148 protein-coding genes and 1 rRNA gene are annotated in these 170,149 nt (G+C 41.9%); 72 read left to right on the top strand and 77 right to left on the bottom strand.

The genetic code is table 11. The features are described 5' to 3' along the window. The 6 genes from LZF95_RS13120 to rpmH form a co-directional block, all read right to left on the bottom strand. Window positions 1-662, bottom strand: a 16S ribosomal RNA gene (locus tag LZF95_RS13120); the annotation flags it as partial. 512 nt (window positions 663-1,174) lie between these two features. Continuing rightward, window positions 1,175-1,684, bottom strand: a complete 510-nt coding sequence (locus LZF95_RS13115; protein WP_233755534.1) for a DUF2480 family protein — start codon at window positions 1,682-1,684, stop codon at window positions 1,175-1,177. Beyond that, window positions 1,681-2,370 (bottom strand): tRNA (adenosine(37)-N6)-threonylcarbamoyltransferase complex dimerization subunit type 1 TsaB, encoded by a 690-nt coding sequence (tsaB, locus tag LZF95_RS13110; RefSeq protein WP_233755533.1) that lies wholly within the window; start codon window positions 2,368-2,370, stop codon window positions 1,681-1,683. Before tsaB ends, LZF95_RS13115 begins: the two co-directional genes overlap by 4 nt. A gap of 5 nt (window positions 2,371-2,375) precedes the next feature. Continuing rightward, window positions 2,376-4,037, bottom strand: a complete 1,662-nt coding sequence (locus LZF95_RS13105) for a S41 family peptidase (protein ID WP_233755532.1) — start codon at window positions 4,035-4,037, stop codon at window positions 2,376-2,378. Further along, window positions 4,030-4,419 (bottom strand): ribonuclease P protein component, encoded by a 390-nt coding sequence (gene rnpA / locus LZF95_RS13100; protein WP_233755531.1) that lies wholly within the window; start codon window positions 4,417-4,419, stop codon window positions 4,030-4,032. Before rnpA ends, LZF95_RS13105 begins: the two co-directional genes overlap by 8 nt. A 48-nt stretch (window positions 4,420-4,467) precedes the next feature. Further along, window positions 4,468-4,626, bottom strand: coding sequence for a 50S ribosomal protein L34 (rpmH, locus tag LZF95_RS13095; protein WP_091698287.1), 159 nt, complete (start codon window positions 4,624-4,626; stop codon window positions 4,468-4,470). Between the two features lie 140 nt (window positions 4,627-4,766). Between rpmH and LZF95_RS13090 the strand changes: the two genes are divergently transcribed. Continuing rightward, on the top strand, window positions 4,767-6,410 hold the full coding sequence (locus LZF95_RS13090) for a M61 family peptidase (RefSeq protein ID WP_233755530.1): 1,644 nt from the start codon (window positions 4,767-4,769) through the stop codon (window positions 6,408-6,410). Between the two features lie 52 nt (window positions 6,411-6,462). Here the strand turns inward: LZF95_RS13090 and LZF95_RS13085 are convergent, their stop codons facing one another. The 10 genes from LZF95_RS13085 to rimO form a co-directional block, all read right to left on the bottom strand. Further along, on the bottom strand, window positions 6,463-7,182 hold the full coding sequence (locus tag LZF95_RS13085) for a peptidase, M16 family protein (RefSeq protein WP_233755529.1): 720 nt from the start codon (window positions 7,180-7,182) through the stop codon (window positions 6,463-6,465). Between the two features lie 6 nt (window positions 7,183-7,188). Further along, window positions 7,189-9,237: a pitrilysin family protein gene (locus LZF95_RS13080; protein ID WP_233755528.1), complete on the bottom strand. Its 2,049-nt coding sequence runs from the start codon at window positions 9,235-9,237 to the stop codon at window positions 7,189-7,191. A gap of 27 nt (window positions 9,238-9,264) precedes the next feature. Continuing rightward, window positions 9,265-10,593, bottom strand: a complete 1,329-nt coding sequence (locus LZF95_RS13075; RefSeq protein WP_233755536.1) for a pitrilysin family protein — start codon at window positions 10,591-10,593, stop codon at window positions 9,265-9,267. 344 nt (window positions 10,594-10,937) lie between these two features. Then, window positions 10,938-11,933, bottom strand: a complete 996-nt coding sequence (locus tag LZF95_RS13070) for an adenosine kinase (RefSeq protein ID WP_233755527.1) — start codon at window positions 11,931-11,933, stop codon at window positions 10,938-10,940. Window positions 11,934-12,098: 165 nt separating this feature from the next. Beyond that, window positions 12,099-13,262, bottom strand: a complete 1,164-nt coding sequence (locus LZF95_RS13065) for a hypothetical protein (RefSeq protein WP_233755526.1) — start codon at window positions 13,260-13,262, stop codon at window positions 12,099-12,101. A 113-nt stretch (window positions 13,263-13,375) separates the two neighbouring features. Continuing rightward, on the bottom strand, window positions 13,376-14,473 hold the full coding sequence (locus LZF95_RS13060) for a 6-bladed beta-propeller (protein WP_233755525.1): 1,098 nt from the start codon (window positions 14,471-14,473) through the stop codon (window positions 13,376-13,378). A 73-nt stretch (window positions 14,474-14,546) separates the two neighbouring features. Then, on the bottom strand, window positions 14,547-14,765 hold the full coding sequence (locus tag LZF95_RS13055) for a hypothetical protein (protein ID WP_233755524.1): 219 nt from the start codon (window positions 14,763-14,765) through the stop codon (window positions 14,547-14,549). Window positions 14,766-15,143: 378 nt separating this feature from the next. Further along, window positions 15,144-15,398 (bottom strand): type II toxin-antitoxin system RelE/ParE family toxin, encoded by a 255-nt coding sequence (locus tag LZF95_RS13050; RefSeq protein WP_233755523.1) that lies wholly within the window; start codon window positions 15,396-15,398, stop codon window positions 15,144-15,146. Continuing rightward, window positions 15,398-15,607, bottom strand: coding sequence for a hypothetical protein (locus tag LZF95_RS13045; protein WP_233755522.1), 210 nt, complete (start codon window positions 15,605-15,607; stop codon window positions 15,398-15,400). The genes LZF95_RS13050 and LZF95_RS13045 overlap by 1 nt, the downstream gene beginning before the upstream one ends. Window positions 15,608-15,686: 79 nt before the next feature. Then, entirely contained in the window at window positions 15,687-17,000 is a 1,314-nt protein-coding gene (gene rimO / locus LZF95_RS13040) for a 30S ribosomal protein S12 methylthiotransferase RimO (RefSeq protein WP_233755521.1), read from the bottom strand. A gap of 382 nt (window positions 17,001-17,382) precedes the next feature. On the opposite strand from rimO, the gene LZF95_RS13035 reads away from it, so the two are divergent. Together LZF95_RS13035 and LZF95_RS13030 are read left to right on the top strand one after the other, a co-directional pair. Then, the gene (locus tag LZF95_RS13035; protein WP_233755520.1) at window positions 17,383-19,383 is read left to right on the top strand and encodes a thiamine pyrophosphate-dependent enzyme; all 2,001 of its coding nucleotides are present in this window, start codon (window positions 17,383-17,385) and stop codon (window positions 19,381-19,383) included. 38 nt (window positions 19,384-19,421) lie between these two features. Further along, complete coding sequence (locus LZF95_RS13030; protein ID WP_233755519.1) at window positions 19,422-20,747, top strand: hypothetical protein; 1,326 nt, start codon at window positions 19,422-19,424, stop codon at window positions 20,745-20,747. A gap of 95 nt (window positions 20,748-20,842) precedes the next feature. Here the strand turns inward: LZF95_RS13030 and LZF95_RS13025 are convergent, their stop codons facing one another. Continuing rightward, window positions 20,843-21,040, bottom strand: coding sequence for a hypothetical protein (locus LZF95_RS13025; protein ID WP_233755518.1), 198 nt, complete (start codon window positions 21,038-21,040; stop codon window positions 20,843-20,845). A 136-nt stretch (window positions 21,041-21,176) separates the two neighbouring features. Here LZF95_RS13025 and LZF95_RS13020 point away from each other — a divergent pair, with 136 nt between their 5' ends. The 11 genes from LZF95_RS13020 to LZF95_RS12975 all read left to right on the top strand — a co-directional run bounded on the left by LZF95_RS13020 (window position 21,177) and on the right by LZF95_RS12975 (window position 35,457). After that, window positions 21,177-21,383, top strand: a complete 207-nt coding sequence (locus LZF95_RS13020) for a hypothetical protein (protein ID WP_192085555.1) — start codon at window positions 21,177-21,179, stop codon at window positions 21,381-21,383. A gap of 23 nt (window positions 21,384-21,406) precedes the next feature. Continuing rightward, on the top strand, window positions 21,407-22,798 hold the full coding sequence (locus tag LZF95_RS13015) for a transposase (protein ID WP_245405123.1): 1,392 nt from the start codon (window positions 21,407-21,409) through the stop codon (window positions 22,796-22,798). 275 nt (window positions 22,799-23,073) lie between these two features. After that, on the top strand, window positions 23,074-23,295 hold the full coding sequence (locus LZF95_RS13010) for a helix-turn-helix transcriptional regulator (protein WP_233755517.1): 222 nt from the start codon (window positions 23,074-23,076) through the stop codon (window positions 23,293-23,295). Continuing rightward, window positions 23,270-23,605, top strand: a complete 336-nt coding sequence (locus LZF95_RS13005) for a HipA N-terminal domain-containing protein (protein ID WP_233755516.1) — start codon at window positions 23,270-23,272, stop codon at window positions 23,603-23,605. Before LZF95_RS13010 ends, LZF95_RS13005 begins: the two co-directional genes overlap by 26 nt. Next, window positions 23,598-24,539, top strand: a complete 942-nt coding sequence (locus tag LZF95_RS13000; RefSeq protein WP_233755515.1) for a HipA domain-containing protein — start codon at window positions 23,598-23,600, stop codon at window positions 24,537-24,539. The genes LZF95_RS13005 and LZF95_RS13000 overlap by 8 nt, the downstream gene beginning before the upstream one ends. A 677-nt stretch (window positions 24,540-25,216) precedes the next feature. Continuing rightward, on the top strand, window positions 25,217-25,690 hold the full coding sequence (locus LZF95_RS12995) for a DUF4943 family protein (protein WP_233755514.1): 474 nt from the start codon (window positions 25,217-25,219) through the stop codon (window positions 25,688-25,690). A 691-nt stretch (window positions 25,691-26,381) separates the two neighbouring features. Beyond that, entirely contained in the window at window positions 26,382-26,624 is a 243-nt protein-coding gene (locus LZF95_RS12990) for a type II toxin-antitoxin system ParD family antitoxin (RefSeq protein WP_233755513.1), read from the top strand. Beyond that, the gene (locus LZF95_RS27775; RefSeq protein WP_368670779.1) at window positions 26,624-26,896 is read left to right on the top strand and encodes a type II toxin-antitoxin system RelE/ParE family toxin; all 273 of its coding nucleotides are present in this window, start codon (window positions 26,624-26,626) and stop codon (window positions 26,894-26,896) included. Before LZF95_RS12990 ends, LZF95_RS27775 begins: the two co-directional genes overlap by 1 nt. 417 nt (window positions 26,897-27,313) lie before the next feature. Next, complete coding sequence (locus LZF95_RS12985; protein ID WP_233755512.1) at window positions 27,314-27,562, top strand: hypothetical protein; 249 nt, start codon at window positions 27,314-27,316, stop codon at window positions 27,560-27,562. Window positions 27,563-27,957: 395 nt separating this feature from the next. After that, on the top strand, window positions 27,958-30,570 hold the full coding sequence (locus LZF95_RS12980; RefSeq protein ID WP_233755511.1) for a PKD domain-containing protein: 2,613 nt from the start codon (window positions 27,958-27,960) through the stop codon (window positions 30,568-30,570). A 621-nt stretch (window positions 30,571-31,191) separates the two neighbouring features. Continuing rightward, window positions 31,192-35,457, top strand: coding sequence for a gliding motility-associated C-terminal domain-containing protein (locus LZF95_RS12975; RefSeq protein WP_233755510.1), 4,266 nt, complete (start codon window positions 31,192-31,194; stop codon window positions 35,455-35,457). Between the two features lie 555 nt (window positions 35,458-36,012). Here LZF95_RS12975 and LZF95_RS12970 read toward each other — a convergent pair. The 7 genes from LZF95_RS12970 to LZF95_RS12940 form a co-directional block, all read right to left on the bottom strand. Continuing rightward, window positions 36,013-38,463 carry a leucine-rich repeat domain-containing protein gene (locus LZF95_RS12970; RefSeq protein WP_233755509.1) on the bottom strand — a complete coding sequence of 817 codons (2,451 nt, stop codon included), beginning with the start codon at window positions 38,461-38,463 and terminating at the stop codon, window positions 36,013-36,015. Beyond that, complete coding sequence (locus LZF95_RS12965; RefSeq protein ID WP_233755508.1) at window positions 38,450-39,292, bottom strand: hypothetical protein; 843 nt, start codon at window positions 39,290-39,292, stop codon at window positions 38,450-38,452. Before LZF95_RS12965 ends, LZF95_RS12970 begins: the two co-directional genes overlap by 14 nt. Continuing rightward, on the bottom strand, window positions 39,289-39,867 hold the full coding sequence (locus LZF95_RS12960) for a hypothetical protein (protein WP_233755507.1): 579 nt from the start codon (window positions 39,865-39,867) through the stop codon (window positions 39,289-39,291). The genes LZF95_RS12965 and LZF95_RS12960 overlap by 4 nt, the downstream gene beginning before the upstream one ends. Window positions 39,868-39,894: 27 nt before the next feature. Further along, the gene (locus LZF95_RS12955) at window positions 39,895-40,365 is read right to left on the bottom strand and encodes a nucleoid-structuring protein H-NS (protein ID WP_233755506.1); all 471 of its coding nucleotides are present in this window, start codon (window positions 40,363-40,365) and stop codon (window positions 39,895-39,897) included. A gap of 600 nt (window positions 40,366-40,965) precedes the next feature. Further along, window positions 40,966-41,898, bottom strand: a complete 933-nt coding sequence (locus LZF95_RS12950; protein ID WP_233755505.1) for a hypothetical protein — start codon at window positions 41,896-41,898, stop codon at window positions 40,966-40,968. Between the two features lie 186 nt (window positions 41,899-42,084). Next, complete coding sequence (locus LZF95_RS12945) at window positions 42,085-43,185, bottom strand: mechanosensitive ion channel family protein (RefSeq protein ID WP_233755504.1); 1,101 nt, start codon at window positions 43,183-43,185, stop codon at window positions 42,085-42,087. 217 nt (window positions 43,186-43,402) lie between these two features. Next, on the bottom strand, window positions 43,403-43,570 hold the full coding sequence (locus LZF95_RS12940; protein ID WP_233755503.1) for a hypothetical protein: 168 nt from the start codon (window positions 43,568-43,570) through the stop codon (window positions 43,403-43,405). A gap of 70 nt (window positions 43,571-43,640) precedes the next feature. On the opposite strand from LZF95_RS12940, the gene LZF95_RS12935 reads away from it, so the two are divergent. Next, entirely contained in the window at window positions 43,641-43,928 is a 288-nt protein-coding gene (locus LZF95_RS12935) for a hypothetical protein (protein WP_233755502.1), read from the top strand. Between the two features lie 1,006 nt (window positions 43,929-44,934). Here the strand turns inward: LZF95_RS12935 and LZF95_RS12930 are convergent. From LZF95_RS12930 to LZF95_RS12875, 12 genes are all read right to left on the bottom strand, one after another. After that, window positions 44,935-45,363: an SRPBCC domain-containing protein gene (locus tag LZF95_RS12930; protein WP_233755501.1), complete on the bottom strand. Its 429-nt coding sequence runs from the start codon at window positions 45,361-45,363 to the stop codon at window positions 44,935-44,937. 225 nt (window positions 45,364-45,588) lie between these two features. Continuing rightward, entirely contained in the window at window positions 45,589-47,169 is a 1,581-nt protein-coding gene (locus LZF95_RS12925) for an NAD(P)/FAD-dependent oxidoreductase (RefSeq protein ID WP_233755500.1), read from the bottom strand. Between the two features lie 165 nt (window positions 47,170-47,334). Further along, window positions 47,335-48,069 (bottom strand): 3-deoxy-manno-octulosonate cytidylyltransferase, encoded by a 735-nt coding sequence (gene kdsB / locus LZF95_RS12920; RefSeq protein ID WP_233755499.1) that lies wholly within the window; start codon window positions 48,067-48,069, stop codon window positions 47,335-47,337. After that, complete coding sequence (locus LZF95_RS12915; protein WP_233755498.1) at window positions 48,069-50,522, bottom strand: tyrosine-protein kinase; 2,454 nt, start codon at window positions 50,520-50,522, stop codon at window positions 48,069-48,071. The genes kdsB and LZF95_RS12915 overlap by 1 nt, the downstream gene beginning before the upstream one ends. Then, window positions 50,519-51,328, bottom strand: a complete 810-nt coding sequence (locus LZF95_RS12910; protein ID WP_233755497.1) for a polysaccharide biosynthesis/export family protein — start codon at window positions 51,326-51,328, stop codon at window positions 50,519-50,521. The genes LZF95_RS12915 and LZF95_RS12910 overlap by 4 nt, the downstream gene beginning before the upstream one ends. A 19-nt stretch (window positions 51,329-51,347) precedes the next feature. Then, window positions 51,348-52,346 (bottom strand): polysaccharide deacetylase family protein, encoded by a 999-nt coding sequence (locus tag LZF95_RS12905; protein ID WP_233755496.1) that lies wholly within the window; start codon window positions 52,344-52,346, stop codon window positions 51,348-51,350. Window positions 52,347-52,352: 6 nt separating this feature from the next. Further along, window positions 52,353-53,645 carry a hypothetical protein gene (locus LZF95_RS12900; protein WP_233755495.1) on the bottom strand — a complete coding sequence of 431 codons (1,293 nt, stop codon included), beginning with the start codon at window positions 53,643-53,645 and terminating at the stop codon, window positions 52,353-52,355. Beyond that, window positions 53,642-54,829 carry a glycosyltransferase gene (locus LZF95_RS12895; protein ID WP_233755494.1) on the bottom strand — a complete coding sequence of 396 codons (1,188 nt, stop codon included), beginning with the start codon at window positions 54,827-54,829 and terminating at the stop codon, window positions 53,642-53,644. The genes LZF95_RS12900 and LZF95_RS12895 overlap by 4 nt, the downstream gene beginning before the upstream one ends. A gap of 336 nt (window positions 54,830-55,165) precedes the next feature. After that, entirely contained in the window at window positions 55,166-56,479 is a 1,314-nt protein-coding gene (xylA, locus tag LZF95_RS12890) for a xylose isomerase (RefSeq protein WP_233755493.1), read from the bottom strand. A gap of 37 nt (window positions 56,480-56,516) precedes the next feature. Further along, window positions 56,517-58,019 carry a xylulokinase gene (locus LZF95_RS12885; protein WP_233755492.1) on the bottom strand — a complete coding sequence of 501 codons (1,503 nt, stop codon included), beginning with the start codon at window positions 58,017-58,019 and terminating at the stop codon, window positions 56,517-56,519. A 14-nt stretch (window positions 58,020-58,033) separates the two neighbouring features. After that, window positions 58,034-59,677, bottom strand: a complete 1,644-nt coding sequence (locus LZF95_RS12880) for a sodium/sugar symporter (protein WP_233755491.1) — start codon at window positions 59,675-59,677, stop codon at window positions 58,034-58,036. A 117-nt stretch (window positions 59,678-59,794) separates the two neighbouring features. After that, window positions 59,795-60,619: an aminotransferase class IV gene (locus tag LZF95_RS12875; RefSeq protein WP_233755489.1), complete on the bottom strand. Its 825-nt coding sequence runs from the start codon at window positions 60,617-60,619 to the stop codon at window positions 59,795-59,797. A gap of 155 nt (window positions 60,620-60,774) precedes the next feature. Between LZF95_RS12875 and sdaAB the strand changes: the two genes are divergently transcribed. The 3 genes from sdaAB to LZF95_RS12860 are packed head-to-tail and all read left to right on the top strand — an operon-like array spanning window position 60,775 to window position 64,126. Continuing rightward, window positions 60,775-61,452: an L-serine ammonia-lyase, iron-sulfur-dependent subunit beta gene (gene sdaAB / locus LZF95_RS12870; protein WP_233755488.1), complete on the top strand. Its 678-nt coding sequence runs from the start codon at window positions 60,775-60,777 to the stop codon at window positions 61,450-61,452. Window positions 61,453-61,459: 7 nt separating this feature from the next. Then, a complete protein-coding gene (locus LZF95_RS12865) occupies window positions 61,460-62,809 on the top strand; it encodes a TolC family protein (RefSeq protein WP_233755486.1) in 1,350 nt (449 codons plus the stop codon). A 3-nt stretch (window positions 62,810-62,812) separates the two neighbouring features. Further along, a complete protein-coding gene (locus LZF95_RS12860) occupies window positions 62,813-64,126 on the top strand; it encodes an efflux RND transporter periplasmic adaptor subunit (RefSeq protein WP_233755484.1) in 1,314 nt (437 codons plus the stop codon). 130 nt (window positions 64,127-64,256) lie between these two features. Here LZF95_RS12860 and LZF95_RS12855 read toward each other — a convergent pair whose 3' ends face one another. The 3 genes from LZF95_RS12855 to LZF95_RS12845 are packed head-to-tail and all read right to left on the bottom strand — an operon-like array spanning window position 64,257 to window position 67,621. Next, window positions 64,257-64,844, bottom strand: a complete 588-nt coding sequence (locus LZF95_RS12855) for a Maf family nucleotide pyrophosphatase (protein WP_233755481.1) — start codon at window positions 64,842-64,844, stop codon at window positions 64,257-64,259. Beyond that, a complete protein-coding gene (locus tag LZF95_RS12850) occupies window positions 64,825-66,123 on the bottom strand; it encodes a DUF1015 domain-containing protein (RefSeq protein ID WP_233755479.1) in 1,299 nt (432 codons plus the stop codon). Before LZF95_RS12850 ends, LZF95_RS12855 begins: the two co-directional genes overlap by 20 nt. Before the next feature lies 1 nt (window position 66,124). Further along, a complete protein-coding gene (locus LZF95_RS12845; protein WP_233755477.1) occupies window positions 66,125-67,621 on the bottom strand; it encodes an acetyl/propionyl/methylcrotonyl-CoA carboxylase subunit alpha in 1,497 nt (498 codons plus the stop codon). Window positions 67,622-67,799: 178 nt separating this feature from the next. Here LZF95_RS12845 and LZF95_RS12840 point away from each other — a divergent pair, with 178 nt between their 5' ends. Then, window positions 67,800-69,050, top strand: a complete 1,251-nt coding sequence (locus LZF95_RS12840) for an aminotransferase class I/II-fold pyridoxal phosphate-dependent enzyme (RefSeq protein WP_233755475.1) — start codon at window positions 67,800-67,802, stop codon at window positions 69,048-69,050. A gap of 100 nt (window positions 69,051-69,150) precedes the next feature. After that, window positions 69,151-69,327, top strand: coding sequence for a histone H1 (locus tag LZF95_RS12835; RefSeq protein WP_233755472.1), 177 nt, complete (start codon window positions 69,151-69,153; stop codon window positions 69,325-69,327). A 68-nt stretch (window positions 69,328-69,395) separates the two neighbouring features. On the opposite strand, the gene LZF95_RS12830 is transcribed toward LZF95_RS12835, so the two are convergent. From LZF95_RS12830 to LZF95_RS12810, 5 genes are all read right to left on the bottom strand, one after another. Beyond that, entirely contained in the window at window positions 69,396-71,237 is a 1,842-nt protein-coding gene (locus tag LZF95_RS12830; protein ID WP_233755471.1) for a M1 family metallopeptidase, read from the bottom strand. A 116-nt stretch (window positions 71,238-71,353) separates the two neighbouring features. Then, window positions 71,354-72,406, bottom strand: coding sequence for a dTDP-glucose 4,6-dehydratase (gene rfbB / locus LZF95_RS12825; RefSeq protein ID WP_233755469.1), 1,053 nt, complete (start codon window positions 72,404-72,406; stop codon window positions 71,354-71,356). Between the two features lie 3 nt (window positions 72,407-72,409). Further along, window positions 72,410-73,462: an NAD-dependent epimerase gene (locus LZF95_RS12820; protein ID WP_233755467.1), complete on the bottom strand. Its 1,053-nt coding sequence runs from the start codon at window positions 73,460-73,462 to the stop codon at window positions 72,410-72,412. Between the two features lie 38 nt (window positions 73,463-73,500). After that, a complete protein-coding gene (locus tag LZF95_RS12815; RefSeq protein WP_233755465.1) occupies window positions 73,501-74,667 on the bottom strand; it encodes a glycosyltransferase family 4 protein in 1,167 nt (388 codons plus the stop codon). Window positions 74,668-74,754: 87 nt separating this feature from the next. Next, on the bottom strand, window positions 74,755-75,699 hold the full coding sequence (locus LZF95_RS12810) for a hypothetical protein (RefSeq protein WP_233755463.1): 945 nt from the start codon (window positions 75,697-75,699) through the stop codon (window positions 74,755-74,757). A 254-nt stretch (window positions 75,700-75,953) separates the two neighbouring features. Here LZF95_RS12810 and LZF95_RS12805 point away from each other — a divergent pair, with 254 nt between their 5' ends. Next, window positions 75,954-76,325 carry a BlaI/MecI/CopY family transcriptional regulator gene (locus tag LZF95_RS12805; protein ID WP_233755462.1) on the top strand — a complete coding sequence of 124 codons (372 nt, stop codon included), beginning with the start codon at window positions 75,954-75,956 and terminating at the stop codon, window positions 76,323-76,325. A gap of 95 nt (window positions 76,326-76,420) precedes the next feature. Then, window positions 76,421-77,716, top strand: coding sequence for a M56 family metallopeptidase (locus LZF95_RS12800; protein ID WP_233755460.1), 1,296 nt, complete (start codon window positions 76,421-76,423; stop codon window positions 77,714-77,716). 59 nt (window positions 77,717-77,775) lie between these two features. Here LZF95_RS12800 and LZF95_RS12795 read toward each other — a convergent pair whose 3' ends face one another. The 3 genes from LZF95_RS12795 to LZF95_RS12785 form a co-directional block, all read right to left on the bottom strand. Further along, complete coding sequence (locus LZF95_RS12795; protein ID WP_233755458.1) at window positions 77,776-77,976, bottom strand: helix-turn-helix transcriptional regulator; 201 nt, start codon at window positions 77,974-77,976, stop codon at window positions 77,776-77,778. Between the two features lie 98 nt (window positions 77,977-78,074). Then, the gene (locus tag LZF95_RS12790) at window positions 78,075-78,473 is read right to left on the bottom strand and encodes a hypothetical protein (RefSeq protein ID WP_233755456.1); all 399 of its coding nucleotides are present in this window, start codon (window positions 78,471-78,473) and stop codon (window positions 78,075-78,077) included. Window positions 78,474-78,540: 67 nt separating this feature from the next. Then, window positions 78,541-78,957 (bottom strand): hypothetical protein, encoded by a 417-nt coding sequence (locus LZF95_RS12785; protein ID WP_233755455.1) that lies wholly within the window; start codon window positions 78,955-78,957, stop codon window positions 78,541-78,543. 292 nt (window positions 78,958-79,249) lie between these two features. Here LZF95_RS12785 and proC point away from each other — a divergent pair, with 292 nt between their 5' ends. Next, entirely contained in the window at window positions 79,250-80,050 is an 801-nt protein-coding gene (gene proC, locus LZF95_RS12780; protein ID WP_233755454.1) for a pyrroline-5-carboxylate reductase, read from the top strand. A 289-nt stretch (window positions 80,051-80,339) separates the two neighbouring features. Here proC and LZF95_RS12775 read toward each other — a convergent pair whose 3' ends face one another. The 3 genes from LZF95_RS12775 to alaS are packed head-to-tail and all read right to left on the bottom strand — an operon-like array spanning window position 80,340 to window position 85,559. Further along, window positions 80,340-81,437 carry a TlpA disulfide reductase family protein gene (locus LZF95_RS12775; protein WP_233755453.1) on the bottom strand — a complete coding sequence of 366 codons (1,098 nt, stop codon included), beginning with the start codon at window positions 81,435-81,437 and terminating at the stop codon, window positions 80,340-80,342. Window positions 81,438-81,452: 15 nt separating this feature from the next. Then, on the bottom strand, window positions 81,453-82,913 hold the full coding sequence (gene gatB / locus LZF95_RS12770; RefSeq protein ID WP_233755452.1) for an Asp-tRNA(Asn)/Glu-tRNA(Gln) amidotransferase subunit GatB: 1,461 nt from the start codon (window positions 82,911-82,913) through the stop codon (window positions 81,453-81,455). Between the two features lie 21 nt (window positions 82,914-82,934). Beyond that, on the bottom strand, window positions 82,935-85,559 hold the full coding sequence (gene alaS, locus LZF95_RS12765) for an alanine--tRNA ligase (RefSeq protein ID WP_233755451.1): 2,625 nt from the start codon (window positions 85,557-85,559) through the stop codon (window positions 82,935-82,937). Window positions 85,560-85,992: 433 nt separating this feature from the next. On the opposite strand from alaS, the gene LZF95_RS12760 reads away from it, so the two are divergent. The 5 genes from LZF95_RS12760 (at window position 85,993) to LZF95_RS12740 (ending at window position 89,128) form a co-directional block, all read left to right on the top strand. After that, a complete protein-coding gene (locus tag LZF95_RS12760; RefSeq protein WP_233755450.1) occupies window positions 85,993-87,099 on the top strand; it encodes an alanine racemase in 1,107 nt (368 codons plus the stop codon). A gap of 121 nt (window positions 87,100-87,220) precedes the next feature. Continuing rightward, complete coding sequence (gene nudK / locus LZF95_RS12755) at window positions 87,221-87,799, top strand: GDP-mannose pyrophosphatase NudK (protein ID WP_233755449.1); 579 nt, start codon at window positions 87,221-87,223, stop codon at window positions 87,797-87,799. Window positions 87,800-87,862: 63 nt separating this feature from the next. Next, on the top strand, window positions 87,863-88,096 hold the full coding sequence (locus LZF95_RS12750) for a hypothetical protein (protein ID WP_233755448.1): 234 nt from the start codon (window positions 87,863-87,865) through the stop codon (window positions 88,094-88,096). After that, window positions 88,086-88,364: a type II toxin-antitoxin system RelE/ParE family toxin gene (locus LZF95_RS12745; RefSeq protein ID WP_233755447.1), complete on the top strand. Its 279-nt coding sequence runs from the start codon at window positions 88,086-88,088 to the stop codon at window positions 88,362-88,364. Before LZF95_RS12750 ends, LZF95_RS12745 begins: the two co-directional genes overlap by 11 nt. A 110-nt stretch (window positions 88,365-88,474) precedes the next feature. Next, window positions 88,475-89,128, top strand: a complete 654-nt coding sequence (locus LZF95_RS12740) for a DUF2306 domain-containing protein (protein WP_233755446.1) — start codon at window positions 88,475-88,477, stop codon at window positions 89,126-89,128. 157 nt (window positions 89,129-89,285) lie between these two features. Here the strand turns inward: LZF95_RS12740 and LZF95_RS12735 are convergent, their stop codons facing one another. After that, window positions 89,286-89,870, bottom strand: coding sequence for a hypothetical protein (locus tag LZF95_RS12735; protein WP_233755445.1), 585 nt, complete (start codon window positions 89,868-89,870; stop codon window positions 89,286-89,288). 594 nt (window positions 89,871-90,464) lie between these two features. Here LZF95_RS12735 and LZF95_RS12730 point away from each other — a divergent pair. The 9 genes from LZF95_RS12730 (at window position 90,465) to LZF95_RS12690 (ending at window position 100,387) form a co-directional block, all read left to right on the top strand. Continuing rightward, a complete protein-coding gene (locus tag LZF95_RS12730; RefSeq protein ID WP_233755443.1) occupies window positions 90,465-91,658 on the top strand; it encodes an alpha/beta hydrolase-fold protein in 1,194 nt (397 codons plus the stop codon). A gap of 180 nt (window positions 91,659-91,838) precedes the next feature. After that, window positions 91,839-92,321, top strand: a complete 483-nt coding sequence (locus LZF95_RS12725; protein WP_233755441.1) for a DinB family protein — start codon at window positions 91,839-91,841, stop codon at window positions 92,319-92,321. A 128-nt stretch (window positions 92,322-92,449) separates the two neighbouring features. Further along, window positions 92,450-93,544, top strand: a complete 1,095-nt coding sequence (locus LZF95_RS12720; protein WP_233755439.1) for a DUF922 domain-containing protein — start codon at window positions 92,450-92,452, stop codon at window positions 93,542-93,544. 268 nt (window positions 93,545-93,812) lie between these two features. Further along, window positions 93,813-94,673: an ATP phosphoribosyltransferase gene (hisG, locus tag LZF95_RS12715; protein WP_233755437.1), complete on the top strand. Its 861-nt coding sequence runs from the start codon at window positions 93,813-93,815 to the stop codon at window positions 94,671-94,673. Window positions 94,674-94,712: 39 nt separating this feature from the next. Beyond that, window positions 94,713-96,008 (top strand): histidinol dehydrogenase, encoded by a 1,296-nt coding sequence (gene hisD / locus LZF95_RS12710; RefSeq protein WP_233755435.1) that lies wholly within the window; start codon window positions 94,713-94,715, stop codon window positions 96,006-96,008. Then, on the top strand, window positions 96,005-97,072 hold the full coding sequence (hisC, locus tag LZF95_RS12705) for a histidinol-phosphate transaminase (protein WP_233755433.1): 1,068 nt from the start codon (window positions 96,005-96,007) through the stop codon (window positions 97,070-97,072). The genes hisD and hisC overlap by 4 nt, the downstream gene beginning before the upstream one ends. Before the next feature lie 3 nt (window positions 97,073-97,075). Continuing rightward, complete coding sequence (gene hisB / locus LZF95_RS12700) at window positions 97,076-98,173, top strand: bifunctional histidinol-phosphatase/imidazoleglycerol-phosphate dehydratase HisB (RefSeq protein WP_233755432.1); 1,098 nt, start codon at window positions 97,076-97,078, stop codon at window positions 98,171-98,173. A 118-nt stretch (window positions 98,174-98,291) separates the two neighbouring features. Beyond that, entirely contained in the window at window positions 98,292-99,092 is an 801-nt protein-coding gene (locus LZF95_RS12695) for a lipopolysaccharide assembly protein LapB (protein WP_233755429.1), read from the top strand. A 539-nt stretch (window positions 99,093-99,631) separates the two neighbouring features. Beyond that, complete coding sequence (locus tag LZF95_RS12690; protein ID WP_233755427.1) at window positions 99,632-100,387, top strand: polyprenol monophosphomannose synthase; 756 nt, start codon at window positions 99,632-99,634, stop codon at window positions 100,385-100,387. On the opposite strand, the gene LZF95_RS12685 is transcribed toward LZF95_RS12690, so the two are convergent. Continuing rightward, window positions 100,362-101,579, bottom strand: a complete 1,218-nt coding sequence (locus tag LZF95_RS12685; protein ID WP_233755425.1) for an FtsX-like permease family protein — start codon at window positions 101,577-101,579, stop codon at window positions 100,362-100,364. The genes LZF95_RS12690 and LZF95_RS12685 overlap by 26 nt on opposite strands. Window positions 101,580-101,618: 39 nt before the next feature. Between LZF95_RS12685 and LZF95_RS12680 the strand changes: the two genes are divergently transcribed. The 7 genes from LZF95_RS12680 to LZF95_RS12650 all read left to right on the top strand — a co-directional run bounded on the left by LZF95_RS12680 (window position 101,619) and on the right by LZF95_RS12650 (window position 109,029). Next, complete coding sequence (locus LZF95_RS12680; RefSeq protein ID WP_233755423.1) at window positions 101,619-102,806, top strand: exo-beta-N-acetylmuramidase NamZ domain-containing protein; 1,188 nt, start codon at window positions 101,619-101,621, stop codon at window positions 102,804-102,806. Window positions 102,807-102,838: 32 nt separating this feature from the next. Beyond that, on the top strand, window positions 102,839-103,762 hold the full coding sequence (fmt, locus tag LZF95_RS12675) for a methionyl-tRNA formyltransferase (protein ID WP_233755421.1): 924 nt from the start codon (window positions 102,839-102,841) through the stop codon (window positions 103,760-103,762). A gap of 199 nt (window positions 103,763-103,961) precedes the next feature. Then, on the top strand, window positions 103,962-104,888 hold the full coding sequence (locus LZF95_RS12670) for a DUF4412 domain-containing protein (protein WP_233755419.1): 927 nt from the start codon (window positions 103,962-103,964) through the stop codon (window positions 104,886-104,888). Window positions 104,889-104,952: 64 nt separating this feature from the next. Further along, window positions 104,953-105,453 carry a dihydrofolate reductase gene (locus LZF95_RS12665; protein ID WP_233755417.1) on the top strand — a complete coding sequence of 167 codons (501 nt, stop codon included), beginning with the start codon at window positions 104,953-104,955 and terminating at the stop codon, window positions 105,451-105,453. 1 nt (window position 105,454) lies between these two features. Further along, window positions 105,455-106,240, top strand: coding sequence for an SDR family oxidoreductase (locus LZF95_RS12660; protein ID WP_233755415.1), 786 nt, complete (start codon window positions 105,455-105,457; stop codon window positions 106,238-106,240). Between the two features lie 144 nt (window positions 106,241-106,384). Next, a complete protein-coding gene (locus LZF95_RS12655) occupies window positions 106,385-107,635 on the top strand; it encodes a competence/damage-inducible protein A (RefSeq protein ID WP_233755413.1) in 1,251 nt (416 codons plus the stop codon). 95 nt (window positions 107,636-107,730) lie between these two features. Next, window positions 107,731-109,029 (top strand): dihydrolipoamide acetyltransferase family protein, encoded by a 1,299-nt coding sequence (locus tag LZF95_RS12650; RefSeq protein WP_233755411.1) that lies wholly within the window; start codon window positions 107,731-107,733, stop codon window positions 109,027-109,029. Window positions 109,030-109,047: 18 nt separating this feature from the next. Here the strand turns inward: LZF95_RS12650 and LZF95_RS12645 are convergent, their stop codons facing one another. The 5 genes from LZF95_RS12645 to LZF95_RS12625 all read right to left on the bottom strand — a co-directional run bounded on the left by LZF95_RS12645 (window position 109,048) and on the right by LZF95_RS12625 (window position 117,054). Continuing rightward, complete coding sequence (locus tag LZF95_RS12645) at window positions 109,048-111,918, bottom strand: PAS domain-containing hybrid sensor histidine kinase/response regulator (RefSeq protein WP_233755409.1); 2,871 nt, start codon at window positions 111,916-111,918, stop codon at window positions 109,048-109,050. Continuing rightward, window positions 111,915-112,925 carry a cysteine protease gene (locus LZF95_RS12640; RefSeq protein WP_233755407.1) on the bottom strand — a complete coding sequence of 337 codons (1,011 nt, stop codon included), beginning with the start codon at window positions 112,923-112,925 and terminating at the stop codon, window positions 111,915-111,917. The genes LZF95_RS12645 and LZF95_RS12640 overlap by 4 nt, the downstream gene beginning before the upstream one ends. 21 nt (window positions 112,926-112,946) lie before the next feature. Further along, the gene (locus LZF95_RS12635) at window positions 112,947-113,186 is read right to left on the bottom strand and encodes a hypothetical protein (protein WP_233755405.1); all 240 of its coding nucleotides are present in this window, start codon (window positions 113,184-113,186) and stop codon (window positions 112,947-112,949) included. Between the two features lie 2 nt (window positions 113,187-113,188). Further along, entirely contained in the window at window positions 113,189-113,602 is a 414-nt protein-coding gene (locus tag LZF95_RS12630; RefSeq protein ID WP_233755403.1) for an OsmC family protein, read from the bottom strand. Between the two features lie 74 nt (window positions 113,603-113,676). Further along, entirely contained in the window at window positions 113,677-117,054 is a 3,378-nt protein-coding gene (locus LZF95_RS12625; RefSeq protein ID WP_233755401.1) for a methylmalonyl-CoA mutase family protein, read from the bottom strand. A 326-nt stretch (window positions 117,055-117,380) separates the two neighbouring features. Between LZF95_RS12625 and LZF95_RS12620 the strand changes: the two genes are divergently transcribed. The 3 genes from LZF95_RS12620 to LZF95_RS12610 all read left to right on the top strand — a co-directional run bounded on the left by LZF95_RS12620 (window position 117,381) and on the right by LZF95_RS12610 (window position 121,049). Beyond that, a complete protein-coding gene (locus LZF95_RS12620; RefSeq protein WP_233755399.1) occupies window positions 117,381-118,673 on the top strand; it encodes an acetyl-CoA hydrolase/transferase family protein in 1,293 nt (430 codons plus the stop codon). 155 nt (window positions 118,674-118,828) lie between these two features. Continuing rightward, window positions 118,829-120,196: a sugar porter family MFS transporter gene (locus LZF95_RS12615; protein ID WP_368670780.1), complete on the top strand. Its 1,368-nt coding sequence runs from the start codon at window positions 118,829-118,831 to the stop codon at window positions 120,194-120,196. Beyond that, complete coding sequence (locus LZF95_RS12610) at window positions 120,186-121,049, top strand: carbohydrate kinase (protein WP_233755395.1); 864 nt, start codon at window positions 120,186-120,188, stop codon at window positions 121,047-121,049. The genes LZF95_RS12615 and LZF95_RS12610 overlap by 11 nt, the downstream gene beginning before the upstream one ends. Window positions 121,050-121,175: 126 nt before the next feature. Here LZF95_RS12610 and LZF95_RS12605 read toward each other — a convergent pair whose 3' ends face one another. The 6 genes from LZF95_RS12605 to rsmA all read right to left on the bottom strand — a co-directional run bounded on the left by LZF95_RS12605 (window position 121,176) and on the right by rsmA (window position 126,385). Beyond that, on the bottom strand, window positions 121,176-121,568 hold the full coding sequence (locus LZF95_RS12605) for an HIT family protein (RefSeq protein ID WP_233755393.1): 393 nt from the start codon (window positions 121,566-121,568) through the stop codon (window positions 121,176-121,178). Between the two features lie 40 nt (window positions 121,569-121,608). Further along, window positions 121,609-122,082 (bottom strand): transcription elongation factor GreA, encoded by a 474-nt coding sequence (gene greA, locus LZF95_RS12600; RefSeq protein WP_233755391.1) that lies wholly within the window; start codon window positions 122,080-122,082, stop codon window positions 121,609-121,611. A gap of 380 nt (window positions 122,083-122,462) precedes the next feature. Beyond that, a complete protein-coding gene (locus LZF95_RS12595) occupies window positions 122,463-122,852 on the bottom strand; it encodes a hypothetical protein (RefSeq protein ID WP_233755390.1) in 390 nt (129 codons plus the stop codon). A gap of 446 nt (window positions 122,853-123,298) precedes the next feature. Beyond that, window positions 123,299-124,234, bottom strand: a complete 936-nt coding sequence (locus tag LZF95_RS12590) for an NAD(P)-dependent oxidoreductase (protein WP_233755388.1) — start codon at window positions 124,232-124,234, stop codon at window positions 123,299-123,301. An 11-nt stretch (window positions 124,235-124,245) separates the two neighbouring features. Next, on the bottom strand, window positions 124,246-125,613 hold the full coding sequence (gene mgtE / locus LZF95_RS12585) for a magnesium transporter (RefSeq protein ID WP_233755386.1): 1,368 nt from the start codon (window positions 125,611-125,613) through the stop codon (window positions 124,246-124,248). Further along, window positions 125,600-126,385 carry a 16S rRNA (adenine(1518)-N(6)/adenine(1519)-N(6))-dimethyltransferase RsmA gene (rsmA, locus tag LZF95_RS12580; RefSeq protein WP_233755385.1) on the bottom strand — a complete coding sequence of 262 codons (786 nt, stop codon included), beginning with the start codon at window positions 126,383-126,385 and terminating at the stop codon, window positions 125,600-125,602. Before rsmA ends, mgtE begins: the two co-directional genes overlap by 14 nt. Before the next feature lie 120 nt (window positions 126,386-126,505). Between rsmA and pdxA the strand changes: the two genes are divergently transcribed. The 10 genes from pdxA (at window position 126,506) to LZF95_RS12530 (ending at window position 138,422) form a co-directional block, all read left to right on the top strand. Next, a complete protein-coding gene (gene pdxA, locus LZF95_RS12575) occupies window positions 126,506-127,528 on the top strand; it encodes a 4-hydroxythreonine-4-phosphate dehydrogenase PdxA (RefSeq protein WP_233755383.1) in 1,023 nt (340 codons plus the stop codon). 108 nt (window positions 127,529-127,636) lie between these two features. Then, window positions 127,637-128,209, top strand: coding sequence for a DUF177 domain-containing protein (locus tag LZF95_RS12570; protein ID WP_233755380.1), 573 nt, complete (start codon window positions 127,637-127,639; stop codon window positions 128,207-128,209). Between the two features lie 18 nt (window positions 128,210-128,227). Beyond that, window positions 128,228-128,419 carry a 50S ribosomal protein L32 gene (gene rpmF, locus LZF95_RS12565; RefSeq protein WP_057938136.1) on the top strand — a complete coding sequence of 64 codons (192 nt, stop codon included), beginning with the start codon at window positions 128,228-128,230 and terminating at the stop codon, window positions 128,417-128,419. A gap of 228 nt (window positions 128,420-128,647) precedes the next feature. Then, on the top strand, window positions 128,648-129,646 hold the full coding sequence (locus LZF95_RS12560) for a beta-ketoacyl-ACP synthase III (protein WP_233755378.1): 999 nt from the start codon (window positions 128,648-128,650) through the stop codon (window positions 129,644-129,646). Between the two features lie 29 nt (window positions 129,647-129,675). Further along, on the top strand, window positions 129,676-130,239 hold the full coding sequence (gene efp, locus LZF95_RS12555; RefSeq protein WP_233755376.1) for an elongation factor P: 564 nt from the start codon (window positions 129,676-129,678) through the stop codon (window positions 130,237-130,239). 98 nt (window positions 130,240-130,337) lie between these two features. Then, window positions 130,338-130,814, top strand: a complete 477-nt coding sequence (gene accB / locus LZF95_RS12550) for an acetyl-CoA carboxylase biotin carboxyl carrier protein (protein ID WP_233755374.1) — start codon at window positions 130,338-130,340, stop codon at window positions 130,812-130,814. Window positions 130,815-130,840: 26 nt separating this feature from the next. Continuing rightward, window positions 130,841-132,190: an acetyl-CoA carboxylase biotin carboxylase subunit gene (accC, locus tag LZF95_RS12545; protein ID WP_233755372.1), complete on the top strand. Its 1,350-nt coding sequence runs from the start codon at window positions 130,841-130,843 to the stop codon at window positions 132,188-132,190. Window positions 132,191-132,516: 326 nt separating this feature from the next. Further along, window positions 132,517-134,829 carry a PSD1 and planctomycete cytochrome C domain-containing protein gene (locus LZF95_RS12540; protein ID WP_233755370.1) on the top strand — a complete coding sequence of 771 codons (2,313 nt, stop codon included), beginning with the start codon at window positions 132,517-132,519 and terminating at the stop codon, window positions 134,827-134,829. A 1-nt stretch (window position 134,830) separates the two neighbouring features. Then, window positions 134,831-136,285 (top strand): DUF1501 domain-containing protein, encoded by a 1,455-nt coding sequence (locus LZF95_RS12535; RefSeq protein ID WP_233755368.1) that lies wholly within the window; start codon window positions 134,831-134,833, stop codon window positions 136,283-136,285. A gap of 7 nt (window positions 136,286-136,292) precedes the next feature. Continuing rightward, complete coding sequence (locus LZF95_RS12530) at window positions 136,293-138,422, top strand: c-type cytochrome domain-containing protein (protein WP_233755366.1); 2,130 nt, start codon at window positions 136,293-136,295, stop codon at window positions 138,420-138,422. 188 nt (window positions 138,423-138,610) lie between these two features. Here LZF95_RS12530 and LZF95_RS12525 read toward each other — a convergent pair whose 3' ends face one another. Then, window positions 138,611-138,781, bottom strand: coding sequence for a hypothetical protein (locus LZF95_RS12525; protein ID WP_233755364.1), 171 nt, complete (start codon window positions 138,779-138,781; stop codon window positions 138,611-138,613). Between the two features lie 116 nt (window positions 138,782-138,897). Between LZF95_RS12525 and LZF95_RS12520 the strand changes: the two genes are divergently transcribed. From LZF95_RS12520 to LZF95_RS27770, 7 genes are all read left to right on the top strand, one after another. Further along, window positions 138,898-140,043, top strand: coding sequence for an acyltransferase family protein (locus tag LZF95_RS12520; protein ID WP_233755362.1), 1,146 nt, complete (start codon window positions 138,898-138,900; stop codon window positions 140,041-140,043). Between the two features lie 101 nt (window positions 140,044-140,144). After that, window positions 140,145-140,840, top strand: coding sequence for a response regulator transcription factor (locus tag LZF95_RS12515; protein ID WP_233755360.1), 696 nt, complete (start codon window positions 140,145-140,147; stop codon window positions 140,838-140,840). Beyond that, window positions 140,837-142,216, top strand: coding sequence for a HAMP domain-containing sensor histidine kinase (locus LZF95_RS12510; RefSeq protein ID WP_233755358.1), 1,380 nt, complete (start codon window positions 140,837-140,839; stop codon window positions 142,214-142,216). Before LZF95_RS12515 ends, LZF95_RS12510 begins: the two co-directional genes overlap by 4 nt. A 341-nt stretch (window positions 142,217-142,557) precedes the next feature. After that, on the top strand, window positions 142,558-143,877 hold the full coding sequence (locus LZF95_RS12505; protein WP_233755356.1) for a hypothetical protein: 1,320 nt from the start codon (window positions 142,558-142,560) through the stop codon (window positions 143,875-143,877). 135 nt (window positions 143,878-144,012) lie between these two features. Continuing rightward, window positions 144,013-146,325, top strand: a complete 2,313-nt coding sequence (locus tag LZF95_RS12500) for a DPP IV N-terminal domain-containing protein (RefSeq protein WP_233755354.1) — start codon at window positions 144,013-144,015, stop codon at window positions 146,323-146,325. Between the two features lie 221 nt (window positions 146,326-146,546). Beyond that, complete coding sequence (locus LZF95_RS12495) at window positions 146,547-146,795, top strand: hypothetical protein (protein ID WP_233755352.1); 249 nt, start codon at window positions 146,547-146,549, stop codon at window positions 146,793-146,795. Continuing rightward, complete coding sequence (locus LZF95_RS27770) at window positions 146,792-147,079, top strand: type II toxin-antitoxin system RelE/ParE family toxin (RefSeq protein ID WP_368670778.1); 288 nt, start codon at window positions 146,792-146,794, stop codon at window positions 147,077-147,079. Before LZF95_RS12495 ends, LZF95_RS27770 begins: the two co-directional genes overlap by 4 nt. Window positions 147,080-147,242: 163 nt before the next feature. Here the strand turns inward: LZF95_RS27770 and LZF95_RS12490 are convergent, their stop codons facing one another. From LZF95_RS12490 to LZF95_RS12480, 3 genes are all read right to left on the bottom strand, one after another. Continuing rightward, entirely contained in the window at window positions 147,243-149,348 is a 2,106-nt protein-coding gene (locus tag LZF95_RS12490) for a plastocyanin/azurin family copper-binding protein (RefSeq protein WP_233755350.1), read from the bottom strand. A 13-nt stretch (window positions 149,349-149,361) separates the two neighbouring features. Then, window positions 149,362-151,242 (bottom strand): family 16 glycoside hydrolase, encoded by a 1,881-nt coding sequence (locus tag LZF95_RS12485; protein WP_233755348.1) that lies wholly within the window; start codon window positions 151,240-151,242, stop codon window positions 149,362-149,364. A gap of 231 nt (window positions 151,243-151,473) precedes the next feature. Then, window positions 151,474-152,373: a DUF3078 domain-containing protein gene (locus LZF95_RS12480; RefSeq protein ID WP_233755346.1), complete on the bottom strand. Its 900-nt coding sequence runs from the start codon at window positions 152,371-152,373 to the stop codon at window positions 151,474-151,476. A 48-nt stretch (window positions 152,374-152,421) separates the two neighbouring features. Here LZF95_RS12480 and LZF95_RS12475 point away from each other — a divergent pair, with 48 nt between their 5' ends. The 4 genes from LZF95_RS12475 (at window position 152,422) to LZF95_RS12460 (ending at window position 155,807) form a co-directional block, all read left to right on the top strand. Further along, entirely contained in the window at window positions 152,422-152,697 is a 276-nt protein-coding gene (locus LZF95_RS12475; protein ID WP_233755344.1) for a DUF202 domain-containing protein, read from the top strand. A 3-nt stretch (window positions 152,698-152,700) separates the two neighbouring features. Beyond that, window positions 152,701-154,482, top strand: coding sequence for an SLC13 family permease (locus LZF95_RS12470; RefSeq protein WP_233755342.1), 1,782 nt, complete (start codon window positions 152,701-152,703; stop codon window positions 154,480-154,482). Between the two features lie 182 nt (window positions 154,483-154,664). Continuing rightward, a complete protein-coding gene (locus LZF95_RS12465) occupies window positions 154,665-154,877 on the top strand; it encodes a hypothetical protein (RefSeq protein WP_233755341.1) in 213 nt (70 codons plus the stop codon). Window positions 154,878-154,919: 42 nt separating this feature from the next. Next, window positions 154,920-155,807: a phosphatase gene (locus tag LZF95_RS12460; RefSeq protein ID WP_233755339.1), complete on the top strand. Its 888-nt coding sequence runs from the start codon at window positions 154,920-154,922 to the stop codon at window positions 155,805-155,807. A gap of 16 nt (window positions 155,808-155,823) precedes the next feature. Here LZF95_RS12460 and ppk1 read toward each other — a convergent pair whose 3' ends face one another. The 5 genes from ppk1 to LZF95_RS12435 all read right to left on the bottom strand — a co-directional run bounded on the left by ppk1 (window position 155,824) and on the right by LZF95_RS12435 (window position 162,329). Beyond that, a complete protein-coding gene (gene ppk1 / locus LZF95_RS12455; RefSeq protein ID WP_233755337.1) occupies window positions 155,824-157,947 on the bottom strand; it encodes a polyphosphate kinase 1 in 2,124 nt (707 codons plus the stop codon). Window positions 157,948-158,053: 106 nt separating this feature from the next. After that, window positions 158,054-160,012, bottom strand: coding sequence for a DNA topoisomerase (ATP-hydrolyzing) subunit B (gene gyrB / locus LZF95_RS12450; RefSeq protein WP_233755335.1), 1,959 nt, complete (start codon window positions 160,010-160,012; stop codon window positions 158,054-158,056). Window positions 160,013-160,179: 167 nt separating this feature from the next. Next, window positions 160,180-160,551 carry a CoA-binding protein gene (locus LZF95_RS12445; protein ID WP_233755333.1) on the bottom strand — a complete coding sequence of 124 codons (372 nt, stop codon included), beginning with the start codon at window positions 160,549-160,551 and terminating at the stop codon, window positions 160,180-160,182. Continuing rightward, window positions 160,544-161,515, bottom strand: coding sequence for a GNAT family N-acetyltransferase (locus tag LZF95_RS12440; protein WP_233755331.1), 972 nt, complete (start codon window positions 161,513-161,515; stop codon window positions 160,544-160,546). Before LZF95_RS12440 ends, LZF95_RS12445 begins: the two co-directional genes overlap by 8 nt. Then, entirely contained in the window at window positions 161,508-162,329 is an 822-nt protein-coding gene (locus tag LZF95_RS12435) for a 1-acyl-sn-glycerol-3-phosphate acyltransferase (protein WP_233755329.1), read from the bottom strand. Before LZF95_RS12435 ends, LZF95_RS12440 begins: the two co-directional genes overlap by 8 nt. Window positions 162,330-162,712: 383 nt before the next feature. Here LZF95_RS12435 and LZF95_RS12430 point away from each other — a divergent pair, with 383 nt between their 5' ends. The 4 genes from LZF95_RS12430 to LZF95_RS12415 all read left to right on the top strand — a co-directional run bounded on the left by LZF95_RS12430 (window position 162,713) and on the right by LZF95_RS12415 (window position 165,474). Further along, complete coding sequence (locus LZF95_RS12430) at window positions 162,713-163,609, top strand: class I SAM-dependent methyltransferase (protein ID WP_233755328.1); 897 nt, start codon at window positions 162,713-162,715, stop codon at window positions 163,607-163,609. A gap of 14 nt (window positions 163,610-163,623) precedes the next feature. Next, a complete protein-coding gene (locus tag LZF95_RS12425) occupies window positions 163,624-164,811 on the top strand; it encodes an aspartate aminotransferase family protein (RefSeq protein ID WP_233755327.1) in 1,188 nt (395 codons plus the stop codon). 115 nt (window positions 164,812-164,926) lie between these two features. Continuing rightward, window positions 164,927-165,154, top strand: a complete 228-nt coding sequence (locus LZF95_RS12420) for a hypothetical protein (RefSeq protein WP_233755326.1) — start codon at window positions 164,927-164,929, stop codon at window positions 165,152-165,154. Beyond that, window positions 165,151-165,474 (top strand): type II toxin-antitoxin system PemK/MazF family toxin, encoded by a 324-nt coding sequence (locus tag LZF95_RS12415; protein WP_233755325.1) that lies wholly within the window; start codon window positions 165,151-165,153, stop codon window positions 165,472-165,474. Before LZF95_RS12420 ends, LZF95_RS12415 begins: the two co-directional genes overlap by 4 nt. A gap of 12 nt (window positions 165,475-165,486) precedes the next feature. Here the strand turns inward: LZF95_RS12415 and LZF95_RS12410 are convergent, their stop codons facing one another. The 5 genes from LZF95_RS12410 to LZF95_RS12390 form a co-directional block, all read right to left on the bottom strand. After that, window positions 165,487-166,647: a DUF4221 family protein gene (locus LZF95_RS12410; RefSeq protein ID WP_233755324.1), complete on the bottom strand. Its 1,161-nt coding sequence runs from the start codon at window positions 166,645-166,647 to the stop codon at window positions 165,487-165,489. A 106-nt stretch (window positions 166,648-166,753) separates the two neighbouring features. Next, window positions 166,754-167,314 carry a 1-acyl-sn-glycerol-3-phosphate acyltransferase gene (locus tag LZF95_RS12405; protein WP_233755323.1) on the bottom strand — a complete coding sequence of 187 codons (561 nt, stop codon included), beginning with the start codon at window positions 167,312-167,314 and terminating at the stop codon, window positions 166,754-166,756. Then, window positions 167,311-168,114 (bottom strand): patatin-like phospholipase family protein, encoded by an 804-nt coding sequence (locus tag LZF95_RS12400; RefSeq protein WP_233755322.1) that lies wholly within the window; start codon window positions 168,112-168,114, stop codon window positions 167,311-167,313. The genes LZF95_RS12405 and LZF95_RS12400 overlap by 4 nt, the downstream gene beginning before the upstream one ends. After that, the gene (locus LZF95_RS12395) at window positions 168,104-168,943 is read right to left on the bottom strand and encodes an MBL fold metallo-hydrolase (protein WP_233755321.1); all 840 of its coding nucleotides are present in this window, start codon (window positions 168,941-168,943) and stop codon (window positions 168,104-168,106) included. The genes LZF95_RS12400 and LZF95_RS12395 overlap by 11 nt, the downstream gene beginning before the upstream one ends. Before the next feature lie 50 nt (window positions 168,944-168,993). Then, complete coding sequence (locus LZF95_RS12390; protein WP_233755320.1) at window positions 168,994-169,941, bottom strand: acetyl-CoA carboxylase carboxyltransferase subunit alpha; 948 nt, start codon at window positions 169,939-169,941, stop codon at window positions 168,994-168,996. Between the last annotated feature and the right edge of the window lie 208 nt (window positions 169,942-170,149).

Here is a 170,149-nt window from a genome sequence, read left to right as displayed (position 1 = left end):
CATGTACCCCTCCAACACTCAAGCTGCCCAGTATCAATGGCACTGCCCCGGTTGAGCCGGGGTCTTTCACCACTGACTTAAACAGCCGCCTACGCACCCTTTAAACCCAATAAATCCGGACAACGCTTGCACCCTCCGTATTACCGCGGCTGCTGGCACGGAGTTAGCCGGTGCTTATTCATCTGGTACCGGCAATTTCCCCCGCGGGGGCCTTTTCTTCCCAGATAAAAGCAGTTTACAACGCAGAACGCCGTCTTCCTGCACGCGGCATGGCTGGGTCAGACTCTCGTCCATTGCCCAATATTCCCTACTGCTGCCTCCCGTAGGAGTCTGGCCCGTATCTCAGTGCCAGTGTGGGGGACCTTCCTCTCAGAACCCCTACTGATCGTCGCCTTGGTGGTCCGTTACACCGCCAACCAGCTAATCAGACGCATGCCCATCCCATACCGATGAATCTTTAATCATTAACCCATGCGGGTCAATGATGCCATGGGGTATTAATCCAGATTTCTCCGGGCTATCCCCCTGTATAGGGTAGGTTGCATACGCGTTACGCACCCGTTCGCCACTCTCTATATCCCGAAAGATATATACCGTACGACTTGCATGTATTAGGCCTGCCGCTAGCGTTCATCCTGAGCCAGGATCAAACTCTCCATTGTAAATTATCATTATTATACACTGTCCATGGGACCGCACGAGGCAAATCCCATAAACGTCTCCCTGTCTGTTCCCAGGTTATTGTTTTTTTCGTCTTACATCACTTCAAAGAACTTGGCGCCACCCGTTTGTGGCCCTTGTCAGCGGCTTAAACCTCCCGGTTTTTGCCCCGTTTTTCCCCCTTCCTTGCCGAAGGGAGTGCAAAGGTAAGCGTTATTTCTTTATCCGCAACACCCCTCGCGAAATTAATTTTAAAAATTCCCGGGAGGCTAACCTCCCCGTCTTTTGTCCCCTTCTCTTCCGATGGGTGCGCAAAGGTAAGCGGTCATCCCTGACTTCCAAACCCCGCGGCAAAATTAATTTTTTTCAATATCCCTCTGGAGGCTCCCCTCCTTTTCCACGACCCCGTTTGTGTCGTTTGGGAGTGCAAATATCCACCTTTTTTATTTATTGACAAGACCGGACTCAAAGAAATTAATGAAAAAGTGACTGGAATTTCGCAGTCCTTTAATTATCAGGACTTTTGTTTTTTATAAAGAGGAACAGTACTACACGGCTCACCATACATAATGGATTTTGCACGGCTTTGCACCAATGAAATAATTTTGCCGTAGGCGAATAACGGAATAGGAAAATCACTACATCCTTTGACAACAACGGGACGGTCAGTAAATGAATCTAAATCCAAGTTCTTCAGACATTTCTCAGCTATCATCACTTCAAGTTCTTTTAAATCTCCGATCGCATAGCCCAACGCAATTGAATCAAGATAAGTAGCTACTAGCATAAACGCCCAGTTAGGCACAATAGCATCTGCTGAACAAGTAATAGCCACCCACTTATTCTCATATTGGCTCCAATCTATATCTTTGAGAGCAGCACGAAAATCCTTTTCCCTTAATATCAATTCCTGAAAAAGAAAGGGCTTAATATCAAAAATAACCCGCTCTTCCCGAGGATAGCTTTCTTCCAGATTGATTGTAATAATAGGACTGCTTGCCACTCTGTTTATTATTTCACTCATATCAGTAATGGGTTTTTCTTAGACTGGAGTGCTTTAAACTCCTTTAAGTAATTCGGTACGAAATAAGCCAAATCAGCAAATTCACCTTTTTGAAATTTTCCGAAAGCTAATGAACCGATATACCCTGCTGAAATCTGTACTTCTAAAAACACAGCATTAGGGTGTGTGATTACTTCACTAACCTTCTTCACAGCATCACCTACAAAATACACCTTCCCTATTTTCAGTAATTCAAAATAGGAATTGGTGTCAATAATTTCCGAATCAAGTTCATTGATGGGGTTAAGATCCATGTCAAATACTTGCCGATATACTTCCATCCTCCTCGCGTCGAGCATGGCTACTAACATCCCTTTATCTTCTACCAATAAGCTAGCTCCATAGGCTAATGCTGCAAGTGTGCTAACGGCCACCAAAGGTATGTTTCTGGCAAACGCCAATCCTTTGGCCACTGAAGTCCCAATTCTTAATCCCGTGTAAGATCCTGGCCCCTCTGATACAGCTATAGCATTGATATCTGTGATGGGAAGTCCGCATTCTTTCAGAAGGTCATCAATCATACCCATCAACTTTTCTGAATGGGCACCTGGAACATCCAGGGACTTCTCACCCAAGAGTTCTCCACTACGGTGAAGTGCAATAGAACATATGGGTGTGGAAGTCTCCAAGGAGAGTATAACTGCCATGTCTTTTACTTTGAAGAGGCACTTAACAACGCATTGATTTTTGTAGGATTTTTCAAATACTCCTTGGCCAACATCACCTCTTCATCATCCTGCAATCCAGACTGGATCATGCCTTCCTGGAAATAGTATCTTGATACAATTTCCTGAGAAAGGATTTTTTTGATTTCTTCCTTGTTAGTGACCAAATCCTGCTCTTTACTGTGGTTCACTCTTTTTTCGAGCGAATCAATCTGAGCTTTAATCTCATCGTAATATGCTACTTTCTCCGCATTTTTTCGCATATCCTCTACAGACTTCTCCAGATAGGTGGTATAATCATATTCCTTATCTTCCAGCCATTTTACGAATTCCTCATAATCTCTATCCGATATAGAGAACGTGGCTGCGTCAGATATCCCTTTATGCTCATAGAAGTATTTGGTTCCGTAATCAAACACATGATTTCTAGCCACCAAACTGTACGAAATGGGTGAATAGCTTTTTTGCTCTACTTCCTCATCTGGTTCGATCCCCGCACCATCAAGTACCACCCTGCCATTTTTGGTTTTAAATGCTTTTCTCAATGAGTCCGGAACAGTAACCAGCTCATGATTTTCTCTACTTTGCAGGTAATCAATGGCTTGGATACATCGCCCACTAGGAATGTAATATTTGGCGGTAGTTACTTTCATCTGGGCATTATAGCTCAATGGAACCGTTGTTTGTACCAGTCCTTTGCCAAAGGATTTTCTCCCTACCAAAACCGCCCGGTCATAATCCTGTAAAGCTCCCGCAACAATTTCTGAAGCAGAAGCGCTATGTTCATTTAATAAGACTACCAAAGGAATAGTCTTGTCAACTGGTGTTTTAGTGGTTTTATAGGTGTAGTTTACATTTTCGAGCTTGCCTATAGTCTTTACTACTTCTCTTCCTTTTGGAATAAAAAGATTGACAATCTCCACGGCCTCATTTACCAGTCCTCCTGGATTATCACGCACATCAAGTACCAGGCGATCTATTCCCCGGCTTTTCAGGTCAACCAATGCGTTCCTTACTTCAGTGGAAGCATTAGTAGTAAATTCCGCCAGTTTGATATAACCTGTATTCTCATCAAGCTTACCATAATAGGGGACATTCTTTATAGCTATTTTTTTTCTGATTATATCAAATTCCAAGGTATCCTTATCTCTTTTTATTTGTAAATGAACCGGCGTATTTGCCGGACCCTTTAGAAGAGAAGACACATCTGCCGTCCCCATGTCCGTGACATCGGTAGTATCAATTTTCAAAATATAATCAGCGATCTTTAAACCTACGGTTTGTGCCGGAAAGCCTGTATAGGGCATAATCACCATACTCCCTTCGCCTCTGTTGCCGATCAAGGCACCTATCCCCGCGTATTCTCCTGTAGTCATCATACGGAAATCATCTGATTCCTCTTCTGGTATATAGGTGGTGTAAGGGTCGAGTTCCTCCAGCATCGCATTGATACCAATAGACACCAACTCATCCGGATCTATATCATCTACATAATAAGAATCAAGTTCTCTGATGAGGGTCGCAAAAATGTCTATGTTTTTGGCTAAAGCAAAAAGCTTATCGTTCTTAGCTTTGAAGGCAAAGAAACCTGTAAGTACAAAAACTCCTAAAAATAAGATCAGGAGGGATTTTTTCAGAGAATTATTCATGCAGTTTTTGATTTTCGCTTACTATGGAGGCTAATTTCCTTAAAGCTAATATAAGTTTTGTCTGAATTTCCGAAAATTTCATCAACTCGGAACTCACATACACCAAGCCAATAGCCATACTAGGGGCCGTAGATGGAATCAAATCCTTATTGAGTCTATAAGCTTCGCGCATCCTCCTCTTTACGAAGTTGCGTCCAACAGCCTTTTTGATTTTCTTCTTGGAAACGGAGAACAGCACCTGAGAGGTTCCATTTTCTTGTTCATTTTTAACTAAAAATTGGACTTTAAAAGGGTATAAAAAAAAAGAGGAACCTTCGTTAAAAAGTTCCTTGATAAGTTTGTCAGCATGAAGCCGTTCACTTTTTGGGAGTCTGTAATTCATCACAAGGACTATAATTCGCATGTAAACATACGAAAAACAGGCTAAGAATTACTTCTTCAAAGTTTTTTCAGAAGAAACAGTCAACTTGTGTCTTCCTTTTGCTCTTCTGGCTTTCAGCACTCTTCTACCGTTAGCAGAAGACATTCTTTCTTTAAAGCCGTGCTTATTTTTTCTTTTTCTACGAGAAGGTTGAAATGTTCTTTTCATGATCGAATATCTTTATCTAATTGCTTTCTAATTCTTTGTTCCCAGGGAATCACTCCCAAAAAGGACTGCAAAGATACGCACCATTTATTTAAATACAAATAGCCTAAAAAAACATTTGTTTTAAACCACACCCTTTCCAGATGATAAAATACCAATTCCAAGTTAACAATCCTCTGTCTCAATTTATACAAATCACGCTTAATATACCCGTGAAGCATCTTTCATTGGTCAGGTTGAGGCTTCCTGCCTGGAGAGCAGGACGATATCAGCTAGCAAACTACGTAAGAAATATCAGGAATCTCAATATTTTATCGCCGATCGGCAAAGTGATCCCTTACACTAAACTCTCCAAGGACAGCTGGGAATTCGAACCTGACCATGTAGGAGATTACCGGGTTGTCTATGAATATTATTGCGGCAAGATGGATGCAGGTTCCTGCTGGGTGGATGAGTATCAGATTTATCTGAACTTTGTTAATTGCTGCTTTGAAGTGGAAGGACAATCTGAAGAGAAAATCCAAGTGAGCGTAAACCATCCTTCCCACTTCCAGGCCTGCACCACTCTCATCAAAGAAAACCATGGCTTCTTTGCCTCCAATTTCCAGCAACTTGCGGACAGCAGCTTTCTGGCCTCCATAAGTCTCACATATGAGACTATTGAGGTTGGGGAAGTAAATTTCCATTTGTGGTTTAACGGCGATATTCATTTTGATTTAGCAGAATTCAGATTCAATATCAAGAACTTCATTGAGAAACAGATCGATGCATTCGGGGAATTTCCCGTAGCGGAGTACCACTTCATCTACCAACTCCTCCCCTATCCCCACTACCATGGAGTAGAGCATCAGCATGGCACAGTGATCACTTTTGGGCCTGCGGAAAGCCTGTCAGACCGATCTCAGATGAATGAGCTTATGGGTGTAAGTTGCCACGAGCTATACCATGCCTGGAATGTGTGCCAGATACGGCCAACTGAGATCATGCCCTATGATTTTGCTAAGGAAGCCTACCATAAAGCAGGATGGATAGTAGAAGGAATCACCACCTATATGGGGGATTTATTTCTACTTAGATCAGGTTATTTCTCACTGAGAGAATACTGTGAAACTTTTGAAAAGACATTGAACCGGGAATCAGTGAACTTCGGCTGGCAAAACCAATCCATTTTGGACTCAAGTTTTGACCTATGGGTGGACGGCTACGAAGCAGGTATTCCAGATAAAAAAGTCAGTATTTACACGCACGGGGCATTAATTGCCTTTTGTCTGGATTCTATGCTCCTGGACGAGAAGTCCTCCCTCCATCAGGTTATGAAGTTCCTTTGGAAACGGTTTGGGAAGCCTAAAATCGGATACACACTGGAGGAAGTATGGGAAGTTATACTTTCCCAAACAGAACACCCCATTTATTTCAACCAATTTTATTCAAATTACATATCTGGGAAAGAAAATATATTTCCCGTAGTGGAAAAACACTTGGCTTCATTAGGTTTTGACCTCGACAGCAAATCCAGAGAAGACCAACTATCATCTGATTACGGCATTTTAATTCAAAATGAAAAGATCATTAAAATACACCCAAATAGTGAGGCATTTGATAAACTTATGGTAGGTGATGTGATATTGGCTCATACGGTCAAGGATACATTGCTTCACTTGTCAATTGACCGCTTTGGAAGAAAAACCGAAGTGAAACTTGCCAAACACCTTTCCTTGCTGTTCAAGAATCATCTATTAGCTGATAAAAAACCAACTACAAAGAGAGCTTTATGGAACAATGGATAAAAAAAGGGGACTGTCCTAACGGATAGCCCCCTAACTTAAAATTCGTCCTCAATTAATTGAACAAGGAATCATCCACATCTTTATTAAGCTTGATAGAGGTTACTTTAGCTTCCAGTGGTACCGGCAGCATGGCGTTGGAAATGATCAATTTCATGGGCATCTTAAGACCATCTACTTCCTGATAATCTTTATAAGAAATTGTGCCCGCGGCTTTGGATACAGTTTGCAGCTTCAACCCTGTTGCTACACTATAATACTCCGTAGTATTAGTATCCCCTCCTGAATCAAAGGTGAGTTTATACGCCTCTTCCCCCTCTACCTGTTCTGTTCCATCGTAAGTGACAGTGATGCCAAGTTCCTCTAAATGTAACTCCTGAAAGCCATACATTTGGTTTTTGAAGGTGGCCAGTTGATCTTCTGTCAGGTCTTGGGATTGCCCCATTGCCATTACTTGGCCTGCCCCACCTTGGATGACTGTTTTGGAAACCACATTGCCGTTCATCTCCGTCACATTGAGCAACTTCTGGTTTTCCTGATCTATCACACTGTGAATTTCCAGATTCATGCCCTGAACTTCGGCTTGCATCTTCATTTCTATCGTGCGCACAGACTTCATCTTAGCCTCTCCGCCGATGGCTTTGACATAATTGCCGATTACCTCCTCGACAGAGTTTTCCTCAATGACCTGAATTGGTCTTTCTTTTTCACCTGCAAATGAAATCCAAGGTGCGGTCAATAGCCCTAAGGCTAAAACAATACAAGTTTTTCTCATGGTTAATTAATTAAAGTCTGACTCAGTCAATTCTGGATTGATTTCAAGATTGGTGATTTTGGCTTCCAATGGCACGGGGATCATCGCTGACTTAATAGTTTGCGTCATTGGTATCAGCACTCCACTTTTCTCCTCATAGTCGCTGTAAAAAGTATCGCCCGAAACAGGATTCTCATTTTTGATTTTCAATCCTGATTCTACCTCATAATAATTAGTGACCGTAGATCCTAAAGGAGTTGTCACGATCACCTTATAAGCAGGGGTTCCTTCCACATCTTTGATCCCATCTAGCTCCAGTGTATAGCCCATGGTCACGAAATGCAGCTCCGGTAGAAAAAACACACCAAGTTTAGCGGCATCCAACTGCTCGTCTGTCATGTCCATAGACTGTCCCTGTACACTTGCAGTACCTTTACCGTCTTTGATCACCGAAGTCTGCATTACATTTCCTCCCACAAGTGTTTTTTGGGCAAATCTCATATTGGCATCGTCATGAATCAGCTCAATGGTCAGCTGGGTACCCATTACCTCCGCTTGCATTTCTAGCTTAGCCGCCCTGATAGCACTGGCTTTTTCTAATCCCCCGATCGCGGAAATGTAGGCTTCAATCACTTTTTCTGAAGTCATATCTGCATCTACAGCTTCCATCTCTTTGGCTGGGAACCCCATATTATCGTACAATTTCACTTCGCCAAACTGGGCCAGTTTATCTTTAATCTCGGTACCATTTCCCACTGCGGTAATGTATAGCTTGCCTGGGTTAATCAGATTCTTCGCTGTTTTGTTGATATCATCTAGAGTCAGCTCATTCATCTTCTGCAGATAAGTCTCATAATAATCCTTCGGTAAGCCATACCGTTCTATGTTCAAAGCAAAACCTGCAATCGTAGATGGGCTTTCCAATGATCTGCCAAAGGAACCTGCGAGGTTAGCTTTAGCCTTATCCAATTCCTCCTGTGTTACTCCTTCTTCCACAAGACGGTTGATTTCATAAATAAATTCCACCACTGCGGAATCTGTCACTTCTGTCCTTACAGATGCATTTGCGGAAAATCTGCCCACCAGTTTATCCGGGGACAATGATGAATATGCCCCATAAGTATAGCCTTTGTCCTCGCGGAGGTTCATAAAAAGCCTAGAAGAAGATCCGCCACCAAATACCTGGTTCAATACACGGCTGGAAATGTAGTCCTCATCACCCACTGTAAGGTTGATAGGATGGGCTATATTAATTACCGTCTGCACAGATGAACTTCTATCTACCAGCGCCACCATGTTTTGGTCTGCGGGAGCGGGATCAGGATAGGTATAAGATGGAACCTCTCCTTGCTTCCACTCACTAAAATGAGCCTTCACTAGCTTTTCAGCTTCAGCTTTGCCCATATCTCCTACTATCGCCAGATACGCTATGTTTGGTTTAAAGAAAGTCTCATAATATTGTTTGATGTCCTCTACTGTTACATTTTTCAGGCTTTCTTCAGTGCGGACTTCCCCATAGGGATGATCTTTTCCATATACCATCGCACTTGATAACCTGCTTGAAATGGCATTAGGCTCATCCTTGCTTGTAGCCAAAGCAGTGATAGCTTGTTTTTTCAGCTTATCCAATTCTTCCTCCGGAAACACCGGGTTGAAAAGCACATCAGTCATCAAATCCAGGACTTTATCCTGGTGTTTTTTCAAAGAAGAACCTGAGACAGAAGTGGAAGATGCCCCGATAGAAGCCCCGATAAAATCGACTTCCTCATCAAATTCATCTTTAGTGCGATTTGTAGTACCGGCCGTGAGCATTTCTCCTACAAAACCCGTCATGCCCGCCTTATCCCCTTCCATGATAGGATCTCTCTCAAACACCAGCGTAAAAGAAACACGGGGAAGTTTATCGTTCTCTACTACAAAAACCTTCAGCCCGTTGTCTAGGGTAAAAGTCTCAGCTTCGCCAATTTTAATTACGGGCGCCGGACCGGCTTTTGGAAACTGACTTCTGTCCACCTGAGCAAAACTCACGGAAGACACCAAAAGGCCTAAAATAAAAGATATTGCTATTTTTTTCATGTGATTTCAATTGTTAGGGTGAATCAATTACTGCGCCGGCTCAGCTGGTTTTGGCAAATAATACAAAACCACGCGGCCATCAAGTGTCAAATATTCATTGGCAACCCGCTGAAGATCTTCTTTTGTCACCTGACTATAGGCGTCCATCACCTTATTCACATAGTTCGTATCACCATATATTACATGTGCCTCAGCTAGGTTCTCTGCCACACCTGCCATGGATGAATTACCGCTTACAATATCATTTTCCATGATGTTCTGAAGCTTTTCAAAGTCTCTATCAGAAATACCTCCATCCTGCACCTGCTTGATTAACTTATCAATTTCCGATTCAAGGTCATCCGGCTCCACTCCCATGTTGGTAATCCCATACATGATAAAAATACCTCCGTCTTCCAAATCCAAAGGTATTGCCGCCAAAGCCAAGGCTTTTTGCTGCTTATCTACCAGTTCTTTGGTCATTAAAGATGAATTTCCACCGGTTAGATAGGTAGAGAGCATAGACATCGCATAGGAGTCTTTATCCGTTTTTCGAGGGAGATTATAGGCTTGGATCACTGCGGGAATCTGGATATTGTCATAGATCACATCCCGGACTTCTGCGGTTTTCTTTGGCTCAGCCACATCAGGTCGGTAGATTGCTTTCTCGCCTTTTGGTATTTCAGCAAAGTATTTTTTTACCCACTCTTCGGTCTGCTCATAATCAATATCTCCAGCTATAGTCAATGTCGCATTGTTCGGCACATAAAAATCTTTGTAAAACTGCTGGAACTCCTCAATAGATGCCGCATTCAGATCATCCAGTGAGCCAATCGGTGCCCAACGGTAAGGATGCTGAGTATAGGCTCTTTTTAGTGTTTCTATGAGAATACTTCCATAAGGCCGGTTATCGTAGCTCTGGCGCTTTTCCTCCTTCACTACTTCCCGCTGAGTCTCCACACCAGTTTGATCCACTTTTGCATGGAGCATGCGCTCACTTTCCATATAAAGAGCGAGCTCTAGTTCATTGGAAGGCAGGGATTCATAGTAATAGGTAATATCATTTGACGTGTAGGCATTTAGCGTTCCTCCATGTGCTTGGATGATATTCATGTATTCACCTCGTTCTATATTTTCAGATCCTTCAAACATCAAATGCTCAAAAAAGTGTGCAAAACCAGTTCTGTCCGGCTGCTCATTCTTGGATCCTACGTGATATAGGACTGAAGTCACCACGATTGGTGTTGTGTTGTCCTTATGCATGATCACATGCAGGCCATTGTCCAAGTCAAACTCCTTGAACTCAATTTTGGTTTGTGCATTTACCGGCAAGTTTAACATGCCTACCATCAAACCCAAAGCAGTAAGTTTTCTCATCATAGTATGCTGGATTTTATTCTCATTGGTTTTAAAATTAAAAATATTCTTAATCAGATAAGTCCCTCCAAAAGTCCAATTGCTCACTGATTAACCGTTTGACACAATTTACCCCTAAAAAAACACTAATTATTGTAATCTAAAAATTTAGGATAAATTATTTGTACTATTTTAACCTTAACGGCTTTTATATCAAGCCTTGTCCCTATTTGGCTTTGCTCCATGAAGGCACAAGAACGAGGTTAGTATGCTCTGAATTTGAGGATGTATTTAGCGGATTATTGTCTAAAAACGAGCGATCAAAAACAAAAAAAACCTGGAATTGTAATTTCCAGGGCTTTTTTTCACGGGTTTAGCTTTGCTAAGATTGCTTTGGCTTCATGCCATTGAAGCCGGGGCCCAAACTGACTTACTATCTTCGAACTTGCCATAGATGCCAGTTTTCCGCTCGATGCATAGCTATGGCCATTGGTAATACCATACATAAATGCCCCAGCAAACATATCTCCGGCGCCATTAGTATCAATAGCCGCAGTCGCATAAGGCTCTATATCAATAAACGTGTCCCCATCATAGATCAACGCTCCGTTTTTGCCTTGTGTGATCACAAAACGCTTGGCAAGCTTTTTCATTTCTTCTCTCGCATCAGAAAGATTATCTGTTCCAGTAAAAATCATCGCCTCCTCTTCGTTGGCAAAAAGTAAATCCACACTTGCTCCTATCACCTCATTCATAGGCTCCTTGAAGTACTTTACCATAGCTGGATCGGAGAAAGTCAAGGCCACCTTCACACCATTTTCCTCTGCCACCTTCTTGGCATACTTCATCGCTTCCTTGCCATTTTCAGAAGTGATCAAGTAACCTTCGATATATAGATATTTTGAATCCTTAATGGCCGCCTCGTTGACATCTTCGATAGAATAAGTCTGGGTGATTCCCAGAAAGGTATTCATGGTGCGTTCTGCATCCTCGGTCACCATGACCAGACATTTCCCAGTAATACCTTCCGCCAGGTTATTTTCATTTAGATTATGGGCGACACCGGCATCTTTCATATCGTTCATATAGAAATGCCCCATTTCGTCATTGGCCACTTTGCAGGAATAGTAGGACTTGCCTCCAAACTGACTGATAGCTATCACTGTATTTCCAGCCGATCCTCCACATTGCATCTTCGCATGCACTGTATCGATCACATTCATCAACGCATTTTGACTTGGTTCATCTACCAGGGTCATCAGCCCTTTTTCTACGCCATTATCAGCAAAAAACTGATCAGTTACCTTGAATTCTATATCTACTAGGGCATTTCCTATCCCTGTGACGTCGTATTTTTTCATTTTTTCAGTATTGGAAAATTGTAATATTTTAAAATTGAAATATTGGAAAATTAAGTTTAGAGATTGGTACTACTTCGTAATTCGACATCCAGTATGCTTCATTTGATATTAAAAGATTGGAAAATTAAGCACAACTCTACTTTCAATCTCGTACTTCGTAGATCGTCAATCAAATATCTTGTGTCTTTCAAAAGGCTTCTCCCGATCAAATAGATACCGATAAGTATGATGAGTTTTGTATATCTCCGCCAAAAGCTGCTCACACACACGCATCATCTTTGGATTAAAATCCCCTATCCAGTTCATTTCTATGGTTTTGTATGGAAAGCTTGGCTTGCCACTCATCTTATCATAGCTTAGAATCATGGCGCTTTCCACCCCTTTGCCTTGATGCTCTGGAACCACACCAAATACCAAACCGAGCATTTTATTGGGCGGTGAAAAGGTTTTGTACCAAAGAAATTTGAGTTTTCCGATCAAATCCATCTTCCCGTTCACATGTTTGAAAATCTGGTTGATTTCTGGAATCTGGATAAAAAAAGACACCGGTTCACCTTTATAAAACCCGAAATAAATCAGCTTCTCGTCGATGATTGGCTTCATCTTGGCAAACATCATCTGGGCTTCCTTCAGTGCAAGGGATTTTCCCATATGCTGTGCCCAGGCTTTATTATAAACAGTCATAAAGTACTCAGGCGCTTTTTCCTTCAGTTCCTTACCTCTTAGGTAGCGAAAATCATAATCGGGATCATCCATAATCACCTTTGCCCTAGCAATCATTTTTTCATCGAAGCCGAGATTCTGAACAGGTCTGGCATAGGTAAATTGCTTGAAGTAAATCTGAAAGCCATAATCTTCGAATAACTTCTGGTAGTACTTGAAGTTCCAGGGCATGTTATAGTTTGGTTCGCTGAATCCATCCACGAGCAGTCCCCACCATTTGTCCCGCTCACCGAAATTGATCGGGCCATCCATAGCTTCCATGCCTTCGCTCTCCAGCCAAGCTTTTGCCGTATCGAAAAGTAAAAAAGCGGCCTCCTGATCATCTATGCACTCGAAGAAACCCAAACCTCCGGTCGGTTGCTTTTCCTTCATCTTTGGATTGATGAAAGCGGCCACCCGTCCTATGGTTTCGCCTTTGTCATTTTGCAAAAGCCAGCGCTTGGCCTTTGCCCCATTTCTAAAAAGCTTGTTGGTCTCCGGATGAAAAAGCCCCTCGATATCAGCATCAAGAGGCCTGATCCAATTCTTTTCGTTTTTATACAACCTCACAGCCATCTCTATAAACTCCTTCTGATGGGCAGGCGTGGTAACTTCGATCAATTGCATTCGGGTGATTTTAGTCGGCTAAATTAGGTAGATCGGGTGAAAAGGCAAAAAGTGAGTCGTCCTGCTTTTCCAGAAGCTGGGCTAAATCTAGGACTCATAAAATTAATACGGCATTAGTTTTTGATTGTCAATTCAAAAATAAAAAAGGATTCAGCGTAACTATCTGAAAGTTGATGCTTAAAAGGATCAGGAAGACGATCATAGTTTTCCATTATCCTTTCTCCTGAGATTCCAAAAAACAACTCTCCATCTTTGGAAAACTGTGGATTATGTAAGGCCATTGCTGAAATCGAATTATCGAAGATCCCAGGATAAATTGTTAGTTCATTAGATTGGAAATCGATTAACCCCAATTTTTGTCTCCCTTTATCACTCACTTGGAAAAGGACTCGTTCATTCCCAAGACCATATACTTCACCCATTAAATAGCTATAATTACGTTCATTGAAAAATGTTAACATATCCATCGCATGTTGGATTTGAAGAAATCTTTCCTTGTTTACCGCATCAGCACCAAAATCAACAATAACCAATGGCTTAAACCCCTTTTCATCTAAGACATAAATTGTGTCATTGAATGCTTGGGAAAAAAGTACTTGTTCATTCCAATTCGAAAAGGGTGCGTATGATTTATAGACAAAATTGTATTCATCCTTCCGAATAGGAAGTTCTTTTGACAATACGCCATTTCGATCAATTAATATATCATAGTCTTCCAAATCATCGATCCGATTATTGTAAGAAATAGTGGTTTGCTCATTAAGATTAAAGTGGAAGTGGGCTTTAAATGGAAGTTTTTCAGTGCTTACTTCTTCAAGGTTTTCATCAAAAAACACTATAGAATTTCCCCTAGAAATAATGCCAATATGATCTTGCTTTAAAACAACCTGAGTTATTGCGTCAGCATTTAACTTATCATCAAAACCAAAATCTATACTTTTAACCACCTTGCCATTGAGTCCAATTTGGTGAAGAGTGGTAACAACTCCTTGCTCAAATAAATAAAAATATCGATCTGACTTCAAAATTGTCGGCGTTCCTGTAATAGGATATCGGGTTTGAATTTCTATTATATCTAACTCTTTGCCTATTTCTGAAACTAATAATGGCTCCTCAGACATAATTGGCTGATAGGAAAAATGGGAAGGAGCTTTACTACAGCCAAAACTAATAAATAAAGAGAGGATAAACCAAATATTTATTCGAGTCATATATTATTTAAAACACTTAATTAATCACACCTTGGCTAAAGTTCCTAATAGCCAAGGTGTATATTCTTCCAAATCACCCACCTATTTCTGGTGGTTCGTCACAGAATCCTTGCCAATTTGCAAAACATTCATCTCCGCCTTCAAGCCTACAACGAATTACCCAATCTACCTCACTTCCCGCTGCACACCGTTGCCACACGATCTTGTATGGATTAGCAATTGCCACATTTGCAGGTAATGCGGCTAGGGACAAAATAAATAAACCCAATAAGCCAATAATCATTTTTTTCATAATATTAAAAGATTTAGTTTAAAATAGCTGACGTAGTCAACAGTCTGTAAACACTACAAACTAATTCAATATTATTATAATTATTATGCATTGCAAATTAAAAGAGAGATTTTTAAGAAATAAATTCTACAAATGCCTAAAAAAGTAATCCAACCAGTCCGAAATAGTTCGCTAATGAAATTGTACTGAAAAACCAACTCGTTGATTTTTTTGGTAAATCAGACCATGTGTTCAAAACATTTCATAGCTACAATCAAGGAAATGCTACTACCAGTTGTCCTGGTTCTTCAGAGTCAAGGCTAAAATAAAAGCCTAATCCAAATAAAATCCTCATAAATTCTATTATGGGTTTTCAACTAAGCATAAGACCTTATAAAATCACTCATAAATATCCTTTCGGTGGCCAATTGCAATTACCTCAATATATAAGAATTTATCTGCGATTTCGTAGATCACTCTATAGTCAGAGACACAAATTCTATAGGCCTCTTTACCTTTCAATTTCTTACAACCATTTTGTCTGGGGACATCAGCCAAATTAAAAATTGCGGACCTTAAAGTAGAAAGATATGGCTCAGGAATCTTAGCTAGAGACTTTATCGCTGATTCCTTGATGGCTATCTGATAAGCCATTATTTTTTCTTTCGAAGTCTCTCTATCATTTCAAATGCCTCTTCAAAAGGGACGGCAGGTTCTCCTAACTTTTTAGCCTCATCATACAAGCGCACAGCCTCCAAATCTTCAAGCATTTCCACTATGGTTTCAAATTCCTTCACTGAAGGAACCACTGAAATCTTATTCCCAACCTGGTCTGTAATATATTTTGGACTGATAGTCAGCATGATGGAAGTTAACAATTTTGAAATACCCTAGCTAATACTGTCGATTAGCTTTTACTGTTATTTGAATTCCAAACTACAATTATCCCTCCACCTCAGCATACAAATCAAACTCCGTCGCTTCAGTCACTTTCACATTTACAAAGTCTCCAACTCGGCAATAATGTTTTGCGGCATCGATCAGCACTTCATTATCCACTTCTACCGAATCGTATTCCGTGCGACCTACAAAGTGACCGCCTTCCTTTTTATCGATCAACACTTTGAAAGTCTTGCCGATTTTCTCCTGATTCAGATCGTATGATATCTGCTCCTGAATCTCCATCAGATTGTTTGCGCGTTCCTGCTTCACTTCCTGTGGGATATTGTCCTCCATAGAATAAGCATGGGTATTTTCCTCATGAGAATAAGTAAACACGCCCAAACGCTCGAATCTCATCTGCTCTACAAAGTCCACCATCTCCTGATATTCCTTCTCCCCTTCTCCCGGATGTCCTGCTATCAGCGTAGTACGGATAGCGATATCCGGAAGAATATCCCTGATACTGTGGATTAAATTTTCCTGTTTTTCGCGTGTAGTACCACGACGCATAGCTTTCAGCACATCTGTGGAACCGTGCTGCAAAGGGATATCCAGGTAGTTACAAATATTGTCCCGCTCTTTCATTACTTCTATCACGTCCATCGGGAATCCCGTTGGGTAAGCATAATGCAGGCGAATCCAGTCGATGCCATTCACATCAGATAGCCTACGCATCAACTCCGCAAGGTTTCGCTTCTTGTAAATATCAAGTCCGTAATAGGTAGAATCCTGTGCGATTAAAAGCAACTCCTTAGTCCCACCGGCAGCTTTGTGCTCCGCTTCTTTCACCAATTCTTCAATAGGCCTGGAGATGTGCCCTCCACGCATAATAGGAATGGCGCAAAAAGAACACGGTCTATCACAGCCCTCAGAAATCTTCATATAAGCATAGTGGGAAGAATGCGTCAACAGTCGCTCCCCTACCAACTCATGCTTGTAATCAGCTTTGAATTTCTTTAGGATAGCAGGCAAGTCCCGAGTGCCAAAAAAAGCATCGACCTGAGGGATTTCCTTTTCCAGATCGTCTTTGTAGCGTTGCGAGAGGCATCCCGTCACATAGACTTTGTCCACCAGCCCCTGCTCCTTGGCATCTACATACTGCAAAATGGTGTCGATAGACTCCTGCTTTGCATTATCGATAAACCCGCAGGTATTGATGATGATGATGTTATTGTCATCAGTTCCAGACTCGTGGCTGGCATTGATACCATTGCCCCGAAGCTGGGTGAGCAGTACCTCTGAATCGACCAGATTCTTGGAGCAACCCATGGTAACAATATTGACTTTGTCTTTTTTTAACGTTCTCGCTTTCACAGTTTTCCTACTTTTTGAGGCTGCAAAGGTATGCAAAAAAGTGCTTCGCACTTTTTCAATTGGAAAATTGAATGATTAAACATTGAAAAATTACTCGATCCTTCCCCGAGATCTTGGTTTCTAACTAATAAAGGACTTTAATAATTTTTCAATATTCCAATTTCGCAATCTTTCAATTTCCGCTTAACACTTTGATAAAACAACCTTAACCTATGGCTTGATGTGGTGGGCATTCCTTTGTTTACTTTTGAGGCGTACAGCAAACTTTTTAACTCCTTGCATTTATTTTTAGCCCCGATTCCTATCGGGGCCTTTTGCAAGGCGCCAGTGCCCTTTGGCTTTTTACTTCCTTCGTGTAACTTAGAATGGAAATCACCATTCTATGAAAAGCACCACCAAAACGCTAGCTTTTGACCGCAAAAATCTCTCTGACGAAATCCTGCTAGAACTTTATGAATCGCTCATCATGCCGCGAAGAATCGAAGAGAAAATGCTTATTCTCCTCCGACAGGGACGGATATCCAAATGGTTTAGCGGATGGGGCCAGGAAGCTATCTCGATCGGTGTGGTAAATGCTTTGCAAGCAGATGAATTTATCTTGCCTATGCATAGAAACCTGGGAATTTTCACGGGAAGAAATATGCCTTTGGAAAAACTATTTGCTCAATTTCAAGGAAAGCTCTCCGGCTTTACCAAGGGGCGAGACCGATCTTTTCACTTTGGCAGCATAGCACATCATGTGGTAGGGATGATCTCCCATCTAGGCCCTCAGTTGGCCCTTGCGGATGGGATTGCTTTAGCTGATAAATTATCAAGTGAGAAGAAGGTCACAGTTGTTTTCTCTGGTGACGGGGCAAGTTCTGAAGGAGATTTCCATGAGGGGCTGAATGTGGCGGCTGTCTGGAAATTACCCGTGATTTTTGTCATTGAGCACAATGGCTATGGGCTTTCCACTCCCAGCACAGAGCAATTTGCATTCAAACACTTTACAGACAAAGGACTTGGATATGGCATGGAGTCCATGCAGATTCAGGGAAATAATATATTGGAAGTTTATAGTACCATCATGGATCTGGCAGAAGATATTCGCCAAAATCCAAGACCTGTATTGGTAGAAGCAATGACCTTCAGGATGCGTGGTCACGAGGAAGCTTCCGGGACGAAATACGTTCCTAAGCAATTGATGGAAGACTGGGCTAAGCTGGATCCGGTAGAAAATTATGAGCAATACCTGGTGGAAACCGGGGTTTTGGATAAAAAAACAAAATCCCTAATCGACGGAAGGGTAAAATCCGCCATCAATGAGGGACTGGAAATAGCATTTGCAGAGAAGGAGATAACCCCGGATTTAGAGATTGAACTGGCCGATGTCTATGCTCCATATTCACAACTTGTAATTTCTCCGCCGAAAGACGGGACAACATCCGACAAGAGGCTGGTAGATGCGATCTCGGATGGGTTGAAGCAATCCATGGAGAAATTCCCAAATCTTATCCTTATGGGCCAAGACATAGGAGAATACGGAGGAGTCTTTAAAATTACAGATGGGTTTAAAGCTAAATTTGGTGCCGATCGGGTAAGAAACACACCACTTTGCGAGAGTGCAATAATTGGAGTTGCTCTGGGACTTTCCATTAAAGGTTATAAAGCTATGGTGGAAATGCAATTCGCTGACTTCGTTTCAGTAGGGTTCAACCAAATCGTAAACAACCTTGCTAAAATCCATTATCGTTGGGGGCAGCAGGCTGATGTGGTGATCCGCATGCCTACTGGTGCGGGGATGGCCGCAGGACCTTTTCATTCCCAATCCAATGAAGCCTGGTTTTTTCATACACCGGGACTTAAAATCGTCTATCCCTCCAATCCATACGATGCCAAAGGCCTACTCAATGCTGCTCTGGAAGACCCTAATCCTTATTTGTACTTTGAACATAAAGGAATGTATCGTTCCATCAGTTCCTTGATTCCTGATGATTACTACACAGTAGAGATAGGAAAAGCCGCGTTGGTAAAAGAAGGCACACAGGTATCTGTAATAACTTATGGAATGGGTGTGCATTGGGCCACGAAAACCATGGAAGAACTGGGCATTTCTGCGGATATTTTGGATTTGCGAAGTCTTCTTCCCTGGGATAAAGAAGCCGTGAAAAAGAGCGTAAAGAAAAACGGTAAGGTCATTTTCCTTCAGGAAGATTGCATTACGGGTGGAATCGGAGCGGAAATATGCGCATGGATATCGGAGTATTGTTTTGAACTACTGGACGCTCCTGTCATGCGAGAGGGAAGCCTGGACACTCCTGTCCCTTTTGCGCCAGCATTGGAGAAGCAATTTTTGCCCGTAGAACGATTTAAAGAAAAACTGTTGGCCCTTTTGGAATACTAATTGTTTTCTCAAAATGAGACCAACCAACCTATTGCCTGATGACAAGGATTTTTCTACACTCTTTGATTGTATTTTTCGTCTTTATTATCCTTGCACCTAGCTCCCCTGCCCAGACATTTATAGGAAATACTCTGGACAGCTATTCTGGTGTGCATGCGCTACTACTGAACCCCGCCCTATCCACAGATTCCAAAATGCGGATGGATATCAACATTCTTTCTTCAAGCGCATTTATTGGAAATGACTACCTAAGTGTGGATTTAAGTGATCTGAACAATTTTCGAAATGGATTTGAAATAAATTCTGATGGTGCTAAAAACTCCAAAAACAACAATAACTTTTTTGGGAATATTGATATCCTTGGTCCCTCCATATTATTCAATATAAACGATAAAAACAGTCTGGCATTCACTTCCAGGGCTCGTGGATTTTTCGGATTGAACAATGTAGGAGGAAATCTTTACGAACTTGCAAATACCAAATATGAAGAACAATCCGACTTCAACCTCACTATGGAAGATGCTTCAGGATCTATTCATGCATGGGCAGAAATAGGTGTCACTTATGCAAATATGCTTATTGACACTGATTATCATTCGCTGAAAGGAGGAATTACCTTAAAGTATCTGGCAGGGGCGGGAGGAGTTTTTGGGAACAGCCAATTGCTATCTGTAAACTACAACTATACCTCCAATATACTTACCACATCAGGAACAATGCGCTATGGATATACTTCCGGCTTTGATTCTGGTAATATAAATTTTTCCAGTATCAAATCAGGGATTGGAGCTGACCTGGGCTTAGTTTATGAATATAAAGAACAGAACGTAAACACCTATTATAATCCTTATAAATTCAGACTTGGTATTTCACTGATGGACATAGGAGCCATCAATTATGGTAGGACTCCGGGAAATGTATATGCAATGGACGGAAATTTCGATGCGGATGAATTCTCAATCAAGGATCTGGAAGTAATATTGAATGACTATTACAAAGGTGTTGAAACGGGAGGAAACACCAAAATGGGGCTGCCGACCTCCTTTCAGTTTTTTGGTGACTATAATATAGATGGAAAATTCTTCCTCAGTGCTCAGGGAGCACTTTCCATCAAAAACAATAAAGAAAACCCGGTAAGTAACCTTATCAATTCATTCACCGTTACACCACGGCTGGAAAAAAGATGGGTAAGTGTATATAGCCCCCTCAGCATTCGCCAATACGACTCTGCCCTTGCCTGGGGACTAGGTGTGCGTGCCGGACCGGTGATGATTGGCTCAGGGTCAATTTTGACAAACTTGATTTCCAACACTTCCAGAAGCACTGATATATATGTCGGATTTAAAGTTCCGCTTTATAACTAGCCGTTATTTTCTGTATTCATTAGTGATAAAAACGAATCAGACTTGAAAGTTGGGTAGTGATCAGAAAGCTCTTGACTATGTAGTTAATTTTTTGTTTACCACATAGCTACCCCGCTCTCATAGTTTTCCCAAAAGACATTGGGATCTCCATCTGCAGAATTAATCCATAAATTACCGAACGTGCCGTTGGCACTTTTGGCGTATTCATTTGGATTTCCCAACCCTGAATTCCGCTTTGCTGCATTCAGGGCAGCTACCTGTTGTGCTTTTGGCACAAACACTCTAACCAACAAAAGCTGGCAAAATGGTTTTCCTTGCCAAAGGCAAGGCCTTTCGTTTGGCTATTTACTAGATACTTAAAATAAAAAGGCCATAATTTGGATTTATGGCCTTTTTTTGAGATTATTATATCTAGTTAATAAACTAGATATGGGATATCCAACCAAAGTACAACTCATCAAAAGAGCAAAAAGCGAACAGTGGTATGTCAATTTTCCTGCTGCCGTTGCCCAGGCCATCGAATTTCATCAAGGAGAAGTAGTGGAGTGGATCATCGACGACCACCAGAGACTGGTTCTGCAGCGCAGTGACCAGTCCGTAGCGGACCTTAAAAAAAAACTCCCGGAGAAGATCTGAAGGGAGTACTGGAAGGGATTTTCTTGGAATGCCAATCCTGCTTCAAGCAGTTTCGTACCTGGCAAAGAGCCGCAAGGCTGGTCAACGGGGTGCTTTCCTGTATGGGGCGTTCCACCATTACAGGTTGGCTGACCGCAAGTGGTGATCAGTTTAAGGACTGGTCGGCCGCCTATCGCCTTTTCAAAGGGGACAGGATGGATATTGCCGGGATTTTCGGTGTCATCCGAAGGAAAGTTGTCACATTGGCCGATCCGGTACAGCGGTATGTTTTTGCCCACATGGATGACACCTTGTTACCAAAAAAAGGAAGAAACGTGTTTGGTGCCCGTTGGCTCAGGGATGCGCTTGGCCCACCTTTCCAGACCAATCTGGTTTGGGGGCAGCGGTTCATCCAGCTTTCATTATCCTGTTTTTCAAAAATGGGCCCGGTACAGGCCCGGGCCATCCCCGTTGATCTACATCATTGCCCCAGTGTAAAAAAGCCCGGTAAAGCGGCAGGGGAACAGGATTGGCAACTGTTCCGTGAAACCCAGAAAAAAGCCAAGCTCAGCGTCATCGGTGCCCAACGGATCAAGCTCTTGCGTGAAAATCTCGATCAGGATGGCTTTACCGACAAGGAACTGGTGGTCAGCGTGGACGGAAGCTATACCAACGAAGCGGTTCTGAAAAAACTCCCCGCCAATACCACCCTGATCGGCAGAATCCGGAAAGACTGTAGCCTCTACCTGCCTCCAGAGCCCCCCACATCCGGCAAGGGGCGAAAAAAAGTCTATGGGGAACGGCTCCCGACTCCCGAACAGATCCGGCAGTCCGATGACTATTCCTGGGTAAAGGCCCAGGCCTGGGCAGCTGGAAAAGTCCACGGGTTCCAGCTTAAAGTCATCCCGACGGTCCGCTGGAGAAAGGCCGGGAACAAAGATCTCAAACTGGTCATCATCCGTCCGGTCTCCTACCGCAAGACCCTCAAGTCACGCCTGCTCTACCGGGATCCGGCCTATCTGGTCTGTACCGAACCGGAGCTGGACCTGGGCACACTGCTGCAAGCCTATCTCTGGAGATGGGGCATAGAGGTCAACTTCAAAGACGAGAAAACTATTTTGGGATGCGGGGAAGCCCAGGTCAGAACCGAGCAGGCCTGTGAAAAAGTCCCCGCATTCCTCACCGCCGTCTATTCCATGCTTCTTCTGGCCTCAGAAACTGCAAAAACGCAAGTCCTCCCCCGTCCAAAGTGGTATAAATCAGAAAAATCGATCCGTACAACAACAGGTGACATCCTCAACCAATTCAGGGCAATAAACTGGGCACACACTTCAAAAATCAATTTCTCCGACTTCGTAAACATCCAGAAAAAAATGCAAACCCTCAAAAAATCAGATAATCCTATCCTCTCCGCATTGTTTCATGCTAGAAATTAGCCAAACTTGAGTTTGTGCACACACTGTGTGCACAATGAATTGAATTTTAGCTAATTAAGTTTCTGCCAAATCGATCCTATGAGCGATTAAACTTATTTCTATAGCTCAAAAATACCATATAAATGAGCTATAGAATGACCTTATATCCCTCACAGTAAAAGATTTGGCTAAAAATTATATCTAAAAGCATATAAAAATTAATCAATGTTACTTTTTATACGCAAAAGCATATAAATCAAATCTTTTTTCTACATTTATATGTAAATACATATAGAATGAATCAAATAGCCGAATTTGTAAAAACCAGAAGGAAGCAATTGGGGCTGACACAGGAAGAATTTGCCGACAAAGCGGGCGTAGCGCTTACCGTAATCCGGAAAATCGAACAAGGCAAGGAAAACCTAAGTCTGTCGAAAGTAAACCAAGTACTTAGCATGTTTGGCCACATATTGACACCAATCCACGAAAAAGATGCGAACAGGAATAGTCAAGTATAACAATGAGCTGGCCGGTATCTTGACGGAAGAGGATTCTGGTGAATATGTTTTTATGTACGACGAATCTTACGTCCAAAAACACCCCAAACAATTCATCACGTTTCGAATGCCCGTGACCATTCATCCCTATCGAAGCACACGCCTGTTTCCTTTTTTTGACGGTTTGATTCCCGAAGGTTGGTTATTGAATATCGCCGCAGAAAGCTGGAAGATCAATAAAAATGATCGTATGGGACTACTCTTGGCGTGTTGTCAAAATGCCATTGGAGCTGTGAGCGTTCACCCTTTAAAACCGAAAGGAAATGAATAAATGCCTCTATTGTTACGATCCTTTGAACGCTAGTCAATTTGGAGATTATCATCCCAAATGTGTCAAAGAATTCTTTGGGACTACACATGCCCCACAGCTTCCCTATCACTTGTCTGAAATGGAGATTTTGGCAAAAAAGGCCGCGGAAAGTTCAATCACAGTTCCTGGAGTTCAGCCTAAACTATCACTGGGTTGGATCAAGACCGAACTGGAAAATGGGCATCAAGGGCGACTGACAATCCTCGATGCACTGGAGGGAATGTATATTCTGAAGCCACAAAATAACCAATACCCTCAGATGCCTGAAAATGAGCATCTATCCATGAGATTAGCAGAATTATTTAACATTGAAGTGGTGCCTTCTACTTTGATTCGATTGGCTTCGGGCGAACTGTCCTATCTCACCAAGCGAATAGACCGCAAGGAGGATCATTCAAAAATCCACATGATTGATTTCTTGCAGATCCTGGAACTGGAAGACAAATACAAAGGGAATATGGAAACCTTGGGAAAAACAATTGGTGAATTATCCACCAATATCGTCCTCGACAAAATGCGATTTTTCGAGCTGGCCGTATTTAATTATGTCATCGGCAACAATGACATGCACTTAAAAAACTTCTCCATGTGGAAAACAGATCAGGGCTGGACACTATCTCCTGCCTATGATTTACTCAATGTCAAAATCATTCTACCAAAAGACAAGGAAGACACTGCTCTCCTACTCGGTGGGAAAAAGAGGAATTTCAACAAAGGATATTTTGATAGACTTGGAGAAGTTTTGAGACTCAATAAAAAACAACTCAATAGTGTCTATAAAAGGCTGGAAAAATGGTTGCCGAAGGCTACCAAGTTGATTGAAAAGTCCTTTCTAACTGAAGATCTCAAAATGGCTTATCAAGAAAGGGTAAATTTAGGGGTACAGAAGTTTTGATTCAAAAAATGACTGAAATTGTCACAGCCATTAATGTAGGAGAAAATACCAGAAAAAAATCGATTTTTTATTGCGAAAAAAAAGTCTACCTTAAAAGTCTACCTTAGATATGTACCGTATTTGTACCGATTTTTTCCATAAACCTTATTAACAATAGGTTACACTTTCTGTATCGGGAAGTGATCATGTTTGACAAGGTACGGATGGCTTGTGGCCTATTATATCTACGGTAAGGTGAAAACGCAATGATGAGTCAGGCGGATCCAAGAAATGCTCCACGAAGAAGGTAAAAATCACATGATGAACTGGTTCCCAAGATGACTGACAGCTTTCTACCCCACAATTATTGCCTCTCCTCCTCAAGCCCCATGTATCCGTCTAATGATATAAAGGCACCAACTTTTAGGGATAGAGCACTCATAGAAAGTGAACTGGCTATGATCGGTAGTGATAAACTGTCTCAGATCGAAACTTAACCACATAGCATTGTTAAAACTCTCTCTGAAGCCGACACAAAAAGTTATTCCCATGTTTTTACTGCCTTTTGATAAGCCTAAAAATTCCTGAATAATTTTCTAAAAAACTAAAAATCAACTATTTTTAAAGAAAGACAACTCCTGATTTTTAAAAATTAAGTAATGAGAGCACTTCGATTTTCTATATCACTGGTTTTCCTTTTGGCCTTCTTTGGTTGTGAAGACAAATCAGATCCCCCAAGAATGAGCGTAGAACGTTATGTCACACTGTTGAAGGCGGGAAATTACGACCACAGGGAACTTCCAGATTTTAACTCCAAAGACATTCCTAAACTTTTATCGTATAGAAATGAGACCGAAATAATTTCTGATTATCCAATAAATGCTATTTCATCAGCTTGGTTCCCAGAATGTTCTTTGGGGATGTATATTTTATGGACAATAGAGTCCATTAGGGCAAGGTCAATTGGAAGTGAGTTCCTTATCGGGACATTTCCTTCTCAAAATCCATTCGTAAAAAATCGAAACAACCTTGAATATTTAGATCAGACCACTCAGCTTCAGCAAGACGTTGCTGATTCTTATTTTGAATGGTGGGAAAGCAATAAGAATAAGGATTTTAAAGAATTTGATAAAATAGATCCTTTAGCTGATACGGAATATCGCTGGCATTGATTTTCCCAATCGCACAAATAACTAACTATAGAAAGTATTTTAGAAATTATGTCGCCGTTGGCGACATAATTAATTTAGGATTTATAGGTTATGAATGTGATTGAAGCCAACATCTTAGCAGGAACCATCGCAAATTCAACTTGATATCTCAACTGATTTGTAACTATGACAATCAAAGTAACAAACGCTCCTTCTAATGCTGACCTTTTAAGATTTCTTGAAAATGAATTACCTAGTGGTTACACATCAAAGCTATTTGGACTAGGTGATAAAAGTATTATCGTACAAAAATCCACTTTTCTAGGGGTTCAACTTACAGTTTGAGAAAATGAGATCTCCATAATTGCATCTGCCCCCTCTTATGGAGGAGGTTTACTGTCAGGATTAGCAATGACGGAATTAGCTGTTGTGATTCTACCTATATTTTGGTTGACTGGTGCATCCCCTTCAGGTTTTCGAAAACTGGAAAAAGAGGTCGCCATTTTATTAAAAGAGAAATACAACTAATTTTTTTGGGTGATATAGTGAAGGAAGTGGTTGTTGCAAAATTTGAGACATCCACTTAAAAGGTTGCTATATCAGTTAGGAGTTATCATCGTGTAGACAAGAAGTACTAAGTAACTGTTGAGGAACTTTAACCTTGATAATTTAATTTTATTGGTGTATTATTACACCATAACTACACTACACAATGGCCAGACAAACTATAACAGTAAATGAACCAAATGACCGCTGGATGAAGCAAAAGGTTCAGGAAAATGAATATGCCAGCAAAAGCGAGTTGATCAATGATTTGATCCGGCATCAGCGAGAACAGGAAGAAGAGCGAATCTGGCTAAGAAATGAGCTAATTAAGGGTGAGGAAAGCGGGATATCCCACAAATCCATGGCTGAGATTTTAGAAGAAGCCAAAAGACGCGCTCGAAAAGCGTAATGACATTTTCACTCACCCGGGAAGCGGAAGAAGACTTAATCCATATTTATTTGTATGGATTATCCAATTTTGGAGAACTACAGGCAGAAAAATACTTTTCCTCATTGGAAAACGCTTTTGAGAGAATTGCGGAAAGGCCTGAAATGTATCCATCTGCTACAGAAATTAGACCTGGTTATCGATTTTGCGTACATAGTTCACACACAATTTATTTTTCAATTGAAGATCAAGTTAGGATCATCAGGATAATTGGTAAACAGAGATTTCCTTAATAAAAATAAAGGGAGAACACTGGCGAAATTAGGGAGAACACCAAATGATCAATCGAGAGTTGAGCTAATACCCCACATAGCAGACTAATCTGTACAACTCAAGTTCTATAATAGATTTGAAAGTCAAATAGTTAACACTTACTGTATCGGAAAATAAATCGAGTTTTCTTTACTTGATGGTTTAAATTTATCAACTCCAAATTGCCAAAAAGAAAAGTTTAGGCTAAATTGAACTTCCTTTGTAGATCATAGAAAAAGCAAGACGTAACTCAACTTTCACTTTTTATCTATTAAAAGAATCCTTCTATGCTTGAAAAAATCGTCATATTCTTTCTCTGTTTCATATTTAGCTTTGCCTTTCTCATAATTGGGTTAACCGCCTATGGTGGAACATGGTACTCATTATTCTTTTTTGGAATGGCTCTACTGATCTGGCTTTTATATCTGAAGATCATAAAATTCTCATCTGTTGTGACGATTTTTTTTCTGGCTTGTGCAGGACTGGCTTTTGTCACTATGGCTTATCAAGGGCAAATACCAACTGTAGGTTATGTGATCTACGGAGGGCTTATCTCCTACTATATCTATGGTAAAGTGAAAACACGAAGAAGAGTCAAGCGAATTCAGGAAATGCTCCATGAAGAAGATGAAAAGCGCATGGGCTAATTCTCAATAAGATTGAATCAGATAATTATTTTTATAGTGATTTTAGTTTAAAAATTTATTGGACTTATTATCTTTGGTTTTATAAAACCGAATAATTATGGTAACCATTGCATGCGAATGCCAATGATTACCGAAACTTCACGGTCAATAGTAAGTTAATTTGTCTATACATTGATATCGGAGACTCAAATACCAAGATAATGACCGCTGGAGTGAAGGATCAAACTAAGATTCTTTCCGTCACAGATTTTTCTTCGAAAATATGATTCCCGGCATGCAATAACGTGTTGCTAAATGGAAATAAGGATCATGCGTACCTTGCCACATCCTGGCATTGATTTGCTTTCCGAGTATAATTACTTGGAGTCTACCCACTATATATCATCTATACGGTAATGCCCTGTAGATATTTTCTTTCGCTTCTGTTGTTTATCAGCTCGTGGCAGATGGCCATGGGGCAGAATTCGACTATTGGTACGGAATTTTGGGTCGGATTCATGGAGAATCTTGATATGGAAGATGGTCGTTACAGTGACGTTGTACTAATCATAACAGCTAATGAAAAGACTTCAGGGGTGATAGAATACCTCGGTCGCTCATCGTCGTTTGATTTGAATACAGGTCAACAGTATGAATTCCGGGTGAATTCAGGTAATCTTAACCTGGTGCACAGAACTTCAGGGAAGGTGGAAAACAAAGGTATTTTTATCAAAGCCACTGGAAAAATTGCGGTCCATGCTTTCAACGAAATGTTCAGAACTACTGATGGTACAGTGGTTTTGCCTATTGGGGGTTTGGGAAAAGATTATTACATCACCTCGCATCAGGAAGTCAGTCCCTTTCCCAGTACCTTACTGGTGGTGGCCTCAGAGGACAATACCAAAATAGAAATCACCACTTCGGTGAATTCGGTCAGCGGCAACAGGGCCGGGGTGCCGTCTATTATTGTACTTAACCGTGGGCAGAGTTACCAGATCAAAGCAGATAAAGATTTGACAGGTTCCCGGGTACGGATAGTAGATGATAATGAAAACGACTGTAAAAAAATTGCCGTATTTGGAGGAAGCATGTGCACTTGGGTGGGAGATTGTGAGGCATGTGACAATCTTTTCCAGCAGGCATATCCAGTCAGTTCCTGGGGCAAACACTTCGTACATATCGCATTGAAAGAGAGGACATCAGGAGAGTTGGTTAAAGTACTGGCTTCGGAGGACGGCACTGAAGTCAGTCTAAATGGAGTACCTCAAGGGATCATTCACAAGGGTCAATTTCTAACAATAAATTTCCGTGCGGACGAATCAGGAAAAATTGAAACATCCAAGCCCTCATCTGTCACCGTATTTTCGAGAGGCGTAGGATGTAACGATAGTAATATTCCGGGACTTTCTGACATCGGGGATCCTTTTATGATCACCTACAGTCCGATTGAGCAATTTCTAAAAGACCTGGTTTTCAATTCCTTCCAAATGGCTAACATTAGCAACCATTATGTCAACATTGTAGTGGAAACTGGTACACAGCATAAGACGACTCTGGATGGCAACAACATCGGAGGATTTTTTGAACCATTGCCTGGCGATACCGATTTTCAGATTGCCAGAATCAGGGTATCAGGAGGTGTGCACCATTTGACCAACCCGGATGGCTTTGCCGCATATGTTTATGGTTTTGGATTCCGGGAGTCTTATGGCTATGCAGCCGGGGCAGCATTGGGTAATCTGGACATCGATATCCAATCAGAATATGAATTTGAAGTAATTGGCGACAAAGTGGCCTGTCTTGATCAGCAAGGGGAATGGAGCATCAGTACCAGCGCTTCCGATTTTACGTATTTTGTATGGGACTTTGGAGACGGTAGTCCCTCCCAAACGGGTCAACCTGCCTCTCATACTTTTACCAGGCCTGGCAAGTATATAATCAGTGTCACCGCATCCACCGGTTCCTGTGAAGAAGGGGATGAGGCCACATTTGAAGTGGAAGTAATGAACCCAGAAGCCGAACTGGTCGGGCAGACCACTGTATGTCCCTATATCGAGGAAATAATGTACCGGTTGGTGGACAAGCAGGATATCACCGACACTAAATTTGAAGCTATTGGAGGGGAAATCCTAGAAAGCTACCTAGACTCTGTCTTGGTCAGGTGGGGTCCAACCAATCCCGATGCAAAGCTTATCATGACACCCTATACTGAAAATGGCTGCCCGGGTCGCCCAGTTGAATTGGAAGTGAAGATTGACTCCGATCTTCAGGCGCTAAGACCAATTGGTCCGGAGGAAGTGTGTTTTGACCCTGGACTGGCCCACACTTACAGCGTTGAAACCCACGTACAGGGAAGAGCGTATGAATGGACGGTTACCGGGGGTAAACTTGTTTCAGGACAGGGAAGCCATGAAATCCAAGTAATTTGGGACCAACCCGGAATACAAGCCGGAATTGGCTACACCGTTTATGGGGCAGAAAATCCTTCTTGTGTGGGTATATCTACTGAAATCCCTATTAAAGTGGCTGAGCCATTGGCCAATGCGGAGATTACAAACGTAGCCTGCGCCAGCGAATCCTCTGGGACAATCGAACTTAAACTACTTGAAGACCACGGCCCTTATACCTATGATTGGCAGCATGATCCCAACTTAGATGGCCCAATCGCAGAAAATTTATCAGCAGGATTTTACTCGGTCACGATCAGGAACCAAAAGGGATGCAGCCAGGTCATCAAAGCCATTGAGGTGAGCGAAACCGTTCCCATGATCAGGATGCCAACCGGCTTCGACTCCAGGCAAGCGCCCGGGATTTATGAAGGCGTATCCCATTGCAAGGTCAATTTTGAACTATGGATATATGACCGTTGGGGAGCACTGGTTTATTACGGGGATACTGGCTGGGACGGCAGAATAAACGGAAAAGAGGCTCCCATCGGATCTTATGCCTATATGGTCAACTATTATTACACCCTGGATAAAAAAACGCAGCGCGAGGAGAAAAAAGGCACTTTTGTACTTGTTCGCTAAAGTTGCCAAATAGAATACACCTGCCGCAGGCGGGGTTGACACTGATAATGGGCACAGGCATATTTTCTTTACCAATCTGGATTCAAGTATGAGATGACGGCTGAGAACATCTGGGAAAATGAAACTCATAACACAAATGCTTCTCCCCCCATGGCTAAGAATAAGAAAGGTTGCATTAAGTTCCCCGTGAATTTGATGGGGTCTTGTCTTCCCTATAGCCTGTTTCAATCCTCTCCGGGAAACGGCCATCAATGCTACTCGTACCGCAATGATTTTACAGGATTAATATATGCTGCTCTGAGGGTATGCACAGACGCAGTGACAAATAAAAGTCATAAAAAACAAATATAATGGCAGTGAAATGAATTAGAACTCAGTTATCGTAAGTTCCACAACGCTCTCTTTAAAACTAAAATTCACTATTTTTAGGGGATAACCATGGCACTATCTCCAAGGGCAATTTTAAAACCTTTTTAAATCAATTATAACTAGCTGGAATTAGGAGGTTTGCCATGCACAATATTTATTTTTTAAATATGAAAACTAACTATATTTTTACACGGGATTTTCCATAAAATACCGATTTATCTACCTGTACATTCTGCTTTCTAGCACCTATCTATGCCTTTCGGAAAATTCTACTTTCTACCATTCCTTTTGTTTTGTCTAGGTGCTGTAGCGGTGATCACTTCGGCACATGCACAAAATGACTACCGGGTCCCATTCCGTCACAGGGTAGGCAACCCTGCCCCCCATAACAATATTTTCCATCTCAGAGGGGACTTCACGGTGATAGGTAACACAAACCTCACGTTAGAATCTTATCGGGATGATGTTCAGAATGCATTGGAGAAAATGAAATTTGTGGATATCGATAGTGACCCAGAGACCTTCAACTCTTCCTCAGCTACCCTTATGTTTTCTGAGGAAAACGGAGCTGACCCGAACTGCACGGAGGTCATCTATGCCGGACTTTACTGGTCAGGAAGAACCAAGCAAGGCCAAGGACTGACTTTCGAGACAACCAAAAAAGGTGATCTGGGAACTCCCATTACACTTGATAAGAAAGAGTCTGTTATCAGTCCTTTCGAAGAATTAGATTACTTCCCTTATACCTTCAATGTCCACTATGCCTATGATATGAATGGTGAGTACTTCCCCATCTACGACCTAAACTCAGCAGATGGGCAGCAAACCATCTCGTTTACATTTAGCTATGATGGACAAGTACAATATAGCTTAGATTTTATGGGTGGATATACCCCTGTGGAAGATCTCAAAATCCTTCACTCCAATGGAAAATCTACGGCAACTTTTAAGCCTGTCACCTTTTCAGCCAATGGGTTTACCTTTTCCGTCACTGAACTAACCCGTGCTACCGAATCTGTAATAGAAGAAGATGGTCTAAAAGATAATGCCATCAAATTACTCGCTTCTGGTACCTATACTCCCTATCTTTATCAAACTAAGGAATTTGACAAGCGTAAGGTAAAATTAAAAGCACCTGGTGCCACCACATATACTGAAATCACTGCGGCAGGCAATGCAATACTTTACCCCGAAGTTGAGCTAGGTGAAATGTATGTTGGATATGCGGATGTAACCCAACTCGTCCAAAATCGCGGGAGTGGGAAATATACCATTGCAGATATCGCGCTCACGGAAGGCCAATCAGATAACACCGGATTCTACGGCCACTGGGGGTTGATAGTTATCTATCAGAATTCCACTATGAACATGCGCGATGTCACCATTTTTGACGGTTACACATTTGTGGAAGCTCAAAATGGCGTACAAACAGTGGGGGAGATAGAAATCAAAGGATTTGGTACGGTGAAAGACGGTCCAGTAAATCTCAAACTGGGCATCATGGCCGGGGAAGGGGATAAACCTACCTTAGGGGACTTTTTGGAAATAATGGATCAAAAAGGCAACTGGATCCCCTTGCATCACCCAAAAAACTCCACGGATAATTTTTTTAATTCATCAATTTACACACCTATTAGAAAAGCAGATGGGGGCTTAATTGAACCCTCAAGAAGTCCAATTTTAAGCAATAACACCGGTATCGACATAGTACAGTGGGATATTCCAAATCCAAATAATTCCATCATTGCTAACAACCAGACCTCGGCACGTTTCAGATATGGAACTAATCAGGATTTGTTCACACTCTACGCCTTAGCCTTTTCGATTCTCTCCTATTCCCCCGAGATCCATGCACATAACCAGATAAAATCAATAGATGGGGAAATTCCCCCGGACTCTCCTACTGTAAAACCCGGTGAAGAAATCATCTATCAATTGGACATCAGAAATGTCGGATCGGAAAGCTCTGAGTCAACCAAAATTATCATTCCTATTCCTTATACTGCCACCTTTGTAGATGCAAAAGTGATCCCTTCTGCCTATGGCCAGGTAACTTTTGACCCTTCTATAGGCCTTTCTGGTGCCATCATCTGGGATCTGGGCACTGTACCTGTGACAGCAAATCCTGAGGAGCTGATTGCTTCTTTGGAATATACCTTAAAACTGACTGAAGATTGTTTTGTCTTGGCAAATGATAATTGTGACGCAAGAATCTCAGTGAACGGGACGATTTCGGGCATAGGAGGAACCACCAAGCAAGCCTACTCCGATATACCCTTTGTTAAGGAATTTATGGGTGGGGAATGCACCGGTTACGGAGTCTATGGAGACTTGGATATACCTATAGCCGGAAAAGCAGAGTTTGCGGCCTCCCACTGCTTAGGTTACGAGTTATTTACTGGCCTTGGCCCAATAGATCTGCCTGAATTCTGCCAAGGAGACCCTCCTGCCGAACTTTCTGAATACATCAAACCTAGCGCAGAGGGATTACAGGTTTATTTCTTTTCATCCGAAATAGGAGGCACACCTATACTGGAGTACTATGTAAACACTTCACAGATAGGAACCGAACGGATATGGGTATCCGAGGGACCTGCTGGTTCTTGCACAGGCTTGAGAATACCTGTAGATCTGGCTGTGACTCCCCGCACGCCGCAACCTTATACAGAGGATAAGTCTTTCTGTATGGAAGATAATAGCTTCCTGTTCACAGTGGATTCGAGCCCCGAATTCACCGTACTATACTATAAAGACAATGATCCCACGACCACTCCTATGGTCGGGGAACCTACTATAGATATGTCAAAACCAGGTGAATTTTCAATCTGGGTAAGCCAGTTCAAAGATGGTGAATGTGAAAGTTTCCGGAAAGAAGTAAAATTCATCAGTGAAGATTGTAGCCTAAGGCCGAACATTCAACTATTCCTTACCGCAGACCGGGACAGCTTTACTAAGGAAATGGAAATCATAACATTTACCATTGTGGTGAAAAACTCAGGAGGTGTCAAATTGGAGCTTGTATGGCTCAATGAATATTTAAATTATGACAACTGGAATATCCCATCCCTAGAACCTTTTGAAGAAAGGGCCTATACAATCACCTACACTACGACAGCCCATGATATGTACCAAGGAGCCATTTACCTCAATGCTGAAACAGGGGGGTTGGCCTCGAATGGAGAGAATGTTTATGACAATAAAACTATCGAACTGCCGGGATATATTTCCCCTCCTGGCTTTTTGGATTACTCTCTCACCTATTCATCCGAGCGATGTCAGCCACTTGGAATAGATTCAGGCTATATTGGTCTTAAATGGCAACAATCTCAGAGTGGGACATATTCAATCATTAGCTTGATAGATGGAACGGAATATAAAGGTGAATTTGAAAACAAAACCCAGATCCAGCATGAAGTTCCAGTCGGATCCTATAGTATTTCCATCAGCGACCCACAAGGGAATACACAGTTAGTCCAACAGGAAGTAATTATCGAGAAAATGGAATATGTGGATTTTCAAGTTCCTGACCAAGTAGAAGCATGTGGTGAATATTTGCTCTACCCAAAGACAGACTTAAACCTGAACTATACACTTTTAGCTCCAGACGCGACAAAGGTGGTCCCCCATTCTGACGGCTACTTCACCATTAACCAGTCAGGGATATATAGAATAACAGGAAGAGACAGCCAGGGTAAGCTATGTCAGCTAGAAAAATCTTTTCAAGCTACAATCTCTCTTCCCTCCCCATTAGAATTGGAAGCACTGCCATTTTGCAGCGAGGATACTTCCACTACCGTATTTCTTCGGAGTGAAATTGGACAAAATGATATAAAATGGTTTAAGTTAGGTCCTCAAGGTTACCTGCATCTCCGTGACTTTGACAACAATCCCATTTTAAGTGATCAGGAAGCGGGTGAATACCGCATTACGCTATCCGATAGTGATGGATGTAATGTAGGGATAGGACAAATCCAACTTTCGCCATCCAATACATCTCCTGTGGAGCTAAGTGGTATCTATACTATCTGTCCAACAAAGAATAATATTCCCGTCATAGAACCTGGAAGTAGATTTAAAGAGTTTAGCTGGATTCTAGAAGGAGTGGAAATAAGCAATGCCTCCACCTTTAGCCCTTCCCGGGAAGGCAGCTATAGTTTAGTTGCAAAAGACATACAGGGGTGCGCCTTTTTTGCGGATTTTCAAGTAGAAGTCAAATGTCAACCTGAGGTTCGGTACCCTACAGCCATACGACCTGGAGATCCTGAAAGGATCTTTGAGATCTATCCAGATAATCTTACGGATGAATTGGAGGTCTCTATCCTTAATCGCTGGGGGCAACTTATCTTCTATTGTGAAGATGTTAATTTAAAAAATGGAGTAAAATCATCCTGTGTCTGGGATGGGAGATTTAATGATATCGGGGTACAAAATGGATCATATCTGGTTTTGCTGCGGATTAAAAACCACAAGCAAAACATGACTATAGTCCAGAGATCTTCAGTTTTAGTTATTGATTAAGCGCAACTTTTGGCATTTCTGCCAAAAGTTGCGCTTAATCGGTTTTTAGCTAAAAAAACGGAGTCAGTGATTCCTCCCCTTATTCATCTGTCATAATACCTCTAATAGATATCCTTGAGAACAATTCTGGATTAAAAGGACGCAAATTGGGTAGTCATCTCTAATCCGGAAGACGAGGAAAAGATTAAAGGGATTAAAAAATCAGATAAAAAATCCCTTATGATATTTTTTAGTAAAAGTGTTGTTGGAAAAATTCTTAATCACCCTGACATAAAGGTAGAGAGTGCTTGACTCAAAAAAAATACCCTATACAGGGTAATTTTTGATCATTTAAAAGAAAAGTTGTCCACAAAATTGAACTTTACAAAGCTCAAATAGACTTATTCTTATTTAGATCAAAGTTGCTTATCAGCCTACCTCTCACTTTTTTGAATACGTAATACAGCATTTTGATTGGGGCAGCCGCTTACCCAACTCAAGATTGGAATAAAAAGAAAACAGCTGAGCAAGAAAATCAAAATTTCCCGCTCAGCTGCTTTTTACATTGCCTTGTTCTTAGTAATACCTTACTTCGCAGTCAGGGTTGGACTTTTGGAAGCTACTTACCGCCCTACTATTCAATCTTGTGTTGAAACAGGAAAGTTTCTCAAGATTGGGAAGTCCTTGGATTTGCCTTAATGACCGCAGATTTGTACTTGCCACATCCAATTCCTTGAGATTTACCAAACCTTCCAAACCTTTAAGAGTCTTGAGATTTGTTCCAGAAATATTAAGGATTTCCAGATGAATAAGATTCTGAAGTGGCCTTAAATCCTCAATTCCGGTATTACTGATATCTAATTCACGAAGTTCGGCCAAGGAGCTCAATGGAGAAAAATCCACCACAGGCACTTGGGATATCCTTAGTTTTTCCAAAAGTCCCAACTCAGAAAGTGGTCCAATGTTTCTGATAGGGGCATCAAAAATCACCAGAGACCTTAAATTCACAAACTTAGTCAACGCCTGTATATCCCCAATAGGAGTGCGCTCGAAGCTCAAAGAAGCCTTGCCTGTCATGGCATGAAGCTCTTCAGCGCCGGGATCCTCAGTTAAATCAAACTTTTGGCGGAATATCTCCTGCCAAGTGGCATCAAGCTCCTGCCACCAAGCTTGCAGTTCTTCAGTTCTATAGACAATGGTGAGGTCTGGTTTTTGAATTAGGATTTCCGGCACTTCCTCAGCAAATATTTCGGAAGAATTGACATTCAGATACTCCAGATTCGGCAGGTTAACTACATCCATTATTGTAGCCACTGGACTACCATCGAGATCCAGCTTCTGCAGCTCTTCATTTGATTTCAATGGAGAAATATCTTTCACTTGCGTATTTCTACCCTTTATTTCCTTCAAGGTCTTAACCTCACTCAAAGAAATCAATTCAGTCACTGGATTGTCAGAAAAATCAAGTTTAGTAAGTTTGGCGAATCTAGTGATGGGGTTTAAACTTTCAATTCCAGCCCCACTCAGATCCAAATTGTCCAAGCCTATCGTACTAGTAAGAATTTCCACACTAGGTCTATCGGATTTAATATTAGGGTTGGCTTTTTTCAGACTGGCTTTCCAGGCTTCAGACAGGCCTGCCCACCAGCTTTCCAGGTCCTTCACATGATGGATGAGCAGAACTTTCGGGTTATTTCGTATGAAGTCATCAGCAGCCATCACAGAGAGCTTAGTCTCGTCAGCTAAAATTTTATTAAGCGAGGCTTTTTTGTTGAGCGCTGATATATCCCCTACTTCTGTACCGGTGACGTCCAATACTTCCAAATGCTCCAATCCCTTCAGCGGAGAAAGATCCTGGATATTGGTCTTAGACAGATTTAGTGTCTTTAAAGCTGACAGTTCTGCCAATTGACTGAAATTCACCAAATAGTTTCTACTCAAATCAAGGTTCTCCAATTTATCCAGCTCCTTGATATTTTCTGTATTGTTAAAGCCACTCTGTGCCAGATAGAGGCTTTTTAGACTATCAAATTCATTAAGAACAGCAAAGCTCATAATCGGAGTTTCCTCTGCTCGCAATGATCTGATGGATTTGAGATTGACCAGTTCACTGATATCTCTTATCTGTGTTTTGGAGATATCCAGGTGTTTCAGACGGTCAGAGTACTTTATAAACTGGATATCAGAGGTAGGAGTATTGGACACATCAAGAAATTCAAGGAAAGTCACATTGGAAATCGGGCCAAGTTCGGTAATTTGGGTATTACTCAGATTGACAAATTTCAGGTTTCTCATTGCTTCCATCGGACTGAGATCCAGCAAGGAATCAGTTCCTGAAATATCCAGGGAATCCACCTCTACGAACTTGTACAATAAATCCAAATCAACGGTATCATATTCATGTATGGCAAACCTGTTTCTAAAATAATCCTGCCAATGGGGATTTAAGATTGACCACCATTCAGTGAGTTCTTCGTCACGGCTTACCTTAGTGGTATATACACTGGCAATTTTTAATTCCTGGGTCTTGCTGTCCAGATTGACCTCCACAAAGCGCGGCTTTGTATTGGATACCTTTTCATTGTTGATCCCGGTAGCAGTGATAGTCCTATCAAGAGACGCCAAAAAATAGACATCGCCATTATCTTTCTGATTAGGCTTGACATCCCTGATTTTGAATTTGAAATTGGCATCTCTGTAAAAGAACTCAATATCTTTCAGGTATGCGGTCACATTCTTATTGGTTACCACTTTTCTGTCCAAAAGCAGGTCATCTTCCACCTGCACCTCTGCGTCACGGAAGATTTTGAGATAGCTTTCTCTTATCACCACATCCTTGTCTCTGGCGGGGGTTTGAGAAGACCCTATGGTGTTGAGCAAGTATTCCAAAAAGCGGACTTGATCCTCAACCTTAGCTGAATAATCATCAATTTCAGCTTTAGTATAGCCTTTGATGCTCTGGGCTATCCCGGAGGGGCTCAGGCAAAAAAGGAATAAACTCAGATATATAGCCTTAGTTCTGGTCATAAATGTATTTCTGGATGGATTCCTTGTCACCGGGGTTAAGCTTAACAAGGTTTGAAATCAGCCAACCTGTGTTAAATCCAGGTCTATTAAATTGATGAACTTCAAAATACCAGCCCTCGATCTGGAAGAAATGGAATTTCACATCCGTTACTGTCTGGTAGCGTATGTTGTTTTGCTTCATCTCGTACAAAAACAAGGTCAAGTAATCAGGAGTGAATGTGGATTCAGTGAAAGCTTCAGGGGAATTAGAATCCTGAAAAGCCCTTCGGAGATTCATAAAACCAAGTTCATGGCTCAAGGGATGTAGAAAATCCTTGGAATCTCCCACTGGCTTATTGAATATGTTTCGGAAGGGAGGGAAAGATACTTTGTCTATCACCCATTCGTACCCCAATCCCTCAGCTTGGAGCTTTAATATCAATGTGGCGGTTTCACGCTTACCTTTAAACATGAAGTCAGCCTGCACTTCGGCAAACCAGCCACTTCTGTGGAAATTAAGATATTTTGGGTTAACAGAAGATAGTACTGAGTCTATAAATTCTCTTTTAAGATTTTGATTTACAGAGGAAGTTTGGTTGTCGAAAAGTATCTCCAGAAACCCTTTTCTCAGCGATACATTTCGATAGGATGAATCTCCGGGATAAAAACGCACATTTCCATCCGTGGGAGATTCCTCTCCATTAAATCTTCTGAAGAATTGGTTTAATTGTTTGGTAGATGCGGCAAATTTGCCGTCATCCTTAACTGTCCCGGGGCTGCCTATGCCCTGCCCCGAGACAATTGAGATGCTTGCGATGAATATCGCAAAGATGAAGGTGATTATTCTCATGCGGAAGTTTCAGTCACTCTTACGTCACCTAGCATGACGTCCCAGAATTCGATGGTTCTACCAGCGATTTGGGTCTGCTTCTTCTCTACGTAAATAGTGATATCTTTCTTTGTAGTGTCTTTGTAGTTCATTCCTGTCTCTATGGATGTTCCTTCAAAGCGTTGGAATACGGTAATCACACCCACATATCTACCATCAGGTTGTCTTTCCAGATCAGAAATGTACTGTATATCGTACCAGGTGATGTTTACTCTATCATAGTTTAGAGCCATCAACCGCTCAAAGTAACGTCTAACCTTATAATAAGCTATTTCGCTGGTATTGATGCTTGAAACTCCCATTTCAGCTCCTGGAGCGAACAATTCTTCTGCGCGATCCATCACACGGTTGGCTTCAGAGAACTGGGTCTCCTTGCTACCGATGATACTGATATATTTACTTAAATCTTTAACTTTCTCAAGGGCAAGTGAGTCAATTGCCTGCTTTCTAGAAGGACTGATAGTTTCTGACTGAGCCAGTACACTTACTGAAGTAGCAAGGAAAAGGCCCAAGAAAAGGATCATTTTATTTTTCATGAGTATTTTATTTTTTCAGATGGGCGATTATTTTCTTCTAAGTTCCAATTCAGAAACTTTTCCATTGGCATCTAATCGAATATCAGAGATATAATTTAGATTCTTCTTGGTGTCCTTCAGATAATCCAGATACTTAGAGATAGTAGTCGGCTCATCGTAATCCTTGATCCCGTTTTCTTCATGAATAACGATCAAAACGGGAGTTTCCTTGTTTGAGAACATAGCTAATGCCTCTTGAATAGTCTGGTTAGCCATAGATGCATTACCAGCAGCGGTTACACTGTTGAAATAATTTTCAAGTTTCTCAGCGGCCACTTCCTCTGCAGATGATACTGGGGCTGGAGTAGGTGCAGGCTGTTCCACTTGTTCCACAGGAGCTGGCGCCGGTGCCGGTTGGGCTGCTTTCTTCTTACTTTTACATGCACCCATTGCCAGCATAGCAACCAAGGCAATCATAAGTGAGCGGTTAACCGAAATAGAGAACAAATTTTGCTTCATTTGGGGATTTGATTAAGATGATGAGTATGTTTTGTTGATTTTTATAAAAGGGATTTCCCCTGGTTTTTGATTTGGGTACAAAGTAAATAAAATCATGTGATTAAGTCACAAATGCCATTCCAAATGAAAAAGCTTTTTTAAGATAATTTCGCAATGTACTCCTAGCCGTTTTCGGGAGCGTTGCCACCCTGTCTGCCCATTGTGCCCCCGACTCCCTTAGCCGACTGACCTAATATATCAATAAGTGAACCAATGATTTCAAAATCCCTGCAGAAAAGGGAAAAAGCAAGTGAAAATGGGCAAAAAACCTCAAAAAATACCCTATATAGGGTATTTTTTTTCTGAAGTTAAGGCCTGAACTTTGGAAAAGCGTTAAATTTTAATACAGGCGATAGCCGATTGTAAATGCCCAGAGTTTCTCTGGGTTTTTATTTGCCTACAGTTGACAGGGTAGTTTTTATGTTTTCCGAGAATCCCAAGTTATTGCCCTACCACACCTGTAAGATAAAAATAGTACGCCTCCCAGTCGTAGGACAGCACACTCCAGACCTCCACTCATGTCTCGGTTTATTTTAAGACAGGATTTTAACTCATGACAAGCTAGTCTATTACCAACTTGGTCATATAAATCTTACTCAGCCCATTGTTGCTTTCTGATACATACACCTGAAAATCAGATAGATCTAGGAAATCCCTGGAGGTGATGTCATTCCTTTTACTTGTGAAATATAAGATTTGGCTATCCTCATCATAAAAGGGACAATATTCCATATATTTTGTATTAATAGGCTCTCCTAGGTTTGTAGCCTTTGCCCAAACTCCGTCTGCCTCCCTCTTTGAGATATATAAATCGCCACTCCCGAAACCTCCAGTTTCGTTATATTTGGTGAATAGTAAAAAGTTTTCTTTTCTGGAAATGAATGCATTGAACTCGTAACCTGCGCTGTTAACATTTTCTCCCAGTAGTTCGGGTACCGAATAGGCACCATTTTCCCAACGGGAAAAATAGATATCATCCTTGCCCATTCCATCGGGGGAGTCCATGGTAAAGTAAAGGTTGTTGCTTTCACTGACTGAAGGATAGAATTCATCGTTGCTGGAATTTACCGGTGTGCCTAGATTTACAGGCACAGACCATGTTTTTCCCTTCAAACTTCTTTCCACATACCATATATCAAAGTCCTTTTTTTCGTGGACAGTATCACTTACAGGTCGATCGGACACAAAAAACAAACGATTACCATCTGGGGATAAAAAAGGTTCTAGATACAAATATGAATCAGAAAACGGCATCAGCTGTGGTGCTGACCATTTATTATCAACATCTTTTGTAATAAATGCGATCTGGGATATTTCCTGAAAAGGGCTCTGGATGGTAAAAAACGCTTCAGCACCGTCTGAAGAAATGCTAAAATCCCTTACGCTCATAAATTGGTTTAAGTCCTTGTTGAATTGGACTACTTCATTTTCTTCCTGAGCGGATATTTGATGAGCCATACCTACCAATAGCAGGATCAAGTAAATTCTGTGCATCTCAATAAGCCAATTTGATTAATTATTCCACACCCGAATCTAAAGTTTTTCCCGTATCATCTAGCCCTTATGCTGAATTATTGGTTGACCAAATTAAGGGATTTATCGGTCTCTTCAACAGAAGTATTGATACTTTCCCTACTAATTATCATAAATGAGCAATTAAAAGATGTTACTGGGATTTCATCAGCTGCAGTTCGTCTCGATTTTCTCCGTATTCAGTTCTAGTTTCATTCCATGTTCATTTCGAAGATAAAGGGTGCGGGTAGGGAAAGCTATGGAAATTTCCAACTCATTGAATCTCTCGTATATCTTAAAATTAAAATCCTGCTGAATATCCATATAGGTGTTGAAGTCGGCACTGTTAATAATATAGACTATCTCATAATCCAAACTTGAATCCCCAAACGCTTTAAAATGCGCCCTATCAAAATCCACCCGCTTTTCAGATTCAATAATTTCCCTTAACAGCCCAGGGATCTTCTTTACCTGTTCTACAGGAGTTTCGTAGGTGACCCCCACGGTAAATACTATTCTGCGCCGTTCCATTTTCTTATAGTTATGAATCCTGGAATTGGTCAGGTCACTATTTGAAAAGACTAGCTGCTCACCGGAAAGTGTCTTTATCCTTGTGGTCTTGATCCCGATTTTATCAACTACCCCATTTTTTTCTCCCACTACGAGAAAATCCCCTACTTCGAAGGGACGGTCAAAAAAGATCACAAAATAATTGAACAAATCGCCTAATATATTCTGGGCTGCTAGTGCTATGGCAATACCCCCAATTCCCATACCCGCAATGATTGCAGATACATTATACCCAAGGTTACTGAGCATGAAAACCAAACCTACCATCCAGATCATCACATTGATGATCAATATGATCCCCCCCATCTGTTTTACTTTCTCTTCTCCCCCCTCCTGTCTCCTGATATAAGATTGGAGAAACATAAGGATCACGCTGGAAACCAATCTTATCGAATAGTAGGTGATTATAACTACATATACCACTTCCAAAATAGACGTTATCCTTTCTGGCCAGGCTAGTGTCTTCAGTACTGCGTATATTATAGTGAAATATACCATCGGCACCACATATAGACCGAGACTCTCTACAATAAAATCGTCTATCGTGGTTTTTGATTTTGACACCAAAATGGCGAGACGCTTCAGTACTACATTCTTGAAGATCCTGACCAGTAAAAGACCGAAGGCGAGTACGCCCAAGGCTATCAGATACTCCTTTCCAGTATTTCCCCAATATTCAGTTGTTAATAAATCTTCCATTTAAATATTAAGTTTTATGTTTAATCATATAGTTTAATAAGATTAAAGGAAACAGTAAAACACCCAAACAATCGGACGGTTAGAATTTAGCCCTTTCCAGGAAAATACTGCAAGCTACTACTTGCAAAAATTTGACGAATTAATTAAAACGGCTATCGCTAAAGGGAATTGATTCCATACATTGTCTGATTGTAAGCAGTCTCAATGGTCTCTTAAATCAAGAAACTTTGTCTTTTATCTTGTTATAGAAGAAAACCAAGAGGACAATTACCAGCAAAAACAGTGTCGCCCCCATAAAAATCTCAATAATTTCCATTACAAGGGTAAGGATCAGGATTGCTCCGAGTAAAATTATTGCCAGAATTACCAAACCTATTTTTTTCATACTTCTTTTTTTTAATTCGCCGATCTGGTTTTATTCACTCTCCCATTGAAGACAGAAGTCCCGATAACAGATGAATACAGGAATAGTGCTCAATTCACCAACAACATACCGACTATTCTTCGATTTTTGGGTCGGGCATAATTTTTCATTTGGTCCTGATCAGACTGCGGATGGATATATTCCTCCCGGAGCCCGAATCAGGGAGATACCTCTTTTTCTTATTTATCCCCAGCGGTGTGACCTTAATATTGTCCTTATCTATGCCTCTCTTTTTCTCAAAGCCACTTTCATTTTTATTTATAGTTGTGGTAGCCAGGTATTGATGATCACTATTGAAGGATCAAATACTATTCCCTAGTCTGGATATCTAAAAAAAGCAGAAAAGAACTGTCCTGGTTACCTCAATCAGTATTTAAATGACCTCCCCCATTAGATTCCTAGGATAATATCCAGCGGTTTGTGTCAAACTTTCCTCAGTCTGTTGCCTTCTATTGGCAAGTGAAATCTTACTTATCTAGATTTACACACTTTATCTTTACGGATGTCCCTCATGAATCTAGACTGCTCCAAGTAGTAGCTCAGAAAGCATTTATGGCCTGGATAAAGAGAAATTCTCTGAACATTTCGATATAGTTAGTAAAATTGGTTTAGGGCTGTTGAAAACCACCAGGAACAGATCAAAAGCTATCCTTTGGACTAATTAGCTCATCTTTCATGCGAACGGTTTTGCAGCAGGTACAAGCTTTCTCCATGCACCGAAAAATCCCAAAATCGGGATTTTTAACTAGCCTCGGCCATACCATTTTCTGCGTTGGCCTCATTCGAATTATATGCATACATCTTCACTCATCCTATAGAATTATTTAAAATAAATTTATATTGAAAAAACTTGAATAATCTCCATATAAACCATTATACAGATACAAATTAAAGTCTCATCAAATTGACCAAACAGTCAGATCCATCATAAAAATGCATGCCAGCTATACATTGGCATTCCATTGTAAATGCTTGAATTATTTGAACACACGAGAAGTTTTTTAGTGAAGGTTCATTCATTAAATATTGATTCAATTAGCAACTACTGCCTTTAGGCCATCAACCAAAACCATATCTATGAGCTTTGTCCCCCAGGAACTTCTTGGGGTATATTTTAGCAGTTTCCCGATCTGAAATAGGATATGTTTTTACAACTTCTACGGGGTTCCCCCTGGAAAAGCAATTCCTTTTCCAGGGGGAATAAATGACTGGCTATGCATTCTGCATTCTTCAGGCAGTGAAATCCCTAGGTACTTTATGATAGTCTTTTTCCATCCCTGATGTGTCCCACTGCATGCAGTACACATACTTCTATAATTAAAACATTAAAAATCACGATCTTGGTAGGGCAATCCTTTCTGGCTTTCGCAGTACGTCTTTAAACTGTATAAAAACATGCCCCAATTATAGCTGCACCATCGATAAAAATCAGTTCTTGCCCTCCAGTTGAAGTGTTTAAGGGTTACGGCAGTGGTATTATCCTTTTCTGTCAGTTCAAAAGACACGCGAGTGCCTATCCATTCTTCATCGGATTCCAGGCATTCCCAAACAATTTTGCTGTTCTCTACAAGTTCAATTGTCTTGAACCTAGTCAAGTATCCTTCATCAAAGTCAAATTCATTGACAAAACCTACTTCGGGCTTTACTTTTAGCTTCTTTGTCCACACTTTCCCCAAACCTTCTTCAGAAGTAAGTGCTTGATATACATTGGCTGCAGGTACTTTGAGATAATTAATTTGCTCTATACTTTCCATTTGTCTCAGATTTTTGGATGTTTTCGAATTTTAAACCTATAAGCATTAAAAATTTACGATTTTCCGATTTTTTACAAGTAATGGGATTTGCCATTCTTTTATTCTTATAAAATGTGGCAGCTAATCCCAAAAACTATGGTTACTGACACCATTAAGACGACTACATGCCCAGCCGGCTTCCAAGTCCAAAACGTTAAGAAAGCAAAAATGCCACAGATCTCTTAATTATTTGGCGTATGCTGCTATTAATCGCTCAGCGCACCTTTCACCATCCATAGCGGCAGAGACTATACCTCCTGCATACCCAGCCCCTTCTCCGCACGGGAACAGACGTTTGATCTGTATATGTTCAAATGACTCCCGATCCCTGGGAATACGGACTGGCGATGAGGTTCTACTTTCTAAGCCAATCAACTGGGAATCATTTGTATAATACCCCTTCATTTTATTGCCAAATGCTTTGAATGCCATAGCCAAGCGTTCTGAAATGAAATCAGGCAATACTTCCCGCATTTCCACTGAATTGAGCCCAGGCTGATACGAAGTATCCAAGAGGCTTGAGCTCGTCTTTTTATTCACAAAATCCACCATTCGTTGGGCTGGAGCAACTTGGGTTTTACCTCCTGCTCTCCAGGCATTCCTTTCCACCTCAGCCTGAAATTCCATGGCGGAGAGGGATCCAAACTTTTGATATTGCGCTGGTAAATCTTCTAATTCTACCGACACCACAATTCCGGAATTGGCAAACTTGCCATCTCTTCTGCTAGGGCTCATACCGTTTACCACAAGTTCACCGGGGGCAGTGGCCGCAGGAACTATAAATCCCCCCGGACACATACAAAAACTAAAAACACCTCGCTGTTTATTTTTGTAGTCGGTCTGATGAACGAGTGAGTATGCGGAGGCAGGAAGGTACGGCCCACGATCCAAACCACAATGGTACTGAATGCTATCAATAAGGGGCTGGCTATGCTCTATCCGTACTCCCAAGGCAAAAGGTTTGGCTTCTATTTTAATCTCTTTTTGATGAAGCAGGTGGAATATATCCCGGGCTGAGTGGCCGGTCGCCAATATCACGCCTATACCGGTGATTTTGTCTCCACGTTGGGTGACCACACCTTTCAGTTCGTCTCCTTCCAGAATAAAGTCATCAACTCGAGTGTCGAAAAGGACCTCTCCACCAAAACCCCGGATCGTTTCCCGCAGATCTTCAACTAATTTGGGAAGTTTATTTGTACCTATATGAGGATGGGCATCCACTAAGATTTCCTCGGTCGCTCCATGTGCCACCAGGATCTCCATGATTCTGCGAATATCCCCGCGCTTTTTGGACCGGGTATAGAGCTTTCCATCCGAATAGGTGCCCGCACCCCCTTCTCCAAAACAGTAATTGGAATCCGGATTGACAATATGGTCTTTGTTAATCGCTGCCAAATCACGGCGCCGGGACCTGACATCCTTTCCCCTTTCAATTACAATTGGTCTAACCCCCAGCTCTATTGCGCGAAGAGCAGCAAATAGTCCTGCCGGACCGGCACCCACAATAACAATGGGATCACCAATACTGACATTTTTATATTCCGGCCGATTGTCCAAAAGTAATGGAGGAGTTTCTTTTATATAAAGCTCGGCCAGTACGTTTATCTTTACATTCCTTCCGCGTGCGTCTATCGACCGCTTTATCTGTCTGGCGATTGCTTCTGGTGAATCTGTCGGTAGTCCGGCTTTCCGCAATACCACTTCTTGGAAAAGTAAGGGGTCGTAGGCCTCTTGAGGGCTCAATTGTAGGTTGAATTCTTTCTTCATAGTAAGGTAGTTATCCTTAATAGGTACAAAAGTACATCAAAGAAAGCTTGAATTACAGCGTTTGATGAAAATAGCGAGGCAAACGGAGTATGTGGGAGTAGTCAGAATACTTATAAATAAACCAATCCCTTATGGTTACTATGATAAGATATCCATGCGGCACAATTAAAGACCATCCCCAATCAGTCTTCTGGCTTTTTCCAGATCTTCTGCGGTATCTATGGCCACTGCCTCATGCGTGCTTTCCACCATCCGTATTCTATATCCATTTTCCAGAAGTCTTAACTGTTCGAGCATTTCTATAGACTCCAGGTTGCTTTTGGGTAAATGAGTAAAAGCTTGCAGCACTTCCCGCCTATAGGCATAGATTCCCACGTGTTTCCAATAGAACAGGTCTTTTGCTTTTTCTCTAATATATGGGATCGGGGATCTGGAAAAATAAAGGGCGTCGCTCCACATATCCACTACTACCTTTACAACATTAGGGTTTTCTGCTTCCTGAGGTGTAATTCTGGTTTTCAGAGATGCGACATCCACCCGGGTGTCCTCAAATACATGGACTAGGTCTATAAGAGAATTTCTGTCCTGAAACGGTTCATCACCTTGAACATTCACGATCAAATCAGCAACAACTACATCTAAGGCTTCTGCAATCCGGTCAGATCCGCTTTCATGCGTCTTCTGGCTCATAAAAACGCTCCCGCCGATAGCTTCTATTTGTTCTTTGATTTCTTGGTGGTCAGTTACCACCCATACTTCATCAAAAACCCCAGCCTCTCTGGTACTGAGGTAGGTTCGTTGAATCACTGATTTTCCTCCCAAATCCTGTACTAATTTAGATGGGAGTCTTGTAGATGCATACCTTGCAGGAATTAGTGCTGCCCGTGTTAATATAGCCATCAAACCCTGAATTTTGCTAAAAATTTCTTCAACCACTGCGCCTTTTCTTTCCTATCCTCATGATCATAATAGGAGCCCGTGTATTCATTTTTTCTCATATAAGAATAGTTATATCCATATCCATAATTATATCCCCCAAAATCATAGACATCTACCCCAGCCTTGATTCCGTTGAACACCGCATAAATGTTATCCACTTGATCGTTGGCATAAAGGTCATTAATCATTAACAGATAGCGCTTATGTGTATAATCCTGCCTCACGATATATAAATTGATGTCTGAGAAACGCATCAGATCCATAGTTTCTGAAACAAGTCCTATAGGAGGAGTATCCATTACAATTACGTCAAACTCCCCGTCCAATGAATTCAGGAATTCATTCATCTTTTCTTTAAGAAGTAATTCAGCAGGATTTGGCGGTATTGGCCCAGAAGGCACTACATACAAATTATCAAAGGTGGTTTTCACCAGGATTTCTTGTCTGCTTGCTTTTCCAATCAAGTAATTTGATAACCCGGTTAAATTTTCAACCCCTAGATATTCCGATATTTTAGGTCTTCTTAAGTCTAACCCTATCAAAAGGGTTCTTTTTCCACTTAATGCCAATGCAGAGGCAAGATTGATACTAACAAAGGTCTTCCCTTCTCCCGACACCGAAGAAGTAACTAATATTTTTTTACATTCCTTCTCACTTGCAAGATAAAATAATGCGGAACGTAATGATCTGAATGACTCAGTAACCATGGATTTAGGATGCTCCTGCACTAACAGGTTCGTATCCTTTGTACTGTAACCTATTGTTCCCAGTAAAGGGATTCTCAATACATTTTTGAGTTGTACCTGATCTACAATCCTATTGTTAAGATAATGATAGACTAAGAGAAACCCCAATGGAATAAACAAGCCCAAACCAAAAGCCAATCCATAGTTATTGGCTTTTTTTGGAAAAATCAAATTTCCTCTTCTAGCATAATCCAACACTGAATTATCTGAGATATTGGAGGCTCTCGCTATGCCTGCCTCCGCTCTTTTTTCCAAGAGGTAATTATATAGATTCTCCCGCAACTTAAATTCCCTGTTCAACGCCATAAAATCCGACTCAGCTATTGGTAGCTTGGCGAATTCATTATCCTCTTCTGCCAATTTTGAAAGGGCTTGCGCTTTTCTGTTTTCAGTGTTTTTTACGAGATTATCTATATTCTCAAAAATATTTTCTCTAAGTTTTGAAATCTGCTCATCCAGTTCCAGCACCTTGGGATGATTTTCATTTACTGCAGCGAGGAGCCCCCTTCTGTTTAAGGAAACTTCAATGAGCCGAGCTACCAGGCCATTCAATAAGCCATCGTCAATACCTATTAATGAAGGAGCTAAAATATCTGAAAAATCTTTCCCCTTTTCGATTAAATAGGTCTGAAGGGATTGATAGTATTGTAACTGGAAATCAATGGCCTGAATCTGGTCTTCCAAAGACTGCATATTACCCAATACCCCGCCAAACTCAGAGTTGATATCCAAAAGCTTATTCTTAACCTTAAAATCAAGCATCTTCCGCTCGACAGCTTTCAATGAATCCTCAACGATATACAGCTGTTCATCCAAAAACCTCAGTGTGTTTTCCGTCATTTGGTTTTTTTCCTTCAGATTGTATTCTATATAAGAATCCATCAATGCATTCACATAATCCCTTCCTTTTTCGACTACTTTGGTCACCATAGTCACTTGAAGCACAGTACCATAGCTATTGATAGGACGCACTGCTATTGCTTTGGAGTAATCATCTATAATATTGATGTAATTATGGATTTTAAAACTAAGCCTATCATTTTCTTTTAGCGTCTTTTTCTTGTATATGGTAAACTTACTTTTTGAAGACTCTATTTCCTCCCCAAATTTAAATCTGCGGTTAAGGATATCTTCATCTATAGGCCCGGCAGCTTTTGCGTTCAAAAAATCAAAAAATCCGGATTCTTCTATGGTCAATACAAACTCGTCATCTGAAACCACGGTGAAGGTGATTTCACCCAATTCCATCTGTGGGAAATCCCTGTCCACTTCAACATGTATCGGAGATTGGTCATATAGCTCCACTTCCTTGATGTTAGTGGACGCATAGTAGGTGACGTTGAAGTTCAACCCCTGCAATGCCTCAGCGGCCAAATTCTTAGAGGTGAGCAATAATATATCGTTTTCCAGCCGATATGAACCCGAAAAAATATTGGATCTGTCCAGGATCTTCATCTCAGGACTGGAATTTTGCTTGATCAAAATACTTCCCTGAACCTCATATTCCTCCACCGAATACCGGTGAAATAAAAAGGTAATGATCAAACCTAAAAAGATACTTGTAACATATAGTGGCCAATACCTAGAGTATTTGATCAGGTAATACTTGATATCTATAGGCTTTACCTCATCTTGAAACTTGGAAATATCGACCTTTCCGTCTATCATAAATTCGTGGTCAATAACGCAACAATTACAATAATTGATGAAGTTACAGAAATTATCAAACCAAGTGAAGCTGTAAGGTTTTCCGCATTGCCAAACTGGCGGATTTTCATTGGCTCTAAATACAGTATATCATTTGGCTGAATAAAATAAAAAGGAGATGCCAGAAGTTGCCGGTCATTGAGATTAATCTGGTGGATTTTTGTTCCTCCATCGTATTGTCTAATGATAAAAAGCTTATTTTTCTTGGCTAGGATATTGGATTCTCCGGCAACCGCCAGAGCATCAAAGATGGTCGCTCTATTCTTTAAAATCACCTGCGCCCCAGAACTACTGAATTCACCCAATGCTGTAAAGCGAATTCCGCCTATTCTTAATTTCACATAGACTTCTTCTTTGAAAAATTGATTGATAGTCTCTTGAATTTTCTTCTGGGCCGCCTCCTCTGTCAATCCGGCAATGGCTACCTTACCCAGCTGTGGAAGTTCCACATAACCTTCTTGATCTATAGAATATCCTGTAAAGTAAAATAAATCATTTACTCCTCCCCCTCCACCGCCCTGGCGCATATTTCTGGATCCCTGAAACTCAAAAGCTTTGGTCAATTCCTCGTCTGAAGAGGCAAAATCAATGTCAACAATATCGAAAGGCTGAAGTATATATTTATACTCCACTGTGGCATAGGGAATAAATTCATCCAGACCGATCTCAGGATTCCCAGGTAGATTTTGTAGATAAGTTATCCGTTTATTGCTAATACATGAGCTCAATATTAAGCAGGTCAAAACGAATCCAATGTGTTTTTTCATTAAGTGAAATTAGTGTTTTTTAATTGCCCTGTCTTTTTATTTGCTTTTCAAGATTAATTTTTTGGTTTAAGGCAGAAGCATCTTTCATGGAAATACTCTGTAATCTATTAGACTCCATCAGTTCCTGTATAAAAATCAGGAGATCTTCTAAAATAACTAAATTTTCTTCCGGAAAATGTCCGAAATTGTGCGGGTGCCACCACAAATGATAGCATTTTCCTTCAATGCAGGCATTTTCCAATTCTGCCTTAATCCGGGATATTCTTCTCCTATTAAAAATTGACCCTTTACGGTAAGGCCTTAGTAGCCTACTCGCCGGCAGCTGCAATATAGGCTTGGAATCGAGCCCCTCCATATCATAACATACATTTCTTCCCAGAGGAAGTAGAGTATCACCAGTTCTGAATATTTTTTTCAAAAGGCTCTCATGAGCTGTTTCTTTCCAGAACCAATCTGAGGGGTTGGTTCTCACTGCTGAAAAGCCAGCCTTATCGGCAACGTTCAGCACCTCAGGATAATATTGATTCCTAGGAAAAACCAAACTTTCCAGAACAACCCCGTATTTTGATTTTGCAATAGATCTACATGCCTGAAGATCCGACTCAAAAGCCTCAAATGTACTTCCTTCCACTGCAGTAAAAAAGTGTGAAAAGGTATGCGACGCCAATTCCTGTCCCGGAGTCAACTGTATCCGATTCACCATCTCCGGTGCAAAGAGACCTAAACTACCATTCTTCATCTGCCGCCGCCCCCATTCAAATGCAGAGTATTTTTTCTCAGAAAAACTAGGTTGAACATCAGGAGCATATTCATGCCATTCCTCCCAATTTTCAGCCATCAGCATCCCGACCGTAGCCCAGGTAGCCCTAATCGAATACCTCTCAAAAAGATCTAAAATCCGAGGCAGGCAATCAAGAGCATTGGTGTAATACTGTTGATAATCACGTAAATCGTATTTATCAAATCTACCCCAATGGAGTTCAAAATCTAAGGAAATTATAAGGCTTGCTTTGGACAATTGGTGTCAGGGTGATCGTTTTAAATATGCAGTCGAAGAACAGATTAACCATAGGATTGAAAATTGCAAAAACGGCATCCAGATAGATTTCATTCTATAAAACAATCCGAAGTTATTGAGGGTAAAGGTAAACAGCAAAAACATTCCAACTGCAATTATTGAATAGTATTTCGCCGAAAAAGGGATAGGAAACGGGGTGTTTCGAAGAACGACATACCATGGGATGATTTGTAACCTTGTGCCCCCCATTCCACCTCTCCGACGGGCAGGGGAAAACTTCGAGAAATAAATTATAAGTACACGATATACCCTATAACTATATAGAAACAGGGCTAAAAGGGTGATAAGCATTAGCCAAGTATTTTCTATAGCTATAATAACAGAATAGAAATCCCAGCTCTCCCAGAGAAGTGGACGGAAAATTACGGCAAACAACCGTTCCATACTATTCATTTCTACCATAGGAATTGCGGTGCTCGCATTAAAACTATTCAAATAGTACAACTGATTGGTACTAAATGCCTTAAAACTATCCTGCGAAAATGATTCCAAATGCAGGTAAAGTAGGAATTGATTGATTGCCTGAAAAAACAAGATTACTAATATCACTATCAAAATCACAGATTTGCTCAGTGACTTTTTAAGCACAGGCAGGAGAAGCCAAACCAATACAGGTATAAAGAAAATGCCTACAACCGGTCTTACAAACAGGCAGATAATCCACCCAATCAATCCCAAAATCATAGTAGTACCAGGCATGGTAAGGGAGTAAAACAACATGGACAATCCTAGAAACAGCAAGTTTTCCTTCGAAACTCCCGCCGTCCAAAAATGTAGTCCCGGTAAAAACAATGGCAGGTACAGCAGCTTTGGAAAAGCCAACATACCAATACGCTCTAAGATGAGAAACCGGAAGCTTAGAAAAAGCAAAACAACTCCCATGAAAGAAAAGGTTGAGTAAACGAAGGTCCCTGACCAATAAGAAAAACCCAGCAACTTACTTGGAATATAGTTCAACCACTGTATAAAAAAGGTATTAATCCCGAAATATCCCATCCAGTTTTGGGCATGCTGTGAGGTATCAGCCGTTAATTGCCAAAATCTGAGGGAATCCCCACCATTATGGAGAATATAACTGGCATAAAAAAATGAGAAGCCTAGATGGACTAGCCAAAGAAGAGTCACAAGAATCTGTTCACCTTGATCAATCCCCTTGCTTTTCCTGAGCCAAACCAAAAAGTACACTAAAGGTAAGTTGCAAAAAATAAGAACCAGAAAATCAACAACTTTTAGATTCATAGTAAAGCTTTCTGGTAATTGTCCAAGGTTTTCTCCAACGAAAACAAGGTTGAGCCCACTTTGGCGATCTTAGCCTTATCTAGCCGGGATATACTTAGAAACCATTGCACAAGATCATTGAAATTAACAGACTGGTTATCGATAATTAAGCAACTATCCTCATCACTAAGGAGCAAATCCATATCCCCGATCCCCCTTGAGACAAGAACCGGCAACCCACACATCATGTATTCACCTAGCTTGATCGGTAGAATCCCTTTGGTGCCAGGACCGGGCTTCCTTAAACTAACCCCTACATCCCCTGCCATCAGATAATCCGGCACTTGATCAAAGGCCACTTCTAAAACAATTACCTGAGATTTGATATCATAAGGAATCTCTGGTATCAAATACCCCGGATCTCTGGTAAGAAAAACCATTTTAAAGGAAATCCCTCTTTCTTTTATTCCCCTCAGAATGCTAAACAATACATCCAATGCGTATCCCGGACCCAGTGAACCGGAATGAATCAAAACTAGTTCTTCGGAGAGATTTAATTGTTCTCTGATTTCATTTCTGCGTTCGGCAGAAAAATGAAATTTCCTTATGTCTCTTCCATTACCTACCAGAAAAAACTTTTGAACATCCAAGTTTGTGTATCGAGTGGTATGCCAGTCAATCGAATGTCTAGTTCTTACTAACACCTTGCTGGATTCCAAAAGTATTCTATGTTCTATACCAGTCAAAATCCGATGAACTATCCCCCCCTTTGTAAGATTCCCCAAATCCAATCTTTCCTGTATAGGAAGTCCATCTGCATCAAAAACAATTTCACAGCCCATTCCTTTTACCTTCTTCAGGACAGTCAAAAGAAATAACGCCGGCATGGTACTTCTAGGAATAATCACCTGAATCTGATGAGATTGGAGGTAATTAATCAGAAAGGATCGATTAGAAAATACAGCAGATAAACTAGCCAGTATGGCTGGGGCTTTTCTTGAAATTGGAAAATGGTTATAATCCAACCCTAATTTACTGGCCAGAAACGAAATTCTATCCACCTCTACTGATTTTGCCCAGGAAAATTGAAAAATAGAAATGGTTATTCCTCCTCTGTTCTGTAATCCGGAAAAAATCGGGAAAAACAGATTTTCCAAGTAGTTGGTCTTATCAGAGTCCCAGCTTATAAATAGTACCTTTTTCAAGAATCCTAAATTGTTTTATCAAATATCAGTGTAGTGGCAATTTATCTATTGATCGCCCCTATTGCACACATCCAACAGGTCATTTCAAACAGAGCCATAACCCCCAATATATCAATGGGTTTCATTTTGCAGGAACAGCATACATGAGATAGAAGGAAAAAACATGATAGGGCGTAAATAAAATCCACATTAGCTCCCCTATTGTAAAATCCAGGTCTTGATTCATCTTGCATCCCCTATAATACAAAAATAGCATCGAGTTGAAACCCGATGCTAAATTAATTTTGACCCAGACAACCTCGTTTGGGTTACCCTGGATAAGTCATTCTATAAATATTAGATAAATCTATTCAATAGATTTTCGAAATACTCCTGCTTACCGCTTGTCTGCACAGGCTCCCCTACTTCCGCGGCATAATTTCTCAAATCCTCTAAAGTAAGCTTGCCTTCTTCGAAAGCTTTGCCTTTGCCGGAATCAAAGCTGGCATAACGGTTCTTTCTTCTTTCCAGGTAATCAGACTTCTCCAGAATATCCTGAGCAATCAACATACCTCTTGCAAAAGCATCCATACTTCCGATATGGGCAAGGAATAGATCATCCATATCTGTGGAGTTTCTTCTGATCTTGGCATCAAAATTCACTCCTCCACCTTGGATGCCCGCCGAAGTCAGCAATACAAGCATTGCTTCAGTCATTTCCTGTAGATTCATTGCAAACTGGTCTGTATCCCAACCGTTTTGGTAGTCACCTCTATTGGCATCGATACTTCCGAGCATTCCGGCATCAGCACATACCTGTAACTCATGTTGGAAAGTATGTCCGGCCAGAGTAGCGTGGTTGACCTCGATGTTCAACTTGAAATCTTTATCAAGACCATGTTGTCTCAAGAACCCTATTACCGTGGCGGCATCATAATCATATTGATGCTTAGTTGGCTCCATCGGTTTGGGCTCAATGAAGAATGTCCCTTTGAATCCATTCTTTCTAGCGTAATCGCGGGCTATCGTCAGGAATTGGGCAAGGTGCTCAGTCTCCCGCTTCATGTCAGTGTTCAGCAAAGACATGTAACCTTCACGGCCACCCCAGAAGACGTAGTTTTCTCCACCCAGTGCTATAGTAGCGTCTATAGCGTTTTTCACCTGTGTACCTGCCCACGAAACCACATTAAAATCAGGGTTTGTGGAAGCTCCGTTCATGTAGCGTGGGTTGCTGAATACGTTTGCAGTGCCCCATAGCAATTTCACACCGGTTTCAGCCTGTTTTTGTTTTGCATACTCTGTAATGATCTGCATTCTTTTCTCATATTCACCAAGGGTTGGCCCCTCATCGATCAAGTCAATATCATGGAAGCAGTAGTAAGGAGCTCCGATCTTGGTGATGAATTCGAAAGCAGCATCCATTTTGTCTTTGGCCCGCTGAACAGGATCCTCAGCCGCATCCCATGGATGAATGATAGTGCCCGGACCAAATGGATCTCCTCCCGTGCCACAGAAGGAATGCCAATAGGCTATAGCAAACTTGAAGTGCTCCTTCATGGTTTTCCCAGCGATGATACGGTTCTCGTCGTAAAATCTAAAAGCCAATGGATTATCACTTTCCTTGCCTTCGAAAGGGATTTTATCGATTGAAGAGAAATAAGTTTTTGACATGTTTACTTTGGTTTATTAGGTTTTATAGGTTTGAAAATTATTTATTCATTTTTTGTATTGCTTCCAAATGTCCCTTCCAGGTAGAATAGACTTCTTCGTAGGGATCATAGAAATGCTCGTTTGGCTCTATGGTCTCTACTAATTCCAGTCCTTCAAAAGCTTCTGCCTCGCTCGCAAATACACCTGCGCCAATCCCAGCACCCCTAGCAGCACCTTGGGCACCGTCCGTATCATAGAGTTCCAGTACCACTTTGTTCATGTGAACAAAGGTCTTCCGGAATATAGGGCTGAGGAACATGTTTGCTTTTCCAGCTTTTACAGTATTCAGGTCAAGTCCCATATCCTGCATGATTCGAAAGCCAAAGGTAAGCGCAGAAACAATACCTTCCTGAGCAGCCCGTATCATATGTCGTTTATCATGCTTTAGCAGATCCAGGCCAAGTAGATGTGCTCCCACCGGTTTGTTTTGCATGATTCGCTCCGCCCCGTTACCAAAAGGAATGAAAGTGAGACCTTCCGAGCCGATCGGGGCAGAGCCGCCAAGATTATTCATTTCATCGTATTCAATATGTCCGGCTCCCATTATTTTTTTAAGCCAACTATTGAGTATCCCGGTACCATTCACACATAGCAGTACTCCATAACTTGGATTCTCTTTTGCATGGTTGACATGTACAAAGGTATTAACTCTGGATAAAGGATCATGAAGAGGCTTGTCTGCTACCCCATACACCGTACCTGAAGTTCCGGCTGTAGTCGCCAATTCTCCCGGCTTCAATACCTGAAGGGAAAAAGCATTATTTGGTTGATCCCCCGCACGGTAAGAAATAGGAACCCCCTCTTCTAAACCTGTAACTTCAGATGCCATAGCTGACACTCTTCCCTGAATGGAATAAGAAGGAACCACTTCAGGTATCCAAGATTTAGAGATTTGGTAGTTGTTGAGCACTTTGTCACTCAAACCATTCTTCTGAAAATCCCAGAATATGCCCTCAGACAATCCAGTCTCGGAAGTACAGATCTCCCCACTCAGTTTCATCGCTATGTAATCACCGGGAAGCATCATTTTATGGATTCTGGAGGCTAACTCAGGTTCATTCTCTATCACCCAGCGGAGCTTGGACGCGGTGAAGTTCCCAGGAGAATTCAATAGGTTTTTAAGGCAATATTCTTCTCCGAGTTCTTTGAAGGCCTTCTCACCTATGCCTACGGCACGGCTGTCGCACCATATGATAGAAGGCCTTAGTACATTCTGATTCTTATCTACCAGGACCAAGCCATGCATTTGATAAGCTATGCCGATTCCCTTAAGTTCTCCGTTTTGCACTTTTGTCTTGCTCAGTACATATCGGATAGAGTGTTGTACATACTTCCACCAAGTTTCCGGGTCTTGTTCAGCCCAGCCCTTTTCGGGAGAATCTATGATCATTTCCTCTTCAGGAAAAGCCTTCGATAAAATAGACTTTCCTGAATCAGCGTCAAGTAATGAAGTCTTGACAGAGGAGCTTCCAATGTCAATCCCTAAAAGTAAACGTCTCATTTAATGTGTTTTTTTTACCAGAATACGATGTATAGAGCTGCAGTAATGCCAGCGATCAAGACAGCGCCGATTTTGAATGTGGTACTCGTACTGAACAACTCTTTATTGATTTCGATGCTATTTGGATGGTCTTTCCCTTTGCCTTCTACCAAACTGATTATGATCATCAATGCGGCCACGATCAAGAATACAACTCCCATTCTGTCGATGAAGGGTAAAGCTGGAAAAACCAACTTGAGAACTATTGAGAGTGGGATGCTCAATGCAGCTCCGGTAAGGGCTGCATTTGAGGTTGTCTTTTTCCAGAATACCCCGAAGAAAAAGATCGCAAATACCCCCGGACTGATAAATCCGGTATATTCTTGGATAAACTGGAATGCCTGATCCAATGCGCCTAATGCTGGAGCAACGATCGAAGCTACCCCAAAAGCAACCAAAGCAGTGATTCTACCAACTTTTACCTGCTTGGCTTCTGAGGAATTCTTCCCGATGTACTTATTATAGATATCCATGGTGAAAATAGTGGAAGTACTATTGGCCATGGAAGCCAAGGAAGAAACAATTGCCGCAGTCAATGCCGCAAATGCCAGGCCTTTTAGACCTACCGGTAAAAGCTGAAGTAAAGTAGGATAAGCCCTATCTGACTTAATGATGCCTGTAATAGGGTCTTTCATAGATTCGATAAAACCTACGTCGATGCCGTTAGTCACGATCACATAGGCCGCAATACCCGGTATCACCACGATCAGTGGCATAAGTAGCTTCAGGAAACCTGCGAAAATCATCCCTTTCTGGGCTTCATCCAAGCTCTTTGCAGCTAAGGCTCTCTGGGTGATGTATTGGTTGAATCCCCAATAGCTAAGATTTGTAATCCACATACCGCCTACCAGCACAGATATACCAGGCAGGTCTAGATATGCATCACGGGTACCACCGGCTCCATCAGGAATCATCATTTCACCTTTGGACAAAATCATAGAAAAGTGCCCTGGAACCTCTCTTCTCAGCAATCCAAGGCCTTCCCATGCATCACCACTCCCCACCATCTGCAAAGCTATATAGGTAGTAGCAAGACCGCCTGCAATCAAAAAGAATACCTGAATAACATCAGTCCATGCCACAGCTTTCAGACCTCCATCGATGGAATATATCATCGCAAAGAGCGCCAGGCCAGCTATACCGTAGCCCATAGGCACATTCAGGATTGTATTTAAGCTAAGCGCACCCAAATACAACACAGAAGTAAGATTGACAAACACATAAAGCAACAACCAGAAAATGGCCATTGTGGTCCTTACTCTGGTATCATATCTGTCCAATAGAAACCCGGGCATAGTGTAGATCCCCTTCTTGATATACACCGGCAAAAAGAAGATGGCAACTACAAGTAAAGTAACAGCGGCCATCCACTCATAGGTAGAAATCGCCAATCCCAGCGCAAATCCGGATCCTGACATCCCTATAAACTGTTCAGCGGAAATGTTGGAGGCTATCAATGACGCGCCTACTGCCCACCAAGGCAAAGCCTTGGAAGCAAGGAAATAATCAGAGGAATTTTTAACGTGACCTTTCTTCTCACGGGATACAAAAATACCCATCCCTATGATGAGTAAACAGTAGCCTATAAAAACGGCTAAGTCTAAGGGTTCTAAGAGCATAAATTATTAGGTTAGGTTTGGGCAGTTAGTTTGGGTAAACGACTAATCTTATTAGAATAGGCCGATAAAGATAATATTTTCATGGCAACGTGTACAATAAATTATGCCTAATTCAAATTAATGAAATATTAGTTCTAAAAAGTCCAAAGGACGTATATCCAACCCTCTTCCCCGGAATCTACTCAAGTAACTGATCCCCGTACAGTTAGAAACAAATATCTGATCTGACACCTCTAATTCACTGATTTTATATTCACCTTCATGAAAAGGAACAGATTTTTTCGTTAATTGGTCAAGGATTGCCTGCCTGCTTATTCCATTTATACAACTGCAGGAAAGAGATGGGGTGTAAATGACCTCGTCTTTTACCCAAAAAACATTCGAAGCACCAGCCTCAGAGACAAATCCCCTATAATCCATAAGAATTATCTCATCCAATCCCCTTTCAGCTCTCTCTAGGTTTGCCAGTACATAGGGCAGTGCATTGAGCGTTTTAAGATTAGCCCATGGCGTGGGAAATAAGTGGATCTTCAAAGAAACATCAGCTGATTCTTTGACAGCAGAGGCGGCCTTGAACTCAGAGAGCTGAAGGGTTTGCATCACTTCATTACACTCAGGAGTGTATTTTCCTTTGCCGGCTCTGACTACATTCCACCGCACGCGAAGTTTACTGTCAGGATAACTCTCTCTCAAGAAATGTAGTAACTCCCTAGGTTTGATATCTTCTGATTTTAGACCCAATACTCCCATCCCTTCAAATAATCTTTTAATATGTTTGTCAAAAAACCTAATTTCACCATGATCAAAAACCATAGTTTCAAATAACCCATCTCCAAAACTCATCGCTCGCACAGGGAATTCTACGACAGCTTGTGAAGACCATAAATCACTAGATGAAAGTTTTTGATAGGTTGTTTCGTTTTCGGTCATAAAACTGTTCATTATCGCTCAGTTAGCTAATTTGTTTGCTTATGGATTTGTTAAACTATGTCAATGTCAGACCATTTAAAGCAGGTTCTATACAATAAACATGGATTTTTGTTTAAAATCATGCACAGGATTTTACCTTAGCACCAAAATTGGAATATTAGTCCCAGATGGCAAATAAAAGTAGTGTTTTTGATATGATAGGACCAATAATGATCGGGCCATCTTCTTCTCACACAGCAGGAGTAGTCAGAATAGCCAGAGCAGCTATCCGCATATTGGGAGGAATACCTGATGATGCTTCCATCACATTTTATAATTCCTTTGCCAGAACCTATGAAGGTCATGGAAGCGACAGGGCTATTATTGGTGGTTTGATGGACTTCAAAACCGATGATGCCAATATTAAGACGTCCCTGGAGATTGCTCAAGACAAAGGATTTACCTATCGGTTTAGATCTATTGGCAATTCCTCCATACACCATCCCAATACTATAAAGTTGAATCTCGTAAAAGGAGACCGTTCTGTAGAAGTAGTGGGTGAAAGCCTGGGTGGCGGAGTGATCAATATTTCAGAAGTTGACGGTTTTGTGGCCAACTTCTCGGCCGCTAACCATACACTCATAATAAAGGCAGAGGATATTTCCGGTGCCATTGCATTTATCTCCGCAGTGATCGCTCAGGAAAAAGCCAATATCGCTACCATGTCTGTTTCTAGAAAAGGCAAAAATGACATAGCTTGCCATGTGATAGAGATGGATTCAGGGATCAATGAAATCACACTTAATTATTTAAAATCTTTACCCTGGATCACCGAATTAATATACATACCTGACATTGACCTTTAATTACATTATGAAAAAATTCCTACTAAGCATTGCCTTGGCAACTGGAATTGGTTTTTCGATTTTTGCACAAGAACCTATTATTCCCTCCGGCCCCATCGATTTGGAAACGGCGGTTGCTATTGCTCTTGAAAACAACCTCTCGCTGAAACGAAGTGTATTGAACCAGCAGACCGTTGAAGCCAATCTCCTGCAAGCCCAAGGTGAACGCTATCCCAATCTTTCTGCGGGAGCAAGTACAGGGTATAGATGGGGTAGATCAATCAACCCGGTAACAAACCTTTTTGAAACCGCCCGAATCGGAAATGTTAACGTATCGGCTTCATCCAATGCCACCATATTTGCCGGAAATCAGATCAATAATTCCATTAAACAATCAAAAGTGGATCTGGAAGCAGGCATGTATAATATAGAAGCTACCAAAAATGATATCACATTAAATATCATCAACTTGTTTATCAATGTGGTCTTCAACCGCGAGCAGGTAAACGTAGCGGAAAATCAACTGGCCTCTACCTCAGACCAACTGACAAGAACCACCAAATTGGTAGAAGCGGGATCACTTCCCCTCTCCGACCAATTGGACGTGCAGGCACAAAATGCCACAAACCAGGTGAATCTGATCAATGCAAAAAATAACTACAACATTGCGAAACTCAACTTAGCCCAGGCCCTGCAGATACCTTATACATCGGAGTTTTCGGTGATTGAGCCCGAATTCGAAATCAATGAGTTGCTGATGGCCACAGAAACCCCAAAAGACATATACAATGAGGCAATGAGATTTATGCCCGAAATCAAAGCCGCACAGGCAAATGTACTCAGCGCTGAATACGGGGTTAAACTTGCAAAAGGAGGATATTATCCCACTCTTGGAATTGGTGCAAACATCTTTTCCAATTATGTGGATCAAGTGTATGGAACAGAAAGGCCCACATTTGGACAGCAGATAGAGAACAACTTATCGGAGGCAGTTAATCTTCAACTTAGCATTCCTCTCTTTTCCAGGCTGAGCAACAAAGCAAACGTGCAAAGAGCCAGAGTACAAAAGCAAATCTCGGAAGTAGCAGAATTAGAAGCCGAAAACCAGCTACGTAATGATATTGAAACTGCCTATAATAGCGCCCTTGCAGCACAGCTTACTTATGAATCATCTCTGATTCAGGTAGAAAGTCTAAAGGAAACTTTCCGTATCGCCCAACAAAGATTTGACTTAGGCGCTATCAATTCTGTAGATTTTCAGGTGGCACAAAACAACCTTTTCAATGCGCAGGCAGATTTGCTTAATGCGAAATACACATACATTTTCAGGGTAAAAGTTCTTGATTTTTACCTGGGTAACCCCATTAATCTCAATTAAACCATGGCTAATAAGAAATCAAACAAGCTATTGTATTACCTCCTGGGAGGAATAGTAGTCCTCATCATTTTTGCGGTTATCGCCCGAAATGCCGGATGGGTAGGTGGTGAAAAACAAACACAGGTGGAAGTCTCAACAGTAAAAAAAGTGCCCATCATCGAAAAAGTGAGTGCCTCAGGAGAAATACAACCTGAAGTAGAGGTTAAACTCAGTCCAGATGTTGCAGGTGAGATAATCTCCCTAAATGTAAAAGAAGGAGATTCTGTGGCCGCCGGTATGCTTTTGGTGAAAATCAGGCCTGACAACTTTATCTCTGCGCTCAATAGAACCAAAGCCAATTTCTCCCAACAAGAAGCTAATTTATCACAAACCCGGGCAGCATTGCAGCGCTCAGAAGCCCAGTTCACCCAAGCAGAACAGAACTTCAATAGACAAAAGAGTTTATATGAGTCCAAAGCTATTTCTGTGGCCGACTTTGAGCAAGCCCAGGCTGACTATATCTCTGCGCAAAAGGATTTGGAAGCTGCCAAGCAAAACGTGTTAGCTGCAGAATTTGTAGTGAAAAGCTCGCAGGCCTCTGTGGATGAAGCATCAGAAAATCTACGTTTGACGAACGTCTATTCTCCAGTAAATGGAATTGTTTCCAACCTTTTGGTAGAACAGGGAGAACGTGTGGTAGGAACGCAACAAATGGCAGGTACGGAAATGCTGACCATCGCTGACCTTTCTAAAATGGAGGTCAGGGTGGATGTCAATGAAAATGACATCGTCCGATTGAGTATGGGAGATACCACTATAGTGGATGTGGATTCCTACGCATATACTGGCAAAACCTTCAAGGGCGTAGTGACCAGCATAGCCAATACAGCTAATGTAAAAGCATCTGCTGATGCTGTGACCGAGTTCAAAGTGAAAATCAGAATTCTAAATGACTCTTACCAAGACTTGGTCCAAGAAGGCAAAAAATATCCTTTCCGTCCTGGCATGACGGCCTCAGTGGAGATTATCACCAACTCAAAAAATGATGCGCTATCTGTGCCATTGGCTGCGGTCACTACCCGAGACCATATGCAGGATACACTTGTGGCCGGAGCCACTCGTCCCAAAGAACTGGTATTTGTCAATGATGGAGGAGTCGCTAAGCTGAAGGAGATCAAAACCGGTATTTCTGACTTTCAAAACATCGAGGTTTTAGAAGGGCTAACTGAGGGCGAACAAATCATCTCAGGGCCTTATTTCGTAGTAAGTAAAAACCTCAAAGAAGGCGATAAAGTAGCTCCCCTAGAGGGAAAGGCAACTCCTGTCAAAAGTAATTAATTAGCGGTAGGAGAAAGTTTTACCATGATCTAATGATTATTTATTACTTCAGCAAAAATGCCAGTTAGTTTAGACTCACTGGCATTTTTCACATTAGTCCCTCATATAACAACGACGGGCTACACTACTATCACCATTTTTTCAACTGTGCATAAACCAAATGTAAAGGAAACCCCATTACTGTATAATAGGATCCTTCGATCTTTTCCACCCCCATAAAACCAATCCATTCCTGAACACCATAAGCCCCCGCTTTATCCATAGGCTTATATTCATGGATATAGTGCCAGATCTCCTCCTCCTCCAAAAAACGGAAAGTAACGATAGTCTCATCCTCCAGAGTAATCTGCTTTTTCTTATCTCTTAAAGTCACCGCGGTCATTACCGAATGAGTCGCCCCCGAAAGACTCTTTAGCATATCGAAGGCTTCCTGTTCAGTTTTAGGCTTACCTAGCACATGTCCGTTCTCCAATACCACGGTATCAGAAGTAATTAGAATTTCATCATCTTTAAGTTCATCGGCGAATGATTCAGACTTCAGTTTAGAAAGGTAAGCAGCTACATACTCAGCCTGGAGATCCTTTGGGATAGTTTCATCCACAGCATTCACCCTTACTTCAAATGCGATTTCCAAGCCTTTCAGCAATTCCTGTCTCCTTGGGGAATTGGAGGCAAGGATAATTTTCTTATTTGATAGATTATTTAAAAAAGGCTTCATATTCGAATTCAAATTCATCTTGTTCAATACTGGCAAAAAGCAACCCGCCCAATGCTTTGGGATAGAAATAGGTGGATTTTTGCGGCATTACCTCTCCACTCCTGCACACTTCTAACACTTGTTCTAATTCTAATTCCCTCGTGATCACAGCAAAGCTTGCTTTTCCTGAACGGACTTCTCCTATACATTTTGAAAAATTACGTTCGTAGGCTAATTGGTCGGAAGTACGCTGATCAGCTATCTGTATATTCAAAATCCTGGCGAACAATACCTCGTGGAGCACTACCAAATCAAGATTTCTGATGCTTTCTGGCATATGCAAGTTGATCTCGACCATCCTCTCCTCTTTGAATTGAAGCACATAGCTCTCCTCTCCCATTACCAATCCAAAGGTATGTGGTTTATGAAAAGCATAAGCACCTAATTCTTCAGGATCACCAAATTTCTTTATCTCAAACCATTCACTTACTTCTTTGAGGAAAAAATCCTGGGAAAGTACCATCCCATAAAACAAGCGGTGGGTAGGCAGGATTTTCAGATGGTTTCCACTGGTATTGGTCAGATACATCAGGTGATAATCATATCCCTTCCATTTCTTTTCAGGAGATGTACCCTCCATAGCCTTTCTGTAAGCTATTGCCCCTTCCAGACGGTGATGCCCATCCGCAAGTACAACCTGCTTATCTTCCAATACTTTTATAAAATGACTTATAATATGTGGTTCGTCGATTATCGCCATCACCTCACGGACCCCCTGATAATCTTCCAAGTCATATAGGGGATTTGCGATGGCATCATCCATGTATTGTACAAGTTGCTCATCCTTGTCTTCATACAGGCCGTGAGTCGGACTAGTCTGGATCTGGGTGGTTTTCAAAAGATCAATTCGGTCATTCACAGCTGAGACTATGGTATTCTCATGTCTTAAAATAACTTCTTCCTTCCAATCGTAGGCTTTTATCTGCGCTATAAAGCCTTTTCTACAGCGCACATCATGCTCTCCCGGAAGACGGAAATATTGATAATAGACATAGATTCCCGGCTTCATATCCTGGCAGATGATGCCCTTAGATTTCCATTTATGGAGGGTTTTGAGTGCTTGTTCTGCAGGATTATCACCCTGAGGTACAGAAAGATGAATACTGTTCAGGGGATTTTCATAGAGCAACTTCCGCTGACTTGCCGACACCACATCAAAAAGAGGTGCGGTCAATTCCTCCATCATAGGAGTATAAGCATCGGCGTAGCGCCATGCTCTGATAGGTAGTATCTCTGCCATCCTATTGAAGCCGAGCTCTCCAGGCCGATTTAGTTTTTGGCATAGATCCTTCCTGCACACTTCCTCCGGATTGATTCTTAGTATAAAATTCCACAGCTAACGCTGAGAGTAATCCTAGCTCTGAATCAGTAAACTCATCATCGAGCACTGCAGGGTCAAAGTAATTCTCCACAAATTTAGTGTCAAAATTCCCGCTTCTAAAAGCCTCGTGAGCGATCGCAAACTTACAAAAATCGAGCGTGGTCTGGATTCCCACTATCTTATATTCCTCGATGGCTTGAACCATTTTGTGAATAGCCGCATCCCTTGTTTCAGCGTGGGTGATCAGCTTCGCAATCATAGGATCATAATATATCGGAATATCCATTCCTTCCTCAAAACCATCATCCACACGGATTCCTGCACCTTGCGGCCTTTGATATGTCTGCAATCTTCCGATGTCCGGGAGGAAATTATTCTTGGGGTCTTCGGCATATACCCGTACCTCCAGGGAATGGCCGTTGATCTGCAAGTCCTCTTGAGTGAATGAGAGAGAATTGCCTTCAGCTATGAGTATTTGTTCACGTACAAGATCCTTTCCCGTGATCATTTCGGTCACAGGATGTTCTACTTGCAGGCGGGTATTCATTTCCAAGAAAAAGAAATTCAAATCCGCATCCACAATGAATTCCACCGTACCGGCACCAAAATATCCGCATGCTTTGGCCACTCCTACTGCGGCCTCTCCCATAGCTTTGCGCATTGAGGGTGAGACTACTGAAGAGGGAGCCTCCTCCACCACCTTTTGGTGTCTGCGTTGGATGGAGCATTCCCGCTCAAATAGATATACAATATTTCCTTGTTGATCTCCAAGCACCTGGATTTCTATATGCCGGGGAGAGGAAATATACTTCTCTATAAATACCGCACTGTCACCAAAGGATGATTGGGCTTCACTTACGGCCCTTTGCATTTGCTCTTCGAATTCGGCCTCATTTTCTACGATACGCATTCCTTTACCTCCCCCTCCCGCGCTGGCTTTTATCAGGATTGGATAACCTATTTCAGCAGCCCTGGCCTTAGCTTCCTCTACATCGGATATGGCTTTTTCAGTGCCAGGAACTAAGGGAATGTTATACTTACCTACAGCTTGTTTAGCCGCAAGTTTGCTTCCCATTATGGTAATTGATTCAGGAGAGGGCCCAATAAATAGTAATCCTGCCTCAGCCACTTTTTTGGCAAAATCCGCGTTTTCCGATAAAAACCCATAGCCGGGATGTATGGCATCCACGTCTAGCTCTTTACATGCCTCTATGATTTTATCTCCCAATAGATAAGACTGCGCTGATGGAGGTGGTCCTAGGCAGACGGCCTCATCTGCAAAAAGCACATGAGGTGAAAGCCTATCGGCCTCGCTATACACCGCTACTGTGCGTATATTCATTTGTCTGACTGTACGCATTATCCTCAGACTGATCTCGCCTCTATTGGCAACTAGTATTTTCTTGATTTTGGGCATGTCACTGGTGTTAAAAATTAGTTTTTTGGGTTTTGGCTAAATAAGCAAAATAATCTGAGCTTTGGTAAGAATCATTTGTTTCAGGGGCGTTTTTTGCTTGGCAGGCAATTAAGTTTTATTTTTGTCGGATTTTAATGAACAGATCATTAAATCCCTTATCACTTAAATTCGAAACGCTTTGGATCTATTTGCAAAATTAAAAATGAACATGGGCCCTTTGGGCAAACACTCCGAGTTTGCAGACGGCTATTTCTCCTTCCCGAAACTAGAAGGTAAAATTGCTCCAAGAATGAAATTTCAGGGGAAGGATGTTCTTACCTGGAGTTTGAATAATTACCTAGGCCTAGCAAATCATCCTGAAGTACGAAAAGCTGACGCTGATGCAGCCGCTGAATATGGCGCCGCCTACCCTATGGGCGCACGTATGATGTCCGGGCAGACCAGCCTTCACGAGCAACTAGAGGATGAATTGGCCGCTTTTGTCAATAAAAAGAAAGCCTATTTGTTGAATTACGGCTATCAGGGAATCATGTCTGTGATAGATTCACTCCTTGATAGAAAAGATGTGGTAGTCTATGATTCAGAGTGCCATGCTTGTATCATCGATGCATTAAGAATGCATCTGGGCAAGCGATATGTGTTTCCTCATAATGACATAGAAAACTGTGAAAAACAGTTAGAAAGAGCCACAAAACTTGCCAATGAAACCGGCGGAGGTATTCTGGTGATCACTGAAGGTGTATTTGGGATGACCGGTGATCAGGGCAAGTTAAAGGAGATTGTTGAACTTAAGAAAAAGTTTGATTTCAGATTACTGATAGACGATGCACATGGCTTTGGTACCCTGGGTAAGACAGGTGCCGGTACAGATGAGGAGCAGGGAGTGCAGGATCAGGTGGATCTTTATTTCTCCACATTTGCCAAATCTATGGCTAGCATCGGGGCATTCATTGCTGGCGATCCTGAGGTGATCCTATATTTAAGATACAATATGCGTTCACAGATATTTGCCAAATCTCTGCCTATGCTATTGGTAAAAGGTGCGCTAAAACGTCTTGAACTATTGAAAACCCAGCCTGAACTGAAAGACAACCTATGGAAAATCGTGGGAGCTCTTAGAAAAGGGCTTCATGACAATGGCTTCAGCACGGGAAAATCCAATTCTCCTGTGACACCTGTGGTACTGAACGGTACTGTGGGCGAAGCTGCCTCATTGACTCAGGACTTAAGAGAAAATTACGGAATCTTCTGTTCTGTAGTGATATATCCAGTGGTGCCTAAAGGCATGATTATCCTAAGATTGATCCCTACTGCTGTACATACCCTAGAAGATGTAGAGGAAACCGTCACTGCTTTTGCTGCTATCAAAGAGAAATTGACCAGTGGAGTATATAAGAATTCTGCACTTGCATTATCCTTTGGTGAGTAAAAAATATTCAAAAAAAATGCCCTCTGGATTGATTTAGCAAGTATTTGGGCTATATTGAATTGTAATTAACTTATCATCAACTTTAAAAAACACTTTTACTATGAGCAAATTCAGTGAAGTAAGCGAATTAGTCAATTCTCTTAAAGACGACTTTGAAAAGTTCTACGAAAAAGGAAATCAGGCAGCTGGTACACGAGTTAGAAAAGGAATGCAAGATTTGAAAAACCTAGCTCAGGATATTCGTAAAGAAGTCCAAGACATGAAGAATGCAGGATGACCCAAAAACTAAAAAAAGAAGGTGACTCTAAGGTCACCTTTTTTATATCTGGTTTTTGTAAGGAGTGATTATAAATCCAACTTATTATTAACTTGATTTATATCGGCAAGCCTTTTACTCGGATCTATTTCTATTGATTGTATGGCCGAGGACTTTTTATTGACAGTGATGGTTTTGCTCAGGTTTGTCCATGGCCAAGCATCAGACATCACTCGTGGAGTTGCTTCATTTTCCTGAGGCTTTTCTCCTCGCATGATTTCTAACGGTAGATAGACCATCTCTGAAGTACCATCCTTATACGTGATCAGCAAGTCTATTGGCATAGGCATCATCCCGATCCGCTCCAACGTAATGTCAGTCTTCTCTCCATTTTCGGATACGTTCTTGATACCATAATCTATAGTCTTGGTGGTATATACAAAGTATTCCTTATACCAATCCAGCTCCAAGCCGCTCTCCTTTTCCATCACGCGGATAAAATCATTTGCATTAGGATGCTTAAACCCCCAAGTATTCCAATACCTCAACATCCCTTTGTCTCTAGCATCATCTCCGATGATGTAGCCCAACTGAGCCAAAAAGACTGCCCCTTTGGAATAAGCGGCGGTGCTGTAGGCTGCATTGGTATTATAGTGATCAGCATGTGTGCTCATTGGCTCCTCTTTGCCTGAACTCACTAATCTGTAGTATCCTGAATAAGCCCCTTTTAGCGGATCTTCACTCGGTTGATAAATCGCTGACATGGCCAAAGATGTAGCATAGCTTGTAAACCCTTCATCCATCCATGGATATAGCGCTTCATTGGTCGCCAAAACTCCCTGGAACCAGCTGTGAGCCAGTTCATGTACCATCACCCCTACCAGACTGCTTAGATTCCTACCACCTGTAATCAGCGTGGACATAGGATATTCCATACCGCCGTCACCACCTTGAATTACCGAGAACTGCTTATAAGGATATTGACCAAAATGCTCAGACATAAATTCGATTGCTTTTGGCGTATATTCTTTTAGTTTTTCCCAGTTTTCAGTAGATCCATCCTTAGGAATATATAGGTGATGCACGGTGATCCCATTGGCCATTTCCACTTTATCATGGCGATACTTTGGATCTGCAGCCCACATGAAGTCGTGAACCTTTGGCGCATTGAAGTGCCAAGTGAGTTTATCTCCCTGAGGCTGAGTGACGGCTACTCCTTCATCTTCATACCCATATCCAATCTCATTGGGATTTTGAAGGTAGCCTGTTCCCCCAAGTATATAGGATTTGTCTATGGTGATCTTCACGTCAAAATCGCCCCAGATACCATAGAATTCACGGCCTATGTAAGGATTGGCATGCCATCCCTGCTCGTCATATTCAGACATTTTGGGATACCATTGTGACATAGAAAAGCGGACTCCCTCTTCACTGTCTCTTCCAGACCTTCTGATCTGCACAGGCACCTGTCCCTCAAATGACATTTCGAATTTAGCCTCAGAATTTGGCAATATAGGTTCAGGAAGCTCTACTTCCAGGATAGTTCCCACCTCTCTATATTCTACAGGCGTGCCATTCATACTAAGGCTGTTCACCCGCAGATATCCTATCTCCTCAGGCTTCAGCTTGCTGATGCGGGTACCCACTCTGCGATCTGGATCTGTGATGGTTCTGGATCTTTGATCCATCATACTGCCTGGCTGGAAAGCATTGAAGTATAAGTGATAAAATACCCGATCCAATGTATCAGGAGAATTATTTGTGTAAATCAATACTTGGGTTCCCTTGTATTGATTGGTATTGACGTCCATATCGACATCCATCTGATAATCAGCAGCCTGCTGGAACCTACCCGTTTGGGCAAAGACACCACTGCTCATTACCATGAAAAGAAAAAGCCCTTTGAAAGGCTTTGCCAAGTTTATCTGCATATTCATGAAATTTTTACAAAGAAAACCAAAATGAAATCACCCCCCAAACCACCCGTAAAAAACAAGGCACCGGATATTCTCAAGTGCCTTAGGTATTTCAAAGTTTTTGTATCCAATCAACTCTCATAGTGCTTGGAATAATATTCCTGATACGCACCCGAAGTGACATGATCCAGCCAGTCTTGATTGTTCAAATACCAGTCAATGGTAATTTCTATCCCTTCCTCAAATTGCAGGCTTGGCTCCCATCCAAGTTCTTTTTGGATTTTAGTGGCATCAATTGCATAGCGTAGGTCATGTCCTGCACGGTCTTTCACATAGGTGATCAGCTTCTCGGAGGTCCCTGCTTCCCTACCCAGTTTTAAATCCATTTTGGCACAAAGCAGTTTTACAATGTCTATGTTTTTCCACTCATTGAAGCCGCCGATATTATAGGTCTCCCCATCTTTTCCTTTGTGGAATACAGTATCTATAGCCCTGGCATGATCCTTTACAAATAGCCAGTCTCTCACATTTTCCCCTTTTCCATACACGGGCAAAGGTTTGTTGTTCCGGATATTATGAATACAAAGTGGGATCAGTTTTTCAGGAAAGTGGTTTGGCCCATAATTATTGGAGCAGTTGGAGACCACAGTTCTCATCTTATAGGTATTGGCATAGGCACGGACAAAATGGTCTGAAGCAGCCTTAGATGCAGAATAGGGAGACTGGGGGTCGTATGAAGTGGTTTCCAAAAAGAACCCGCCATCATGCAAAGAACCATATACCTCATCCGTAGAGACATGGTAAAACAGATGTCCGGAAAAATCTTCCTTCCAGAATTCCTTCGCCACATTCAGCAAATTGACGGTGCCAAAGACATTGGTCTTTACGAAAGCCAAAGGGTCGGTAATAGACCTATCCACATGAGACTCAGCAGCCAAGTGAATAACATCTGTAATAGCATGTTTTTCAAATACCGTTGACAATGCATCAGCATCCTGAATATCTACTTTTTCGAAGAAATAATTTGAGGAACCTTCTACTCCTTTTAGATTCTCAAGATTCCCGGCATACGTCAAGGCATCCAAATTAACAATCTTGTATTCCGGATACTTTTCTACGAAAAGTTGTACTACGTGACAGCCGATAAAACCTGCACCGCCAGTGATTAAAATTGATTTACTCATGTCTTATTTCTTGTAGTAGTCTAAATACCAATCGGTAAACGATTTCACACCCTCGTCAATCGGAGTATCCGGTTTATATCCTGTATCTCTTACCAGATCTGATACATCCGCATGCGAGGCAGGAACATCTCCGTGCTGAAGTGGCAAAAGATTCATTTGGGCTTCCTTTCCTAATCCTTTTTCCACTGCACGGATGTAGTCCATCAAGAGTACCGGCGCGGAGTTCCCTATGTTATATACTTTGTATGGGGCTTTTGAACTTCCCGGATCAGGATCTTGTCCGTCAAAGTCTTCATTAGGCCTAGCTGGCCTATCAGCCACTTTGACTACCCCAAGTACAATATCGTCTATGTAAGTGAAGTCCCGCTTCATGTTGCCATAGTTAAAAACCTGGATAGGCTCTCCTTTCATGATGGCTTCAGTAAACAGAAACAATGCCATATCCGGTCTTCCCCAAGGTCCATAAACCGTAAAAAACCTTAATCCCGTAGTGGGAATGTTGAATAGATGACTGTAGGTATGGGCCATTAGTTCATTGGACTTCTTCGAAGCTGCATACAAGCTGATAGGATGATCCACAGAATCAGAAGTAGTAAAAGGCATTTTCTCATTGGATCCATATACTGAGCTTGAGGAAGCATATACTAAGTGCTTGACTGGATGAAAACGGCAGCACTCCAGGATATTCATAAAAGCTACAATATTGCTTTCGATATACACCTCCGGATTGGTTAAGGAATAGCGAACCCCTGCCTGTGCTGCCAGATGTATGACCACATCAAACTTCTCCTTGGCAAAGAGATCTAACAATGGCTTTTTCTCAGAAAGGTCAAGCTGGATAAATCTATATCCTGAAATAGTATCCGACTGCACTAACAAATCCCTTTTCACCTGGTCTCTTCGTACGCCCATATGATCCAGACGGGCATACTTTAGATTAATGTCGTAGTAATCATTGATAATATCCAGACCTACTACCTCATCTCCCCTATCCAACAAATGTTTTGCAACGTGAAATCCAATAAATCCGGCAGTTCCGGTCACCAGGTACTTCATAAATAAAAATTCAAGTTTTATTGATGGCCAAATATAAACTATTCCTTGCTATCAACATTCCTTAATACCTGCTGGTACTGTGTAAAAATTTCTTTCTGAACCCTAGTTCTTTCATAATCCGTGCATACTTTCTGATAGAGATTTGCTGCCAGTTCAGCCATTTTATCCCGCTTCACGTAGGCAAACTCCATTGCTTCTTTGAGGATCTCTACATTTTTCACCGGAAATATCAGCCCGGTTTTCTGTTGGGTAACTATATCTGTATTACCGATAATATCGGAGCAGATCACAGGCAATTCCATCGCTCCTGCTTCCAAAAGTACATTGGGAAAACCCTCGCGATGTGATGGATGGACAAGTACATCCGCCAATGCCAGGTAATGGGCTACATGATCTGACCAATCAATCTGGACGATTCTGGGGTGGTCAGTGATAATTTTTATTGTCTCCGCATCCAAGGGGTTCAGGTCCTGCTCAAAACTTCCAAGTAGCACCAACTTTGATTTCCCGACAATTTTAGAGCTCAGAAAAGCATCCACCAGTTCCTGTATTCCTTTGTCTTTTACCAGTCGGCCCACAGACAGGATAATAAAATCATCTTCTCCCGGTTGGATCCGCATCGTGGCAGCTACCAGATGGTTTTCCTTCAGCACTCCACGGTTGAATTTTGAAAGATCCACGCCATTGGAGGATCCCTCCCCGATCACTGTGAGTTTCTCAGCCGGACATAAGTTATGCGCTATCACAAAGTCCTTTAGGCCTTTGGAGTTAGGCCATACATGTGTGGTGTAGCTGTGAGTAAGCTTTTCCATTTTTTCCAAAAGTCCTTTCTTTCCTCCTTCAGCAGCCATGTATGGAATTCCTGCAAGCGTGTGAATTCTCACTTTCACTCCAGCGAATTTTGCCGCAATCATCCCCAATAATCCCGCCTTTGGGGTATGGGTATGCACTATGTCCGGTTGTTCTTTTTTGATCAGCTGATATAGCTGCCAGAGACATTTTAGGTCTTGTAATGGGGTGATCCTGCGGGTAAAAGGGATGACTTCATGCCTTACCCCCTCCGCTTTGATCACTTGAGGTAATTCTCTTCCATCGGCACTCACCATCAGCACATCCCAGCCCTGCTCCTTCATAAATTTCATTTGTCCGGCAAGCAGGAGTTTCAGAGAAATAGGTACGGTGGTGATTCGGATTAGTTTTGGCATCAAAAAGGGATTCTATATAAAAAGCGAAGGTAAAGCTTTTGAGTCTTTTATCCCTAAGAAAATGCAAATGGTATTCCAAAGAAAGTATTAAAGGATCTCCATGGTGCGGATTTCCACCTTCAATTTCTGATTTGAGCCAGTATTCCTTACTTCTTTTGAGAAAAGCGGCCAACCTGATCCATGAATCACCGAAACGTTTTCTATTGTATTGGAAAGTTGACCAACTTCTGCCATTAATTTATCGATTTCCTCTTCAGTAGCATTTGGCAACATAGTCTTTAAAACCAACACAGTTTCAGAAGCTAATTGTTCAGAATTAGCTTCTGAAAATGAAATGATCCTGTAATCATTATCTTCTGGAAAAATCTCATCCAATAGAACGTATATTTCTCTGTCTAACCTATTTTTTCCCAACGCATTTGGCGCTTTGGAAACAAAAGAAACTTCTTCACCTAAATTGTAAATACCACCATGAAAATTCAAAAACTGCATAACATCCTTAATGCTTTGAGTTTCAATTGAATTTCTGGTTTGATATATCTTAAACGTTGCATCTACTAAATCACTGATTTGAGGCGTATTCCCGAACATCGACTTAAGAGTATCTGCACCTTTTTGGTAAAACTCACTTATATCCTCCCAATTTGTTACTTCTTGAAAAACACCATACTCATTTGTTCTGTATTTTACCATTGACCCATCCGAAATAGAGAGCATTTTTTCTATAAATGAGAAGTAAGCAGAATCCATCTCCTGAAGATCAAAACCAAAATCTCTATAAGACCATAATACGTCGTAGTGCGTGGAAGAACTATCCAAGATCTCCATGTCAACCACGTAATCTATTTTGCTCCTGTTGATAGTGTCATCACCGATTACATCAAATGACTCAAGGGAGAATTGATAAGATTGCATCTCTTTATTCTCCCAGTAAGCAATTGTCTGTACGGTGGAGTCTTCCATATAAATCTGAGAAAGGCCCATCTGAGTAAATATCAACAGGTTTGTGAGCAGGCATATTATTCTTTTCATATTCGTTCAAACAGCACGCAAGAACGCTATTTTTTTCAATTCAAACTATACTTTGTTTTTACCTGGTGAAATTACAATCAGGACACTTTCCTTCCTTCATCATATCAACTAAAGTCAAGCCGAAGTCAAAAGACTTTGAGATAGAATTCTTGTTTTAAGGGCTTTAGATTGTTAAAAATGTTAAAAAACAAAGTTAGCATTTGGCTAAATTGTCAATTATTCTACATTTGTAGAATCTAGTTAACATCTGTAGAATGAAATTATCTAAGTCAGAAGAAAAACTCATGGAGCTTATCTGGTCTCACCAAACCATCTTCATGAAAGACATTCTCGAAATTCATCCAGCCCCAAAACCAGCGGCGAGTACTGTAGCCACGCTTCTCAAGCGGATGCAGGATAAAGGATATGTAGCCTATAAAGTCTTTGGTAACTCCAGACAATATTATCCCCTAGTGGAAAAGCCAGATTATTTTGGAGGAAAGTTTAAAACCATCATTAAGGATTTCTTTTCTGATTCCCCCTTGAAATTTGCTTCGTTTTTCACCAAACAGGCTGATCTATCTACCAAAGAGCTTGAGGAAATCAAGGAGTTGGTAGAAATGGAAATTAAACGACGAAAAGAATGATAATCTATCTACTGAAATTCATTTTATGCTCTGCGGCTCTTTTCACCCTGTTTAAACTATTCTTGTCCAGGGAAAAAAGCTTTCAGTTTAACCGAATGGTACTGTTACTGACTATTCCTCTTTCTGCAATAGCGCCACTTTTATCTGTTCCAATTGAGATTGGGTATTCAATTGAACCTGTAGAGAACTTCATTTATGTGGAGCAGACACAAAACCCAATCTTATCAGATCAAATCTCTGAACCTTTTACTCCCAAGACAGGAACCACTGACATCAATTGGGTATTTCTATCCTATCTACTTATAGCATTGATACTTCTTGTCTCTAAGTCACATTCAATTATAACTCTTTTGCGATGGCGAAATCAAGGCGAGAAACTAACTGTAGATGGCCCTCATATCATCATTTCAGATATGGCAATAACTCCGTTTAGTTTCTTGAACACCATATTTATTAGCATAAAAGATTACGAAAAAGGAAATGATTTGGGAGTAATAGTCAGTCATGAAATGGCTCATATTTCTCAGAGGCATTATCTAGACCTATTTATTCTGGAATTTTTAACTATCATATTCTGGTTCAACCCTATCTGTTATTTGATCAAATATCAGGCACAAGTCAATCATGAGTACTTAGCGGATCAAACCATCCTAGAAAAGAACTATGACATCAATCAGTACAAAAGGACGCTGTTTGAATTTTCAACTTCAAGCCTAATTCCACTAACCAGTCCAATAATTTCTTCAACACTTAAACTTCGAATAACCATGCTAAACAAAATTCAAAACAACAACAGCAAAAACTGGAGCATACTGGCTTCCTGTTTATTAGGAATTCTTACTTGGGGAGTGTTCACTTTGGATCTTCAAGCACAAGAGGTGAAAGCCACTCCTGCCAAAACTGTAAGCCAAGAAATTAAATCTACTGAGCAGCTGTCTAAAGCCGCACAGGAATTAGATAAGCTGATTGAAGATGCAACCGTTATAAAAACTAACTCAAAAGGTGAAGAAGTGCGCCAATTTTGGAATAGAGAGGGACTCCAGCTTCAGATTTATAATCTGTACACCCAACTGCCTGAAAGCGAAAAAACTGGTAATCGGAAACTCCATGGTGAAAATGCAATACGTTTAACTACTATTCCCGAAAAGAAAACCATAACCTCGGATCAACTTCAACTTTGGCTGGACGATACCCAATATGGGGTTTGGTTAGACGGGAAACGCATTGAGAATAGTCTTTTACTTGATATGAAGCCAGATGACTTTGCCATGTTTTATTCAAGTAAACTTGAAAAGAATGCTAAAAATTATGGCAAACATTATTATCAGGTAAACCTGATGACACATGCAAGTTTTGAGAAGACCTTTCCACTTCTAAAAATAGATGAATAGAAAGTCGGTTTCAATCAAGGGATTAGTAGTGAAAAATCTGAAATGCAGCCTTTTTACAGCTAATCCCCTTCTTCCAATTCAAAAACCTCTTCCAGCCGAACTTCAAAAACAGCTGAAATCTTCAAGGCAAGAACCGTAGAAGGCACATACTTGCCCGCCTCAATACTGTTGATCGTTTGTCTGGAAACGCTGACCTTTTCCGCCAAGTCCTGCTGGGTCATATTATGTCGGGCACGCTCTACTTTTATTGAATTTTTCATGTGTTTATTTTTGATTTTTATAGGTCACATGGAATCTCGCATAGTAGATAATCATCCCTTTGTGTTTCGCCTTCGAGATGCTCGATTTCATATAGGGTTTAAAAAGCCAAAATTGCTTTGCCTTGGCGAAACATTACCCATCGAAATCTCAGAATAAAGATTAGCTGGATTGTGAACATATTATAGGCCATAAATTCAAAAAAGGCTAATCCGTAAAAAACGACGGTTCCTAACACTGAAATTATGGTATAGCAAAAACATGCTATCAGCAGCGATTCTAACCTCAGTTTTTGAATATATTCATCCTCTACTTTTTCTTTCGAAAAAATGATAAAGAAAAGTGAGCCAAAAACACCTATCAATGCTAGCTCATTAGTAAAGTTCTCTGAAGCTGCTTGGATAAAACCTTTCTCAGCAATAAATGGAAAATCCAGCCATGAGAACTCAAAACTAAAATAACCAGATAAGATCAGAAGTAATGTGAATGGTAATAACATTAGCCAGCCAATTTTTTGGAAAGAATGGGGAAGCAATAGTTTAGTAAGCATATGGGTCGATTTTAAATCAGTCTTTTGTTGACATATAGATCTGATACTGAAATGCAGCATAGACGTATGCATTCAAAAGAAACAGTACTAAATAAACCGTGAAAATCTCTGAAGTAATTCTATCAAATCGCAGATAGTTAACAAGCATTAAAGCTCCCAATCCCCAAATAAGCCAATAAAAGCCAGTCTGAAAAGCCTGAAGCCTAAAGGACTTGATCATCTCATCTTCCTTCGGTTCCCTAGCCATGTTTAATATTCCAAATCCTATCGCCCAAAAACCATAAATAATCTGCGTGGACTCGTTTGCATCCAAATCCGAATTGCCAAAAGCCAGTCCAATAACCAATAGCACCGGAAGTGGGAAAAACACAAAAGCTACTTTCTTCCACCCTGGAGAAAGTAAGGGCATGTGTAATATTGATTTCTCTTTCATCTTTTTAAAAATTAAATTCCTTAGTTCATTTAGCATCCTAGCCAAGGGAGTTTCTTGAGATTAACAAGCATCCCATTGTACGCTGTTATTTGTCCCGATTGATTTCAAAAGACAAGTAATTTTTACTAAATGTAAAGTAAACTTGACTAAAAATCAAAGTTTTCTTCCAACAATTAATTCACATGCCTTTGGCTTCGACTCATTCCACACTTATAATATTTTATGATTCCACAGAAAAAGAGCCTATTTGTTTACCTTTAAACAATAAATACAATCAATAATTATAGTTTCTATGATTTCGAACATGAAAATAGCCATCGTAGGCTGTGGGAATTTGGGAGCGTCTATAGCAAACGGGCTGTTAAGACGGGAAGATTTTGATCCAAAAAACCTTACTCTCACCAAGAGACACCTGGAAAGTCTGAGTGCTTATACCGTATTAGGAGTAAATGTACAGAGCGATAATATCTCCGCGGCTGCACAGGCAGATATAGTGATCCTAGGGGTGAAACCCTATAACATCGCCCCAATTCTCAATGAGATCAAACCTGCTTTAGACCCTAAAAAACAAGTGATCATTTCCCTTGCCACAGGGATTACCTTGGCAGAAATGTATGAAGTGGTAGATCCTAGGACTATCACCTTCCGTGCTATGCCCAATATTGCGGCGGATATCCAGGAATCTGTTACCTGCATCTGCGCCAAAAATGCTGACAATGCCCAGATCGGGTTAGTATCTGAATTGTTTGACGGAATCGGATTCACCATCCCTATTGACGAAAGCTTAATGGAAGCAGCGACTGTACTGGGTGCCTGTGGGATTGCATACGTCCTGAGGTTTATGCGGGCGATGATTCAGGGGGGGATCCAGATAGGTTTTGACTCCGTGACGGCTAGTAAAATCGTGAACCAAACCGTGAAAGGAGCAGCTGAACTGATGATCCAAAAAAACATGCATCCTGAAGCGGCAATAGATAAGGTGACCACTCCCAAAGGATGTACCATAGTGGGATTGAATGAAATGGAACACCAGGGATTCAGTTCAGCAATGGTAAGAGGGGTCATTGCCAGTTATGAAAAAATAGCGAAGTAGTTGATTTTTTAACGGATTATTAATTTTCAAGGAATATTAAATCTAAATCAGGAAAAATTAATATTTAATTCAATAAGAATAACTTTAGGATTGTTTTTCTTTTGAATCTTTTCAGTAGATTTGTCCTGGGTGATAAACAACTTTTGCTATTCCTTTTTCAATGACACGATTTTTAAAGGAAGGACTGTTTGGTACTTTTTCTTCCTTCCTTTCATGTTTACCTGCTCCACAAAAAAGCCTTCTGGACAATTCCAGAAGGCTTTTTTGTTAGGGGTGGTTTAGAAGAATTCTATTCAAAAATCTCCGCCAACTTCGCTCTTAGGCTAGGGCCACGGAGATCCTTCCCAATGATCTTGCCATCAGGGTCGATCAGGTAAGTGGCCGGAATAGCATTGATCTGATACAACTCAGCCGCAACGGAATTGAAATATTTCAAATCAGAAACCTGCGTCCAGGTCAATCCATCTTCTTCAATAGCTTCCACCCAAGCTTCCTTGGTACGGTCAAGGGAAACCCCAAACACTTCAAAGCCCTTATCTTTATACTCGTTATAAAGTTCTACTACATTAGGGTTTTCTTCTCGACAAGGCTTGCACCAAGCCGCCCAAAAATCAATCATCACATATTTACCTCTCAAATCAGAAAGCTTTACCGTTTCGCCGGCTGGATTTGGCAATTCAATCTCCGGGGCAACCTGCCCCATAGAAAGCGCCCTCATCTCATCCAGTTGCTGCTTCAGCTGTACAATAGTTTTAGTCTCAGGATATCTTTCATCGAGTTTGGCCACCAAGCTATCCATAAACTGAAACTCATTTTTAGGATTGAGCAATCCTATCGCAGCAAGTGAGGCAAAACTATCTCCCATGCTGTTGATGACATTCTTCACCTCAGATGCCTGGTTAGTTTCCAGTGCCATGGCATCTGTCTGGATCTGCTTGATCGCCTCAGTATCATTTTCGCTCATGGCATTATAATAGGCCTCATTGAGTGCGTTGACCTTGGACTGATAAGATTCCATCAGCTTTTCGATTTTGAGCATTTCCTTAGAATCCCGAGAGCCTTCAATCACTAGATTTTCGGGCTCGGAAAAATCATAATCTACATTCACATCATCCTTGTAAAGCGCAAGGCGAATCAGCTTTTGTCCATATAGGTTCAATTCATAAAATGTGGGCGAATCCACTTCCAGCTCATAGTTAAACCCACCCTTGTTATCCAATTCCAGCGTGTCCAGCACTTTGGGACGATTATCAGTGAATTGGGACAGGATTATCACACCCTCAGGTGCATTCTCAATAGTCCCGGAGATCTCAACTTTCCCATCATTGGATTGCTTTTCCCCACAGGAGAAAAGAGAGATTATGGCAAGCAAAAGGATTACGTTCATTCGATTCAGCATGGGTTAATTATCTAATAATTCTGTCAATAGTTTTGTTGCCACTTTGGGATCTGCCTTTCCTTGGGATTTTTTCATCACTTGCCCCATGAACAAACCCATCAAACCTTTTTTACCTGATCTGTATTCCTTCACTTTTACTGCATTTGCTGCCAATACTTCTTCAACGATCGGCTTTAGTGAGGATTCATCACTTTCCTGTAGCAGATTAAGTCGATGGGCTATTTCCAATGGGCTTTCTGTAGGAGTTACTAACATTTCAGGAAAGATATTCTGAGATGCCGCACTGTTGCTTACTTTATTTTCATCTACCAAAGCAATCAACCGGGAAAGAGAATCTGTGCTCACCGGAAAATCCTGCATGCTTAACGATTGCTCATTTAGCGTTGATTTTATAGGCCCCATCATCCAGTTAGACGCCGCTTTATAGTTTTGGGTTTTGCCACAAAGCTCATCAAACCATAGAGCGACTTCCTTGGATTCTGTCAGGAAACTGGCATCATAAGCCGGCAAACCATAAGATTCCACAAATTTTCTGTGCAGTTCTCTTGGCAAAACAGGCATGGTAGCTTTTACGACATTCAGCCACTCGTCTGAGATCACGACTGGACTCAAATCAGGCTCAGGAAAGTATCTATAATCATTCAGGTCTTCTTTGGTACGCATACTGGCCGTAAGTCCTGTATTTGCATCAAAAGTTCTGGTTTCAGAAACAACTTCCTCCCCAGCTTCTATCAGGCCTATCAGGCGTTCATGCTCGTGCTCAATTGCGCGGAACACATTCCTGAAGGAATTCATGTTTTTCACCTCCACTTTTTTGCCCAGTTCCTTAGCATCTTTCAGCTTCACAGAGACGTTGGCATCACAGCGGAGCGATCCCTCTTCCATATTGCCGTCACAGATATCCAGGTATTTCACCAGTTTCTTCACCTCCGCCAGAAAAGCATATGCTTCTTCAGGGCTGTTGATATCGGGCTCGGTTACAATCTCAATCAACGGAGTACCGGCGCGGTTAAAATCGACTAATGTGTCAGACTCTCCTGCCAAATGAATGGACTTTCCGGCGTCCTCTTCCATATGCACTCGGTTCAAGATCACGTCTTTTTTGGTGCCGTCCGCCAACTGGATCGGAACTGTCCCTCCTACACAAATAGGCCCTTTGTCCTGCGTAAGTTGATATCCTTTGGGCAGATCCGGATAGAAGTAGTTTTTTCGGGCAAATACGTTGTGTCGGGTAATCTCAGAATTGCAAGCCAATCCCATCTTGATGGCAAAGGCAATAGCTTTTCTGTTTACCTTCGGCAAAGTGCCAGGGTGCCCCAAGGTAATCACAGAAATCTGTGTGTTGGGTGATTTCCCATAGGCATTGGCATCAGCAGCAAACATTTTACTCTCGGTCATAAGCTGCGCATGCACCTCAAGCCCTATAACCAATTGATATTTATTCTTTATCTCTTCACTTAGCATCCGCTCGTGTTTTTCTATTTTCTAAAGATATAACTCCCTGGCTCTGATCACCACATTTTGTAGTCCAGCGAGATTTTTTCCACCAGCAGTGGCAAAAAACGGCTGTCCTCCACCGCCTCCTTGGATTTCCTTTGCCAACTCCCTCACGATCTGACCCGCGTTCAGATTCTTGTCTTTGACCAGATCGTCTTCGATAATCACCGCGATCTGAGGCTTGTCATCAATTTTCGCTGCCAAAATAACGAAAGCGTTCCCGGTTTCATTTTTCAATTCATAGGCAAGTTTCTTCAATGAATCAGCATTTGGTAGTTCCACTTGTGCAATAAGGGTATTAATCCCATCTCCAGGCACGAATTGCTTGAGCAGCTCCGCTTTCACACCCGAAGCTTTCTCCAAGTGTAGGGAACCAATTTCTTTTTTAAGCTCATTTCTCTCCTGAATCAACGATTCAATTGACTTTATTAAGTCCTTTGGATTCTTAAGCAATTCCTGGATTTCCTTCACCATATTATCCTGTTTGCGGAAGTATTCCTCTGCTGCCTTAGCGGTGATCGCCTCGATTCTTCGGACACCCGACGCACTGGAGCCTTCCGAAATAATTTTGAACAAACCTATTTTACTCGTCTGAGGTACGTGTGTGCCTCCGCAAAGTTCCACAGAGAAATCCTTATCAAATGTGACCACTCTAACGTAGTCACCATATTTCTCACCAAAAAGCGCTGTAGCCCCTTGTTTTTTTGCCTCCTCTATCGGCACGTTTCTCTGCTCCGAAAAAGGGATATTTTGCCTGATTTTACTATTTACTATATCCTCCACCTTAGATATCTCCTCATCAGTAAGTTTACTGAAGTGGGAAAAATCAAACCTAAGCAAGTTCTGATTGACCAAAGAGCCACGCTGCTGGATATGATCCCCAAGGACTTCTTTCAAAGCCGACTGAAGCAAGTGAGTAGCAGTATGATTGTTTTCAGTCAAATAACGTTTTTCGGCATCGACCTCAGCTCCAAATTTAGCTTCGGGATCAGCTGGTAGTTTTTCCACAAAATGAACGATCAGGTCATTCTCCTTCTTTGTATCGATCACTCTCACTTTTTCTGTCTCAGAGATCAGCCAGCCAGTATCTCCTACCTGCCCCCCGCTTTCCGCATAAAACGGAGTCTTATCCAATACTATCTGATATTTGTCGCCCTTTTTATCAGAGATCACTCTGTACTTGATGATCTGAGCATGTGCTTTTAAGTAATCGTAGCCTACGAATTCCACTCCGTCATCCTCATTTACAACCACCCAATCCCCGGTTTCTGATTCGGAAGCTGCACGGGAGCGGGTTTTCTGGGCTTCCATTTCCTGGGCAAAACCTTTCTCATCCAGTGAAAGGCCGCTCTCACGGGCGATCAAAGATGTAAGATCCAGTGGGAACCCAAAGGTATCGTATAATTCAAAGGCAGTTTTTCCGGGAATGACTTTTTCCCCTTTCCCCCTCAATTCCGCTTTGATCTGGTCTAGCATTTTCAACCCGTTGTCCAGGGTGCGAAGGAAGGATGACTCCTCTTCGAAAATCACTTTGGCAATAAACTCCTGCTGCTGCCTGACTTCCGGGAAAATATCCCCGAAATTATCAGCGATCAAACCGGTCAATTCATACAAAAATGGTTCATGAAAACCCAAGAATGTATAGCCATAGCGAACGGCTCTTCTAAGTATCCTACGGATCACATATCCAGCCTTATTATTGGAAGGCAATTGCCCATCCGCTATGGTAAATGTAATCGCACGGATATGGTCCACAATCACCCGAAAGGCAATATCTGTAGGCAAATCTTCCCCGTAAACCTTACCTGATTTCTTAGCCAATGCAGCCAAAAAAGGAGCAAACAAATCCGTGTCATAATTGGAGGATTTTTGTTGGATAGCCCGTACCAGCCGCTCGAAACCCATCCCGGTATCTACATGGGTGGCAGGCAAAGGTTTAAGACTTCCATCAGAAACCCGGTTGAACTGCATAAAGACCAAATTCCAGATTTCGATCACCTGTTCGTGGTCATTATTCACCAAGTCTTTTCCGGCCACCTGGACACGTTCCCCATCTGACCTAAGGTCAATATGTATTTCCGAACAAGGCCCGCAAGGTCCCACGTCACCCATTTCCCAGAAATTATCTTTTTTGGATCCCATGATGATACGATCCTCCGGTACTATGGCTTTCCAAAGATCATAGGCTTCCTGATCCATCCCGAGGTTATCTCCTTGGTCTCCTTGGAAGACAGACACGTATAGGCGGTCTTTGTCCAGTCCATACACCTCGGTCAATAATTCCCATGCCCAGGCGATTGCATCCTTTTTGAAATAATCACCAAAAGACCAATTGCCCAGCATCTCAAACATGGTATGATGATAAGTATCCACTCCTACTTCTTCTAGGTCATTGTGCTTACCACTGACGCGTAGGCATTTTTGTGAATTGGCTACACGGGAATATTTGGCGGCTTCGTTGCCCAGAAATGCGTCTTTGAACTGGTTCATTCCCGCATTTGTGAACATCAGCGTTGGGTCATTTTTGACCACAATCGGTGATGAAGGGACGTAATGATGCTGCTTTGACTGGAAAAACTCTATAAAGGTGCTCCTTATTTTCTTTGCTTCCATGGAGGTTTTGAGGCAATTTAGAATGCTTTTTTGGCCTATTATCAGGCGATTTGATTGGGTGACAAAATTAGCAGAAATGGCGGTGTTACCTGCATCGGGCTATGAATTTCTCAATCTGAATAATTTCACGAAAGGACGTAAAGGCGCAGTTTTCATTCAGCATCCTGGAGGTGTTTGAAACCTTAAAGGATTTTATAACTAAGGATCTCACCCATTCCGGGTTTTATTGTACCTATTTCCAATCAGCCTAGAATTCTGTCCTCCCTTTGGGATTGAAAAACCTTTTCCCAAAACGCTGGAAGACAAAAGTGGCTATCAACTCTCCGGGAATCCCGTAAATCAAAAATCGTGTTTCGTAAATCCGCTTACAACTTGTATTTCCCTTTGTCTAACCTTACTTTCAATAAAATTTCTATAAACTCTATCGCAACTAATGAGCTACCTCGATCAAATATCCTCTCCTACATTACTTCTGGACGAAAAAATCTGTAGAGCCAATCTCAAGCGCATGGCAGATAAAGCTGCACGCCATAATATGAAGTTGGTACCGCATTTTAAGACTGCCCAGTCAAATCAAATCGGAGATTGGGCCAAGGAATATAATATCACAGAAGTGACAGTTTCATCCATGAAAATGGCGGAGTATTTAAGCGGTCAAGGATGGGTGAATATTCACATCGCTTTTCCTTTTAATCCACTGGAAATACCAAAACTCAATCAAATAGCGGCAAAACAGGCTATTTCGGTACAGTTGATCAACGTCGCCACTACCCAGATGCTCGTAGATCAATTGGAGCATCCGGTGGGATTTTTCATAGAGATCGACGCAGGCTATGGCAGGACTGGAGTAGAAGTGAGTGATTTTGGATTACTGGAAGAGATTTTGCTGCTGGCAAAAAAGTCTGACAAACTGAATTTCAAAGGTTTTTATCTACATCCCGGGCATACCTATTATATGCCGGATATTCCGGCTATATACGAGCAATCCAGAAATGCGCTGGGAATGCTCAAAAATAAATACAGAACCGAATATCCAAATTTGGTAACTAGGATTGGAGATACACCTGGCTGCGCAGTGATGGAGGATTTTGAGGATATAGACGAGATGGGACCTGGCAATTTTGTTTTTTATGACCTGATGCAGGCTGAGCTGGGAGGATGTGAGCGGTCAGACATCGCTGTTTGCCTTGCAGTACCTGTGGTGGACATCAAAAAAGACCGGAAAGAAATCCTGGTACATGGAGGCGGTGTGCACTTGGCCAAAGATGTATTGGTAGGAGAAAATGGGTTGAAAAACTTTGGGGAGGTAGTTTACCTAAATGAAAATGGCTGGACTATTCCTGAGCAGAAGTCCTTTCTGAAAAGCATTTCCCAGGAACATGGTTTAATCAAGGCCACAGACGAGTTGCTGGCTAAAGTAAAAGTTGGGGACATACTTGGGATTCTTCCGGTGCATTCATGTATGACCGCTGACGCTATGGGCGAATACATGACGCTGGATGGGAAAATGGTGGATCACGCAGAAGGCAGCGCCCATTAATCAATCACAGATTATACAAGACTTAAAAGGTGGGAAATAGACAATTTTATATTGACCTTAAAAAACCCGAACACAAACCCAGACCTAAACGCTGGGTTTGTTTTTACCAGAAGACATACTTATGATCAAAGACATCAAACTTTTAAAAACCGAAGTACTTTCAGACAATTGGTACACGCTCCGCAAAATCACTTTCCAATTCACCAAGAAAAATGGTGAAGTCATCACACAGGAAAGAGAAGCATATGACCGGGGCAATGGAGCGACAATCCTTTTGTACAATCAGGAAAAGAAAACCGTAATTCTAACACGACAATTTCGTCTTCCTACCTATACCAATGGCAATGAATCAGGCATGATGATCGAAGCCTGTGCCGGACTACTGGATAAGGATAACGCGGAAGACTGCATCCGTAGAGAAACAGAGGAGGAAACAGGGTATTTAGTGAAGGATGTGAAAAAGGTATTCGAAGCTTACATGTCTCCGGGCTCAGTGACGGAGATCCTGTACTTCTTCATCGCCGCCTATACAACAGACATGAAAGTCAGTGAAGGTGGTGGAGTGGATCATGAAGAAGAAAATATAGAAGTGCTGGAAATGGCTTATGAAAAAGCCTTGGGTATGATAAGCACTGGGGAAATCAAGGATGCCAAAACAATTATGCTGATTCAGCATTTGAGATTGCAGGGGATTTTATGAATCGTAAATCATTCACTTTTTTAAATTCAGTGAATTTAAAATTGAAAAATCTTATCTTTCACTATGGAAACGATCAAAATTAAAGTTAATGAGAAGATCCTAGATAAAGTCTTATCTCTTCTCCAGCAGTTTGATAAAGAGGATCTTCAAGTGATAGAGCCAGAACCTGATTATGGATTTTCTGAACCAGAATTGAAATATGAGTATCAAAAACTTAAATCTGGAAATACAAAAACCTTTTCTTTGGAAGAAGCTGATGAAATTTTAGAGGAGACCATAAAGCGTTATGAAAATTGAGATTCAGTCTTTATTTCTGAAAAAACTCAATAGACAAGTAGCTTACATAGCAAGTGATAAACCACAAGCAGCACGCAGATTTAAGCAAAAACTCTTAAATCAAATTCGAACTCTTGAAAGTCATCCTCTCAAGCATAGGAAATCCATTTATTTCGAGGATGATACTATCCGTGGTATGATCTTTATGGGATATGTTATTGTGTACAAAATAGAACTTGATAAAATAATTGTATTTGGTTTGATGAAATATGAACAGGGTTTCAAATAGTTTGTATATACGCAATCAGACCAGTATCCAAAATAAATTTTGACTGTACGTCATTTGACACGCTCACAATCCAAGCAAAGTCGAGGTCATTTAGTCTACTTTATTCTTCAATGAAGCCTATTCTGAAAAAAATCCTCTGGTGGATATTTGGATTACTCTGCACTGTGGTAGGCCTATACCCTATCCTGTATTTTATCCTAGACAGAAATTTCGGATTACTACAATCCAAAACCGCCGAACTGCTCAGCAATCCCCTCTGGAACACTGCATTCTACACCCATATAGTGTTGGGAGGAGTAGCCCTTTTAATCGGCTGGGTTCAATTCCCAAAAGCTTTTCGGGACAGAAACAGAAAACTGCATAAGAAAATCGGAATGGGATATGTTACGGCGGCATTTTTCAGCAGCATCGCCGGGATTTACATTGGGATCCATGCCACAGGCGGAATGGCAAGTGTTCTGGGTTTCGTATCCTTGGGGGTCATATGGCTAGTAAGCACCATGATGGGTTGGCTTACTGCCAAAAAGCATGATTTTGATGCGCACGAAAATTGGATGATCTTTAGCTATGCGGCATGCTTTGCGGCGGTGACACTCAGAATCTGGCTCCCGCTATTAATCACCTTACACCACGGGGAATTTATTCCTGCTTATAGGATAGTTGCTTGGCTTTGCTGGGTTCCGAATATCGCACTTGCGTTTTGGATAGTGCGCAGAAAAATAACGGAAAGGCAAAGCTTTGCGATGAAAAATCAAATCCTCTGAATGGATAGTATGTCAATGTTTTCTTTGTCCAAATTTGTATAAAATAAGAATTATAGTGAGTTCAAGAATGGGTTTACTATCTCCCCTACCTATGGTAGAAATAAAAAAAGCCCAGATTTGAAATCTGAGCTCTTGATAATAGTTGGCTTATTAAAACTTAGAAGTAAAGTGTTTTGCTTTTTCCTTTAAGATCCGTAACCTTCAAATGAATGTCCTTTGTTTCAAAATTAGTGAAGGAAAAGTCTTTTATAAACCCTTCATTCTGATCTATGTGCTCTGAATGGATTACTTTGCCAGAATCGTTAGAATAAACTTCTACTTCCACTCCAGGCTCAAGCAGTCCCACTACGGTTAATCTTACGGTATTTTCATCTATTGTTTTACCATAAGCCATCAAGGGAAGAGCCGCAGCTTCTGGCTTGGCTGTCGTAGCCACTTTATAGATTACTTCTTCCTGATCCGTGATGATTTTCACCTGATATTCCCCCGCCGGCATGTTCTCCATATTGTAAGGCACCAACAGGTTTTCATTTTTAACCCGTACTTTTCTATTGCTAAGCAATTTTCCTTCAGGGGACAAAATGGAGATCTTTGCAGTGCCCACTCCTTCATTAAGGGTGACATTGATTTTTTTGTCTTTGGCATTTACTGTGGAAAGTGATCTTAGATCTTCGCTTGCACTCGCTATAAAAGAGCTAAAAGTAAATACGCTGGCTAATGCTACTGTTAATAAGGTTTTCATAATATGTTGGTTTAAAATTTTAGATTTTTTGTTGTGCTATCCTTAATGCGAAGGGCATACCAATCCAATTTTCAATTTGTCCCACAGTTCCAAGAATATTTCCGAAACCTCAATAAAAAGTTAAAATCCAAAATTTAATTCTGAAAAAATTTCAGCAATCACTTAAAACATGTACAAAATATGGTCACTTCTCTGTCCGACTGTATTACTAGCGGACATTTCCACTCTTATCCCTGCATTTTGTAGGTTGCGCGGACTCTTGCTTGTTAAGGAAATTTAATTTTGAAAATGATGAGAAAAACTGGAACTGGATTTTTACCAAAAGTATATCTGTACGTTTTTGGACACCCTTCGTCCGCTAGAATACAACTTGTTCATCCAAACCCGGACAGATTTCTATTCCCAGTAATACTAGATCGCACAAATCACTTTAGTTCACCTAGGTCGATCTTGCTTTTCTAATCTTAAATAGGGTGTTTTATTTGGAATTCATCAGCATAATACCGTAATTGTCATCATGACACAATAGAAATAAAACCGCCTGTTTATACTGAAACGATCAGATCCAATTAACTTAAAATGAACTCTTCTCTTATGAAAAAAAACTTATTCCTGCCCTTTTTACTCTTTCTGTTTGGAACACACACCCAAGCCCAGGAAGCCTTATTCGGAGCCCAGCAGATTACTTCTCCCGAAATCCATGAGGACGACCGTGTCACTTTTCGCATGTTTGCACCTAATGCAGAAAAGGTACAGGTGACAGGTGACTTCTTGCCTACCGTAAAAATGGAAACCCCTATGGGAGAAATGGATGGGCCTGGATCAGCTGACTTGACCAAAGATGACAAAGGCATCTGGTCTTTTACTACAGAATCTCTCGATCCTGAATTGTATAGCTATTCTTTTATCGTAGATGGGCTCAAAATCACAGATCCAAACAATCCATTCCTCATTCGTGATGTAGCTTCAGTCACCAATGTATTTCTTGTGGGTGAAGGTCAGGCCGCACTTTACAAAGTAAAAGATGTACCTCACGGATCGGTCACACGAAGATGGTATGATTCCCCGGGATTGGGAATGGATCGGAGGCTTACGGTATATACCCCTCCGGGATACGAAAAGTCAAAGGAGAAATTTCCTGTATTATATTTACTTCACGGAGCAGGTGGTGATGAGGAGGCATGGATTGCATTGGGAAGGACAGCTCAGATTATGGATAACCTGATAGCCCAAGGTAAAGCTAAACCGATGATCGTAGTCATGCCTAATGGTAATGTGATCCAAGATGCCGCTCCCGGTGAGGGAAGTGAAGGCATGTATAAACCGGCCTTTATGATCCCCAAAACGATGGACGGAACCTACGAGGCAAATTTCATGGATATTGTCAAATTCGTAGAAAGCAACTATCAGGTAAAGAAAGACAAAGCGAACCGGGCTATTGCCGGGCTGTCTATGGGAGGCTATCATACCATGCATATTTCCAGGTTTTATCCTAACACATTTGACTACATGGGACTGTTCTCCGCAGCGATCATGCCTAGAGAAGATGCTAGCAACAGTGTTTACAGTGACATAGACGGCACACTGAAAAACCAAATGGATAATGGTTATAAGCTGTACTGGATCGCAATCGGAAAAACCGACTTCCTATACGATGCCAATACAGAATACAGAGCTAAACTGGACGCTATGGGCATGCCTTATAAGTATATAGAATCTGAAGGAGGACATATCTGGAGAAACTGGCGTGTGTATCTGACGCAGTTTGCACCTTTGCTGTTTCAATAATCACCAATTTCAAAATCCAACTGGCCTGCCTAAAATTATTTGGGCAGGCCATTATCATTTGTAAAACCAGTTGGGCAGAATCCGAACATTTGCTATCGGAACTAAGTGGCTCTGCCGCTGGGTGACCAAGCTAATTCGCTTTCAATTTTGTATTTTTCTGAATTAGTAAATCCTGATCGTATGAAAGAATCCCAGAGAATCCGTAGCCTTTTTTCCAAGCAATACAATCAAAATCCCTGGATAGGGGTAAACTTTGTAGATAAATTAGCGCAGATTACTCCAGAACTGGCAGCTTATAAATTTTCCCCCAAGACCAATTCCATTTGGGAGATCCTCAATCACCTCATAAGTTGGAGGGAACTTGTGCTTGAAGGGATCCACAAAAACACCTACTCCAGCCCATCCCATAATTTCTTTTTGCCGATAAAAGATCCTTCTGAGGAAGAATGGAATCTTACATTGGATCGTCTGCATGCTTCACAAGAAGCCTGGCTGGAATATTTCTCATCATTTGAGGAAGGGATTTTAGAAAAGAAATTCGGTGATCATACCTACACCTATTATGAATTGATCCTGGGTGTACTTCATCATGACATTTACCATTTGGGGCAAATAGCTCTTTTGGCAAGAGTTATTTCTGAAAGTTCAAAAGGGCAAGTATAAGTAGTTTGATAGAAATGAAGTTTCCACTTTTGGAGATATACTTCTACCTACTATTGGCTTACCTCCTTGCTCCAGCTCCACGGAACCCATTTCTTTAACTTTTCAAAATCTAAGCCGTTTTCAGATTTATGAAGGCATTGCTACTGGCAATCATAGCTATATTTATTTCTTCCGGCATTTCTTGCGCACAGGACATTATCCTGAAGCTACAGCCTGGTGAACTTCCTGCGCAAGAGAGAAATTACCGCTTTGATCAGCTCCTGGACACCCGAGGTCGCAAAGAAGTCGGGCGGTTATTTGATGCCCAGCGAAAAGCACATTCACTGACATTCGACGGAAAACTAGCTGAACAAACCCTTGCTCTATACCGATCAAAAATAAAACCCACCCACGCCCCTAGTCACAACATATTGGTCAAAATCCATACGCTTGATCAAAGCGAAATCTACCAAGCGGATTGGAAAGCCTATAAAGGAGAGATAGAATTGAAATTGGGTTTCTTTTTGATCGGTCCAAATGAACCGGAACATCTGGTGGACTTTCAAAGCAAAACCAATTATCGTCGCCCGATAAACCAACCCCATCATATTGAGCCAGCTGTCAGGAGTTTGTTCGAGAACGGATGGAAATACTTTGACGATTGGATAAGTGCGCAGAGCATGGGTAATAGACTACTTGCAAAAAAAGTGCGTCTTAACATCATTGACCCGGTACGTAAAAGTACAGCGGACACGGTGTTTTATGACCCTGGCAGACCGTTGACATGGGATGACTTCAAAGAATCCCCCAGTCCCCTCAGTTCTTTTAATGCCACGATTTTCAGCAGTCTATCCATAGAGGGAAACGCTACTGTGGAAGATGGTGAAATCATACAAAACATTGAGATCAAAGTATATATGATCCCTGCGCAATCCTGGGTCAAACATGCCGACAGTTATGCCAGCAACCATGAGCAACGGCACTTTGACATCACCAGAATAGCGGCTGACCGCATGAAGGAAAAGCTAAAGTCAATGGATACTGACCCTTACTTATTTGAGGCAAAACTCAATGATATATACTGGGATGCCTATAGGGAAATGAACCGGATGCAGGAGCTTTATGATCAGCAAACCAAACATGGGCTGAATAAAGAGATCCAGGATAAATGGAATAATTTGATAACCGATGCACTTTCAGGAAATTATCAAAGCCTGGAAATACTTTTGGGCATAGGAAATTGAACCCTACTTGACTGTCCCCAAAGTAAATTCTCAAAAAAAACCAATCTGATTTGCATTTTCTCAGTGACCCCCTATCTTTGCCAACGATAATGGAAAACAGCAATAGAAATATTGATTTTTTAGCAACTGCACGTCAAGGCAACTTGATGCATCACTTCCATCATTCCTCCTGAGGAATAATTTTATACAACCGGTGAAGCCGATGACAGGGATTCCGCTTTTCACCAAAACCCTTACAATCTTTTACTTCTTAGCGTAACTTGCCAACATGGAAAAAATTATCCGTATTGCCGTACAGAAAAGCGGTCGATTATCTGAAGACTCACTTAGCCTCATCAAAGAATGTGGCATCAAATTTTATAATGGAACAGGCAAACTCAAGTCCACTTCCACCAATTTCCCTATTGAATTCTTATTTCTCCGCGACGATGATATCCCCGGATATGTAGCTGATGGAGTGGCTGATCTGGGAATCGTAGGCCAAAACGAGGTAGTGGAAAAAGACAAAAATGTCACTACCATGAAAGCCTTGGGATTTTCTAAATGCAGACTTTCTCTTGCAGTAGCCAAAGGTCAGGAATACACCGGAGTTCATTTTTTCCAGGGAAAAAGCATAGCGACTTCCTACCCAAAAATATTGGGGGACTACCTCAAAAGCCAAAATATCAGCGCAGATATACATGAGATATCAGGTTCAGTGGAAATAGCGCCCAGCATAGGACTGGCAGAAGGTATCTGCGATATTGTGAGCTCCGGCTCCACACTGATGATGAATGGACTGAAAGAGGTAGAAGAGATCTTCAAATCCGAGGCAGTTTTGATCGCCAATAATGATCTTGAGGATTGGAAAAAAGAAATCGCAGAGAAATTACTCTTCAGAATCAACGCCGTTCAGAAAGGCAAAAGCAGCAAATATGTGTTGCTCAATGCACCGAATGAATCCATTGAAAAGATCACCAGCTTGATACCGGGCATGCGCAGCCCTACTATTTTGCCACTGGCACAAGAAGGCTGGTCTTCCGTACACTCCGTATTGAACGAGGATCAGTTCTGGGAAAATATCGAGGAACTCCGGGCTGCAGGCGCGGAAGGTATTCTGGTGGTTCCTATAGAAAAAATGATTCTCTAAATACAAGCTACTCTATTCACCTCCTAGACCAGACAAAAGATGAAAATCCTGGATAATCCTGCAAAGGAAACTTGGAAAAAACAATTGGCCCGGCCCACCATTAAAACCAAGCAGATAAATAAAATAGTAAAGCCTATCCTGCGAAAAGTGAAGAGAAATCGGGACAAAGCCCTGTTCAAATTCGCAGCAGAATACGATCACGTTGAATTGGAATCCCTCTATCCATCCGAGGTAGAAATACAGGCTGCCTCAGCTGCCCTATCCCCTGCCCTAAAAGAAGCAATACAGGCGGCCAAGACTAATATTGAGCGATTTCATATGGCACAGACTACACCGGATCTGGTAGATGAAGTTATGCCTGGGGTAGTTTGCAGAAGAAAAAGCATACCTATCCAAAAGGTGGGGCTTTATATCCCCGGAGGAACTGCACCGCTTTTCAGCACCGTGCTCATGCTTGGCATTCCTGCCGTATTGGCCGGTTGCAAGGAAATCGTGCTGTGTACTCCTCCGAATAAAGAAGGGAAAATCCATCCGGCAATCCTTTACACCGCTGATTTGGTGGGTATCACCAAAATAGTGAAAGTCGGTGGTGCCCAGGCGATCGCCGCAATGACGTTTGGAACTGAAAGCGTACCCCAGGTGGATAAAATCTTTGGTCCCGGCAATCAATACGTAACCGCGGCCAAACAGATAGCTACTAAATACGGAGTGGCGATAGATATGCCCGCTGGTCCTTCTGAAGTTCTTGTTTATGCTGATATTTCGGCAAACCCTGCTTTTGTAGCTGCCGATTTACTTTCACAGGCAGAACATGGCGTGGATAGCCAGGTAATATTAGTGACGGATTCGGAGCAATTTGCGAAGGCGGTAATCAAGGAAATGGAGTCTCAACTTGAAGATCTCCCAAGAAAGGATATCGCAAAAAAAGCCTTGACTAATTCCAGAGCAGTGATCATCGACAAAACGGAGGACGCTATAGAACTGATCAATTTCTATGCTCCTGAGCATCTGATCATCAGCGTAGTGGAAGAAGACGAGGCGGTGGATGCTATCTACAATGCGGGATCTGTTTTTATCGGAAACTATACTCCTGAATCTGCAGGTGACTATGCCTCCGGCACCAATCACACCTTGCCTACCTATGGCTATGCAAGAAATTACAGCGGGGTGTCCTTAGACAGCTTTGTAAAGAAAATAACCTATCAAAAAATCAGTCCTGAAGGATTGAAAAATATAGGACCCACTATAGAAATCATGGCAGAAAACGAGCTACTGGAAGCTCACAAAAATGCCGTGTCAATAAGACTCAAACATCTAAAAAAACAGAAAAAATGAAGTTTGACTTAACCCCCTTACTTAGACCGCATATCGCAAACCTCCAACCCTATACATCCGCACGGGATGAATATACCGGAAAGGAGGGCATATTTCTAGATGCCAACGAGAACCCGTACGGATCCATTACTGATGAGGATCACAACAGGTACCCGGATCCTTACCAGCTGGAACTAAAGGCCGAAATCGCAAAAATAAAAAACGTAAAAGCATCCCAGATATTTTTGGGAAACGGTTCAGATGAGGCTATAGATCTATTGTTCAGGGCATTTTGCAATCCAGGAAAAGATAATGTGATCCTTCTTCCTCCTACCTATGGTATGTATGAGGTGAGCGCTGGTATCAATGATGTGGAGACCCGCAAAGTTCCGTTGACGGCAGATTTCCAACTTCAGCCTGATTTAATTCTAAATCATGTGGATGAGCACACCAAAATCATCTTTGTGTGCTCGCCCAATAATCCCAGCGGAAATAAAGTCAAAAGAGAAGATATTTTAAAGCTATTGACCGAATTCAAGGGGCTAGTTGTGGTGGATGAGGCGTATATAGACTTCAGCGATGAGCCAAGTTTTACCTCCTATCTGGGTGACTATGATAATCTGGTGGTCATGCAGACATTTTCCAAAGCTTGGGGTTTGGCTTCACTTCGGCTAGGGATGGCTTTCGCCGGCAAGAAAATGATTAAGATCCTTAATCGCATCAAGCCACCTTACAATATCTCTGGTCTTACCCAGCAGACTGTGTTGAACGCTATTAAAAAAGTGGACAAGGTCAATACAATGATTGCCGATATCCTTCAGGAAAGAGAATACCTCAGGAAAGAAATAAGTGAACTGGATTTCGTGGAGAAAATCCATCCTTCGCATGCCAATTTCCTCTTGATTAAAATCCCAAATGCCAGCCATGTCTATGACGACCTGATTGAGGAGAAAATCATCGTCAGAAATCGGTCGAAAGTACAGCTCTGTGAAGAATGTCTGCGCATCTCTGTGGGTACCCGAGCTGAAAATGAGGCATTGATCCAGGCTTTAAAAAAAATCCATGCAGAAAGCTTTAATCTATAAACAATGAAAAAGAAAGTACTCTTTATCGATAGAGATGGGACAATCATCAAAGAACCACCTACTGATTTCCAGGTAGATAGTTTAGAGAAACTGGAGTTTTTGCCAAAGGCTATTTCCAATCTAAGGAAGATAGCCGAAGAGACTGATTTCGAACTTGTCATGGTCACCAACCAAGATGGGCTCGGCACAGCTTCTTTTCCTGAGAAGACCTTCTGGCCGGCGCAGTTTAAGATGCTTAAGACCTTGGAGCAGGAGAATATCTTCTTTAAGGAAATTCATGTGGACAAGAGTTTTGAATATGAAAATGCGCCAACACGAAAACCTAATACCGGACTTTTAACGGCATACTTCTCAGAAGAATATGATCTGGAAAACTCCTATGTGATCGGAGACAGGATGACTGACGTGCAGCTTGCTGAGAATCTTGGTGCCAAAGCTATATTTATAGGCGAGCCTACTGAAAGAGCCGCCTTGAGCACCAAAGATTGGGATGAGATCTATAACTTTCTGAGGATGCCTCCCCGGTCGGCGGAAGTCCGAAGGAGAACTTCGGAAACTGACATTTTCATTAAGTTAAACCTAGATGGAAATGGGCATTGCGATATCAAAACGGGTCTGCATTTCTTTGACCATATGCTGGAGCAACTAGGCAAACATGGGAGTACTGATCTGGAAATCAAAGTAAACGGAGATTTGCATATAGACGAGCATCACACGATAGAAGATACAGCATTGGCCCTTGGCGAGGCTTATCTGAAAGCACTTGGCGACAAGAAAGGTATCTATCGCTATGGATTCTTATTACCAATGGATGATGTACTTGCCCAGGCTGCAATAGACTTTGGCGGGCGTCCATGGATGGTCTGGGAGGCGAATTTCAAGCGGGAAAAAGTTGGCGATATGCCTACCGAGATGTTCTATCATTTCTTCAAATCCTTCTCTGATACTGCCAAATGCAACCTTAACATCAAAGCAGAGGGAGACAATGAACACCATAAGATCGAAGCTATCTTCAAAGCTTTGGCACGGGCTATCAAAATGGCAGTCATGCGTGACCCCAGAAACATCAATCAGCTGCCTAGTACCAAGGGAGTGCTCTAGTAGTTAGACAATTATGATTAGGCGAATAACTTGAAGCTCTAGTCAAAATTTATTTTAGGATTAGGAAAATTTCACAGAAAAAATTTTTTCCAATCCTATTTTTTTTGTTTATTTAGTCATGAAACGACTTTTCCGTACCCTGACTATTATTTTATTGATAATTGCAAGTAGCTCATGCTCAAGCAGCCTTCAGAAAATCGAGCAACTCTATAACAATAACAAATATGAGGATGCCCTTGAAAACCTAAACCAATACCTTTTTTTTCATGTGACGGACGTCAAAGCCTTACATTTGCGTGCCAGGTGCTACGAAGAGCTTGGTCAATTAGAAAAATCGAAGGCCGACTATGAACGCATCATCTCCATCGACAATGAATATGCACAGGCATATGCAGGCTTGGCCAAGTTACTTTTTGAGCAAAAGGATTATGAAAATGCCGAGACTAGGATTTTACGTGCGGCGACATTAGATGCGGAGGATTTTGAGGTCTTGTATCTGCTCGGACGTACCATGATCATGACACAGAAATTTGACAAAGCTGAGGAATTTCTCAGAAGGGCATCAGAAATGAATCCTGAACATCCAAAAGTTTATTTTTATATAGGAATGTCACTCGCTTATCAAGGAGACGCCATGGGATGCGCTGCTGCTTTCAATCATTATGTTCAGCGTGAGCCTGACAATGTTGTAGGTCTTTATAACCGAGGTTTTGCCTACATGAATGCGGGTTACTTACAATGGGCTTTGGAGGATTTTGATGCTGTGCTCAAGAAAAACCCAAATCACCTTGAAGCTATGTCCAGAAAAGGTCTTTGTATGACCTCTATGGGTGACTCCGATGGATGCCTGTTCATTCAAAATGCGGCTAAAAAAGGCAGCGATTTTGCTAAAGCCCAACTGGAATCCTGTGCTTCATAACCTAACCGCTCCTGAATGGCTTTTTTATAATTGCCAAGCTTTCAGTGTGAATTTTTTCGACTATCTAGTTAGGAGAAATAGTAAAGCCTTTTGACAAAATCATGCCTGCAATCACAAGGAATCCCTTAGGACTCTATTTCTAAAAGATAGCTTTTCGATGAATTCCAAATGATAGTGTTGAGACTATTCAGTATTGGGATGCCGAGTATGTTGATCTTATCCAGCCAAGAAAAAAAAGCAGAATAAAGATCAAATAGTCCCCAGGTCGATTTGAAAAGCAACAGGGAAAACCACCCCTCATTCACTTCCTGGTCAGACCAACTTACAATCTGGTGGGAAATATCAAGATCTGATAGTATATTGGATAGCACCAAATTTTCTTCCAAGGAATTTGTATCTAAGCTCACAGTGAGAAATAAGAGACTATAGTTACATGCGGCATGGCGTTTTTTACCACAAAACTAAACTTTAACCAAAATTTATAAAGACCGTTCTTCTAAAATCGGTCTTAAGCCTTACTTTTGGCTTTTGCTCGAAATATGACCCATCGAAAACTCGTCATCATCCCTACTTTCAACGAGAAAGAAAACATCCTGGAAATGATCCAAGCAGTGATGAATCTTTCAGGTGGATATGAACTATTGATTATCGATGACGGTAGCCCGGACGGTACCGGGGCTTTGGTCACAAGCCAACAAATCGCCTATCCAAAAAGATTACACCTTATAGAAAGAGAAGGCAAATTAGGTCTGGGCACGGCTTATATCACGGGTTTTAAGTGGGCGCTGGAAAAAGACTATGACTATATTTTCGAAATGGATGCCGACTTTTCACACAATCCTGAAGATTTAAACCGTCTTTACAATGCTTGTGCTGATGACGGTTTTGATTTAGCCATTGGCTCCCGATATATCACAGGTGTAAACGTGGTCAACTGGCCTATGGGACGCGTATTGATGTCATATTTTGCCAGTGTATATGTGAAATTCATCACTGGATTACCGATCAAGGATGCCACGGCAGGATTCAAATGCTACCACAAATCCGTACTAAAAGGCATCAAGTTGGATGAAATAAAGTTTGTGGGGTATGCCTTTCAGATCGAAATGAAATTTACTAGTTGGAAATTGGGTTTCAAGCTGATAGAAATACCGATAATATTCACGGACCGTACCAAAGGCACATCCAAAATGAGTCCCGGGATTTTCAAGGAAGCTGGTTTTGGAGTGATCTCCATGAAAATCAAAAGTATTTTCAGTCCTTACCAGCTTAATCAAAACGGATTGATCGAATAGGTTCCACCCTTGAAATCACCATGACAGGGATCCATAAAACAGCAGCGGTAAGCAAAACAATTCCAAAATTGATCAGGATATAAACAGGCCAGTTCCAATGTATGGGAACATAACTCATGTAATAACTCGCCGGGTCTAATGGAATTAATTTAAATTGATCCTGCAATATCCCGATTCCTAGCCCTATTGCATTTCCTATCAGCATGCCGCGAAGAAGGATATTGATCCCATTCCAAAAGAAAATCTGCTGGATTTGCTTATTGCTTGACCCTAAAGCTTTAAGCAATCCAATCATCTGTGTGCGCTCCATAATCAGGATAAATAGAATTGCCCCCATATTAAAGACTGCCACAAAACCGATCAAACCTATAAACACATAGACATTATTGTCCAACAGGCTTAACCAATCGAAAATCTCAAGGTACTTGTCCTCGCTACTGACCAGCTTTAGATCAAAGTCCATAAGTTCTTCTATGGCATGAGTGTAAGAAGAAATCTTACTGAAGTCGTCAATATAGATTTCCATTCCCCCAATTTGATCTTTTTTCCAGTCATTGAGAGTCCTGATAGTCTGAAGCTCACCAATAATGATCTTCTCATCAAAATTTTCCAGGTAAGTCTGGAAGATCCCCACCACTTCCACTCTCCTATATCTGGGCGGATCCTGTACGAAATACAAGGTGATCTTGTCCCCTACACTTAGCTCCAGCTTATTGGCTATCAGATGGCTGAGCATCACTTCATTGCTGCTTCCTTCATCAGGGATGGAAATCATTCTTCCTTCAATCACATATCTCTGAAATGCCTGTGCATCAAAGTCCTTCCCTATACCCTTCATCAGGACACCTTCTACTTCTTCATTCCCTTTTATCAAAGCGGCTTTGTGCGCAAAAGACTGCACTTTTTCAATAAAAGGAAGCTGCTTGTACCCTTGGCCGAATTCCGAATCAAGAGAGAAAGGGGCCTCTTCAAAGGCATTGCTCATCGTGAACCGCTGCACTTGGTAGTGACCTGTAAAACCATATACTTTTTCAGATACCGTGCGCTGAAATCCCCCTAATACCATAAAGGAGATCAAGGACACAGCCAGACCCAAAGCGAGGCTTCCTACTGCGATTTTGTGTATGGTAGCCGAAAATCCACCAGCTTTTTTAAAGCTGATTCTTTTGGCAATGAAATAGGAAAGGTTCAAAGGACTGCTTTAATTTGTTCGATCAGATTGCAAAATAACATGAACCTAACGAAACTTAAGCCCTTTATTTACTTTTTGAGTATTGCGCTCTTATTTATAAGCTACTCTCTTGTCACCAGCGCAAGACAAGGGAGGGCGATGGTCGGTGCCGACCGACCTGAACTCTACTTGAAGCAGCTTCAGGGAAAAAATGTGGGAATAGTCGCCAATCAAACCAGTATTCTGACACATAGTAATAACAAGCACGTCGTCGATTTTCTTTTGGAAAAAGGAATCAAAGTGAAGAAAGTATTTGTACCGGAGCATGGTTTTCGTGGTCAGGCAGATGCAGGCGAAAAGGTGGATAATACGGTAGATTCCAAGACAGGATTGCCTATAATCTCGCTCTATGGAAATAATAAGAAACCAAAACCTGAACAAATCGCGGACCTTGACATTCTGGTTTTTGACTTACAGGACGTAGGAGTAAGATTCTACACTTATATCAGCACCATGCATTACCTCATGGAAGCAGCCGCTGAAAACGGCAAAAAAGTCATCATTCTTGACCGGCCTAATCCCAATGGGGATTATGTAGCAGGACCGGTACTGAAAAAAGGCTTTGAAAGTTTTGTAGGGATGCATCCCATTCCTGTAGTTCATGGATTGACTGTAGGAGAGCTGGCACAGATGATCAACGGGGAAAAATGGCTCAAGGGCGGAATAAAAGTGGATTTAGAAGTTATCCCGGTAGCCAACTGGACTCATGGTACAGCTTACAAACTTCCCGTCAAGCCTTCCCCAAACCTGCCAAATGAGCTTTCGATCAGATTGTATCCCAGTATGTGTTTTTTCGAAGGGACCATAGTCTCGCTGGGGCGTGGCACCCATTTTCCATTTCAGGTCTATGGCTATCCCGACCCAAAATTTGGAAACTTTACCTTCACTCCAGTAAGCATAGACGGGATGTCCAAAAACCCGCCCCATCAGGATAAAAAATGCTATGGAGTGAATCTTGGAGGAGAAGCACTATCTCATGGGTTTACGCTGAAATACTTGCTGGATGCCTACCATAAATCTGGCAAAGAGCAGGCGTTTTTCAATAACTTTTTCAATACACTGGCGGGAACTGATCAGTTGAAAAAAATGATTATGGCTGGAAAGTCTGAATCAGAAATTACAGCCAGCTGGCAAGAAGATTTGAAAAAGTATGAAATCCTTCGCGCTAAATATCTAATGTACAATTGAGTTTGATCACCTCAAGCTTAAATCAAACTATTATGGACAAAGATCTTAGAATCATATATATGGGCACTCCTGAATTTGCAGTGCCTGCCCTAGAGCTACTGGTGGAAAATGGTTGGAACGTAGTGGGCGTCATTACTGCTCCGGACAAGCCGAAAGGCAGAGGTCAGAAACTAGTTCCTTCTCCTGTAAAAGAAGCAGCCTTGAGATTAGGCTTAACTATACTCCAGCCAACAAACCTAAAATCCCCAGAATTTCTGGAAGAACTTGGGTCACTAAAGGCAGACTTACAAATAGTGGTGGCTTTTCGCATGCTTCCTGAAGCAGTGTGGAGCATGCCCACACAGGGCACATTCAATTTACATGCGTCACTTCTGCCCAACTACCGGGGTGCTGCGCCGATCAACTGGGCGATCATCAACGGAGAAAAAGAAACCGGAGTGACTACTTTTTTCTTAAAACATGAAATTGACACCGGAAGCATTATCTATCAGGAAAAAGTATCAATTGGTGAGGAAGATGACCTCGGGTCAGTTTATGAAAAACTGATGAATCTCGGGGCTAAACTGGTACTGAAAACTGTGGAGGATATTGCGGAAAACAAGGTAAAGGCCATGCCTCAGGATGAATCCATGGCTATACATCATGCCCCAAAGATTTTCAAGGAAACATGTGAGATCGACTGGAATAAACCTGCCGAATCCATCCACAATCTAGTTCGGGGGCTGTCGCCCTACCCTGCTGCATGGACAAAATTGGGTGGTAAAATCTGTAAAGTCTATAAGACTACATTCATTCCCAGTCAAAATACAGGCAAGGCAATTGGAGAACTCATAACCGACAATAAAACATTTCTAAAAGTCCAAACGGGAGAAGGAATTCTCGAAATTCTTGAATTGCAGATGGAGGGTAAAAAGCGGATGAAAGTGGAAGATATGCTTAGAGGGTTCAAGTTTTAGTAGAAAAGACCTATAACTCTACTCTTTACTTACTGTGTTTCTAGGTGAAACGTAAATGAAAGAAAAAATGAAATTGATCTACACTAAAATGATGTAGAACCTTAGTATCATTTACAAAATAATTCTATTGCGAATTTCTAGTTTTAGCTGATTTTTAAGAACTTGCTTAAGTATTTTCACCTTTTATTATAAGATGGTTATGAGAAGCTTTACTAAATATTTGTTCGTTATTCTGATTTTCCTGGGGTCTTCAATCTCATCTGAAGCCCAATTCATAAAAAAAATACAGAACGCCGCTAACCGAGGCATAGAGAACGCCATAGAAAGGAAGGTCGAGGATGAAGCCTCCAAAATGACCGAAAGGCAATTGGAAAAAATGTTTTCCAATATGTATGGGGATGATTCTCTCAATGCGAGGGGCATCGATATGGAAAGCATCATGAAAGGATTGGGAGAACCTGTGGAAACAGAATCTGCTTATGTTTTTTTTGGTCATATAGTCATGGAAATGAACTCCACAGATGAGAAAGGCAAGGCGCAGGATCCGGTAATGATCAAATCCTATTTGACTAAAACAACCGACTATTCAGCTATGGAACTGGTAGATTCCAAAAACCCAAAAAACTCCACTGCTATGGTTTTTGATGTGAAGAATCAGGCTTCTGTACTTTTCTTGGACAACAAAGGTGAAAAATCAAGTTTTGCTTACAAACTAAACCTGGATAACCTAGATGACATGGTGGACGCCCATCTGGACACTATGGACATTAATTCTGATGTAATCTTGGAAAAAACAGGCAAATCAAAAGACATACTTGGCCACAGCTGTGAAGAATATCATGTAAAAACTGAGGATGGGGAAGGATATTATTGGGTGACCAAAGATCCTATAGGGGGTTATACTTCCTTCTGGGGAGCTAATAGCCCAATGATGACCACTAAAACACAAGAGAGATACTCCAAGCATTTCAAAGATCTTCCGAAAGGAAATTTCATGGAAATGACATTTACCTCTACAGAAAGTGGAAAAATCAATATGAAAGTTATAGAAATAGATGAGTCATCAGAGAAAATGTTTACAATGCAAGAATATCCCAACCTGATGAATTCCATGCAGCAGAATTAATTCTACGTTTTTTTATTTTTTATGGGATCAAGGCCTGTTATCTTCAAGGCAAGAAGTATATTCTATGAAGATATCACTCATAGCCGCTTTGGCTACCAATCACATCATCGGTCGGGACAATGATCTAGTTTGGAGGTTGCCAGATGATTTTAAGAGATTCAAAAGAATTACCTCAGGCCATTTCATCCTTATGGGGAGAAAGACCTTTGAATCCTTGGGCAAGCCCCTCCCCAACCGTACCCATATCGTAATTACCAGAAATAAGGATTATCAGATTCCAGAAGGGCATTTTGTCTTCGAAAGTGTGGAGAAGGCATTTATTTTTTGCCAAAAAAAGGGTGTATCCCATCTCTACGTAATCGGAGGGGGTGAAATCTATAATCAAACCTTGCCTTTGGCTGATGAACTTGTGCTTACAGAAGTAGATGCCTCACCTGAGGGCGATACATATTTCCCCGAATTCAGACGGGAAGATTGGAAAGTCACATTCGAGGAGCATCACCCAGCCGACGAGCGTCATGAATACTCCTTCACATACAAAAATTACGAAAGAATCACTAGGTAGCATGGCTAAAAAAGTAATATGGATCACCGGTGCCTCGTCAGGCATAGGCGAAGCGTCAGTGTATAAATTCATCAAAGAGGGTTACCAAGTAATTCTATCTGCCCGTAACCAAGATAGACTGGAAAAAGTAAAGTTTTCCAGCGGCAGTCCCCACCATTGCAAAGTCTTGCCACTTGACCTGATAGATCATGGATCTTTTGCTGAAAAAACCAAGGAAGCCATAGCTGTATTTGGGCATGTGGATATGATACTTCACAATGGAGGGATCAGCCAGCGCTCTCTGATCTCTGAAACCCCTTTAGAAGTAGATAGGAAATTGATGGAGGTAAACTACTTTGGTACCGTGGCACTAACCAAGGCGCTTTTGCCTCATTTTATAGAAAGGAAATCCGGGCAGTTTGGAGTGATTTCTTCTTTAGTGGGAAAATTCGGTTCTCCCTATCGCTCGAGTTATGCAGCTGCCAAGCATGCCCTCCATGGTTTTTTTGAATCACTACGTCTTGAGCATTTCCATGACAATATCAAAGTGACCATGATATGTCCCGGATTTATCAAGACAGATGTATCGAAAAATGCGCTGACTGCAGACGGAAGTCCTCTCAATGAGATGGATAAAGCCCAGGAAAACGGGATGAGTGCCGAAGAATGTGCCAAACATATCCATGATGCGCTCACTAGACAAAAAGAGGAGGTTTATATAGGTGGTAAAGAAACAATGGGAATCTACTTAAAACGTTTTGTACCTGGGATATTCAACAAAATCCTTCTTAAATCAGAGGTAAGATAAAAACATAAACAATACGGATTGGTTGGCTATAGCAAATAAAAAACCACAACACATGAAATCGAGCATGTCGATATCGACACACACTGGCGTGATTATAAACGCTGAGGGATTCCATGTGACCATTAAAAAAAGAATTATAAACACATGAAAGTAGTCACAGCGGAGATAATTGCCATAGGGGATGAATTACTGTACGGACAAATCGTCGATACTAACAGCCATTGGATCAGTCAGGAGTTGGATCTTATTGGGGTAAAAGTAGTTAGGAAGACCACTGTTGGTGATGACCGCAAGGATATTTTGGCCGCTTTTGCCTCAGCTGAAGCGAGAGCTGATATTGTTTTGATCACTGGAGGACTAGGACCTACCCTGGATGATTTGACTAAGCCCCTTATGGCGGAATATTTTGACTGCCCGGTTGTGGAAAATCAAGCCGCGGTGAAAGCAGTGACGGAATTTTTCCAAAAAAGAGGCAGGGAAATTACCCCATTGAACATTCTACAAGGCCACTTGCCGGTTTGCTGTACCTATGTTCCCAATGAAGTCGGCACAGCACCGGGAATGTGGTTTGAACGGAATGGAACCTATTGGATGTCCATGCCCGGTGTTCCCCATGAGATGAAGAAACTGATGCGGGATTTCGTTCTACCAAAACTACCAAATCTTTTCTCCCTCCCGGTAATAGTCCACAGAATGATTAAAACTGTAGGAATTGGTGAAAGTTGGTTGGCAGACCTGATCAGAGACTGGGAAAACGCACTGCCTTCCACTATTCGGTTGGCCTACTTGCCTTCATTGGGACAGGTAAAACTCCGTCTTACTGGATTTGGTACGGTAAAGTCAGAAATAGAAAAGTCTATACAGCAACAAATTGAACTCGTATCACCTAAGATAGAACCATACATATATGGCTATGATTCCGAGACTTTGGAAGAGGCTATAGGCAAACTATTGAACCAACACAACAAAACTGTATCTTTAGCAGAAAGCTGTACCGGAGGATACATTTCTCATTTGATTACAAGTATTTCAGGAAGTAGTTCGTATTTTCAGGGAGCAGTAGTTCCCTACCATAACCAATTCAAAAATGAACTTGTACGGGTAAAAAACGATACCTTAAACGCATTTGGAGCTGTGAGTGAAGAGACTGTAACTGAAATGGCACTTGGGGTCAGGGAATTATTCAAGGCAGACTATGGGTTGTCAAGTAGTGGGATAGCCGGCCCAAAAGGGGGGACAGCAGAAAAACCTGTTGGCACAGTCTGGATTGCCTGTGCAGGGGAAGATTTCGTGGAAACAAAAAAACTTCAGCTGACCCAAGACAGGATGCTAAATATCCAGCTGACCGGAATAGCCGTCCTGAATTTGCTTAGAATTTGTATTTTAAAGAAATAACAAATAAAATTTCTACCAAAAGGATTGGGATAGAGTTTTTTAAAATTTAATTTTAAAACTTGTATATAAACCCAATAAATCATTAATTCATAACCATGGCGATTGTAGAAATGCTGATGCCCAAGATGGGCGAGAGTATAATAGAGGGAACAGTGTTGACCTGGCTCAAAAAAGAAGGCGACACTATAGAACAGGATGAATCCGTGCTCGAAGTGGCAACGGATAAGGTGGACACTGAAGTCCCCTCCACCCATGCAGGAATTATAAAGCAAATCCTTGCCAAAGAAGGTGAAGTGATTGCCGTCGGTGCTCCTATAGCTATCATAGAAACTTCTGGAGAAGATACTAAACCTACTATTCCTAATCTGGCCGACAAGGAGAACTCAAAGGCGGAACTTGTTGCCTCAGCCCCTGAGAATACTACTGCAATTCTGGCTAGTCCTGAGACTTCAAAGTCTGACGAAGTGGAAGATGACAGATTTTATTCCCCTCTTGTACTGAGCATAGCTAAGGAAGAGGGAATATCAAAAACGGAGCTATCTAAAATACCGGGAACAGGAAAAGACAGCAGGGTAACCAAGCAGGATATGCTTAGCTATCTTCAGACACGTACCTCCGGACAGAAAGTGGCCAGCAGCCCCATACCTTCTATATCTGCCCCCAAAGTACAGGTGAGTATTTCAGGAGAAGATGAGATCATAGAGATGGATCGTATGCGCAAGATGATTGCCCATCGCATGATCGAGTCCAAGCAGACCTCCGCCCACGTCACCTCCTTTGTAGAAGCGGACATGACCAATATCGTTCTTTGGCGAGAGCGAAACAAACACCAATTCAAGGAGAAGTTTGGCGAGTCTATCACCTATACTCCATTCTTTATTGAGGCAGTGGCAAAGGCAATCCGGGACTTCCCCATGATAAATATCTCAGTAGATGGAGATAGGATCATCAGGAAAAAAGACATCAATGTGGGTATGGCAGTTGCCTTGCCTTCCGGAAACCTTATTGTTCCTATCATCAGAAAAGCTGACCAGCTGAATCTAGTAGGTATCGCTAAAAAAGTAAATGAACTGGCAAATTTGGCCAGAAACAATAAGCTAAATGCTGACCATCTTGCTGATGGCACCTATACAGTATCCAATGTAGGCTCTTTTGGCAATGTGATGGGTACTCCCATAATTCCTCAACCTCAGGTCGCCATCATGGCGGTAGGTGCAATTGTGAAAAAACCTGCGGTAGTGGAGACTCCCACAGGAGACGTAATCGCCATCAGGCACAAGATGTTCCTTTCCCACTCATACGACCACCGTGTAGTGGATGGCTCACTAGGAGGTAGATTTGTGAAGCGGGTAGCAGACTACCTTGAAGCATTCGATATCCATACATCATTATAAAAACAAAAGCCGGTCTTATCACCGGTTTTTGTTTTCTTTTCTCCTTGCTTCGCTTTTCAGGGAGTATTCCTTCAGTTTCTCCGCCAATACAGCTAATCTGATCGGTTTGGTAAGGTAGTCATCCATTCCGGCTTCTATTGCCTTTTTCTGATCTTCATCAAAAACGTTGGCTGATAGTCCGATAATATAAATCTCCCCTTTTCCTACTCTCTCTCTTATTTTCTTCGAAGCCTCCAAGCCATTGATACCGGGCATCTGCACATCCATCAGAATAAGATCGAAGTGCATACGATCTACCATTTCCAACACTTCATTCCCATCTCTTGCAATCTTGAAACCATACCCTAACTGATCCAGGATTAATGTCATCAGTTGGAGATTTAGGGCATTATCTTCAGCTAAAAGGATTTTTAACGGATACTCATTAGCCATCCCATTCCAGTTCGCCCGCTTCTGAACCTTCGTGGGGCGATCGTCCGGAATTATTTCAGGTGCCTTTTTCAGGATTACGGTGAAGGCAAATTCAGCACCCTGTCCCATCTCACTGGAGATTGTGAGCTCCCCTCCCATTAGTTCTACGATCTTCTTGGCAATTGCCAAGCCAAGCCCAGTTCCTTGGTAGCTTCTCGAACTTGAGCTCTCCACCTGATAAAAAGGGTCTGTTAATTTAGGGATTTGGTCAGCTGGAATGCCAATCCCTGTGTCTTTCACGGAGCATTTCAGATAATACAGCTCTCCGGAAATGTTTTCCAGTTCAAGCTGGATAAAAACATCCCCACCTTTAGGGGTAAATTTGACCGCATTTCCAACCAGATTCAAGACCACCTGGTTGATTTTCTCCACATCCCCCTCCATCATCTCTCTGGAGAGGGAGTCATAGCTTGTTTGCAGAACGATGCCTTTCTTCTGTGCAAGTCCATAAAAAATCTGTACCTGTTTCTCAAGCTCCTCAGCAGGGCAAAAGATTATGGAGTGAATATCAATTTTACCTGCTTCAATTTTAGAATAATCGAGGATGTCCTTGATGATATTCAGCAGGGAATTGCCTGAATTTTTAATGATATCCAGGTATTGGGTCTGCTCCGCATCGAGAGTGGTCTGATCCAATAGATCTATAATCCCCAGAAGCCCATTCATTGGAGTTCTGATTTCATGGCTCATATTTGCCAAAAACTCAGACTTGGCCCTGCTCGCCTGATCTGCTGCATTCATAGCCTCGACAAGTCCCTTTTCCCAAATACGTTGGCTAGTTATGTCTTTGAAGACAGACATCATACGCTTAGTATCCAAAGGAAAAAACCTTACTTCAAAAAAGGTGTTTTCCTTACCTGTATTGATTTCTAGATCTACAGTCTGAATTTGCCCTGTTTGTCGTGCCAGATTAAATGCAAACTTGGTCTTATCTCTTTGATGGGAAGGAACCAAATCAAACAGATATTTTCCCACTAAAGATTCGTCCAAGGGTTGTACAAACACTTTATCCTTAACATGTGACTCAAGAACTTTTCCGGAGTTATCATAAGTAAAAATCGTGTCCGGAATATTATCTATTAAGTTTTGGAGTCGTCTTCCACTTTCAATCAGCTCCAATTTACCATGATACTGATCAGTAATATCCGTGCATATCCCAAGTCCTCCGTTAAATCTTCCTTGCTTGTCAAAAATCAATTTTTCGAAAATCCGTAACCTGACCAACTGTCCGCCCGGCTTTTCAAAATCATATTCTACATTGATAAAAGACTTATTCTCACTGAGTGCACGCTTTACCAATCCCTTGACTTTTAGAGCGTCCTTGTGCCCCCCCTTCCCTCTAAAAGCCTCTAAAAACTCTGATTTTGAATGACCCAAAATATCCTCTACCTCATCACTCACACGGGTGATTTCTCCTCTGAAATTGTGAAAAAACACGAAGCCACGCAACTCCTTGAGTAGAATGTTCTGCTGATCAAACAGCTCTGAAATCTCATCGGCGTTTTCCTCAAGAAGCCTTTGCGACTCTAACCTGTTTTGCAGAGACAATGCAAAGAAAACCACAGTGCCTATGAGCAAAAACACAAAACAGGAAAACAAAAACAGATAGGTGCTATATATCCCACTGGAGATTGAATTGGACTCAACCATAAATAGCAGTGCCATTTCCTCATATATCTTTCCGAAATTAAAGGGGTATTCCACCAAAACCCCGCTTCCGGATTCATCAGCGAGTTTCCATTCAACTTCATATACCCCGATTACCCCTTCAGCAGCATCTTTTCTGATTTGTTTAAGTGATATTTGATCGATTTCCAGGTCAGATTTTCTTTGATGGGAATCTATATTTACCAACTCACCACCCAACAGCAACATCTTACTTCCACCGTTGTTCAGATAATAGTGAGTCACAAACCCCTTGGTAAACCCCACCGGGTCCAACAAGAAAGTCAATTCAAAATTTTTGTCGCCGTCCAGAAAATGAACAAAATCTCCATACCCCTCCAATGGAGGAAGATTATATTCACCCCGGATAAAGTCATTTCTTTCAGTGAGGGTAAAGTAATTAACAGAGTCTTGAAAATTCACCCAAAGGGTATCGACCAAGCCCGGGTAACTATGAAAAATCCTTCTTGCGTTTTTACTAAGATCGTAATCGAAATCCCCATGGTCTAAATCATCATCTTCAAGGAAATCCATCAACATCCTTGCATCATCCTCAAATCTGTTGATTGCAATCTCAACTTCAGTAGCGGCAAGTTCAGTCTGCTTTCGCAAAAATTCCTTTCGGGATTTTATATCCGAATCAGAGATCGCCTTAAAAAAGCTCACACCCAACAATACCACCAAGATCACCAAGCAAGACCCGATGATAAGCGTAAGCCAATAGTCTCTACGATATCCGGTTTTTCTGGTCATCGACCCCTGGGATTAATCCTTATCAAATACCAATCGAGAAGGTTTAATGGAGCGGCATAGGCGTCCTTTGGACTGAAGTCATCTTTAAATACAAAGTGGCTTTTCCTCTGCAACAAAAATGCCTGTGCCATAGATCGAACTTCCTTGTTCTTGCTATTGAACAAATTAAAATCCGAAATCCTAAAATTGTCCGCACGGATAGTTTCTCTATACACATGATTGAGCAGTGGCGGAAAACTCAGCGCTTCTATGGCAGCCGCATCACCCCCGACAATATCCCCTTTACTATTTACTATTAGGTAATTACCCGCCCTTTTCTCTAAATATCGGGTTATAATAGTATCTATTGTTATATCTATTCCCAGAACCGAGTACAAAACATCTCCATCAAAAACAGGATGGATCAAGGACAATATCCAACCTCTGCCTGCAGGATCTATATAAACTTCCTTTGTCCACTTGGGCCCTTTTCCGGGGTTGTTCTCCTCATTGGCCTCATAGAAAAAATTAAACTTGGTCACATCGATAGATGGATCCAAAAGAGCTTTCGCATCATAGGGTGGATAGACCCTGGAAACTTGATCTACTGTATTAAAATACACCTGGGCGATCATGTCGTATTTATTTATCACCCTATGAAATAGTGAATCCATAGGATTTGTGACCAATACATTTTCCAGCGATCTGTCATAATCAGGGGTATTCCTAAAAATCACTACAGAACTTAAAATACCTGAATCCCGGGGGGTGTTTGTGGAAAAACCTTCGTCAAAATTATATTTATCCTTATGAGCTGACAAAAGTATGCTATCCCTATTACCCAATAAAAATTCAAAATGATCCTTCAAAAGAATGATTTCACCTTCTAACAACTGAAGTTCAGATTCCATTTCCTGAATAATGCTCTTATCCGGCGCTCTGTCAAAATCCTTGTCAGTCCTGTCCACAGAGGTGCAGGAAGAAAAGAAAAGGAGTATTAGTGAAAAGTAAATAAGTATTTGATTCATAAGTTCGTGCTGAAATGGAAATTATAAATTTTCCACTTCAGCACGAAACGATTGCCCCATTTCCTTAAATCTTAATTTCACTTTTTCAAAAAAGTCCCCCGTCAAGAAAACTTTAAGATCACCTTCATCAAGCACATCCGTCTCAGAAAGCTTGAACGTCTGCTCCATGGGTCCAAGTTCAAACTTGATAATATATTTATTGTTCCAGGAGAATACACTGATACGGATATCCTCCAGGACAAATTCCTGTACTACCCTCATTATCAATGAGGTTTTACCTCTGATGTAAAAGTAATAGTTGACTTCAATGAAGAAGCCACGGAGCAATATTTTTCCACAGAAAGAGCTACTACTTTTGCAAACTCCTCTTGCTTAGCATCTGGGGAAACCAACACAAATTTCATAGATATATCGGTGTAAAAGGCAGGTACACCCTCATTCCTGATCCCTTCCACTTCTACATAGAAATCCTCTACAGATCTGCGTTTTTTCTTCATCATCAATACAGCATCCACTGATGCGCATGATCCTAAAGCTGAAAGCAATAAATCCATAGGCGATTGAGCTTTTTTGTCCTGTGGGTCGTACATATCTATCTGTACTGTATTTCCCTGGGGATTCACAGCTTCATACTCGTGATCCGCTTTCATTCGAACCGTTACATTCCTTTTAGCCATTATATTTCTAATTAGTCTTTAGACTTATTGTTAATTAAGAATTTTTCAATCTTCCTATTTTTTTTGTCGTCATACTACATATTTCGGCGGTACTGTCCCCCCACCTCGTACAATGCATGGGTGATCTGCCCTAAAGAACAATACTTAACCGCCTCCATAAGTTCCTCAAAGATATTCTCATTTTGCACAGCTGCCTTTTTCAGCTTCCTCAGCTGTTTTTCCACCAGATCAGGATTAGCGGCATGTAAGATCTCCAAGGTCTTGATCTGGGATTCTTTTTCGTCTTTCTCCGCACGAATGACTTCACCTGGTCTCACTGTAGGGGATCCATCAGAAGACAGGAAGGTATTCACTCCGATAATCGGGAACTCACCGGTATGCTTCAGCATTTCATAGTGCATACTTTCCTCCTGGATCTTGCCACGCTGATACATAGTCTCCATGGCGCCCAGAACACCCCCGCGCTCGGTGATCCGGTCAAACTCCACATAAACAGCCTCCTCTACCAGATCCGTCAACTCCTCAATAATAAAGGAACCTTGGATCGGATTTTCATTCTTTGTTACCCCCAGTTCTTTATTGATTATCAACTGTATAGCCATTGCTCTCCGAACTGATGCTTCAGTTGGAGTAGTGATAGCTTCATCGTAGGCATTGGTATGTAGGGAATTGCAATTATCATATATGGCATACAGTGCCTGCAGGGTAGTCCGAATATCATTAAAGTCTATCTCCTGAGCATGTAGGGAGCGGCCTGAGGTCTGAATGTGGTATTTGAGCATCTGGGATCGCTCATTTGCCCCATATTTAAGCTTCATGGCTTTGGCCCAGATTCTACGTGCCACTCTTCCTATCACCGCATACTCAGGATCTATTCCATTAGAGAAGAAGAAGGATAGATTTGGCGCAAATTGATTGATATCCATCCCGCGGCTCACATAATATTCTACATAAGTGAACCCATTGGAAAGTGTCAGCGCCAATTGGGTGATTGGATTGGCACCGGCTTCCGCGATATGATATCCTGAGATAGAAACAGAATAGAAATTACGGATTCCATGCTCGATAAAGTATTGCTGCACATCCCCCATCAGCCTTAAGGAAAATTCAGTTGAGAATATACAGGTATTCTGCGCCTGGTCTTCTTTAAGGATGTCAGCTTGAACCGTGCCTCTTACCTTTGAAATGGTCTCAGATTTGATTTTCCGATACACCTCTGCCGGCAATACCTGGTCGCCGGTGATCCCCAAGAGCATCAAACCCAGGCCATCATTTCCTTCAGGAACTATGGCATTATATACAGGTCTAGGAAGATCCTTGCTCTTATAGATCAGATCAATTTTCTGATCGATCTCTTTTTCCAGCCCATTGTCTTTGATATAAACCTCACATTGCTGATCTATCGCGGCATTCATAAAGAAGGCGGTCATGGTAGCAGCAGGACCATTAATAGTCATTGACACTGAAGTCATTGGATCTACTAGATTAAACCCCGAGTAGAGCTTTTTGGCATCGTCCAAACAGCAAATACTTACCCCCGAATTACCTATTTTCCCGTAGATATCTGGCCTATGGTCGGGATCTTCCCCATAGAGTGTTACAGAGTCAAAAGCAGTGGAAAGTCTTTTGGCCACCATATCCTTAGAGACATAATGGAAACGCTTATTGGTTCGTTCCGGGCCTCCTTCCCCCGCAAACATCCTTGTTGGATCCTCTCCTTCCCGCTTGAATGGAAATACACCGGCGGTGTATGGGAACTTACCCGGCACGTTTTCTCTCAACCCCCATTTCAGAAGATCACCCCAAGCCTCATATTTAGGCAATGAAATTTTAGGTATCCTCGTATCAGAGAGGGACTTGGAGAAGGTTTTCACCTTGATCTCCTTGTCCCGGACTTTAAAGACATAGAAATCATCGGCATACTTGGAAGATTCAGAAGCCCATTCCTCCAACCATTTTTTGTTTTTTGGATCGAATTCAAGTTCTACTTGAGCATACACTTCTTTTAGCTCCTTGATCAATCTGTCCTTATCCTCTATTTTGGTTGCTTTGATTACCTCTATCGACTTGGAGATGCTATATAATTGCTGGGCTATTTCCTTTTGCTCCTCTACCCAGACATCATAATTCCTGTTGACCTCTACGATCTCTGATAGATACCTCGTTCTGGAGGGAGGAATGATAAATAGTTTCTCAGCAGTGCCTCCAGTCAGTTCAAAGCTACTTTGCAATTGTGGATGGTTTTCGGCGATTTTGGTGATTAAGGCACGGTAAAGCTGATTCATACCCGGATCATTAAATTGCGAGGCAATAGTCCCAAATACGGGGACATCTTCATCCTTGGCGTCCCAAAGACCATGGTTACGTCTATACTGCTTTTTTACATCCCTAATGGCATCCAAAGCACCTCTTTTATCGAACTTGTTCAATGCGATCACATCTGCAAAATCCAACATATCGATTTTTTCCAGTTGAGAGGCGGCCCCGTACTCCGGGGTCATTACATACAGAGAAAGGTCTGAATGCTCTATGATCTCGGTATCTGACTGCCCTATACCTGATGTTTCCAAAATCACCATATCAAAGCCTGCCGCTTTCACTGTATCTACCGCATCCTGCACATATCTTGACAACGCCAGATTTGACTGTCGGGTAGCCAGTGAGCGCATATATACTCGAGGGTGATGGATAGCGTTCATGCGAATCCTGTCACCTAACAATGCTCCACCTGTTTTTCGCTTAGAAGGATCAACAGATATGATAGCCAGTGTTTTATCCCTAAAGTCCATCAAAAATCTCCTAACCAATTCATCGACAAGAGAGGACTTCCCTGCACCTCCTGTGCCGGTAATCCCCAACACAGGGATTTTACGATCCTCACTTTGCTTTCTTATTTTCTCCAGAAGCGATGTGGAATTCTCAGGGAAATTCTCGAATGCAGAAATTGCCCTGGCAACACGCTGTTTGTTTTCTGTATCTAAGGAAAAACCTTCAACCAACTCATCTCCGATAGCAAAATCACATTGACTCACCAAATCATTGATCATTCCCTGCAGTCCCATTGCGCGCCCATCATCCGGGGCATAGATTCTTGTGATCCCATATTCATGGAGTTCGTGTATTTCTTCAGGCAAGATAGTCCCTCCTCCTCCTCCAAAAATCTTCACATGGGCGGCTCCTTTTTCCCGGAGCAAGTCATGCATATACTTGAAAAATTCCACATGCCCACCTTGATAAGAAGTGATGGCAATAGCCTGTACATCCTCTTGAATGGCACAATCCACAATTTCCTGCACAGACCGGTTATGCCCCAGATGAATTACCTCACATCCAGTGGACTGTATGATTCTTCGCATAATATTGATGGCCGCATCGTGCCCGTCAAATAGCGAAGCTGCAGTTACTATTCTAATATGGTTTTTGGGTTTATAGCTCTCAGAGATTGCGGACATTGGAGATGGGTTAGCTTTTAGGCACTCTTATTTTTTTATACCAGGAAGCGCTAGAGGCGACTTCGCTGCTCACAAATATAGTAATTAAAAAGCCGCCTCACTTTTGTTATACGGGGAAAAACAAAATATAATTTGGATACTTGTCCCAGCAGCTCTGCCCACTTTACATCTAAGAATAGGTTGTATTCTAAGCATGTGGCACGAAACAATCCTCCTTTTTAGCCTGATAAATTAGATTCTCTGAATTATAAAAGGCTTAATTGAAACCACTTTTCAAGTATTTTTTACGTTCTTGATTATAATACTTCAATCCAACCATAACTTTTATGATTACTTACGTCACTCCCGAAGTCGCTGTCTCATCTATCCAAAGCCATCAACGGATTTTTATACATGGCAGTGCCGCTACTCCCACCAGACTCTTATATGCACTGACAGCTAGAAAAGATGAATTATCAGATGTGGAAATAGTTGCTATTACCACTCTAGGGGACATGCCTTTAGTGGCAGATGAATGTAGGGGAAGTTTTTACATGAATTCATTGTTTGTCTCTCAAAACGTAAGACAAGCCGTCAATTCTGAGCATGGGGGTTATGTCCCTATTTTCCTGAGTGAGATCGGCCAGCTATTCAGAAAGAACATCCTCTCTATAGATGTTGCCATTGTGCAGGTCTCCGAACCTGATGCCCATGGATATTGCTCTCTGGGCACCTCGGTGGATGTGGCAAAACCAGCCGTGGAAACTGCCCGGACTATTATAGCACAGGTAAACAAACAAATGCCGAGAACACATGGGGATGGTCAGGTCCACATATCAAAGTTCCATGCTGCCATCTATGTGGATGAACCTTTGCCTGAAGTGAATTATGGGGATAAAATCACCGACATCGAGCGTCAAATCGGGAACCACTGTGCATCTTTGATTGATGACCGTTCCACCCTACAGATGGGAATTGGTGCCATTCCAGATGCTGTCTTGGATTCATTGAAACAGCACAAAGACCTGGGAATCCATACAGAGATGTTTTCCAATGGGATTTTAGGCCTTCTCAGATCTGGCGCTATCACCAATAAATACAAGAAAAAGCATCCCGGTAAGATCGTATCCGCATTTGTCACGGGAACAAAAGAACTCTATGATGCGATAGACGACAACCCCGAATTTTCATTTCATGAAGCAGCATATGTGAACGACACCGCTGTCATCCGAAAAAACCCAAAGGTAATCTCCATCAACAGCTGCTTGGAAATGGATCTTACGGGCCAGGTCTGTGCGGACTCTATAGGAAGCTACCAGTACTCAGGTGTGGGTGGTCAAATGGATTTTATGCGAGGAGCTTCTTTATCCGAAGGCGGGAAACCAATCATGGCATTGACTTCAGCAACCAGAAAAGGGGCTTCCAAAATAGTCCCGTTCTTAAAAGAAGGTGCTGGAGTGGTGACCACTAGAGCTCATATGCAGTATGTAGTCACAGAATATGGAATGGTCAACCTATATGGTAAAAACCTACGTCAACGTGCCTATGAGCTGATGAAGATCGCCCATCCAGATCACAGAGAAACTCTTGAAAAAGCTATCATTGAGCGATTTGGGAGTTATGTGTATGCCTTCAGGTAATTACCAATCTTTGAATGGGCATGGCTGATTTTGATCATGGCCATTTCCACCTCACCTATTCGTCTATGATCATTATATTCCCTAACAGAAAAAAAACAACCTATAATCTTGTCCCGGTTTTGATTTATTCCGCTTCTCTTTAGATTAGCGGATCAATCAATAACCCAAAGCAACCCATGTCCTCAAAAAAATATGCCTTTTTCCTATCAATCACCGCCGCATTAGGCGGATTTTTATTTGGATTTGACACAGCTGTGATTTCAGGGGCTGAGCGGGCCATCCAGGAAGTATGGAAATTAAACGACCTGACACATGGTTTAGCCATTGCGATGGCCCTATATGGCACTGTAATAGGCGCCTTGTTTGGAGGTATTCCATCGGATAAGTTTGGCCGTAAGAAGAGTCTCCTTTGGATTGGCGCACTGTATTTGATTTCCGCTTTAGGGTCAGGAATGGCCGGCGATCCTTATTCTTTTATGTTTTTTAGATTTATTGGAGGTCTGGGTGTAGGGGCTTCTTCTGTAGTGGCTCCCATGTATATTTCTGAAATAGCACCTGCCAAGAACAGGGGTTTGCTTGTTGCGCTCTATCAATTCAATATTGTTTTCGGGATACTAATGGCCTACTTCTCCAATTACCTCATTGGAACTGCCGGAATTGCCAATGACTGGCGATGGATGTTAGGAATGGAGGCCGTTCCTGCACTGATTTATACCGTGATGATATTCAGGATTCCCGAAAGTCCACGCTGGCTTATCGCAAAATTTAACGATCAGGTAAAAGCAAGGGAAATTCTCACAAGGACGGACCCTGAAGGAGTAGATGAAGCGATAAGGCTAGCTATTATAGAAGAACAAACCATCAAACAAAAAGGCAGCTTTACCGCATTGTTCAGCAAGGCATTTTTATCCACTACCCTGCTGGCTATTTTTATTGCCTTTTTCAATCAGGTATCCGGGATCAATGCGATCATTTATTTCGCCCCTCGAGTGTTCGAGATGGCAGGAATATCGACAGAGTCCGCCCTGTTTTCTACCATAGGCATAGGCGTAGTGAACCTCATTGCCACCTTTGTAGGCTTATACCTCATAGATAAAATTGGACGTAAAAAACTCATGTACATTGGATCCGTCGGTTATATAATCTCCCTATCCCTTATGTCATATAATTTTCTTGTTGGCGGGATTGACAATTTTTGGCTCCCTGTATTTGTATTTGCATTCATCACTTCACATGCAGTGGGACAAGGAGCTGTAATTTGGGTTTTTATATCCGAGGTTTTTCCTAATGAACTTCGTGCGTATGGCCAATCAATTGGATGTTTTACCCACTGGATATTAGCTGCAGTGATCGCAAATGTCTTCCCATATTTTGCCACCCGGTTTGGGCCGGGATATATCTTTGCTTTCTTCGCACTGATGATGGTCTGGCAATTACTTTGGGTCAAGTTCAAAATGCCTGAGACCAAAGGTCGCTCACTAGAAGAGATTCAACAGGATTTACATAATACCCATGAAGCATAAAGTAGTCGTTTTCGGAGAAATGCTTTGGGACTGCCTTCCCTCGGGAGCAGTACCAGGCGGCGCACCGATGAATGTAGCATTAAACCTCCATCAGCTGGGATTAAATTCCAGACTCATTTCCTCAGTTGGGAACGATAGCGATGGCCAGCAACTCTTGGAATTCTTAGATAGTTTTAGTCTTCCAGTTGATTTGATCCAAATCAATCAGGACTATGAAACCTCAAAGGTGCTGGTAAATGATGAGGATCCGGTAAACATCAAATATACTATCGTATCTCCGGTAGCTTGGGATTTTATAGTATGGAATCCCGAAATGGACAAGGCGGTGGCTTCTTCAGATGCATTGGTATTCGGCACGCTAGGCGTACGGAATACAGAGAGCCTAAACACACTGCTGAAGTTGCTACACCATAAGACACTACGTGTTTTTGATGTAAACTTCCGCCCCCCCTTTTATGATTTCGAGGTGATAGAGAATCTTCTGGGATATACGGATATCCTGAAAATCAACGAAGATGAATTGGTAATCTTTGCGGACTATTTTGATATAGATCACGAAGTAGAGAAGGTCTGTGCCTATTTGGATCAGCATTTCCCCATGGATCTCATCTGTGTGACCTTGGGCTCAAAGGGCGCTTTGCTCTATAAAGATGGTAAGACCATACAACATAAAGGATACAAAGTCCAGGTCGCTGACAGCATAGGTGCTGGAGACGCTTTTCTTAGCGGCTTTATCAAAGTCTATCTAGAAGAGCAATCTCTTGGCAAGGCACTTGATTTTGCCTGTAAATTAGGAGCTTTTGTTGCAAGTAAAAAGGGAGGCACTCCGAAGTATGGAATTGGGGATTTATGAAAGTGATTCGTTCTGCTATTCGACCACTGTTTTCAGTCTAAGATTAAGATTAGAACACCCCAAAAGTGAGTGGTAAAAAAAATTGAGGGATTGCCGCAAATGTAAATTGAACATTAAGAATTAATCCTAAAACCCTCCCTTGATCTTCTCTGCAATCTCCGCCAATTCCTCGTCACTCAATTTTAGCTTCGATCGGGTAAAATTAATATCATCCATCGTTTTCAATGGAACTAAGTGTACATGTACATGGGGAACCTCTAGACCTATCACCGCAACTCCTATCCGGGTGCATTTGATGGATTTATCCATGGCCTTGGCCACCCGCTGGGCAAAAAGATGTAGTCCCGAAAGCACTTCAGGTTCCAAATCAAAAATATAATCAACTTCCTGCTTGGGAACGACCAGTACATGACCTCTGACCAACGGCATAATATCAAGAAAAGCAATGTAATTATCATCCTCAGCCACTATGTGACCGGGGATTTCCCTGTTAATGATTTTAGTGAAAATTGAAGCCATGATAGTCAAAAGTAAAATCCCGACAACCGTCGGGATTGGTTTAGAATGTTATATCCAATATTTCAAATTGCAACGTCCCCGCAGGAGCTTTTATCTCAGCGATTTCCCCTACTTTTTTACCTACAAGTCCTTTTCCGAAAGGAGATGCAAGTGAAATCTTGCCTGCTTTCAGGTCTGCCTCTTCTTCAGACACCAAGGTATAGCTTACCGTCATGCCGTTTTTTAAATTTTTGATTTTCACCGTCGTCAAAATCCCCACTTTGGAAGTATCCAACTGGGAGCTGTCCAGCACCCTGGCATTGCCCACTACTGCTTCCAGTTTAGCAATCTTCAACTCTAGATGTCCCTGTGCGTCCTTAGCGGCATCGTATTCGGCATTTTCGCTTAGGTCACCCTTGTCCCTGGCTTCAGCTATCTGATTAGATATGTCAGTCCTTCCTTTGGTTTTGAGCATATGTAGTTCATCCTTCAGACGCTTCAGACCTTCTTCGGTATAGTATTGTATTTTGTCCATGTTTGAAAATTGTTATTTGCCACAAAAACAAAGTAACGGTCGCAAGACGGGACCGTTACCTTGTTTTTTGGCTTTTATTTGAACTACAAAGATAACAAAGCTTTGAAACAAAGCAAAGACTGTTGTTTTTTCCTTCTCTTTTGAAAACATGATTGGATGGATCGTCAGAATGTTACTCGACGATGTCAATTCCAAAAATTATAACTGTTCGACACTTTTCAAAAATCCAAAAACGATGGCGCCTCCTCGCAACTGTTGCCGCTTTGTCCTACAACTAATGCCGTAGGATCTAGTAAAGATTGGCCAATCTGTCCAAATTAGGACTATATATTGGCAAACATGGCATTCGACAGCCGGTCAATGGAGGCATCATCGCTTCATCAATCCTTCAAATTACTGGGTTGTTTTTTTCCATTCTGGTCAAATATCAAAGTTTTGGACTGCTCACCCGCCATAAAAGTCACTTCATAGTAGGAAACATTATCTTCCTCAAACATTCTTTTTCTGGTGATTTTATCAATTGAAAGAGATTTATCCATTTTGATCACTTCCAAGACTGGTGGAGGGAGTTGAACGGAATCTGCTTGATCCAAAGTGCCGTCCAGGAGAGTACCGTCCCTTTTTACTAAGTTAGTATCACTTTCATGCATGGAACCGCTCATTTCGTTTTGAGCCTCTATGCTTTCTTCGTTTGCATCTCCTGATTTTCCTCCACAGGATATGCAAAAAACAGTAAGGGCAGTAAGGCTGAACAATTGGTGGGTTTTCATCTGTTTATTTTTTGTTTTTGAATTGCCAGATGGAATCTTTGACGATTAAAATAATCATTGGCCTGTGTGTTTTAATGATGATTTTAATCGTGTCGATTTCATAGCAGTATTGATTTATTTTTTCTTGTTTTTGAGAGTATTACGTCAATGATCCGCATCAAAATCGCATCCAAATAGACAAAAGCTTCCTGCTTTTTCCCAGAATGATCTAAGACAGAGTGTAGTCCCTCATCAGAATACAAAATAAAACCCTGAAAAACAATATTTTAACTCAATAAAAATAGCATTGATCATCTGATTACATCCAACTTCCCTCTCCAAAAAAACAGGTATTTTAACCCCTTGATTTCAGAGGGAAAAGTGCACACCTCAAAAACCTCTCATAATGAGTCTCATCTTGCCCGAAGTGTGGTGAGAGATTGCGAAAGTTTTGAGATATATCGGGATTAAGCGGAACCAAATTCCTTCTTGATCTTTTTTACTAGAACCTTGTTTATTTTTTCGTAAGACTCATAGGTCCAACCCGCTACGTGGGGACTGAACAGCACATTATCTCTAGCGGCAAGTTTTTCGAATTCGGCTTTTTGATCTGGGGTAAACTTTTCAAACTTTTCATTTTCCAACACATCAAGCAGTGCTCCTCTAAGAATCCCCTGATCCAAGGCGTCATTTAAAGTCCTGAAACTGATCACTTCCCCTCTTGCAGTATTGATCAGCCAGAAAGGTTTCGCAAAACTTTTTAGTTCTTTAAGGGTGAAAAAGTCTCTGGTTTCAGGAGTCAGCGGCACGTGGATGCTCAACACATCCGCCTCAGCCTTTAGCTTTTCCCACATAACTTCCTGCACATGGTCGTCCGAGAAATCCAACTTGTATTTATCATACGCCAAAACATCCACCTTAAATCCACGCAGTCTATGGGCAAAGGATTTTCCCATGTTTCCAAAGCCCATGATTCCGACTGTTTTCCCCATCAATTCATGGCCACGGTTACCCTCTCTGTCCCAGATTCCTTTTCTGACTTCACGGTCAGCTTTTCCCACTTGATTAAATAAAGCTAAAAGCATTCCCACGGCATGTTCGGCAACGGCATCACGATTTCCTTTGGCAGCATGAAACAGTTTGATGTCCCGTTCGGCCATGTATTCCAGATCTATTTTGTCCAATCCAGCCCCTGCCCTGCCTATAAACTTCAGGTTTATGGCACGCTCCAACAGCTCTCTATCCATGGGGGTTTTTGATCTGATGATCAACCCATGGTATTCGGCTACCGAATCCAATATTTCCGCTCTACTGATCAAAGGGGAATAAACTACTTCATATCCATGTTTTTCTAACATAGGCATGATGCTTTCGTGCATTTCGTCAATGATAAGAATCTTCATCTTCACAGAAATTAAATTTTTAAAAGAGACATAGCCACTAAAAAATAAACTGCCAAACCTATCAGGTCATTGGCTGTAGTAATAAATGGCCCTGAAGCCAAAGCAGGATTAATTCCGAGTTTGTCCAATACTATAGGTGTAATGGTCCCCATAAAGGATGCAAGTAGCACCACAGCAAATAAGGCTATAGACACCACCATCGCAAATGAAACTTCGGTCTGATAAAACAAAACCACTATTGCAAATACGAAAGTGGCCAAGATCAGTCCGTTTAGAACCGCGACCAGCAATACTTTCAAAAACCTTTTGGCCAAAGAATCATCAAAGATGGATTTGCTGGCAAGGGACTGTACCACTATAGAAGACGTTTGGATTCCTACATTACCGCCCGTTGCAGTGATCAGGGGTATAAAGAAGGCAAGGGCTGTCACTTTATTCAATCCCTCCTCAAAAAAACCTATGAAGCCGGCCCCCAGCAATCCACCACATATACCTATCAACAACCAAGGTAATCTTGCTTTGGAAAGCTTCACCACACTATCATACTCATCGACCGTATCGGATATACCTGTCATCGCCTGAATATCCTCTTCCGCTTCCTCACGGATTACGTCCAGGATATCATCTACTGTGATTCTTCCTACTAGCTTATTTTTACTGTTCACTACCGGAAGAGATTCCAGATCATACTTTCGCATGACTTCAGCTACTTCCTCCTGATCCATATATGTAGGCACGGAGATCACCTCCTCCTCATAGATATCTTCGATTTTCGTCTCATCTGAGGCCAATACTATCCGCTTAAGGGACACTATCCCCATCAGTTGCTGCCTGTTGTTGACTACGAAAATCGAGTAGATCTTATTTACATTTTCCGCCTGCCGACGGATTTCGTTGATGGTTTGTACTACATTCCAGTTCTTGTTTGCCCGGATGTATTCCTTGGCCATAATCCCCCCGGCTGTATCCTCATCATAGCGTAAGAGTTCTAGGATCTGATCAGATTTTACCTTGTCCTGAAAATGGCTGATAATATCTTCCCGCTCTCTTTCCAGGAAAAGATTGAGGATATCAGCCCCGTCATCAGAGTCCATCAGCTCAATTAGGTTGGCCATCTCCTGCACTTCCATCTCCTTCAAGACCTTGTGCTGATTGGTCGCTTCAAGCTCAATGATAATATCTGCCGAAAGCTGGGGATCCAATACCCTGAGCACAAAGATGGCTTCCTGCATGGACAGCTCATCCAGCAATGAGGCGATATCAGCCACATTAACCCCGTTCAACGACTCTTGAATAAAGGTCAAATCCTCCGCTTCGATAGCCTGTCTGAGGCTTTCTAAGTATTCTTTCGAAAGTTCAAACTGCTTAATGATTTCCACGGGATGCTTCTATTTTTTGGGTTAAGAATATGAAATCAGCTACATCCAATTGCTCGGCACGCAAATCCAACAAAGGGTTTGAATTGAAGTCAACCGGAAGGTTAAACGGCTTAAGGCAGTTTCTCAATGTTTTGCGACGGTTCCCAAATCCTGCCTTTACTACCTGCTTGAAGAGTTTTTCATCACAGGCCAGTTTATCTATTGCATTCCGTGTAAGCCGGATCACGCCGGAATTTACTTTGGGCGGCGGGTCAAATACTTGGGGAGGAACTGTAAAGAGATATTCTATATCATAAAATGCCTGAAGCAATACAGATAATATTCCATAGTCCTTGTTTCCCTTTGGCGAGGCGATCCGCTGCGCCACCTCTTTTTGCAACATGCAGACCACCTCTGATACCTGATCTTTTACTTCCAGGACTTTGAAGAAGATCTGTGAGGAGATGTTATAGGGAAAATTACCCGCTATGGCAAACTTATCGGAGAAAATCTCCCTCAGGTCCATTTTCAAAAAATCACCTTCTATAATCTTATCACCTAATCCAGGATATTTCTTATGCAGATAAGCAATAGATTCCTTGTCTATATCGATCAGGTACAGCTCCTGCTCTTGCCTCAACAGAAAATCCGTAAGCACTCCCATGCCGGGTCCGATTTCCAGAACCTTAGATACCCCTCCATGACCTTTCACTGCTTGAGCTATTTGCTCCGCAATACTCAAATCGGTCAAAAAATGCTGTCCCAAGTGTTTCTTGGCTTTGACCTTTTCCATCGGTTAGCTCAGATTATTTTTTATAAATTGCGAAACCAAAATTAAGAGAATAATTCTAAAGGACTAGCTTATCCAGGCAGCTTGACCAAACCTTAACATCTAGTCCACATTATATTTTATATGCATCAACGAAAGATCAAACCCATTATCGGAATAAGTATCGGGGACCTCAATGGAATAGGCGCGGAAGTCACCATGAAAGCCCTGCTTGACAATAGAACCTATAAAAGCTTTACGCCACTGATCTATGCGCACGGAAAGGCATTGACTTTTTATAGAAAACAGCTGGGGCTGGAGGACTTTAATTTCTCCCAGATCAAACATGTATCAGAAGTCCAGCATAAACGTATCAATGTCATCAACATAAGTGAAGAATGTCCTGAAGTAATTCCCGGCGTGGAAACCCAAGAAGCAGGTAAATTTGCCCTGGCGGCATTGAAAGCGGCGGTAACAGATCTTCGGGAAGGGAATATCCAGGCATTGGTCACCGCTCCATTGAACAAACACAATATCAATTCCGATGAGCTGCATTTTATTGGCCATACGGAATATATTACAGATGCTGTGGGAGCCAAAGAGAGTCTTATGCTTATGGTGGCGGAACAATTGCGTGTGGGTTTGGTGACCGGCCATGTGCCATTGGCAAAAGTAGCTGAGCAGGTGAGCAAAGAACAGATCATTCAAAAAGCGAATATCCTACTCCAAAGCCTTGAGGATGATTTTGGCATCACTAAACCAAAAATAGCTGTTCTTGGATTAAACCCCCATGCAGGTGAAGATGGCCTGCTGGGTGAGGAAGAGGAGAAAATCATCAAGCCGGCAATCAATTCCCTGAAGGATCAGAACAAAATGGTATTCGGTCCCTACCCTGCTGATGGTTTTTTTGGCATGGGCCATCAGACTAAATTCGACGGGGTTTTGGCGATGTATCATGACCAAGGATTGGTACCGTTTAAATCCATGACATTCGGCACGGGAGTAAACTTCACCGCCGGATTGTCCGTAATCAGAACTTCGCCCGATCATGGCACAGCCTATAATATAGCGGGCAAAAATGTGGCAGACGAGGGCTCAATGAGGGCCGCCCTGTTTCTGGCAGCAGATATTATTCAACAACACGACCCGCAGGAATCTGGTGATTGAGAAGGAAACCGAAAGATATTTGAAAGAAACCAAAGAATATTTTAAAATCTCTTTCTTCCTTTTACAAATATTCACTATTTTTGCGGTCTTAAATCGAGAGGAGGTATCGTGAAATTCTGGAGAGCATTTGATATAGAGGTCATTAAGTTCCTCGAAGGTATCCACGAGTTAGACTTCGAAATTGGGGATTCATTTTTCCAACATTTCGAAGACAATGAATTGGTCAAAAAAGGTAAGTTGACCGCACGGGTCATCATGAAGGTGGGGGCAAATGTAATTGAGATGGATTTTCACATCGCCGGCAAAGTCACTTTGACCTGCGATAGAAGTCTGGAGGCTTATGATCAGCCGCTGGAATTTCATGAAAAGATGATCTACAAGTACGGAGCAGAAGAAAAGGAAATCGACGAAAACGTCATTATGATCACTAGGGACACTCCTAAAGTCAATGTCGCCCAGTTGATTTACGAGTTTATCTTGCTGGCCTTGCCCCTGAAGAAAATCCACCCCGACTATAGAAATGAAATGGATGAGGAGGATTACGAAGGAGAAGGGATTTATGCCTATATAGATGGGCAGGATTCTGATAACCAGAATGATGATTCTGATTCTGAAGGAAACAATAATGAAGCAGTTGATCCTAGATGGGATCTATTAAAAAAGTTAAAAAACAAGGAATAATCATAAACCACGCATAAAATGGCACATCCTAAACGAAAAATTTCGAAAACCAGAAGAGATAAAAGAAGAACTCACTACAAGTTAGAGGCTCCTGGTCTGGCGAAATGCCCTACTACAGGTGAAATGCACCTTCCTCACAGAGCTTTCTGGTTAGACGGTAAACTGTACTACAAGGGACAAGTTATCATAGAAAAAGAAATCCTGGCTTAATTAAGCCCGTGAATCTTATAAAATCCATTTGCGATCTGCAGATGGATTTTTTTGTTTTATGCCGAACTAGGCAGTTGTCAATCAAAGCTATTGCCTGGCATTGGTGGATTTCTTTTGGTAGAGAATAACAATTATAATATTTTTGCCTTCCTTACAGGATAAAACACATCCATAACAAAACAGTTTGAGATGATTTTGATTGGATCGTCTTAGCTTAACCCCAGCATAATGGACAAACTCAGAGCCATGATCACCGGAATACAAGGTTACGTTCCGGAATACAGGTTGACTAACAAAGAACTTGAAAAGCTTGTAGATACAAATGACGAGTGGATCGTTTCAAGAACAGGAATAAAAGAAAGAAGGATACTGAAGGGTGAAGACCAAGGAACATCAGTAATGGGAGCCGAAGCTGTAAAAGGACTTTTGGAAAAAACCGGAACTGATCCCCTGGATGTAGATCTTATTATCTGTGCTACAGTGACTCCCGATATGCCATTTCCTGCTACCGGTAATCTTATCGCCGATATGGTGGGTGCCAAGAACAGCTATAGCTTTGATATAGGTGCTGCCTGCTCAGGGTTTTTGTTTGCCCTACAGATGGGAAGCCAGTTTATCCAGACTGGCACACATAAAAAAGTAGTAGTGGTAGGAGCGGATAAAATGTCATCTATAGTCAATTATCAGGACAGGACTACTTGCATATTATTTGGAGATGGCGCCGGAGCAGTCTTGCTGGAGCCTACTACAGAGGACCTTGGAATAGTGGATGCCATCCTCAAATCCGACGGATCAGGAGCCCCCTACCTCCATATGAAAGCCGGAGGTAGCCGCAGACCCGCTTCCCACGAAACAGTGGAAGCAGGAGAGCACTTTGCCTATCAGGAAGGTTCTACTGTATTCAAGTTCGCTGTTACCAATATGGCTGATGTAAGTGCGGAGATCATGGAAAAAAACAACTTAAAAGGTGAAGACGTCGCTTGGTTGGTGCCACATCAGGCCAATCTCCGCATTATCAACGCTACGGCGAATCGTATGGGAATCGGTTCAGATAAGGTCATGATGAACATAGAAAAGTACGGCAATACTACCGCCGGAACCATACCACTCTGTCTTTGGGATTACGAGAGTCAATTGAAAAAAGGAGATAATCTTGTTCTTGCTGCCTTTGGAGGAGGCTTTACCTGGGGATCTATCTATCTGAAATGGGGCTACGACCCAAAATAAATTTTAAGAAATACACACGATAACACGATATGGCAAGTACTGCAGATTTTAAAAACGGACTTTGTCTGGTCATGAATAATGACATTTACTCTATAGTGGAGTTTCAGCATGTCAAACCAGGAAAAGGGCCGGCATTTGTTAGAACCAAATTGAAAGGCATCACTTCTGGCAAAACATTGGACAAAACGTTCAGTGCGGGAGAAAAAGTAGAAACTGCCCGCGTAGAGAAAAGACCGCATCAGTTTCTCTATGCCGATGATATGGGCTACAATTTCATGGACACCACTTCATTTGAGCAGATTACAATAGAGGAAAAACTGATCGAAAGAGCTAACCTTTTGAAGGATGGTCAGTTAGTGGATATTTTGATCCATGATGAAACAGAAACACCTCTTGCGGTAGAACTTCCCCCTTTCGTGGAATTGATGATTACCTACACCGAGCCTGGTATAAAAGGTGACACGGCGACCAATGCCTTGAAGCCTGCTACCGTAGAAACAGGAGCTACTGTAATGGTTCCTTTGTTTGTTGAGCAAGACATCCTGATCAAAGTGGATACCCGCGATGGATCTTACTCCGAAAGAGTAAAATAGCTTAGTTTAGCTGTGTGATTTCGTTAAATTACACAGCTTTATTCTTTTTAAAACCCACTTAAATAAATTGCCGAAGGGCACATCTAAATAATTAACCTATGAAAGCAAAAGAGATTCAGGAGTTGATCGATTACATATCTAATTCTGGTTTGGCTGAAGTCAAAATCAAGACTGACGAGTTTGAACTTTCTATTAAGAAGTATGCGGAATCTTCTGCACCTAGAGTGGTAGAAGCCCCGGCGCCTGCTCCTGCAGCAGTGGCTCCAGCTCCTACTCCAACACCAACTCCGACTCCTGCCCCTACACCTACAGCTGAAGCAGCACATTCCAACTTGGTAGAGATCAAATCCCCGATGATAGGCACATTCTACCTTACTTCCAGCCCCGACGCTGATCCTTTTGTAGCAGTAGGTGATTCCATAAAAGCCGGCGAAACTGTTTGTATCATAGAAGCAATGAAACTTTTCAATGAGATCGAATCTGAAATTTCCGGTAAAATCGTAAAAATACTGGTAAGCAATTCTACCCCTGTAGAATATGATCAGCCATTGTTCCTTGTAGATCCAGCGGGATAATTTTTTTCACTAAATAGTAAAAAGCTGTGTTTAAAAAAATACTAATCGCCAACAGAGGTGAAATCGCCCTTAGAATCATCCGTACTTGTAAAGAGATGGGGATTGCGACGGTGGCGGTATATTCCACTGCGGATAAGGATAGTTTACATGTTCGATTTGCCGACGAAGCTGTGTGCATAGGGCCAGCTCCCAGCAGGGAATCCTACTTAAATATCCCCAGAATCATTGCGGCTGCTGAGATCACCAACGCAGATGCCATTCACCCGGGATATGGTTTTCTTTCTGAAAATGCGGAATTCTCCAAAATCTGTGAAGAATACGGTATCAAATTCATCGGTGCCAGCGCTGAGATGATTGACCAGATGGGGGACAAGGCTACTGCCAAAGCCACCATGAAAGCAGCTGGTGTTCCTACTATTCCTGGTTCGGAAGGAATCCTGGAATCCATGGAGCAGGGCATCAAGCTCTCCAATGAAATGGGGTACCCTGTTATTCTAAAAGCCACTGCCGGAGGCGGTGGACGCGGAATGCGGATTGTGAAAGAAGAAGCCGGGTTTAAAAAAGCCTGGGATGATGCCAGAATGGAATCAGGAGCTGCGTTCGGAAATGACGGCCTGTATCTGGAAAAATTTGTGGAGGAACCCCGACACATAGAAATACAGATAATTGGAGATAGTACAGGCAAAGCCTGCCACCTTTCTGAACGGGACTGCTCTATTCAGAGAAGACATCAGAAACTGGTAGAAGAAACTCCCTCCCCATTCATCACAGATGAACTCCGTGAAGCAATGGGAAAAGCAGCTATCAAAGGTGCCGAAGCAATCGGCTACGAAGGCGCCGGTACCGTAGAATTCCTGGTGGACAAGCACCGCAACTTCTTCTTTATGGAGATGAATACGCGTATCCAGGTAGAGCACCCGATCACCGAGGAAGTAACTGACTTTGACCTGATCAAAGAACAGATCAAAGTGGCCGCGGGAGAAAAGATCTCAGGCAGAAACTATTATCCAAAGCTCTATGCAATGGAATGTAGGATCAATGCCGAGGATCCCGCACATGGCTTCAGACCAAGTCCGGGTAAAATCCAGAACCTTCATATTCCGGGTGGTCGGGGGGTGAGGATTGATTCACACGTATATGCCGGCTATGTGATCCCTCCTAACTACGACTCCATGATCGCCAAACTGATCGTCAGTGGCCAATCAAGAGAAGAAGTGATCGTGAGGATGAAGAGGGCATTGGAGGAATTTGTAATCGATGGCATCAAAACCACCATTCCTTTCCATATCGCACTTTTGGAAAACGAACAATTCAAAGAAGGAAACTTCACTACCAAATTCTTGGAGGATTTCGACTTCTCCGTGATAAAGGGATAACATCTCTGATGTATATTAAACCTTAAAAGCTGTCCTAATGGGCAGCTTTTCTTGTTTTATAAGAGGTTAAAACCAGAAGTGGGAACACTACGCTTTAAGCCTGTTATTTTGAATGATTAACCCCTTTTTTCCCCCGAAGGGTTTTTCAGAAAGTACAAACTTATCTATACGTCAGAAAATCTCAAAACAACCTTCTGTTAAATAATATTTTGCTAGAAGTTAATTTCATTGCATTAAAAAAAATATGTGAAATCATCGCTTTCAGGACGGTTATTACTCAAATTATCACTAGCTTAAAAGTGATTTAAATGTCAGCCTAACCCAAAATGACACCTTATCGAATACTAAGAATTTTAGCATTGGCTTGTTTTGGCTTTGGGATTATCAATTGCAACCCCAAGCAAACCACCGAAATCCAACTATCAGGCATCGAACAGGTCAGCTATAATTTTCATATCCGTCCTATTCTTTCTGACAAATGCTTTGTCTGCCATGGTCCGGATGCAAATAAGCGCGAATCTGACCTGCGCTTGGACACGGAAGCCGGTGCTTATGCTGCGCTTAAAGACAATCCAAACCAATTTGTAATTAAGCCCGGGAATCTGGAAGAGTCGACTGTCTATCATAGAATCACTTCTGATGATCCGGGAGAGCTGATGCCTCCACCAGAGTCCAATCTGGCTCTATCCGAAGCGGAAATCCAGCTGATCAAAATGTGGATCCAACAGGGAGCTAATTATGAGCCTCATTGGGCTTTTGTAAAAGCGGAGAAAACAAAATTGCCTGAAGAAACAGACTGGACTATCAATGAAATAGACCGGTTTGTGCTTAAGAAAATGAAGGAGAAAGGACTCTCCCCTAATCCGAAAGCCAAACCTTATGAATTGATCAAGCGAGCAAGTCTGGATCTTACAGGCCTTCCTCCCACCCCAGAGCTGTTGGATAGATTTGGAGACTTTTCTGGAGAATTTTCCTATGAAAATTTAGTCGATGGACTGCTGGACGATCCGGGTTTTGGAGAAAAAATGGCCATTCTCTGGATGGATATTTCCCGATATTCTGACAGCTATGGCTATCAGGATGACAATATACGCACCCAATGGCCCTATCGCGATTGGGTAATCCATGCTTTCAATGAAAACATGCCCTATGACCAATTCGTGACTTGGCAGCTTGCAGGAGATCTGCTACCGGATGCGAACAAAGAGCAGATTTTGGCAACTGCCTTCAACAGAAACCACAAATACACCGAAGAAGGTGGCGTGATCGATGAGGAGTACAGGATAGAATATGTGCTCGACAAAACCAATACCGTAAGTAAAGGCATACTGGGAATTACCATGGAATGCGCACAATGCCATGACCACAAATATGATCCTTTCTCGCAAAAAGAGTATTTTGAGCTATTTGCCTTCTTCAATAATACCCCAGAAAAAGGATATCAGGGTGATGTATCCCAATCCAAACCCGCAAAGACTCCCATACTCTGGATAGATCATAAAGATCTCTCAGGAATTATGGATTTTATTAATTACTCCGATACTTCCAAGCTTAGTGTCTCCGTCATGGGAGAACTGGAGGAAAAACGACCGACTTATATCCTGGATCGAGGTTTATATGATGCGCCTACAGAGGAAGTGAACCCCTCCACCCCCGCCTCGATCCTGGAATTTCCCGAAGACTTGGAGAAGAATCGTCTCGGACTGGCAAAGTGGATCACAGCCAGAGAAAATCCGCTGACTGCAAGAGTTTTCGTAAATCTGATGTGGCAGGAGATTTTTGGCCAGGGCATAGTCAAATCTGCCGGTGATTTTGGGATGCAGGGTGATCTTCCTACCCACCCTGAGCTATTGGACTGGCTGGCGGTTGATTTTATGGAAAATGGCTGGGACATTAAGCGTCTGATGAAGCAAATTCTAAGCTCGGCAACTTACAAACAGTCTGCAGTAATCACCGAAAAACATCTCAATACGGATCCGGAAAACCTCTACTTGTCAAGAGCACCACGCTTACGACTTCCTGCAGAAAATATCCAGGATCTAGTACTTGCTAGCAGTGGACTATTGGTGAGAAAACTTGGTGGCCCAAGTGTCAAACCTTATATGCCTGAGGGGATCTGGGAAGCAGCGACTTCAGGCCGGGGAGTTTTAGCTACCTATATTCAGGACAAAGGCGACAAACTTTATAGGCGGGGTTTATACAATTTCATCAAACTAACTGTCCCTCCTCCCAAGGCAATGATTTTTGATTCCAGTAATAGGGATCGCTGTGAGATCGGGAGAAATAGAACGAATACTCCCCTACAGGCACTGGTGATGATGAATGACCCAATGATTTTGGAAGCGTCACGTGTCCTGGCGGCTAGCATGTGGACGAAACACAAGAATGAAGAAAATGCCATTTCCACTTCCTTCAAACGTATAGTTTGTAGAGAGATGAGCGGGGAGGAAAAAACCATCCTACTCTCCTATTACAAAGATCAGCTGGCAAGATTTAATCAAAATCCGGATCAGATTCTCCCCACTTTAAATGTGGGCGAGTTCCCTCTGGAAGAGTCAACTGTCAACCCTGAAACCGCCGCACTCATGCAAGTAATCGTGACTATTTATAACCTGGAAGAAACCATTACCAAAAGCTGATATGGAAAAGGAAATTTTAGAAGAAGGACTGAATAACAATCGCAGGAAATTTCTCTCCAGACTTAGTCTTGGCGTAGGAAGCTTAGCGCTGGGATCACTTTTGGTTCCTGATCTATTTTCTGGAAAATCAGGAGCAGAGGAAGCCATGGTGAACGCACTACCACATTTCGCACCCAAAGCAAAACGTGTAATCTATCTCTTCCAGAACGGAGCCCCGAGTCAATTGGAATCATTTGATTACAAGCCTCTTTTGAATAAAAGGATGGGGGAAGAACTCCCTGAATCCATTCGTGGCACGCAGCGTCTCACAGGGATGACCTCCGGTCAATCTTCCTTCCCTTTGGTCGGGTCCAATTATACATTTGACCAATACGGGGAATCCAGAGCTTGGATATCTGAGGTTTTTCCACATACAGCCGGAATTGTAGATGATATCTGTATTGTCAAATCCATGCATACCGACGCGATCAATCACGACCCTGCATTGACTTTCTTCCAGACAGGAGCTCAAGTAGGCAATCGCCCAAGCATGGGATCTTGGCTGAGCTATGGTCTGGGAAGTGAAAACAGTAACCTTCCGGCATTTTCGGTTTTATTAAGCCGTGGGCGAGGAAACGGACAGGGAGTTTATTCGAAATTATGGAGCAACGGATTTCTTGATGCCACCCATCAGGGTGTTCAGTTTTCCAATTCTGAAGACCCGGTTTTGTACCTCAGGGATCCCGATTCTATGAGTCGATCAGAACGCAGAAAAATGATAGACCAGATCGCTGCAATGAATGAACTGAGCATGCAGCAGTTCAATGATCCCGAGATCACCGCCAAAGTAAAACAGTACGAAATGGCCTACCGAATGCAAACTGCGGTCCCGGAAATGACCGATATCTCCAAGGAGCCCGAAAGTATCATCAAACTCTACGGGCCGGACTGTCTGGTGCCCGGCACTTACGCAGCCAATTGTCTTTTGGCCAGAAAACTATCGGAGAGCGGCGTTCGGTTTGTACAACTCTACCATCAGGGCTGGGATCAGCACGGAAATCTGCCCAATGAAATGAGGCTACAGGCGGAAGATGTAGATCAGGCTTCTGCGGCACTCATCACTGATTTAAAGCAGAGAGGCTTGCTGGACGAGACTCTGGTAATCTGGGGTGGAGAATTTGGAAGAACAAATTACTGTCAGGGAAAAATCCTGGTGGATAATTACGGCCGTGATCATCATCCCCGCGCATTTTCGATCTGGATGGCCGGTGGCGGTGTGAAGTCCGGAATGGTTTACGGTGAGACAGATGAATTTGGCTACAACATCACCGAAAACCCTGTTCACGTACACGATTTTCAGGCCACTGTTCTTCATCTAATGGGTATAGATCATGAGCGCATGACCTACAAACACCTTGGAAGAAGGTATAGACTGACGGATGTCTCAGGCAAAGTAGTTAAAGACTTAATTGCTTAGAATCCCTATGCCCAAGATTTCTTCGATCAGATCAATTCTGGAAAACACACTTTTCGTCTGGATAGGTCTTACACTCATTATTGTACTGGCAGGAAGTTCACTGGTTTTACCCAATTGGCTACAGGTAATCGGCAGAGGCCATCCCATTTTGCTGCATTTTCCAATTGTATTGCTCTTGATGGGTTTGCTCTTTTTCTGGATTCCGGGAATTGACAGAAAGCCTGAGATCAAAGAAATAGGAGAAATCAGCTTTCTGGCAGGGTGTAATTTTGCAGGAATCACGGTGATAGCAGGATTGATACTAGCCCAGGAAGAATATACCGGAGATACACTAACCTGGCATAAGTGGGGAGGCTTGTTGGTTTTCGGAGGTTGTGTACTCCTCTATTTTTTCAGATCCATCAAAGTAAATTTTATTCGCCTATCCACTTTGGCTTTAGCAATAGCAATTGTCCTCACAGGACACTGGGGAGCAGGCCTGACGCATGGAGAAGATTTTCTATTGGCTCCTGTCCGGTCTGCTGACGCTGAAGAAATCCCATTGGCTGAAGCCGAAATCTTCAGAGATGTAGTTCAGCCAATTTTACAGGCAAAATGTATCAGCTGCCACAAGAAGGGAAAGATAAAAGGGGAACTGAGAATGGATCATATAGAAGGATTGAAAAAAGGCGGTAAAACAGGGCCTTTTGCAGTTGCGGGAGATTTTGAAAACTCACTCCTCATTCAGCGAATCAATCTTCCTGAGGATGACAAGAAACACATGCCTCCCCAAAACAAAGTGCAATTGACTGACAAGGAACTTTTGATATTGAGTGAGTGGGTGGCATCCGGTGCAGATTTCGACACAAAGCTGATCACGCTGCCTACTACAAACAAATTATATCAATTGGCTTCACTGAAGTTTGAAGAAAACAAAACCTATTCCTTTAAAGCTGCTGATGCTGATGACATTGCAAATCTAAATACCTCATTTAGGTCAGTTCAGGCACTTTATCCTGAATCGCCTGCATTGGCCGTTTCCTACTTCGGTACCTCGGCATTTCAGCCAAAGTCACTCTCTGAACTGAAAATCATAAAAGATCAAATCGTCCGGTTAAACCTAAATAAAATGCCTTTGGACGGAGTAGAACTTAAGTTTTTAACTGATTTCAAGCATTTGGAAGAGCTGCAATTGAATTTCACTGATTTAAATGCAGAGCAGTTGAAAGTGGTTTCTGAACTTAAAACACTTGAAATACTTGCGATTTCAGGCAATACAATTGACAATGTCTCGCTTCAAAACCTAGGCAAAATGAAGTCATTGAAAAAGCTTTATTTATGGCAAACAGGATTGGGGAATCAGGACAGGGAAACTATCCAAAAATCTCTTCCAGCTACTGAACTTTTCTTTGGCTTTGACGGAAAAGGGATAATCTACGAATTGAACAGTCCTGCAATATCCCTGACAGATGTGATCTATCAGGACAGTTTGGAGGTAAAGCTTTCCCATCCTATCAAAACTGCCGAGCTTCGCTATACGCTTGATGGTACAGAACCGGACAGCATCACAAGTACAGTTTATACCAAGCCTATTTTTGTAAAATCAACAGGGAAAATCAGGGCACAAGCATATGCTGAAGGCTGGAAAGGATCAAAGGTAACCGAAGCGGTTTTTATGCATTCAGGAATCAAGCCTAGTGAATTTGGGTTAGTCTATGAACCCGATTCTAAATATAAGGCATCCGGAGCTGCTACACTTTTTGATCTGGAAAAAGCCCAGGCTTCAAATCATGGTCAAAAATGGCTGGGTTTTCAAGATAAACCGATGGTATTGGAGGTTAGCTTTGAAGAAAACAATAAACCTAGAGAAGTCTTCCTCAGCTTACTTTATAACGAAGCGGCACATATTTTCCCTCCTTCTGCTGTGACAATTCAAGGATTGGAAAATGGGAAATGGAAGGAACTGGCAAGTGACTCTCCGACCGTGTCTTCAGTTCCATTTCCTGCGAGATCAGAATTGCTGTCATTTGACTTGGAAAATATAAGCTATGAAAAGCTAAAGATTATAGTAAATCCGCTCACTCATCTACCAAAATGGCACCCTGATGCAGGAAGCAAAGGCTGGGTATTTGTGGATGAGGTGATTTTCAATAAGTGAAACAGGTTGGAATTCTTCTCCACAAACCCTCTTAAAAACATCAAACCCAAGGTATTCTCCAACTGCATCAACAGCTAATCAGACTCTTCTTTATCAATTCTTTTCCTTACTCAAAATCTCCTTATACAGTTCAATGTTCTGTTGGACTTTTTCGTCCAGTTCAGGTTCACTGATATCCTTGAGCTGATTCATTTGTTGTGGGCATACATGATATCCTGATGCTTGCTCAGTCTCTCCCGCAATTTATTGAGTTCCTTGGCTTTCTTTTTCTCGGAGGCTTCCAAGTCTATGGAGGTCGGAATTCCTTTAAGTGTAATAGATTCTGTCACTCTAAGGCTTTCAACTGAAATATTTTTCATTTTATCCGCAATTTATATGTATAAAATGTTTGCTTTAAAGATTAGAACAAGATAATATTTTATCTTAAGCCTCCAGTAATATCCAATCTTTTAACCCATTCTTCCTAACTATTAAAATGCCTCAAATTTCTATTTCTCCAGGTGTAAGCAATAGGTACCTGGCTCTTGACGTACTACGTGGACTGACGATTGCATTTATGATTGTAGTCAATACAGCAGGTGATTGGAGCAATCTATTTGCTCCCCTGGCTCATGCGAAATGGCATGGCTTCACTCCCACCGATCTGGTTTTCCCCACGTTCCTTTTTGTAGTCGGAAATGCAATGAGTTTTTCCATGAAAAAGCTACAGCAGATGGATACTGCTGCTTTTTTCAAGAAAGTCGGAAAAAGGACTTTGCTCATTTTCCTCATAGGCTGGTTGCTCAATGCATTTCCTTTTTATGATATCTCAGATAGCGGTGTACTGAGTTTTATTGATATTACAGAAGTAAGATTATTCGGAGTGTTACAGCGCATCGCCCTTTGCTATTTCTTTGGTGCGGTGGTCCTGTATTACGGGGGGATAAAAGGAGCTTGGATCTTTAGTGGCATAGCACTTTTAGGCTACTGGGCTATCATGTATTTATTTGGAGAGACATCTGATCCCTATGGCCTCACCGGCAATGCCGCCATTAAACTTGATCTGGCACTAATCGGCCCAGAAAGAATGTATGGGGGTGAAGGAATTCCCTTTGACCCGGAAGGCCTCCTTAGCACCTTACCCGGGATAGTCAATGTAATCGCAGGCTATCTGGCAGGAAAGATGATCCAAAAACTGGGGAATACCATGGAGACAGTCAAGAAACTGCTTGCGATCGGGCTCGTACTTATTATTATTGCTTACATCTGGGATCAATTCTTTCCTATCAATAAAAAGATATGGACCAGCTCATATGTATTGCTGACAGTTGGGATCGGCCTTTTATTACTGGCACTTCTAGTCGCTGTAATAGAGGTAAAGAACTGGAAGGGTTGGACATATTTCTTTGAGGTTTTTGGCAGAAATCCATTAATCTTATATGTACTGTCAGGTCTGGTTGTTACTGTCTTTTACATGATACCCGTCGGTGATTCTACACTGAGGGGCTTTATTTACACCCATTTCTTCACGAGTTGGCTTTCACCAAAAATGGCTTCATTCCTTTTTGCCTTCAGCTATATGCTGCTCATTTGGGTAATCGGACTTTGGATGGATAAGAAGAGAGTCTATATAAAAGTGTAGTCAGAAAGCAGCACTGGTTTAGATCAGGGTATCGCCCTGATTAATTTATATGTACAGGATCCGCCCCGGATCAATTGCCAAAACACCTAACTTAAAAATGTATGCAGGAGCCCATCCAAAACATATTGTTAGTTGAGGACGACCTCCGAATGGCTGAACTTATTCAGAGAGGGCTGGAAGAACAAAATTACTCAGTCACATTGGCCTATGATGGTCTCTCAGGCAAAAAACTTGCTTACGGTAATCATTATGATCTGATGATCACGGATATCGTATTGCCAAAAATGGATGGATTGGAACTTTGTAAGGATATCCGAATACTAAAGCCTGCTATGCCAATTATCATGTTGACAGCCTTGGGCACCACTGATGATAAAGTAGAAGGATTTGATGCGGGAGCCGATGACTATTTGGTCAAGCCTTTTGAGATGCGGGAATTATTGGCCCGCATAGGGGCTTTGATGAAACGGAACCGGCTACAGGCACGGGGCACAAATATTCTCAAGTTTGCTGACTTGGAAATGAATTTCCATACCAAATTAGTTCGACGTGGGAACAAGAACATCCATCTAACCCCAAAAGAGTTTAAGCTATTGGCTTACCTGTTGCAGAATCCTGAACGTGTCCTCTCAAGAGCCGAAATTGCCAAGAATGTCTGGGACACTCATTTCGACACTGGTACTAATTACATTGATGTGTATATCAATTACCTGAGAAAAAAAATCGATAGGGGTTTTGATCAAAGGCTGCTGCATACAAAATCAGGAATGGGTTTTATCTTGATGGAGGAAGAATGAAAGTCCGAACTAGGATAACCATCTTGTTCACACTGATCACAGCATCTATCTTATTTTTCTTTGCATGCGTAATCTACTATTCCGCAAAAAAGAACAGAGAACAGGAATTTTATGCACTTTTGGAAAAGGAGGCAATTACCAAAGCAAACTTGTTTTTCAACGCCCAAGTAGAGAGTCGGACGCTTCAGAACATCTATCGAAACAACCGCCAAATCATCAACGAAGTAGAGGTGGCCATTTACAACAGAGATTTTCAGTTGCTTTATCACGATGACGTAATCATAGACTTTGTAAAAGAGACAAAATCCATGATTGATGAGGTGTACTTAAACGGAGACATAAGATTTTATCAAGAAGATTGGCAAGTAGTAGGTATGCTTTTTGATTTTGAAGGGAGTGAATATATCATCACCGCAACAGCCTATGACGAATCCGGATACAACAAACTAAACAGCCTGCTCCAAAACAGTGTATTGGTATTTATAATAGCCATCTTATTTATCTGTATTGCAGGTTTTTTCTTTTCCAAGAAAGCTTTTGATCCGGTTAAGGAACTGACCCAAAAGGCTAAACTGATCTCTGCCACTAACCTAGACCTGCGGCTAACTACCAATGGAAACAAGGATGAACTGACAGAAATGGCCAATACATTCAATGAAATGTTGGAAAGGCTAGAGCGTTCATTCGATGCCCAAAAGCACTTTGTATCCAATGTTTCCCATGAACTGCGTACTCCTCTGGCAGCTATCATTGCTGAACTGGAACTGGCCGTATCCAGAGAGCGGAACCTACAAGAATGTAAACTGGTTCTGCAGAACGTGCTGTCAGATTCCCGCAAAATAGTCCGGCTTACCAATAACCTCCTCGATCTGGCCAAGGCAAGTTATGATCCCTCTGAGATCTCATTTAGGCCGTTACGGATCGATGAGATACTATTAGACGCAAGACAGCAGGTAGAGCAAGCCTATCCGGCCTACAGAATAGCGATACAGGTAGAAGAAGATTTTGAGGACGATAGCCAGATAATGGTGAATGCCAATGAATACCTTTTGAAAGTGGCATTTGGAAACCTGATAGAAAATGGCTGTAAATATTCAAATGAGAAAAAAATCACCGTGATTATGTCTTTTGCCAAAGAGCATTGTGTCCTACGCTTTGTGGATCAAGGGATCGGAATAGCAGATGAAGACATTCCCAACTTATTCTCACCATTTTTTCGTGGAGAAAACAGCCACTTTTCTGAAGGTCTGGGAATAGGGCTTTCACTCACACAGAAGATAGTTGCCTTGCATCAGGGACTAATCACCGTTGCCTCCAAAAAGAACATGGGGACTACCATCACGGTCCAATTACCTAAGATGAGCCCAGTACTCTAATAAAATTCTAATGATTTTCTATGAGTTTTCTAACTATTTTTTTGAGTAAAAACAAAGACTTTTGTTGCTGTATTGTAAATGATCCTGTGCTACTATCAGACAAAGTCCCCTACTCCAATACAATATTGGACAGACTTTAATCATAAACCACATAAAATCAGATTTTTACAAATGATCCCAAACCCACAAATCTAAGTCTCAATAGCTGGTTTCTTATTTAAGCCAAAGATCAGGCTATGATTTACCTCAAAGACCACGCCTCCTTCAGATAAAAGGGATTGAGCCCTGAAAAATAGTAAATCCCCAATTAAGCTTAAAAATTGAGCACCAATCTAAATACCATGTCAAAACAAGCTTATCTTTTTATACTATCATTCCTTATTTCAGCTGTGGGTGTTGGACAGGAACACCAAAAAGAAGCTGAAACCACTGATACTTTGAAGACAATTGAAAAATTAAAATATAAACAACAGCCCGGATTGGCCTTGGCTGCGTCAAAAATATTCTTTTCCGACAAAAGGTACTCAATCAGCGGGTTTGGTGAGTTTAATTTTATACCGATCCAGGACAACGTCAACCCAGAGGTGGGAGATCTGGAATTGTATTATTCCTCCTTGTATCGATATGCTACCTTCTTTGGCTATCGGCTCACGGATAAATTGATCTGGAACTCAGAATTTCAAATTGAATTTTTACATTACAAAACGCAGGAAAGTCATCATGAAATAGTAATTGAGGCATTTTTCGATTACCTGTTTAAAGATTACCTAAAAGCCAGGATAGGTTTTTATCCCCTAACCATAGGCTATGTCAACAATAACGATGAGCCGGTCATGTTTTATTCTGTGAACAGGTCAGAGGTAGAACGATTGATAACTCCCTCCACATGGATAGAATTTGGGGCAATGTTTTATGGAAACATCTCTCCTTCATGGAGTTATGCACTTGGCTTTTCACAAGGACTAAACAGTAAAAATTACCTCAGTGGCACCTGGATCAGACAAGGAAGAGAAATAAGATTTGACCTTCCAAAATCCATCTCGATCAATCCTCAGCTCAATTACACCGGAGTGCAAAATCTTACCCTCTCGGCATCGGGATACTATGGTAACTCTGGACAAGGGGAAATCATAGAAATCAATGAAAAGCCCGTAGAAGTGAAAGGCAATATCAATTTATACAGTGCCTATGCAAAATACGACTGGAAAAACTTCAGATTGGTCACTGTGGGGACCTATGGTAAACTTAGTGATACAGAAAAGCTTTTTGAACTCACGAAAGATGAGAATGGAGAAAATGGTCAGGTATTGGGCAAAGAGGTATTTGGTTATCTAATGGAAATCGGTGTGGATATTATGCCCTATTTAAGAAGGGGAAGATCAATTCCAGTAAAGAAAAGCTTTCTCTTTGACACCCATGAAATGAAGCTTAGTGTATTTTCTCGCTACGAACGGTTAAATACCCATAAGAAAATTGAGGCCGCTCTCGAAGATCTTCCCCGAATAGAAAGTGACATGGATATCTGGACGATTGGACTCAATTTCAACACCCGCGAAAACATCGTGTTGAAAGCTAACTATCAATATCGACTGAACAAATTTACAGGCGATCCGGACCCAAGGAAAAATATCATAGAAACAGGGATTGGATTCATATTCTGAGTTCATCCTAAATTAGGTGACCCTTTTGCTACCTTCCTTGCCATATGGGAACAGAGAAGAAATCGCCCAATTCTCGCAAAATACCGTCATTTTCGGTCAATTCTAAAAGCGTTTATCCGGAATTATAGAAATAACTTGAAACCAAAAGTCATTACATTCTATATGCTTCCCATGCTATCCTCCCTATACCGAAGACCTGCTTCGATTCTTCTTCTGTGGTTTGCTTTTGTTCACCTCGAATCGGTTGCCCAGCTATCAGAAGACACCTACCACAAGGCAGAATATTTCCTCAGTGACAACATACAGCGTCAAGTTTACCATTTGGATGTCAATCCCAATTGGCTAAAGGAGAACAACAGCTTCTGGCACCAGACCTATACCAAGGATGGTAAGCGGTTCTTTCTGACCGATATTGAAAAGAGAGAGACCAAAGAAGCTTTTGACCATGCGGAATTGGCCAAGTTGCTAAGTGAGAAAAGCGGAGAAAACATAGACTCAGCAAACCTTCCATTCTATAGGATTCAGCTTGATGGGGAGGGTTCTGTAGTTTTTGAATGGAAAAATAAAAGCTGGACATTTATAGACGGTATGTTAAGGTCCAAGAGAGCTTCGAGTGATCCCCGTGATAGATCTGTTGCTGTATCACCCGACGGAAACTGGAAAGCTTTTACCAGAAATTTCAACCTTTTTGTGGAAAACCTGGAAACCGGTGAGGAAATCCAGTTGAGTTTCGATGGAAGCAAGAACTATGGGTACGCTTCATATTGGGGTTGGTCTGATATGATTTATGGGGAAAATGGTGAAAGGCCTGAGCACTTTACCGTAAACTGGTCTCCGGATTCCAAGAAAATCCAGACACAGATCGTGGATCTGAGATTGGCGGAGAAAATGCTGCTCTTGGATAATAGTCAGGATGATAAGTTTCGCCCCCAATTGATGGGATATTATAGGGGATCACCGGGAGACACTACGGTAGTGATGTACACACCAGTACTATTCGAATTGGAGAGCAAAAAAGAGACAAAATTTCCGGGACTTTCCCTTCCGCATTTTATAGGGATGAATCTAAGCTGGGATAGCACGAGTGAACATCTCTACGGAACATACCTGCAAAGAGGGTTTAAAAGCTTCGACCTTATCGAGATCAATGCAGCAACCAAGAATATCAGAAAGGTGTATTCCGAGTCCTCCCCTACTCACGTCAACAACAATAATATTTTCCGAAGGTTAGAAAACGGACAGTTTATCCTAGGAACAGAGAAATCGGGTTGGAATCAGCTTTACCTGATGGATTGGAAATCAGGAAGTCTTGTCAATCGGATCACATCCGGTGAATATGTGGTCAAAAACCTGCTTAAAGTAGATGAGGAGAATGGCATAATCTATTTCGAAGCATCTGGGAAGGAAAAAGACACAAACCCTTATTATACATATCTCTATAAGGTGAACTTGGACGGAAGCGGACTAGAACTATTGACTCCGGAAAATGCCTACCACACCATCAGCTATGATCAGGATAAAGACTATTTCGTGGATAATTATTCTACGGTGAATCAACCTACCATTTCTGTGGTAAGAGAATTGAAGACAGGAGAAATTGTACATGAACTATCCAAAGCAGATATTTCCAACTTGCTCAAAAAAGGCTATCAGTCTCCAAAACAATTCACAACGACAGCTAAGGACGGCAAGACTACCATTTACGGTATCTATTATCTACCTACTGACTTCAGCTCCAAAAAGAAATACCCGATCATAGACTATACTTACTCAGGCCCACACATTGACATTACCCCAAAGACATTCAAAGCTGGATTGGTCGGCTTGCAGCAGCCTATGGCCGAATTGGGATTTGTCGTCGTGACGGTAGATGGATTAGGCACATCAGGCAGAGGAAAGACTTTCAATGATGTTTCCTATCGTAATCTCGGTGATGGCACAACCGACCATGTGCTTGCCATAAAGGAACTTGCCTCCAAAAACAAGTTTATGGACATAGAGAAAGTCGGGATATTTGGACACTCCGCCGGAGGCTACGATGCTGCCAGAGCGATGCTGCTGCACCCCGATTTCTACAAGGTAGGTGTGGCTTCTGCAGGAGATCACGATCACAGAATGGAAAAAGCCTGGTGGCCGGAAATGTACATGGGCTATCCTGTTGGGGAATTTTACCATGATCAGTCCAATATCACCAATGCGGCAAATCTAAAAGGGCACTTGCTATTGGCGCATGGAGGCATAGATGAAAACGTAAACCCTTCAGCTACTTTCAAATTTGCAGAGGCACTGATCAATGCAGGAAAAGACTTTGACTTATTTATCTGGCCAAGTAGAAACCACAACTTTGGTCGAGCAGACGGTGACTACTTCACTAAAAAGCGCTGGGACTATTTCATTGAGCATCTGCTGGGAGAAAAGCCACTAAGACATTACCGCATACAGAGATGATTGGAAAACCTAGGATTATTGATGATATTAGATGTTATGAAATCGAGCCTGTCTATCGGCAAACAGGCCTGCCTACTGGTAGGCATGATCCCATACCTGCGGAATCACACATTGGGATGCTTATAGTAGATGTAATACTCTCCCGAATAAAGTTCGGGACAGGGTATCCCGTTTCCTTCGCGCGGGACAGGTTATGACCATTAAAAACTAATTATAAACTCATGAAAATTGATTCTGAAAAATCGAAGATTATTGATTGGATAAGGAGCTTAGAAAATGAGACAGTAATTGATCACTTGAAAACTCTTCAGAAAGTTTCTTTTCCAAATCAGATCTATCAGCTTTCCCAAGCTGAAAAAGAGGCTGTAGATATCGGCTTGAAATCACTAGATGAGGAACGATCCTATACTAATGAGGAAGTCAGCGATATAATGAGAGCTAAATACCCACAACTTTATAAGGGAAAATGAAAGTCATATGGACTCACCAAGCCCAGAAGGACTATGATCAAAACATAGATTATTTACTTTCAGAATGGTCTGAAAGAGTAGCACGAAATTTTATTGATCAGGTTAATTTAACTATCCAGCTTCTTTCAATTAATCCATATTTATACCAACAAAGTAATTATCAGAATATTCGAAAAGCATTCATAACTAAACAGATTTCACTTTTCTATAAACCCGAAAATGAAAGGATCGTTTTAATAAGATTTTGGAACAATTCTGGATCAACCGAAAGCCTATTACTCTAACCTGGCTCATGTATTAGCTAACAATTTAGTTTTTTATACTTCAAATTAAAAAAGCGCAAATCTCTCGATCTGCGCTTTTTTATTTTAAGTCTGATGCTAAATAGACTATAGTAATTTAGAGGAATAGTCAAACTCTAAATTTGAGGACACTTCGGTCTAAACTTTACTTTACTACCTTCAATATCCCCTGCATGGTATAGAAATGCCCTGGAACAGTACATACATAGGTATATTCTCCAGGCTCAGTCGGTGCGATAAAGTAAATGGTATTTGATTCACTTGGCTGTAGCAATTTGGTATGTACAAGCACCTTGCTGGTATTGGGGATATAATCTTTCTGCTGTCCTTCCAGTCCCAATTTCATAGCGGCCTCTCCTACCTCCAGAGCCGTTCCCGGCATCACTATGACCAAATTGTGCAGCATGTCGTCCACATTTTGGAACACCAGCTTCACTTTGCTTCCCGCTTTCACCTGTACTTGTGCAGGATCGAATTTTAAACCTGGTTTTGTCCCCATATTGATCGTAAGATCTGCTTTACCTCCCCAATCAGAAGGCATGGAAGTGACATGTTTTCCCATTTTCGGAACAGCAGGTTTGTTTGCGGCTTCCTGTTTTTTTGCCGCAGCAGCTTTTGCCTTAGCGGCAGCTGCTTCCTGAGCCTGGGCCACGCTATCTGCCTTAGCTTTCATCATCATCTCATGATCATGTCGGGCCTTGAATGGAGCCACGTCCACTAAGTCACCTTTACCGAAATTATTCAAAGTATAGTAGCCTACTGGATGGAGTAGTGATTTACCTTCTGTAGATTCTACTCCCTCAGCTTTTATCTCGTGTATGTAACCCAATCTCAGGTTTTCTACTACCAAACGGGCTTTCATGCCATCCTCAGAAACCACGACTCCTAGGATGTTGCATGCTTCGTTATTTATTACCGGGCTACCATAAGCAGCTTGATATTTATAAGTAAATCCTGTTACCTGATAGTTCGCAGGATTTTCCGCTATTTCTTTATTTACCGGCTCAGTGAATTCAATCTCAAATCCATCAGGTTTAGATTTGATAGTCTTCATCTCAAAAGGCATTCTTCCTGTCCACACCAAACGTTGCAAGCTAAACAACTCCTTACCTGTAGAAGACCAACCCCGGCTGGTCATGCCCACAAACATGGAGGCATCATTGCCCCAAACCATTCGCAGGATACCTGAGGAAAAACCCTCTCTAAAAGGAAAAACAACTCCCTGATAGACACCGTCAATTTTTTCAAAATCAACACGGGCTATATTACTTTGACCCTGATCCCCTACAAACACCTGATTGGCAAAAGGGCCGAACTTCCCTTCTGTATCATCATTTAGGAAACCGGAAGTAGAAATCCCCAAAATCCCATGAGGCAGCCAAATCGCAGGGGCTTTTAAACCTGGTACACGTTTGGCCACATCATACATAGGTTCCCCCGTATTGGGAATATCCTCTTTTTTCAGTGTAACTGGAGAGCCCGGGAGATCAGACCAAGCCAAGCTTTCGGCGTTCCCAAGAAAATCACCTTTCTCAACGTGGGAGATTCTCCCCGAGCCAACCCAGTCACCTTGGTTTTCGGTATAAAAGAAGTCCCCTTCCGCATTCAACCCATAGCCTGCCGGTGAGCGCATTCCAGCTGCAAACGGCATCATTTCTCCTTCAGGTGTGACCTCAAGTGTCCAACCTCTCCATGGCACCAGACTCACTCCATGACCAAGGCTGTTGCTCCAGCCTACATTGAGCGTGACCAGCATATTGCCATTCGGCAGGAAAACAGGCCCATACGAATACTCATGATAATTGCCCGAAAGTGGCCATGAAACTATTTTTTTATAGACATCAGCTTTTCCATCCCCATCAGTATCCCTCAAACGTGTCAACTCGCTCCTTTGTGTTACGTAGATGTCACCTTCATGATAGGCAAGCCCAAGTGGCTCATGCAGACCAGAAGCAAACTTTTTGTACACGGGCTTTTCACTTCCTGAGATTTCCGGACTGGAAACTATCCAAACTTCTCCCCTTCGGGTACAAATAGCCAAACTACCATCTGGCATGGTGGCCATGCCCCCCACTTCCAAAATCACATCCTCAGGTACTGGCAAGGATATCAGTTTATAAAAATCATCCTCTGTCTCAGGCAACCTCATTGGTGCTGTTTCTTGTGCTTTTAATTCTGCTTGGCCGATAAATAGGCAAGCCAGGGCAAAAGCAAATCCTTTCATACTCTTGATTTTCTTTAGATTTTTCATGCTGCTTCCTATTTTACCAAACGATTGAATATGTGGCCACTCCGGAGTTCCCTGTCAATTTCACAGGTAAAATAAGCTCCTGCGAGCCATCCGCCGAATCTCTGATAATCGGGGAATCTTTCTTCCCGGCAAACTCGATGTAATAGGATTTATCCGAAACGGCATAAAGTCCGTTCGGCAACTTCTCGATATTAGTGCCCTGAGCTACCATGACATAAACTGGCTCGCTATTATCCTCCGCCATCATCTGTACCGTGCGCCTCAGTTTTTTACCGGCATCCTTTGTATCGAATGTCTCCTTAATGCTTATGCCAGGCATCTGATAGCTTACTATTGGAGCTCCATCTTTCTTCAATTCATACCCTTCAAATACAAACTCCTCGTTCACTTTCGGCCAAGGGGAATCTTTGGAGGACAGGACAGCCACACTTGGCATTCCGTCAAATTCGATCACATTCCCCATTGGAAGCATCAATTGGGTTTCTCCTCTTCCGTACCACATTGGGGTCGTTTCCACAAAATCCCCCCTCCACACACTTAAGAGCTCACCTGTACTCAAGTCAATCGCATAGTTTACCCCTTTTGGCTCACCAACAGCAAGCGTATGGGTACGCTTTTCATCCTTATGCATGAGAAAACCACGTTGTATTTCCGTATTATCCCTTACTTTCACAGCGATCTGCCCCACCGGATCATCTGCACGTAGCGGCACTTTCAGTGCGGTTTTAGCGATACCCTTCCCTTCTACTGTGAGTGTGATATCATTGCTAGGGGCATACCAGTGGCCAAAGGTTTTGAAATAGTTCAGCTTTATTTTGTGCGTTCCCGCGGCCAATCGAACAGCACCGTTGGCTTTTCCGGTCACGCCATCCACATATACCACTTCCCTATCATCTATAAAAAGCTTCCCTGCACCATTGATTACTCCGGGAGGTGTGTCATCAGGTACCCAGGCAAGATTTAGATTAAAGAAATAATCCCCTGGGTTGGGTACAGTCAATATTCCTTCTATGCTCCCTGAGAACTCATTTCTGGTAGCTGGAGCCAAATGTGCCAAAACATCAATATCCATTTTGCCTTTAGGATTGGCCTGCTCAAAATCATTGATGCTTTTTATACTATCGTAATAAGTAAGGTTCAAGTCCTTAAGCGTCACTTCTTCCGAACCATACATTTTATAGCTGATATTCCGAATGGCCACCCCCCCGTGATCTCCCTGGACCACCAATGGGCCCAGAGCCTGCTCATCTTCGAAAAAAGCGGCACGTGTAGGCCCTGTCACTTCAACGTTTTTCTGCACGAGCACTCCATTTTGGTGAACAGAAATAAATTTGGCATTGGAGGTCTTTTTGCCTTCAGCATCAAACCTCGGCGCTCTAAAGACAATTTTCAATGATTGCCAAAGCCCAGGTGCCCTACTCACATTCAATAAAGGTGGATGGCCTTCAAACCCTTCATGCCCTTGGCCTCTACCAGCTTCCCAGCGTTGGTAGAGAGCACCCGCATCCGCAAAAGTTGGGTTCTCCACACCCCAGGAATCAAACAACTGAACCTCATATCTACCTTGAAGGTAAATTCCCGAGTTGCTGCCTTTAGGCATCATAAAATCCAGCGAAAGCTCCAGGTCTCCATGTTCAAAATCCGTCCGGATCTCTTGATTACCCTCCTTCATCATGGTATTTAGCAGAACACCTGTTCCCGGGGAGACTTTGGTTTTACCACCATTCAGATCATAAAACACATCCTGAACAAGTTGCCAATTGCTACCTGTGGGTTGAAAATCCTCCAAGTTCTGGAGTGACAGCACTTCAAATGGAATCGGACTTTCCTGTGCCGAAGTTGCTATAGTCTTGATAAACAAGCAACAACAAACAATTAATAATTTAGAATTCATTATAGGATTAAATAGGTTATTTGCCCCAAAGGTAGCTTTCTATGCTTTTTAAAAAAATAGGAATATTCAAAGTTAAAATTTAACTCACTTGGATTTAAACAATAAAAAAGCAGGAGAAGATCTCCTGCCCTTTATTTGAAAACTAAACCAACTATTATTTAACTACCACAATGAATCCAAAAATAATACTTTTATGATCAAATCAAAATTCCAAATAAAAATTTGTTAAGATTATTTCTTCTCAGGGAAATTCCCTCGTTTAAATGCAATTCCCAATGCTAATCCTTGGCTGAACTGGATTTTACTATCCTGATCCAAATCATAGATCATCAGACTAGTCAAGCTAACGTTCACCAGGTTGGATACTTTTGCTGTGAGTCCGAAGTCCAACCTATGGTCAATCGCATCAAAAGCCAAGGTCTCATAGTTAGCATACATCTGGTACCTGATCATCAACGAGAGATTTTCAGATAGTTTTTTGTTGTAATCTGCCAGCAAGCTAAAAGCCAACCATTCTGTACGGACGGTTTCGCCTATTTCCACACCATAGTTCTGTGGTACATTCAGGTATAAATCCGTATCGGCGACAAATGTCCATCTTGGAGAAAATGGTGCCATACGCAAGCTGAATTCATCATTAGGTTTATACTCTATACCTAACGAAGTGGTAAGGTATGCAGGATTGGCAAACTTGGATATAAGTATTTTATCAGCTCCTTCAGGAAAGTTATAACCCGGGGCGAACTGGGACAGAAAATTAACAGAGAAGAAATAATTCCATTTGTCATTGATTTGATATCCAACTTTGGAATCGAGAAAAATCCGGTCATTTGACTTACGGCCTTCTTCCCCTTTGTTTTTCACCACTCCGTAGATAAAATCCATGGTATTATCCCATGTCCATTTGTCTTTTGCATAATTTGCACGACCATTGAGGTAAATTCCCAAAGCAATGGAATTTACACCACCGCCTTGCCAGTTTCCACTGAATGCAGCTTGGTTTAAATTCAAACCTCCGCCAATTTCTTTGAGCCAATAGGACGTATCTGACGGAATTAAGGCATTATCTTCTTGGGCAAATAATTGCCCAGAAAATAAAATCAAGAGTAAAAATGTTGAAATTCTTTTCATAATTAATAGATGTTGAACTATTCCAATATAAATAAATACAATGCAAATATGGAAAATGACTTGGAAAGAGAATTAATAATTCGGGATTATTTAGCCAGACAGCGCACAACATTGGCAAATAACAGAACTTTATTATCATTTATCAGAACATCCCTTTACTTTTTAGTATCGGGAACGGCACTCTTTGAAGTGAAAGAACTTGATCATGTGAGAGATTTAGGGTACTTGGCATTTGGATTGAGCATTTTATTTTTGATCATAGGATTCTTGAGTTTTTACCGCGTTCGCGCAAAGCTCAAAAAGGGCAATTATTTAAAAATGTGATTTATGACCTTTGAAATAGGTTTGGTTTTTTCAATTATCGGAATCGCCATTATTCTTTTTTTAACAGAGAAATTCACCATAGATACTGTATCTATCGGGGTGATGGCGGCCTTTTTACTCACAGGAATCCTAAATGTGGAGGAGGGCTTGGCTGGATTTTCCAATCCGGCTACCATTACTGTTGCTGCCATGTTTGTGGTGTCTGCTGCGATTTTCCACACAGGCCTTCTTGAAAATTTCACTCATAGACTAAGCACACAGGCTCAGAAAGGCGAAAGCTATCTTCTTTTAAGCTTAATGCTCACGGCCGGGTTTCTCTCGGCTTTCATCAGTGACACCGCTGTAGTGGCATTGCTCATGCCAGCAGTTATCCGCCTGGACAAAACCAACAACATTCCTCCCTCCAAATTGCTCATGCCATTATCCTTTGGCGCGCTGATGGGCGGCATTTGTACATTGCTAGGAACAAGTACCAATATTCTGGTTAGCGGTATAGCAGCTAAAGCGGGATTACCTTCTTTTGGGGTTTTTGAAATGAGCTTGATGGGCATGGTGTTTTTCGCTATTGGACTGATCTATATGCTGACCATAGGAAGGTGGCTTACCCCCAACAGAAAAGCCAAAACAGATTTAGGAGAAAGTATCCAGTTGGGAAACTACCTATCTGAATTAGTAATCCTAGCTGAATATGGGCAAATAAATGAGCCTCTTTACAAGCAGGAACTTTTTAACAAATTCCCCATAAAGCCACTGCAGATTATCCGATCTGACGGTAGGAAGGTACGGGTATATCCAAATACATCCATTCAGGTAGGCGACATCATCCGGGTCAACTGTGACAAAGAGGCTTTGGAAAAAATCAAGTCCACCACCGGGATCGAACTTAAAGCTGATCTAAAATGGGATGAAGAGAACATCACTGATGAGGAGGAAAGGCTCTATGAAGCACTGGTCACTCCTAATTCATTCTTGGTAAATAAAAGTATCAAAGGACTGAATTTCAAAAAACTATATAATCAGGTGCTGGTAATCGGAATCAGGCATAGGTCAGATATGCTCGATTCCCTGTTATCCAGAACAGCGTTAAGGGCTGGAGACATTCTGCTTCTGAGAGCCACAGAAGATTCTATACAAAGTATAGAAAACAGTGAGGACTTATTGCTACTCTCAGAAACTAAACAGCAACCTATTAAAAAGCTCAGAAGTATATTGACCCTAGTAGTCCTGGCTCTTGTGATAGGTTTGGCATCCTTTGAGGTTTTTCCTATAGTCGTTACGGCAGTGGCAGGAGCTATAGCACTTATAATGATAGGATCATTAAGTACCGAACAAGCTTATAAAGCCATCGATTGGAAAGTAGTCTTAATGCTTGCGGGAGTGTTATCCATGGGTACGGCACTTCAAAAAACAGGTGGAGCCGAATTAATCGGCGCATCAATTGTGGACACGGTAGGTGATTTTGGGCCTAGAGCGGTGATGAGTGCCTTATTCGTTCTGACTTTTATGATGACAAATGTGATGTCCAATAATGCAACTGCGGCACTACTTGCTCCAATTGCAATCAGCATAGCCGCTGCCTTACAGGTAGATTCCAGACCTATGCTCATGGCAGTGACTTTTGCAGCAAGTCTGAGTTTTATGACTCCCATGGGATACCAGACCAATGCCATGATCTATACTCCAGGAAATTATAGATTTAGTGATTACGTGAAGATAGGCACACCTTTAAACCTCCTTCTATGGCTGGTAGCGACGATAGGGATTCCTTTTTTCTTTCCCTTTTAGAAGGGCTAACAAAATGGCACTATTACTGAGTAAATATTAAACTCATATAGATGGGACTTGCTAAAAAACCGTACGCATAAAAAATGGGTCAATCTTTCAATATGATGCTTTTGGTCTATTTCTGTTTTTTTCAGCAAGCTCTACTTAAAAGTTTATTTGCACCCTAGCACCTATAAAAAACCATGAAAATCCTCAGCATAGTATTGATCATCGCAGGAATATTTATGCTTTTCAGCAGCAGCTTTTCTTTTACCACAAAAGAAAAAGTAATCGACGCAGGCCCGATCCAGATAAGTGCCGATAAAAAACGGGAGGTAAATTGGCCTACCTATACAGGGGGGATCGTATTGGCAGCTGGCGTGATCCTGCTGGTTGTTTCGCAAAAAAGAAAGTAAATTCAGCTTTTGTTTTTTAACATAACTTATTCCCCACTTAGTTTGAAATTCGCAGCAGTAGATATTGGTTCAAATGCCATAAGGATGCAAATCACCAGCATCTCACTATATGAAGGAGTTACTAAATTCAAGAAACTTGAATATTTAAGGTTTCCGCTACGCCTGGGCCAGGATGTATTCCATAGTCAAAAAATTTCTGATATCAACCGAAGAAAATTCGTGAAGTTGATGAAGGCATTTAAGATCCTAATAGATCTTTATGAAGTGGATGATTACATGGCCTGTGCCACCTCAGCTATGCGGGAAAGTATCAATGGCAAGGATATAGCCCTAGAAGTAAAAGAAGAAATCGGGCTGAAAATCAACATTATAGACGGAAATAAAGAGGCTGAGCTAATCAATAAATCACTCAACAAGTTCTTTGACGAAAAGACTTACCTGCACATAGATGTGGGCGGAGGTAGCACTGAGCTCAATATTTACAAAAACAGGGAGAAAGTCGCTTCCAAATCCTTTCAGATCGGTTCAGTGCGCGCGCTGGAAGACAAGGTGTCAAATCCTGTTTGGACAGCTATGGAAAATTTCGTCATCAAACACTTACAGCATAGCCCAAAGGTGATTTCTATTGGGACCGGAGGGAATATCAATAAAATTTTCGAACTGTCGCTTCCGAGAAAAAACAAACGATATTTAGATTATCAAAAAATAGAGGAAGTGCTATCCTACTTGCAAACACTCTCGTTTGACGAGCGGGTTCACAAACTTAATTTGAACCATGACCGTGCGGATGTGATCATACCTGCGGGTAAAATCTACCAACGTGCGATGAAAGTGGCAAAGTCACAACAAATGATTGTACCTGATTTGGGGCTGAAAGACGGAATCATCCAGGTGCTTTATGAGCGGAATCTAGCAAAAAAGCCCCTTTAAACCGGGGCTTTGTAAGTTATTCGACTAACCTAACCTGCATCACGTTGTCGGCATCAAGGTCGAAGAATTCACGATGGACATTGAATTGAGGCTCATCCCCTTCGGCCTGTTTTGCCACGTATGATCCGTCTTCCTGCATCACATAAGAATTCACATTATCCTTAAGATTATAGGAAAGTATATTCATCAGTTGCTTTTCCAGAAGAGGAGCTTCCACCTTGAACAGGGCTTCCAATCTTTTGTCAAAGCTCCTGACCATCATATCCGCACTTCCAGCATAGGTCCGGGTATCTCCATTGTTGTGGAAGTAATAAATCCTGGAATGTTCCAAGAAGTCACCTACAATAGAGAGCACCTCAATGTTCTCACTCAAACCTACCCTACCCGGGCGGAGGCAGCAAATACCACGCACGATAAGCTTAATCGTCACCCCCGACTGGGACGCACGGTAGAGCGCATATATTATTTCAGAATCCTCTAGGGAATTCACTTTGATAAAAATACCACTTGGAAGCCCGTTTCGGGCATTTTCAGCCTCTTTTTCGATGTATTCGATCAGCTGGTTTCTCATCTCACGTGGAGCGGTGATAAGATTTTTGTACTGAGAAGGCATGGAATGCCCAGTAATTACGTTGAAAAATTCAGACACATCGTTCGCTAGAACCTCATTGGTAGTCATCAAGCCTATGTCCGTATAAAGCCTTGCGGTGTCTTCATTGTAATTCCCCGATCCCAAGTGGACATACCTGGTAATTTCTCCTCCGTCACGTCTCACAATCAACAGTAATTTGGTATGGGTTTTCAGATGGGAAATCCCATAGATCACAAAACAACCGGCTTTCTGTAGCTTTTTGGCTTCGCGTATATTGTTTTCTTCATCAAATCTTGCTTTCACTTCGAATAAGACAGAAACATGTTTTCCGTTTTCCGCCGCCTTCAACAGTGCTTTGGTGATTCTACTATCCTTCGCCAGTCTATAGATTGTCATTTTGATAGCCATCACATCCGGATCTTCAGATGCTTTTTCTACCAGATCAAGGATCGAATCAATATTATTGTACGGATGGTGAAGAAGTATATCCTTCTCTTTCAACACATCAAAAATATCCGAAATACCTTCATCCTGATAAGATAAGGGCTTTACAGGATCGGGGGTCTGTGGTAAGCGCTCACGGAATTTCTTATTGCCTACCACCTGCCAGAGTCCAGTAAAATCAATCAAACTAGCCCTCTTGACCAGAAAAACTGAATCCATTTTTAGATTCCATCTTTCCAGAAGTGAATTCATCATCCACTTACTATATCCCTCTTCTATTTCTATCCTTACCACTCTTCCACTCTTCCTTTCCATGAGTTTCCGCTTTACCTCCTCGAGAAAATTCGCATCCATATCTTCACTTTCTTCCAATGTGAAATCCCCATTTCTGGTAATTCGGAAAAGGCTAATTCCTTCTATTTGGACATTTCTGAAAAGTGAAACAATATTTTCCCTGATAACCTCCTCTATAGGAATAAGCAAAAGAGAATCTTCGCGCTCGATTTCAAAAAACCTTGGAATGTTGGCCGGAATCTGGACGAAACTCATCTTACGCATATCCTGCCTATCACCTGGACTGGTGGTCACCACCCCAAAAACCAGCAGCTTATTCATCAGGATCGGGAAAGTTCGATAGCCATCATACACCATGGGCGTAAGCATTGGATATATAGCTTTGACGAAATAATCGTGGACCTTTTCCTGCTCTTTGTCCGTGAGCTTGGAGATATTGCAAAGCAGTACACCTTGACTTTGGAGCTCCGGCATGATGGTTTGGGAGAAATGCTCATGCTGTTCTATATGAAACTTATGGCTTTCATCCATTAATTTCATCTTAAATGGCTCCTCTCTCAATCCCGAATAATCCACCCTTTCCTTGTCATAATCCAGGTAGTTATAGAGTGAGCCTACCCGAATCATAAAAAACTCATCCAAATTGGAGGCCGTAATGGCAAGGAATTTAAGCTTTTCAAAAACATTCCGGTGAACCTTCTTCGATTGATCCAAAACACGCTCGTTAAACTTTAACCAACTAAGGTCTCGGCTTACCAAATCACTCTGTTGGATAATAGAATCGTACTTCTCAACAATTGCCGGTTTCATTGCATTCTAGGTTAGTATTTAGAAGCAAGATAAGTTTTGCTTCCATATTTTGGCTTTACTAATATATTAACAATTAAAAAAAGGGGCTGAAACGCCCCTTTTTTGATCAGGTATCGATTTTAGCGTATTTCGCATTTTTCTCAATAAATTCTCTCCTCGGGGAGACTTCATCTCCCATCAGCACGCTGAACAGATGATCTGCTTCTGCCGCCGATTCTATATTTACCTGTTTGATTGAACGCACATTGGGATCCATAGTAGTAGTCCAAAGCTGTTCTGGGTTCATTTCCCCCAAACCCTTATATCGTTGGATACCTACACTGTCTTCCTTCCCATCCTTTGCCATCTCGGCGGTGAGGATTTTACGCTCTTCTTCAGTCCAGCAATACCGTTCGTCTTTTCCCCTTTTTAATAGATACAAAGGCGGCAAGGCTATGTAAACAAAACCATTTTCGATCAGCGATCTCATATAGCGGAAGAACAATGTCAATATCAGCGTACGGATGTGAGACCCATCAATATCAGCATCCGTCATGATGATGATTTTGTGATAACGTAGGCCAGTAAGATCAAGTTCTTTATCGTCGTTTGCCGTACCGAATTTAACCCCTAATGCGGTCAGAATATTCTTTATTTCCTCGTTGTCGTAGATTTTATGCTCGTGTGCTTTTTCTACGTTCAGGATTTTACCTTTGAGAGGTAAAATTGCCTGAAAATCCCGGTCTCTCCCCTGCTTGGCGGATCCTCCCGCTGAGTCCCCTTCGACTAGATACAACTCACAAACCGTAGGATCACTATTGGCACAATCGGCAAGCTTGCCAGGAAGTCCCCCACCCCCCAAGACATTCTTACGCTGTACCATTTCACGGGCTTTTCTGGCGGCATGTCTCGCCTGAGCGGCCAAGATCACCTTACCCACTATTATTTTCGCTTCTTTAGGATGCTCTTCCAGCCAGGTTTGCAAAGCTTCAGAGACAGCACTGTCCACGGCACCCACTACATCGGAGTTACCCAACTTGGTCTTGGTCTGTCCTTCAAATTGAGGTTCAGCTACTTTAACAGAAATCACCGCCGTCAGTCCTTCCCGGAAGTCATCACCCGATACTTCCATCTTCAACTTATCCAGCATACCGGATTTATCGGCGTAGGATTTCAACGTCCTGGTCAATGCCCGTCTAAACCCGGACACGTGGCTACCTCCTTCGTAGGTATTGATCGTATTCACGTAGGACACCACATTTTCAGAATAGGAACTGTTATAGTTCATCGCTACCTGTACCGGTACACCGTTCTTTTCAGTATCAATAGAAATAGGCGTGTCAATGATTTTCTCACGGCTTACATCGAGGTATTGCACAAATTCCACCAACCCTCCTTCTGAGAAGAATTCGTCAGATTTGACCGACCCGTCATCTTCAGTCTCACGTAAATCAGTCAGAAATATCCTGATGCCGGCATTCAAAAAGGACATCTCCCTAAGCCTGTTGGCTATAGTTTCGTATTTGTATTCGGTGATTGCAAATATGCTTGGATCGGGCTTGAAATGGATAGTGGTTCCTCTTCGGTCGGTAGTGCCTATTTGTCTGGCAGGATACTGAGGCACGCCGATTTTAAATTCCTGCTCGGTAATCACCCCATTTCTATACACAGTGGCTTTCAGATCAGTGGACAGCGCATTCACACAGGAAACCCCCACGCCATGCAGGCCACCAGACACTTTATAGGTATCCTTGTCAAACTTGCCTCCGGCATGCAATACAGTCAACACTACCTCTAGCGCTGACCTTTTCTCCTTTTCATGCATATCGGTTGGGATCCCACGGCCGTTATCTTCTACCGTGATTGAATTGTCCTCATTCACGGTGACTTTAATCGTATCGCAGTAACCTGCAAGTGCCTCATCTATAGAGTTGTCAACAACTTCCCAGATCAGGTGGTGGAGCCCCTTGACGCCTACGTCACCGATATACATAGCAGGTCTCTTACGAACTGCTTCAAGCCCTTCTAATACCTGGATATTACCGGCACCGTATTCGGCTGGATTCTTCGCTTTTTCTTCACTCATATGTTTTGGAGAAAACCCTCAAATGGGGTCTAAAAAGGTGATTTTAAGTTCTTTTTTAGATGTGGCAAGATAGTAAAAAAAAGTGACTCTACACAGCTTTTCGAAGTACCGGGTTTCACAAATACCGCTAGATAAATCTATCCCAGAAAATGCCTGTTTCTGCCCTGTCAATACTGACCTGAACCTAGCATTACCAGTGTACATGCAGGAAGCACCTCAATACCCTGAGCTTTTGCCTTTTCGAAAAAGACAGGGTTTTCTGTTCCCGGATTGAAAATAATCCGTTTGGGTTTTAATCCTATCAGATAATCAATCCATTCTTGTTGATTTACAGGCCCCAGATATAGCGTGATGGTATGGATGCTTTTTAGTTCGGGCTTAGTCCGAATATCCAGGATCTTTTCCCCAAAAACCTCGCCGGATTTGATTCCAATCGGAATGAAAGGAATGCCTGCATCAGCTAATCTACTGGCCGCAAAATAAGCATATCGGCCAGGATTGGTTGTGGCCCCGACTATCAATGTAAGTTTATCAGACATCTTCTCTGCTACCAAATATTCTGTCACGCTCAAAGGTATCCATGTGCCTATGTTTTTTGGTTTCATAGATATCCGCCAACGTGATCAATATGCCCGTTTCCTCCACCTCACCAAATTCATCATTAAGGGCAGTACCAAACGTCATCATTGTAGGAGATAGATTCATATAGGTATTGATCAGTGGCGGTATATTCTCACCATAGGTCCTTATTCTACCATTCAGCAGTTTATATCCTTCTTTGTATTCCAGGTCTTCGAATGGATTTCCAGCATTTGGAAGATCTGTATCGTAACCTAACCTCAGTTCATCCTTTGGCTTGACCAGTCCTTCTTTGTCCGGAAAATAGTAATTCATAAACATAAGCAACAAATCCCTTGCCTCTCTGTTGAAATGCGGATACATGGTCACTTTCCCAAAGAGGTATTTTACCTCTGGATTCATCAATACCACTGCCCCCAAACCATCCCAAAGATTGTCCAGACTGAATATCCCCTTCCTATTATCCAGCGCTGGTTGATACTTAGGCTGAACAAAGGAACGTCCCAATTCTATAGTAAAGGGAATATAATCTTTTATAAAGCGATCTGAAAAATCAAACAAATGGGTAGTCGAGAGATTCAAAGTACCATCTGCCTTGACAGAGTTTTTGCAATTGATCAGTCGATACCCTGCAACAATTTCCTCATCTTCGGGATTCCAGGTGACTAATTGCTCATAGCAATTCTCACAGACATCGTTTTCGTCCAGGTCCAGTTCCAGGCCTGTTCCCCCACCTGCTGCCCTGAATGTAAGTTCCCGTAACCTTCCGATTTCTCTGACCACATTTGGGGAATTATGGAAATTCACAAGGTAAACCAAATTATCCCCGTTATTGGTGTAGCGTAAAAAACGGTCCGGCACCAACTCAGCCTTTATTAGTTCTTTGTCAATTGCCGGAATTATTTCTGCTTCTTTATTATTCATTCTTTTTGCCTAGTTCGTAAACTATATCCTTCACATGATCAGCCCATTGTCCATCCGTTTTGGAGGAATCCAAGCTCTGATAGGAAATCTGTTCACCTACCCTGATCACGACTTTCTGCCCTTGCTGCTTATACAATTCGTCAGCTAGGTAGAACATCTCAATATTGGCTTTAATACCGATTTTCTTTCTCCAATAAGCCAAATTGTAGAAAAATCTGGAATTTTTTCCTCCTATAAAACAAGGTAATATATCTTTTTTGTATTTCTTCGCTTTGCTTACAAAGCTCTTTTTCCATTCCAAATCCCGGATTCCGGAATCAAGCTTTCTTGAAACAAGTCCTGCAGGAAAAATCAACACCGCATAAGAACCTGAATAGACAGAATCTATAGCGGCCAAAGTATCTGCGGAATTTCTCCCATGCTTATTAATAGGAATAAATAAGGGATGGAAATTTTTGAAAGCCATCAACAGGTCATTGACCAAAAAACGTATATCAGCCCGCACCTGACCTATTGCCTGAATCAACGCAATCCCATCTATTCCACCCAGCGGATGATTGGCAGCTAGGATGATCCCCCCAGTCCTGGGAATGTTCTCTGCTCCTTCCAACTCCACTTGAATGTTAAGTTCTTTGATCAACCCATTGGCGAAATCTATTCCATGTAAGTGCCCCACTCTGTCCAGCACATCATTCATCCAATCTTCATGAGTCACTCGCTTGATATAGTTCAGTAAAAAGCCAGGCATCCACTTCAAAAGCTTTGGATTTTTAGAAGCTATGGCTTTTTCTATATCGATGAATTTCTTTGACATGGTAACTTCCCAGGGTGACTACTTGGATGATTCAAAACAGCAGAACTAGTTCTTGTTTGTCATCAAAATAAGCCCAAAAGTACAAAAAAACAGATTTAACATTCAGAATCAATCAGCCGTACGGGGTTACTACCTGAAAACCAATACCCTTAATTTAAATACATAGTAGCTAGGCCTAATAATTTGTGATCAATACGGTTTCATTCCTTTGCTTAAAATTTCAGCAAGACACTGCCACAGCAGGCTGGTAAAGAAAATTGTGCGGCCAAACCAAAACAGGTCAAAGTTGTCCAACTTAAAAATCCAAATGCCCTACTTCATAGCATCACGATCTGTCCTCCTCCGATTAATTCCCTATTTTTGCAGACTGAAAAACACATCCCATGAACGAATCCATACTATCGCTTTGCCCAGGACTTTGGAAAGATTATGAACTCATTGACACCGGTGGATTTGAGAAATTGGAGCGGTTTGGAGACTTCATCCTCAGCAGACCTGAGCCTCAGGCTATCTGGGACAAAACCCTTCCTGAAAGTGATTGGAAAAGTATGACCCATGCACATTTTGCAAAGGAAAAAAGCAATCCTGAGAAGGGGAACTGGGAACAACTCAAGAAAATGCCGCACAACTGGGCTATAGAATATGCGAATGAAGATGGGTTGAAACTAAAACTGAACCTAGCCCAAACTTCCTTCAAGCATATTGGCCTCTTCCCTGAACAAGCGGTAAACTGGGATTACCTGTACAAAACCATCAAGAGATTTCCCGGTACACAACCTAAAGTACTCAATCTATTTGCCTATACAGGTGCTGCAAGTGTGGCCGCTAAAGCTGCCGGTGCGGATGTGACTCACCTGGACTCTGTAAAGCAGGTAGTAACCTGGTCCCGTCATAATATGGAATCCTCCGGACAAACCGACATCCGATGGATCGTGGATGATGCCATGAAATTCATCAAAAGAGAAGCCCGCCGGGGCAACAAATACCATGGTATCATCCTGGATCCTCCTGCCTATGGCCGCGGCCCTGATGGAGAAAAGTGGGTGCTGGAAGAGCAAATCAACGAAATGCTTAAAGTCTGTGCGGAAATCCTGGATCCAAAAGACCATTTTCTATTGCTGAATATGTATTCTCTTAGCTTTTCTTCCCTGATCGCCGCAAACCTTATCAACACGACCTTCACTGACGTGCGGAACGCCGAACATGGGGAACTCTACCTGAAGGATAACCAGGATAAAAAATTACCCCTGGGAATATTCTTTAGATTTTCCAGCTTTTGATCTAAACATTAGTAATGAATAACCGACAACTCTTCCTACAGCACTTAGCACAGACGACGGATTTCCCTTTGATGATCGAAGTGGAAAAAGCGGAAGGAATTTATCTTTTTGGGCCTAAGGGCGAAAAATACATCGATCTGATATCCGGCATAGGAGTAAGCAACGTGGGACATAGGCATCCAAGGGTTTTGAATGCCATTCAAGAACAGCTGGATAAATACCTACATCTGATGGTGTACGGAGAATTTGTGCAAAGTCCACAGTCCATGCTTGCAAAAGCACTTTGCGATACCCTTCCCGAGAAGCTGGACAACGTCTATCTTGTCAATAGCGGAAGCGAAGCAATAGAAGGCGCTTTAAAACTAGCCAAGCGCTATACCGGAAGGCCAAATCTAATATCCTGTGTAAATGCCTACCATGGAAGTTCTCATGGTTCATTGAGCGTGGGGGGAAATGAGATTTTCAAGCAGGCCTATCGACCTTTGCTTCCAGGCGTAAGTCATATTCATTATGGGGAGATCTCAGATCTAGACAGTATTAATTCTCACACCGCAGCAGTATTGATTGAGACAGTGCAGGGTGAGGCGGGAATCCGGGTTGCAAGCAGAGATTATTTCCAAGCCTTGCGAAAACGGTGTGATGAAACGGGGACTTTGCTTATTCTGGATGAAGTCCAGTGCGGCTTTGGCAGGACAGGGAAATTCTGGGCTTTTGAACACTTTGGGATAGTACCTGATATTTTGGTCTGTGCCAAAGGAATGGGCGGAGGTATGCCTATAGGAGCCTTTATTGCCAACAAGGAAGTAATGGGAGTGTTTAAAAACAATCCGATCCTTGGCCATATTACTACATTTGGTGGACATCCGGTCAGCTCGGCGGCATCATTGGCAACCATTCAAATCCTGCAAGAAGAAAAACTTATTGAACAAGTAGAAGAGAAAGCTGAATTGTTCAAGACACTTTTGGTTCATCCAGCTATCGTAGGCATCAGAAACAAAGGCCTGTTGATGGCTGTTGAATTCAAGTCATTTGATGTGCTGAAGCCTATTATTGACCGGGCTACAGAACTCGGGGTAATCACCGACTGGTTTTTATTCTGCGACGATGCCATGCGAATAGCCCCTCCTCTCACGATCAGTAAAGCGGAAATTCATGAAGCCTGTGATGTGATTTTAAGGGCTATTACCGAATTTACACCCTGATACTGTAGATTTACGTATTAAGTTAGGAACGTCTAATACCGTGAATCCTAAACAACTGCGGAATTTCCTTTTGTTTAATGATTTTGGTTAACTTGAAATGCTAAATATCATAATTATGTCTAAAAAGGATTTAATCGGAAAGACAGTCCATATTTTAGAAAAACTTCCAATTGAGAAAATTCAGGAGGTAAATGAGTTTGCTGATTTTATCCTGAAAAAAATGGAAGATAAAACACTTCAGGAAGGCATCACAAAATTAGTAAGAGAAGGTAAACCATATAGATTTCTGGAAAAAGAGGAGGATATCTATACCGTAGAGGATTTAAAAGTTAGGTACAAGTGACCAAAGGCGATATAATCCTTGTACCCTTCCCATTCACGGATTTAACAGGCCAAAAAAACAGATCTGCCTTAGTTCTACTTGCAACAGATTTGGATGTAACTGTTGCCTTTATCACCACTCAGCTAAATGAAATTTCAGATTTAGACCTTCTAATTCTTCCAGATGTAGAAAATGGCCTAAAGAAAAAATCAGTAATCCGTGTATCGAAAATTGCCACTTTAGATAAAAACATAGTTTTAGGTAAATTAGGCATTGCTTCAGAAACTACTCTTAAGGAAGTGGATTTGAAACTTATAAATGCTTTTTCCCTTAGCTTCTAAGCATACGAAAACTTACGCATCTTCAATCGACACAATCACAAAAGCCAGTTCGTCATCTATATTTTCAAACATCCAGATGTCCCCATCTTTAGTAAAGTAAGTTACTGGAAGCTTATCCAGTTCTGATATTTTTGCTTCAGCAATTAGATTGAAGTCCTTATCAAATACGCTTAAAAAAGTATCCGATCCGGTCGATACATAATCTCCGTAACCATTGAGTTCTTCCCCAAAATGCATTCTTTCTGAAAACCTGAAAAAACGTTCATTTTTCTCATCCCAAAAAAAAGATTTGTAATTAAGGTCTTCCTCATTTTTTTTAATAATTTCCTTCAATTGACCAGAACTTCTTTCAACTTCTTTTGGTGGCACATAACTCTTCTTATCGGCCAATAAATGTGTATTCCAGCTTTTCGTATAAAGACTGTCTTTTTCCAAATCAAAAATCAGCACTTCATTGAAGGCAGTATTACTAATAACAATTTGCCCATTCACACTTATAGCTTTGGCACTTGGCCCATAGCTTCCAGCTGGAGTTCCTTCATACAATAGATTAACATTGAACTCATTTAGTTTCTCTAATTCTGGCAACTCTATCTTTTCAAAAGTTTGATCTTTCAAATCAAAATCAAGTATCAGGCGAGATCCACTCTCCCAATGAAAAATAAATGCAATAAGCCTATCTGAATTATTTTCAACTTGAAAAAATGCTCCTGCATAGTATTCATCAGTTCCAAGGAATTCAGGAGCAATTTTATCCAGTGCCAAATCCCTGACTAATTGTCCATTTTCATCAAAAACTTTGTACATAAAATAATCCCAGAAAAGTATATTTCCATCCGACAAAAGAGAGAAGTGTGAAACATAGTTACCCAAGTTAAGTACGCCATTAGGACCTTCTTTTTCGAATTGAACCTTCTCTAAAAGTCTAAGTTCATTTAGATCAATCTTCTCCGTGGTAAAATCTTGTCTATTAAAATTGACCAGATAGCTTTTATCGGTAGATAGACTAGAATAATAAAGTTGATCTTGTAAATAAAGAAACTCATCACCTGAATCTACTAGCACAGTGTCTAAGGAAACTCTGATTTGACCCGAAACTACTTGCTTTTTTTCTCCTTTCGAGGCACATGAACAAACAATCAGGAAAGTCGAAACAGCAACAACTATTCTCATAAAATCACAGGTTAAATTCAACTAAAAAACTTCAGATACCAAAAGTTAATTGAATTCAAACTACTATTTCATTTATGCATGTTACAAAAAGTTAAATCCTGAAAATCTATAAAATGCCTTTCTCTGGATGCTTTCCTGTCACAGTTCTGCCAAATACTTTCAGTTCTTCGATCTGGGCATCCATATTGCCATCCGGATAGACGACAGGCCCGATACCTGCTTCTTTCTTCTTATAGTCCAGATACCCAACTATAATCGGGACATTTGCCCCAAGTGCGATATGATAGAATCCTGATTTCCATTTTTTCACCTGACTCCTTGTACCTTCAGGTGTAACCATAATTACCAGCTCATCACGTTCTTTGAGCATGGATACCATGGATTCTGTATAGGTCTGCTTCCTGCCTCCAGGTACCCGTTTTCTGTCTATGGAGATAGCTCCCAGTCCCTTCAGCAACCACCCTAAAGGCCCCACCATTACTTCCTTTTTTATGGTAAACCGCACTGGGATATCCATCAGGAAAAAAGCGGACCGCGCATAGAGTATATCCCAATTGGATGTGTGGGGAATAGCGATAAGCACAGCCTTTTTTACTCCATCAGGCCATTGGTTGTTCAAAGACCACCCTGATATCCAAAACACAATACGGGACAAAAACTTCATCATGCTTTCTTAGATTTAGTACCTTTCACTGCCAGTTCCAAAATTGAAGGATTATTTTCAATAAATTTCATCGTATGTTCATAGCCCACGGCAAATAGTTCGGGGGCTTTTTTAATATCAAAAACCCCATATCGTCCAAGCCCAGGCGGTTCTATAAAAAAATCACACTTGGACTTACGGCTATAGACATTATAGTTCATAGACATTATCACCGATCGTTCTATCAGCTTTTTCATATTGCTGATATTGGCTTCTTCAGGAAGCTGGTTACAGTTCACACCGATGACATAATCACAGATCCCATCCAGCGGTTCCACTGGAAGGTTGTTCAGGATACCTCCATCCACCAGGTACCTTTTTCCTATGATGATAGGATCAAACATGCCAGGGATACAGGACGAGGCCATTATAGGCCTGATCAGCTCCCCTTCTGAGTAATATCTGACTTTTCCTTTTTTGATGTCTGTTGCCGCCACTGTCAAAGGGATCTTCAGCTCCCCAAAATCATCGTGATCAAGGTAGAGTTTGAAAAGTGTGCTCACGGAATCCATTTTAAGAAAGCCTGTCCAGGAAACTGCAGGCCGAAGAAATTTAAAATAGTTTGTGGCTACTATGATTTTGAGAATCTCATCTGGTGTATATCCCTGACAAAACATAGCCCCGGCAATAGCCCCTGCTGAGGTACCGGAAACTTCTGTGGGGAATATACCTGACTCCGTGAGGGCTTTTAAGACTCCCAGATGTGATATTCCACGTACTCCTCCCCCAGAAAGTGCAATCCCGATTTTCAGTTTAGATTTCATCCAGTCTGAATGTTTGATCCAAGCGTACGCCTTTGTCAGTCATTTTCACAGTACAGCATTCATTCACTGGATCATGTTCCAGGAACAGAATATATTCTTCCCGGGCAGCCTCTTCCAGAAACTTGGCTTTTTCGTCCATGGTAAGCAGAGGGCGGGTATCATATCCCATCACGTATGGCAGGGGTATGTGACCTACCGAGGGCAACAGATCAGCTACAAACACCACTGTTTTTCCTCTGTATTGAATCTTGGGAAGCATTTGCTTATCCGTATGCCCATCTACGGTAATAAAGTCAAACCCTGGGAGGAATGACTGCTGTGAAAGATCCATAAAATCCAATTGGCCTAGCTCCTGCATTGGCAATATATTCTCCACTAAAAATGAAGCCTTTTCCCTAGGATTAGGTACAGTGGCCCATTGCCAGTGGTCTTTATTGGACCAGTAAGTCGCTCTGGGAAAAGTCAGTTCATATTGGCCATGGGAACCATATTTCACTCCACCTCCACAGTGATCGAAATGAAGATGTGTCAAGAAATTATCGGTGATCTGATGGTCACCTACCCCAAGTTTCCTCAGAGACTTCTCCAAAGAATCATCCCCATGTAGGTAATAATGGGAGAAGAACTTAGCCTCCTGCTTGTCGCCAATTCCATTGTCTATAAGGACAATTCTATTTCCATCGACGACCAGTAAAGATCTCATAGCCCAGGTACATAGATTATTCTCATCAGCCTGATTAGTCCGTGACCAAAGTGTTTTAGGCACGACACCAAACATGGCACCTCCGTCCAATTTGAAAAATCCGGTATTGACTACGTATAATTCCATGATATGAAAGAAAAATCCCGGACTTTGTAAGAAATCCGGGCTTTATAAATTTACTCGACTACCACACCCATCGAGCAAAACTTGTCGATGCGTTGGTCAATTCTTTTTTCAGGCTTGATTTTATCCAGCTCTTTCAGCGCATGAAGAATGGCTTCTTTTAAGGTGATTGCCATTTTTTTCATGTCGCGATGGGCTCCTCCAAGTGGCTCAGGGATGATACCATCCACCAGACCATTGCCTTCCATGTCTTTCGCCGTCAGTTTCAAAGCCTCAGCGGCCTGTTCCTTATAATCCCAGCTTCTCCAGAGAATGGTAGAGCAGTTTTCAGGGGAAATAACAGAATACCAGGAATTCTCCAACATCAAAACCCGGTCGCCAATAGCAATGCCCAAAGCTCCACCAGACGCACCTTCGCCGATGATAATGCAGATCACAGGTACCTTCAGCATAAACATTTCCTTGATATTCCGGGCTATGGCTTCTCCCTGCCCACGCTCCTCCGCTTCCAAGCCTGGAAATGCACCTGGAGTATCAATCAGCGTGACGATAGGCTTGCCAAACTTCTCGGCCATTTTCATCAGGCGAAGTGCTTTTCTATAGCCTTCAGGATTTGCCATCCCAAAGTTCCGCATCTGTCGCTGCTTGGTGTTTCGTCCCTTTTGCTGGCCAATAAACATCACGGAGCGGCCATCCAGATCTCCCAGACCACCCACCATCGCCTTGTCATCTGCCACATTCCTATCTCCATGCAGTTCGATGAAATCATTGGTCATCTCATAGATATAGTCCAGCGCATAAGGTCTATCGGCATGCCGGGAAAGCTGTACTCGCTGCCAGCGAGTAAGATTCTGAAAAGTTTCTTTTTTCAAAGCAAGGATTTTATCTTCAAGGGATTCAATATCTGAGCTTAAATCGATATCTCTGCCGGTAGCCAACTCCTTCATTTCCTGAAGTTTCTGTTCTAAATCAGCTATAGGTTTTTCGAATTCTAATACCATTTTGGTGATTTTTGGGAAAAACAAAGATAAGCATATACCCGTGGGAATTAAAATTTTTAACGAATAGCATAAGCTAAATCAGGATCAGCCGGAATAGCTGGGGAGCTGGTTATTTTAAGCATAGATATTTGATAGTCTGAACAGGAAGAATTCAATGTTGGTGACACCTCTGAACTGAGCCCTGAATGCCTTGATTTTTGCATTGAAT

The organism is Algoriphagus sp. AGSA1 (genome assembly GCF_021390545.1).
GTDB lineage: Bacteria > Bacteroidota > Bacteroidia > Cytophagales > Cyclobacteriaceae > Algoriphagus.
This window is presented reverse-complemented; position numbering and strand designations above follow the sequence as displayed.

What these genes read in the sequence shown, in the direction of transcription:
- hisG (WP_233755437.1), top strand. Translation starts at nt 93,813, where the DNA reads ATGGAAAAAATTATCCGTATTGCCGTACAGAAAAGCGGTCGATTATCT.
- LZF95_RS12540 (WP_233755370.1), top strand. Translation starts at nt 132,517, where the DNA reads ATGACACCTTATCGAATACTAAGAATTTTAGCATTGGCTTGTTTTGGC.
- LZF95_RS13090 (WP_233755530.1), top strand. Translation starts at nt 4,767, where the DNA reads ATGATAAAATACCAATTCCAAGTTAACAATCCTCTGTCTCAATTTATA.
- LZF95_RS12940 (WP_233755503.1), bottom strand. Translation starts at nt 43,570, where the DNA reads ATGAAAAAAATAGGTTTGGTAATTCTGGCAATAATTTTACTCGGAGCA.
- LZF95_RS12435 (WP_233755329.1), bottom strand. Translation starts at nt 162,329, where the DNA reads ATGTCAAAGAAATTCATCGATATAGAAAAAGCCATAGCTTCTAAAAAT.
- LZF95_RS12930 (WP_233755501.1), bottom strand. Translation starts at nt 45,363, where the DNA reads ATGGAAAGTATAGAGCAAATTAATTATCTCAAAGTACCTGCAGCCAAT.
- pdxA (WP_233755383.1), top strand. Translation starts at nt 126,506, where the DNA reads ATGCATCAACGAAAGATCAAACCCATTATCGGAATAAGTATCGGGGAC.
- LZF95_RS12515 (WP_233755360.1), top strand. Translation starts at nt 140,145, where the DNA reads ATGCAGGAGCCCATCCAAAACATATTGTTAGTTGAGGACGACCTCCGA.
- LZF95_RS12760 (WP_233755450.1), top strand. Translation starts at nt 85,993, where the DNA reads ATGAGCTACCTCGATCAAATATCCTCTCCTACATTACTTCTGGACGAA.
- LZF95_RS12775 (WP_233755453.1), bottom strand. Translation starts at nt 81,437, where the DNA reads ATGAACGTAATCCTTTTGCTTGCCATAATCTCTCTTTTCTCCTGTGGG.
- LZF95_RS12935 (WP_233755502.1), top strand. Translation starts at nt 43,641, where the DNA reads ATGAATACAGGAATAGTGCTCAATTCACCAACAACATACCGACTATTC.
- LZF95_RS13055 (WP_233755524.1), bottom strand. Translation starts at nt 14,765, where the DNA reads ATGAAAAAAATGATTATTGGCTTATTGGGTTTATTTATTTTGTCCCTA.
- LZF95_RS12475 (WP_233755344.1), top strand. Translation starts at nt 152,422, where the DNA reads ATGGAAAATGACTTGGAAAGAGAATTAATAATTCGGGATTATTTAGCC.
- accB (WP_233755374.1), top strand. Translation starts at nt 130,338, where the DNA reads ATGAAAGCAAAAGAGATTCAGGAGTTGATCGATTACATATCTAATTCT.
- LZF95_RS12695 (WP_233755429.1), top strand. Translation starts at nt 98,292, where the DNA reads ATGAAACGACTTTTCCGTACCCTGACTATTATTTTATTGATAATTGCA.
- LZF95_RS13075 (WP_233755536.1), bottom strand. Translation starts at nt 10,593, where the DNA reads ATGAGAAAACTTACTGCTTTGGGTTTGATGGTAGGCATGTTAAACTTG.
- LZF95_RS13050 (WP_233755523.1), bottom strand. Translation starts at nt 15,398, where the DNA reads ATGGCTTATCAGATAGCCATCAAGGAATCAGCGATAAAGTCTCTAGCT.
- LZF95_RS12395 (WP_233755321.1), bottom strand. Translation starts at nt 168,943, where the DNA reads ATGGAATTATACGTAGTCAATACCGGATTTTTCAAATTGGACGGAGGT.
- LZF95_RS13035 (WP_233755520.1), top strand. Translation starts at nt 17,383, where the DNA reads ATGAAAAGCACCACCAAAACGCTAGCTTTTGACCGCAAAAATCTCTCT.
- LZF95_RS12690 (WP_233755427.1), top strand. Translation starts at nt 99,632, where the DNA reads ATGACCCATCGAAAACTCGTCATCATCCCTACTTTCAACGAGAAAGAA.
- LZF95_RS12505 (WP_233755356.1), top strand. Translation starts at nt 142,558, where the DNA reads ATGTCAAAACAAGCTTATCTTTTTATACTATCATTCCTTATTTCAGCT.
- LZF95_RS12590 (WP_233755388.1), bottom strand. Translation starts at nt 124,234, where the DNA reads ATGAAGATTCTTATCATTGACGAAATGCACGAAAGCATCATGCCTATG.
- LZF95_RS13010 (WP_233755517.1), top strand. Translation starts at nt 23,074, where the DNA reads ATGAATCAAATAGCCGAATTTGTAAAAACCAGAAGGAAGCAATTGGGG.
- LZF95_RS12945 (WP_233755504.1), bottom strand. Translation starts at nt 43,185, where the DNA reads ATGGAAGATTTATTAACAACTGAATATTGGGGAAATACTGGAAAGGAG.
- LZF95_RS12520 (WP_233755362.1), top strand. Translation starts at nt 138,898, where the DNA reads ATGCCTCAAATTTCTATTTCTCCAGGTGTAAGCAATAGGTACCTGGCT.
- LZF95_RS12880 (WP_233755491.1), bottom strand. Translation starts at nt 59,677, where the DNA reads ATGCTCTTAGAACCCTTAGACTTAGCCGTTTTTATAGGCTACTGTTTA.
- LZF95_RS12790 (WP_233755456.1), bottom strand. Translation starts at nt 78,473, where the DNA reads ATGTTATTACCATTCACATTACTTCTGATCTTATCTGGTTATTTTAGT.
- LZF95_RS13020 (WP_192085555.1), top strand. Translation starts at nt 21,177, where the DNA reads ATGGGATATCCAACCAAAGTACAACTCATCAAAAGAGCAAAAAGCGAA.
- rsmA (WP_233755385.1), bottom strand. Translation starts at nt 126,385, where the DNA reads ATGGAAAAGGTCAAAGCCAAGAAACACTTGGGACAGCATTTTTTGACC.
- LZF95_RS12845 (WP_233755477.1), bottom strand. Translation starts at nt 67,621, where the DNA reads ATGCCCAAAATCAAGAAAATACTAGTTGCCAATAGAGGCGAGATCAGT.
- LZF95_RS12490 (WP_233755350.1), bottom strand. Translation starts at nt 149,348, where the DNA reads ATGAAAAATCTAAAGAAAATCAAGAGTATGAAAGGATTTGCTTTTGCC.
- LZF95_RS12745 (WP_233755447.1), top strand. Translation starts at nt 88,086, where the DNA reads ATGAAAATTGAGATTCAGTCTTTATTTCTGAAAAAACTCAATAGACAA.
- LZF95_RS12440 (WP_233755331.1), bottom strand. Translation starts at nt 161,515, where the DNA reads ATGAATAATAAAGAAGCAGAAATAATTCCGGCAATTGACAAAGAACTA.
- LZF95_RS12560 (WP_233755378.1), top strand. Translation starts at nt 128,648, where the DNA reads ATGGACAAACTCAGAGCCATGATCACCGGAATACAAGGTTACGTTCCG.
- LZF95_RS13070 (WP_233755527.1), bottom strand. Translation starts at nt 11,933, where the DNA reads ATGAAAAAATACGACGTCACAGGGATAGGAAATGCCCTAGTAGATATA.
- LZF95_RS12885 (WP_233755492.1), bottom strand. Translation starts at nt 58,019, where the DNA reads ATGAGACGTTTACTTTTAGGGATTGACATTGGAAGCTCCTCTGTCAAG.
- LZF95_RS13030 (WP_233755519.1), top strand. Translation starts at nt 19,422, where the DNA reads ATGACAAGGATTTTTCTACACTCTTTGATTGTATTTTTCGTCTTTATT.
- LZF95_RS13080 (WP_233755528.1), bottom strand. Translation starts at nt 9,237, where the DNA reads ATGAAAAAAATAGCAATATCTTTTATTTTAGGCCTTTTGGTGTCTTCC.
- LZF95_RS13060 (WP_233755525.1), bottom strand. Translation starts at nt 14,473, where the DNA reads ATGACTCGAATAAATATTTGGTTTATCCTCTCTTTATTTATTAGTTTT.
- greA (WP_233755391.1), bottom strand. Translation starts at nt 122,082, where the DNA reads ATGGACAAAATACAATACTATACCGAAGAAGGTCTGAAGCGTCTGAAG.
- LZF95_RS12665 (WP_233755417.1), top strand. Translation starts at nt 104,953, where the DNA reads ATGAAGATATCACTCATAGCCGCTTTGGCTACCAATCACATCATCGGT.
- LZF95_RS12655 (WP_233755413.1), top strand. Translation starts at nt 106,385, where the DNA reads ATGAAAGTAGTCACAGCGGAGATAATTGCCATAGGGGATGAATTACTG.
- rnpA (WP_233755531.1), bottom strand. Translation starts at nt 4,419, where the DNA reads ATGAATTACAGACTCCCAAAAAGTGAACGGCTTCATGCTGACAAACTT.
- LZF95_RS12510 (WP_233755358.1), top strand. Translation starts at nt 140,837, where the DNA reads ATGAAAGTCCGAACTAGGATAACCATCTTGTTCACACTGATCACAGCA.
- LZF95_RS12660 (WP_233755415.1), top strand. Translation starts at nt 105,455, where the DNA reads ATGGCTAAAAAAGTAATATGGATCACCGGTGCCTCGTCAGGCATAGGC.
- LZF95_RS12620 (WP_233755399.1), top strand. Translation starts at nt 117,381, where the DNA reads ATGATTACTTACGTCACTCCCGAAGTCGCTGTCTCATCTATCCAAAGC.
- hisB (WP_233755432.1), top strand. Translation starts at nt 97,076, where the DNA reads ATGAAAAAGAAAGTACTCTTTATCGATAGAGATGGGACAATCATCAAA.
- LZF95_RS12850 (WP_233755479.1), bottom strand. Translation starts at nt 66,123, where the DNA reads ATGGCAGAGATACTACCTATCAGAGCATGGCGCTACGCCGATGCTTAT.
- LZF95_RS12605 (WP_233755393.1), bottom strand. Translation starts at nt 121,568, where the DNA reads ATGGCTTCAATTTTCACTAAAATCATTAACAGGGAAATCCCCGGTCAC.
- LZF95_RS12420 (WP_233755326.1), top strand. Translation starts at nt 164,927, where the DNA reads ATGTCTAAAAAGGATTTAATCGGAAAGACAGTCCATATTTTAGAAAAA.
- LZF95_RS12970 (WP_233755509.1), bottom strand. Translation starts at nt 38,463, where the DNA reads ATGACCAGAACTAAGGCTATATATCTGAGTTTATTCCTTTTTTGCCTG.
- LZF95_RS12485 (WP_233755348.1), bottom strand. Translation starts at nt 151,242, where the DNA reads ATGAATTCTAAATTATTAATTGTTTGTTGTTGCTTGTTTATCAAGACT.
- LZF95_RS13115 (WP_233755534.1), bottom strand. Translation starts at nt 1,684, where the DNA reads ATGAGTGAAATAATAAACAGAGTGGCAAGCAGTCCTATTATTACAATC.
- LZF95_RS12820 (WP_233755467.1), bottom strand. Translation starts at nt 73,462, where the DNA reads ATGAAGTACCTGGTGACCGGAACTGCCGGATTTATTGGATTTCACGTT.
- LZF95_RS12730 (WP_233755443.1), top strand. Translation starts at nt 90,465, where the DNA reads ATGAAAAAAAACTTATTCCTGCCCTTTTTACTCTTTCTGTTTGGAACA.
- LZF95_RS12735 (WP_233755445.1), bottom strand. Translation starts at nt 89,870, where the DNA reads ATGAAAACCTTATTAACAGTAGCATTAGCCAGCGTATTTACTTTTAGC.
- LZF95_RS13065 (WP_233755526.1), bottom strand. Translation starts at nt 13,262, where the DNA reads ATGCAATTGATCGAAGTTACCACGCCTGCCCATCAGAAGGAGTTTATA.
- LZF95_RS12980 (WP_233755511.1), top strand. Translation starts at nt 27,958, where the DNA reads ATGCCCTGTAGATATTTTCTTTCGCTTCTGTTGTTTATCAGCTCGTGG.
- LZF95_RS12445 (WP_233755333.1), bottom strand. Translation starts at nt 160,551, where the DNA reads ATGTCTGATAAACTTACATTGATAGTCGGGGCCACAACCAATCCTGGC.
- LZF95_RS12645 (WP_233755409.1), bottom strand. Translation starts at nt 111,918, where the DNA reads ATGACCAGAAAAACCGGATATCGTAGAGACTATTGGCTTACGCTTATC.
- efp (WP_233755376.1), top strand. Translation starts at nt 129,676, where the DNA reads ATGGCAAGTACTGCAGATTTTAAAAACGGACTTTGTCTGGTCATGAAT.
- LZF95_RS12785 (WP_233755455.1), bottom strand. Translation starts at nt 78,957, where the DNA reads ATGAAAGAGAAATCAATATTACACATGCCCTTACTTTCTCCAGGGTGG.
- rpmH (WP_091698287.1), bottom strand. Translation starts at nt 4,626, where the DNA reads ATGAAAAGAACATTTCAACCTTCTCGTAGAAAAAGAAAAAATAAGCAC.
- LZF95_RS12535 (WP_233755368.1), top strand. Translation starts at nt 134,831, where the DNA reads ATGGAAAAGGAAATTTTAGAAGAAGGACTGAATAACAATCGCAGGAAA.
- LZF95_RS12950 (WP_233755505.1), bottom strand. Translation starts at nt 41,898, where the DNA reads ATGCACAGAATTTACTTGATCCTGCTATTGGTAGGTATGGCTCATCAA.
- LZF95_RS27775 (WP_368670779.1), top strand. Translation starts at nt 26,624, where the DNA reads ATGACATTTTCACTCACCCGGGAAGCGGAAGAAGACTTAATCCATATT.
- LZF95_RS12640 (WP_233755407.1), bottom strand. Translation starts at nt 112,925, where the DNA reads ATGAATCAAATACTTATTTACTTTTCACTAATACTCCTTTTCTTTTCT.
- LZF95_RS12985 (WP_233755512.1), top strand. Translation starts at nt 27,314, where the DNA reads ATGGCTCTACTGATCTGGCTTTTATATCTGAAGATCATAAAATTCTCA.
- LZF95_RS12680 (WP_233755423.1), top strand. Translation starts at nt 101,619, where the DNA reads ATGAACCTAACGAAACTTAAGCCCTTTATTTACTTTTTGAGTATTGCG.
- LZF95_RS12925 (WP_233755500.1), bottom strand. Translation starts at nt 47,169, where the DNA reads ATGAAGAAAGAATTCAACCTACAATTGAGCCCTCAAGAGGCCTACGAC.
- LZF95_RS12915 (WP_233755498.1), bottom strand. Translation starts at nt 50,522, where the DNA reads ATGATAGACGGAAAGGTCGATATTTCCAAGTTTCAAGATGAGGTAAAG.
- rpmF (WP_057938136.1), top strand. Translation starts at nt 128,228, where the DNA reads ATGGCACATCCTAAACGAAAAATTTCGAAAACCAGAAGAGATAAAAGA.
- alaS (WP_233755451.1), bottom strand. Translation starts at nt 85,559, where the DNA reads ATGGAAGCAAAGAAAATAAGGAGCACCTTTATAGAGTTTTTCCAGTCA.
- LZF95_RS12965 (WP_233755508.1), bottom strand. Translation starts at nt 39,292, where the DNA reads ATGAGAATAATCACCTTCATCTTTGCGATATTCATCGCAAGCATCTCA.
- sdaAB (WP_233755488.1), top strand. Translation starts at nt 60,775, where the DNA reads ATGGCAAATAAAAGTAGTGTTTTTGATATGATAGGACCAATAATGATC.
- rfbB (WP_233755469.1), bottom strand. Translation starts at nt 72,406, where the DNA reads ATGAGTAAATCAATTTTAATCACTGGCGGTGCAGGTTTTATCGGCTGT.
- LZF95_RS12795 (WP_233755458.1), bottom strand. Translation starts at nt 77,976, where the DNA reads ATGAAAAATTCAATAAAAGTAGAGCGTGCCCGACATAATATGACCCAG.
- LZF95_RS12635 (WP_233755405.1), bottom strand. Translation starts at nt 113,186, where the DNA reads ATGAGGGTAGTACAGGAATTTGTCCTGGAGGATATCCGTATCAGTGTA.
- LZF95_RS27770 (WP_368670778.1), top strand. Translation starts at nt 146,792, where the DNA reads ATGAAAGTCATATGGACTCACCAAGCCCAGAAGGACTATGATCAAAAC.
- LZF95_RS12480 (WP_233755346.1), bottom strand. Translation starts at nt 152,373, where the DNA reads ATGAAAAGAATTTCAACATTTTTACTCTTGATTTTATTTTCTGGGCAA.
- LZF95_RS12425 (WP_233755327.1), top strand. Translation starts at nt 163,624, where the DNA reads ATGAATAACCGACAACTCTTCCTACAGCACTTAGCACAGACGACGGAT.
- LZF95_RS13000 (WP_233755515.1), top strand. Translation starts at nt 23,598, where the DNA reads ATGAATAAATGCCTCTATTGTTACGATCCTTTGAACGCTAGTCAATTT.
- xylA (WP_233755493.1), bottom strand. Translation starts at nt 56,479, where the DNA reads ATGTCAAAAACTTATTTCTCTTCAATCGATAAAATCCCTTTCGAAGGC.
- LZF95_RS12430 (WP_233755328.1), top strand. Translation starts at nt 162,713, where the DNA reads ATGAACGAATCCATACTATCGCTTTGCCCAGGACTTTGGAAAGATTAT.
- LZF95_RS13045 (WP_233755522.1), bottom strand. Translation starts at nt 15,607, where the DNA reads ATGCTGACTATCAGTCCAAAATATATTACAGACCAGGTTGGGAATAAG.
- LZF95_RS12720 (WP_233755439.1), top strand. Translation starts at nt 92,450, where the DNA reads ATGAAGGCATTGCTACTGGCAATCATAGCTATATTTATTTCTTCCGGC.
- LZF95_RS12815 (WP_233755465.1), bottom strand. Translation starts at nt 74,667, where the DNA reads ATGCCAAAACTAATCCGAATCACCACCGTACCTATTTCTCTGAAACTC.
- LZF95_RS12960 (WP_233755507.1), bottom strand. Translation starts at nt 39,867, where the DNA reads ATGAAAAATAAAATGATCCTTTTCTTGGGCCTTTTCCTTGCTACTTCA.
- LZF95_RS12410 (WP_233755324.1), bottom strand. Translation starts at nt 166,647, where the DNA reads ATGAGAATAGTTGTTGCTGTTTCGACTTTCCTGATTGTTTGTTCATGT.
- LZF95_RS12750 (WP_233755448.1), top strand. Translation starts at nt 87,863, where the DNA reads ATGGAAACGATCAAAATTAAAGTTAATGAGAAGATCCTAGATAAAGTC.
- LZF95_RS12630 (WP_233755403.1), bottom strand. Translation starts at nt 113,602, where the DNA reads ATGGCTAAAAGGAATGTAACGGTTCGAATGAAAGCGGATCACGAGTAT.
- proC (WP_233755454.1), top strand. Translation starts at nt 79,250, where the DNA reads ATGATTTCGAACATGAAAATAGCCATCGTAGGCTGTGGGAATTTGGGA.
- LZF95_RS12990 (WP_233755513.1), top strand. Translation starts at nt 26,382, where the DNA reads ATGGCCAGACAAACTATAACAGTAAATGAACCAAATGACCGCTGGATG.
- gatB (WP_233755452.1), bottom strand. Translation starts at nt 82,913, where the DNA reads ATGCTAAGTGAAGAGATAAAGAATAAATATCAATTGGTTATAGGGCTT.
- LZF95_RS12875 (WP_233755489.1), bottom strand. Translation starts at nt 60,619, where the DNA reads ATGAACAGTTTTATGACCGAAAACGAAACAACCTATCAAAAACTTTCA.
- tsaB (WP_233755533.1), bottom strand. Translation starts at nt 2,370, where the DNA reads ATGGCAGTTATACTCTCCTTGGAGACTTCCACACCCATATGTTCTATT.
- hisD (WP_233755435.1), top strand. Translation starts at nt 94,713, where the DNA reads ATGAAAATCCTGGATAATCCTGCAAAGGAAACTTGGAAAAAACAATTG.
- LZF95_RS12830 (WP_233755471.1), bottom strand. Translation starts at nt 71,237, where the DNA reads ATGCAGATAAACTTGGCAAAGCCTTTCAAAGGGCTTTTTCTTTTCATG.
- LZF95_RS13005 (WP_233755516.1), top strand. Translation starts at nt 23,270, where the DNA reads ATGCGAACAGGAATAGTCAAGTATAACAATGAGCTGGCCGGTATCTTG.
- LZF95_RS12910 (WP_233755497.1), bottom strand. Translation starts at nt 51,328, where the DNA reads ATGAAAAAACACATTGGATTCGTTTTGACCTGCTTAATATTGAGCTCA.
- LZF95_RS12800 (WP_233755460.1), top strand. Translation starts at nt 76,421, where the DNA reads ATGGTACTGTTACTGACTATTCCTCTTTCTGCAATAGCGCCACTTTTA.
- LZF95_RS12495 (WP_233755352.1), top strand. Translation starts at nt 146,547, where the DNA reads ATGAAAATTGATTCTGAAAAATCGAAGATTATTGATTGGATAAGGAGC.
- LZF95_RS12610 (WP_233755395.1), top strand. Translation starts at nt 120,186, where the DNA reads ATGAAGCATAAAGTAGTCGTTTTCGGAGAAATGCTTTGGGACTGCCTT.
- LZF95_RS12740 (WP_233755446.1), top strand. Translation starts at nt 88,475, where the DNA reads ATGAAGCCTATTCTGAAAAAAATCCTCTGGTGGATATTTGGATTACTC.
- LZF95_RS12810 (WP_233755463.1), bottom strand. Translation starts at nt 75,699, where the DNA reads ATGAAAAGAATAATATGCCTGCTCACAAACCTGTTGATATTTACTCAG.
- LZF95_RS12855 (WP_233755481.1), bottom strand. Translation starts at nt 64,844, where the DNA reads ATGAAGCCTTTTTTAAATAATCTATCAAATAAGAAAATTATCCTTGCC.
- LZF95_RS12650 (WP_233755411.1), top strand. Translation starts at nt 107,731, where the DNA reads ATGGCGATTGTAGAAATGCTGATGCCCAAGATGGGCGAGAGTATAATA.
- LZF95_RS12670 (WP_233755419.1), top strand. Translation starts at nt 103,962, where the DNA reads ATGAGAAGCTTTACTAAATATTTGTTCGTTATTCTGATTTTCCTGGGG.
- LZF95_RS12805 (WP_233755462.1), top strand. Translation starts at nt 75,954, where the DNA reads ATGAAATTATCTAAGTCAGAAGAAAAACTCATGGAGCTTATCTGGTCT.
- LZF95_RS12470 (WP_233755342.1), top strand. Translation starts at nt 152,701, where the DNA reads ATGACCTTTGAAATAGGTTTGGTTTTTTCAATTATCGGAATCGCCATT.
- LZF95_RS12595 (WP_233755390.1), bottom strand. Translation starts at nt 122,852, where the DNA reads ATGAAAACCCACCAATTGTTCAGCCTTACTGCCCTTACTGTTTTTTGC.
- fmt (WP_233755421.1), top strand. Translation starts at nt 102,839, where the DNA reads ATGGACAAAGATCTTAGAATCATATATATGGGCACTCCTGAATTTGCA.
- LZF95_RS12725 (WP_233755441.1), top strand. Translation starts at nt 91,839, where the DNA reads ATGAAAGAATCCCAGAGAATCCGTAGCCTTTTTTCCAAGCAATACAAT.
- LZF95_RS12625 (WP_233755401.1), bottom strand. Translation starts at nt 117,054, where the DNA reads ATGTCCGCAATCTCTGAGAGCTATAAACCCAAAAACCATATTAGAATA.
- LZF95_RS13085 (WP_233755529.1), bottom strand. Translation starts at nt 7,182, where the DNA reads ATGAGAAAAACTTGTATTGTTTTAGCCTTAGGGCTATTGACCGCACCT.
- LZF95_RS12390 (WP_233755320.1), bottom strand. Translation starts at nt 169,941, where the DNA reads ATGGTATTAGAATTCGAAAAACCTATAGCTGATTTAGAACAGAAACTT.
- LZF95_RS12525 (WP_233755364.1), bottom strand. Translation starts at nt 138,781, where the DNA reads ATGAAAAATATTTCAGTTGAAAGCCTTAGAGTGACAGAATCTATTACA.
- LZF95_RS12865 (WP_233755486.1), top strand. Translation starts at nt 61,460, where the DNA reads ATGAAAAAATTCCTACTAAGCATTGCCTTGGCAACTGGAATTGGTTTT.
- LZF95_RS12975 (WP_233755510.1), top strand. Translation starts at nt 31,192, where the DNA reads ATGCCTTTCGGAAAATTCTACTTTCTACCATTCCTTTTGTTTTGTCTA.
- LZF95_RS12405 (WP_233755323.1), bottom strand. Translation starts at nt 167,314, where the DNA reads ATGATGAAGTTTTTGTCCCGTATTGTGTTTTGGATATCAGGGTGGTCT.
- nudK (WP_233755449.1), top strand. Translation starts at nt 87,221, where the DNA reads ATGATCAAAGACATCAAACTTTTAAAAACCGAAGTACTTTCAGACAAT.
- kdsB (WP_233755499.1), bottom strand. Translation starts at nt 48,069, where the DNA reads ATGGCTATATTAACACGGGCAGCACTAATTCCTGCAAGGTATGCATCT.
- LZF95_RS12465 (WP_233755341.1), top strand. Translation starts at nt 154,665, where the DNA reads ATGAAAATCCTCAGCATAGTATTGATCATCGCAGGAATATTTATGCTT.
- ppk1 (WP_233755337.1), bottom strand. Translation starts at nt 157,947, where the DNA reads ATGAAACCGGCAATTGTTGAGAAGTACGATTCTATTATCCAACAGAGT.
- LZF95_RS12900 (WP_233755495.1), bottom strand. Translation starts at nt 53,645, where the DNA reads ATGAATCTAAAAGTTGTTGATTTTCTGGTTCTTATTTTTTGCAACTTA.
- LZF95_RS12835 (WP_233755472.1), top strand. Translation starts at nt 69,151, where the DNA reads ATGAGCAAATTCAGTGAAGTAAGCGAATTAGTCAATTCTCTTAAAGAC.
- LZF95_RS12530 (WP_233755366.1), top strand. Translation starts at nt 136,293, where the DNA reads ATGCCCAAGATTTCTTCGATCAGATCAATTCTGGAAAACACACTTTTC.
- LZF95_RS12860 (WP_233755484.1), top strand. Translation starts at nt 62,813, where the DNA reads ATGGCTAATAAGAAATCAAACAAGCTATTGTATTACCTCCTGGGAGGA.
- LZF95_RS13105 (WP_233755532.1), bottom strand. Translation starts at nt 4,037, where the DNA reads ATGAATAATTCTCTGAAAAAATCCCTCCTGATCTTATTTTTAGGAGTT.
- hisC (WP_233755433.1), top strand. Translation starts at nt 96,005, where the DNA reads ATGAAGTTTGACTTAACCCCCTTACTTAGACCGCATATCGCAAACCTC.
- LZF95_RS12955 (WP_233755506.1), bottom strand. Translation starts at nt 40,365, where the DNA reads ATGAAGCAAAATTTGTTCTCTATTTCGGTTAACCGCTCACTTATGATT.
- gyrB (WP_233755335.1), bottom strand. Translation starts at nt 160,012, where the DNA reads ATGAGTGAAGAAAAAGCGAAGAATCCAGCCGAATACGGTGCCGGTAAT.
- LZF95_RS12400 (WP_233755322.1), bottom strand. Translation starts at nt 168,114, where the DNA reads ATGAAATCTAAACTGAAAATCGGGATTGCACTTTCTGGGGGAGGAGTA.